Genomic DNA, 230,686 nt, shown 5'->3' with positions numbered 1-230,686 from the left:
CGTATCCATATACATATCGTTCTCCTTACGGAAATAATAAGGAGGAAATTGTAAAAAGCCATTTAGAAGAAATGGAAGAATTGTTGAAAGAAAAGCATGAAGAAGTAGCTGCCATCATTGTAGAGCCATTAATGCAAGGTGCTGGCGGGATGATTACAATGCCAAAAGGATATTTAAAAGGACTGCGCGATTTATGTACTAAGTACAATGTATTATTTATTACAGATGAGGTAGCGACTGGATTTGGGCGTACAGGGAAAATGTTTGCTTGTGAACATGAAAATGTGACGCCAGACATTTTAACTGCTGGGAAAGGTTTAACAGGTGGATATTTACCAATTGCAGTTACGGTAACAACAGATGAAATATATAATGCCTTCTTAGGAGAATATGAAGAACAAAAAACATTTTTCCATGGACATAGCTACACAGGTAATCCGTTAGGGTGTGCCGTAGCAATTGCGAATCTAGAACTATACGAGAAAACAAATTTAATAGAAGAAGTGGCACGTAAAACAGAATATGTGGCGACGCAATTAGAAGAGCTTTTTGCATTTAAACATGTAGGGGATATTCGTCAGTGCGGATTAATGGTTGGTATTGAGCTTGTGAAGAATAAGGAAACGAAAGAAGCGTTTGGCTGGACAGAAAGAGTCGGTGTTCAAGTATGTAAACGCTCAAGAGAGCTGGGTATGATTTTACGACCGCTAGGTAACACGATTGTATTTATGCCACCACTTGCTTCTACTTTTGAAGAGATTGATGATATGTTACGCATTTTATATAAGGCAATCTCAGATGTTATGGAGGGAGAATAATGAGTGGTTTTTTCATAACAGCAACTGATACTGAAGTTGGAAAAACAGTAGTTGCAGGTGCTATAGCAGGTGTATTTAGAGAATTAGGATATAACGTAGGGGTGTATAAACCGTTGCAAAGTGGGCATGTTGCATCAAATCCTGAGGGAGATGCGGCAAGGTTAAAAGCATTATCAGGTGTACCGACACCAGAAAATGAAATTTGCCCTTATTCTATTGAAGAACCACTTGCTCCGAGACTTGCCATGAAAAGAGCTGGAAGAGTAGTAAAGTTAAAAGAAATTACTGATTACTATAATGAACTATTAAAAGAGTTTAATAGCTTATTTGTAGAAGGAGCAGGTGGGCTTGCTGTTCCATATACAGAAGATGCTTTAGTAATTGATTTTGCAAAAGAATTACAGTTGCCTCTTATTGTAGTAGCTCGTCCTACATTAGGAACAGTAAATCATACAGTGTTAACGATTGCTTACGCAAAGGCGCATGGCTTAACCGTAGCGGGTGTCATTTTATCAGGTTGCAAAGAATGTGAAATGGAAAGAGTGCAAGAAAATAAAGAGATGATTGAAGAGCTGAGCGGGGTACCAGTTTTAGGATTATTACCATTCTTTGAAGGTGAGTTTACGAAAGAAGAAGTATTAGAATCTGCAAAAGAACATATTATGATTTCAAAATTAGAGGAGTTTATCCAAAATGAATCAAACGTGGCGGGCGCACCTTCAATCTAAATTACAACAATTACATGAGCAAGGGCAGTATCGAAATTTATATGTAACAGAGAAGGCAGAAGAGACTTGGCTTATTCGAGATAAAAAAAGGATGTTAAATTTAGCGTCAAATAATTATTTAGGGTTAGCTGGAGATGAAAGGTTAAAAGAAGCTGCTATTGCCTGTACAAAAAGATGTGGAACTGGAGCGACTGCCTCTCGTCTCGTTGTAGGAAATCATCCATTATATGAAGAGGTTGAGAGAAGCATATGTGACTGGAAAGGTACTGAAAGAGCTTTAATTGTAAATAGTGGGTATACGGCAAATATAGGTGCCATATCTTCTTTAGCCTCTCGGCACGATATTGTTTTTAGTGATAAGTTAAATCACGCAAGTATTGTTGATGGAATCATATTAAGCGGGGCAGAGCATAAAAGGTATCGTCATAATGATTTGGATCATTTAGAGAAGCTGTTGAAAACAGCGTCACCTGAAAAGCGGAAATTAATCGTAACTGATACCATTTTTAGTATGGATGGTGATACTGCTTATTTGAGAGATTTAGTACAGCTGAAAGAGAAATACGGGGCAATCATTATAGTCGATGAAGCACATGCGAGTGGAATATATGGAATCGGCGGAGCTGGGTTATCTCATATAGAAAAAAATCTTACTCAAAAAATTGATATACATATGGGGACGTTTAGCAAGGCTTTAGGGTGTTATGGTGCGTATTTGACAGGTGATGAAATTTATATAGAGTATTTACAAAATATGATGAGAAGCTTTATTTTTACTACAGCTTTACCACCAAGTACGTTAGGAGCAGTGCAAAAAGCAATTGAAATTGTAAAAGAAGATAACGAAAGAAGAGAGAACCTTATAGCAAACGGAGAATACTTCAGAACTAAATTAAGGGATGCTGGTTTTGATATTGGGAATAGTTCAACTCATATTGTACCGATTGTAGTCGGTTCAAATGAACATGCTTTACGATTTAGTAAAAGGTTGCAAGAGGCAGGGATTGCGGCTATTGCAATTCGTCCGCCAACTGTGCCGGTTCATAGCTCTCGAATTCGCTTTGCAGTTACATCGCAACATACAATAGATGATTTAAAATGGGCTATTGACCGAATTATTCACATTGCGAAAGAAGAGGAGATTTTCGTATGAACGAGCTAAAGATTATTTTTATCCCAGGATGGGGAATGGAAGAGAATATTTGGGATTTAGTATTTCAGTATTTTAAAGGATACCCTGTTCAAAGCATAGATTGGCGTAATGTGAAAGAACGAAGTGAATTTGCGGAACGAATTATAGATGTAGCGCATAATGACAACGTAATTTTAGTTGGATGGTCACTAGGAGCGTTAGCAGCAGTTGAAGCTTATAAAAAGATTCAGGCAAAAGGCATCGTATTAATTGGTGGTACTGCTAAATTTACAAATACGAGCGACTACAGTAACGGATGGAATGCTTTGCATGTAGAACGGCTGAAAAGGAATTTGGCGAGAAGGAAAGAAGATACGCTCAAGCGGTTTTATGAAAATATGTTTACGAAAGATGAGCTAAAAGAGAATAAAAACTTTGAAGATATTGTAGACCGTTTTAAAGGTGATTCTATTCAGTCTTTACAACTAGGTTTGGATTATTTAATAGAAACAGATATGAGAGAAGAACTAAAAGAAATTAAAGTACCTATACTACTTATTCACGGAGAACAGGATGTAATATGCCCGTTGTCTGCGGCACGTAGTATGACGGAGAATAGCAGCAGCGAGCTGAAAGTAGTAAGTGATGCAGGGCATGCGTTATGTGTAACGAATTTTGAATATTGCGCAAATGAGATAATTCAATTTGTAGAGGGGATACGACATGATCAACAAAACGTTACTACAAAAACGGTTTAATGGGGCAGCCGTATCTTACGATCGATATGCAAATGTACAAAAAAAGATGGCACATTCATTACTTTCAATCTTAAAGGAACGATATAGTGAAACGGCATCAATACGTATTTTAGAACTGGGGTGCGGGACGGGGTATGTAACAGAGCAATTATCAAAGTTATTTCCGAAAGCACATATTACAGCAGTTGATTTTGCTGAAAGTATGATTGCAATTGCGCAAACTAGACAAAATGTAAAAAATGTAACGTTTTACTGTGAAGATATTGAGCGATTACGATTAGAAGAATCATATGATGTCATTATTTCAAATGCTACATTTCAATGGTTAAATAATTTACAACAAGTGTTAAGAAATTTATTTCAACATTTGTCTATAGATGGGATATTACTCTTTTCAACGTTTGGACATGAAACATTTCAAGAATTGCATGCTTCGTTCCAACGTGCGAAAGAAGAAAGAAATATAAAAAATGAAACATCGATTGGTCAACGTTTTTATTCGAAAGATCAGTTGCTTCATATATGCAAGATAGAAACAGGGGATGTGCATGTTTCTGAAACATGTTACATAGAGAGTTTTACAGAAGTTAAGGAATTTCTACATTCTATTCGAAAAGTAGGAGCGACTAATAGCAATGAAGGATCATATTGTCAAAGTCCCTCACTCTTTCGTGCGATGCTGCGCATATACGAAAGAGACTTCACGGGAAATGAAGGGATAAAGGCAACGTATCATGCTTTATTTATGCATATAACAAAAGAGGGGAAGAGATGAAATGAAACAAGTACAAACAAAAAGGGATTGGAAAAAACTTGCATACGACGTAGTGGAAGAGAAGATGATTACGAAAGAAGATGCAATAGCGATATTAGAAGCTGATGATACAGAAGTTCTAGAAATTATGAATGCAGCTTACATCATTCGTCATCATCACTTTGGTAAGAAAGTAAAATTGAATATGATTATTAATACGAAATCTGGATTATGTCCTGAAGATTGTGGATATTGCTCACAGTCTATTATTTCAGAAGCACCGATTGATAAATATGCATGGTTAACGCAGGAGAAGATTGTAGAAGGGGCACATGAAGCAATACGCCGTAAAGCAGGTACATATTGTATTGTAGCGTCTGGTCGTCGTCCGACGGATAAAGAGGTAAATCACGTAATTGGAGCAGTTAAGGAAATTCGTGAAACGACAGACTTGAAGATTTGTTGTTGTTTAGGTTTCTTAAATGAAGATCAAGCAGGACGTTTAGCCGAAGCAGGCGTGCATCGTTATAACCACAACTTAAATACACATGAAAATAATTACGATAGTATTTGTTCAACTCATACGTATGATGATCGTGTTGATACAGTTCAAAAAGCGAAACAAGCGGGCATTTCTCCATGCTCTGGAGCGATTTTTGGCATGGGAGAAACAATTGAAGAGCGTGCTGAAATTGCATTTGAATTACAACGTATAGATGCAGATTCTATCCCTTGTAATTTCCTTGTTGCTGTAAAGGGAACACCTCTTGAAGGGCAAAAAGAGTTAACGCCAGTAGAATGTTTAAAAGTACTGGCAATGATGCGTTTTGTAAACCCGACAAAAGAAATTCGTATTTCAGGAGGACGTGAAATCAATTTACGTTCTGTACAGCCAATCGGTTTATTTGCAGCAAATTCTATTTTTGTCGGGGACTACTTAACGACAGCTGGACAAGAGCCGACTGCAGACTGGGGTATGATTGCAGATTTAGGATTTGAGATTGAAGAGTGTGCATTATAAGATAGATGAAAAAGCAAACTTGTAAAAGGGTTTGCTTTTTTTGTAAATAAAATGTAATAAATAGTTGTGAACGCCTGTTACTATTGGTTTTTGAACGAAAAAAAGAATTTTTGTGGACGAATTTTCCAAGCCCTAGTTGTACATAGTAAATATGTAATTTATATTGGGTTGGAGGATTTTACATGTACAAATACATATTAGCGATTATGACTTGTTTAATTTTAATAAAAGCAATAAGTTCTGATCCAGTTAAGGCTGCTGAAAATCCTGAACAAAAAGAGATGCAACAAAGAATCGAACAACACTTTCGAACGAAAGCTGAACATTTTGGATTGAAAACGGAAGGAAAAGATTTAAAGGAAGTTAGAAAAGAAATTACTATTATAGAAGAAGCGAAAAAAAGAGAGAATGTATGGAGAACAGCACAAGCTCTTCATATAAAAACAGAAGGAAAAACGATGAATGAATTAATAAAAGATGTACAAAAAAAGGTAAAAAAATAAAAAGAGGCCGCAGCCTCTTTTTTTATGCCCATTGTTTTGATAAGTGAGCCATTTCAATTGCAGCAACAGCTGATTCATATCCTTTATTACCAGCTTTCGTACCTGCGCGTTCAATCGCTTGTTCAATTGTTTCTGTCGTTAATACGCCGAAAATAACTGGGATGTCCATTTGTAGTGATAAAGACGCAACACCTTTTGCTACTTCATTACAAACGTAATCGTAGTGAGTTGTAGCACCTCGGATTACAGTACCTAATGTAATAACAGCATCATACTTTCCGCTACTAGCCATCTTTTTAGCGATTAAAGGAATTTCAAATGCACCAGGAACCCAAGCAACATCAATATCATTTTCTTCTACACCGTGACGCTTTAATCCGTCTAAAGCGCCGCCAAGTAACTTACTTGTAATAAATTCGTTAAAACGTCCAACAACAACTCCAACTTTTAATCCTGTACCAACTAAATGACCTTCGAATACCATAATAAATCTCTCCTTTAATTATAAGTTTAGTAAGTGTCCTAATTTGTTTACTTTCGTTTGTAAATACGATTTATTCTCTTCTTTTGCTGGCATTTGCAACGGTACACGCTCGACTACTTCTAAATCGTAACCTTGTAAGCCAGCAATTTTTCTTGGGTTATTCGTTAATAATCGTAAACTTTGTAAACCTAAATCTTTTAATATTTGTGCTCCGATACCGTAATCACGAAGATCAGCAGGGAAGCCGAGTTTTTCATTTGCTTCTACAGTATCGAATCCTTCTTCTTGTAATTTATAAGCACGAAGCTTATTAAGAAGCCCAATGCCTCTTCCTTCTTGTCTCATATAAAGAAGAACACCTTTTCCTTCACGCTCAATTTGAGCAAGTGCTGCATGGAGTTGTGGTCCGCAATCGCAGCGATGTGAACCGAATACATCTCCTGTTAAGCATTCAGAATGAACACGCACAAGTACCGGTTCACCTATTGAAATATCACCTTTTACAAGTGCGATATGTTCTTTCGTATCTAATGAGTTAGAATAGCCAATTGCGTGGAAAGTACCGAAATCTGTAGGTAATGTAATTTCCACCTCTCTCGTCACAAGTGTTTCATGATGGCGGCGGTAAGCAATTAAATCTTCTATTGTAATCATTTTTATATCAAATTGTTTTGCGCATTCTATTAAATCAGGTACACGTGCCATCGTGCCGTCCTCATTTATAATCTCGCAAATAACTCCAGCTGGTTCGGCACCGCATAGCTTCGCTAAATCAACAGCAGCTTCTGTATGACCTGCACGACGCAGGACACCGCCTTCTTTCGCAATTAATGGAAAGATATGTCCAGGTCGATTGAAATCAGCGCCTTTTGATGCGGGGTTTAACAATTCTTGTATCGTAGTTGCACGCTCGTGAGCGCTAATCCCTGTTGTTGTAGAAACATGGTCAATGCTCACTGTAAACGCAGTATGATGTGAATCTGTATTATGAGATACCATTGGTTCTAATTGTAGACGTTCTGCGTACCCGGCTGTAATCGGTACACAAACGAGACCACGGCCATGTGTAATCATAAAATTAATTGTTTCTGGTGTAATGTACTCTGCTAAAGCAATAAAATCGCCTTCATTTTCTCGGTTTTCATCATCACATACGATAACGACTTTACCTTGTTTTAAATCTTCTAGAGCTTCTTCAATACGATGAAACATTGTGCTTCCCCCTTATAGAAATCCGTTTTCTTGTAAAAAGCTTTCAGTCATTGAACCTACTCGTTTTGTAGGTTTAGTAATAAAGCGTTCGATATATTTACCAATCATGTCACACTCAATGTTTACGATATCTCCGGCATTTTTTTCTCCAATGATAGATTCGCTTACTGTGTGCGGGATGAGTGAAATCGTTATGGAAGATTCGTCTATATCAAATATCGTTAAACTCGTTCCATCAACAGCAATGGATCCTTTATGCAAACAATAGCGCAGCAGTTCATCAGAAATTGCTATTTTGTAATAGACGGCATTGTAATGTTGTTTTTTATTTAAAATCGTTCCGATGCCATCAATATGTCCTGAAACGAAATGTCCACCGAATCGTCCGTTTGCAGCCATTGCTCGCTCTAAATTTACTTTAGAGTGCGGTTTAAGCATGCGAAGTGATGTCGACTGCATCGTTTCAGGCATTGCATCAACTGTAAATGAAGTAGTTGTAAAGCTTGTTACAGTTAAGCAAATACCGTTAACCGCGATACTATCACCTAAGTGAACATCTGATAAAATTTTCTTTGCATGAATCGTTAATTTCATCGCTTCTCCGCTTTGTTGCATGTTTGCTATCGTTCCTAATTCTTCTACAATTCCTGTAAACATTCCGTCACCTCGTTTTGGGCATTCGCAACAATTTTTATATCATCACCAATTTGTTTCATCTCTTGAATTTTCAAGGAAAGCGCATTTTGTAATTTTGAAAAACCATTTCCTCCAAATAAAGTAGGAGCATCTTTCCCACCAATTAATTTCGGGCTTATATAGGTTACAATTTCATTAAAATTGTTTGTTTTTAAGAAACTTGCATGAATCGATTGGCCACCTTCAACGAATAGAGAAAGAATTTGTTTTTCTCCAAGAAAGGAAAGAAGGTCCTCGATTTCTATATGCTTCGTTTCCATTTGGAATATAGCTATATTTTTAGATTCATAAGAAGATATCTTCTCTTTCTTTACATCCTTACCGACAATAATCCATGTCGGTGCTAAACCATCTGTTATAACATGAGAAGATGGTGGTGTTCGTAAATGGGTATCTAAAACAACGCGAATAGGATGTTTCCCACCATTTGGAATTCTTGTTGTTAAATGAGGATTATCAGCTATAACTGTATTCACTCCAACAAGAATTGCATCATGTGTATGGCGATATTGGTGAACATCAGCACGTGCTTCTTCACCTGTAATCCACTTACTTTCACCAGTTACAGTTGCTGTTTTTCCATCTAAGCTCATCGCTGTTTTGATTGTTACAAAAGGGCGTTTCGTTTTCATGTAGTGAAAAAAGTAGCGATTTAATAAAACTGCTTCTGCTTCAAGAACACCGGTAGTTACTTCAATTCTAGCTTCCTCTAATCTTCTTTTTCCGTTACCAGAAACGAGCGGATTACAATCGAGAGTAGCAATTACAACACGCTTAACTCCTTTTTCGATGAGCAATTCACAACAAGGTGGTGTTTTTCCAAAGTGGCTACATGGTTCCAGTGTTACATAAACGGTAGCGTCTTTGGCGTTCTGACCAGCCATTTGAAGGGCATGAACTTCAGCGTGTTCTTCACCAGCCCGTAAATGAGCCCCCATACCAACGATGTTTCCATCTTTTACAACAACAGCACCAACCATAGGATTTGGACTTGTTTGTCCTGATGTTCCTTCTGCTAACTGCAGGGCAATCCTCATATATTCTTGATCTGTCATTTTCTTCACCTCTCCTAAAAAAATCAAAAAACCCCAAGGATTTAATATCCTTGGGGTTTGGGAGACGTGATTTCTAGAAATATAGTTTGAATACGAAAGCATAGGAAAGAAACCTAACGATAATTGATATTTCTGCATAAGGAAAAAACCTAGCAAAATATCGAATTTTTAAACGCTAGTTGTCTCTTTTTATTTCAGTATAAAAAATAAGTATAGAAAATTAAACATATATAAAGAATCAAAATGAATCTTTAAAAATATGCATACTGAAATAAAAGTGTATTCACTATATAAAAAACTAGAAACATATCCTTCTCCCATCCAGACTATACTGTCGGCCCTAGAGTTTCACTAGATCCACCGTTTTCGAGTTGAAAACGGGTCACGGACTTAGAAGTTTTCACTTCATCACCGCCGGTTGGGAATTTCACCCGACCCCGAAGGATGCTGTTTGCTCAAATTATAGCACAAAAAAAATAAAAGGCTAGTAAAAAATATTCGAATGTGAAGAATTGTGTGAAAATATATGCAGGCTGGAATGGAAATAAAAGTATTAGAAATGTTGTAAGGAGAAGGGATATAACGGAGTTGCTAAAAAGAAAAAACATGCACAAAAAAATGTGCATGTCACATGTAAAATTATTCTGCCTCTGGTGCTCTAACAACAGACTCGAATTTACCTTTATGCGAAGCGTCGCAATAAGGCATATTTTTTGATAAACCACAACGGCATAAAGAAAATGCCGGTTTTGCTGGGAATACATTCCCTTGTGAGTCGACTAATTCCACGTCCCCTGTAACGCGAAAAGAGCCATTATCATTTACTTTAATTTGTACTTTTGCCAACGTTATCCCTCCTTCCCAAACGCTTAATTTCATCATATAATCAAGGGAAGTGCTTGGCAATATAAAGTGAAACTTTAATTAGTGGGAGAGGCATCCCCCACTAATTATTATTTGAACCAATCGGGCTTTTAGGGGCAGTTAATCTCCCGCCTAACTTCTTTGTTTCAGCCGAATTTTGAGGTGGGAGTTTTACTGCCCGCAAATAGCGGGGAAAAAAGAGCACTTTGTTTGAGAAAGAAGAGAGTGTTATAATAGTTTTCATAACTGACTAGAGTAAGGTGACGAGAGATGGATAAACAATTACATACATTACGAAACATTGCAAATGAGCGCACGTGGGCATCATTTTTGAATGATAATCATCCATATAGTTTGTTACATTGGTCCATTGCAGGTGTAGGGCAAGAGGTAAAGGATGTTTGGTTACTTCAAGATGAAGTAACATTTCAAACGACAGAATTTCCAACGTTAGATGATGCAATGCAATGGATTTCTGAAAATATGGAACAAGTTACAGACGTTTTAGCGCAATAAAAAAACAGGCTTATGCAAGCCTGTTTTTTGTTTCTTTCACATATGTGTTTAAAAATTGATCGATGGCTGCTTCGTACTCTTCTTTATTTTCGTTATAAGAGCAAGCGTGTGCACCGTGTTCTGCAATATAAAGTTGCTTATTATTTTCTTTCGCTTCATATAACGCTTTTGTCATATCAGCTAAAATATAGTCGTCATCTTTACTATGAATAAAGAGAACGGGATTGTTAATGTTTTTTATACAGTCGATTGGTGAAACTTCACGAATTGTATAACCGTCACGAACTTTTAAAAATGCGTTTGCTAAAGGTAATAAAGGCCATTTTGGTAAATGGAATTCAACCTTTAAACGGTGCTGTAATTGTCCGTGAAAATCAGAGAAAGGACAATCTGCAATATAGAAATCAGCGCCATCTTCTACAAGTCCTGCGTATTGAAGAATTGTTGCGGCTCCCATAGATTCACCATGAATACCAAGTGTAATATTGGTTCCAAAACGGTTTTTTAGCCAGTCAACTACGGATTTCAAATCATGCTTTTCATAGTATCCATAGCTTGTTGTTTTTCCGCCAGTTTTACCATGACGACGATGATCGTAAATGAGGACATTATATCCCCTTTTTAAGAATAAGTTTGCATATTTTACAGAGTTTATTTTATTTACAGTTACACCGTGGCAAAAAACCATAAACTTATTGGAATGACCAGCAGGAATGTAATATCCGTGAAGGTCGTATCCGAATTGTGAAGGGATATGAATTTCTTCTTTATGAAGAGCATCAAAATCCTCTATACGAAAATGTTTTTTCGTTTCTCTTTCGAGTACTTCTTCCTCTGTTTTTTTCTTTAAGTACATCACTTTATTTGTAAAGAAAATCCCAAGGGCAGTTATTGCACCTAGTATAGTAAACAATGCTGCAAAAAAACGTTTCATACTTTACCTCATCCTCCAAATACCGTTACATGTGATACACTTATATTGTATCACAATGATATAAAAGGGGAGAAATAGGAAATGCTGCATATACAAAAAATTACGCCAGCGATGAAAGAAACAATCCGAATGTTCATGTGTAAGAACTGGGGAAGTTCATTGATGGTTTCACGTGGTAAGGGACATCAGTTAGAAGAGTTGCCAGGATTTGTTGCGCTCTCAGATGACAGAATAATCGGAATTATAACGTATGAAGTGACCGGAAATATGTGTGAAATTGTATCGCTAGATAGCTTTGAAGAAAGAAAAGGAATAGGGACGAAACTTGTGGATTGTGTATTACAAGTTGCAGAAGAAGAGCGGTGCAGAGAGGTTTGGCTTATTACAACAAATGATAATATGAATGCGTTACGATTTTACCAAAAACGTAATTTTGTAATGACTAATTTATATGTGAATGCGGTAGAGAAGGCACGAAAAATAAAGAAAGAAATTCCACGTATTGGATATGATAATATCCCAATTTTACATGAAATTCAGTTGGAGTATCATTTAGTCAAATGATGTAACAATTTTCAGAAATATGAGTTATTAATCTTGACGGATAGTGTAATTTAGGTTACCGTAAAATTGTAATCTATTACCATATTAAGGGGTGACGATGTGGCAACTATACGTGATGTTGCAAAATTGGCAGGTGTTTCAGTCGCAACCGTTTCACGAGTTATTAATGAAAAAGGATACGTTCATGAGGACACAGTAAAACAAGTAAAGGAAGCAATTGAAGAATTACGTTATAGGCCAAACAGTGCAGCGAAGCCACTATTTAAAGAGAATTCAACGATAATTGCATTACTTGTAGATAATTTATGTAACCAATCAAACATCACTTTGCTACATTGTATTGAGGAAATAGCATATAAAGAAGGCTATCAAATCATTATTTGTAATATAGAGAATAAAGATAGATACATACATATGCTGAAGCAAAATAACATTGCAGCTGTTATTTTGACGAGAGCAGTTTTTAAAAGTGTAGGAGAAATTCCATTTCCGTTTGTTGTGATCGATGAGCAACAATCACATAGAAATTATTATGAAAGTGGACAGAGAGCTGTTTCTTTATTAAAAGAGAAAGGGTGTCACTTTCTTGCATATTTCGGTGAGGGAGAAGAAAGTGAAGAAATGGAAGATTATATAGCAGGGTTTTTAGACGCTGTTTGGGATGAAGGAATCTCTTATCGAGAAGAATGTGTACAAGGGTATACAAATAAACAATTTATTACATTATTGCAAAACAATCCGTATATAGATGGAATTGTAACCTCAAGTGATCAGATTGCTATTGAGTTAATTCGGTCAGCGAGATTTCTAAATATACATATACCAGATAAATTAAAAATTGTTGGACCTAATGGGAGCATAGAGTGTGAATGGATAGGTTCATCACTACCGGCAATTGAAAGCTATGTCAAAGATAATGGGAAATTAGCTTTTCAACAATTAAAAGGAAAAATAAAAAAGTAAAAGGTGCGTTTTATACGCACCTTTTTATAATGTAATTGCGGCAATAAAACCAAATATAAGTAACGGTATATTGTAATGTAGAAAAGTGGGTACACATGTATCCCATATATGATGGTGCTGACCATCAGCATTTAAACCGGATGTTGGTCCAAGGGTACTATCCGATGCTGGAGATCCTGCGTCACCTAGTGCTCCGGCTGTACCGATAATTGCAATTGTGGCCATTGGACTAAATCCAAGCTGAATGCAAAGAGGTACAAAAATGGTTGTTAAGATAGGGATCGTTGAAAAGGATGAACCAATTCCCATTGTAACGAGAAGTCCAATAACGAGCATAAGAAATGCAGCAAGTGGTTTATTATTTCCGATTATATGTGCACTCGTTTGCACCAGAGATTCAACATGTCCTGTTTTTCGAAGAACAGCGCCGAATCCAGCGGCAGCAATCATAACAAAGCCAATAAAGGACATCATACGCATTCCGCTTGTTAATATCGCATCTGCTTCTTTAAGTGGTAGACTGCCGCTAACCGATAAGACGATAATACCTGCTAAAGCACCAAAAATCATTGATTCTGTTGTTAATTGAACAGTTAATGTAGCAATGATAGATAATAACCCGAAAGTAATGCTACGTTTTGTATAGGGAACGATTTCATTTTCGGTAGTATGAATTTGTTCTGTTTCATACGTACGAGGTTTTCGGTACGTAATGAATACCGCTACACATAATCCAATAATCATACCAATTGCTGGAATAGTCATTGCTTTTGGAATAAGTGTGACATCAAATGTAAGGCCGCTTTGCGCAGCGTTGGTTTGTAATACGTCATGATAAATTTTTCCGAATCCTGCAGGGATCCACATATAAGGAGTAATCAATCCAAATGTAATAATACATGTGACAAGTCTGCGATCCACTTTCAGCTCATTTAATACTTTTAAAAGTGCTGGAATTAAGATGGGGATGAAAGCAATGTGAACAGGAATCACATTTTGTGAGAAACAAGCCATCGTTAAAATAATGAATAAAATAAGTATTTTAGAATAAACTTGTTTTTTCGTGTCTTGTTCATTGCCAATCCATTTTAATGCAGTTTGAATCATAGCATCTGGAAGTCCTGTTTTGGAAAGGGAAATAGCGAAACCACCAAGCATTGCATAACTTAAAGCGATTGGAGCACTGTTTCCAAGACCAGTTGTAAAAGTGTTAATCGTTTCTGAAATACCGAGTCCGCCGATAATTCCGCCTGTTAAAGCTCCAACAATGATGGCGACAATGACCTGGACACGTAACAAACTAAGCAATAGCATAATTGCTACTGCGACGAGTACAGCGTTCATAATAAATGTAATCTCCCTAAATTTTTATTCTGTTAAGACAAGTAAATATGAAACATTTTGCGATGTTTATACATACTTGCGACATATTATTATAAAATGTTTTCTATGAAATGTAAAAGAGCCTTTTGTTACTAATGCTGAAAAGCTAGCTCTTGTTTAATTGATTGCAAAGAATTAGCGAATAATTCTGGTTCTTCTAAATCAGGAGAATGTGCTGAATTTGGGAACCAAATCATCTTTTTTATAGGCGCTTCAATAAGATCGCAATATTCCTGAACGAGTGCATAAGGAGTTTGATAATCATAGCGACCAGAACAAAAATAAACTGGAATAGATAAACTTGAGATAGAAGAAAAGAAATCGATTGTCAGCATTTCTTCCCATAAAACGCCAGATTTTAAATTTCCTGCGAGAAACTTGAACCAATCTAATAGCGTATACTCAGGAGAAAAGAAACCTTTTCGTATGAAAGAAAAGGAAGATCCGTTTTGGATTGCGCCTCCAAATGTGCCAAGCCACTTTCTTTGAATAATGAGACGTCTCGTATCTAAAAATGGTGGTTTGCCTAATTTTAAAAGGGAAGCTAATGCTTTTTTATGATCATGTTTTTTTGCAGAATGAATTAAATGTTGATATAGCAATTCTTCATTTTGTTTCATATGTACAATTTGCCCAATACCGATGTAAGCCTCGATATACTTTGGATATTGATGTGCTATGTTAAGCCCGATAATACTTCCCCAAGAATGACCAGCGAGAAATAGTTTTTGTTTGTTGAACCTTTTAAGTACATATTGAATCACTTCTTTTGCATCGGAAACGAATTGTTCAATTGTGAAATTTGCTCCGAAATCTTTCATTGAAAAGGATTTACCAGCCCCGCGCTGATCCCAATTAATAACAATAAATTGCTTCTCTAATTCTTTTTGAAAATGGCGAATAAATCCGATTTGTGCCATCCCAGGTCCGCCGTGACAGCATAATAAAATAGGTTGCTCTACGTTTTGTCCACGCATAAGGAGAGTTTGTTTTCGATTATTTATCATAACGCTTTCTATCGTAGCGATACTATTAGGAATGAGTTGTTTGTTTTCGTTATAGAACTGAGGGGTGTAGCTACGAAAAAGCATATTGAAAACCTCCTTTTGTGAAATCGTATGAATCGCACAGGCTATTCATTTTGCATATACTGTTAGAAAATCATTGTAACATACCATACTAGTGTCATTTCAACACGGGAGGAGGGAAATTGTGACGATTGGAGAAATTATAGATGGTTTAAACAGACGTGAATCCATCGCTATTATAGCAAAACGTCTTGAAATAAGCCCGTATACATTATCGAAGAAATTAAGATTGATTGGATACGAATATGATGGAGAGCAGAAGAAACGTATTTTTGTAGGAGATGGAGAAGAACCACGTCACTTACAACTCCAAGAAGCGACCGCCCTTCAATATGAGAAAACAGATTATCAATTATTAATTTACGAGCAATTACAAAGCATTTATGAGTTACTAAGAAAAAGAGGCGAAGTAATTGCACCAATTATGAGTAAGAGTACAGAGAAAAAGAGACGAACCTTTTCTATTAATACAGAAATATTAGCAAGATTGGACCTTATATCAGAATCGAAAGGAATTCAAAAGTCTAAACTTGTAGAAGAGGCGTTGCAACAATTTTTACAGCAATATGAAGTTGACAAAACATCACATTTTGATAACTAAAGAAAAGGATACTATGTTCATTGGAAGAACGAGTATCCTTTTTATGATGTATATTACGTATAAAATAGAGGATCAGTACAAATCCTTTATGGCGTGAAAAATAAAATTTATTATTAGAGAAACACTTAATTTACTTTTTGAATTCTTCCATCAATAACTGGCTGAATTGGTTCTTTTAATTGTTTTACGTAATCGACTAACGCTTCAAAGTCGTTTGGACCAGTTTCTGCATTTTTACCATTTTTAAATGATACGAATCCGTCACCGCCAGAAGCTAAGAAGGCATTTGCAACTACGCTATACGTTTTAGATGGAGATAATTCTTCTCCGTTTGTTAAACGTATATTTGTAACTTTTTCACCGTTTGTTTTATTTGCATCCCACGTATATTGAATACCTGAAATTTGAAGCATTCTTGTTGTTCCTTTTTGCCATTGCTGATTTAAAATATCGCGAATGTCTTGACCTGTTAAATCTACTTTAATCAATTGATTTCCAAAAGGTTGAATGCCGTATAACTCACCCCACGTAATATCACCAGCATCTAAGTCATTACGAATGCCACCAGGATTCATGAGGGCGATTTGAGTTTGCATCGTTTGACGCTGAGCATCGGCAACTAAATTTCCAAGAGTGGACTCACCAGCATCATTTTGTTTACGGTCGATAGGTGCTGTAGATTTTCCGACCACTTCATTTACAAGTGGTGCGATTTTTTCTTTATATTGATCTAGTTTTTTCTTTACTTGTTTATCAGGTTCTACACCTTCATGATACGTTGTAACAACTTCAGCTTTTTTCTTTACAATATCCTTTGTTTTCCGATCAATTGTTACATCCACGTCTGAGAAAGCCGTTCCGTATGAATTTGCTTGGACAATTAGTTTATTATTTACTGTACCATTTACATACGTATGACTATGTCCACCGAAAATAACATCAACTTCTGGGTCTGTTTCATTTGCAATTCGAGTAAGATCGCCATTTGTTACCCCAGACTCATCGGTTGTTCCACCGACATGAGCAAGAACGACGATCGATTTAACGCCGAGGCGTTTTAATTGTTGTGTTGATTTATTAATTGCTTCTACTTCATCAGTAATTTGTACATTTTTAAGCATCGTAGGCATAACAACATTTGGTGTATCAGTTGTAACAACACCAATGAATCCAACAGGAACACCATCTACCATTTTTACAGTAAATGGTGGTAAAAATAAGCGGCCAGTTGATTTGTTATAGAAGTTAGCAGCTACATAGGGGAAGTTAGCCCCTTTGAAATTCCCTGTTTTTTCATGATATCCACCGTAAATGAGGCGTTTCATTTCATCAATGCCTTCATCAAATTCATGGTTTCCGATTGTACCAACATCAAATTTTAAATCATTTAAAAATTCAATCGTCGGTTCATCTTGTAATAATGCTGAAACTGGTGGACTAGCTCCGACGATATCACCAGCATGTACGAGAAGTGTATTAGGGTTTTGTTTTTTACGTTCTTTTAAATAAGTAGCTAAGTAATCAGCGCCACCAGCTTCTTTATTAGTGATTTTTTTAACAGTATCTAGTTGTCCATGGAGATCATTAATACCAAGCATTTGTACGTCTATGTAGCGGTTTTGTTCAGCTGGATTCTGAGATGGGGGAGCGGCAAATACGCTTGAAAAAGTAATAGTGCTTAAAACAGCAACGGCAGGAATAATTTTTTTCCACATAATATAATTCTCCTCTTTTTATAATCTGACATCATACGACATAATTTTAATAGATTCATAGGATTATAGCTACATAAAAATTTAGTCTTTTCGAAAAATTAACATATTTACAAAAAGTGAATAATAGAGTAAAGACCCTTTTTTATTGTCGATTTCATCGTGTATCTACTATAATGGAGAAAAAAGTAAAAGGTGAGTAGCATGAAGAAAAAGAAACAAAGACAAATGCAAAGACAATCGCAAGTGAATCAACCAAAGAAAGAAACACTTACATTAGGCGATCAATTAAATGATTCACTCATGCAACAATTAAAGAGTAAGAAGAAAGAGTTGCAAGTGAGAGAAGAGGAAAAAGAGGCAGCTGAACTGGAAAGAAAGCGCCAAGAACAAAAAGAACGTGAAAAGAATAAATCATTTGAAGAACTGCTAAGTGAAAGTAACCTTACTTGGAAAGACTTTAAATAATAAAAAAATGATCAGTGAAATACCACTGATCATTTTTTGACGAGCTTGTAAGAAAAGGGGAGTTAGAATGAGAAAAATTGTCGTTGTTCCACATGAAAACCATTGGATTGAAAAATTTCAAATGGAGGCTGAAAGATTAAAATCAGCGATGCCAGAAACGGTGAAAATGCATCATATTGGAAGTACGTCAGTGCCCGGGCTGGCAGCTAAACCTATTATTGATATGATCATGGAAGTAGAAAATATCGAAAGAGTAGATGGGTGGAATGAACGATTTATAGAGCTTGGTTACATCGTAAAAGGGGAAAATGGTATTTCAAGACGCAGATATTTTATTCATGGAACTGAGGAAAAACGTTCGTATCATTTACACGTGTTTGAAAAAGGAAATCCAGAGATAGTAAGGCATTTAGCGTTTCGTGATTATATGATGGCTCATTGTGAAGAAGCAGAGGCATATGCAACCTTAAAGAAAGAATTAGCCGAAAAGTATACATATGATGGCACGTTATATACGGAAGGGAAAAATGAGTTTGTGCGCAATGTGGATAAAAAAGCGAAAGAATGGAGAGAAAATAACGTGAATGAATGAGTTCACGTTATTTTCTAGCTATATAAAAGTGTTATGTAAACTGTACGTATGTTTTGACTTTTTGTATGAATATTGTTGAAATAAAGTTGTGGCTTATAAATAATGTAACAATGAAAGGGAGACGACTGTGCATATTCCAACAACTACACTTCATAATGGCGTGAAAATGCCGATGATTGGTCTAGGCGTATATAAAGCGAAAGAAGGAGACGAAGTAAAACAAGCAGTAAAAACAGCGTTAGAGGTTGGATACCGTTTGATTGATACAGCGACTGTATATGAAAATGAAAGCGGTGTCGGAGAGGCGATACGTGAATCAGGAATTCCAAGAGAAGACCTATTTATTACAACAAAAGTTTGGAATAACGATCAAGGATACGAGGAGACACTCGAGGCGTTTGAAAAAAGCTTAAAGAAATTACAAATGGACTATGTAGATTTATATTTAATCCATTGGCCGGTAAGAGGGAAGTATGTTGATACGTACCGAGCTTTAGAAAAATTATATGAAGAAGGTAAAGTGCGTGCGATTGGTGTTTCTAATTTTCATAAACATCATTTAGAACTGTTATTACCAAATTGTAAAGTGAAGCCGATGGTAAACCAAGTAGAACTTCATCCGATGTTAACGCAATTTGAATTGCGTAATTATTGTCAAGATGAGCAAATTCAAATGGAAGCGTGGAGTCCGTTAATGAGGGGCGGCGAAGTATTCGAGAACCCAATCATTCAAGGAATTGCTAACAAATATGAAAAAACACCTGCGCAAATAATATTAAGATGGGATATTCAAAGCGGGATTGTTACAATTCCTAAATCTGTTACACCATCTCGTATTAAAGAAAACTTTACTATTTTTGATTTCTCACTAACTGAAGAAGAGATAAATCAAATTAACACGTTGAATCGTGATTTACATGTAGGAACGAATCCTGATAAATATGATACGTTATAAAAAAGACTGTCTCCTAATAAAGGAGGCAGTCTTCTGTTTATCGGTAATTCGATATTTTTAACGATGCAAAGCATATGTGTCATATTTAACAATTTTTTGAAGTTGTACATATTCTTCTTTCGTTAAAGGTAACTGTTGGCTAGCTCGTATATTTTCCTGCAATTGTTGAAGCGAGCTTGCACCAGGTATAACAGCTGCAACAGTCTTATTATGTAAGCAATATTGAATAGCTGTTCCTGTTAAAGAGCTTTCTCCAATCGTTTCTTTTACACTCGCTAGAGTTGTATGTAATTCATCGTAAGAATAAGAGAGATAATCCTTTTCCTTTACTCTTTCTATTTTTCTTGCATTGTTGTCAGTTAAAATTCCTTTTGCAAGTGGCCCGCGGGCAATGACGCTAATTTGGTGTTCATTTAGAAGGGGGAACCATTCTTCTGGACGCCGATTTAAAAGGCTATATTCCATTAGTACACTAACGATGTTTGAGCGTTTTGCATATTCACGAACGACATTTGGGCGTATAGAAGAAATACCGTAATGGCGAATAATACCTTCTTTTTTCAATTCTTCAAAAGCTTCAATTGTTTCATCGATTGGGTCTTCAATCGTTCCGCCATGAAGTTGGTAAAGATCAATATAATCAGTTTGAAGTCTACGTAAACTTTCCTTTACTTCAGTTTTTATGTAAGCTTTAGAAGGATCCCAAGACCAGCCATTTTTTTCTTCTGTCCAACGATTTCCAACCTTCGTTGAAAGAACAATTTGGTCTCTTTTCCCCTTCAAGGCTTTTCCAACAAATTCTTCATTTAATCCGTAATCATATAAATCTGCTGTATCAAAAAAATTAATTCCTAAATCGATCGCTTCATCGATAATACGCATAGCTTCTGTTTCAGATGTACCGAGAGACATACAGCCAAGGCCCATTTCTGTAACAAACAAATCTGAGTTTCCTAATTGACGTTTTTTCATAGGTCAACCTCCTTACCTTTATTGTACGAGAGGGAAAAGAGGTTGACAAACGTTTCCTTTTCGCTTCGCATTAACTGCCCGTAAAAGCATGATTAATGTTTCACTTTATTTGCTGTAATCCACTCTTGTACAGTTGTATACTCTTTGCTATATTGCTTTAGCTTATGGCGAATTTGCCATGCTTTTCCGACTAACGTGATGCGATTTGGTAAAATATAAACTTTCATTTCTATCACGCTCCTTTCAATGTGGTAAAATGTATGAAGAAAGAATAGGAAATAGAACAGGGAGATGAAGTAGTATGAGTAATCTTACAGAGAGAACAGTAAAAACTGAGCCGATTTTTGATGGTAGAGTTATAAAAGTTCGTGTTGATGATGTAGTATTACCAAATGGAGAAATGAGTAAACGTGAAATTGTAAATCACCCTGGTGCAGTTGCGATTATTGCTATTACGGATGAGGGGAAAATTGTGCTTGTTGAGCAGTATCGTAAAGCGCTTGAAAAGGCAATTATAGAAATTCCAGCCGGCAAGTTAGAACCCGGTGAAAAACCAGAGGTGACAGCAGTTCGTGAATTAGAAGAGGAAACAGGATATGTATGTGAAAATATGGAGCTCATTACTTCTTTCTATACATCTCCAGGATTCGCAGATGAAATTTTATATGTATATAAAGCGACAGGTTTGACAAAAAAAGAAAATAAAGCTGAGTTAGATGAAGATGAGTTTGTGGAATTGATGGAAGTATCGTTAGAAGAAGCGATTACTCTTATGAAAGATCTTCGTATTCATGATGCGAAGACGATGTTTGCAGTACAATATTTACAATTACAAAAATAAACACTCGCCAAAGGCGAGTGTTTTTTAATTGATTTTTGCATATACACGTGCATCACGTAAGCTACCATCTGGTGCTAGGAAATCATTTTCCATTGTACCTTCTAGAATGAATTCTAGACGTTCTGCTAAGCTACATGCATTTATATTTGTTGCATCAGTACGAATTTCGATTCTTCTAGCGCCTAGTTTATCAAAGGCGAACTGAATTGCACCTTTAACAGCTTCGGTCATATAGCCTTGTTTTGTATAGGCACTATGTAGCCAGAAGTGAAGTGAAAACTTTGGAATATCCCAGTTTTCAGGCTTTAGTGTAATTGCTCCGATGAATGTACCAGATACTTTATCGTATAAGTGAAAATCAAGTGTTTCACGAAGTAAAAACTGTCCGTGAGCTTCGCGAACAATTTCTTCAGCACTTTCTTCTGTTTCAGCGTTAATTGGTATCCACGGTACTAAGTCTTCTAGAGAAGCTTGGATTGCTTCATATACTTCTGCACCATCACCTGGAAATGGTTTACGAACTTGCAAGCGTTCAGTTTGAAATAATGTTGGAAAATCTAATAATAATGGTTTCAAGAGAAATCCCTCCTATTCTCTACTTTTTAGTTTAGCAAAGTAGAGCGGAATTTCAATGTTAATTCGTCATACTTTTTTCTTTCTTTCATACATTTTTAATAAGAGTGTGAACGGAGGGAAGAAAAATGTGGCGAAAAAATTGGCAAGACCGTGTAATGTCTCACATACAGGAAAACTCTTCATTATATATATTTAACGCCGTTTTATTATTGATGGGAGTAATATTCGGAGCCATTCTGGTGAATAGTTTACAAATCAATCAAAAACAAGATTTATCATTTTATTTACAACGATTTTTTGGACAAGTCTCTAAAGGAGAATTTGCCATTGCAGGCGAAATGTTTCGAGAAAGTTACTTTTCGCAATTAAAATACATCGGATTTATTTGGATTTTAGGGATTTCAATTATTGGATTACCACTTATTTTTATTTTATTATTTGTAAAAGGAGTTGTCGTTGGATTTACAGTTGGTTTTTTAGTAAGTCAGCATGGATGGAATGGACTATTATTAGCATTTGTATCTGTTTTGCCACAAAATTTAATTATCATTCCAGTCTTTCTCGTTATGACAACTATTGCTGCAAGTTTTTCTTTACGGATGATTAGGCATCAATTTATTAGAAAAATAACCGAGCCACTATTACCATTATTAATCCGTTATACATGCTTCTTTCTCGTAATTGGAGTGGTGTTAGCAATTGCTTCTAGTGTGGAGGCTTACGCATCACCAGTTTTAATGAAAGAAGTCGTTGAGGCTATTAATAAAAAATAAATACTTTTTGAGAATAATTATCAATTTGTTTTTATTGTTTTTTCTTTTGACAGAAGCCCTTCTTCTGATATAATGGTGTAAGAGTGGCGAGGAGGGAGTAGTACCGAATGGAAGAAAGAATTGAACGAATTAAGAAGCAATTACATGCAGCGAGCTACAAATTAACACCGCAACGTGAAGCAACAGTTCGTGTGCTGCTAGAAAATGAAGAAGATCATTTAAGCGCAGAAGATGTTTACCTCCTTGTAAAAGAAAAGTCGCCAGAGATCGGATTAGCAACCGTCTATCGAACTTTAGAACTATTATCTGAGTTAAAAGTTGTCGATAAGATTAACTTCGGAGACGGTGTTTCACGCTATGACTTACGCCAAGAAGGTGCGCAGCGTTTCCACCATCATTTGATTTGTACACAATGTGGTGCTGTACAAGAAATACAAGAAGATTTACTTGGTGAAGTGGAAAGGAAAGTAGAACGAGACTGGAGCTTTAAGGTGAAAGATCATCGTTTAACATTCCATGGGATTTGTAAAAACTGTCAAGAAAATGAAACGGATGAAAAATAACCTTTTCCTATTTATCTAGGAAGAGGTTTTTTATTTGAATAAGGTATAAATTGGTGAAAGCTTGGCATATGTTGTAATAACTTATATTTTGGAGGAATTTACAATGCGCCGAGCTTTAAAATTAACTTTTGATGGAATAAAAGTATTTTTATTATTTACAAGTTGTACGATTTTGTTTTATTTCGCTATACTATGGATAAATGAAGAATATGAAAGCTATCATCGTTATGAAAAACCTAAAGAAGAGACTGTAGAAAAAGTATCAGGGAATGAAGAACCGGCAAAGGATGCTTTCGTAAATAGAATGATGTTTTTCTATGAAAATGGGGAGTAGTGTAGAGTGGAAGATCAATTAAAAGATTTTATTCATTATATGGTTGTCGAAAAAGGATTAGCAAAGAATACAGTAGTATCTTATGAACGGGATTTAAAAAGCTACGTAAAGTATTTGCAAAATGTGGAACAGACGAAAACTTTTCATGAAGTGACCCGTTTACACATTGTTAACTTTTTGCAGTATTTAAAAGAAAACGGAAAATCTTCGAAAACATTGGCGCGTCATATCGCATCAATTCGTTCGTTCCACCAATTTTTACTTCGTGAACGAGCGGTAGAACACGACCCATCCGTACATATTGAAACGCCGCAAGGGGAACGGAAATTACCAAAAGTATTATCAGTTGATGAAGTAGAGGCGTTACTTCAAACACCAAAAATGACAAGTGCTTTTGGGATTCGTGATAAGGCGATGCTAGAGTTACTGTATGCGACAGGACTTCGTGTTTCAGAATTGATTGCACTCAATTTAGAAGATGTACATTTAACGATGGGATTTGTTCGTTGCATAGGGAAAGGGAATAAAGAAAGAATTATTCCACTAGGAAGTTTAGCAACGGAAGCGATTCAAAAGTATATTGAAAAAGGAAGAAGAGAATTAATGGGGAAAAAAGTAGTAGATGCACTCTTTTTAAACCATCATGGTAATCGATTATCAAGACAAGGATTTTGGAAAATATTAAAACGATTAGCGAAAGAAGCAAATATTGAAAAAGAGCTTACACCTCATACGTTGCGTCACTCGTTTGCTACGCACTTATTAGAAAATGGAGCAGATTTACGTGCTGTACAAGAAATGCTTGGACATGCAGATATTTCAACGACTCAAATCTATACGCACGTTTCAAAAACTAGATTAAAAGATGTATATAAACAGTTTCATCCGAGAGCATAGTTACTATGCTCTTTTTTTCATAGATTAAGAGGGGAAGACCGCTTCACAGAAACTTCACAAACATTTCGTATATTGTTTTCAGCAGAAGACTGGAATATTACAATGTATTTCCTCTATACTAAATAAAGTATAAAGGAGGAAATGATGATGAAAAAACTGATTATAACTTTATTTATCGCGATGCTAGCGTTGGCTGGCTGTAATACAAACAAAGAAGAACCGAAAAAAGAAAAGAAACTTGAAAGTGTAAACGTAGCAATTCAAACGAATCCGAAAGAAATTAAACCTGGTGAAAAAACAGAAGTACAAGCACTTGTTACACAAGGAAAAGAAAGAGTAACCGATGCCGATGATGTAAAGTTTGAAATTTGGAAAGATGGCGACGAGAAGCACGAGATGTTAGATGGTAAGCATAAAGGAAAAGGTGTTTATGCAGTAGAGAAAACATTTGAAACTGACGGAGTATATCATATTATTCCTCATACAAATGCACGTGATATGCACGTTATGCCAGAACATAAAGTTGCTGTAGGAAATGCGAAAGTAGAAGATGCGAAAAAAGAAAATAGTGACCACAGTGCAGGACATGGAGATCATAAAAGTGACACAATGATCCATCTTATGGCTGGAGACATAAAGGCAAATGCTGAATCTACAATGAAAGTTCATTTAAAGCAAAAAGAAGAAGCATTAACTGGTGCTGAAGTACAACTAGAGATTTGGAAAGATGGTGTTGAAAAACACGAATTTATTCCGGCGAAAGAAGGAAATAAAGGAGAGTATGAAACGAAACATACTTTCAAAGAAAACGGTGCTTACAAAGTGAAAGTACATGTAAGAAAAGGCGAATTGCATGAACATAAAGAAGAAACAATAGAAGTAAAATAAAAAGTAGCTCTTTAGAGCTACTTTTTATTTTTGTTATGAAGAAATAAATCATAAAAAAATTAGCACTTCGTTGCAGAATGGATTACAATAGAAGTGTGAAGAAAATGAGAAATTCTACGAAAATGTATTAAAAAGAAAGCGTAAACATGTTATGATATCAGTATCAGATGTCTGACATCTGACTTAGAAAAAACTAGAAATGTTTTTGAATCGTTTCAAGTAAACGAAATAGGTTAGAAAATGATTTAAAGAAGTACTGTTTGACAATGAGAATTCTTTTGGATAACAGTTTCACTTTATAGCGTTTTGAACATACTACAAGAAGTAGAACTGAACTTATAGGAGGTCGCAGTTATGAATAAATATAAACGTATATTCCTAGTCGTAATGGACTCTGTGGGAATCGGTGAAGCACCAGATGCTGAGCAATTTGGTGATTTAGGATCTGACACAATTGGTCACATTGCTGAACATATGAATGGGTTACAAATGCCTAACATGGTGAAATTAGGTCTTGGTAACATTCGAGAAATGAAAGGTATCTCTAAAGTAGAGAAACCACTTGGATATTACACAAAAATGCAAGAGAAATCTACTGGTAAAGATACAATGACAGGTCACTGGGAAATCATGGGCCTTTACATTGATACACCATTCCAAGTGTTCCCGGAAGGATTCCCGAAAGAATTACTTGATGAATTAGAAGAAAAAACAGGCCGTAAAATTATCGGTAATAAGCCAGCTTCTGGAACTGAGATTCTTGATGAACTTGGTCAAGAGCAAATGGAAACAGGCTCTTTAATCGTTTATACTTCTGCTGATAGCGTATTGCAAATTGCAGCACACGAAGAAGTAGTGCCACTTGATGAGCTATATAAAATCTGTAAAATTGCACGTGAATTAACATTAGATGAGAAGTACATGGTAGGGCGTGTTATTGCTCGTCCATTCGTTGGTAAACCTGGAAACTTTACACGTACACCAAACCGTCATGACTATGCATTAAAACCATTCGGTCGTACAGTAATGAATGAATTAAAAGATAGTGACTACGATGTAATTGCTATCGGTAAAATCTCTGATATTTATGATGGTGAAGGGGTAACTGAATCACTTCGTACGAAGTCTAACATGGATGGAATGGATAAGCTTGTAGATACATTAAATATGGACTTTACAGGTCTTAGCTTCTTAAACTTAGTTGACTTTGATGCATTATTCGGCCACCGCCGTGATCCACAAGGATACGGAGAAGCTCTGCAAGAATATGATGCACGTCTTCCAGAAGTATTCGCAAAACTAAAAGAAGATGATCTATTATTAATTACAGCAGACCACGGTAATGATCCAATTCACCCTGGTACTGACCATACACGTGAATATGTACCATTATTAGCATATAGCCCAAGCATGAAAGAAGGCGGACAAGAGTTACCACTTCGTCAAACATTTGCTGATATTGGTGCAACAGTAGCAGAAAACTTCGGTGTGAAAATGCCAGAATACGGAACAAGCTTCTTAAACGAGCTAAAGAAATAGGGGGATAAACAAATGAATCGTGAACTTATTACAAAATCAGCTTCATACTTAAAAGAGAAATTTCAAGAGACACCACAAGTAGGACTAATCCTTGGATCAGGACTAGGTGTATTAGCAGACGAAATTGAGAACGCAGTAACAGTACCTTACAGTGAAATCCCTGAATTCCCAGTATCAACTGTAGAAGGCCATGCAGGTCAACTAGTATTTGGTACACTTCAAGGTGTAACAGTAGTAGCAATGCAAGGACGTTTCCACTTCTATGAAGGATACGACATGCAAAAAGTAACATTCCCAGTTCGTGTTATGAAAGAACTAGGTGTAGAAACAGTAGTTGTAACAAACGCAGCTGGTGGTGTAAATACATCATTTGAGCCAGGCGATCTTATGTTAATTTCAGACCACATTAACTTCATGGGTACGAATCCATTAATCGGACCGAATGATTCTGAAATGGGCGTACGTTTCCCTGATATGTCTACATCATATACAGTAGAACTTCGCGAAATGGCGAAACAAGTTGCAGCAGACTTAAATATTAAAGTACAAGAAGGTGTATACGTAGGAATGACAGGTCCTGTATATGAAACACCTGCTGAAATTCGTATGCTTCGTACACTTGGCGGAGATGCAGTTGGTATGTCAACAGTACCTGAAGTAATTGTAGCGCGTCACGCTGGTATGAAAGTATTAGGTATTTCTTGTATTTCAAATATGGCAGCTGGTATTTTAGATCAGCCACTTCACCACGATGAAGTAATTGAAACGACAGAACGTGTTAAAGCTAACTTCTTAGCATTAGTAAAAGCAATCGTAAAACAAATGAAGGGGTGACTTCACAATGAGAATGGTGGACCTAATTGCAAAAAAACGTGACGGACATGCATTAACGACAGAAGAAATTAACTTTATTGTTGAAGGATATACAAATGGTGATATTCCTGATTATCAAGTAAGTTCACTTGCAATGGCAATTTTCTTCCAAGATATGAACGATCAAGAGCGTGCTGATTTAACGATGGCAATGGTAAATAGCGGTGATACAATCGACTTATCAGCTATTGAAGGTGTAAAAGTAGATAAGCATTCGACAGGTGGTGTTGGTGATACAACGACACTTGTATTAGGTCCATTAGTAGCTGCTTTAGGTGTACCAGTAGCGAAAATGTCTGGACGCGGTTTAGGACATACTGGTGGTACAATTGATAAATTAGAAGCAGTTCCAGGATTCCATGTGGAAATTGAAAACGATGAATTCATGCGTCTTGTAAATGAAAACAAAATCGCTGTTATCGGCCAAAGTGGTAACTTAACACCTGCTGATAAAAAGTTATATGCACTTCGTGATGTAACAGCAACAGTAAACTCAATTCCGCTTATTGCAAGTTCGATTATGAGTAAAAAAATTGCTGCTGGTGCAGATGCAATTGTTCTTGATGTAAAAACTGGAGCAGGTGCATTTATGAAAACGGATGAAGATGCAAAACGTTTAGCAGAAGCAATGGTACGCATCGGTAATAACGTTGGTCGTAATACGATGGCAGTTATTTCTGATATGAGTCAACCACTCGGTGAAGCTATCGGTAACGCATTAGAAGTACAAGAAGCAATTGATACATTACAAGGTAAAGGGCCGAAAGATTTAGAAGAGCTATGTTTAACACTTGGAAGTCAAATGGTGTACCTTGCTGGACAAGCTTCATCTTTAGAAGATGCACGTGAAAAGCTAATTGAAGTAATGAACAACGGAAAAGCGCTAGAATCATTTAAAACGTTCTTATCAGCGCAAGGCGGTGACGCATCTGTTGTTGATGACCCTTCTAAATTGCCACAAGCACAATTTAAAATTGAAGTGGAAGCGAAAGAAGACGGATATGTATCAGAAATCGTTGCAGACGAAATCGGAACAGCAGCAATGCTTTTAGGAGCAGGACGTGCAACGAAAGAGTCTGAAATTGATTTAGCAGTTGGTCTAATGCTGCGCAAAAAAGTAGGCGATAGCGTGAAGCAAGGTGAATCCCTTGTTACAATTTACGCAAACCGCGAAAATGTTGAAGATGTAAAAGCGAAAATTTATGAGAACATGAAGATCTCTAAAGAACACGTAGATGCACCAACTTTAGTACACGGTATTGTAACGAAGTAATAAAAAAAAGCTGAGGAGATTTCTCCTTGGCTTTTTTTACTATTTTTTGTTTATAATAATAATGGGTGAAATTATGATTAGAATTTGTGCAGTAACAAAAACAGATGAAGTATTATATGATGTTTCTCTAGAAGAAACAAAGAAAGACCATATTGTATGGTATTGGCTAGATTTATATAAGCCAACGAAAGAAGAGTATACATATATTCTGCAAGACCATTTTAAGTTCCATCCCCTTGCAATTGAAGACTGTCTAGAATATGTACAGAGGCCAAAAGTTGATTTTTATGATGGATATAACTTTTTAGTTCTTCATGCGTTTGGAGAAGATGGGCTAGAACCACATGAAATTGATTTGTTTGTTAGTGATCGCTATATTGTTTCTTTCCATTTTTCTCATAATAATGCAATTGAAAGAGTATGGAAAACACTTGGTGAGAAGAGGCGGATTAAGAAAGGACCTTTACATGTAGCACATACGATCACTGATCAAATTGTAGATGATTATTTCGCACCTGTATATTACATTGAAGATCATTTAAATGCGATTGATGATAATTTAACAGGTGAGACAGCAGGAGCCGTACTAGAAGAAGTATTTGATATTAGGGCAGATTTATCTAAGTTAAGACGTACAATTATTCCAATGCGTGATTTATTGTATCGTATTTTGAATTCCACTCGTTTTTACGGTATAAGTGATCATGAGATTTATTTTAAAGATATACATGATCATTTACTTAAACTTACGGAAATGATTGAGGCAAGTCGAGAGTTAACGGCCGATATTCGGGATAGTTATTTTTCATTAAACTCACATCATATGAATAACATTATGAAAACATTAACTGTATTCTCGACTATTTTCATGCCATTAACATTTATTGCGGGAGTATATGGAATGAACTTTACGCATATGCCAGAGCTTGGTGGACAATATAGTTATTTTATTTGTCTTCTTCTAATGGCATTAATTGGCGGCGGAATGATGGCCTGGTTTTATAAAAAAGGATGGTTTAAGTAAAAAAACACCGAGGATTTCCCCGGTGTTTTTTCTTAACCAATAGCATGTAATACAAACATAGCTAAGAATAAGCATGTAATGATATACATAGATGGTGCGACTTCTTTACGCTTTCCAAGAGCAACTTTTAAGATAGGGTAAGCAATAAATCCGAACGCAATGCCATCAGCGATACTATATGTGAGCGGGATCATGACGATAATTAAGAACGCTGGAAATCCTTCTGAAAAATCGTTCAGAGGAATTTGCTGAATGCTTGTAATCATCAGGCCGCCAATAATAATTAAGATTGGTGCAATGGCACTATCAGGAATTAGTTTGACAAACGGAAGTGCAAACAATGATGCAAAGAATAACAACCCCGTAACGATAGACGTCAGACCTGTCTTTCCGCCTGCAGTAATACCTGCGGCACTCTCTACTGTTGATACGGTAGGGCTTGTGCCAAATAGACCACATGTCATTGCTGAAATTGCATTGGCTTGGTAAGCACGTGGGAATTTACGGTCATCTTCTAATAAACCGTGCAGAAGTCCCATGTTCTCAAAAATAAGCACCATGCTTAAGGAGAATGTTGCAATCCAAAACGGTAAGGAAGAAAGTTTGCCAAATGACATAGCTCCAAACACATCGCCGTAATTAGCGAATGAGAATGAACTATTTCCGATTTGACTTGTATCAACAAGGCCAAATAGCCATGCAATACCAGTTCCTATTGCAATCGTCCATAAAAAGTTTCCACGTACGTTACGAATAAATAGTACAAGTGCAACGATAAGAGTAAGCACGGTCGCAAGAACGACAGGGTTACTTAATTTACCCATTGCAACAGCAGTATTTGGGTTCGAAACGACTAAACCACCTTTTTGCAATCCGATAAACGCTAAAAATAATCCGATGCCGACAGTAATTGCTTCTTTTAATGACTTTGGAATTGATACTGATAGCACGCGAGCGATTGGTGTAAAAGCGGCAATTGCAAAAATAATACCAGAGATAAAGACAGCAGCTAATGCTTCTTGCCAAGTTAGTCCAAGCGTATGCACAGCTGTGTACGTGAAGAATGCATTTACACCCATACCAGGGACAAGAATAGCAGGCGCATTTGCCCAAAATGCCATGAGTAGACATCCGACAAATGAACTGAAAACAGTTGCTAAAATTCCAGCTTCAAGAGGAATGCCAGCATCGGATAAAATTGACGCATTTACAATCATAATATATACGATCGTGAAAAATGACGTAACTCCAGCTAAAACTTCTTGTTTTGGTGATGTTTCGTGTAAACCTAATTTAAATGTTCTTTCAAGTATTCCTTTCATGTTAAACCTTCTTTTTCATATCCCTCTCCCACCCGTGATATCTCTTTCGTAAGAGCTCACCGTCCTTTATTATATCAGAACATCATGTTTTTACAACAAGGAAAATGATAACGTTTACTTATAAATGAAATTATTTATAAATACGTAAAAATTGCCCGTATTGTTGAAATAATTTCTAATTCTCCCGATTGAATGGGTGGAGCTGCTTGCGCATGTAAAGTAGCATAAGACGTAACCTCCCTTGGTAATTGGGCAGATTCTTCAACGAATGAGAGGGGAACAGGATTAATATTTAAATTATATGTACTCGCAATAGCACGAGCTTTTTCTACTGCCTGGTGCAGAGCTTGAATGAGAGCTTGCTCATAATATTTATTTGGATGAGATACTCGGAAACGTAAACCTTTTGCTACATTTGCGCCATTTGAAACGGCTATATCATATACTTCCCCAGCTTTTTGTACATTTAAAACGGTAATTTCATACAAATGCTCTACACGGTATCCTTGTAGCAATGCTTTATCATTTACATATTCGTATTGAGGAGTAATTGTATAAGAAATCGTCTCTATATCTTTATCGGCAATACCAAGCTGTTTAAGTGCATCCAGCAATTGTTTGGATTGCACTGCATTTTCTTCTTGAGCCTGTTTTACATTTTTATCATCTGTTCGAATGCCGAGTGTTAATATAACAACATTCGGTTTTGCTTTTACAACACCTTCTCCTTGTACAGTAATAGTAGCTTCTTTACCAGTATTAGCAGTGCGTACGTTGTGTAAATAAGGATTCATTCCACCCTGCATTTTCCATCACCATCCTTTTTATATGTATATGTGTGAACAAAAAAGAAATTTATATGAAAAAAGTTACATAAATGAGAATGTTGAGGAAAGAAAGCATATACAACATAGGTATTTATAGATTATAATATGTGTAAATATGATAAAAAAGGGACGAGGCTATTGAACGAAAAAAGAGAAACGCTGATTTTAGATTTATCTGCATCATTTCGAAAAATGATACGTTTATTACAAAATGATATTAATACACGTTTTGCAGAACATATGCCATATAATGAATTTTCTGTATTACGTGCGTTATTTTTAAACAGTCCACAGATGGCTTCGCAAATTGCGAGTGAAGTAAACGTAACCTCCAGTCATATTACAGCTGTTACAGATCGTCTCGTACGAAAAGGATTAGTAGAAAGAAAACGTTCTAATTCAGATCGTCGAATCGTGTACTTAGAAATTACAGAGCACGGAAGAGAAGTAACTGAAAAACTTGAAGCTGTGCGTAAAGAATATTATAAAGAGAGATTTAAAGGTTGGAGCGACCAAGAAATAGAAATGGTCTTAGAACTATTTGGCCGCGTATTATAATAAATGAGGATAGGAAGCGAAAGCACTCCTATCCTTTTTCTTTTGAATAAAAATATTTTGAAACTCCGATACTTTAATTAAAAGATCGGAGGAAAGATTATGAAATATATTGCTGCACTTACCATTTTATTTGGTAGTTTTTTCTGTTTTCAAACATTCACGTACGCAGATACGCCTATCCAAGTGGTGCGAAAAGAAGTGAAGTACATCGAAAACGATAATACAGTCTTATATTCAAAATTATGGGTTCGTTCTATGCAAAACGCAGTATTATTCCACCATAGCGATAATATTCGTAATCGGGACACATTACGTAATGTAACAAGTTCATCGCTTGTTAAAGCGAAGCAACTATCTTTTCAGAAAGCAGCACTTTATATACCGAGACTATCGCAATACGTATCAAAAATAGGGAAAGAAAACATTCAAGTGTACTACATTGCGATTCACTATAATGTGAAAAAAGAAAATGCATATCAATTAGATGGCATGAACTATTTTCTACAAGTATTCGTAAAAGAGCGTGGGGAATGGAAAATTGCCGAAAGTGTAGTTGCACCGACAGAGCAAATTGTGCAAAATGGTGATGGATTTGGGATGAAAGAAGAGATGGTGTATGGGGATAGGAGAGAGAATGTGAAATAACCTCTTTATTTAGATCGGGATATATAATAAAAAAGCATTGCTCTTGTGCAATGCCTTTTTTATTTAGTTCATATAAGAGTTAAATAATTCATAACATATTTCTTTTGTCATTATATACCTTTTTCGTCAGCTTCTATTTAATGTCATTGTTCCGTGTTTATAGTTTCACATCTATGATGCTTTTGGAAACATGTATCCACCACCTTAATGCATATTTATTTCCCTACAAAAGCAAACTTCAATTTTAATAGACGTGTAAAAATGAAGTAACTTATGGTAGCGAATAGGAAAAATCCAACATAATAAGACAGAAGTGCATCTCGTCCGCCTAATATTCTACCACCAAGTAGTCCGAAGCATAGAACAGTGCAAATTATGAACCATTTTTGCAAGTTAGGAAACAATAGTATTTTTCCACTTTGTTCGTTCGGTGTACGTGTGTATAGAAAGGTTGCTATTGATAAAAAGGTAATGATGTAAGAAAATGGTGTTAATAGTGTCCAAGGAGAAGGTACAGAAATACGCTCCGTAGGATTGTCCTGTGATACACTGGGAAGTTTATTGCCATAGTCATCAAATGTTTCTATCGGGTGGTAATCATAAGTAATAGAAAAATATTCTAATGGTGAAATGATACCTATATGTTGTAAGTACTCATGAGTATGGAGCTCTATTTCTCCCATTGCATCTACAGACCATTGTGCGTGTGAATAAATGAATCCGGAAATTAACCATCCAAAACCGTATGGTAAAAATAATAGAATGATAGTTAAAATACTTTGAGAAAATATATGTCCAGTAAAAGTCCCGATAAATAAGGTGAATGTATAAATAGCGATAAGTACAACGGTAGCATATAGAAAGTAACTATAGAACGGAGCAAAGGTTTGATACTCATTGTGAAACGACATGTTCTTTATTCCGTACATGCTAATCCAGCAAACAATTTGTACTATAATAATATTCAAAACACCAAGCCACCATTTTGTAAAAAAAATATCCTTTCGTTTAAAAGGCATCGAGAATAGAAAATCAGTTGATTGATTATTACGTTCCCATCCAATTAAAAGACAAGCGAGTGCAATTAGAGTAGCTCCTTGAAAGAAGACGGCACCATCAGATGTCTGAAAATAGTAGGAGTAGTAATATGCATAGTCACCAAACTTCATTTTTGATAGTTTTAGTTGCATTTGCGCTTCTTGATAATATTTATAAGGTAGTTGATATAAACTAGTTAACCAGAATAATAGAATTATATATTTTCCTTGCTTCCATTGCCTCATCCATAAAGCTTTATGAAACATGTGAATCCTCCTCAAATGTAGTGATAAAAATATCTTCAAGTGACATTGTTAATTCTTCAATGAGTATAGGTTGCTCTTTATAAAACTTCTCCAGTGTTGTAGCTACATTTCCCTCAATTAAGATTGTATATACTTTTCCTGTTTGATTTAATATTTTAATATTGCTTAAGTTTTCTAGTTTTTGAGGTAATGATCGTTCATAAGCAACTTGAATTTTAGCAAATTGTGATTTTGCATCGTCTAGTGATGTAATAGAAGATACGGTATGTCCTTTTAATATGATGATTGTATCTGCAATTTGTTCAACTTCATCTAAATGATGGGTAGATATGAAAATGGTAATCTCTTTTTCTGCAACTTCTCCAACGAGAAACTGTAAAATCTGTCTTTTAACGATAGGATCAAGTCCGTTTGTTGGTTCATCTAAAATAATATATTCTGCCTGTGCAGCAACAGCTAAAATGATGGCAAGCAGTGCCTTCATTCCTTTTGAATAACTACGAATTCGTTTGTTTGGTAAGTTGAAACGTTCTAGTAGTTCGTAGAAATATGGTTCATCAAATGCGGTATAAACTGCTTTATAAAACTTCACGATTTCTTTTACTGTATAACCGTTCAGTATGTTAGTAGAATCCGGGACATATACGATTTTTTGTTTCGTTTCAGGATTCTTATGAATGTCGATATCCTCATATGTAACAGTTCCCTCATCTGGGTCTAAAATGCCGACTATCGTTCGTAATAAAGTTGTTTTCCCCGCACCATTTCTTCCAAGTAATCCGACGATACTACCTTTTTGTAATGTGAAAGAAACATCGTCTAAAATTGTTTGATTATCAATTGTTTTCTTCAAGCTTGTCACTTTCAACATCCGTATTCCCTCCAATCTCTTTATAGTATGAATCTATCCAATCATGAATTTTATCTTTCGTAATACCAAGATAAGAGGCTTCTAATAGTAATTGATGAAATTGCTTTTCAACCATAGCGATTTTCCTTTCGTCTAATGTTGGGGTAATCGATTGGGATACAAATGTTCCTTTTCCTCGTAACGTTTCAATAATTCCTTGTCGCTCTAACTCTTGATACGCTTTACTCACTGTATTTGGATTTATAACGAGTAAAGAAGCGAGTTCGCGTACAGAAGGAAGTTTATCACTTGGAGCCAACATGTTTTTCAATACGAGTTCTTTTATATTTTGAACAATTTGTTCCCATATCGGAGTGTTGCTTCTTGGGTCAAGTTGAATATGCAAGAGCAATGTCTCCTTCCTCATATGTATTAAGTGTACTACTATGTGTAATACACTTAATACAATATAGGGGGCGAATGTATTTGTCAACTGAAAATAATAGAAAAAATTGGTATTAAAAAAAGGGGAATTGGAAAAAATAGGTCTGATATAGAATGGAGGGTTAGTCATGAAGCGAGTTTTTGGAATACTTGTTTGTTTCATGTTATTGCTTTCTGGAACTTCAGTGAGTTTTGCGCAATCTGAAAAAACGAAGCAGGAGAAAACAGAAGAAACAACGCCGAAGTTAGCGGAACAAGCGTCGTCAGCAATCGTAATTGAGCAAGATACAGGTAAAGTTTTATTTGATAAAAACCCAAATGAAAAATTACCACCTGCTAGTATGACAAAGATTATGACAATGCTTTTAATTATGGAACAAGTTGAAAAAGGAAAACTAAAACTGACCGATAAAGTTAGAGCAAGCGAACATGCAGCTTCAATGGGTGGATCGCAAATCTTTTTAGAACCTGGGGAAGAGATGACTGTAAATGAGATGTTAAAGGGTATTGCAATTGCATCTGGAAATGATGCATCTGTTGCAGTAGCCGAGCACATCGCAGGTTCAGAAGAAGGATTTGTAAATATGATGAACAAAAAGGCGAAAGATTTAGGGCTGAAAAATACACATTTTCAAAATCCAACAGGTCTTCCGGCCAAAGACCATTATTCGACAGCAAATGATATGGCTATAATGGCGAGAGAATTGATGAAGTATCCACTTATTCGTAAATACACAGGTAAGTACGAAGATTATTTACGTGAAGATACGGATAAAAAGTTTTGGCTCGTTAATACGAATAAACTAGTACGTTTTTATCCTGGCGTAGATGGAGTAAAAACAGGTTTTACGACAGAAGCGAAATATTGTTTAACAGCATCGGCTGAAAAAAATGGTATGCGTGTCATTTCAGTTGTCATGGGAGCACCAACATCAAAAGAACGGAACAACCAAGTGACAAAGCTTCTTGACTATGCATTTGGACAATATATGACAAAGAAATTGTATACGCGCGGCGAAAAAATTAAGACAGTTCAAGTAGGAAAAGGGAAAAAAGAAAAAGTAGATTTAGTTGCGTCAGATAATGTTTCTCTTCTTATGAAGAAGGGCGAGAATATGGACAAGGTAAAACAAGAAGTAATTGCTGAAAAGAAAGTAAAAGCACCGATTAAAAAAGGTGACGCGCTTGGCACCCTTGTTATAAAAAAAGATAAAGATGTTTTATTAAAACAAACAATTATAGCAAAAGAAGATGTTGCTGCAGCGAGCTGGTGGGAGTTATTTAAAAGAAGTTTTGGGATGTTTTCAACATCAAAATAGCGGCAAATATTTTGCCGCTTTTCTATTCGTATGTAAGTGAATAATGCTGAAAGGTTTCACTTTATGACGAAATAGTTCTTCTTTTGTCAGCAGGAAGGATTCTTATTTTATATCACGAAAATCTTTATGTATGTGAATAAGTAAAGTTTGAGCATAAGGAGGAAATCGTGTGAGTCTTTCCATGCAATTAGAAGTAAAACGTGACGTCCTATGTGTGAGACTAGAGGGTGAATTAGATCATCATACGGCTGAAGAGTTGCGAACGAAAGTAACAGATATGATTGAGACACATGGTGTTCATCATATTGTTTTGAGCCTAGAGAACTTATCGTTTATGGATAGTTCTGGTCTAGGTGTTATATTAGGCCGATATAAACACGTAAAGGGATTAGGTGGAGAAATGGTTGTTTGTGCAATTTCACCGCCTGTTAAGCGTTTATTTGAAATGTCGGGCTTATTCAAAATCGTTCGCTTAGAAGAAAGTGAAGCGCACGCGCTCGCGACGTTGGGGGTGGCATAGATGAGAAATGAAATGAACCTTCAATTTTCAGCATTAAGTCAAAATGAATCATTCGCTCGCGTTACAGTGGCGGCTTTCATTGCACAACTAGATCCAACGATGGAAGAATTAACGGAGATTAAAACAGTTGTGTCAGAAGCGGTTACAAATGCAATTATTCATGGATACGAAGGAAATGCAGAAGGTATTGTTTATATTTCTGTAATTTTGGAAGAAGCAATGGTGAAACTCACGATTCGAGATGAAGGGATTGGAATCTTTAACTTAGATGAAGCGAGACAACCCCTTTTTACAACTAAACCTGAATTAGAGCGTTCCGGAATGGGATTTACTATCATGGAAAATTTTATGGATGAAGTAGAAGTTATTTCAAACGAATCTTTCGGGACAACAATCCATTTGACAAAATACTTATCAAATAGTAACGCTCTATGCAATTAAGGAGAATAGCCTATGGACATAGAGGTCAAAAATGAGAAGAAGAAACCTCAGTTAAAGGACCACGAGCTAAAAGCGTTAATTCAAAAAAGTCAAGATGGAGATCAACAAGCGAGAGATACAATCGTTCAAAGTAATATGCGCCTCGTTTGGTCGGTTGTACAGCGGTTTCTTAATCGAGGATACGAACCAGACGACCTATTTCAAATTGGATGTATTGGGCTCTTGAAATCGGTAGATAAATTTGATTTATCTTTCGACGTGAAATTTTCAACATATGCAGTTCCAATGATTATTGGTGAAATACAACGTTTCTTACGCGATGATGGATCAGTGAAAGTTAGTAGGTCTTTAAAAGAAACAGGAAACAAAATTCGAAAGATGAGAGATGAGCTTTCGAAAGAATTCGGAAGGGCTCCAACGATTAATGAAGTGGCAGAGGCACTAGAACTAACGCCAGAGGAAGTTGTTCTAGCACAAGAAGCGAGCCGGGCCCCTTCATCTATACATGAAACTGTATATGAAAACGATGGAGATCCAATCACTATTTTAGATCAAATTGCAGATCAATCTGAAACGAAATGGTTCGATAAAATTGCTTTAAAAGAAGCGATTAGAGAACTAGATGAACGAGAGCGCTTAATTGTATACTTGCGTTACTATAAAGATCAAACACAGTCAGAAGTAGCCGAGCGCATAGGCATTTCGCAAGTACAAGTTTCAAGACTTGAAAAGAAAATATTAAAACAGATGAAAGATCGAATAGACGAATAATTGTCTATTCGATTTTTTTGTGCCGTTAATAGGAGAGAAATGTTAATTTTCGCAAAAATTAACAGAATTTATTGATAATTTAGTCAATTTAAAATATAATCCAAGTATGAACTTGTCATAAAGGGGGAAGGAAATATGGAAACGAGGCAACAATGGGGAACGAGAGCTGGATTTATTTTCGCAGCGGTCGGATCTGCCGTTGGATTAGGAAACATATGGCGTTTTCCTTATACAGCGTATGAAAATGGAGGAGGAGCATTCTTTTTACCGTACTTATTTGCATTATTAACGACTGGTATTTCATTGTTAGCGTTTGAGTTTGCCCTTGGTCATCGTCATCGTGGTTCAGCACCACTTACATTTTTCCGTATTAACCCGCGTGCCGAATTTATTGGATGGTGGCAAATGTGCGTAACATTTATCGTTTCAACATATTATGCAGTAATTATTGCTTGGTCTATATCCTATACATACTTTGCAATTACTGGAGCGTGGGGAAAAGACACGCAATCATTTTTATTTAAAGAGTACTTACATGTTGCAGATAAGCCAGGACAATTTGGAGGACTTGTACCGGAAGTATTAATTCCGTTAGCTCTCGTTTGGATTATTGTGCTTGGCGTTGCATTTAAAGGAGTTAAAAAAGGAATCGAAGTTGTTAACCGTATATTTATTCCTTTATTAGTTGTTATGTTCCTTATTATCGTCGTTCGTGCAGTGACGATGGAAGGTGCTATGCAAGGACTAGATGCATTCTTTAAACCAGATTGGAGTCGTATTTTTGATGGGAAAGTATGGCTTGCAGCTTATGGTCAAATATTCTTTAGTTTATCTTTAGCATTTGGAATTATGATTACGTATTCTAGTTATTTACCGAAAAACTCGGATACAACAAATAATGCCTTTATTACTGGATTTGCAAATTCAGGATTTGAATTATTAGCAGGTATTGGGGTCTTTGCAGCTCTTGGATTTATGGCAAATAATATGGGAGTACCGGTTGATAAAGTAGCAAGTGCTGGCGTTGGGCTTGCGTTCGTAGTATTTCCCCAAATTATTAATGAATTGCCGATGTCACCGTTGTTTGGTGTTTTATTTTTCTTATCGTTAACGGTTGCTGGAATTACATCACTTATTTCACTCGCGGAAGTATGCTTTGCCGCTGTATCTGAAAAATTCAGTTTAAGTCGGGAAAAAACTATTGGAATTATGGGAACCCTTCTCGTGTTAGTTTCTCTTGTTTTTGCAACACGTGGTGGACTTATGTTCTTAGATGTTGTCGACTATTTCGCTAATAATTTCGGATTAATTACAATTGCACTTGCGGAAGTAGTTACGATAGGGCTCATTTTACGCCGTTTACCAGTTTATCAAAATCATGCAAACTTTGTATCTGATATTAAATTAGGAACGTTTTGGAGAGTGAGTTTACTCGTTATTACTCCGCTTATGTTAGGGTATATGCTAATTGATGGTACAATCCAAAATATTAAAAAGAACTACGGAGATTATCCGACTGAGTTTGTTGTAACGTATGGTTGGTCGATAGCAGCAGCATTCCTCATAGTTGCAATAATCATTGGCCTGAAAAAATGGGATGCACAAATTCATTCGGATTCTGCCAAGCTTGAAAAAGAATGGAAAGATCGAGGTGTTTCATAATGAGTGGATCAGCGATTATGATGATGGTTATTGGAATAGTAGTCATTTGGGGAGGGCTTGCATTAAGTATTGCAAACTTATTTAAGAAAAAGGCATAAGTAAAAAACATCTGTACCAAAATGGTGCAGATGTTTTTTTATGAAAAAATTGTATTAGAAAAAAATTCAATAACCATACTACAACTACGAGGAAGAGTGAAGGGGTGAATGAAAGTTGGAACAAACGATTTATATTAAAATGCGCAATCGTTTAAAAGTTTCTCCTACTTATGAAGTAAAGCTGGGCGATGTTGCTCAACTTGCCGGAGATTCTTCCGTAGTTGAGTTGTTACAAAATGAGATAGTTTACAAAATAACAGCGCATGATAAGACGCATGTTGTAATTGATGTTATGAAAGTAATTGAGATTATTCAACAGAAAGCATCTCACGTACAAATTAATTTACTCGGTTCCGGACAAACTCTTGTTGAAATTATATACGAAAAAAAGAAGGCACACCCAATTTTTTTCGGGCTTGTATGGCTTTTACTTTTCATTGGAGCAGCTCTTGCAATCATTTATTTCCATGAGGATGTAAGTATGCAACAAGTACATCAACGGTTATATTACATGATTACTGGAGAATTTAATGCACAACCACTTTTATTTCAAATTCCTTATTCTGTAGGTCTTGGTTTAGGGATGGTTCTATTCTTTAATCATGTATTTCAAAAGCGAATTAATGAAGAGCCGAGTCCGTTAGAAGTTGAGATGTTTCAATATCAACAGTCACTTGATCAATATGTAATCGTTAATGAAAACAAGGATAATATGAAACAACTTGCCGATGATTGAGTCTGGGTTTGTTATTTTAATTGGTTTAGCTGGAGGGATAGCGGTAGGTAGCGGATATGTCGCATTTTTAGCTGTACTTGGTATAATCCCCCGTTTAGCTCAATTAACGAGAAGTGGAAAGCATATTCAATATTTTGAGTGGGCAGTCATTGCAGGTACTTTAACAGGGGCTTGGTGCAGTTTGAAAAACATTACACTTCAAACGTCGCAATATTGGCTCGTTATATTAGGGCTATTTTGTGGTACGTTCATTGGAATGCTCGCTGCGGCATTAACAGAGGTGTTAAATGTTCTACCTATTTTAGCTAAACGAGTAGGGGTAGAGGGGAAGATTATTGTTTTACTCGTTGCTCTTGTGCTTGGGAAAGTAATAGGATCGTTGTTTCACTGGATTTATTTCGTAAAGTAGGAGGCAGTATATAAATGACAAGTCAGAAATTGAAGGATGATTACATAAATAAAGTGAAGGAGTATCATCCAAAGCCAAACTATTTACTAAATTGTATCAAAGCATTTCTTGTAGGTGGACTCATTTGTACAGTTGGAGAAGTATTGATGAAATTTTATATACATTATTTTCACTTCAGTGAACAAGAGGCAGGAAACCCAACTGTTGCAACTCTTGTTTTATTATCCGCGATTTTAACGGGGTGTGGTGTATATGATAAAATCGGTCAATTTGCTGGAGCAGGATCAGCGGTACCGGTAACAGGATTTGCAAATTCTATGGCAAGCGCTGCTTTAGAACATAAGAGTGAAGGGATTGTTCTAGGGATTGCGACAAATATGTTTAAACTGGCAGGAAGTGTGATTGTATTTGGGGTTGTTGGTGCATATATCATTGGGTTAATAAGGTATACCTTTAAAATTTTTATGTCTTAAAGGAGGGGCTAGTATGAGGTTGACCGGAAAACAAACGTGGGTATTTCAAAACGACATATATGTGAATGCAACGGGTACTGCTGTCGGTCCGAAAGAAGCTGAAGGCCCTCTTGGAAAAGATTTTGATATTTCATATGATGACTTGCATTGTGGAGAGGAAAATTGGGAGCTCGCCGAACGAAGATTAATGTCAGACTCAATTCAACAAGCAGTGCAAAAAGGGAATATAAAAACATCGCAAATTGATTTCTTTTTAGCGGGAGATTTATTAAATCAAACAGTGACAGCAAATTATGTTGCGCGTCAGTGGGGCATTCCTTTTTTAGGAATGTTTAGCGCCTGTGCGACGTCTATGGAAACTTTAGCAGTTGGCTCAGCTTTTATAGACGGTGGATTTGCAAATCGTGTCTTAGCTACAGTAAGTAGTCATAATGCAACGGCTGAAAGACAATTTCGCTATCCAACAGAGTACGGTGGGCAAAAACCAGGGACAGCAAATTCAACTGTGACTGGTGCAGGATCTATATTAATTAGCAATGAAAAAAGTGCAATTAAAATTACGGCGGCTACAATCGGAAAAGTGCAAGATTTAGGAATCACAAATCCTTTGGATATGGGGGCAGCGATGGCTCCAGCAGCAGCTCATACAATTCAACAGCATTTTGAAGATTTAAGAAGAAGTGCCGATGACTATGATTTGATTGTTACGGGTGATTTATCAGCTGTTGGGACACCGATTGCAAAACAACTTTTACTTGAGGAAGGTTACGATCTTGGACATATATACAATGATTGCGGATTAATGATTTATGAATCAAGTCAAGAAGAAGTGTTTGCAGGTGGTAGTGGTTGCGCTTGTTCAGCAGTTGTCACATATGGCCATTTATTACACGAGATGCAAAAAGGGAATTTACAACGAATTTTTGTCGTTGCCACTGGCGCATTATTAAGCCCGATAATGATGCAACAGAAAGAAACGATTCCAACAATTGCACATGGTGTCGTATTTGAGAGAGTTAAAGGAGAGTGAATTGTGGATTTTATATATGCATTTCTTGTAGGTGGAGCTATTTGTGTAATTGGGCAACTATTGTTAGATTTCGCAAAGTTAACACCAGCTCATTTAATGGCAACTTTTGTAGTCATCGGAGCAATTTTAGATGGATTTGGATTGTACGATAAACTAATAAAGTTTGCAGGTGCTGGAGCAACAGTCCCTATTACAAGTTTTGGACATTCACTATTGCACGGAGCAATGCATGCAGCAGAAAAACATGGATATTTAGGAATTGGTATTGGCATGTTTAGTTTAACGTCTGCGGGCATTTCCGCAGCGATATTGTTTTCGTTTTTTATAGCACTTATATGTAAACCGAAAGGATAAATCAAATGAGACGAAGGGTTGTTTTGGTCACAGATGGAGATGAATATGCAAAGCGGACAATTGAGCTTTTAACGAAGGAATTTGGGGGAAGGTGTATTTCAGCATCACAAAGTAATCCAACCAAATTGACAGGGAAAAAAGTTGTTGAGCTTATTATGCAAACGCCATATGACCCTGTATTTGTCATGTTTGATGACAGTGGATTTATTGGAGAAGGATCTGGTGAAAAGGCTTTAAAATATGTAGCTACCCATAAACAAATTGATGTGCTCGGTATTTTAGCGGTAGCGTCTAATACGCATCATTGGGAATGGGCACGTGTAGATGTAAGTGTAGATCGGAACGGAAATTTAACCGAATACGGTGTTGATAAATTTGGACTTCCAGATGGTGAAATTGGCAGAATTAGCGGAGATACAATTTATTGTTTAGATGACTTGAATGTTCCTGTCATCGTTGGAGTCGGTGACATTGGTAAGATGTGCGGGAATGATGAATGGGAGAGGGGATCACCTATTACTAGAAAAGCGATTCAATTAATTTTGGAAAGGAGTGGTTTTTATGACGAAGCCTAAAAAAGTGGATATCCCTATATCAACTTTCATAAGTGATAATGAAAATTATTTAAAGCAGACAGTTGGACTAGGCGTTACATACGATGTTGGCATTCGTAAATTTCAAATTTTGAATAAAGAAATCGGTGTGTTATTTGTAAACGGACTTTGTGATACAAATTATATTATCCCTATTTTAGAAGAAGCGGTGGATACAAATGAGATAAGGGATGTAGAAGAAGATACAGTGAAGCTTTTAGAGAATCGCTTAATCCATCAACAAGTAAGCAAAGTAAAAACGATGGATGAGGTAATGCTCCAAGTATTATCAGGGCTCATTGTGATATTTGTGGAAGGTGAAACGGAAGCGTTCGCGATTGATGTTCGTAGTTATCCAGGGCGAACACCGACAGAACCAGATACCGAAAAGGTAGTACGCGGTGCGAGGGATGGATTTGTTGAAAATATCGTTGTAAATACAGCGTTAATTCGTAGGAGAATTCGAGATCCACGACTTCGAAATGAAATGGTTCGAGTAGGAGATAGATCACAAACGGATATTTGTATTACATACGTTCAAGATGTTGCAAATCCAGATTTAGTAAAGATTATAAAACAAGAATTAAATAACATTGATGTAGATGGAATTACGATGGCGGATAAAACAGTAGAAGAATTTGTTGTAAAGCAAAGCTATAACCCATTCCCGCTTATTCGATATACAGAAAGGCCAGATGTAGCAGCAAATCATCTACTAGAAGGACATGTGTTAGTACTTGTTGACACATCGCCTAGTGCTATGATTACACCGACAACATATTTTCACCATTTACAGCATGCAGAAGAGTTTAGACAAAATCCAGCTGTCGGTACATTTTTACGCTGGGTGCGCTTTTTAGGTGTTATATTCTCGCTATTTTTATTACCATTTTGGTTAGTGTTTGTATTTGATCCAACTCTTTTACCAGCAAATCTTGCTTTTATTGGACCGACTAAGATGACGCATTTACCAATCCTATTACAGGTGTTAATGGCAGAGGTCGGACTTGAGTTTTTAAGGATGGCTGCTATTCATACTCCAACCCCATTATCGTCTGCAGCAGGGTTGATTTCTGCCATATTAATTGGTCAAATTGCAATTGATGTAGGTTTGTTTGTGCCAGAAGTAATTTTGTATGTAGCGGTTTCGATGATTGGTGCATATGCAACACCGAGTTATGAATTAGGATTAGGGAATAAGGTTGGGAAATTGTTTGTTATTATTTTAACAGGTCTCTTCCATGAGATGGGATTTGTAATTGGTATGACGATATTAATTTTATTTTTAACGTCTATAAAAAGTTTACAAACACCTTATTTATGGCCGTTTTTACCATTTGATTGGGGCGCGTTAACAAAAATTTTACTCCGTCCAACGATGTCTAGTTTAAAAGTACGACCAAGTATTGTAAGACCTCAAAATGTAAAAAGACAAAAATAAACGGGATTATACACCCGTTTATTTTTTTTAGTAAAAATTTATTGTTTTTTAACAAAAATCAAACATTTTTTGTGTACACTTAGAGTAGATATTGTGTATGGAAGGGGAAGAGGACATGATTAAATTATTTGTAAGTGATTTAGATGACACGCTCGTTTACGATGTGAATCATATGCAAAAAGAAGATGAACGTGCGCTGTGTTGGTTAGCTGAGAAAGGGACAAATATTTGTTTTGCCTCTGGCCGCTTTACACACAGAATTGATGAAGTTGTAAAAAGGTTTTCATTCCCATATTACACAACGGGCTTAAATGGAGCGACAATGTTACTTCCAGATGGGAATTTATTTCATGAATCGAGTTTTGAAAATACGGTTGCCCAGGAAATATATCGATATATACATAAAAAGGGACTAGCGGATATTGTTTGTGCAAATGAGCAACGATATACAAAAAGGAAAAATGAACATCACCATAATTTTGAAGCGTATATGGGCGTGCATATCGCTGAAATTGAAGCGTTAGAAGAAGAGTTTGGTAAGACTGTACACCCTGCAAAATTGTTTGTTTTTGGAGAAGAAGAGAAAATTGTGACGTTAGATCAAGAGCTACGAGATATGTTTCAAGGCGAAGCGGAAGTTTTTATATCAGGTAAACGCTATGTTGATATTATGCCAAGAGGCGTGAGTAAGGGGAGTGCTCTAAAGCGACTAATGGACCATTTGCAAATTGAAGCAAATGAAGTTGCTTGTATTGGAGATTCCTTCAATGATATTTCTATGTTTGAAGTAACCCCGCATTCATTTACTCTTCATCATGCCCATCCATATGTAAAGGAGAAAGCAAATCATATAGTGCGTTCGGTTGAAGAGGCTGTTATGAAATTACCGTTACTTGTATAAAAAAGAAGCCCGTCACTGGCGGGCTTCTTTTTTACTTGAATAAAGATTTAACAAAATCAATGATACTTGAGAAGAAATCTTTCACTTTATCTAGAAAACTTTGTCCTTCTTCAGATCCTAAAAAGGCAGAAACGTGTTCTTTTGCTTTGTTTAATTGACTACCAACTTGATTCCAATCGATATTAAGATTCTTCATTTTATCAAATAACGCTACTAGGTTATCTAACTGTTCATCTGTTAATGTAATGCCGAGTTGATCAGCAATTTTTTTAATTAATGAACGTAAATCTTCTGTTGTTTTTGGCTGTTCTTTTGCAATTTCTTCTTTAATTTTTGCAACAAGTTGAACTGCTTTTTCTTCACCAATTTTATCACCAAGCTGGGCTGTTTGTACCATTTCTTCATTCGCTACTTTTTTAACTTCTTCCGGAATTGGTTTATTGGACGCAGTTTCATATGCTTTCATTAATCCAGTTAAAGCTGCAGTTCCTGAAACTTTAAAAGGTGCAGTAATTTGAATTTCTGCATCTTTTACACCTGCTGTAATCAAAGCGTTAGTGTACATTGCATCTGTTACCCAGTTAATGTTCTTTGATCGTACAATAAGACCAGATCCTGGTTTTGTGTATGTAATCATAGAAGAAGAAATTGCTCTCGTACCAATTTGTGCTTTTGGAACAATGCCTTCTAGAAATTTATGTTCTTCCGCATTAGATACAGTGATAATTGTAGCATCTTTCGGTGCTTTCATTTCTTTTAACAGATCTTGTTTTTGTTGTTCGGATAAGTTCTCTCCTAGTGTAACAATTGATTCTCCCTCGATGATGTCTGCAAATGAAGCTGTTGGCATCATAAATACCGTTACAGCTAATAGCAGAGCTAATAATTTCGTTTTCACGAAAAACCGCTCCCTTTCTCTTTCTAAAATTTTCGGGCAACAAAGTTATTATAGTATATATTTCTTATTTGTCACCTAGCTTTTTCCACATTTCAAAAAAGAAGTATCTAGATTGTCGGATTCTTTTTGTTTCTAGTCATGAATGTGGTAATATAGTGCTGAGATAGTTGAAAGGAGACATATACATATGAAAACTTTAGGATACATATTAATGGAAAACGGTGAAAAAATCGAATTGGAATTTTTCCCAGAAGAAGCGCCAAAAACAGTAGAAAACTTTAAAAAATTAGCAGAGCAAGGATTTTATGACGGTGTTACATTCCACCGTGTTATTCCTGGCTTCGTAAGCCAAGGTGGAGACCCAACAGGTACAGGTGCTGGTGGTCCAGGTTACTCTATTCCATGTGAAACTGATGGAAACCCTCATAGACACCTTGTAGGATCACTTTCTATGGCTCACGCTGGCCGTAACACAGGCGGTAGCCAATTCTTTGTTGTTCATGAGCCACAGCCACATTTAGATGGCGTTCATACTGTATTTGGTAAAGCAACAAGCGGTATTGAAACAGTATTAAAAATGCGTCAAGGCGATGTAATGAAAGAAGTTAAAGTTTGGGAAGAATAAGGTAAGGGAAAAGAGAGCTTTTGCTCTCTTTTTTATTTTTAATGAGATTGAGTACTTCTTCTACAGCATCATACAAGTAGTATTGTTGCTAAAATATATTGCTTGTGAGAACAAACCTTTAACAAATTACATAGAATACATTACATTATATGTTTCCACAAATACTTTTTGTTATATTAATTTTGCTAGAATTGTGCTGCTTTAGGGTAACTATGAATGAAGTGATGTTGAATGATATGTTTCTTTTCATTCTATATAAAATTTTCTTTTTTTCACTCTATTTATTAAAGGAATAGTGCTGAAACATAGATTTGACTTTCTTCTTTTCGCTTTGTATGATTATCAAGTTGTTTTAGACTCTTCTCACTCTGTTGAAAATATTGTAAAATGAATGTGATATGAAAAGAGTGATTGAGGGGATTACTAGTTTGTAACTTTTGTGAGAAGGGATAAGGGTTATGTTAATTCGTTTTAAAAAAAGTTATGAAAAAATCGCAATGGGGCTTCTTTCGTTTATGCCAACTGAAAAAGATTTGAAAACATTACAATTGACAATGAAAGAATATGAAGCAAAAGATGATTGGCAATTGTATTTGTGGAAAGAAAATGAAGATTTTGTTGGAATAATGGGGATTGTAAAAAAAGAGAATCAAGTATTAGAAATTCAGCATTTAAGTGTAAATCCGTCTCACCGTCATGTGGGGATTGGAACGAAGATGGTTCAAGAGTTAAAGAGTAAATTTCTTGAGTTTACAATTTGCGGAAATGAGCAAACAGCAAGTTTTTGCGAAAAATGTAAAGGGCTAGAACAAAATATACATTCGTGAAAGCAGGGATAAGTAGTTTATTATCTCTGCTTTCTTTTTTGTAATTGTTCGTTTCGTTCAGTAATGACCTCTGTGCGATCACGCAAAGTGTGCTTGTGTATAATATATTCACTTGGAATAGCATTCAAGTCTTTCCAAGAGAGGTTTTGTTTTTTGCATAACTCTATGCACTGCTTCTCTAACAATGGATCTGATAAGGGTAAAAATAAAGGTACAAAACGTTCTTTTTTATGGATAGATTGCAATCTTTCATTGAGCAAGGAAAGAAGTTGTACTTGATTAATTCCTAAACGTTGTAAAGACACACCGCTTTTTTCTAAAATTGTGATTGCGCTTTTCATCATTTTTGTGGAACCATTCCAGTTAGCACGTCTTTGGTGGTATAAAGAAACTGCAATTTGAATGAGACCAACTAAGTAATGATCACGATTTCCTCTTGGTTTTGTCTTCCAGTACTCTTCTAGTATTTCGTGGCATTCAAAATAGTCGTAATCTCCTTGGAAATGAATTAAAAATTGTATGTATTCGGTAGGATACATGTTTTCTCGCCCCTATCTAACGGTTATACATATAAGTGTATCATAGAAATATGAACAATAAACGACTAGGAGATTTCCCCCTAGCCGTTATTGTTCATATTAGCAGAAGCAAGCTGCTCCTACAATAATTAGCAAAATAAACAGTACAACAAGTAATGCGAACCCACCGCTAAAACCACAATCAACGTGACCCATAGTTTTTTGACCTCCTACATTGTTCTTACTACACTGTTATCATATGAAGTGGTGGGCATGATGACATAGGCATCGGTCTATTTTTAATTAAATTTCTTAAAAAGGTTGGATAGAACATGAGTATGCTCTATACTTATGTTGTTATAGAAAAAATGTGGTGGGATGCTTTGTGCAATATAATTTTAAAGTAGAGGCTTTTGAAGGGCCTTTAGATCTATTGTTACATTTAATACATCGTTATGAAATTGATATATATAATATTCCTGTAGCAGATATTACAGAGCAATATTTATCTTATGTGCATACGATGAAAGAACTGCAATTAGATGTTGCAAGTGAGTATTTAGTAATGGCCGCAACGTTATTACAAATTAAAAGTAAAATGTTGTTGCCGAAACATGAAGAAGATGTACTTGATAACGGTGATGATTTTATAGATGATCCTCGTCAAGAATTGATGGAGAGGTTAATTGAATATAAGAAATATAAGCAAGTTGCTACTGAGTTAAAAGAAAGAGAACAAGAAAGAGCACAGCTATATACACGTCCACCAATTGACTTTACATCGTTGCAACAAGAAGAAGAGACAAGCTTGCCTCTTGATGTTACGTTATATGATATGCTAGCGGCATTTCAAAAATTAATGCGCCGTAAAAAGGCAAAAAAACCTGTAACAACACGTATTACTCGTCAAGAAATACCAATTGAACAGCGAATGACTGATATTTTAAAGCAGTTAAAAATAAAGGGTGGTCGCCAAAGTTTTCATGATTTGTTTGTTGATGATGAACGTGAAATAATGGTTGTAACATTTTTAGCAGTTCTGGAACTTATGAAAAATCAACAAATCATAATTGAGCAAGAACATAATTTTGATGAAATTTTCGTATCAAGCTCTAATAAATCTGCATAGAGCAAGTATATGAAATTGGGATAGAAACACTTTATCTCATGCTATGTTTTAATGTATCGTTTGGAACAAGAGAAGAAATATTGAACCGAACGCATTGAGTGTGATTCGGTTTTTTGATGTGTATTTTTATGGGAAAATAGAAGGAAGGAGCTCGTGAAATGGATAGGAAAGAACAAAAGTCAATTATTGAAGGCCTTTTATTTGTTTCTGGTGATGAAGGGATTTATCCAGAACAAATAGCGAAAGTTCTTGAAATTGAAATGAATGAAGTAATTAATATTTTAGAAGAAATGCAACAAGAATGTGAAGGTGCAAACCGTGGTTTGCAAATTGTACAGTATGCAAAAGTATATCGTTTTGCTACAAAGAAAGAACATGCTTCATATTATCAAAAATTAATAGATACACCAACAGCTGCTTCACTCTCACAAGCTGCCCTTGAAACGTTAGCGATTGTTGCATATCGTCAACCAATCACAAGGACTGAAATGGAAGAGATTAGAGGAGTTAAAACCGATAAGGCGTTACAAACGTTGGTTTCACATTTACTTATAAAAGAAATGGGAAGAGCAGAAGGACCAGGGCGTCCTATTTTATACGGAACAACAAAAGAATTTTTGGACACATTTGGATTGAAAACATTAGATGATTTACCGCCGCTTTCTGAAGAGAATGAACAAATGAATGAAGCGGATTTATTCTTCGGTTCCTTACAAGAGATATCGAAATAAAAGCTTAGCATTTTGCTAAGCTTTTTTTTGTATATCAATTATTTACAGTGCCATACTAAATGAAAAAAGGAGACGAGTTATGAGAGGTATGCGGATTATTCTATTATTAGTTTCTGTTTTATTATGTTTTTCTTTAAATAGCGCATCAGCTAAAAGGTATATGATGTCTATTCATACTACGTCTCCTTTACATATGCATCGGCAACATCTTAGTAAAATGAAAGTGAGCTTTTTAAAAGTGGGGCAAGGTGATGCAACACTTATCATAATGCCAAACGGACAAACAATGTTAATTGATGGAGGACCTTATGAAGCAGGAGAGGTTATTATTCAGAAATTAATTGAGAAAGGCATTAATCATTTAGATGTAATTGTCAGTACCCATCCTGATATGGATCATATAGGGGGGCTAATTCCAATTGTAGAGCAAATGCCGGTATCGCTTATATTAGATAGCGGAAAAACATATAGTTCTCTTACTTATCATACATATCGGAACAATATTAAAAAAAGAGGGATACCTTTCGTTTCAGTAAAGGAAGGGCAATATATACCGCTGGATCCACATGTTTCTATACAAGTATTAAACAATGGGAAATCAAAAGATGAAAATAATGAATCCTCAATTGTTTTAAAGGTGCGATATGGAAAAGCGGATTTTTTATTAATGGGTGACGCGGATGTACGGACAGAACATGAAATATTAAAACAATTTGATGTACATGCAGATGTTTTAAAAGTGGGGCATCACGGCTCGTATACTTCAACAAGTGAAACGTTTATAAAAAAAGTGGAACCGCAGTTTGCTATTCTGTCTTACGGGAGTAGTAATCCGTATGGACATCCTCATCAAAGTGTAGTAAAACGCTTAAAAAGGCACGGTATAATGGTATATAGAACGAATAAACGTACAGTAGAAATAGAAACAGATGGTGAACATGTTATGTTAGAGTCTAGCGGGTTAATGCCATTGTTGAAGTGATTTCTATATTAGGGGTGGATACTGTCCCTTTTTGGAAAAATGAATAATATATATTATAATTATAAGGGACGTAAGAAATTTCCTTTTTTGTTGAATAAAAAGGAAATTTCATTAGAATGTATAGACAACTACTCGTGCATATATTAAGATGGAACTAGGCGAATAAGGTAATAATAACAAGTAGGTATTTCATGGGAAAGGATCGATGAAAATGAAAACGCAAATTGTCATCAATGCCAAAATTTACACAGGTCAAGAAATAGTGGAAAACGGATTTATCCGTTACGCAGAAACCATTAAAGAAATTGGTTTGATGGCTCAATATGTACCACAAGAAAATGAAACTGTTTTTGATGCTACAGGGAAGATTGTAATTCCAGGTATGATCGATGTTCATATTCATGGTGGATACGATATTGATGCGATGGATGCAAATAGCGATGGGTTAGTAACTCTAGGTAAAGAAATGTTAAAAGAAGGGGTTACAACTTACTTCCCGACAACAATGACACAAGCTCCAGAGGCAATTGAAGCAGCGCTAACTGCTGCGAAAGAAGCAAAAGAAAAAGGAGCGCATTTCGAATATATTCACTTAGAAGGACCTTATGTTTCAAAGAAACGTGCAGGTGCACAACCACTTGAACATATCGTTCCTGCAAATATTGAGCAATTTAAACAATGGCAAGAAGCAAGTGGGAATTTAATTAAATTAGTAACATATGCACCAGAAGAAGAGGGAGCATTAGAGTTTGAACAATATCTTGCTGAAACTGGTGTAGTGGGCACAATGGGGCATACAGATGCAATTGATGCGCAACTAAAAAATAGAAAGATTACACATGCGACACATTTATACAATCAAATGCGTGGATTACATCACCGTGAACCAGGAGTTGTTGGTCATGTGTTATTAAATCCAAATGTAATGGTTGAAGTAATTACAGATGGTATTCATATTCACCCTGATATGGTGAAATTAGCATATAAGTTAAAAGGACCGAAAAAAGTAAGTGTTATTACTGACGCAATGCGCGCAAAAGGTCTTGAAGATGGATTATATGAGCTTGGCGGACAGCCAGTACATGTAAAAGATGGTAGTGCTCGATTAGAAGATGGAACGTTAGCTGGTAGTATTCTAAAAATGGATCAAGCTTTCCGAAATGTAATTGAATTTACGGGTTGTTCAATCGAAGATGCAGTACTGATGACATCAGTTAACCAAGCAGAAGAGTTTGGATTAAATAATAAAGGTGCATTAGCAGTAGGAAAAGATGCAGACTTTGTTGTGATGAATGAAGATTTACATGTATATGATACGGTTCGTTTAGGAATTCATATGAAGGAAGGGAAGTAATTAAATGAATATTCTTGTTGTAAAAACTCCAGAAGAACTAGCCGAAGCAGGTTATAAATTAATTGAAGAAGTTGTAAAAACAAAAGAAAATCCAACATTAGGAATGGCTACAGGAAGCTCTCCATTAGGTATTTATGCAGAAATGCGAAAAAATAAACTTGATACAAGCCGTGTAACCACTGTAAACTTAGATGAGTACGTAAATTTACCACATGAAGATAAAAACAGCTATCACTATTTCATGCAAGAACAGTTGTTTGATCATCTTCCATTTAAACAAACTTATGTACCAAACGGGATGGCAAGTGATTTAGAGGAAGAGTGCAAACGTTACGAGGGCATTCTAACTGCTAACCCAGTTGACCTACAGATTCTTGGAATCGGTGAAAACGGTCACATCGGATTTAATGAGCCAGGAACACTGTTTAATTCTCCAACGAACATTGTTGAATTAACAGAATCTACACGCCAAGCAAACCTTCGCTTCTTCGAAAAAGAAGAAGATGTGCCAACTCATGCGATTACAATGGGAATTGGAAGCATTATGAAAGCGAAACAAGTTCTACTTGTTGCTATGGGTTCTAAAAAGGCAGAAGCTGTTAAAGAATTATTGCAAGGTGAATATAGTGAAGAGTGTCCGGCTACAGTTTTACAACGTCATCCGAATGTAACCGTAATCGCAGATCAAGAAGCTCTATCTTTATGCAGTGAGGCGATTGCTGATGAACATCGACAAGTATTCACCATTTCCGATCTATTATCAGATTCAAGAGTGGGTGAAACAGCTAATTGAGGACGGCGAATGGAAGCCGGGAGATAAAATCCCATCTGAGAATGAACTTTGTGATAAGTTCGAAGTGAGTCGTATGACAATCAGACAGGCGATTAATAATTTAGTGGAACAAGGCTATTTATATCGGAAGCGTGGAATTGGAACATTTGTCCAACTTCCGAAAGTGGAACAAAAATTGCAAGGAATGACGGGATTCACAGAAGATATGATTTCTCGTGGAATGAACCCAAGTAGTCAATTACTTAGTTTCCGCCTAGTTCCAGCTACTGCTAAAATAGCAGACCGGTTGAGAATACAGGAGGGGGAATCGGTTTATGAAGTGAGGCGTATTCGCTTAGCTGATGATGAACCGATTGCTTTTGAGACGACATATTTGTCGCCAGCTCTTGTAAAAGATATTAACGAAGAGATATTGCAACAATCTTTATATGAACATTTAGAGAAAAAACTGGGCTTTAAACTTGTTAGCGCTACTCAGTCAATTGAAGCTTCTGTTGCGACGGAAAATGAAGCTGAACATCTGCATATTCCTAAAAAGGCGCCTGTACTTGTAATGCGTCAATGGTCATATTCAGAAGGTGAGATACCGCTAGAGTACGTGAAATGTATTTATCGTGGAGATCGTTATAAATTTATTACGAATATCGCACGTAACAAATAGTATATTTCAGTTTGTGAAGTACAGTCGAAATGAAAATGGATAACATGTAAAGAAATAAAAATACGACTCATCCTTATAAGGAATGAGTCGTATTTTTATTATGAGCAATTACGTGGTTAACAGCATCTCTGACGTGATTTACTACATAGTGAGCGTGTTTTTTTACTGCATCATCTGCTTGCGACATAGCAAAACTGTGGGGAGTTAAAGAAAACATAGGAATATCATTGTAAGAATCCCCTATACAAGCAATTTCCTCAGGTTTTATTTGAAACTCATTTAATAAAACAGAAATGGCAGAGCCTTTACTAACATTCGGTGGCATTACATCTAAACATTGTTCTGCTGAGATGAAAGTGCTAACTTTCCCGTGGAATTTTTCATCAATTTTTTTTTGAAGGAGTTGTAAGCTCTCCTTTGTTCCACCGACAGAAATTTTATTTGGGAAAATTGTATCATCAATCTTCTGTAGTAAGTTTGGTTCTTCAACAGAAGTCATTGTTACTTGTTGTTCAAGTTCTTGAATAAAAGGTGTTTTCTCTTCAATGTAATAATTATGCTCATCACTTACATAACGGAAATAAGGATTTTCATTCGTCATAGCTAACAAATCGGGAAGTATGCTGGAATCAAAAGTTGCAGATAATAGTTGTTTATTTTCATGTGTATATACAAAAACACCATTTACACTAATACGATGAAAATTTGTATTTACAGCTTTCATTAAGTCTGCAATTTCATTATCAAGTCTTCCGGAAGCGAAGCAAAGAATAACATTTTGCTCGGCGAGGCTGCGTAGTGCCGCAACATCTTGTTCATCAATAAGACCTCCGTGTTGCATCATTGTACCATCGATATCACTTACAAACATTTTAATCATGCTGTTATCTCCTTTCTATGTACAGTTGCTCTTACATTATACGCATCATATATAAACATGTCTAAAAAATGAATTTTTATTAAATGGCAGATGTTTTACATTGACGACAAAGAAGAATATTCTGTAACATAAAAGTAGGCTATTTAAGTACGAGGGTGGTGTTATATGAATAATTATCTAGAAATTAAAAAAGTTTTAAATAATAATGTCATCATTGCTAGCCATCCTGAACACGAGGAAGTAGTAGTGATTGGTAAAGGAATTGGATTTGGGAAAAAAGCGAAAGATGTATTGGAGCAAGAACAAATCGAAAAAATGTTTGTCTTAAAAAATGAACGTGATCGTGAACAATATAAATTATTAGTGCCGCATGTTAGTGAAAAATTAATTGAATTGATGAACGATATTATGCTGTACATTCAAGAAAAAGCGAAATCTCCACTAAATGAACATATTCATATTGCGTTAACAGATCATATTTCATTTGCAATTAAAAGGTTAAAACAAGGACTTACAATTGATAATCCTTTTTTAGTTGAAACAAAAATGCTCTATCCAGAGGAATATGAAATTGCGGAAGGTGTTGTAGAACTTTTAAATTCTCGTTTGCAAATTACATTGCCAGAAGGAGAAATTGGTTTTATTGCACTTCACATTTACAGTTCGCTTACAAATTCTGATTTATCTTCAGTTAATCAAAACTCCCGTCTCATTGCACAACTTGTATCTTTAATTGAGACAAACTTAGAAATTACATTAGATCAAGAGAGCATTCATTATTTACGCCTTATTCGTCATCTCCAATATGCTATTGAGAGGGTGAAAAAAGGAGAAAAAGTAGAAGAATCGCAAAGTTTTGCTGATTTATTAAAGGCGGAGTATCCAGTTTGCTATAACGTAGCTTGGAAGCTAGTTAAGGTCATGCAAAAAGAGTTGCAACTACCTGTATATGAAGCTGAAAGTATTTATTTAACGATGCACTTGCAACGCTTAGTCAAGGCAGAGCATGTGTAATAAGTCATATATTTTTGTCTAAAATGAAAACGTTAAAAAAAATGATTGAATCGCTTACAATAGTTATGTATAATAACTATTGCAAAGTTATACAAATTTCGACAAACACATTAAGGTGAGTAACGAAAACGTTTGCCTTAATTATAGTGAACTTATACGTAAACCTATTTTTGACACGTGTTACTGATTCGATCAGGCATGAGTGGAGAAAAGTAAGGAATGTAAGCTAGAGAAAGGGATATACTACCCTTTGTATAGCTATCGTTCTATCTTTTTTTCCTCATGTCTTTTTGGCGTTTGTCGGAAGGTATCAATATAGATAAGAGAGGAAGGGTTTCCATGTTTAAGAAGATCTTTGGTGTTCTTCAAAAAGTCGGAAAAGCGTTAATGCTTCCAGTAGCGATTTTACCGGCAGCAGGTATTTTACTTGGATTTGGTAATGCATTTCAAAATCCACAGTTAACAAATGTTATTCCTGCTTTAAAAGCAGATTGGTTCGTAATGGTTGCAAAAATTATGGAACAATCTGGTGATATTATTTTCGCTAACCTTGCATTATTATTCGCAGTTGGGGTAGCAATTGGTTTAGCTGGTGGAGACGGAGTAGCTGGTTTAGCAGCATTCGTCGGATACTTAATTATGAACAAAACGATGAGTGTGTTCTTAGAAGTAGATAAGCTAGTGAAAGTAACAAGTTCTGGAGCAGACCCAGTAAAAATTGGATTTGCAGATCCAGCGTATGCAAACGTATTAGGTATTCCAACGCTACAAACAGGGGTATTTGGTGGTATTATCGTCGGTATAGTAGCGGCATATTGCTATAATAAATACTTCAACATTGAATTACCATCATACTTAGGTTTCTTTGCAGGTAAGCGTTTCGTACCGATCGCAACTGCAACATTCTCTTTAATAGTAGGTATTATCATGTGCTTCGTTTGGCCATACATTCAAGGTGGCTTAAACACGTTCTCACATCAAATGATTGATGCAAATAGAACAATCGCAGCATTTATATTCGGTTTAATTGAACGTTCATTAATTCCATTTGGACTACATCACATTTTCTATTCACCGTTCTGGTTCGAATTCGGACAGTATACAAATGCAGCTGGCGAATTAATCCGTGGTGACCAAAAAATCTTTATGGCACAGTTAAAAGACGGTGTAGAATTAACAGCAGGTACATTTACAACTGGTAAGTATCCGTTCATGATGTTCGGTCTTCCAGCAGCAGCTTTAGCAATGTACCATGAAGCACGTCCAGAAAATAAAAAATTAGCAGCAGGTATTTTAGGTTCTGCAGCATTAACATCTTTCTTAACAGGTATTACAGAGCCACTTGAATTTTCATTCTTATTCGTAGCGCCAGTATTGTTCGGAATTCACGCTGTATTTGCTGGTCTATCATTTATGACAATGCAAATTTTAGGTGTTAAAATTGGTATGACATTCTCTGGTGGTTTAATTGACTTCCTATTATTCGGTGTACTACCAGGCCGTACAGCATGGTGGTGGGTAATTATTGTTGGTCTTGTACTAGCAGTTATTTACTACTTCGGATTCCGCTTTGCAATCCGTAAATGGAATCTAAAAACACCTGGTCGTGAAGAGGCAAATGCGAATGACGGTGCAGGAAAAACAGAAGCAGGCGAACTTCCTCGTGAAGTATTAGTAGCACTTGGTGGTAAAGAAAACATTGCTTCTTTAGATGCTTGTATTACTCGTTTACGTGTTCAAGTTAACGAACAAAAGAATGTAAACAAAGACCGCTTAAAAGAACTTGGAGCAGCTGGTGTACTTGAAGTTGGAAATAACATTCAAGCTATTTTCGGACCGAAATCTGACACGTTAAAATCACAAATTCATGATATAATGTCAGGTCGTACACCTCATGTTGAAAAAGAAGAACCTGTAAAAGTGGAAGAAGCTCCTCAAAAAGTTGATGAAAATGAAACAATTGTATCACCAATCGAAGGGGAAATCTTACCAATTACAGAAGTGCCTGACCAAGTATTCTCAGGAAAAATGATGGGAGACGGATTTGCAATTGAGCCAACTGAAGGAACAGTAGTTTCTCCAGTTAACGGTGAAATTGTCAATGTATTCCCTACAAAACATGCGATTGGTATTCAATCTGAAGGCGGAAAAGAAATTTTAATCCACTTTGGTATTGATACTGTAAAATTAAATGGTGAAGGATTCGAGGCACTTGTAGCACAAGGTGATAAAGTGAAGCAAGGCCAACCATTATTAAAAGTAGATCTTGCATTTGTAAAAGAAAATGCACCATCTATCATTACACCAATTGTATTTACAAACTTACAACAAGGGCAACAAGTCGAATTGAAAAAAGATGGAAATGTTAAGAAGGGCGAAACCGCTATTATTGACATTCAGTAGGAATTTGACGCAAAATGTTTATAATTATAATAGGCGATGTGGTTGACCGAACATCGCCTATTATATACAATAGATGATGTAGTACTCACGTCTATACAACTAAAAAAAACTGTAATTTAAAGGAGATAAATAATCATGGAAAAAATCTTTAAAGTAACTAGCGACTCAGGAATTCATGCTCGTCCAGCAACTCTACTTGTAAACACTGCAAGCAAATTCGGTTCTGACATTAACTTAGAGTATAACGGAAAGAACGTTAACTTAAAATCAATCATGGGCGTTATGTCTTTAGGCATTCAACAAAACGCAGAAATTAAAATCACTGCAAATGGTGATGATGCAGCTCAAGCACTAGCAGCTATCGAAGAAACTATGAAAAACGAAGGATTAGGAGAATAATGACTCTTAACATTCAAGGGATCGCTGCATCAAGTGGGATTGCTATTGCAAAGGCTTTCAGACTTGAAAATCCTGAATTTAACATCGAAAAGAAATCAATTACAAACGAAGCTGCAGAAATTGCACGCTTAGACGCTGCGCTTGAGAAAGCAAAAACTGAATTAGAAGCTATTAAGGACCACGCATTTGCTGAGCTAGGTGCTGACAAAGCTGCGATCTTTGAAGCACATTTATTAGTGTTAAATGATCCAGAACTAGTAAACCCAGTAAAAGATAAAGTAAATAGCGAAAAAGTAAATGCTGAATTTGCAATGGATGAAGTTGCATCAATGTTTATTTCTATGTTTGAAAACATGGATAATGAATATATGAAAGAACGTGCTGCGGATATTCGTGACGTAACAAAACGCGTTCTTGCACATTTACTAGGAATTAACTTCTCAAATCCTGGTACAATTTCTGAAGAGGTAATCATTATTGCTGAAGATTTAACACCATCTGATACAGCTCAGTTAAACCGTAAGTATGCAAAAGGTTTCACTACTGATATCGGTGGACGTACATCTCACTCTGCAATTATGGCTCGTTCTATGGAAATTCCAGCTGTTGTTGGTACGAAAGTTGTTATGGAGAAAATCCAAAACGGCGATATCGTTATCATTGACGGTTTAGATGGAGAAGTAATTGTAAACCCATCAGAAGAAACTCTTCGTTCGTTTGAAGAAAAGAAAGCGAAATTTGAAGAGCAAAAAACTGAATGGGCAAAATTAAAAGACCAAGCTACTGTAACAAGTGATGGACATCATGTTGAGCTTGTTGCAAATATCGGAACACCAAATGATGTACAAGGTATTATCGATAATGGCGGAGAAGGCGTTGGCTTATACCGTACAGAATTCTTATACATGGGTCGTGACAATCTTCCAACAGAAGAAGAGCAGTTCGAAGCGTATAAAGCAGTTCTTGAAGGTGTAAAAGAAGGTCAACCAGTCGTTGTTCGTACACTTGACATCGGTGGAGATAAAGAGCTTCCATACTTACATTTACCAAAAGAAATGAACCCATTCTTAGGATACCGTGCAATTCGCTTATGTCTTGATGAGCAAGATGTGTTCCGTACACAACTTCGTGCATTACTTCGTGCTAGCGTATACGGTAACTTAAAAATTATGTTCCCAATGATTGCAACTCTTGATGAGTTCCGTCAAGCAAAAGCAATTTTATTAGAAGAGAAAGCGAAACTTGTAGAAGCGGGTACAACTGTTTCTGATTCTATTGAAGTTGGTATGATGGTTGAAATCCCAGCTTCAGCAGTATTAGCAGATCAATTCGCGAAAGAAGTTGACTTCTTCTCTATCGGAACAAATGATTTAATCCAATACACAATGGCTGCAGACCGTATGAACGAACAAGTATCATACTTATACCAACCATATAACCCATCTATTTTACGTCTTGTAAAAATGGTTATCGATGCTGCTCATAAAGAAGGCAAATGGGCTGGTATGTGTGGTGAGATGGCAGGCGATTCACTTGCTATCCCATTATTATTAGGATTAGGTTTAGATGAGTTCAGTATGAGTGCAACATCTATTCTTCCTGCAAGAACACAACTAAGCAAGTTGTCAAAAGCAGAAATGGAAACATTAGCAGAAAAAGCATTAATGATGTCAACTGCTGAAGAAGTTGTTGAACTAGTTAAAAGCATATAACCAATAAAAAAACCTGAGTCGATTTGAAATCGGTCTCAGGTTTTTTCTATGAGAAAAGTAAATCATATTTGCTTACTATCGAGGATAAGAGACAGAATTAGATAGCGATTGCAACGATATCAGTTGGGCATACACGTAAAATACCAGTAAAAGTATTTCGGTTTTGATTGTTCTTATCGTCTTTATTGTTATCTTTGTTGTCTTTGTCATTACGAGCTAAAGCAGAGAAAAGAGCAACACCGTTAGCGAAACCTTCAAAAATTACATTGTTGAAAGTGCCATTACCTCTAATGCTTAAAAGAGAAAGCTCTGTTCCAACTGAAATGCTAGCAAGTACGTTACATACAGCTGGTTGTTGTGGTCTAACTACTTCTCTCTCTTTCTCTTTCTCATGATGTCTGCACTCTCTTTCATGATGATGACAGTCTCTAAAGTTATCACAGCATCCAAATGATCCAAACATAATCCTCATCACCCCCTTCACACTTATAATCTATGTAAGTTCGGTAGTGAGTGACTGGACAGAGAGTGGAATTTTTTCTAGGGGATTTTCTCATTTTAAATGACTAGCTGGGTGTTTAGTATGGAATGATGTTTAAAATAGGGGAAATATAACAAAAAATGTAAAAACCACCGAAATAAATGAAATAGGTAGCCTTTACACTTTTTTACTTTTATATAAAACGATGATATATACAGGAAGAGCTAGGAGTAGTGGTACAATGGATCGTGCAGTATGTTTTTCTGATTCTAATTGGAATGCTTCTTCTTTTGGGAATTGTAAAATGGAGATGTTTGCGGCATCACCAATAAAATATAGAAGCAGTACAGTTACTATGTAACATAAAAGTGCGATAAAGCTTCCGTATGAACTCAATGAAAATCCCTCTCTTGTTATCTATTTGTTATCATTGTATCACAATTGTAACAAAAACACACGGGTATATTTCAACACCTAAACAAAATTCGACACAAAACGTCAAGTTTATTTATGATAAGGGAATAGAATATACTTTTCCATAAGTATAAATGTCGAATGATTTGTAGTAATATTACAAAAGTATGACAGGGAATAAAAAAACGAAGGCAATGTAGTTACCTTCGTTTTTTATTATTTTGCCCACTCACTCACTTGCTCTACGCTCATACGAGGTGCAGGGTGTCCTTTTAAAGTTGATTCACCAATTGTAATAAGCATAATTGGAACGTAACGAGATGAAACGTTAAATTCGTCTGTCAGTGCTTGTGGATTGAAGCCACCAATAGCACAAGTATCCCAACCAGTTGCTTTAGCTGCAAGCATAAGTTGCATTGCTGCTAAAGATGCATTTGAAAAGGCAGCATCTCTTGGGAATTGTTCACGAGCATATGCAGATTCAATATTTTTAGCTAAGCGTTCTTTTGCTTCTTCTTTCATAAATCCTTGTTCTACAATTGGACCATATACTGGCTCAACATTTTTATAAGCTTCTAAATCACCTAAAATAGCGACTACTGCAGAAGCATCAAGAATTTGTTGTTGGTTATAAGCTATTGGGTGTAATCGTTTTTGTACATCTTCACCTTGAAAAACGAGGAATTTCCAGTGTTGCAAGTTCCAAGCGGAAGGTGCTTGTGCTGCGGCTTTTAAAATCTCATGTAATTCTGTAGATGAGATTTCTTTATTTGGGTTGAATGCACGTGTAGATGTGCGTTCATATAGAACGTTAAAAAAGTTGTCGTTTGTCATTGTATATCCTCCAAATTGTATATCGAATTATTTTCAAAAAATAATATACACTACTTACATTTTGTAAGTTATCGAATTTAAGAATATAATATCTTTATTTTAATTGTCAAGTTTTAAAAATAAGCTAGGGCATTCATACAAACGATACAATTCCTACAATCATACACTAAAAAAGGAATTTATAGAGTGAAAAGCGAAGATAACATTCTCAATTAGCTTGTTAATATGTATCTCTCACAAATTAAAGTTTATTGGAGAACAGTCTTTTAAAAAAGTTTGTGAGGAATTCAGTAGAACAAGATATATGAAGTGAGTGAAGACTAGTGATGAACATACTACATTTTTTATTAGAGAATACGGTTTTCCAAAATGTGTTACAAGATCTGCAGTTAAATGTCCTTTATATAGAAAATGGATGTAAGCATCAACAAACGGTAGAAAATATCCATCCAAAATGTATGTTTATAGCAAATAGTTTTGAAGAGGGCGAACTATTATTTCAAAGAACGAAACCACACATTATCATTACGTATGTAACAGATTATTCTCAAATAAAATATATAAAGAATATGTATACTCCGCACAGTACATTCATTGTCATTTGGGATCAACAAATAACAAAAGAATTCACAGATGTACTTGCATTAGGAATACGTAATATTGTAATAGCTCCTGTAACTCCGCAAGCAGTGTTAGAGGAAGTGAATAAGAGTTTGTATCAACTTTCTTTAGTAAGGCAAGTCGGTTTGCAGCAGGAATTGCTTCAAACGATGTTTGATTTTCAAAATGATCTATTATTTATAGTAGAAGATGATGAGATTGTTGATTGTAATACAAATTTTTTAGCTTTTTTTGGATATGAAAATCTGTTTGCCTATCGTGAGCAACATTTAGTATTTGCTGAACATTTTATTAGAGAAAGTGGATACTATTCGACGACGCATGATATCACATGGTTAGACGATACTTTATCAAGTGGTAGAAGAATTAAGATGCTAAATTATGAAGGGGTAGTATCCACTTTTTTATTACGTGCGACACCATTGCCAGAAGATTTATCAAGATTTATTGTAAAGTGCACGGAAATTACAGAATTAGATGAAATCTATCAAGAGCAAGAAAGACTTGCTATGGTAGATTCATTGACAGAGATTTATAATCGTTTAAAGTTTCAACAAATACTAGAGGTAGAGTGGGAAAAGGTAATACGTAGTGATGAGAAAATAGCTATCATTTTATTTGATATAGATAATTTTAAAACGGTTAATGACACATATGGTCATGATTTTGGTGATTTGGCATTAATACAACTTGCAGAGCTTATGAAATCTAAAGTGGAGCAACAACATGTATTTGCAAGATGGGGAGGAGAAGAATTCATTATATTAGTGACAAATACAGTAGAAAAGGAAGCATTTCAAGTTGCGGAGTCATTACGATTCTTCATTGAAACAAAGCAATTCACTGGAATTTCGAAGCTAACAGCTAGTTTTGGAGTTGCGTTATATGAACAAGGAACTACAAGAGAAGAATTAATGCAACGAGCGGACATTGCATTATATGAAGCGAAAAAAAATGGGAAGAATCAAGTATGTGTGTATAGAAAAGAAAAAATGTAATTTTTCGCAACAAATTGTTGCGATTTTTTTTTATTGTTTGATAATAGAATAGGGGGACAATTTTTAGCGAAGGAATTATGGAGGATCAATATGATAAAAAAAGTAATGGTGATGGCTTCACTGTCTGCTATAGTTGGCGGCGGAGTATACTATTTTCTTGTTAGCCCCAATATAAAGGAAAACACTGTATTAACAACTAAAGTGAATCCTACTATTGAATCAGAAGTACAAGGGAATATAGAAGAAAAAGAAGAGCAACAAATTGATTATGCTAGCATATCTCAAAAATTAGATCAATATTTAGTCGGAAAGCAATTTAATGGAACAGTTTTGGTAACAGATAAAGAGCGTGTTATATTGAATAAAGGATATGGGTATGCTGATGTTCAAAATAAAATAGAAAATACGCCTCAAACAAAATATCGTATTGGTTCTATTACGAAAACAGTTGTTGCCACATCTATTTTACAGTTGCAAGAACAAGGTAAATTGAATATTCAAGATAATGTAAATAAATATATTCCTTCATTTCCGGAGAATAAAAATATTACGCTATATCATTTATTAACCCATACCTCTGGTTTACCTGAACATGCGAAAGGAAATGTGAATGCTGCTTCCCGTTTACAGTTAATTAATTGGATTGGACGTCAAAATTTAGAATTTCCTGCAGGAACAGGTTGGAGATATACAGATTATAATTATATGGTTCTTGCTTATATAATAGAACATATCTCGAAAAAACCTTTAGGAGATTACATAAAAGAAAACATATTTGTAAAAGCAGATATGCATGAATCCGGTATGGGAAATATGGTACCTGGAGATAAAAATTTTACAAAGGGTTATGTGAAAAAAAATCAAGAGCTTGTACCAGCGCAGAAGTTAGGCATGGATTGGCTATATGGTTGTGGTGAGATGTATACGACAGTTGGAGATATGAAGAAGTTAGACGAAGCAATTATAAATGGAAAACTTCTTTCTGAACAAAGTATACAAGCAATGTTTTCGCCTTCAGCAGAACGGAAATATGCATTTAGTTTTTATATATATCCAGATTATTTTCATAATCACGGTGTATTATCTGGTTGGAACACTTTCAATAATTTTAATAAAGAAAAAGGAATTTTTGTTATGTTATTTTCAAATGTAAAAAATAGTATGGATGATGACTTTAATAAAGAGTTCCGAAAGATGGTAAATGATTTATTAGAACAAAGGGGATGAGAAAATGGAACATAAAACTTTATCAATAGGTTTCATTGGTATTGGCGTAATGGGAAAAAGTATGGTTTATCACTTAATGCAAGATGGTCATAAAGTATATGTATATAATAGAACGAAAGCAAAAACAGATTCTTTAGTGCAAGATGGTGCACAATGGTGTGATACGCCAAAAGAGTTAGTGAAGCAAGTTGATATTGTAATGACAATGGTTGGATATCCACATGATGTAGAAGAAGTGTATTTTGGTATAGAAGGAATTATAGAACATGCAAAAGAAGGTACGATAGTAATTGACTTTACGACATCTACACCTACTTTAGCAAAACGTATTAATGAAGTTGCAAAAAGCAAAAATATATATACGTTAGATGCACCTGTCTCAGGAGGAGATGTTGGTGCGAAAGAAGCAAAACTCGCAATTATGGTAGGTGGAGAGAAAGAAATATATGATAGATGCTTACCTTTACTTGAAAAGTTAGGAACAAACATTCAATTACAAGGACCAGCTGGGAGTGGACAACATACAAAAATGTGCAATCAAATTGCGATTGCTTCCAATATGATTGGAGTATGTGAGGCTGTTGCTTACGCGAAGAAGGCTGGACTGAATCCAGATAAAGTGTTAGAGAGTATTTCAACAGGGGCAGCAGGTAGTTGGTCATTAAGTAATTTAGCTCCTCGAATGTTAAAAGGAGACTTTGAGCCAGGATTTTATGTAAAGCATTTTATGAAAGATATGAAAATTGCTTTAGAGGAAGCAGAAAAATTACAATTACCAGTCCCAGGCTTAAGTTTGGCGAAAGAATTGTATGAAGAGTTAGTTAAGGATGGCGAAGAAAATAGTGGAACACAAGTATTATATAAAAAATATATAAGGGGGTAAACGAGGTGGACCTTCAAAATTTTGATGAGATGATTGATACTGTACAGCGAGCTACTTGTATGCAAATTAATGAAAAACAAAAAGAAGCTTTTAAACAAAAATATGATTTTGAACCAGACTTTGAATATGGAAGAGATGAGAAGGGGCATTATGTAATTCGAACCTCTAAAAAGATGTTAGAAGAAATGGAGTTTTATTTGGCATTGAAATATGATCGTGATGGAGTGGATCTTTATATGCAAGCTGAGATTGACGGTATATTTCATGTATCTGTTAGCTATGGTGAAGATGCCCTACATCTACAAGAATTGTTTCAATTTCTAGAAGAAAATAAATAAAAGTCCTCATTTGAGGACTTTTATTTATTTAGTCATTATAAGTTAGAAGCGCGGCGACATCGTTCAACCGGGAATGGGATAATTTGTGCGATGTGATTAGGACCAAATTGTTTTGTACGAGCATGGCGTATTATATAAAAAGCACACAGAATTGAAACAGGAATAGCGCCGAATAAACCAAATAATAAAGCGCTTACACAAGATGCGGCAAATCCTAAAACACCAATTTCTAACTCTTCCATAATAGCTCCTAAAATAACAGGAAATGCTCCACATGTAACTCCAAGTATAAGTGCGATAAGTAAGCTCATGATTATCCCCCTCTGTTTGCGATATTATTTTCCTTCTTAGTTAATTGTAGTATATCACATTTAAAACAGAATTTTCAGAAAAATTTCAATAAATGTTCAATAAATGTTCAAAAAATACACTTGAAAAATCAAGGCGTTAAATTTGTGATGAAATGGTACTTTTGAGTAAATAAAAAATCAGGCTTATTTCAAAAGTGAAATAAGCCTGTTCCATAGGAGGATGTATATATGTAGAGTGAATAAAAGTTTGGAAAAGGGGATCCAAGTCCTTTTATTCAACTAACTACCTTAATAGATTGGAACCCAGCCTTCAGTTGTCACAAAAATACGAATAGCTACAACTTGACGATCATCTTGCAAGGTAAAATAATGTCTTGCATTTTCTGGAACAGATATTAGATCGCCTGGCTCAAGTTCAACATCAAAGAATTTCCCATCTTTGCCTTCAATAGCGAAAATGCCATGACCACTGACGATAAAGCGGACTTCGTCGTCTGTATGATGATGTTCTTTTTGGAAATTAATTAATAATTCGTCAAGGTTAGGTGTGCTATTTGAAAGGGAAATTACATCATGTGCTTTATAACCTCGACGTGCTGAAACATCAGCGATTTCTTTTGAAAAAACAGCTAATATTTCAGCTTTGTTTTCATCTGTTAAAGAATAATTTTCATTTAAATGAGTAGGAAGTTTAGAAATATTCCATTTCTCATATAAAACGCCTTCCTCTTGTAGAAATTTAGATACTTCCACTTCATTTTCAATACGAGTATTTACTTCATGAATACGAATTTGCGCCATTAGAAACGCCTCCTTGAATTGATAATAGTTTTATATGAAATTGGAATAAAAACTCATAAGCTTCTAATCTCTTCTTTGCATCAAAGCTATCTCGGCCCCATACGGTAATACCGTGGTTACGGATTAATACCGCTCCCGAATCACCTTGTATATGCTTTCGGAAGTTTTCTCCAAGCGTTGGGATATGGGCATGGTTTTCGATAATAGGAATGTGAATTGTTGCACCTTCTTCCCAAATATCGAGAGCTTTAATAATTTCTTGATTTTGAAGGGTAACTGCATCACTATATAAATTTGTGATGACATTATTATCAGTTGTATGAACATGAAGTACGCACCCGGCATTCGTATTGTTATAAATATGTGTATGCAATATTGTTTCTGCTGAAGGGCGTAATTCAGTCTCTAAAACGGGAACTCCTACATGATCTACTAATAGAAAATCATCTGGAGTGGTTTTTGTTTTATCTTTACCGCTTGCTGTAATGAGAAAAGTCAGTGGCTCATGACTAACTTTTATAGAAATATTACCACTTGTTGCTGGGAACCAATTTCGAGTTGTTAATTCTTTTTTTATCTCGCTTAAGTCATACCATTGACGAAAAAGTTGTTTCATGATTTCACCTCCAACAAATGTTTTAATTCATTTTGAATATCATGGAATGTTTCAAACGGTGTATAAGCAATATAATTCTCTTCACACTTTGTAATAAGGAAGTCACGAGCAAATACTTTATCTGCTTGTTTCGCAGCTTGTAAATCAGTAATTGAATCTCCAATCACAATATGGAAGTCATTCGTATCACTCAATTTACGGATGAGTGATGATTTACATAATCCGCAATGATTTTGACAATGATGATCACAAGGATGAGGCCAATTCACCGTAATGTATTCATTTGAAAAATCTGTTTCATTACAGTAAATTTGCTCTTTTGGAATGAGTCCTTGTAAGAGTGGATAGACGAAGAAATCCATTCCACCTGATATAACGTAAAAAGAAATGTTATTTTCATTTACAAATTGTATAAATTCATGAAAACCATTACGAATTTCAGCAGTTTCTATTAAAAATTGAATAATTTCATCGTGCAGATGAGTAGGTATTAATCGAAATAATTGAGAAACACCTTCTTGAATAGATAGCTCTTGTGATAAAATTCTATTCTTTACTTCTTCAGCTTCTGGTGGTGCGAATTTTTCCATAATGGACATAATGTTATCATTATTTGTAATCGTGCCATCGAAATCACAAAATACTTGAATACTCATAATTTCACCTCATGAGAGGGATTTCCCCATATTTGTAGTGCACTATGCAAATTTATGTCATCTACTTCATGGAGTGGTTTATTTTGCAAAGTAGCATCAATTGCAGTACGGAATGCTTTACCACCGCCTTGCGCTCCATTTGGATGTCCATGTATCCCGCCGCCAGCATTAATAACAACATCTTTACCGAAATCTCGTACAATAAAGGGAACGAAACCAGGGTGAATACCAGCAGATGGAACAGAAAAGCTCTTCTTGAAAAATGCATCGTCTTCAGTTAAATATTTTGAGATAGCAAGAGCTTCCTCTTTTTCTAGCGCAACACTTCCGTATGGAGATGGGAATAATGAAAAGTCAGCCCCGGCATAGCGTAGTAGCTTTCCGAGTAATAATGGAGATGAAATTCCATATAACTTAGATGCTGAATAAGCACCACTTACAGCAGGGTGTGCCATAATAGGAACTGGGATTTCATCATCTTCTGCAAGTGATTGTAGTACATCTAGTCCGTAAGCAAATACGTTAAATAATAGAATATCAGCTCCAGCTTGCACTGCACGTTTCGCATTTTCTTTTAAATCAAAAGTTCGTCCTGTTAAATTTACGGCATATAACGTTTTATGTCCGTATGTTTCATATACGGATTGTAAAACTTCTTTTCCAGATACAATGCGTTTCGTAAGTGGTGTTAATGCATTTTCAAATAATATTTCATCATCTTTTACTATATCTACACCACCACTTGCTTGATCACGTAATTGCGTTTTTAAATACCCAATATTTCGTCCAATCATTCCTTTAAAAATACTCATTAAAAGGGGACGATCATGCACTTGTAAAAGGTTTCGAATACCATCTATCCCGAATTTTGGACCAGGAAAATGTTTTTTTAACTCGTCTGAAAAAGTTAAGTCAATTAATTTTACTTCGCCATCAAGGGATAGCTTTCCAAATGTAGTCGTTAAAATTGCTGGTAAATCTGGACTGAAGTTTAATAACGGATATTCGATTTTAATAATTCCGCGTTTTACTTTTTTACGTAAATATGAATTCGTATGTTCATGTTCAGCTAATTCCTCAACATGAATGACATTGCCTTTATGCTGTTTTAATTGTTCTTGTAATAAGTGTGGCAAATGAGTCCAAGAGCCAATTGTTAAACCAAGTGCAATTTGCTCAGCTTTTTTTTCTAAGTTATGTGAACCGTCATGGATCAAATACGTCGCTATTATTCCGCTCATTGTTATAACCTCCTAGTTAAATAAAAAAACCTCTCAGCTAAGGAGAGGTTTTTTTACAACCAGCTCCTTATCTGTCAGCATAATGCTGCGAGAATTAGCACCGTGTCTACGATTGTAGATCGGTTGCCGGGTTTCGTCGGGCTCGTCCCTCCACCTGCTCTTGATAAGAAGTATTTAGAAATGTTTAAATTTTTAAGATAACTGAATTTTGTCAGATATTTTTCATGTTGTCAATTACTTTTTAAAAAAATTTAATTTATCAATTCGATTAATGGCTTCTCGTAATCTATCTTTTGTATGCAAGAGACCAACACGGACATACCCTTCGCCATGTTCACCAAATCCAACACCAGGAGCAACTGCAACATGTGCTTTTTCTAGTAAAATATCAGCAAATTGCTCAGAGGTATATCCTTTTGGAACAGGAAGCCATGCAAAGAATGACCCTGTTGGAATGTCTACATTCCAACCAATTGAGTGACAAGCTGAAATAAGAGCGTTTCTCCGAGATTCGTAACTATTTACAAGATCTACTACACAAGACTGTGAACTTAATAGTGCTTCGCGAGCAGCATCTTGAATTGCACCAAAAATACTAACATACATATGATCTTGCAATAGGTTAATGGTTTCGATGACACTTTTATTTCCAACTGCAAAAGCAATACGCCATCCAGCCATATTGAAAGTTTTCGATAACGTGTAAATTTCAATTCCTATATCTTTCGCACCGTCTGCTTGCAAGAAACTAACAGGTTTTTGACCATCAAATCCGATAGCGCCGTAAGCGAAATCGTGAACAACTAATATATTATGTTTATTAGCAAAATGAATGGTTGTATCAAAAAAATCTTTTGATGCAGTAGCACCTGTAGGGTTATTTGGATAGTTTAAAAACATTAACTTTGCCCGTTCAGCGATAGAGTCGTCAATTTTTTTATAATCCGGTAAAAAATGATTTTCTGCAATAAGCGGCATGGTTTCAAAGTGTGCCTTTGCTAAGGCAACCCCAGATAAATAATCTGGATAGCCTGGATCCGGAACGAGAATTGTATCACCAGGATTTGTAAAACAAATTGGTAATTCTACTAGTCCAGCCTTCCCACCAAACAAAATAGCAACTTCAGTTTTTGGGTTTAATTCGACGCCGTATTCACGTTTATAGAATGTAGTCACGGCTTCCTTTAAGCTTTCATGTCCGCGAAATGGCGGATATTTATGATGAATGGTCTTTTCGGCAGCATCTTGTAAAGCTTTTACGATATGCTGCGGTGTTGGTTGATCTGGATTACCTTGACCTAGATTAATAACATCGTGACCAGCTGCAACGACTTTGTTAACTTTTGCAACAAGTGAAGCGAAAAATTGTGTTGGCAATGATGTTACTATCTCAGAAGGTTGAAATAATTTCATACTTTCCACCTCTTTTGAAAGTTGTTACAATTCTAGTGACAAATGATATAATCTTTCCAGTATTTTGTAAAGAAAAAAATAAGAATGGGGCTGAAAAAATGAAAGTCGCATGTATTCAAATGGATATTGTTTTTGGAGATGTAGAAAAAAATATTGAGAATGCTAAAAATAAAATAAGCGAAGCTATGAAGGAAAGGCCAGATGTTATCGTCTTACCAGAACTATGGACAACAGGATATGATTTAACGAGACTTTCTGAAATTGCAGATAGGGATGGAGTGGAAACGAAAGAAAAGTTAATAGAATGGGCGAAGCAATATGATGTACATATTGTTGGTGGTTCTATAGCAAAGCAAACAGAGCAAGGCGTTACAAATACGATGTATGTTGTAAATAATGAAGGACAGCTAGTCAACGAATATAGTAAAGTACATTTATTTCAGCTTATGGATGAACATAAATATTTAATAGCCGGTAATGGTACGGGCGAATTTAAGCTGGATGATGTTGAATGCGCTGGAACAATTTGTTATGATATTCGTTTTCCAGAGTGGATGCGTGTCCATACTGCTAAAGGGGCAAAAGTATTATTTGTTGTAGCAGAATGGCCATTAGTTCGTTTAGCACATTGGCGTTTGCTATTGCAAGCAAGAGCAGTTGAAAATCAGTGTTATGTTGTTGCATGTAATAGAGCAGGAAAGGATCCAAATAATGTATTTGCGGGTCATTCTTTAATTGTGGACCCTTGGGGTGAAGTTGTAGTAGAGGCGAATGAAGAGGAATCAATTTTATTTGGAGAGCTTGAATTCGAGAAAATTAAAGAAGTACGTAAAGGAATTCCAGTTTTTGCGGATCGCCGTCCAGAATTATACAAATAAAATGTTGACAAGTGATTTTTATTCTTGGTATAGTCTTCAACATAAAGTTAAAAATTCAAAAAATTATACAACTCTTATCAAGAGCAGGTGGAGGGATTTGGCCCGATGAAGCCCAGCAACCGACCGTAATACCATTGTGAAATGGGGCGTTTATTACGCCAAAAGGCACGGTGCTAATTCCAGCAGAAAGTAAAACTTTCTGGCAGATAAGAGGGGAGAAGATAAACTTCAAACCTCTTTCTTAGTGGAAAGAGGTTTTTCTATGTTAGAAAAACCTCTGAATTTAAAAAGGGGGAGAAGACGATGGGATATTATTCATTAACAGAAATAACAGCTGTACAATATGCGAAAGATCATGGCTATTTTGAAGCAAAGGCAAATGTCGTTTGTCATGAAATTGGAGACGGAAACTTAAATTACGTGTTCAAATTAGATGATGGAGAGAAATCAATTATAATAAAACAAGCACTGCCTTATGCGAAAGTAGTTGGTGAAAGCTGGCCATTGTCTATAAAAAGAGCAACGATTGAAAGCAAGGCATTACAAATTTTTGCGCAGTATGTACCGGATTATGTTCCAGTAGTGTACAGTCATGATGAAGAGTTAGCGATAACGGTAATAGAAGACTTATCAAGACTAACAATTACAAGAAAAGGATTAATAGACGGAGAAGAATATCCGCTTTTATCCCAGCATATCGGCCGTTTTCTAGCACATGTTTTATTTTATACTTCAGATTTTGGTTTACAGTCAGAAGAGAAGAGGGTACTAGAAGGTACCTTTGTAAATCCGGACCTTTGTAAAATTACAGAGGATTTAGTGTTTACAGATCCGTTTGGACATTATGATACAAATGATTATGAGCCAGATTTACAGCTCGTGGTTGATGAACTTTGGAGTGATAAAACTTTAAAACTAAAAGTAGCACAATATAAATATAAGTTCTTAACAAGAAAAGAAACTCTTATTCATGGTGATTTACATACTGGTAGTATTTTTTCGTCACCTTCTGAAACGAAAGTGATTGATCCAGAATTTGCGACATATGGCCCATTTGGATTTGACATAGGTCAATTTATTGCAAATCTATTATTAAATGCTTTATCTAGAGAAGAAGAGAAAAGAAGTGTACTATTTTTCCATATAGAAAAGACGTGGAGTTATTTTGTAGAAACTTTTACAAAGTTATGGATTGGAGAAGGTGTAGAAGCATATACGAAAGAAAAACAATGGTTACCAATTATTTTGCAAAATATCTTTACTGATGCAGTTGGATTTGCCGGATGTGAACTGATTCGTAGAACAATTGGTTTAGCTCATGTAGCAGATTTAGATGAAATAGAAAATAAAGAAACAAGAATTCAAGCTAAGAAACAAGCGCTATCCTTAGGTAAAGAACTAATAAAATATGAATCTAAAAGTGCTGATATTCAACTGTTTCGAACATTATTTCAACAGACAGTTTCAGGGGGCGTAAAAGCGTGAGTACAATTGTTACTGTTCCGAGATCTGTAAGCTGGAAAGGTGATGCAATTGCGGTATTAAATCAAACGAAATTGCCGCATAGCACAGAATACAAAACATTGACGACTATTGAAGAGGTTTGGAAAAGCATCGTAATGTTAGAAGTACGAGGAGCGCCTGCAATTGGAATTGTAGCTGCATTTGGCTTGGCGCTTGCATCAAAAAAATATAGCACTGTACATATTGAAGAATTTCAAAAGAAGTTTAATAGAGATTGTAATTATTTAGGAACGTCACGCCCGACAGCAGTAAATTTATTTTGGGCAATTGATCGTATGAGAGAATCTATTCGAGAGATTACTACAATAAAAGAAGCACAAAAAACATTAGAAGAAGAAGCGCTTCGCATTCAGCAGGAAGATGAAGAGGTCTGCCGAAATATTGGGGAATATGCGTTAACATGTTTTAAAGATGGCGATAATATTTTAACAATCTGTAACGCTGGAAGTATCGCAACTGCCAGATATGGAACTGCATTAGCTCCCTTTTATATTGGAAAAGAGAAAGGTGTGCGTTTACATGTATATGCGTGTGAAACGAGACCAGTTTTACAAGGTGGTCGCTTAACGACCTGGGAATTGAAGCAAGCAAATATTGATGTGACCCTTATTACAGATAATACTGCAGCTCATGCTATTCAAACGAAAGAAATAAATGCAATTATTGTAGGGGCGGATCGAATTGTCGCAAATGGAGATACGGCAAATAAAATAGGGACAATGAATTTAGCTATTTTAGCAAAGTACTTTGATATCCCATTTTATGTTGCTGCGCCACTGTCAACATTTGATGTTACGAAAGAAACTGGAGCCGAAATAATTATTGAAGAAAGAGATGAAACAGAAGTTACGAAAATCTTTGGAAAACAAGTAGCACCAATTGGAACGAATGTTTATAACCCTGCATTTGACGTAACACCGAACGAATTAATTACAGGAATTATTACTGAGAAAGGTATTATAAGCGGGGATTATAAACGAGAAATTGCATCATTATTTGAAAAACAGGCTAATACATAATAGCTTGTTTTTTTATGCCTAAATGCATTGTTTTCTCTTACTTATATAATGAAAGGAGGAGAAGAGGATGGAAGAGTGGATCAAGATGATAGGTAATGTAGGGTTTCCAATTGTTGTAACATTATATTTACTCCACCGTATTGAAAGTAAATTAGAGGGGGTAATTGTTGCAATTGAGAAGCTCCCGCGGCAATTACTAAAGTACGAAGATCCTCGCAATAAAAAATAAAGTTTGCTCTTCTTGAGCAAACTTTATTTTTTATTGAGCAGTATAGCCACCATCGATAACGACAGCTTGACCAGTAATACCTTTAGCTTTTTCACTCGCTAAAAACATAGCATAATCAGCGATTTCTTGTACTTGTAATAAGCGCTTTTGTGGGACGAGTGGATAAATAACATCTTCTAAAACATTTTCAAGTGGTACATTTCGTGTAGTAGCTAAGTCTTGTAGTTGATTACGTACAAGAGGGGTATCGACATAACCAGGGCAAAGGGCATTAACAGTAATACCATGCGTAGCACCTTCTAAAGCGGCAACTTTTGTTAATCCAATTACGCCATGTTTTGCACTATTGTAGGCAGCTTTTCCAGCAAACCCGACAAGGCCGTTAATAGAAGCGACATTAATAATACGACCATATTTTTGTTGTTTCATAATCGGAAAGGCATGCTTAATTGCGATAAACGGAGCAATTTGCATAATTTGAATTAGTAGCTCAAACTTTTCCGTTGGAAAGTCTTCAATGGGTGAAACGTGTTGCATTCCTGCGTTGTTAATTAATATATCTAATGAACCGAAATGACTAACTGTTTGAGAAATTGATGCTGTAATTTCCTCTTCAGATGTAACGTCACATTTTAAACCGATAGCTTGAAAACCTTCACTTTGCAATTGCTCAGCAGCTTCTTTCGCACGTTCTTCAAGACGATCAGTAATCACAACTTTTGCACCTTCTTTTGCAAAAGTATTTCCCATTTCATATCCAATACCACTCGCAGCACCTGTTAAAAAGACAACTCGATTTGTAACCATGATGAAAAACATCCCTTCATAATAAAGTTTTCATAGTGCTCTATTTAGAGAGGTTATAATGAAAATCCTGCAAACATTTGGAAAAAATATCGTTAGCTATCTTGTTTTGCAAAATAGTCTTTGCTATACTATTTTGTAAAGCAAGATACTTACACTTATCTATCTTGTAAAACAAGATAGTAGGAGGATTTGAATTATGTCGACAAGTCAAATGCTGAAAGGGATCTTAGAAGGATGCTTACTTGCTATTATTTCTGAAGGCGAAATATACGGTTATGAAATGAGTGAGAAGCTAGCAAAGTATGGTTTTACAATGGCGAGTGAGGGAAGTATTTATCCGTTATTAATACGAATGCAAAAAGAAGGACTAATAACAAGCGTAATGAAGGAATCTCCATCTGGTCCAAAGAGAAAATATTACACATTAACAGAAAAAGGCGAGGAAGCACTTGATGAATTTATGGATCGCTGGGAAGCGATGCAAAGTAGTGTAGAACGTCTACTTGAAGGGAAGGGAAGGAGAAAATAATGTTATCAAGTGAAGCACGAAAGTTTTTGTTAGATATGAGATTATTTTTGACGGCAAAGAGTGTGAAAGAAAGTGATATTGAAAACTTTTTAGAAGACGCAGAACTTCATTTAATAGAAGGTGAGAGTGAGGGGAAGAGTGTAGAAGATATTTTCGGAAGCTCACCGAAAGAATATGCAAATGAACTTGTAAAAGTGATGGAAAGAGATAGACAGGAAACGTGGAAGCAAATTGGTTTTACAGTAATGAATATCGTATCTTTTTGGATTATTGCTTCTATCTTAATAGTGAATAATGGAATGTTACAGATTTCACTTATTCAGTGTATCGGTTACAGTTTTTCATTGATTTTAGTTGTTATAGGTCCTAATTTTCTACTTCGCAAAATGACCTTCGTCACAAGCTTTACAAAAACATGGTTTTCCATGTGGTCTTTAGTTATGATTGCTCCATTGTTTTTATTAGGAGCTGTTACGATATTAGATGTGATATATCCTACAAAAATGCTCACATTCACCGAAGTCCAAAGTTATATATTAGCTGGTGGGATTTTTATCATAACAGTAGCGATAAATATATATTTTGAAGGATGGTTTAAAAACTTATATTTAATCATTCCACTTTCTATTATGTTACTGTTTAAAACATTTACATCTGAAGATCTCATGCCAATGCTATTTCAAATTATATGTTTATACGGAAGTTTGTTTATTTTAATTTTCCTTGAAATTATGATGAAGACGAATAGAAGAGAAATGGTTAAATAAGGGAGGGGTTATAATGAATGTTTCTAAAGAAGGAGAAAAGTTTTTAATCGATACGAAAGTATATTTAATAACAAAAGGGATTAAAGAAGAAGAGGTGGACGCCTTTCTAGAAGATGCAGAGTTTCATTTAGTAGAAGGTGAAAAAAAGGGGAAGACGGTAAGGGACATATTTGGTGACTCACCAAAAGAGTATGCGGAAGAATTAGCGAAAGAGATGGAGAAGGATAAAAGCGGGAGTATAAAGACTATTTTAGGAATGATAATTGGAATAGGAGGATATTGGTTACTTACAAATATTTTATTTGGAAATCCGAATCAACAATTTACGTTAACGAATGTACAGTTAATCGGTTATCCTATCGTTTTAATCATTACGATTATTGGAACGATTGTTGCGTTTAGAATGTCTTCTTTTAAAAGTAAATTAGTAGAGTTTGGAATTATTTATGTAGTAGTGATGATACCTATTTTATTATTAGTGTTATTAATATTTATGAATAAATGGTATGGGACGCCAATTTTACAATTGTCGACAATACAGACATATATATTAGCAGTAACTATATTTTTATTACTTCTTATTGGTGAAGTATATGTTCTTGGTTGGATGGGTGTTGTGGTACTAATTGTTCCTCTTGCGATTATGTTCTTATTTAAAGACTTAGAAGAAAGAAATGTATTTTGGGGAATTGCAAAGATCTTACTTATGTATGGAAGTATATATGGATTAATGAGATGGTCTTTAAAAATTGAAGAAAGAAAAATTGAGAACTAGAAATTCAATAAAAAGCGGCTGCTCTGGATATGCAAAAAATTATTTCCAAAGAAATATTATATAGGGATTTGTAGAGGGATTACATTTACATTTAGTTGTCTATTTTTATTTCTAGCAGCCGGGATTTGGTTTGTTGATTGGAACAAGTTGTTTTAAACAGTAACATGAGGGTTACTGTTTTTTTCTTTGTAGTAAAGAGCTTTGTAAAGAGAGCGCTTTTTGTTCTGTTGTTAATAAGGAATGAATATGAACGTTTTCTGGACGAGGGACTATCGGATACATAAGATTTGTTGGAGAAGGGTGGTGCTCCGAGCCCGTTGGAGAATGAGGATCTGCATGAGTAAGTTTTCCATGAATACGTCTTGTAAATAAAATATGACCGATTTCGTGAGCGAGCGTATATATATTTTTCATAGGGGCAGCCGAATTTGTTAAAACGATATAGCCAGTAAGTTGCTGTTGTTTTGCTAAAGAATAAGCGCAGGCAATTACTGCTGTTTCTTTGAAATAATCACTGCCAATATAACAAATATAAAGGTCGCATTCAGGAGCTTCATTTACACATGTTTGGAAAAAGGATGCCAACTTTTCTTGACTTTGAATGGAATTTTTATAACTGATTTCACGGTCAAAAAAACGGAAAAGTTCATTTAATACAATTACTTCTTGAATTTGAAATGTAATGGGGTGCCAAATTGATTCTGCAACAGCTAAATCTTTTGCGATGCGGTCATCAGAAATATCGGCGCCGGGAGTAATGCAAATACATATATTGACGTATGGATCCATAAGGAACACCTCAAATGAAAAAAAGTTCTTCCTATAATATATGTGGGAAAAAGATGTCATGTATGGATAAACGCCTTCTTTATTGAATATATAGATGACAAGTCGAAAAAATTTCATAGTTCTATAACATGGTATGGTCGTCTTTTTGATATAGTAAAGGAAAGGGGGAGAATATATGTATACATTAAAAATCGTTTCAGACAGAGAAGCACTTTATCAATTTGCGAGTTATGTAAGAGTTGTACAAGGGGTTGAAGATGTATATGTAGAGGTGGGAGAACCTTTATATGAACATCCTTTAATGAAGTTTTATGTACATATTAAGCTGAAAGAAACATATGAGCAGCATAAAGCGTTACAGGAAATAGCAAGGTTAGTAGAATTGGGCCGTTTTACATATGTCCATTATCGTAATGATGAAATTGAGGAAGCTTTTGAAGCTGTAAAATATGAAAGTTTTAAGAAATAAAGGTGAAAAAATGGAGGCGAAAGCTTCCTTTTTTTCTTTAAAATTACATGAACAAAAAGAGAGAAATTTTGTTATGATAAGGGAGGTTAGGGAAAGGGGAATTTACATATGGGGTATATTGAAGAGTTACGAAAAGTCGTTGGTACAAGACCGCTTATTCTCGTAGGATCAGCAATCATTATATTAAATGATAATCAAGAAGTATTGCTTCAATATCGTTCAGATACATATGATTGGGGTGTACCTGGCGGGGCGATGGAACTGGGTGAAACGACAGAAGAAACGGCACGTAGAGAGTTATTTGAGGAAACGGGGTTAACTGCAAAAATAATGCAATTTCTTGGTGTTCTATCAGGAAAAGAAGTATATTTCCGTTATCCGAATGGCGATGAAATTTTCAATGTCATTCATCTGTATCAGGCACATCATGTGAGCGGGGAATTAAAGCTCGATCATGAAGGGTTGAAACTTCAATATTTTCCAGTAGATAAGTTGCCAAAATTGAATGAAACGACAGAGAAAATTTTGCAAAAGTTTTTATATGCACTGACAGAATAGAAGGTTAATTCCTTCTATTTTTATTATATGAAATATTTTGATTTTTTAGTATGTTTATAGTATGATAGTTGTAGATATACATCTTATGGAATTTCACCTAAAAACTGACTAGGGTACATAAGAGAGGGGCAAGTACAAAATGCATAATGTTGTTATTACAGCTGCAGTTCGTTCGCCAATTGGAACTTTTGGAGGAGCGCTAAAAAATGTAACGCCAGTAGAATTAGCTGTTCCTGTACTTCAGGAAGCTGTAAAACGAGGCGGGGTAGAACCACATGAAGTTGATGAAGTAATTTTAGGTCATTGTATTCAAAGAACTGATGAAGCAAATACGGCGAGAACAGCTGCATTAGCGGCAGGATTTCCTGACACAGTTACGGGATATACAATCCAACGTCAATGTTCTTCAGGTATGCAAGCAATTATGTCAGCTGCAATGCAAATCCAATTAGGTGTAAGTGATGTTGTTGTTGCAGGTGGAGTAGAAGCGATGAGTTCGAGCCCTTATGCATTGAAACAGCACCGCTGGGGACAACGTCTACAGCACGGAGAAATTCGTGATACGGTGTGGGAAGTGTTAGAAGATCCGATTCACCATATTATGATGGGTGAAACAGCGGAAAATTTAGTTGAACAATATGAAATTACAAGAGAGGAACAAGATGAAGTTGCTCTTCGCAGTCATACATTGGCACTGAAGGCAATCGAGTCTGGACACTTTGACGATCAAATTGTTCCTATTACAATAAAAGAACGTAGAAAAGAAGTAGTATTTTCGAAGGATGAGCATCCACGTGCAGATATTACAGCGGAAAAATTAGCAGGGTTAAAACCAGCATTCCGTAAAGATGGGTCTGTAACTGCAGGTAATGCATCTGGCCTTAATGACGGGAGTGCAGTTCTAGTATTAATGAGCGAAGAAAAAGCGAAAGAAAAAGGTTTACAACCGTTAGCTAGAATTGTTGGATATTCAGTAGCTGGGGTAGATCCGAAAATTATGGGTATTGGACCAGCACCAGCAATTCGTAAAGGTTTAGAAAAAGTGGATTGGTCATTAGAAGATGCAGATTTACTTGAAATTAATGAAGCTTTCGCGGCTCAATATTTAGCTGTAGAGAAAGAGTTAGGTTTAGACCGTGAAAAAGTGAACGTAAACGGTAGTGGCGTAGGACTTGGGCATCCAATTGGTTGTACAGGGGCTCGTATTACGGTAAGTTTAATTCACGAATTAAAAAGACGTGGGTTAGAAAAAGGAATTGCCTCTTTATGCGTCGGTGGCGGTATCGGGGTTGCCTTATTTATAGAAGCACTATAAAAAAGAAGCAGCTATTGCTGCTTCTTTTTTTATGACTCAAATAGATGATGAAATAATCGATCACGATTTTCAAAGAAAAGTTTCGTTGTTTGGTAATGCTCGGTTTCTTCTAATGTGGATTCGTGAATCCCCTCTTGTGTTAAAGAGTATATAGTAGATTCAGGGTAAGCCATTAAAATAGGAGAATGCGTCGCAATAACAAATTGTGAGCCTTGTTCCGCTAGTTCATGCATTCGAATGAGCATGGAAAGTTGTCTCATTGGTGATAGAGCGGCCTCAGGCTCATCTAAAATGTATAAACCTTGTCCTGAAAAACGATTCATAAATAAGGAAAAGAATGATTCACCGTGTGATTGTTTGTGAAGTGAGACACCACCATATGAATCAATAACTGGATTTCCGCGTGCTTCTGGATCAGCATCCATTTCATCAATATAAGAAGCAACGTTATAAAAAGATTCAGCGCGAAGAAAGAAACCGTCGTTTGGTGTATTGAAACTTTTTGAAATTCGAAGGTATTCATGTAAAGGTGAATGGGAATCGTTTGTGCTAAAACGGAAGTTCTTCGTTCCACCTTCTGCATTAAAACCTAACGCAATTGCAATTCCTTCAAGTAATGTTGATTTACCTGTTCCGTTTTCTCCAATAATGAATGTTACATTTGGATGGAAAGCTAGTGATTGTAATGTTCGAATAGCGGGTAAGCAGTAAGGATATGCGGAAAAACTAGGGATATTTTCTTTTTTTAATGTGACATTTTGTAAAAAGGGTACGTCAATCAATATATAAACCTCAATTCATAACGGATTTTAATTCTAAAAAAGCAGCAAATACAAGTGTTAATGACACCTGAATCCCTTCCTTATTTTCTGAATATTTTATGTGGATTATATCATTTAAACTATCATATTCCAATGTGAAAATAAACATTGCATGAAGATCCATTCTCTCGTTATGATATATGGTATTCTACTGAAAATGTGAGAAGGAGTTAAAGTATGCCGTTTACATTTGCACATCCAGCAGCAGTTCTTCCTTTTGCGAAAAAGCATTCTAAATATATGTCAGTAACGGCTCTTATATTAGGTAGTATGGCGCCTGACTTTGAATATTTTTTACACTTTAGACCGTATGGTGTTATTGGGCATACGTGGCTTGGGTTCTTATATTTAAATTTACCACTTGTCTTCTTATTAGCATGTATATATCATTACGTTTTAAAAAAGCCTTTTATAACACATTTACCTAAACCATTTGCTGGCTACTATACATATGCAATAGACAAGAGATGGGGGCTTCATACATGGGAGGATCTTTTTGTATTTTGTTATTCAGCATTATTCGGTATGTTAACGCATGTTGTTTGGGATGCATTCACTCATAAGACAGGCTATTTTGTTATGAAAATACCATTATTGCAAAGAGAATGGTACGGTATCCCTGTTTATAAATATATGCAACATGGAAGTACATGTATTGGTTTTCTATTATTAGTATACGTTTTATGGAAGTATAGAAATGGAATGGGTAAAGATCTTATTTTAGCTTCGGAAAAAAGAAAGTATTGGATTTCAGTAATTGTTGTGGCAACTATTATATTTATCGTGCATGCGTTCCTAGATCCCTATTTTCATATTTTCCAAATTGGAGGTATAATAGTATCTGGACTGACAAGTTCATTTTGTGGACTTTTCATTGTTTCTATAGTTTACAAGGCAAGGGACTAATTTTATATTCATGAATGATAGTGTTAGGAGAAATGAAATGATGAAAGCATGGAAAAGTATTTTTGTTTTATGTAGTTTTCTTCTTATGTTAAGTGGTTGCTTCCATCAAGAAGAAAAGAAAGCTGAACCGAAGAAGAAAGAATCTATTCCTGAAACGAAAGAATATGGTGGGCGTGAGCTGAAAAAAGTAGGACAAAAAGTGAAAGAAACAGGATGGGGTACTTTCAAGTTAGAGCAGATGCACTCTGTGAATCAAACATTTGAAGTAGCGCCAATGAAAATTCACGTACAAGATGTGAAAGTAATCTCTTTATCACAGATGAGTGAAAAAGCAAAAAATACATTGAAAGTATACACGGCACTAACTCCTGAAGAAGTAAAACGTAGATTAGGGGATAAAGTAAGCCAAGAAGATGCAGAATTATATGCATCGCTAAGTGGAACAGAGATTAGTAATACAATTCGTTATGTTGAGATTACATATAAAGTGGAGAATAGCGGGAATAAAAATATGCAATTTTTCTCTATGAATGATGTTATGATTAATGGTAAGCAACATTTTAAAGTAGCGACTCAAAACTTTTTATATGATGAAGATACGTTAGTTGGTACAAAAAATGTGTCAAGAGAAGACTATAAGCCTGGTGAAACAAGAGATGGTATTATTGGTTTAATACTTGACGATGGAAAAGACAAAGTAAAGGATATTCAGTTTACAACTGATGATTTACTTGCAGGAGATTCAGAAACACAAGATGTTGTAAAAGAGTCACAAATGTTTAATATCTCACTTTCGGAGTAAGGTGTTTTTAAAATAATGTAAGAAAAACAGTCAGCACTCAAATATTATGCTGACTGTTTTTTTATTTCTTTTATGTATGAATCTACATTTTGAAAAGGCACCTTAATTTTAAACGCATCTTTTTGTTCGTTAAATTGCTTTTCATTGTAGGGACCGAAACGTTTATTGTGCTTTACGTCAATAATCCAATAATGTTCACTTTTTTTATTTGCAATTGCTGCGTCAGGGTTATTTGGATCTGATTTTTCCTCAGTTTGTTTTGCAATAATGTATTTATCATCCCAAGCAATGTCTGTAATTTTTGCAGGGATGTATTGTGTGGCATATACAGCATCTTGCGAGGGGAAAAGTTCAAATGCATTTCCAGAAGTACGTATGAGTTCGTATTCATCGTTAACCGTATAAGTTAAGTGACTTGTGTTTCCTGCACAACCAGTTAATAGGAAGGCGACGAATAGGATTATCCATTTTTTCAATATGGGAACCTCCTTTATAATGCTATTGTAACAAATTGTACAAGAAAAGTAAGAGAAACGCTAGTTTACAATGTTTTTTAGAAGTGGTACGATGAGACGGGTAAAGAAGGATATGAAGGAGTCGACATAAAATGAAGTTAAAGATGCATCGTCCAGCGCTTGTAATGAATCGCATAGGTGCTTCCCTAATTGACATGTTTTTAATCTCGGTTATGTATGGTGCAGTAGTAGCTATTATGACCGGAAACTATAGTGCTATGTTTAAGCGCTTTAATATAAGCTTAGGTGATTTTAGATATGATTTCGCAGTAGTTTTCATATTAATGGCGATATATTTTATTGTGTTACCCTTTATTTGGAACGGTGTTACACTTGGCAAAAAGGTAACGAGAATAAAATTAATTTCATTGAAGAGTGAAAAGCTAACGTTGCAAACATTAATTATAAGATTTTTTGTAGTGTTATTACCGAACGTATTGCTATTAGGAATTCCATTAATATGTAACGTATATATGATGTTGTTCCGCAAAGACAATTGCGGTTTTCAGGACTTAATTACAAAGACGAAAATAATAAGTCTTGTATAATAAAATAAAATAAAAAAAGACCCTTTTATATATAAAAGGGTCTTTTTTTATTTTATAAGTATATTGTGAATATTTACAGTAAGGAAAAGCTAAAATGTGTCATTTCTATTTATAATAGATTGAAAATTAAGATAATGATATAATAATTAAAAATAATATCTTTATCTCACCATTTGGGGCTGATTAAAGTTTTACTTTATATAATAAGGGGGAAGTTGAGATGACAGGAGGTAGCATAATTTTTTGGGGCATTCTCATTTTTATCGGTCTAGTTCTTGATCAGCGTAAGAGTAAGAAAAAAGAAGGATAAAAAGTAAACGTTTACAAATTGAATAGCAATTTTTCTTGCTTGCAGAATAATCTCATAAAGGAGTATACTGAATGACGGTAAGACTTATAGAAGGGGTAATGAAAATGAAGCTTGCAGGAAAAGTTGCTATCGTAACTGGCGGTGGCATCGGTATTGGACGTAATACAGCTCTTTTGTTGGCTAAACAAGGCGCAAAAGTAATTGTGACGGACATTGATCAAGAAAGTGGACAAGCAACAGTGGAGGAAATTACGAATCTAGGCGGAGAAGCCCTTTTTGTATTCTATGATATGGAAAAGCAAGGAGATTGGCAACGCGTTATTAGCATTACTTTGAATGCATTCAGTCGCATTGACATGCTTTTTCAAAATGCTGGTTTATATAAAATAGATTCTATTTTTTCTCGCCAACAAGAGAACGATTCCAATGTACTTTGTATTAATGACGTTTGGATAGAGATAAAACAATTAACGTCATCTTTTATGAAACAGCAAGAAGAAGTGGTGCTTAGTGATTTACCGATTTTCGGTATTATTGGCACGAAAGGACAATCATTTCATACAGTAGAAGCCCTAGTATAATAATGAAAACCGCCCTCAATATATGTGGACGGTTTTTTTGTATGTTATATAGAAGGAAATTTTTTTAGCGAATACGTTGTTCTGTTTGGTTGTCAAAGAAATGCGCTTTATTTAAATCAAATGCCAATTTAATTTGGTCTCCAGGTGAGAATATATGTCTTGCATCAACACGTGCTGCAAAATCTTGATTTCCAAGTTTCATATATAAAATAGATTCAGCACCTAACAATTCAGCAACTTCAATTTTTGTTGTGAAAGTAGTAGATTGTGAAGCTTCTAAAAATAGTAGTTCATCATGAATGTCCTCCGGGCGAATACCTAAAACAATTTCCTTATTTACATAGCCTTGTTCACGTAGCATCTTCATTTTTCCTTCAGATACTTTGATTTTTATAGTATTGTCTATAACGAAATCGGTTTCAGTCAATTTACCACGGAAGAAGTTCATCGCTGGTGACCCGATAAATCCACCCACGAAAATGTTTTCTGGTGTTTCATATACTTCTTTTGGTGTTCCAATTTGTTGAATCTTTCCATCCTTCATAACGACAAGACGCGAAGCCATAGTCATTGCTTCTGTTTGGTCATGTGTTACATAAATTGTTGTTGTTCCAAGGCGATGATGTAGCTTAGAAATTTCTGAGCGCATTGCAACACGGAGTTTAGCATCTAAGTTTGATAATGGCTCGTCCATTAAGAAAACTTTTGCATCTCGAACGATTGCTCTACCTAACGCAACACGTTGGCGCTGTCCACCTGATAATGCTTTCGGTTTTCTATCTAAATATTGTTCAAGTCCTAAAATTTTTGCTGCATCTTTTACACGACGATCGATTTCATCTTTTGGTATTTTTCGAAGTTTTAATCCAAATGCCATATTATCATATACACTCATATGTGGATAAAGAGCGTAGTTTTGGAATACCATTGCGATATCTCGATCTTTTGGAGGAACATCATTCATTAGTTTACCATCAATTGAAAACTCGCCTTTTGAAATATCTTCGAGTCCAGCTACCATTCGTAACGTTGTAGATTTTCCGCATCCAGAAGGACCGACAAATACGATAAATTCTTTATCTTGAATGTGTAAATTAAAATCAGTTACAGCTGTTACGTTATTATCATATATCTTATAAATGTTTTCTAATTTAAGTTCTGCCATGGTATTTCCCCCTAGAAATAATTATGCAAACGTTTTCTTTGAGTTCATTATAAACGAATAGATTCAAAAAATAAATAAAAAAATAAAACGTTTTCATATATTGGAGAATTATTAGTGATTTTCGCGTTTTTTCTTAGAAAAAGAACAATAAAAATTGTAAGCGCTATTTTAAATTGAGATAGAATCTGTTATCATTCATTAATGAAAACGTTTGCGCCTTAAAAAAGAGAAAAATGAATTATGAATGAAATGGGGTAGCATAATGGAAAAACAATGGTGGAAAGAAAGCGTAGTATATCAAATTTATCCTCGTAGCTTTATGGATAGTAATGGTGATGGTATAGGAGATCTTCAAGGGATTATTTCAAAGCTAGATTACTTAAAAGAGTTAGGGATTGATGTGATTTGGTTATCACCAGTCTATGAATCTCCAAATGATGATAATGGTTACGATATAAGTGATTATTGTAAAATTATGAACGAGTTCGGAACAATGGAAGATTGGGATGAACTATTACATGAAATGCATGAACGTAATATGAAATTGATGATGGATTTAGTTGTTAATCATACATCTGATGAACATAATTGGTTTATTGAATCACGTAAATCAAAAGATAATAAATATAGAGATTACTATATATGGCGTCCTGGAAAAGAAGGGAAAGAACCAAACAACTGGGGAGCTGCTTTTAGTGGATCTGCATGGAAGTATGATGAAATGACGGATGAATATTATTTACATCTGTTTTCTAAAAAACAACCGGATTTAAACTGGGATAATGAAAAGGTAAGACAAGATGTTTATGAGATGATGAAGTTTTGGTTAGAAAAAGGAATTGATGGATTCCGCATGGATGTTATCAATTTTATTTCTAAAGAAGAAGGGTTACCAACAGTTGAAACAGATGAAGATGGTTATGTTTCAGGTCATAAACATTTTATGAACGGTCCAAACATTCATAAATATTTGCATGAAATGAATGAGGAAGTATTATCGAATTATGATATTATGACGGTTGGTGAAATGCCTGGTGTAACGACAGAAGAAGCTAAATTGTATACTGGAGAAGAACGAAAAGAGTTGCAAATGGTATTCCAATTTGAACATATGGATTTAGATTCAGGAGAAGGTGGAAAGTGGGATGTAAAACCATGCTCACTTCTTACTTTAAAAGAGAATTTAACAAAGTGGCAAAAAGCATTAGAGCATACCGGATGGAATAGCCTTTATTGGAATAACCATGATCAGCCTCGCGTTGTATCTCGTTTTGGTAACGATGGAATGTATCGCATTGAATCTGCGAAAATGTTAGCGACAGTTCTTCATATGATGAAGGGAACGCCATATATTTATCAAGGTGAAGAAATCGGAATGACGAACGTTCGATTCCAATCAATTGATGAATATCGAGATATTGAAACGTTAAATATGTATAAAGAAAAAGTGATAGACCATGGTGAAGATATAGAAAAAGTAATGGAATCTATTTATATAAAGGGTCGTGATAATGCTAGAACTCCGATGCAGTGGGATGATCAGAATCACGCTGGATTTACAACGGGTGAGCCTTGGATTACTGTAAATCCTAACTATAAAGAGATTAATGTGAAACAAGCAATCCAAGATGAAGGTTCAATTTTTTATTACTATAAGAAATTAATTGAGCTACGCAAAAATAATGAAATAGTTGTATATGGATCATATGATTTAATATTAGAGAATAATCCTTCTATTTTTGCTTATGTAAGAACATATGGAGACGAAAAACTACTTGTTATTGCAAACTTTACTGCGGATGAAAGTGTATTTGAAATGCCTGAGGATATTAGTTATAGTGAATCAGAATTATTCATACACAATTACGATGTAGAAATCGGATTGATAGATAACATTACATTACGTCCGTATGAAGCGATGGTATTCAAATTGAAATAAGAAAAATCCTTATGCCACCTTGGCATAAGGATTTTTTGGGTTACCATTTTAATATGGAGAATCCATATGGAGGAAGTGTAACTTGTAATACACTTGCTTCTGCTGAAAATTCTTCATTTGTATAAATGTTAATTATTTTCTTACCAGTAACATGAAGAGGGAGTGAAACTGTAACTTCACTATTAGTAGGGTTTAAAACGAAAAAGATAGTTTCATCCTCATATGTTTTCGTATAAGAAATATAATTATGTTCATCATTTGCTTCGATGAATTGAAAAGTACCATGTCCTCCAAAAGCTGCATGTTGTTTTCGTAATGAAATCAATGTTTGTATATGTGTAAATAATGCATGATCTTGTTCTTTAGTATCCCAAATCATACATTTACGGCAATCGGGGTCCATACCACCATCCATGCCGATTTCATCTCCGTAATAAATACATGGAGAGCCGATGAAAGAAAGATGGAATACATAGAGCAATTTCAACTTATTTTTATCTCCATTGCATGTTGTTAAAATTCTTGGAGTATCATGGCTATCTAATAAATGAAAGGCTGCTTCATTTACATTCATAGAGTAGGAATGTAGAGATTCTGTAATTTGCTTCATAAATTCACTTGCTTTAATGGAATCGTTAGCAAAGTAAGAAAGTAGAGCGTTTGTAACAGGGTAGCTCATGACAGCATCAAATTGATCGCCTTGTAGCCACGGAAGGGCATCGTGCCAAATTTCTCCCAAAATATATACTTCAGGATTTAATGTCTTTATTTCAGTTCGGAATTCTCTCCAAAAGTTGTGATCGACTTCATTTGCGACATCAAGGCGCCAGCCATCTATATTGAATTCTCGTACCCAATAACGTCCTACTTCAAGTAAGTATTCTTTTACATCTGGATGAGCTGTATTTAATTTAGGCATATACGGTGTAAAGGCGAAAGTATCATAATTGGGAAGTGGATCGGTTATAATTGGAAATTCATGAATGTGGAACCACTCTTTATATGCAGACTTCTCACCGTTCTCTAGAACGTCTTGAAATTTCTCGAAAAAGTATCCACTATGATTAAACACAGCATCGAGCATTACTTTTATACCGTGTTTATGACATTCTTCAATGAGCTCTTTAAAAGTTTCTTTCGTCCCAAATTGTGGATCAATTTCCATATAGTCAATTGTGTCATATTTATGGTTTGAATGAGCTTTGAAAATAGGTGTGAAATATATTCCGGAAATGCCAAGCTTAACAAGGTAATCAAGGTTTTGAATAACACCAGCAAAATCCCCGCCGAAAAAATTAGTTGGAGTTGGATTCGTACTTCCCCAAGGAAGGGTGTTTTCTGGATTCAGCGTACTATCGCCATTAGCGAATCGTTCAGGGAAAATCTGATACCAAATGGTGTCTTTAATCCACGATGGTGCTTTGAATACATCATCTGCATGAATAAATGGAAAACAAAAAAAGTTACCAACATCATCATTTGGAATGTTAGAAAAGAATCCTCGCTCTGTATAAATAAGAGTGTCTGTTTCAGATTTTAATTCAAACCCATAACGTAAGCGCTTAAATTTTGGTTCGATTGCAATGGACCAATAATCAAATAATGCAGTAGAACCCGTTTTTTTCATTGGTGTACTTGCTGATATCCATTTCCCGTCTTTCCATTCGTAAGGATCACCGTAAATAAGATCGGCGCTTTGAACATCATCACTCTTAGTACGTATTCGGATGTGAATTGTTTGTTCATCGTAAGCGTATGCATAATTATCTTTCGGCCTATGATAAATGGCTTCTTTAAACATATAGAAAATCCCCCTTCAATATCTCTATACATAGTATTCCCTTAAGTGTAATAATAAAGCCTGTATTGCAAACGATTGCCTTTCTTATAGCTTTAATATTGCTTATAAGAGTAGTATTCATTTCATATAAAGTCAATGTATAAAGAGTATAATGACATAATTTTTAAATTAATATTTGCAAAATGAATAAAAGAATGTATAATGATAGACAAATAGCGCAAACGTTTTCATAGACTTGAGATATTGTTTGCGCTTCAATTAAACTATTAAATGCAAACGTTTTCAGTTACTGAGGTACATAGACAATTTAGGGAGGTTTTTGGGATGAAGAAAGCATTATCATTATTAACGGTTTCAGCATTATCTATTGGTATGTTATCTGCATGTGGACCGAAAGATTCAGGGAAAAAAGAGGAAAGTAAAGCGAAAAAAGACTATGATCTTCTTGTTTGGGAAGATGAGAAAAAAGGTGTGGGTCTAGAGCCAGCGGTGAAAAGTTTTGAAAAGAAATATAATGTGAAAGTAAAAGTTGAAGAGGTTCAGATGACGAAACAAATAGAAAAACTTCGTCTCGACGGTCCAGCTGGCACAGGGCCAGATGTTGTAACATTGCCACATGATCATATTGGTAATGCGGTAACAGAAGGGCTACTTTCAGAAGTGAAAGTAGATGATACAGTAAAAAGTAAATTTACAGATTTATCAATAGAAGCACAAACATATAACGGAAAAATATATGGTTTACCAAAAGCGATTGAAACACCAATCTTTATTTATAATAAAAAAATGATGCAAAAAGCGCCGGAAACGATGGATGAACTGTTTAACTTCTCAAAAGACTTTACGAAAGATGGAAAATACGGATTTTTAGCACTAGGAGATAACTTCTACTTTGCTAATGCATTTATGGCAGGTATGGGTGGTTATGTATTTGGTGAAAAAGATGGAAAGCCAAATGCAAATGATATTGGATTAAATAATAGCGGTGCGGTACAAGGTGCTGAATATATTCAAAAATGGTATAAAGAAAAGTTATTCCCGAAAGGTATTATCGGTGAATCTGGTGGTTCAGCTGCAGATGGATTATTTAATGAAGGAAAAGCAGCATCTATTATGAATGGTCCATGGGCATTCCAAGCGATGGAAAAGGCTGGAATAGACTATGGTGTTGCTCCAATGCCGAAATTACCAAATGGTCAACCGATGAAAACGTTCGTTGGCGTAAAAGGATGGCATGTAACAAGCTTCTCTAAACAAAATGATTTAGCTACAAAATTTACTGAGTGGGTTACAAATGAAGAAAATGCTAAAATTCGCTTTGAGAAAACGAAAGAAATTCCACCAGTAAAATCAGTAATGGAAGATCCAATCATTAAAGAAAATGAGGCTGCAAAAGCGGTTGCGACACAATCTGAAAATGGAATTCCAATGCCAAATATTCCAGAAATGCAAGAAGTTTGGAAACCAGCTGGAGATGCGCTTCAATTAGTTGTATCAGATAAAGAAGCACCAAAATCCGCACTTGATAGTGCAGTGAAACAAATTAAAGGTAATATTGAGGCAAATCATAGTAAGAAAAAATAAGGTGAAATTCGTGCCTCTAATATGAGGGGCACGAATTCTCTCCCTTCCATGTAGGAAGAAAAAAGGGGGAAGGAACATGCAAACATCTATGGAACCTGCAAAGGGGTTAAATGATTCAAAGCATAGGAAAGTGGCAACCATGTTATCAATCATTCCAGGCGTGGGCCAAATGTATAATAAACAATTTGTAAAAGGTCTTATTTTTCTAGTATTAACAGGTTCATTTATTGTAGCCTTTGCTGATTTATTAAATATGGGATTATGGGGCATTGTAACGCTCGGTACAGAAGTTCCACGTGACCATTCCGTCTTTCTATTAGTAGAAGGGATCTTGGCACTTATCGTTATCGCTTTTGGGCTTGGCATATATGCATTTAACTTATATGATGCATATCAAAATGGGAAGAAACGTGATATTGGAACACCGTTAAATTCTGTAAAAGAGCAATACCGTAATTTGTTAGATCAAGGCTTTCCTTATTTAATGGTTTCACCAGGTTTTCTACTACTTATCTTTGTTGTCGTATTTCCAATCATCTTCGTAATTTTAATTGGATTTACAAACTATGATTTATATCATTCTCCTCCAGCTAAATTAGTAGATTGGGTGGGCTTTAAAAACTTTATTGATATTTTCACATTACCGATGTGGAGAGATACATTTTTAAGTGTATTTTCTTGGACTGTCATTTGGACATTCGTTGCAACAACATTACAAGTTGCACTTGGTATTTTTTTAGCGATTATCGTAAATCAGCCTGGTATTAAAGGTAAGGCAATTATTCGAACAATCTTTATTTTACCGTGGGCTGTTCCAGCATTCGTATCTATTCTTGTATTTGCTGGTATGTTTAATGAAACATTTGGAGCAATTAATAACCAAGTATTAGCTTTATTCGGGATTGAAAAGATTGCTTGGATGACAGACCCGTTTTGGTCAAAGATTGCTTTAATTATGATTCAAACGTGGCTTGGTTTCCCGTTCGTCTTTGCGATGACAACAGGTATACTGCAATCGATTCCAGGAGAATTATATGAAGCGGCTACAGTAGACGGAGCAACTGCTTGGCAACAGTTCCGCAAAATTACATTGCCACTTGTGTTATATGCAACAGCGCCAATATTAATTACGCAATATACGTTTAACTTTAATAATTTTAGTATTATTTATCTATTTAATAACGGGGGACCTGCTGTGTCTGGACAAAATGCAGGTGGAACGGATATTTTAATTTCATGGATCTATAAGTTAACGATGACTTCGGCTCAATACGGCAAAGCAGCAGCTCTTACAATGATTTTATCGTTAATCGTTATTACAGTTGCGTTATGGCAATTTAAGAGAACAAAATCATTCCAAGAAGAGGATATGATGTAAATGAATATTAAACGACAAAAGATGCTACGTCTTTCATTAAGTTATTTAGTTATCTTCATAATGTGTGCGATTGTTTTCTATCCATTACTATGGATAATTGGCTCATCGTTTAATCCAGGTGATAGTTTATCTGGGTCAAGTATTATTCCAAAAAACGCCACATTAGATCATTATCGCAAGCTACTTGATCTCGATTCAAGTAATTACTTACTTTGGTATAAAAATACTTTGAAAGTTAGCGTAATGACGATGATTTTCTCTGTACTAGCCATTAGTTTTACTGCTTATGCATTTTCGAGATATCGTTTTGTTGGAAGAAAGAATGGTTTATTAACATTTTTAATTCTGCAAATGATCCCGAATTTTGCAGCGTTAATCGCACTATATATATTAGCTCAGTTAACAGGATTACTTGATACACACCTTGCATTAATTTTAATTTATGTGGGCGGAGCAATTCCGATGAATACATGGCTTATGAAAGGGTATTTTGATACGATTCCGAAAGAACTGGATGAATCAGCTCGAATGGATGGAGCAGGGCATTTCCGTATTTTCTGGCAAATCATTATGCCACTTGCAAAGCCAATCGTAGCGGTTGTAGCATTATTTACTTTCATTGGTCCATTTACAGATTTCATTTTAGCGAGTATTATTTTGCGAACACCAGAAAATTATACTTTAGCAGTTGGATTATATGAAATGGTTGCGAAAAAATTCGGTAATGAATTTACAACGTTTGCAGCGGGTTCAGTGTTAATTGCGATCCCGATTTCAATTTTATTCCTATCACTACAAAAATATTTTGTTTCCGGTTTAACAGCTGGAGGTACAAAAGGATGAAAAATGGGACATTACGTCCCATTTTTCTTTTCATCTCCCTATAAATAAGTTTATAGGGAGATGAAAAGAGATTTGACATCACATGTGAAAAGAAGTGAAATAAATAGTATATTATAGTATAGGAAAAAATAGCTATATCCCTTACAATACATGAAGAGGGAGAATAGGATTAGTTTTGCAAGATATAAGAAATGAAAGTTTATGACTTGCAATGAGTGCGAGATAAAATATATGAAAAATGGCAGAGAAATGAGAGGAGGGGGATTTTTATGACAGTTACAATTAAAGATGTGGCGAAGCAAGCGAATGTTGCACCATCAACAGTTTCTCGTGTAATTGCTGATAATCCAAGTATAAGTGAAAAAACAAAGCGCCGTGTTAGGAAAGTGATGAGTGAATTAGGGTATCATCCCAATTTAAATGCGAGAAATCTTGCGAACCAAACGACGAAAACACTTGGTCTTGTTATGCCAAGTTCTGCAAGTAAAGCTTTTCAAAATCCATTTTTCCCAGAAGTTATAAGAGGGATTAGTTCATTTGCACACGTAGAAGGTTATGCGCTTTACATGTCGACAGGTGAAACGGAAGAAGAAATTTTTAATGGTGTCGTAAAGATGGTACAGGGACGTCAAATTGGTGGCATTATTCTTTTATATTCAAGGGAGAATGATCGGATTATTCAATATTTACATGAACAAAATTTCCCGTTTGTTTTAATAGGAAAACCATATGATCGAAAAGATGAAATTACATATGTAGATAATGACAATTATACAGCTGCAAGAGAAGTGGCAGAATATTTAATTTCATTAGGGCATAAGCAAATCGCGTTCATTGGTGGTGGATCAGATTTACTTGTAACGAGAGATCGTTTAGCTGGTATGAGTGATGCCTTGAAATTAGCAGACATTGTATTACCAAAAGAATATATTTTACATTTTGATTTTTCGAGGGAAAGTGGTCAACAAGCCGTTGAGGAATTAATGGGACTGCAGCAACCGCCGACGGCAATTATGGCAACGGATGACTTAATTGGACTTGGTGTGTTAAGTGCTCTTTCTAAAAAAGGATTCGTTGTACCGAAGGATGTTTCTATTGTAAGCTTTAATAATGCTTTATTATCAGAAATTGCGAGCCCTCCACTTTCGACAGTTGATGTGAATATTTATCAGCTAGGATATGAGGCAGCGAAAGCTTTAGTTGATAAAGTAGAGAATGCAGAATCCACTGCAAAGTGTATCATTATTCCTCATAAATTACTAAAACGTCAAACTTGTGATCATTATGCAGAAAAAAGCTAAGAGTTTAACTCTTAGCTTTTTTCTTTAGAAAGGCTTCTAATCGGTCGCAGCCTTCTTTTAAAGTTTCGATACTATATGCATAGGACAAGCGAAGGTAGCCTTCACCGTATTCAGAGAATGCTGTTCCAGGAACTACAGCTAGTCCAGCTTCTTTGACAAGATCAAGTGCAAAATCAAATGATGAAGATGTCAAATGACCAACATATGGGAATAAGTAAAATGCACCTGTTGGCTTTTCAACTGCTAATCCCATTTGAGTGAGTCTATTATATACGTAATCACGGCGTTTTTTATATTGGTGGCGCATCATTTTGGGTGCGTCTTTAGCAGCTGTTAATGCTTCGATCGCAGCGTATTGAGCGATTGAAGTAGCACACGTTACATTGTATTGATGAACTTTTAATATGTGTCCTGCTAAATAGCTTGGTGCAAATAAAAGTCCAACACGCCAGCCAGTCATAGAATGTGATTTAGATAAACCGTTAATGACAATTGTCTTTTCACGCATTTCTGGGAAATGAGCGATAGATGTATGCTTTTGTTCATACACAAGCTCGCTATAAATTTCATCTGAAAGGACGAAAATATTTTTATCTTTTAAAACATCTACAATATCTTTTAATTCTTCTGTGGATAAAGTTACACCAGTTGGGTTAGAAGGATATGGTAGTACGATACATCTTGTTTTTTCTGTAATAGCATTTTTTAGCGCGTCAGCTGTTAAACGGAATCCAGTTTCACGAACATCTACAAAAATGGGCGTTGCACCGCATAATCGAATAATAGGTTCGTAACCTGGATAAATAGGAGCAGGTAAAATTACTTCTGTTCCTGGCTCTAAAATCGTTCGGAATGCAACATCAATTGCTTCGCTAGCACCAATTGTAACGATGGTTTCGTTTTCAGGTGAGTAATGTAAATCGTAGTTATCTTTTACGAAGTTACAAGCTGCCTTACGTAATTCTAGTAAACCAGCGTTATGTGTATAGCTTGTATAGTTTTCTGTAATAGCCCGTTTTGCCGCTTCTTTTACGAGAGAAGGTGTAGGGAAATCGGGTTGTCCGATTGTTAAAGAAATCAAATTATCATAGTTTTGAATCATGTTAGAGAATTGACGGATTCCAGAAATTTGGATATCCTTCACTCTAGGGTTAATGAATTGTTCCATTGTATCTCCCTTTCTTCCGTTTGAAAATTAAGTTCATTTTATCATATTTTCTATGATTGCGCTTTGTATATGTAATTTAGAAAGAGAGAGAAAAGATAAAAAAAGCCGCTATAAGCGACTTTTTAATATCCGTATTCCCAATCTATTTCATCTTCATTCCAGAGTACAGAGGATACCTTGCCAAGGTGAACAACTGATTCGTTCACAGCACATGTGCAATCTTCATCTCCTGCTTTATGCTGTAACTCTTCATATACTGATTTTTCAACATTTTCTAGAACAACCAAATTTTCTTCTTTTAAAACAAGCGTAGTACCCGCCATATTTATCTTCCTCCTACTAAAGTAATGATCACTTATTTGTAAACATAGATAGTATGGATTATATGCTGTATTTTGCTATAGTTGTCCGTCTAAAAAAGTATTTTTACATTTTCTTTGTAATCCGTATTCATTGTATACTGCACGAAGGGAATTTGGTACAGGGTTTACAATCATTTCGAAAATCTGTAACAATTATTATGAGTTGTTAACAAAGAATTAACAAATATGTTAAGAAAAATCAAAATTTTAAAACAAATAAACCTATAAAATGATATAATCATATCAAAATACATATAGGGGATGAGAGGTTATGGAGCTTATCCGTGATTTGTTGATTCAAATTGCCATCATAATTTTACCACTATTTTTATATGAAGCGATTCGTTTAAATCGCTATCAAGAAATGCCTCCGAAGCCAAATCGTTACTTTATTATGTTTTTATCTAGCGTTACGCTCGTTCTCTCCATGACATACTCTATTTGTTTTGGCAATGTGTGTGGGTATAACTTTCACCCAATTCCAATTGTCAGTGGTTTTTTATATGGTGGGATTGTTGGGTTAATCCCAGCGGTTATTTTTGTTGCATATGAATGGTTACTAAAGGGAATGAGCTTTCTTCCAGTTTTAGAAGTAACATTTCTATTGATAGTTCCGCTATTTTTATCAAAGAAATGGTCTCTTTTTTCAAGAGATAAGAAATTAATTTTAGCATTTATGATTTCATCATTTTATGTGCTTGTTTCTTTAGTATTAGGCATGATTAATGTTCTTTTGGAAACAGGATTTACACCGTATATTTCGCAAATATATAGCGGATTTATATTTGCCTCGCTTATCATGGTCATGACAATGGTATTTCAGGTGTATTTAACTGAATATTTAAATGAAAATGCATTGCTACGTACAGAGATGCAAAAATCAGAAAAGCTTAATATTGTAAGTGAGTTAGCAGCAAGTGTGGCACATGAAGTTCGAAATCCACTTACTGTTGTTCGTGGATTTATCCAATTGCTAGAAAGTACGGAAGATGTGAAGAATAAGGATTATATGCGTCTCGTATTAGCTGAATTGGATCGGGCGGAACAAATTATTTCAGATTACTTGAATTTAGCAAGGCCGCAAATTGAGAAAAAAGAACACATTTGTTTATCAGCCCAATTAATAGAAATGACCACTCTTATGTCGTCATTTGCAGCGATGCAAGGTGTATATTTACAAGTTGAAATTTCAGAAAGTCTTTATACGATTGGTGATAAGACAAAATTGAAGCAAGCTATTATGAATGTTGTTAAAAATGGTATTGAAGCAATTCAAGGAAATAAAGGATATTTAAAAGTAACAGCTATTCAAAAAGACGAAACAATCATAATAAGAGTTAAAGATAGTGGTGTTGGTATGACGAAAGAACAGTTAGCAAGGCTGGGACAACCATATTATTCTTTAAAAGAAAAAGGGACAGGATTAGGGCTTATGGTAACATTTAGTATTTTACAAGCGCATAATGGTACATTGGAATATAAGAGTGAAAGTGGAAAAGGCACTGAAGCAATTATTATATTACCAGCTGTACAAAATAAGGAATAAAAGTTACCGATGGAAGGTAACTTTTTATTTTATATTGTTTATTCATTTGTTTTTTCTTGTTTTGCTCGGCTAAATAAACTTTTAAATGATTGAAAGAAGCTTTGCTCTTTTGAGGCAGCGACCATTCTTTTTGTTTCTTGAATTTCTCGAATAACTTGCATAAGCTGTGCATCACGATTACTGTCCTTGTTATAAATTTGACTAACAAGTTTATTCATTTTTTCTTCTTGTTTGGATTCTCGTTTATACATATGATTCATTAATAAGTCCATTTTTTCTTTTTGCAATGCATCTGTTTGAGCGGCGTGCTCGACTAACTCTTGAAGCATTTTTTCTTGAGAGCCTTCTTTTACATACACTTGTTGCATCAATTCATCTAGTTTCTCATCCTTTAAACGATTTTGTGTAATTAGAGTAGAATTTTGATGAATAATTGCTTCATTTAATTGAGCCAGCATTTCAAGTTTCAACATGAACTCCTCAAAGTTACGCCCATCTTCTTTTTCTTTTGGTTGTATCTCTTGCTTATCTTGTATAACTGGTACAGGTGGGGCCTCTTTTTCTTTTAAAATAATCGGTATCGTTTCTGAAATATCTTCTTGTAATGTGGCAGCTCTTTCATGTATAGATTTCAATAGTTTTAAATCATCAAGTTTATAAATACGAGCATCAGCTGTTTTAGAAATCATATAACCATGTTCCTCTAACAGTTGACTATATTTGCGGACTATATGTTTTGGGATGCCTGTTTTATTCGTGACATCTTTCGTTTTATAGGTAGCTTCCATGATATTTCCTCCCCAAAAAGTATCGTATATATCATTTCAATCTTTTATGAGGACTTCCTTTGAAAAAGAATGTCGGAAGGCTATTAGTTTTCTACAGCATTAGTGAAAAAATGAAATTTTTTGGCGGAATGGCAAGGAATAACTAAAATAATGTCTGAAAACATATACAGGAGAAGTTTGTTATAATAACTGAGGAAAAGAAACTGGTAGAAACATGGAGGTATACATGAAGCAATTAAAAGGTATTATCATTTCAATTATTGCAATTCTGTCTATTTTAGTAGCAGTTTATGAAGTACTTGTGCCAGAGGAAACAAGTGTAAAGAAAACGAATACGTATGATCAAGTGTTAGAATTTCCGAAAGAACGTTATCCAGAGACAGGAAAACATATTACGGATGCTATAAAAGAAGGGCATTCAGAAGTTTGTACAATCGATCGTGGTGGTGCTGCAGATAGAAGGAAATTGTCGTTAGCACCGTATCCATCAAAAAAAGGGTATGATCGTGATGAATGGCCAATGGCGATGTGCAAGGAAGGCGGAAAAGGAGCACATATTGAATATATAAGTCCGGCGGATAACCGGGGAGCAGGCTCTTGGGTAGGGAATAAGTTAGATAAATATCCAGATGGTACGCGTGTGAAATTTGAAGTGAAGTAGTATTTGTACATTTCATAATGAAGGAGAAGGGGAACTATGGAGTTAACAATTTCTTATTCGCAATTAATGTTGATGAACTATGACGGTGAGCAGCCTTATGTAGACTGGACGGATGAAGATTTTGAAAGAGGTTATGCTGAGGCAGAGGGAACTGTTATTTTTGAAGCACTTTCTGATTATACTTGTGAAGTGAAAGTGACCCCAGGGAAACATATTGAAAAAGAAGAAGTGGTTAGAACGATTACGGTTCCTTTTACGGTTGAAAATGAAAGTATCGTTATAACGAGTATTCTTTCAAACAAATTTCAAATATCTATTCCAAATGGTGAGTATACAGTTGTCTTACAAGCAATTCCTCTTGAAGAGCCAACGGATGATGAATTATATAAAATACAATACGAATTCTTCTTTGAAAGTAAAGAATAAAAAATGGGTTATCCTGAGAAAAGGATAACCCATTTTTGTTATGCGTTTGTTTTTAAAAGGGAACGAGCATCTTTCGCTGCTTGAACCATATGTTCTAAAGCTGGAATAACTTCTTCTGTTCTTCTCGTTTTTAAACCACAATCAGGATTAATCCAGAAATATTTAGGATCGCATACTTCTAAAGATTGTTCTACGATTTTATACATTTCATCTTTACTCGGTACACGTGGGCTATGAATATCATATACACCTAGACCGATGCCTTTTTCATATGTTGTATGTTTTAACGTATCAATAAATTCTCCGTGACTTCTTGATGTTTCGATAGAAATTACATCTGCATCTAATGCGCGAATCGCGTCAACAATATCTTCGAAGTTACTGTAACACATATGAGTATGAATTTGTGTTTCATTTGCTACAGAAGAAGTTGCTAAAAGGAAGGATTGTACTGCCCATGTAATATAAGCATCCCAATCTTTTTCTTTTAGTGGCATTCCTTCACGAAGTGCTGGCTCATCGACTTGGATTACTCTAATTCCGGAAGATTCAAGTAGTTCAATTTCGTGACGAAGAGCTAGTGCAATTTGATACGAAACTTCTTTTCTTGGAATGTCATTTCGAACGAAGGACCAATTTAAAATCGTAACAGGTCCAGTTAACATTCCTTTTACAACTTTCTCCGTTAAGCTTTGTGCATAAACTGTTTCCTTAATAGTCATGCCGTTAATAAAGGCTACATCACCATAAATAACAGGTGGTTTTACGCAGCGGGAACCGTATGATTGTACCCAACCGTTTTTAGTGAATGAGAAACCAGCAAGGCGCTCACCAAAATATTCGACCATGTCAGTTCTTTCAAATTCACCATGTACAAGGACATCAAGCCCAATTTCTTCTTGGTAACGAATCCATTTTTCTGTCTCTTTTTCAATAAATTGTTCATATTGTTCATTTGAAATAACACCGTTACGCCATTCTTTTCGCGTTTGACGAACTTCAGTTGTTTGCGGGAAGCTACCAATGGTCGTTGTTGGTAATAGCGGTAACTCCAGGGCAACTTGTTGTAATTCGTATCGTTTTTCAAATGGAAGAGGGCGTGAAAAATCTTCTTCTTTTAGTGCTGTTCGTGCTGCTTTGACATCTTCTCGGTTACGTGCAGCAGATGAGCGAATTGTATGATGTACGTTTCGATATGTTTCCAGCTCAGTACTAATGCTTTCTGTACCTTGAGTGAGAGCGGAATGAATAAGAACTAACTCTTCTAATTTTTGATTTGCAAATGCTAATGCATCAAATAGCTCAGTCGATAAGTGAGTTTCTTCTGTTTTATCGATCGGTGTATGCAATAAGCTACAAGAAGGCTGAACGATGAAATCTTTCGTTTGGACTTGTTTTTGTAACGTTGTAAATAACTCAAGAACTTCATCAAGGTCAGCTCTCCAAATGTTACGGCCATCTATACAACCGACAGCTAAAGTTTTATCAGCTGGGAATCCATATTTTGAAATAGCATTTAAATTACCTTCTTTACCATGAATGAAATCTAATCCAATACTGGATACCGGGAATGTAATAATTTCTTCATAGTTTTCTTCCACGCTATCAAAATACGTTTGTAAAAGAAGAGTCGCATTTGGAACTTCTTTACGAATAGCTTCATAAATTTCTTTTGCTTGTTGAACTTCTTCTTTCGTTAAAGAAGCGAAAATCGGTTCATCAACTTGAATGGCTTGTGCACCAGCTGCATGTAGTTCTGAAAGCAGTTGTACGTAAGGTGCAACTAACTGTTTTAAAATGGAAGGGAATTGTTCTTGTGTATAGCCTTTAGCTAATTTTAAGAAAGTATATGGACCTAAAATAACAGGCTTTCCATCTACTCCTAATTCTTGTTTTGCCTCTTCGTATAAGCGAAGTGGACGATTATCTTTTAAAGAGATTTGTAATCCCTCTTCATATTCAGGAACGATATAGTGATAGTTTGTGTTAAACCATTTTGTCATTTCGGAAGCTACGTGATTTTTAGAGCCACGCGCCATTGCGAAATATACATCAAGGTAAGATGTAAACTCAGAAAAACGTGATGGGATAAATCCTAGCATATAGGCAGTATCCAAAACGTGATCATAATATGTAAAGTCGCCAATTGGAATGAGTTCAATCCCTTTTTCTTGCTGTACTTTTACGTGTTGAAGGCGAATTTCTTTCATTGTTGTTAAAAATTGTTCTTCATCAATTTTATTGGACCAAAAAGCTTCCAATGTTTTTTTCCACTCTCTTTGTAGTCCGATACGTGGATAACCTAAGTTACTTGTTTGAATTGCCATTTTAAATTCCTCCCTAATTGAAAGTAAGCATTTCCGTTTACTAGGAAATACCTATAACAAAAAGTGCAAAGACATAGAAAATAAGCCTTCCTTTTTGTTTTAACACCTCATCATCATCCGTGAATCTATCAGTGTTGTTAAAACAGGCAGGTCTCCTGACTTATGCTTCATATAATTTCTTTCACCTTCCCGTTTTCACAGTGGCACCAAAAAGAAATCTCAGCATTTACAGTGGCGGGACCGTGTTGGAGTTTCACCAAGCTTCCCTTTTAAACACGAAACGAAATGTTCGTGTACCTATTTTCCTTTTGAAAGGAATTTAACAAGCGATATGATATTGAAACAAATTCTAACACAATTTTTGGAATTTTGTCTACTGTTTTAAAATAAGAAAATTCCAAAGTTTTTATTTCTTATTATTCTGACTTTTTAGCTCTGAAGTAACTAATAATATTACAGTATAAAAAGAGAAATTGAGCTATGAAAGAAGTAGGGATGCCTTCTTTCATAGCTCAATTTTCATCTATAGCAACTTCTGAAAGTCGGCCTGCTATAGCATCTTTAAGGAGGGTGTTTAGCCATTGTAATTCAACTGTAATATGCTCAATTACACTTTGTAAAATATATAGTTGTGCACGTGAAACCTTTCCTTTATTACAATCATATATCGTTTGCATAGTATGTAAATATTGAAGAGTATCGTTTTTCTTTTTTTCTAAAATAGGAACTAATTCGTGATCATTGCTAAAGTGAACGAAAGATAGGGCTGAATAAATAGGTTTATATATTTGGTTTTTTGCTTCGAATTGTTTTAATAGTAAAGTGTGGAATAGTTTTTTGCCTTCTTCTGTTATATGAAAAATCGTTTTGTCAGGTCGGTTTGTGTCTCTAATTACATTTGTAATGTGAATTGCGCCTTGCTTTTCTAATTGCTCGAAAGCGTAATAAAGTGATCCTTTAGCATATTTAATATAACAATCCATTTGTCGTTCTTTCATAATATGCTGCACTTCATATGGATGTTTATCTCCTTCGAGTAGCAAGCCGAGAATGACTAATTTCATGCTCATGCTGTCTCAACTCCTGTATATAAAAACTTTATACATATTATAAACGGCATATCCTTTTTCATAAAGGGATATGCCGCTTCTTTTTTATATTAACTGACTTGCTTTTGTTTTTCTTTCTTTTTAGGGCCTGTAAAGAGGCGTTCATTTCCCATTAGTAAAATACAAATAACACTTAGTACAGCCGGGATGAGTGCCCAGAAGAATGTGTTCGCAATAGATGTAGCGAGAGCTTCTTTAATACCCGCTAATATTTCAGCAGGAATTTTTGCGGTAGCGCCTGGTGATAATAAGAAACTTGTGTCTCCGCCTTTTGGAGCTAATTTTGCTAGTTCAGGGGGGAACACAGAGTTTAGTTTATCTGTAAAAATATGATTTTGAATTGTACCGAAAATCGTTACACCAAGAGTCATACCGAGTGATCGGAAGAATGAGTTTGTTGATGTCGCCGAACCGCGGTCTCGCATTTCTAACTTGTGAATAGAAGACATACTTAATACTGAGAATGAGAAGCCAACACCAAGCCCAGCGAGAATCATAAATAGTGTTACGAGTAAACGAGGTGTGTCCATTGTTAAAGTACTTAATGAATAAATACCAAGAACGAAGAAGACACCAGATACCATCATAATGTTACGATAGCTTGTTCGAGAAGCTAATTGTCCTCCTGTTTGACTTCCAATTACAGAACCAACCATCATTGGTGTTAAAATTAATCCAGCATTAGAGGCCGAACCTCCAAGAACGCCTTGAATGAAGATTGGAATATAAACTGTACAGATAATAAAAGCAGCACCATAGAAAAAGGCAACTCCTTGACTAGCTGCGAATAAAGGTTTTTTAAATAGATGGAACGAAATAATAGGCTCGGTTGCTTTTCTTTCTACAAAGAAGAAAATAATAAGCGCAATAACTACTGTTGTAAATAAGCCAATAATTACAGTGGAATTCCAGGCATATTCCTTACCACCAAGTTCTAATGCGAACATTAAGCAAACGATACTTATGACAAGTGTAATAGCACCAGCCCAATCAATTTTTTGTTTTCTAAATTCTAGAGACTCACTGTAGTATTTAGTAATGAAGAAAAAGGAGATAAGTCCTAATGGAATATTGATATAGAAGACCCAATGCCAACTTATATAGTCTGTAATATAAGCACCTAATAAAGGACCGAATACACTAGATGTCCCGAAAACAGCACCGAATAGCCCTGTCATCTTCCCGCGTTTTTCTGGTGGGAAGATATCATACATAATTGTAAAGGCGATAGGCATAAGGGCACCACCACCGATACCTTGAATAGCTCTATAAATACTTAATTGCTCAATACTTGAAGCTGTTCCGCAAAGCGCAGAACCGAATAAGAAAAGAATGAGGCCCCCAATATAAAAACGTTTCCGCCCGTACATATCAGAAAGTTTGCCAAAGATAGGCATCCCTGCCATTGTTGCTACCATATAAGCTGATGTGACCCAAACAAACTTATCAAAGCCTCCTAGGTCTCCAACGATTGTTGCCATTGCGGTTGCAACGATTGTATTATCCATTGCGGCCATTAATATACCAAGCAGCAAACCAGCAACAACAAATTTTGTCTTGTTGGTGTCTTTTTTTAATGGTTGAGTTTCCAAATATAACCCTCCTTTAGAAATAAGTAAACTATATTAAGTTTTGAGTGCAGTGGATAAAAAATTTTAATGTATAGTTGATTTTAATTTCTTTTCCATAAGTGCACTAATATGCCATAAAGAATATTATAGTCAAATTTGACTATAAGGCAAATTTTTTCTTCCGTCAAAATATTCTTTCATATGAGTAGAGAACGAGTGAGCGATACGAATATTGCTATAAAGGAAATGAAGTAAATTGTAAAAAAATTTCATAAAGAACACCTTCTGTTAATAGATGAAAAATGGTTTTTTCTTCATATTGTCGAATAGGATAAAAGGAAGAGAAATATTAAACATTACTTGTAGCAAGCTTTAGTAAGTTGGGGAATTCATTGTGTGTATGGTACATCTGAAATGAGGTGAATATATATTATGAAAATATGGGGACGAATTTCGGATACAGGAAAGTATTCAATACCGCTACAACCAGTATTGTGGATTGACGGATCGAAAAAGGAAAATGAATTTCCTCAAGTAGCCGTTACATTGCAAATTGGTAGTATGTATACAGAACAATTTTCGTATGAATTGACCTACGATGTAAACGATATACTTATTATGCGAATTCAAGTGGAAAATAAAGGGGTAGAAATGATTTCGAGAGTTGTTGTAAGTCATATGATTCGAGATTACTTTGCTTATATTCCTAATTCTTTAAAAGTTGATAAGGGGATAAGTGAGTTTTTATTCCAGCTTGTAAGGTGGCGAATTGATGATTTGTTACCAAATGAAAAGGTGGAACTACGTTGCAAAATAAAAGCTAATAAAGATAAAGCTCTTAAACAAGCATTCTTTCAGGCTACATATACATTTCAAGATAAAGAGATATCATATGGTCCACTGCAAACAAATGAAGTTGTTGTGCGGCAATGATAAAAAGGAACCTGTACAAAAGGTTCCTTTTTTAGTGAAGGTTGTGTTTTTTGAGTATTTTCTTTTGCTCTATTCCTTTTTTTCCTACATAGTTATTTTTGTAGCCAAAGTATAGAATAAATAAAAATGAAACAACATTTACAATTGCGTCGATTTGATCGTTTGTAATAAAGTGTATGCCGAAAGAGGTAAATAATAATTTTAATGATAATAGAAAACCAGCTAGTAAACGCATAGCATCTGATAGATTCTCTTTTTGTAGCATATAGATTACTCCTTTCTATAAAAGTTATATATTATATATATGAAATAGAGTAGGAAAGGTATACAAGCTTAAGCAGAAATGTACATTGCATATGTACATTTTTTATTTTGTAGAAAAACATTATTGATATAGAAACATATATTGGTATAAAAGGGGGAGAAGTATGAAACATAAAGGGAAAATTAGTGGATTATTACTTGGAAATACAGTGGCAGTTACAGAATGGATTGCACTTCAGGATGTAATTGCAAAACTGGATTCACGATCATTTTATACCGTCTTTATTATTTATATATTGCAAATGATACTAAGTTATTATTTTGGACATTGGTACGATAAAAGAGCGAACAAGCGTATGAATGTGGAAGTAGGAGGAATGGCAAGCAACGATTTTGTTGTTGATTTTTTTGGGAAAGTAGCCGCTTTATCTGAAAGAGATTCCCGTAATATTACAGTTTACATTCTTTCTGTAAAAGAATGGGAAGGATTAAAAGACACGTTGCAAGAAAAAAAATTGGGAGTGTTAGTACAAAAATTAGAGAGTACCATTGTAAAGACAATTCGGAAGGGAGATGTTGTTACAAAGTGGGATGAAAATAAGTATGTTATTGTAGCAATTGATAATGGTCATGAAACATCAACAATAACAAACAGATTAATGAAAAATATTGAAAGTGAAATAGAAGGTGATTTACTCAGTGTCACTCTTTTATTTGGAGCAGCTAGCTATCCAGTAGAAGGAAAAACGTTTGAAGAACTGTTGAGAAAGTCGCAAAATCAATTGTATCAGTATAGAAATTTGCAAGAAAATGAGTGAAGCTTCGATTTGAAGATATATGATAGGAAGAAGTTTTATTTGTAACATTTTTTTGACTTTTATTACAAAAAACGTTGCGTTTGTAATAAAAGTCTTTAAAAATATATGAAATAAGCATATAATTATGATGGTAGTGCCAATGCAATTTGCACAATGTGTTTTATTTTAAAAGTGTAGAGGAAAGCAAGCTCTACACTTTTCCTTTTTAGGAAATGAAAAGAATATTTGTAAGTTGTTGCGAGATATCGATTGTACTGTGTAAAATGAACAAAGAGATTATTTGATAGAAAGCTGGAAAGGGAATGATAGACGTGAGAGCGGAACGATCACCTTTTATCAGGTGAACTATTATAGTCTTATTAAGACTGAGGTGAAATTCTGTGGCCATTAAGGTAATACATAGTGTGAACAGGTTTTAAAAAACACGAAGAACTATACTTAAAGATGGATATGGAACTGCTAAATACTTCAAAAAGAATAATGTAATATTAAGTAATAATTCGTACAAACAATATTAATGATCTTCGTAAAAAAGATGCGAGTGTATAGAACAATTACATATTTTATAACTTTTTTATATTATACGATGGTCGTTTATAAATAGGAGGAAGAGATGTTGAAATATAGTAAATTAGCAATTATAACTGCATTATCAATGACTTTATTAGCCGGTTGTTTTGGACCGAAACCAGAAGAAGAATTATATGTAGCGTTTGAAAACGCTGCTAAACAAGAAAAAACAATGTTTGAAGATGCAAAAAAACTTGAGGCTTTAGAGAAAGAAGGACAAGAATTATATAACCAGATTGTGCAAGAAGGAAAAGATAATAATCAAACTGTTAAAGAAAAATTGAATCAAGCAGCAAAGAATACAACTGAACGAGAAAAAGTACTTACAAAAGAAAAAGAGGCTTTAAATAAAGCGCAAGAAGAAGTGAAGTCAGCTGATAAGTATGTGAAGAAAATTGAAGATAATAAGTTGAAAGATCAAGCTGATAAAGTGAAAAGCACCTATGAGAAACGACACGATTCATTTAATAAAATGTATGACAGCTATAATAAATCTTTAAAACAAGAAAAAGATTTATACACAATGTTACAAGATAAAGGTACTAAATTAAAAGATATTAGTGAAAAAGTAAAAGTAGTAAATCAATCTTATAAGGATATTGAGTCAGAAAAAGATAAATTTAATGAATTCACAAAGTCTTATAATACAGAAAAAGTAGCTTTTTATAAACAAGCAAATATTAAAATTAAAGAAGAGAAAAAATAAAACAGTTTGGCCTACACTTGGCTAAACTGTTTTATTTTTTTGTATAAGTACGACTATACCATGGAACAGGTTCACTTAATTTTTTTTCTTGTTTCAATGCTTCAGGACCAATATAATCTTGAAGTGTTTTTTTTGCTACTGTTAAAGATAAGGTTGTTTTCGGATTTCGATAGGAGGATTCAAGATGACCAAGATGCGGTAGAATTCGAAAATCTTCTTTCGTAGGAGGGATGTGGAAAAAATAATCGCCTAAACGTATAAGGACATCAGATTGTTGTTGGCTAAAACGTGGGTTTCTAGAAAAATGTAATCCTTCTTTAATTGCTTTTTTTTCAGCAATCAAACGTTCTAAAGCTGTCTTTTTTAACCAGTATAAATATTTAGGATTAGTAGCTGCTTTAGCATGACGATTCACAACGAAAATAGATTGAGCTAGTCGATTAATAGAATGTTGGTTTTGTAATTGAGATTGTGGTTGTGAAGGTTTCATATTGAATCTCCTTTCAATTTTTCATTATTATACCATAAATAAAAGAGGTTTTTATTATATGCAAAAAGTGATTGTATATATTTTCAATATTAAAGCAATATTGTTACAAAAAACAACTATTTTGTATAATAGTAATAGAATATGTTTTTGAAATTTGATAATGAAAGAGTGAGAAGTTTGAAAGAAATATTAAAACAACAGTATGCCATTATAGATATTGGATCTAATACAATGCGTTTAGTTATTTATGAAAAGCAAAATGGAGGTTTTTATAAAGAGATTGAAAATACGAAAGTGGTTGCTAGGTTAAGGAATTACTTAATTGATGGTGTGTTGAATGAAGAGGGAATAGAAGTATTATTACAGACATTATTTCAATTTCAAGAAAGTACAAGGTTCCATCAGTTGCATCATGTACTTTGTGTTGCAACAGCAACAATTAGACAGTCTGAGAATCAAGAGGAAATTAAAAAGCTTATTGAAGGACAAACGGACTTTACTCTTAGAGTATTATCAGAGTATGAGGAAGCGCGTTACGGATACTTGGCGGTTATGAATTCTACATCGTTTTCAGAAGGAATAACGGTAGATATTGGTGGGGGAAGTACGGAAGTTACATACTTTAGAAATAGAGAGATTTTAGAGTACCATAGTTTTCCTTTTGGGGCACTTTCTTTAAAGCAACAATTTATTAAAGGTGATATTCCTACTAAAGATGAGTTAGAAGGAATGCAACGGTATTTAGAGTTTCAATTTCGAACGTTACCATGGTTAAGCAATAAGAAATTGCCTCTTATTGCAATTGGTGGTAGTGCTAGGAACTTAGTAAAAATCCATCAAAATTTGATATGTTATCCTATAGCAGGATTACATTTATACAAGATGAAAGAAGAAGATATTGAAACTGTAAAAGATGAATTGGAAAAATTGTCGTTCATAGAACTTCAGAAATTGGAAGGATTAGCAAAAGATCGAGCAGATACGATTATTCCAGCGGTTGAAGTATTTCATACACTTGTTCATGTTATAGAGGCACCGGCATTTGTATTAAGTAGAAAAGGGCTAAGAGAAGGTGTTTTCTATGAAGAGTTGACAAAAGATTTGGGGATTTCATATTATCCGAACGTAGTTGAAGAAAGTTTGCATTTACTATCACATGAATACGAAATGGACATGGAATTTGTTATTCAACTTATTAAACATGGAAGACTAATTTGCAAACAACTTGAGGAAATAGGGCTTATTTCTATGTCAGTAAAAGACTGGGAAGTGTTCCATCAAGCTACGAAAGTATTTAATATAGGCAAATATATAGACGAAGAAGCGAGCCGTTTACATACGTTTTATTTATTAGCGAATAAGACAATTGATGGCATGATGCATAAAGATCGAGTAAGGCTAGCGCTTATTGCATCGTATAAATCAAAAATGTTATTTAAACAACATTTATCACCATTTGAAGGTTGGTTTGATAAAAGCGAACAAAAAAAAATCCGCCTGTTAGGAGCTGTTTTACAATTTTCAGCTACTTTAAATGTAAGGCAACGATCGCTTGTTGATACCATATCTATAACAGAAAACGAAGAAGGGTTAACGTTTAAAGTTTTATGCGAACAATCAGCATTAGCGGAAAAAGTGCAAGCTGAAAAACAAAAAAAACAGTTAGAAAGAGTATTAAAAACGAATATTAACTTGTTATTTGAACTAAAACATTAGGTTGTACGGATGTCTTTACAAAAAATTTACACTTTATAATATTGTAATTTGCTAAAATAAAAGTAACTAAATTATAGTAAAAAAGTTTCAAGGGGAAGTGTGAAGAGAATGGAATTATTGAAGGGGAATGCAGTAAATTTAAATGATACAGCTTATTACAATAATCGAGAGTTAAGTTGGTTAGCATTTAATGAACGTGTCTTACAAGAAGCGCAAGATGCAAATAATCCACTTTTGGAAAGATTGAAATTTATTAGTATTTTTAGTTCGAATTTAGATGAATTTTTTATGGTACGTGTAGCGGGATTAAAGGATCAAGTGAGTGCTGGATTTAATCAACCAGAAAATAAAGCTGGCTTAACACCAAAAAAGCAATTAAATAAAATTGTGATAAAAGCCCATGCACTAATGACAGTACAATATGATACATTTAAAAATTATGTATTACCAGCGCTTGAGTTAGAGGGAATTGAACGTTTAACATTCAATGATTTGACGAAAGAGCAGCGAGAATTTATAGAAGAGTATTTTGATGAGCAAATTTTTCCGGTGTTAACTCCTGTAGCTATTGATGCATATCGCCCATTTCCAATGTTATTAAACAAAAGTTTGAATTTGGCTACTCTTTTATATGATGAGAAGCAAGCGGAAGAAGAAAACAGGACGAAATTAGGAATTGTGCAAGTTCCTTCATTACTTGAGCGCTTCATAATTTTACCGAGCGAAGGGCAAAAGCATAAATTTATTTTATTAGAAGACGTAATTAGTAGCTTTACTCATAAATTATTTACGGGATATACAGTATCATCTGTTACTCGTTTCCGTATTACACGCAATGCAGATTTAACGATTCATGAAGAAGGTGCGAGAGATTTATTAAAGGTAATTGAAAAAGAATTAAAAAAGCGTAAGTGGGGGGCTGCTGTTCGTTTAGAGGTTGGGAAAGAACACATTGATGAAAGAGTATTAGCGTTATTATATGAGGTTCTAGAAGTAAAAGATGAAGATGTATATATAATGGATGGTCCATTAGATTTAACATGTTTGTTTTCTTTATATAAAAAACTAGCTCCTTTATATGAACATCTTGTATATCCAGCTCTTATTCCGCAACCGCCTCAAGATTTAGGTGATGAAGAAGATGTATTTGAAAAAGCAATTGAGCATGATATTTTATTACATCATCCTTTTGAATCCTTTCAGCCGGTAGTTGATTTTGTTCGTGATGCGGCAGACGATCCGAATGTACTTGCGATTAAACAAACGTTATATCGTGTAAGTGGTGATTCACCGATTATTCAGGCGTTAAAGATAGCGGCTGAAAAGGGAAAACAAGTGACGGTATTGGTTGAATTAAAGGCAAGGTTTGATGAAGAAAACAATGTTCATTGGGCTAAAGAATTAGAACAGGCAGGCTGTCATGTTATTTACGGTGTAAGTCACTTGAAAACACATAGTAAAATTACGTTAGTTGTAAGAAGAAAAAACGGAAAAATTGAAAGGTTCGTACATCTTGGAACTGGAAACTATAATGATGCAACAGCGAAGTTATATACTGATTTTGGATATATTACATCAAGAAAAGACTTTGGGGTTGATGCAACCAATTTCTTTAATTATTTAAGTGGTTATACAACAAAGCCACATTTTCATCATTTATCGGTTGCTCCATTTGATATAAGAGAGCAATTTATGGATTTAATAGATGAAGAAATCCGTTATCATAGGCAATATGGAAATGGATATATTATCGCTAAGATGAATTCATTAACAGATAAACCATTAATTAAAAAAATGTACGAAGCATCACAAGCTGGAGTAAAGGTAGAGCTCATTGTTCGAGGAACATGTTGCTTACGACCTGGTATTCCAAATGTAAGTGAAAATATTCGTGTAGTTAGTGTTGTTGGAAGATATTTAGAACATAGCCGTATTTATTATTTCCATCATAATGGGGAGGAGAAAATATATTTATCTTCAGCTGATTGGATGACGCGAAATATGGAGAAGCGAGTGGAAATATCTTTCCCGATATTAGATATTGAAATGAAGGCACGAATTAAGGCGATTTTACAGCTTACATTAGCTGATAATGTGAAAACACGTGAACAAAATAAAGATGGTGATTACTATTATGTTATTAATGGTAGTACAGAAGAAATTGATAGCCAAGTGAAGTTGTTTAAGATGGCATATCAAAATACAGACGCTGAATAATGAAAAAAGTAAAAACCTCTTATGTCCATAAGAGGTTTTTACTTTTTTCTACTCATATGCTCCCAAAATGGAAGGCTGAGTAGAAACAATAGTTTTATTATAAGCGTGTAATGAGGTGGTTCGTTGAGAGAATAACATTTGAAAGAATTGTTATTTTAACTTAGTAATAGTATGGTTGTTGACAGGGTCCACCGTAACAAGGATAAGGTGCTGGCGGCGGGAAAGGTGGTGGATAAGGTGGATAAAACGGTCGAGGGCCGAAAGCTAATGCTCCGCCGAGCAATCCACCAGCAATTCCAGCTAGAAAGGGAACGCCAAAAAACGGAAAGAAGCGTGAGTCGCCTACTGGACCAATAGGTGCTGAACGGACTGGGATTGGTTGATAATATGGATACATGAACATACCTCCTTTATTGGACTCACTTTCATCATATGGTAAATGAAACATGGATGAGCGCGTACAAGAAAGGATATGCAAGAAAATAGGCGAATTATTACGAATGTTGAAGTATAAAAAGTGTAATTTCAGGTTTTGACATAAAACGGAATGGGACACGTGTTCTTCCGAGGCCTCGATTGACATAGAGAGTTAAATCCTGAATTGTATAGAAGCCTTCAATATAGTCTTTGGCGAGTGATGGTGTAATAATAGGTCCTAAAAAAGGAATTTGTACTTGTCCGCCGTGACTATGACCAGAAAGTTGCAAGTTGATTGGATATTTAGAAACTTTGGGCGCGATATCTGGTTCGTGAACAAGAACAATGTTATAAGTACTTTGCCGTGCATGCTCTAATGTTTTCTCTATTTTTGGTCTGCCTAGTAGTATATCATCGAGACCGAAAATAGAAATTTCACTATTATCCATTAAACGAATTCTTTTTTCACTATTTAGCAATAGTTCAAATCCAGATTCACGCATGATGTGCTCATAGTATTCAGTTCCATATCCACCGTGATCATGGTTACCATAAATAGCGAATTTACCGAAGGGGGCTTGTATATTTTTTAAAATGGATGCAACGAAAGGAGTGTCAGTATACGTTTGATAATTATCAATGAGATCTCCGGTAAAAAGGACAATATCTGGATTTACAGCATTAATTTTAGAAACAACTTTAGATAAATGTTGAAGCGAGAAATAGTATCCGAGATGTAAATCGCTGAATTGAAGAATTTTTATACCATGAAAACTTTTTGGGATGAGTTGTGATTTTAATGTGTGCTGTGTAAAAGAAATGAAATGGGGCTCTATATATTTAGCATAGTAGTATCCGATGCTACTGGTTATAAATGAATAGAGACAAGTACGCATACCAATTTTTAAAAAATTTCTTCTTGTAATGTGCTTCATAAAAATATGAGTATACCTCAATGTTTTTATTCCATTTATAGGCTACTCAAATCTCCTTTCAGTTTATTTAAAATATACTTTACATAATAAAAAAGTAGTATAGATTACGAAAAAAAATGAATAAAAAGAAAGTTCTTTACGTTAAAATATCAGAAAAGTTTAAAAAATATAAAGATTTCTATTAAATAAAGTGATAAAATGAATGTGTATTCATTTTTTGGAGGGGATGTATGTGAAAGAAAAGGTAGTTATTATAACAGGTGGATCGAGTGGAATGGGAAAAGGAATGGCGACTCGTTTTGCAAAAGAAGGGGCACGAGTTGTTATTACCGGACGTACAAAGGAAAAACTAGAGGAAACAAAGTTGGAAATTGAACAATTTCCAGGGCAAGTATTACCTGTACAAATGGATGTAAGAAATACGGATGACATTCAGAAAATGATTGAACAGATTGATGAGAAGTTTGGTAGAATTGATGTTTTAATAAATAATGCAGCTGGAAACTTTATTTGTCCAGCAGAAGATTTATCTGTGAATGGCTGGAATTCAGTCATTAATATTGTGTTAAACGGTACGTTTTACTGTAGTCATGCTGTCGGAAAATATTGGATTGAAAAAGGTATAAAAGGGAATATCATTAACATGGTAGCAACGTATGCATGGGATGCAGGTCCAGGAGTGATTCATTCGGCTGCAGCGAAGGCAGGGGTATTAGCGATGACGAAGACGCTCGCTGTTGAGTGGGGGCGTAAATATGGAATACGAGTTAACGCTATCGCGCCAGGACCAATTGAACGTACGGGCGGTGCTGATAAATTATGGATTTCAGAAGAAATGGCTAAGCGTACGATACAAAGTGTTCCGCTTGGAAGGCTGGGTACGCCAGAAGAAATCGCTGGTCTAGCTTATTATTTATGCTCAGATGAAGCGGCGTACATAAATGGAACTTGCATGACAATGGATGGAGGACAACATTTACATCAATATCCATTTTAAAAGGGATAAAAAATGAATGTTTGATTCATTTTTTATGGTTAAATGTGACGGAATTGTGACATATGAAAGAAAAGTGTTTACAAGAGGTCATATATACGTTATATTTAAGACCTCTTTTTTCTTCATAGTAGAATTGCTAATTCCCCTTAGCATTTTACCCCTCTAATCCCTTCAGGAAAACTGAAGGGATTTTTTATTATTTTTCCGTAAATATCATGTTATAATTTTTGAAAAGTAAAGGGAGGGAAGCACGTTGATAGATGCATTAGATGTAATGAGTAACTTGGATAAAGTCCTTCCTTATTATCAAGCTATTTTTAGTGCTGATGAGCATACTGTAATTGGATATGAAGTAGTAGGACGTATTCAAACAGAAGAGGGCATACAAAGTTTAGCTTCTTTCTTTCACGATGATTCGATTCCAAGTGAATTTCAACTGGAAGCGGATAATATTATAGTAGAAAAAGCTTTAAATCGTTATTTAGAAAGCGATCAAAAATTATTATTATTTATACATCGGAATGCTAATGTATTAATGAATGATGATGATGAAAGCTTGCTTCAACTTTTATTGAGGTATGAAGAACAAGGTTTAAATTTAAAACAAATTGTTTTAGAGATTACAGAGCATGAATGTAAAGAAGATATAGAGCAATTTAATCATTTGCTTATGTATTATCGTACATATGGTATTCAAATTTCGATTAATAAGGTCGGAACGGGCACAAGTAATTTAGAGCGTATTAGCGTGTTAGCACCTGATATTTTAAAAGTAGATTTAACGAACTTAAGGCAAACAGCACTTTTACAATCTTATCAAGATATTTTATATTCTTTATCATTACTTGCTAGAAGAATTGGTGCAACTTTGTTATATGAAGAAATAGATGCTTTTTATCAACTGCAATATGCTTGGAAGAACGGCGGAAGATATTATCAAGGTAATTATTTGAAAGAATGTTTACCTGATTTTATTGAAACGAATGTTTTGAAAGAGCGACTTGGTAATGAATGTCATCAGTTTATTCAACATGAAAAGAAGAAGTTACAAAAAATTTATAATTTAACAGAGATGTTACGCGATCGCATTGGCGATGTTTTATCAAAACAAAAAAAGAATGAAGATATCAATGATTGGTTATTACAATTTAGTCAAAGTGTATCACAGTATAGTTTTCGCATATTTATTTGTAATGAAGATGGTTTCCAACAATCAGGAAATGTTATGAAAAAAGATGGAGAATGGATTGTGATGCCGGATTATTATATGAAGAACTGGAGTTGGCGCCCGTATTTTCTCGAGAATATCATGAAAATGCGTTTTGAGAATAAGGCAAGGCTTTCAGATTTATATGCAGATATCGAAACGGGCGAAATGGTACGAACATTTTCTTTCCCAATAGATGATGACAACTTTTTATTTATAGATTTATCATATGAATATTTATATGAAGAAGATGTTTTATTTTAATGCACGAAGAGATTAGTGCATTTTTTGTTTGTTTTTATCATAAATTGGTAATAGTGAAAATGGTGATGAAAATGCTGTCTATCGTTGTAAAGATTTTACGAACGAAATCTGTCCTTTCTTTGCATAATCATTGTTACAATGAATACTACAAAGACAAGTTCTTTTAAAAGGAAGGTGAAAAAATGAGGAAATATGGAATATGGCTTGTTCTATTTGTATGTGTTGCCTTTCTAGTTGGTTATAGTGTTACGACTGTTTTAGGGAAAGAGGAAGTGGAAGTGGATCGGAAAGAAGTATTTACAACGATACAAAAAGGCTATGAAACCCAGTTTTCAATTCGTGGGAAGCATTTGCCGATGAATAAGATGATAGAGACGTTATCACCGTATTTTACAGATAATTTCCTTCAAGTATTTACAGATGAAAATAGCAGAAGTGATAAACAAAGTGGTGAATATTTACTTCCGGCAAAAGAAGCGCCGTTTTCTTTTAATTCAGAAACGAAAATGTCGTATGATCAAGAGCATAAAAATTTATATGTATATGAGCGGACAAAAAGTGGACAATATCAAATTGTAACATTGAAAAGGGATCAAGATAAATGGAAGTTAGCAGGATATCATGAAAGTCAGGAACTTTTAACTGAAATAAAAAGGTTGCAACAATTATAAAGTGAAACTTTTAATTAGTGGGAGTTTTACTACCTACAAACAGCGGGATAAGAATAGGAATAGGTATTTACCTATTCCTATTCTATATTGAGTAGTTGTTGTAACTTTTCAATTTGAAAACCTGCAACTACTTCGCCATCAATTACGACTGTTGGAGTTGAATAGGAATCATAGTCGTTTAAAAGACGGTTGCGAGCAGCAGCGTCTTTTTTTACGTCAAATTCTTCATATGCAACGTTATTATGCTTCAAAAATTCTTTCACAATAACACATGGCGGACAATCAGGTTGTGTATAAACCTCAATTTTTTTCATTGTAATTCCTCCCTTTTTCTGTTTTTTATTATATTCTTCCAGTATAAAAACCGCAATAAAGAAGGGGAAATATGTTCTTTCTGTTTTTTCCTTCGCATTTCGACAAATTTTAGTTGAGTTTCTGGCTAATAACCTTTATCCTAGAGTGTGGAACATTTTTTCTGTTATGACGGATAGAATGAGTATAGCTGTAAAACCTATTGGTAGGAAGATCAGAGAAAGGAGAGATTTCATGTCTCTACTCCAAGGAATTTTAACTCGACTTGTTAGTCTACAAGAACAAGCTGAAAGCGGTGAAGTAGCACAACGCTATTTTGAAGTGAACGGTGAGCGCAAATGTAGCGTGAAATTTTTCGATAAAAGTGAAATGTATGAGTTAGAAGTGTATCAACAAGGTGAAAAACCTCAAGTGTACCAATTCGATAATATCGACATGGTTGCAATTGAGATTTACGATATCATTTCTTGATACATATAAAAAAGGTACTGCCATATGGCAGTACCTTTTTTAGTTCTATTACTTTCCAGCGTAATGTATAGAAGTTTTTTATTTTTCCTACAATGGTATTAAAATGAAAATTTAATCCGTGCAAGTTTGCTTATCCATGTGGATAAGTAGTCCCGTCAACCGGGTGAATATGTGAAGCTAAACTTCTCACAATTGCTGGGTTCTGCAAATAGCGGGAGAAATATAACTAGGAGGTTATCGTATGGAACGTTTACCAGTTGTGATTTGTCCTAATTGTCAAAGTTCTGCTGAGATTATTCATGTATTAACGGCTCAATCTAATCAAAATGTAATTTATACGTGTCAAGTTTGTCACTTTGTAATTCGAAATATTGAAACGAATAAAGGATAGGAAGTTATAATTTTAGTTTTTGTCCCATACAATGAGAATACGAAAAGTCTGTCTAATTGAAAGGACGTGACTCTGTGGACGGTGCACATAAATTTTACAATGTTTCAGAGAGACATTTAAATTTTGATATGGTCTTTAACCGTATTTGTAGTTTCATTGAAAAGGATCCGCGAAATTTGTATCGATTATCCATTGGGACAGACTCGCAAGCGCATCAAAAGGATACGAGGTTTATTACAGCAATCCATATTCATCGTGTTGGAAAAGGTGCCTGGGGTTGTTTACACCATAGATCAGTAAAAGATAAGCCAGCGACCTTACGTGAGAAAATATATTTAGAAACGCAGTTTAGTCAAGAAATCGCATGTCTATTTACGCCTACTCATATACAAACAATATGGGAGTTATTGCATCCTTATGCTCAAGATGGGGCTGGATTCATAATGGAAATTCATTTAGACATTGGGAATGATGGTTTAACAAGAGAATTTATTTTAGATATGACAGAAAAAATTCGAGCGATGGGATTAACTGCAAAAATTAAGCCGGATGCTTATGCGGCGTTTAGTTATGCAAATCGATATACGAAATGATTTTTTGTATGTTTATAATTGCTACATATCTTTTGGCAAAAACTGAATATTACATCTATTAAATAGGTTAAATTTTTTATATAATAAGAGTGAGTAACGATGCGAGTGTAAGGAGAGGGGTATATGCAAAGGGAAGTTGTTTTAACGAAGGAAGAAGAAAGTTTACTACTAGATATTTTATTTCAGCAAAATTATGCAAGTGAAATTTTAGCTGTGGAACTTACGGACATTGAGAATGGTTTGAAACAGACAGATGTGATGCAATATAAAAAAATCACAAGGTTATTTTACAGATTAAAAAATAAAGGGTATTAAGCGCTACCGGAATGGTAGTCTTTTTTTTGTGCTGTATGCTAAAATAGCTGTGTGATTGTATTTTTATTGAAATAAATTTAGGACAAAATAATAATATGAAAACGCTGTCATAAAATGTGAATAGAGTTATGAACATAAGCAGGAAAAAGGGAAAATGGGGGATGTAATATGATTAGTATTCCGAAAGACGAATTTCAACAAATTCTTGTGAAGGATTTAATGATTTCATCGGAAAAAGTAGCTCATGTCCAAATTGGAAATGGTTTAGAACATGCTTTACTCGTTCTTGTGAAATCTGGATATTCGGCGATACCTGTCTTAGATCCAATGTATAAATTACATGGTTTGATTAGTACGGCCATGATATTAGATGGTATGTTAGGATTAGAGCGTATTGAGTTTGAAAGACTTGATGATATGAAAGTAGAGCAGGTGATGAAGGAAGATATACCTTTTCTTAAATTAGAAGATTCATTTGCAAAAGCTTTAGAAATGACAATTGATCATCCTTTTATTTGCGCTGTTAATGAAGAAGGCTATTTTGAGGGGATTTTAACACGTCGGGCTATTTTAAAATTGTTGAATAAGAAAGTAAGGCAACATAATCGATAACGTGAGAAAAGTGACTTCATAGAAACGAAGAAGTCACTTTTTTTTCGTGCATATCACTTGTGTATGTATTATATTAAAAAAGACATAAAACATAAGGGAAGTTTGCGCTGAAAAATTGTATTTTCTGAATGAAAGCTTAATGGAATAAGGTGTATGGAAGCTAAGGAAAGAGGGAGAAAGTTGCAAATTGATGATTTTCAAATGATGGTTGTGTTAGCTCAGGAATCAAATATGAGAAAAGCGGCGGAACGTTTATTTGTTTCCCAACCTGCGCTGAGTCAACGATTACAATCTATGGAGAAACAATGGGGAATGAAGTTTTTTATTCGCTCACAAAAAGGATTGACAATTACACCTGAAGGGGAAAAAGTTGCAAATTATGCCAAAGAAATGCTGCAAAAGGAAGAGGATATAAAAAGTGAGCTAGCTGTTTTTAGAACGGAAACTCATGGAACTTTAAAAATAGCTGTTGCATCAGTTATTGGTCAATATTGGCTCCCTCCTGTTTTGAAAAAGTTTGTGCATAAATATCCTTCTGTAAAGATATCGCTGTTTACTGGATGGAGTAGTGAAGTGCAAAAGCAGTTTTATGAAGGAGACGTTCATGTTGCTATACTGAGGGGAACACAAGAATATAAAGGTCAAAAGCAACAATTATTTGAAGATGAACTGTATTTAGTTGATAAAGAAATAAAAGATATTTCGATGCTAAAAGAAACAAATAGACCGTTCATTCAATTTAAAAGTGACTCAACTTATTATGGACAAATACAAAATTGGTGGTATGGTTTATTTTCTAATCCGCCTAAGCGAACGATTGTAGTTGACCAAATTGAAACATGCAAACAACTTGTTTTAAATGGTATAGGTTACGCCCTTTTACCTTCTACTGTTTTAAAGGAAGTACAGGAAAATATGTATAAAACACCTGTTCAACTGACGAGAGAAACATGGTTGTTAACAAGTGACTCGGCAAGGCAGTTGAAGCAAGTACAAGCATTTTTAGAAATTATAGAAGAAATTCAAAGGGAAAAATAAGATTATTATCTTGCTACTCGCTCTTTCGTTTGGTAGAGTAACATTATAAATGGATTTAGGAGGCAACAAGAATGAAAATGATGGACGCTAACGAAATTATTTCGTTTATTCAAAAAAGTGAAAAGAAAACTCCTGTAAAGGTATACATAAAAGGGGATTTAAAAGAAGTAACATTCCCTGAAACAGTACAAGCATTTGTGAATAAAAAATCAGGTGTATTATTCGGAGAATGGTCTGAAATTAAGACAATTCTTGATGAGAATAATAAGCACATCGTTGACTACGTTGTAGAAAACGATCGTCGTAATTCTGCAATTCCAATGCTTGATTTAAAAGGTATTAAAGCTCGCATCGAGCCAGGTGCTATTATTCGTGACCATGTTGAAATTGGTGACAACGCTGTAATTATGATGAATGCAACAATTAACATTGGTGCTGTAATTGGTGAAGGTTCTATGATCGACATGAACGCAGTACTTGGTGGACGTGCAACAGTCGGTAAAAACTGTCACGTAGGTGCAGGTGCTGTACTTGCAGGTGTTATTGAGCCACCTTCTGCAAAACCAGTTATCGTTGAAGATGATGTAGTAATCGGTGCAAACGTAGTTGTTTTAGAGGGTGTTACAGTTGGTAAAGGTGCAGTTGTAGCAGCAGGAGCTGTTGTAACAGAAGATGTGCCTCCATACACAGTTGTTGCAGGTACTCCAGCACGTGTAATTAAAGAAATTGATGAGAAGACAAAAGCAAAAACAGAAATTAAACAAGAGCTTCGTCAATTAAACCCAGAGAAATAAAAAGTAAAAAAAGCGTAAGAGCGTAAATGGGCTCTTACGCTTTTTATAGATAGAGGTGCAAAAATGACAGTAAGCAAATTTGTCCAAATTCGTAGAGATCTACATAGAATTCCAGAAATTGGATTTAAGGAATGGAAAACACAACAGTATATTTTAGATTATATAGGAACACTTTCTCTTGAATTTGTGGAAGTGAAGACATGGAAAACGGGTGTAATCGTTAAAGTAAATGGAAAAAATCCAGAAAAAATAATAGGTTATCGTGCAGATATAGATGGTCTGCCAATTACAGAGGAAACTGGATATGAGTTTGCTTCTATTCATGAAGGAATGATGCATGCATGTGGCCACGATGTACATACAACAATCGGTTTAGGCCTTCTAACGAAAGCTGTGAGCGAAAGAATAGATGATGACCTTGTATTTCTATTCCAGCCAGCAGAAGAAGGACCAGGCGGTGCTCTTCCTATGTTAGAAAGTGAAGAGTTAAAAGAATGGAAACCAAATATAATTCTTGGTCTTCATATTGCACCAGAATACGCTGTAGGGACAATTGCAACGAAAGAAGGACTGTTATTTGCTAATACTTCAGAATTATATATTGATTTAAAAGGGAAAGGTGGCCATGCTGCCTATCCGCATACTGCAAATGATATGATTGTTGCAGCGAGTCATCTTGTTACACAGCTTCAATCCGTTATTAGTCGCAATGTAAATCCTCTTGATAGTGCAGTAATTACAATCGGGAAAATTACAGGTGGTACGGTTCAAAATATTATTGCAGAAAAATCTCGTTTAGAAGGAACGATTCGAACATTATCAGTGGAATCAATGAAGCGTGTGAAAAGCAGAATTGAGGCAATTGTTGCAGGTATCGAAGCTTCTTTCCAGTGTGAGGCGATTATAGATTACGGAGCAATGTATCATCAAGTATATAACCATGAAGAGTTAACAAGAGAGTTTATGCAATTTGTACATAAACAAACAGATATGAATGTTATTACATGTACTGAGGCAATGACAGGTGAAGATTTTGGTTATATGCTTCGAGAAATCCCTGGATTTATGTTTTGGCTTGGAGTAAATTCAGAATATGGTTTACATCATGCGAAATTAAAACCAGACGAAGAAGTGATTGAAAAGGCAATTACATTTTTAAGCCAATATGTAAAGTGGAAAGGGAATAGAAAATAAAACTTCCGCTTTATTGAAGGTTCCAAAAAACTTTTTGTTATGAGGTGTAAGTAACGCTCGTATAGATTGATTTTAGACATTTACATACAAATGAAAGAATAAAGTTAATTGGACTGTTTTAATAATGAGCAGGGGGTTTTTAGCCACTGCTCATTATTAATTATTTGACTAACTTATATATGTTTACTTTTAGTATGAAAAGTGTGTAAAATCAATGTGAAACATAGAAAAAAGGGTGGGGAATTACGTGCAAATTAGCAGTGCGATTTTATGTTTCGTCTTATATGCGTATGTTATTATTGCGGCGGTTTATTTTGGGATAAGTTTTTATGCCTATCGTTTAGTAGATAATAATGAATATGACGAAACATACAAATGGGTGAAGAGATATTTATCACCTGTACTAGAAATTATGAATGGGTTTGTGCTCTTTTTATTTATTGGATTAATTGCTTTCTCAACGAGTTTAGTAGGGAATAAAACTACGTTATTTGTATTGGGTATCATTATTTTTATGTTGTTAGGAATAAGGATTGGTAATACGGTCTTTTGGAATGAAAGAAAAGTAGATGGTTGGACGGGAATGTTAATTCCATGCATGTTAGCTGCAATCGTGACAAATATAGAACATGAATATTATCAATTACATTTTTGGCTTATTATCGTTTTAACAATTCTTTCTGTTTTGTATATAAGCACAGTAGTACTAACTTATATTGCACATGAAAAAGGAGATGTTAAAGGCACTTGTTTCTTTAGAGGACGGGCATTATTTTGGAGTGTGCCGACGATGGCAGTTATCGCGCTTATTGCGATATTAGTAAATGGATATCAATTTTCTAGTTGGCAACTATTTTTAGAAAATTGGTGGATCTTTATCTTTTCGTTTATTGCTTTTTTAGGTGCAACGCATTATTTATTCCATCAACATCATTACATATGGGCGTTGTTATTTGCATTCATACAGCTTCTATTTGCCTTTTTTGGTCAAGAAACATTATTATTCGTTTTTGAAACATTTAGTTCGTTTGGAAATATATTTGTATTTGCTATGTTACTTGTTGGTATCGCTTTTTACTTGCAACAATATTTTTATATACAAAAACAAAAATAAGAGCTAATTACAGTTTTTGTGACGCATATAAAGTGTGTTACACTGAAAATAAATAGTACTTGAAGTTATTGGAGGAATTCCTGTGGGTGAGAAAGAAAAAGAATTTGCTGTCATTGGACTTGGTCGCTTTGGTGGAAGTATTTGCCGAGAACTAGCTCAATTAGGTATGGAAGTAATGGCAATCGACTCAGATGAGGATAAAATTAATGAATTTGCAAATATAGCTTCGCATGCTGTAATTGCAGATTCAACAGATGAGATGGTATTAAAAAGCCTTGGTATTCGAAATTTTGATCACGTAGTCGTTGCTATTGGAGATAATTTAAATTCAAGTATTTTAACTACTTTGATTTTGAAAGAGTTGGGTGTAAAAAATATTACTGTAAAAGCTCAAAATGATTATCATGAAAAAGTGTTAAGTAAAATAGGTGCAGATCATATTGTGCATCCAGAACGTGATATGGGGAAAAGGATTGCTAATAATATTGCATCAAGCAATGTTTTAGACTACCTTGAGCTTTCAGATGAGCATAGTATTGTAGAGATTATTGCGAATAAAAAAATTGATGGGCACTCTTTAATTGAATTAGATATTCGTGCGAAGTTTGGATTGAATATTGTAGCAATTAAACGAGGTAAAGAAGTTATCGTATCCCCTCGGGCTACGGAGAATATTCAAGCAGGAGATATATTAATTGTCATTGGTCATGACGATGAAGTGGATCGATTTAAACACTTTTTAAGATAAGAGAAAAGAAAAGGACAATGCCTTCATAGCATTGTCCTTTTTCTTATATTTCCATAATGATTGGTAAAATCATTGGACGGCGTTTCGTTTTCTCATATAGGAATGGAGCTAATGTGTCTGTAATTTCATTTTTAATTTCAGACCATTGTGTTGTTTTACGCTCCATTACTTTTTCTAAATGAGTTGTAATTAATGTTTGTGCATCATTGATTAAATCGCTGCTTTCACGCATGTAAACGAAACCGCGTGAGATGATATCAGGTCCTGCTGCAACTTTAAATTCTTTCATATCAATGCTTACAACTACAATTACAAGTCCTTCTTCAGAAAGGATACGACGATCTCGTAATACGATATTGCCGATATCCCCAATACCGTTTCCATCAATGTAGACCGAACCAGATGGGATTTTTCCAGCTACGCTAGCTTCATCAGAACGTAAAGCAAGAACATCGCCATTATCCATAATGAAGCAATTTTCTTCAGGGATACCACAATCATTTGCTATGTTCATGTGCATACGCTGCATACGATATTCACCATGAATTGGCATGAAGTACTTCGGTTTAATTAGACGTAACATTAACTTTTGTTCTTCTTGTCCACCGTGTCCACTTGTATGGATATTTGAAAGTTTCCCGTGAATTACATCAGCGCCAGCGCGGTACAACATGTTAATTGTACGACTTACGCTAATTGTATTTCCTGGAATTGGTGAAGAAGAGAAAACAACTGTATCTCCAGGAATAATTTGAATTTGGCGGTGTGTACCGTTTGCAATACGTGAAAGTGCTGCCATCGGTTCACCTTGACTACCTGTACATAAAATAACAACTTTATTAGCTGGTAAGCGGTTTAGTTGAGATGCATCTATGAATGTATCTTTCGGGCAACGAATATAACCAAGGTTTTGTCCGATTTCAATCGCTGCTTCCATACTTCGACCAAACACAGCTACTTTACGGTTGTTTTCAACAGCAGCTTCAATAACTTGTTGTAAGCGGTGAATATTTGATGCAAAGGTTGCGAATATAATCCGTCCGTCTACTTTACGGAAAATGTCTTGAATGCTATCACCAACGCGACGCTCAGACATAGTAAAGTTTGGAACTTCACTGTTCGTACTATCAGATAATAGACATAGCACGCCATCTTTACCGATTTCAGCCATTTTTGTTAAATCAGCTGGTTCACCAACTGGTGTGAAATCAAATTTGAAATCACCTGTATGAACAACTTGACCTTGAGGTGTTTTCACAACAACGCCGTACGAATCTGGAATACTGTGAGTTGTACGGAAGAAGGATACAGACGTTTTTTTGAATTTAATAACGTCATCTTCTTGAATTTCGTAAAGTTTTGCTTTACGAAGTAAGCCGTGTTCTTCTAATTTGTTTTTGATGAGTGCAATTGCTAATTTTCCGCCGTAAATCGGGATGTTCACTTGACGTAATAGGTAAGGGATTCCGCCGATATGATCTTCGTGACCATGTGTAATGAATAACCCTTTAATTTTATCTTCGTTTCGCACAAAATAAGTGTAGTCTGGTATTACATAATCGATTCCGAGAAGTTCGTCCTCTGGAAATTTAATTCCAGCATCAATTATAATAATTTCATCTTGAAATTGAACAGCGTATGTATTTTTACCGATTTCACCAAGCCCACCGAGAGCAAATACAGCAACTTGGTCGTTTTTTAGAAATTTCATATCGCTATACGATTTCCGCTAATGTTAAATCAGCGTTTTCTTTTTCATATTCAAGATGAGCGCCAGTAACAGACTGAACAAACTCGATATTATATGCGAACTTATTTAATTTTGTACGAACATCCTTTTCAGACGTAGCCTCTAAATATAAAACTTTTGTATTTTCACGTACTGGAACCTCAGTTAATTTTTCTTGATAAAATACTTTAAAAATCATTTGGAAAACCTCTCCTTGTCTATGTTTTGCATTATCTGTTACTTATTATAAAGCAAACAGTCACGATTTTCATGTTTTTTCGAATGAGAATGAAGAAAAAGCCCGAAATGGGCACAATTTAAGCGATTGTCTTTTTACGGACTAGACCGTTTAAATAACGCTTGAGCTTTTTCTTCAGCTTCTTCAGCATGATTACTCCTTCCTTTCCTTATTTTAAACATGCATATTACTAGTGAAAATTCTATCTCTGATATAAGAGATAGGACAAAAGTGAATGGTGAGTCTTGTCCTTTCCCATACAGTGAAAGTTATTCTATAGTAACGATTAGTAGCCGTTAGTTATAGGTATAGTATGAGGAAGAATGGAAAAGAAAATTCATCCGAACAAGTATCCACATGTTTTACTAATATATATATGCAAAGTTTACAAATAAGGTCAGAAAGGGAACGCTTTCTTCACAGATGTTTAATATGTTATACTTTTTTTTAGAATTTGAAAAGTGATATTCAAAATAGGAATATAGAGTGCCAGAAAGGATTTTGACAAATGAATGATAAAATTGTCTTTTTTGATATTGATGGAACATTATTAGATCATGATAAAAAAATTCCACAATCTACACGAGATGCAGTAAAACAGTTACAAGAAAAAGGTGTACATGTAGCAATTGCGACAGGGCGCGCGCCATTTATGTTCGAAGATATTCGTAAGGAACTTGATATACATAATTATGTTAGTTTTAATGGACAATACGTTGTCTTTGAAGATGAGGTAATATTTAATAATCCGTTACATCCAGATGCTTTACATAAGTTTACTCAGTTTGCAAAACAAGAAGGATATCCACTTGTATATCTTGACCATCAAGATATGAGAGCATCAGTGGAATATCATGATTATGTGAAAGAAGGCTTTGGAAGCTTAAACTTTGAGCATCCACCATATGAGCCTAATTTTTATGAGGAACGTAATATTTATCAAACACTACTTTTTTGTGAAGTAAATGAAGAGGAAAAGTTTATTAATCATTATCCAGATTTTCATTTTATTCGTTGGCATGCATATTCAATGGATATCATTCCGAATGGTGGTTCTAAGGCAAAAGGAATTGAGAAATACATTGAAAAGTTAGGTTTTAATCGTGATCAAGTGTATGCATTTGGAGATGGTTTAAATGATTTAGAAATGATCGAAGCCGTTGGCACAGGTATTGTGATGGGAAATGGCCATGAAGACTTGAAAAAACTTGCAAATCATGTGACAAAGGATGTTAGTGAAGACGGTATATATCATGGACTAAAGTGGGCTGGATTGCTATAAGTGAATATGGAACCCATTTCATAATAAAGAGGCGGAAGATTTACTTCCGCCTCTTTATTATTATCGCTCTAGAGGTTTGGAATCATCAGGAGCGGCAAAAGGATTTTCTTTATTGATATGGTCATAGAACATAACGCCATTTAAATGGTCAATCTCGTGTTGGAATACGATTGCTGGTAAACCTTTTAAACGCAATTTTACTTCTTCGCCGTTAATAGAAGTTGCTTTTACTGTAATTCTTGTATAACGAGGAACATAACCAGGTACTTCGCGGTCTACAGATAGACAGCCTTCACCACCCTGTAAATATGTACGTTCAACAGAATGGCTAATGATTTTTGGATTGAATAATGCATGGCTATATAATGTACCATCCGCATCGGTTACATGAACTGCAATCATTTTTTTTGAAACACCGATTTGCGGAGCCGCTAATCCGATTCCAGGGCGTAAACTATATTTTTCAGCCATTTCAGGATCTTGGCTATTTATTACGAATTCAATCATTTCTTTTAAGGTAGTTGTATCTTCTTCGCTTGCCGGTAATGACACCTCTTCTGCAACGTTGCGCAAAATAGGATCTCCTTCGCGAATAACATCTTTCATTGTAAGCATATGTAATCTCTCCTTTCCTCTTTAGTCTACCAAAGGAGATGGAAAAAGTCATCGGCAAGAAAGGGTAGGCATTTTGGAAATCGTTCTATTATAGAGTAGTTATGTATGTGATAAACAGAAAAAGACGGCAAAGCCGTCTTTTTCTTTCCATAGTTGTTTCGTTTTACATTAGCGAATGCAAGCAGCACCAACGATAATTAAAAGAATAAACAACACAACGATTAAGGCGAAGCCGCGTCCAGACCCGCCACAAGAACCGCCATAACCGTAGGAAGGATATGAACAAGTTGGATAGCAATATGAGTATCCGTACATGAGATGACCTCCTTTATCATTTCCCGCTAATACTGCGGTTACTATAATGTATGGAAGAGAGGGGGGAAATGTATAGGTATTTACCTAAAAAAGGAAGAGTAGTTTGTATATTTTTGTTACGAAGAGAGAAAAACTAAAGAGAATTAAATCGTTTACATATTATTCTAAGAGAAAAAATAAGTGAAAAAGGGAATAATATAACAGTAGGTCAATGCTTACTAATACAGATGTAAAAAATAAAAACACGTTTGTGTAGTAGAAACCTGCATATTATTTATAAAAAAACGTATTCAAAGTAATTGACATCGTAATTAGAATAGTTGTAAACTAAAAAACGTGATCAAGATTGTATTAATATGTTTCTGAAAAAACATTAGTACAGATTGTTAGGTACACAAAATTATTCTCAACCGACAGACAAACATGTTGGTTTACATCGTTGCGCTTTTTAAACTGGAAAATAGCCAGTGAAAGCGTTTCAGAATATGGTTCAAGAGAGGAAGAGGTGAACGGAATGGGTACTAAAACAAAAAAGACCCTATTTAATGTTGATGAGCAAATGAAAGCTATCGCAGCTCAATTTGAAACATTACAAATTTTAAATGAAAACGGTGAAGTTGTGAATGAAGCAGCTATGCCTGAATTATCTGATGATCAATTAAAAGAATTAATGCGTCGTATGGTGTATACACGCGTATTAGATCAACGTTCTATTTCTTTAAACCGTCAAGGACGTTTAGGTTTCTACGCACCTACAGCTGGACAAGAAGCTTCTCAATTAGCGAGTCATTTCGCACTTGAAGCAGAAGACTTCATCTTACCAGGATACCGTGATGTACCACAATTAGTATGGCACGGATTACCATTATACCAAGCATTCTTATTCTCTCGTGGACACTTCATGGGTAACCAAATGCCTGAGAATGTAAATGCATTAGCTCCACAAATCATTATCGGTGCGCAAATCATCCAAACTGCTGGTGTTGCGTTAGGTATGAAACTACGTGGTAAAAAATCTGTTGCAATTACTTACACTGGTGACGGTGGTGCTTCACAAGGTGACTTCTACGAAGGTATGAACTTTGCAGGTGCATTCAAAGCTCCAGCAATCTTCGTTGTTCAAAACAACCGTTATGCAATTTCTACTCCAGTAGAAAAGCAATCTGCAGCTAAAACTGTAGCACAAAAAGCAGTAGCAGCAGGTATTTACGGAATTCAAGTAGACGGTATGGATCCATTAGCTGTATACGCAGCAACTGCTTTCGCTCGTGAGCGCGCAGTAAATGGCGAAGGCCCTACTTTAATCGAGACTTTAACATTCCGTTACGGTCCACATACAATGGCTGGTGATGACCCAACTCGTTACCGTACAAAAGATATCGAAAACGAATGGGAACAAAAAGACCCAATCGTACGCTTCCGTAAGTTCTTAGAAGCTAAAGGCCTATGGTCTCAAGAAGTTGAAGAGACAGTAATCGAAGAAGCAAAAGAAGATATCAAACAAGCAATTGCTAAGGCTGACCAAGCTCCAAAACAAAAAGTAACTGATTTAATGGAAATCATGTACGAAAAAATGCCTTACAACTTAGCTGAACAATATGAAATTTACAAAGAAAAGGAGTCGAAGTAAGCCATGGCTCAAATGACAATGATTCAAGCAATCACTGATGCTTTACGCGTTGAAATGAAAAATGATCCTAACGTACTTGTATTTGGTGAAGACGTTGGTGTAAACGGTGGTGTATTCCGTGCTACTGAAGGTTTACAAGCTGAATTTGGTGAAGATCGTGTAATGGATACTCCACTTGCAGAGTCTGGTATTGGTGGACTTGCAGTTGGTCTTGCACTTGAAGGATTCCGTCCAGTTCCAGAAATCCAATTCTTCGGTTTCGTTTTTGAAGTAATGGATTCAATTTCTGGTCAATTGGCTCGTATGCGTTACCGTTCTGGTGGACGTTGGACTGCTCCAGTAACAGTTCGTTCTCCATTCGGTGGTGGTGTTCATACTCCTGAACTACATGCTGATAGCTTAGAAGGATTAGTGGCTCAACAACCTGGTCTAAAAGTTGTTATTCCATCTACTCCATACGATGCTAAAGGTCTTTTAATCTCTGCGATTCGTGACAACGATCCAGTTATCTACTTAGAGCATATGAAATTGTACCGTTCATTCCGTCAAGATGTACCAGAAGGCGAATACACAATTGATTTAGGTAAAGCTGATATCAAACGTGAAGGTACAGATGTATCTGTTATCGCTTACGGTGCTATGGTTCACGCTGCATTAAAAGCTGCTGAAGAACTTGAAAAAGAAGGTATCTCTTTAGAGGTTGTTGACTTACGTACAGTTCAACCATTAGATATCGAAACAATCATCGCTTCTGTTGAAAAAACAGGTCGCGTAGTTGTAGTTCAAGAAGCTCAAAAACAAGCTGGTATTGCAGCTAACGTTGTAGCGGAAATTAACGACCGTGCAATCTTAAACTTAGAAGCTCCAGTTGTACGTGTTGCAGCTGCTGATACAGTATTCCCATTCTCTCAAGCAGAGAGCGTATGGTTACCAAACCACAAGGATATTGTTGAAGCTGTAAACAAAGTAATGAACTTCTAATTTTTAGTTTTTCATGTGCAAAAGAAATCAGCACATGCTGGTTTCTTTTGTACATATTCCATAATAATGAAATGAATCAGGGGGCTGAATTCCGTGGCATTTGAATTTAAACTACCAGATATCGGTGAAGGTATCCACGAAGGTGAAATCGTAAAATGGTTTATTAAACCAGGCGATGAAGTAAATGAAGACGATGTACTTCTTGAAGTGCAAAATGATAAAGCAGTAGTAGAAATCCCTTCTCCTGTTAAAGGTAAAGTACTTGAAGTACTTGTAGAAGAAGGAACAGTTGCAATCGTAGGAGATACATTAATTAAATTTGATGCTCCTGGATACGAAAACCTTAAATTTAAAGGTGACGATCATGATGAAGCTCCAAAAGCTGAAGAAGCAGCAGTAGAAGCTCCAGCAGCGGAAGCTACTCCAGCAGCAACTGCAGAAGTAGTAAATGAGCGCGTAATCGCTATGCCATCTGTTCGTAAATACGCTCGTGAAAAAGGTGTAGACATTCATAAAGTAGCTGGTACTGGTAAGAACGGCCGTATCGTAAAAGCTGACATCGATGCATTTGCAAATGGTGGACAAACTGTAGCAGCAACTGAGGCTCCAGCAGCAGTAGAAGCTACTCCAGCAGCAGCGAAAGAAGAAGCACCAAAAGCACAACCAATTCCAGCTGGTGAATATCCAGAAACTCGTGAGAAAATGAGTGGTATCCGTAAAGCGATTGCGAAAGCAATGGTTAACTCTAAGCATACAGCTCCTCACGTAACATTAATGGATGAAGTTGATGTAACTGAGCTTGTTGCTCACCGTAAGAAGTTCAAAGCAGTAGCAGCTGACAAAGGTATTAAATTAACTTACCTTCCATACGTTGTTAAAGCTTTAACATCTGCATTACGTGAATACCCAATGTTAAACACTTCTTTAGACGATGCATCTCAAGAAGTAGTTCATAAACATTACTTCAACATCGGTATCGCAGCTGATACAGACAAAGGTCTATTAGTACCAGTTGTTAAAGATACAGATCGTAAGTCTATCTTCACTATTTCTAACGAGATCAATGATCTTGCTGGTAAAGCACGTGAAGGTCGTCTAGCTCCAACTGAAATGAAAGGTGCTTCTTGCACAATTACAAACATTGGTTCTGCAGGTGGACAATGGTTCACTCCAGTTATCAATCACCCAGAAGTAGCAATCCTTGGTATCGGCCGTATCGCTGAAAAACCAGTTGTGAAAAATGGTGAGATCGTTGCAGCTCCAGTATTAGCATTATCTCTAAGCTTTGACCATCGTTTAATTGACGGCGCAACTGCTCAAAAAGCGTTAAACCAAATTAAACGTCTATTGAATGACCCACAATTATTAGTAATGGAGGCGTAATAACAATGGTAGTAGGAGATTTCCCAATTGAATTAGATACAGTCGTTGTTGGTGCAGGTCCTGGTGGATACGTTGCGGCAATTCGTGCAGCACAATTAGGTCAAAAGGTAGCAATCATTGAAAAAGCTAACCTTGGTGGCGTATGCTTAAACGTTGGATGTATTCCTTCAAAAGCGTTAATCAATGCAGGTCATCGTTATGAGAATGCAATGCATTCTGATGACATGGGTATCACTGCAGAGAACGTAAAAGTTGACTTTACAAAAGTTCAAGAATGGAAAAACGGCGTAGTTAAGAAATTAACTGGCGGTGTTGAAGGCCTTCTTAAAGGTAACAAAGTTGAAATCATTCGCGGTGAAGCTTACTTCGTAGATGCTAATACATTACGCGTTATGACTGAAGATGCAGCTCAAACTTATACGTTTAAAAATGCTGTTCTTGCAACTGGTTCTACACCAATCGAAATTCCAGGATTCAAATACTCTAAACGTGTTATCAACTCTACAGGTGCTTTAAGCTTACCTGAAATTCCTAAAAAACTTGTTGTAATCGGCGGCGGTTACATCGGTATGGAATTAGGTACTGCATATGCTAACTTCGGTACAGAAGTTACTGTAGTAGAAGCTGGCGACGAAATCTTAGCTGGTTTCGAAAAAGCTATGAGCTCTGTTGTTAAACGTGCTCTACAGAAAAAAGGTAACGTAAATATCCATACAAAAGCTATGGCTAAAGGCGTTGAAGAAACAGAAACTGGCGTAAAAGTTAGCTTTGAAGTTAAAGGTGAAATCCAAACTGTAGAAGCAGATTACGTATTAGTAACTGTAGGTCGTCGTCCAAACACTCAAGAAATCGGTCTTGAGCAAGTTGGAGTTAAAATGACTGACCGCGGCATCATCGAAATCGATGAGCAATGTCGTACAAATGTACCAAACATCTATGCAATCGGTGATATCGTTCCTGGACCACCATTAGCTCACAAAGCTTCTTACGAAGGTAAAGTAGCTGTAGAAGCAATTAGTGGCCATGCATCAGCTATCGATTACATCGGAATTCCTGCAGTATGCTTCACTGATCCAGAATTAGCATCTGTTGGTTACACTAAAAAACAAGCTGAAGAAGCTGGAATGACTGTAACTGTATCTAAGTTCCCATTCGCTGCTAACGGTCGTGCATTATCATTAAACAGCACTGACGGTTTCCTACAACTTGTAACACGTAAAGAAGATGGTCTTCTTGTAGGTGCTCAAGTTGCAGGTGCAGGTGCTTCTGATATTATCTCTGAGATTGGTTTAGCTATCGAAGCTGGAATGACAGCTGAAGATATCGCTCAAACAATCCATGCTCACCCAACATTAGGTGAAATCACAATGGAAGCAGCTGAAGTTGCTCTTGGAATGCCAATTCACATTGTAAAATAATTTAAGTAATGTAAATAGCCCCTCTCTTATTGTAAGAGAGGGGCTATTTTTATTTTCATCAAATGACTTGCAAGGTCTTTAAACGTACTTGTCGAATGAATATATAATACTTTAACAAATGATTTAGGCGTAACTTACTTCAAAGGTAATATATATCATCCTATAATATGTAATTGATTCAAACTTAACCCCATATATTAATAAAATAGAGCATGTCAAAGGAGAAGGTTCCATGAAAATATTACATGTTATATTTTATCATTTACTACTATGGAGTGGCTTTTCCACTGTATTAACATTATCGAATGGTGATAAGTTTCATTATAAAGTTATTCTTTTTTTCGTATTCCTGTATTTAGCCTATGTAATAGCGTATTTTGTATTACACGTAAGAAAGCAAGCGTTATTTCTTACATGTTCGAATTGTATACTATTTTTAATCGTATTATTTATTTTTTAAATTAACGTTTATAAAAATACATTGTTCTTCCATTAAATAATTGTAACTCTCCTTCTAATTTCTTCGCTAAAAAACGGCAAAATTCATTTGCTTTCCCTTTGTCACCATATGTTGCATTAGGTGGTAAAGAAACTTGGATGAAAAATTGTTCATTTTCTATACCAACACCAATATAAATTGAGTCATACCGGTCGTGATTGGATTGAAGTTTTAATGTTGTTGTAGATGTATCTAAAATTTCATAAGGAAAAGCGGTATTTGTATACGTGTAATTAATTTGGGCACCAGTTTTAGAAGTAACTGTTTTATAATAATGAAAAAGTTGTTTTATATCATCTATTGAAACAGATTGTTGTTTAGATTTTGGTACAAGCGTAATAAAGGCGTGTTGCATATAAGTTCCCCCTAACTTAGTAGAATACTATCATTCTACATCCTACTGAATTTTTTGACAATTAAAAGGAGTATTACATGTTTTGTTTAATATACTATTAATGAAACGTGATGTAGAAAGGTGGAAACCAATGTTTGAAAAATTGTATGATGAGCATGAAAGTGTGAAGGTACGATTTTTAGGGTTTATGACACATGATACACGTTATGATTTTGGTGTTATTTATACAAATATGTTTTTTGGAAAACCGCTCATTGTTTGTATGCAAACAGGAAGGTCTACTTTACTCGGAAGAGATGATGTAGAGAATGTTCAATATATACAGGAGATTTTTAAATTAGGATCAGAAGAGGAAGCGAAGGAGTTAGCTCAGTTTTTCAAATTTCTAGTTCCGTCAACTTCTTTACATGCGGAATATGAAGAATAATTAATGTGAAACAGTCGTACTTATAAATATGGCTGTTTTTTATTTGAATATCGCATACTAATTAAAATTTAAAATATTTAATGTGTTATACTAAAAACCTATTGACGTAAAAAGTATAACATATTAAAATAAAGACAGAAAGTTAAGCGGTTACAAAAAAGTTTTTGGGATTATAAACTTAGGGGGAAATGAAAAATGGGAACAATCGTATGTCAAGATTGTGAAGGTACAATTGCACACTTCGAAGATGAGAAAGTAACGGTACTTTACGGGAAATGTGGATCTTGCGGATGTGATCACACAGAGCATACAAAAGCCCAATAATTGATAGGAAATGGACAGCTAAAAGTTTTTAGGACCATAAACTTAGGGGGAAATGAAAAATGGGAACAATCGTATGCCAAGTATGTGAAGGAACAATCGGACATTTTGAAGATGAGAAAACGACAGTACTTTACGGAAAATGTGGAACAAATTGTGACTGTGCTAGAAAAGATAATGCGAAAGCTTAATGATAGATAAATAGATTACTATTAAAACTCAGGAGGAAATGAAAATGGGAACAATCGTATGCCAAGTATGTGAAGGAACAATTGGACATTTTGAAGATGAAAAATCAACAGTACTATACGGGAAATGTGGATCTCATTGCGAATGTGACCATAAAGAACATACAAAAGCTTAATAATAAGAAAAAGCGCCTACATGTGTAGGCGCTTTTTTAATAAATTGTAGTTGTATGGCCAACTGTTGCAACGATTGCATCATCTCTAATTGGAATAAAGCTTATGGATGTCTGTGGTGTACTAGAAGAAGCGTATTGGCTCATTATACGGCTATCTATACGGGTAATAGTATCGGTCAAGAAAGCTGAAATAAAAGCGTAAGGGACTCGTCGTTCATTTAATGAATAAATAATTTCTTCTTTTGTTTTTACACCTACGCCATGTCCGTAAAAAAAGAAATTTCCTAAATAGATTGTGTTTTCTCCTTGCCACTCAATCGTAGCTGGATTCACTTGTGGATTTTTAAAGTAAACGAGGTCACCTGGAACAAGATCGCCACCGTTTTTTGTTATGAGTCTTAGATCTTGATCGTAGTCCCATGTATAAAGTAAAAGGTTTGCAAATAGACGATTGAAAGTTTCTTCCTCATACAATGATAATAAAGCTTTATAAAAAATAATGATCATAGCGGTTGCGCATTCAGTTCCATATAGTTTTCCGTTTTTGAAAATATCTTGTATGGCAATAGAAGGTGGTATGTTTGGAAGAAGCTCGAATCCTCCAAGGGATGTTCTTTTCCAATACTGGGGGTTGCAAAAGGATTGTTGAAATGTGCGAAACTGAAATCCACTTTGAAAAAGTTCTAGTGCAGAGATAATAATATTAACTCGTAAATTGAGATCAAAGCTGAGTTCATCAGCTGTTCGGAAGGAATAAACTTCTTGATTTCCTGCCATTATTGATAAAATTTGTTGTTTCTCTGCTGCAAATGGCTCATATTCATTTGTAATATAAGGATGTACAATAGAACGGCCTATTACAATCATAATAGTATCCCCACCTATACGTTACATTCTTTAGTATCGTATGAAGAAAAGGAAAAAAGGTGAAAAAAAAGCCTATCAACTGATAGGCTTGTACTCTTTAATAACACGTAATGTTTGTAATGTCATATCTTCAGGACCTTGTACAGGTAAACCTGCTTCTAAGTTTTTACGAATATACTCTAAGTTTTCTTGTGTAATAATTTCCCCCGGAGTAAAGATTGGAATCCCTGGCGGATAAACCATAACAAAATCAGCTATAATACGACCCGCTGCATTTTCAAATGGAATGACTTCTGTTTCCGAATAAAAAGCATCTCGAGGAGAAAGTGCTAGCACTGGAATTTCTGGAATCTCTACTTGTACTTGAACACCTTTATCTGCCCTATTTCTAAATGTTGCTGCTAAATCTTGTAATGCTGCAATAAGTGTATTTGTATCACTTTCTGTGTCTCCTAAAGTGATAAGACATAGTATGTTGTATAGATCTGAGAGTTCTACTTCAATGTTATATTGCTCTCTAAGCCATACTTCAGCTTGGTGGCCGGTAATACCTAAATCTTTTACAGATACAATTATCTTTGTAGGATCATAGTTAAAGGTAGCATCTGTACCTAACATTTCTTTTCCAGGACAGTAAAGATGCTCAATAGAATTTATAGCATCACGAACATGTTCAGCTAATTGTATTGTTTGTTCTATGAGTGCTGTTCCTTCTGTAGCAAGACGTTTTCTCGCAACATCAAGTGATGCTAACAAGATGTAAGAAGTTGATGTAGTTGTAAGCATGCTAATAATAGATTGGACATGTTTTACATTCACCAAGCCTTCTTTCACATTAAGAATAGAACTTTGAGTTAAAGAGCCTCCTAATTTGTGAACACTTGTTGCTGCCATGTCTGCACCAGCTTGCATCGCTGACATCGGCAATTCATCGTGAAAATGAATATGAACACCATGAGCCTCGTCGACTAGTACAGGGATGTCATAAGAATGTGCTAATTGTACAATCTGTTCTAAGTCTGCAGCAAATCCAAAGTACGTTGGATTAATAACAAGTAAGCCCTTTGCATCTGAGTGCTCTTCAAGTGCTTTTTTGACAGATTGAATTGTGATTCCATGAGAAATACCGAGTTTCGGATCGATTTCAGGATGCATGAAAATCGGTTTTGCACCTGAGAAAATAATAGCTGACATTACTGATTTATGCACGTTTCGTGGTACTAGGATTTTGTCACCAGGACCGCAAACGCTCATCACCATTGTCATAATAGCGCCACTTGTACCTTGAATAGAAAAGAAAGTATGATCTGCACCGAATGCAGCGGCTGCTAAATCCTGTGCTTCTTTAATCATACCTTTTGGATGATGTAAATCATCGAGTGGCGCAATATTAATTAAATCAATTGCTAATGCATTATGCCCAATAAATTCGCGAAATGTAGGATCCATGCCTTGTCCTTTTTTATGACCAGGAATATGGAATTGAATTGGATTTCGCTTACTGTGCTCAACTAAAGCGGTAAACAATGGTGTTTCGTATTGGGACAATCTATACACCCCTTCTTCTTCATAATATTTAATTTGTTTTATATAATCCTGCTCTAAAAAAGGTAAGTCCTTTTTTTTAGAATGAGGCTTGTTTTTCTGCCATTCAAAAAATCGGTTTTGAGATGGTAGCTTCACTTTATTTTCTATAAAACAAAAGCATTATATCACCAATAATTATAGATGTATAGAAAAAAATATTTTTAAGGTGAGTATGTTTAATAGTTAGCCTCAACTAATGAATGGAGGAAGACAATTCCATTAAAATGAATAAATAGTGTATAATGCAGAGTGGCTATAATGAAGAATAAAACATTCTCTTTAAGATAGCATAATGAAACAAGAAGAAATGATAAATGAGGTGCGAAATGGAATATCAATATCCGTTAGATTATGATTGGTCAAATGAGGAAATGGTTATAATTGTGAAGTTTTATGAAGCAATTGAGAAAGCTTATGAAAAAGGAATTATAAGAGAAGAATTAATGGGTTTATATCGTCGTTTTAAAGAGATTGTTCCATCGAAAGCAGAAGAAAAGAAAATTGATAAAGAGTTTCAAGAAGTAAGTGGATACTCTATATATCGTGCTATTCAAAGAGCAAAGGAAGTCGAAGAACAAAAGCTTGTAAAAATGTAAAAAATATTTTGAAAAATAAAAACTGAAGTGATATAATGTGATAACAACTAAAAACGGACAATATATATTGTCCGTTTTCTACTATCGATTACAAAGTGCATATAAAGGAAGGAGTGATTGCATCGTAGATTCAATCTTAGCAAGGAATTGTTCGTTGGTCATTGCTGAAAACTCCTCTGGTGATATATGAATACCAACTAATAATTCTGCTTTTTTTACAGTAGCTAGTCGTTCAATCATCTTTTGTAAGTCTTCGGTTTCAAGTGTTTTATGTAATTTCACACTTGGTTTAGTATGGTCAATGGACCAAACGAAGTCATTTGGAATATTTGTTTTTAAATCATTTAAATGTTCTAAGAAGGCATGAGCCGTCTCAACTTTTTGTGGACACTCATAGATTAAACCAAAGTATATGAAGGCATGAGTACCCCATAAGCCGATTTGGAAATGCGGTAGCATTTTATATCCTCGTTTATTTGTTGAAAAAGCAACCCAAGTATCGTTTGGTGGATTGACTTTGCGACGTGCGTGTTTTGCAACATGATAAAAAAAGTTCTCATCAGTGTGTTGGGATAAGTATTCTGCAAATTGTTCCCCTAAAGCTTCTAGCTTAGGATGAATGTTCGTTTTAATTGCACTCATTCGTTCTTCGAGACCATCAACTGTAAAGACATCAAAATCAGTTGACTTGAATGTTTGTATTGTCATGATTGTTCCTCCAACTCCTATTTTGCTTTTATTTTAGCATAGCTTGTACTATTCATAAAAAAAACAGCACAAAAAAATTTAAATAAAAAAATATAATTTTGTTGCATAGATGATTTATCCAACATAGTATAGTATAAAACAAAAAATCAGAAAATTGAATTAATTCTAGTCCGAGGGCAGACGAATATTGGGAGGAGGCAAATAATATGAGACAGGTGATTAATGCGTTAAAGAGAACAGATGCCGAAAAGAGAATACCGGTGCTACGTTTGGAGCTAGATTATGAATTAGCAACTTTATATGATGCGATGATGGAAGATGATAAACAGAAAAAAGAAGAGTGTGTACAAAAGTTAGAAGTGTTAAGACTTGAAATGATTCGTTTAGAAGCGTAATAATAGTATATGTATAAAAAATTAGTTGGTGCGAACCTTATAAAGGGTTCGTTTTTTCTGTGAACAGTAAAGATCGGAGTGTTTAAACATGCAAGAAGTATGGAAAGACATCGATGCACACGCCAAACGGTGGATTCGGGATGCAGGAGAGCATTTAATGGCATCCATGAAAAAAGCACTTATTATAGAAACAAAATCCAATGCAGCTGACTTAGTTACAAATATGGACCGAGAGATAGAACAGTTTTTAATTGGGAAAATTAAAGAAACATTCCCGAATCATAATATTTTAGGAGAAGAAGGTTATGGAGACGAGATAACGTCTTCTGACGGGGTTGTTTGGTTAATTGATCCAATTGACGGCACGATGAACTTTGTTCATCAAAAAAGAAATTTTGCAATTTCAATTGGGATTTATAAGAACGGTATCGGAAAGATTGGACTTATTTATGATCCAGTACATGATGAACTATATCATGCAGTCAAGGGATCTGGAGCTTTTTGTAATGATATATCAATTCCTCCATTGGAAAAAGGAACTGTAGAGCAAGGTATTGTAGCTTTAAATGCGGTATGGCTTACAGATAATCCATTGCTTAATATGGAAAGTATGATGGCACTTGTTAAGAAAGCAAGGGGCACGAGATCGTATGGCTGTGCAGCGTTAGAGATGGTGTACGTTGCAACAGGAAGAATAGATGCATATGTAACGCCGAGATTATCACCATGGGATTTTGGCGGAGGACAGATAATTGTAGAAGAAGTTGGAGGGAAGGTAACGACATTCTCTGGAGCGCCACTTTCTATCATAGAGAAGAGCAGTGTGCTAGTTGCAAAACCAGGAGTGTATGAAGAAGTGTTATCTTTTATATCAGAGCCACAAAAAAAGTAAGAGGCTATGTATAAGCTTCTTACTTTTTAGCGTTATTGTGATTTGCGCATTTTTCTTTTTGTTACAAAACCGTATCCAACTGCAACAAATGTACCGATAATGCAAATAATAATACCGATTGGACTATTTTCAGCAATCATAATGCCGATACCGATTAAGAAAATAACACCGATAATTGCGGTTAATAAAAAGCGATATTGAATGTGTTCCATTTCTTCACCCTCCAATCTCATTTTACTTTCACAAAAGTAAGAATACAACTATATTTTCATTCTTGCTTTTATTTTAATTGCTATTGTATCCCCTTCGCTCTTATAATAGAGAAGGATTAAAAAGACATTAGGAGTTGGACATGTTGAAAAAACGACAAGATTTACGTAATATAGCAATTATTGCCCACGTTGACCATGGTAAAACAACACTTGTTGACCAGTTATTACGTCAAGCGGGGACATTCCGTGCGAATGAACATATTGAAGAACGCGCAATGGATTCAAATGATCTAGAAAGAGAACGCGGTATTACAATTTTAGCGAAGAATACAGCGATTCACTATGAAGATAAAAGAATTAACATTTTAGATACACCAGGTCACGCTGACTTCGGTGGAGAAGTAGAACGTATCATGAAAATGGTTGATGGTGTTCTACTTGTTGTTGATGCATATGAAGGTTGTATGCCACAAACACGATTTGTTTTAAAGAAAGCTCTTGAGCAAAACTTAACTCCAATCGTTGTTGTAAACAAAATTGACCGTGACTTCGCTCGCCCTGATGAAGTAGTTGATGAAGTAGTTGACTTATTCATCGAACTTGGTGCAAACGAAGATCAATTAGAGTTCCCAGTTGTATTTGCATCAGCAATGAACGGAACAGCAAGCTTGGATTCAAATCCGGCAAATCAAGAAGAGAATATGAAATCATTATTCGATACAATTATCGAACATATTCCAGCACCAGTTGATAACAGCGAAGAGCCACTTCAATTCCAAGTAGCACTTCTTGATTACAACGACTACGTTGGACGTATTGGAGTTGGACGCGTATTCCGCGGTACAATGAAGGTTGGACAACAAGTTGCTTTAATGAAAGTTGACGGAAGTGTAAAACAATTCCGCGTAACGAAATTATTCGGTTACATTGGATTAAAACGTCAAGAAATTGAAGAAGCAAAAGCTGGAGATTTAGTAGCTGTTTCAGGTATGGAAGACATCAACGTAGGTGAAACGGTATGTCCGGTTGAGCATGAAGAGGCTTTACCATTATTACGTATTGATGAGCCAACGCTACAAATGACATTCCTTGTAAATAACAGCCCATTTGCAGGTCGTGAAGGTAAATTTATTACATCTCGTAAAATTGAAGAGCGTCTTCGTTCACAATTAGAAACAGATGTAAGTTTACGTGTAGATAATACAGATTCTCCTGATGCATGGATCGTATCTGGACGCGGGGAATTGCATTTATCTATCTTAATTGAAAACATGCGTCGTGAAGGTTATGAACTACAAGTATCTAAGCCTGAAGTAATTATTAAAGATATCGATGGCGTAAGATGTGAACCTGTAGAGCGCGTACAAATCGATGTTCCTGAAGAATACACTGGTTCTATTATGGAATCAATGGGTGCACGTAAAGGTGAAATGTTAGATATGGTGAATAACGGAAACGGTCAAGTTCGCCTTACTTTCATGGTTCCGGCACGTGGTTTAATTGGTTACACAACAGAATTCCTAACATTAACTCGTGGTTACGGTATTTTAAACCATACATTCGATTGCTACCAACCAGTACATGCTGGACAAGTGGGTGGACGTCGCCAAGGTGTTCTAGTTTCACTTGAAACAGGAAAAGCATCACAATACGGTATTATGCAAGTTGAAGACCGTGGTGTAATCTTCGTTGAACCAGGTACAGAAGTATATGCTGGTATGATCGTAGGAGAACATACTCGTGAGAACGACTTAACAGTTAACGTTGTGAAAATGAAACAACAAACTAACATTCGTTCTGCAACGAAAGATCAAACTTCAACAATGAAAAAACCACGCTTAATGACTCTAGAAGAGTCATTAGAGTACTTAAACGATGACGAGTTCTGTGAAGTAACTCCAGAATCAATTCGTTTACGTAAAAAGATTCTTGATAAGAGCGAACGTGAAAGAGCTGCTAAGAAAAAGAAATCTGTAGAAGCATAAAAAATAAAACAGCTACCTTTAAGGTAGCTGTTTTTTTATGTTTATTTTTTAGAATATTTACTCTTTTTAGTGGACAGTATTTTTTTCGCAGGTTACTCTTGTATTAAGTACATAAAGAAATTTTGTTTTTTATGAGAAGGGGGGATAAATAGTGTTAGAAAGAATGTCTTTTTTTGCAAAATTATGTAAAGTTGATGAAAATCCAGAGTTAGGAATGTGGTTACTTTATGGGACGATTATTATATTAAGTGCTCTCGTCTATAATTTAGGATTTGCTAGAAAGTTGTCTGTACTAAAAAATATAGTAATATACATATCATTAGCAATTGGATGTACAGTATTAACCTTTTTTGCTGTATTTTTACCTGTTGGAGAAGGACTTGTTGTAGCGGCAATTGTACTTGGAATTTATAGATTGCGTTTGCGTCAAGCGAAACAACAAAAAGCAGGGTGAGGGGGCGAAGTTTTATGCGTTCAGTACAAGATGCACTATATAATTGGTTAACAATTAAAACAGTTGCGGAAGCACGTCCGGATGATAGTGCTGCAAAAGAAACGTATTTGTTATTTCAAAATATGATATATGAAGAACATAAATTAAAAAATGTGGAAGTTAAAAAGAACGAGGAAATGTATTTAATTACATATGAAATGAAAGGGGAAAGGAAATCTGCAAGGTTTCCATTAGAAGCTATTGATTGTTTCTTGGATCAAATGAATCGTGAGCCTGAAAAATATAAATAAGTCCTTATCTATATGAGTAAGGACTTATTTACATTTTACCAATCGTCTTCGACTTTTTTATCACGATATAATCGGAAATTACCACTTGCATGACGTTCCATTGTACGCTCTGCAATTCGTTCCGAACATTCCATGCACATATATGTATGAATAGGGCGATTACGCAGTTTTTTTGCCATAGGATTTTCATCATCTAACATATCTTTTTTATCACAAATCATACATTTGACTCTCATTTCGTCACCTCAATACGAATTCTATCAGTATAAGTATATCATGGAAGTATAATGTTTTTGAATAATAGTGGGAAAAAATAATATTTTCGCAATTCAAAAAATAAGTTATGATAAGGATATACCAAGTATGTTTGGAGGTGAAAATATGGCGAATGTAGTAGAGCCTACTTTAACAGAGGGTTTAGTACAAACGTTGCGTAAAGAGTGTATTGTGATGATAGCAACGACAGATTTCGAAAAACAAGTTCCTAACGTAAGTGCTATTTCTTGGGTGTATGCAGTGAGCAAAACTAGTATTCGATTTGCAGTAGATCAACGTTCACGTATTGTGGAAAATATAAGGCATAATACAGGTGTAGTATTGACTATAATGGCGAATGAATCCGTATTTTCTATAAGTGGTGCAGGTGAAATTTTGACAGATAGAATGGAAGGTATTTCTTTGAAATTAACTGTAATAGAAGTTAATGTGCAAGAAGTACGTGATGTTATGTTTTATGGAGCGAAACTTGCAATTGAACCAACATATGAAAAAACATACGATCTTCGGGCGGCCAAAAAGCTGGATAACGAAGTACTAGTAGGAATAAGAGAATTATAAATGTGCTAAATAAGAAATTCGTTTATTCACTTTTGTAATCGGTTATTGTGATTTAACGTTAATAATTATAATAAAAAGTAATATATTGAATAGAAATGAATAAAGAATAAATAAAAGGTTTAATGACTATGATTTTCGATTCTACCTCGTTTACACGGTACATATAATTATAACAATGGTTCGTCCATATTTTATGGATGAAACCCTTGTTCTACAAATTTAAAAGTGGAGTCAGGGGGTAACAGGTTGGATAAAATTTATGTGTTAGATACGAATGTACTTTTGCAGGATCCTTTATCTATTTTTTCATTTGAAACCAATGAAGTAGTGATTCCAGCAGTTGTATTAGAAGAGGTTGATTCGAAAAAACGTTATATGGATGAAGTAGGACGAAATGCTCGTTATGTATCTAAGTTAATAGATAAATTTCGTGAAATAGGAAAGCTGCATGAAAGTATCCCGCTAGAAAATGGCGGAACATTTCGTATTGAATTAAACCATCGTTCATTTGTGCAACTACAAGATATTTTTGTAGAAAAAACAAATGATAATCGAATTTTAGCTGTAGCAAAAAATCTATCTTTAGAAGAACAGGAAAAAGAGGACGGGAAGTCTGTTATTTTAGTAAGTAAAGATGTACTCGTAAGGGTAAAAGCTGATGCAATTGGTTTGAAGGCTGAAGATTATTTAAGTGATCGCGTAATTGAAGTAGAAAATATATATTCTGGCTTTTTAGAAGGATATATATCAAAAGAACAATTGGATTATTTTTATGAGAAAGGTGAATTGCCTCTATCTGAAATTGCGAATCACCCTTTTTACCCAAATCAATTTGTAGTAATGAAAGATGCATTAGGGGGCTCTAGTTCTGCGCTTGGCATTGTGGATCACTTAGGTAAGAAGGTAAAGAAACTTATTTTTCACAATGAACAAGTGTGGGGGATACGACCACGAAACGTGCAGCAAATTATGGGATTAGAATTGTTGCTTCGTGAAGATATTCCGCTCGTAACATTAACGGGGAAAGCCGGCACAGGAAAAACGTTACTTGCGTTAGCTTCGGGACTTATGCAAACAGAAGACTTAGGGTTATATAAAAAATTACTCGTTGCAAGACCAATTGTCCCAGTCGGAAAAGATATCGGTTATTTACCAGGAGAAAAAGAAGAAAAGTTAAGACCGTGGATGCAACCAATTTTTGATAACCTAGAGTATTTATTTAATACGAAAAAGCCAGGAGAGTTAGATGCTATTTTAGCTGGAATGGGTTCGATTGAAGTAGAAGCCCTTACTTATATACGCGGGAGAAGTATTCCAGATCAGTTCATTATCATTGACGAAGCACAAAATTTAACAAAGCATGAAGTGAAAACGATACTAACTAGGGTAGGGGAAAAGAGTAAGATTGTATTGATGGGAGATCCTCAGCAAATTGATCACCCATATTTAGATGAATATAATAATGGCTTAACGTATGTTGTAGAGAAGTTTAAAGAACAGCGCATTAGTGGTCATGTGAAGTTTGTTAAAGGGGAGCGATCTAATTTAGCTCAACTAGCAGCAGATTTATTGTAAAAAGGAGTGAGCTTAAGCTCACTCCTTTTCTTTAAATAATTGTAAATTTACGGATGTTCCGGATTGGATTTTGTCGATTAGATCCATCATTGAAATAGAGATGAACAGGTCCGTCTTCTTTTAATGGCTTTCCTTCTTTTGAAAAACCTAGTATAGCATTTTTGACAGTTTCTAATGGAAGTGTCATTGTATGATCTACAGTTTCAATTTCAACTTGCGTAGCGTCGTCTAAAATTTCAGCGTTAGCAAGGAATGGATGAAATGGTATACCAAATGTTCCAGTAATTAGCTGTTCTTTTTTATATTTCTTTACACTTTGTTGTATCGGCGGGAAGGCAGCACCATCACGAATTTCACGATCCCAATGTTCTGAAGTGTTTTTTAAATAAGTTTCTAGTTCAGACGTGTTTTCTCTAGTTTCATCAAAGTAAGTTGTCAAATCTACTTTTCGATCATCAAAGATCCAAACAGTTGGATCAATAGTGATTGGAAAACGTACTTTTCCGTTAATAAATAAAATTTCGCTCATTGTTGTTCCCCCATTTGTGTTATACTCCCACTTTTCAGTATAATAGCATTAGACACTGTTGTCACAAAAAATGTTTCTATTGCAATTTATTAAAACTATCGCTAATATTAATAGATAGGATAGAGGAGAGTAGGACGGAAACGGAGGGAATCAATTTGGCGTCTGAGACAGTAGCAAATCATCAGGAAAAGGCACTAGCCCTTCTACAAGCGGATGCAGAGAAGATTTTAAGACTTATTAAGGTGCAAATGGACCATCTTACAATGCCGCAATGTCCATTATATGAAGAAGTGTTAGACACACAAATGTTTGGACTATCCCGCGAGGTCGATTTTGCAGTTCGCCTTGGTCTTATTGCAGAAGAACAAGGGAAAGCAATGTTAGGTGAGCTCGAACGTGAGTTATCTGCACTTCATGAAGCGTTTACAAACAAACAACAATAACGGGTTCAAATAAGGGGGCTCAAACTAAATTAGTTTGGGCTTTTTATTTGTATAATAAAGCAGGAAGAATCAATGTACATATGGAATACAACAATAATTAAATTGAAACAGAAAGAGGAAATGAAATGAAAAAAGTATGGAAATCAATGGATTATTCATTGTTACTTCCTCTTGTTATCTTATGTGTGCTGGGAGTAATAATGGTATATAGTTCTAGTTCCATTGTTGCGATTTCGAGATTTGATAAACCAGCAAATTTCTTTTTTAAAAGACAATTAATTACTTTAGTTGTTGGGACAATAGTATTAATAATTATTGCTACTATCCCATATAAAGTTTGGAGAAAACGAATTTTTTTGTTGGGGAGTTACGGTGCTAGTGTTGCCTTATTAGCTGCAGCTGCCTTTTTCACTAAGAAAGTAAACGGTGCAAACGGCTGGATATTTGGAATACAGCCTGCAGAATTTGTTAAGATAACAGTTATTCTTGTCTTAGCTCATTTCTTTGCCAAAAGACAAGAAACGAATACACCTGTTTCCAAAGGGTCAGGTCCAGTACTTATTGGTGTTGGTATAATCATGTTTTTAATATTAAAGCAAAATGATTTAGGTACTGATTTGTTAATTGCAGGAACAGTAGGAATTATGTTTCTTTGTTCGGGAGTACAGGTTAACTTATGGATTAAACGAATTGCTTTAACTTCTATAGTATGGATTCCGGCACTATATCTTCTTGGTAATTATGCATTAAATCCATATCAAAAGGCGCGTTTTTCTGTTTTCCTTGATCCGTTTAATGATCCTCAAAAGGATGGGTTTCAATTAGTGAATTCATTTATTGGAATTGCTTCTGGAGGGCTTAATGGTAGAGGGTTAGGGAATAGTGTACAAAAATATGGTTATTTACCAGAACCGCAAACGGATTTTATAATGGCAATTATATCTGAAGAACTTGGTTTTATAGGTGTAGCTATCATTTTAATCTGTTTATTACTTATTATTATTCGGTCATTTAGAGTTGCACAAAAATGTACTGATCCATTTGGAAGTTTAATAGCTATCGGAATTGCAAGCTTGTTTGGAGTTCAAACGTTTATTAATGTTGGTGGTATGTCTGGAGTAATACCACTTACAGGAGTACCATTACCGTTTGTCAGCTACGGTGGTAGTTCTTTATTAGCTAATCTACTTGCGATGGGAATACTACTTAATATTGCTAGTCATGTAAAACGAGAAGAAAAACAGCAGAATGAGGTAATAAAAGAAAGAGAACAAAATGGACCACATCTTGTAGTTGTAAAATAAAAAACACATCGTGCTTTAGAGCATGATGTGTTTTTTATTTTCAAGTAGTTTTAAATATGATGTATTAATTTCTCTTTCAGTTAAAAGATATATCACATTTGTTTAAATGTGATATACAATTAAGTTGTTAGAAAAGGAAGAGGTATGCTATACTATTTTTGTGAAACAAATTGCACAGAAAACTTATCATTTGTTAAAAAATAAGGTATGATGGATAAAAATAAAGTGAAGCTTTCTAAGTATAATATAATGTGGAAAGTGAAGAACTTCACGCTTTTTAAGGTGTGTATATATTTTATCTCTAGAGTGGTAGGAAAGTAGAGGGGGAAAATCATGACAAAGCTGCAACGTATTCAAAAAGTATTGGTAGCTAACCGTGGAGAGATTGCAATTCGTGTGTTTCGAGCTTGTTCGGAACTTGGATTAAAAACAGTTGCAATCTATTCGAAAGAGGATAGTGGTTCTTATCATCGCTATAAAGCCGATGAGTCCTATTTAGTTGGGGAAGGAAAAAAACCAATTGATGCTTATCTAGATATTGAAGGCATTATTGAGATTGCAAAAAGTAATCATGTAGATGCAATCCACCCTGGATATGGTTTCTTGTCAGAAAATATTCAATTCGCGAAACGTTGCGAAGAAGAAGGAATTATCTTTATCGGTCCGAAAAGTAAGCATTTAGATATGTTTGGAGATAAAGTGAAAGCAAGAACACAAGCGCAGCTAGCACAAATTCCAGTTATACCTGGTAGTGATGGTCCAGTAGATTCATTAGAAGAAGTCGAAAAATTTGCTGAAAAGTATGATTACCCGATTATTATTAAAGCGTCCCTTGGTGGTGGCGGTCGTGGTATGCGTATTGTGCGTACTAGTGAGGAATTAGGAGAATCATATAATCGAGCAAAATCAGAAGCGAAAGCAGCCTTTGGTAATGATGAAGTTTACGTCGAAAAATTCGTTGAAAAACCTAAACATATAGAAGTACAAATTTTAGCAGATGAAGAAGGCAATGTTGTTCATTTATACGAGCGTGACTGTTCTGTACAACGTCGTCATCAAAAAGTTGTAGAAATAGCACCGAGTGTATCACTTTCAGATGATCTGCGTCAGCGTATTTGTGATGCTGCTGTGAAGTTAACAAAAAATGTAAACTATTTAAATGCAGGGACAGTAGAATTCCTTGTAAAAGATGATGAGTTTTACTTTATTGAAGTAAATCCACGTGTTCAAGTAGAACATACGATTACAGAGATGATCACAGGAGTGGATATCGTTCAATCACAAATTTTAATAGCTGATGGACATGCATTACATAGTAAAATAGTAGGTGTTCCGAAGCAAGAGGAAGTGGTTGTACACGGATTTGCAATCCAATCTCGGGTAACAACTGAAGACCCACTAAATAATTTTATGCCGGATACAGGAAAAATTATGGCGTATCGATCAGGCGGTGGTTTTGGTGTGCGTCTTGATACAGGAAATAGCTTCCAAGGTGCAGTTATTACACCATACTACGATTCTTTACTTGTAAAAGTTACAACTTGGGCACTTACTTTTGAGCAAGCTGCTGCAAAAATGGAACGTAACTTAAAAGAATTCCGTATTCGTGGTATTAAAACAAATATTCCATTCCTAGAGAATGTAGTAAAACATAAAAACTTCTTATCAGGAGAATATGATACTTCGTTTATTGATGTGTCACCTGAACTATTCTTGTTCCCGAAACGTAAAGACCGCGGAACGAAAATGTTAAATTATATTGGTTCAGTAACAGTAAATGGCTTCCCAGGAGTAGGGAAAAAAGAAAAGCCAATATTCCCAGATGCTCGTATTCCATGTTTAAAACATTCAGAGCCAATCCAAAATGGAACGAAACAAATTTTGGACGAGCGTGGAGCAGATGGATTAGTAAAATGGGTACAGGATCAAAACCGTGTACTTTTAACGGATACAACATTCCGTGATGCACATCAGTCATTACTTGCAACTCGTATTCGTACAAAAGATTTACATCAAATTGCAGAGCCAACAGCGAGAATGTTACCAAACCTATTCTCAGCTGAAATGTGGGGCGGTGCAACGTTTGATGTCGCGTATCGTTTCTTAAAAGAAGATCCATGGGAACGATTACTAGATCTTCGTGAAAAAATGCCGAACGTTTTATTCCAAATGTTACTACGTTCGTCAAACGCAGTTGGCTACAAAAACTATCCAGATAATTTAATTCAAAAATTTGTGGAGTGTTCTGCTCAAGCAGGCATTGATGTGTTCCGTATTTTTGATAGTTTAAACTGGGTAGAAGGTATGAGAGTTGCAATTGATGCTGTACGAGATACTGGTAAAATTGCAGAAGCAACAATGTGCTATACAGGAGATATTCATGATCCATTACGTAGTAAATATGATTTGAATTATTATAAAAACTTAGCAAAAGAGTTGGAAGCATCGGGAGCTCACATTTTAGGTATTAAAGATATGGCTGGCTTACTAAAACCAAACGCAGCATATGATTTAGTTTCAGCATTAAAAGAGACGGTATCGATTCCGATTCACCTGCATACGCACGATACGAGTGGAAATGGTATATTAACGTATACGAAGGCAATTGAAGCAGGGGTTGATATTGTCGATGTAGCAGTGAGTTCTATGGCTGGTCAAACGTCACAACCGAGTGCGAACACATTATTCTATGCACTAGGTGGAAATGAAAGACAACCAGATGTTAATATCGATTCTTTAGAAAAGCTATCTCATTATTGGGAAGATGTACGCAAATACTATGCACCGTTTGAAAGTGGTATGAATGCACCTCACACAGAGGTATATATGCATGAAATGCCAGGTGGACAGTATAGTAATCTTCAGCAACAAGCGAAGGCGGTTGGTTTAGGAGATCGCTTTGATGAAGTGAAAGTAATGTACCGTCGTGTGAATGACATGTTTGGAGATATTGTAAAAGTAACACCGTCATCAAAAGTTGTTGGCGATATGGCGTTATTTATGGTTCAAAACCACCTGACAGAACAAGATGTTTTAGAGCGTGGACATGCTTTGGACTTCCCTGGATCTGTTGTTGAAATGTTCTCTGGTGATTTAGGTCAACCGTACGGTGGTTTCCCGAAAGAATTGCAAAAGATTATTTTAAAAGGGAAAGAGCCGTTAACAGTAAGACCAGGTGAACTACTAGAGCCAGTAGATTTCGACGCGTTAAAAGAAGAATTATTCCATAAACTTGGACGCGAAGTAACAATTTTTGATGTAGTTGCATATGCATTATATCCAAAAGTATTTATGGACTATGAAAAAGTTGCTGAGCTTTATGGAAATGTATCTGTACTTGATACACCGACATTCTTCTATGGTATGAGGCTAGGTGAAGAAATTGATGTGGAAATTGAACAAGGTAAGACATTGATGGTTAAACTTGTATCAATTGGAGAACCACAGCCGGATGGAAATCGTGTCCTTTACTTGGAATTTAATGGTCAACCACGTGAAATTGTCGTGAAAGACGAGAGTGTGAAAGCAACAGTTGCACAACGTGTGAAAGGAAACCGTGAAAATCCAAATCACATTAGTGCAACAATGCCAGGAACGGTAATTAAAGTAGTTGTAAAAGAAGGCGATGAAGTGAAAAAAGGCGATTCTATGGCAATTACAGAAGCGATGAAAATGGAAACGACAGTTCAAGCGCCGTTCAATGGTAAAGTGAAAAAAGTATATGTTAACGATGGTGATGCAATTCAAACGGGTGATTTACTTATTGAATTAGATCACTAAAATAAAAAAAGAGCTGTGTAAATACAGCTCTTTTCTTTATTGCAAAAAATCCCTTGCCGAATTGGCAAGGGATTTTAGTTTTAAATTATTTTGTTTGTTTAGAAGTTGATCCGGCTTCTTTTGCATTCACTTTACTTCTTGTTCCTAACATAACTAAATAGCATAGTACGGCAAACAAGCAAGAAATGAATAGAGAATGTAACAATGCCATTGCTAAACTAGCGTTTGTAAATACAACTAAAATTCCTACTACAGCTTGAAGTGTAACAAGGATAAATGAAATGATCCATCCCCAATATACTACAGGTTGCTGTTTGTAATGACGAATAGCAAGAATCATCGCGTAAAGTATCCAAGCGAAAATTAACATTGCTGCAACTCTATGGCCCATTTGAACCCATTCATGTAGTTGAGTTGGCATAGGTCTGTTTTTGCTACATAAAGGAAAGTCTGGACAGGCTAAGCTAGCTCTTTCGTGACGTACTAAAGCACCTGTGTAGACGACGATATAACTGTAAATTGTTACACCATAAATATGAAATTTCATTTTTTTGTCCATAATAAGAGAACGTGCATCAAATTTTTGGTCAATTTCAAAGATAAGACACGTTAATAAAATGACAGAAGCAAATGAAATTAAGGAAATACCGAAATGGATAGCAAGTACAGCTGGCATTTGTCCCCAAACAACTGCTGCTGCTCCCATTAATGCTTGTGCAACTAAAAATACGAAGGATAAAATTGCTAACGTTTTTGTTTCACGCACATGTTTATAATATTTCCAGGACAAAATACAAAGGAGAGTGACAAGAATTCCAGCTGATCCTGATGTTAATCGGTGGCTAAGTTCAATAATAGTTTCCATTGATAAATTAGATGGAACAAATTCACCGTTACAAAGTGGCCATGATTTACCACAACCTTGACCAGAACCTGTTTTTGTAACTAAAGCGCCTCCTAATAAAACTATTAATAAATCAAGGCTTGTAATGACTGCTAACCATTTAATAAAGCGTTGCAATCTCTTTCACCATCTTTCTGCTATGAAGTTATTGCGAAATATTTTCATTCCATTATGTATAGAATAAAACGCGCTAGTTCCTATGATATATAAAAAATAATAAAATAGCAAAGAAATGGAGGGGAAAGGAAAGGGGGAGAAAATAGGTGTAAAAACAGGGTTTCTAAGGAAAAATTTAGGTGAAAAATAGGCTATTTTGAAAAGAAATGGGGAGAATACGTGTTAAATAGGATAAAATAGTTTATTATAGAAGGTAACATCATGTTATGATAAGGACAAGTCAGAATGAAGTTTTTTTATATTCGACACAAAAAGTTCATGTTTTCTTCACAAAATGTTCGGGAAATATGATTTAATATATTGGAGTATGGGCGTAGATTAGTAGTAGAATGGGTTAACAATGTTTCTACTGTAATAATATTGCTATATAGAAGCGAATTATTTCATTTGAAATAGGCGCAAAAAGAAAGATGAAAGTTTTAAGAGGGGGTTAGAGTGATGAACCATGCAACAAGTGAGCTGCATGATGAGTCCGCTGTTACAAGTGTACCGGAAACAACTCGGATACAAGATTTAAAAGCACTCGTTAAAATGGGGATTGTAAACTCAAATACACTTACTGTATTTACAGGATTTTGGTTGGCATTACACTTTAATGGATTAAGTGTAATGGACAATCTGGATAAGTTATTCTTTACAATCGTTGGTTCTGGATTAGTTATGGCAGGGGTATGTTGTTTAAACAACTACATTGATCGAGACATCGATCCATTAATGGAAAGAACAAAGACCCGTCCAACGGTTACTGGAAAGTATAAACCAGGATTTGCACTTACATTTGGACTAGTCATATTACTTCTTGGTTTTGTATTTTTATTATTAACAACACCAATGGCAGTCTTAATGGGATTTATTGGTGCTTTCACATATGTTGTTCTATATAGTTTATGGACAAAGAGAAAGTATACACTAAATACTGTTGTAGGTAGTATATCTGGTGCAGTTCCACCTTTAATTGGATGGGCAGCAATTGATCCATCTTTAGGTCATCCAATTGCTTGGATGTTATTTTTAATTATGTTTATTTGGCAAATCCCACATTTCCTTGCATTAGCGATGAAACGTGTTGATGAATATCGAAATGCAGGAATTCCAATGCTTCCTGTAGTTCATGGATTTGAAATTACGAAACGCCAAATTATGATTTGGACAGTATGTTTATTACCACTACCATTTTATATGAGTGGACTAGGGATAACATTTATGGTAATTGCAACACTGCTTAACATCGGATGGATCGCTTTAGGATTTTATGGATTCCGTAAGAAAGATGACATAAAATGGTCTGTGCAAATGTTTGTTTATTCCCTAAATTATTTAACAATCTTATTTGTATCAATGATTGTAGTTACATTCTTCTAAGACAACGACATAATTGGATTTCTTTACGTTGAGATTTACTTTACTTAACTATAAAGTACAATCTAATTCACAAGGAAAGTGGGGGTTGTTTGTATGAAGAAACAGTGGCGACTGCTTTCGTTCGTTTCACTGCTGGCTTTACTGTTAGGGGGATGCGGTAAAGCCTTTCAATCTACTTTAATTCCGCAAGGAGAAGTAGCAAAAATGCAATATGATTTACTTCTACTGGCAAGTGCAATTATGGTAGGAGTAGTACTAGTAGTTACTATTATTTTCTTGTATGTAATTGTGCGTTTCCGACAAAAGAAAGGTCAGGAAGATTATATTCCAGAGCAAGTTGAAGGAAATCACAAGCTAGAAATTATATGGACAGTTATTCCGATTATTCTTTTACTAATCTTAGCTGTTCCAACGGTTACATATACATTCAAACTTGCTGATGTAAGTGCGATGGAGAAAAAGAATATTGATAAAGATACTATCGTTGTTGATGTAACAGCGAATCTTTATTGGTGGGAATTTTCTTATAAATCAGAAAAGATAGTAACTTCGCAAGATTTAGTCATCCCCACAGGTAAGAAAGTGTATTTAAATTTGAAGGGTGCCGATATTAAACACTCATTTTGGGTTCCATCTTTAGCTGGGAAAATGGATACAAATACAGACAATGTGAACAAAATGTGGTTAAAGGCAGATAAATCGGGCACTTATAATGGTTTTTGTACAGAATTTTGCGGCCCATCACATTCTTTAATGCAATTTAAAGTGAAAGCTTTAGATGAAAGCGAGTACAAAAATTGGCTTGCTGATATGAAGAAGATTGATGGGAAGAAAGAAGTAGCTTCAACAAAGGCGCAAGAGGGCCAAGAAATATTTAATAAAAGCTGTATTGGTTGTCACGCAGTTGGATCTAATGATAGTAGACCACCTTCCGCTCGTATCGCACCAAACTTAGCAAACTTTGCGGATCGCGATATGGTTGCCGGTATTGCCGAAAACAATGAAGAAAACTTAAAAAAATGGCTGAAAGATCCTGAAAATATGAAGCCAGGAAACAAAATGACTGGCAAATATGGCAACTTAACGGATGATCAAATTGATGCATTAAATGCATACTTACAAACGTTAAAAGTTGAAAAGTAAAGAGGGATTATTCGCGAAGGGGAGGTTGAAAACGTGAGTTCTGTAGCAAAAAAACAGGGGATGGGTGCTGTCATATGGGATTATTTAACGACAGTAGACCATAAAAAGATTGCCATTCTCTATTTAATTGCAGGTGGATTGTTTTTTGTAATAGGCGGAATAGAAGCTCTATTTATTCGCCTTCAATTAGCGATTCCTAACAACGCTTTTCTTGTTGGGGATGCTTATAATCAAGTATTAACGATGCACGGTACAACAATGATTTTCCTCGCAGCTATGCCACTCGTGTTTGCATTTATGAACGCCGCTGTACCACTTCAAATTGGTGCACGTGATGTAGCGTTCCCGTTTTTGAATTCACTCGGATTTTGGTTATTTTTCTTTGGTGGAGTATTTTTAAATTTAAGTTGGTTTTTAGGTGGAGCACCTGATGCAGGATGGACATCTTATGCATCTTTAGCTTTAGCCTCTAAAGGTCATGGTGTTGATTTCTATGTACTCGGTTTGCAAATCTCAGGTATTGGTACATTAATTGGAGGGATTAACTTCCTTGTCACCATTATTAATATGCGTGCGCCAGGAATGACGTATATGCGTATGCCGATGTTTACATGGACGACATTTGTAACATCTTCGCTTATATTATTCGCTTTTCCACCGTTAACTGTAGGATTAGGACTTTTAATGTTAGATCGTTTATTTGGAACAAGTTTCTTTAATCCAGCATTGGGTGGGAATACAATTATATGGGAGCATTTATTCTGGATTTTCGGTCATCCAGAAGTATACATTCTTATACTCCCAGCTTTCGGAATATTCTCAGAAATCTTCGCGACATTTTCGAAAAAACGATTGTTTGGTTATTCATCGATGGTGTTTGCGACTGTATTAATTGGATTTTTAGGATTTATGGTATGGGCGCATCATATGTTTACTGTTGGACTTGGTCCAGTTGCTAATGCTATTTTCTCAGTTGCAACAATGGCGATTGCGGTTCCGACTGGTATCAAAATATTCAACTGGCTCTTTACAATGTGGGGCGGAAATATTCGTTTTACGACACCGATGATGTGGGCAGTAGCTTTCATTCCATCATTCGTCATGGGTGGAGTTACAGGGGTTATGCTAGCATCTGCACCAGCTGATTATCAATTTCATGATAATTATTTCGTAGTAGCACATTTTCATTATGTAATCGTTGGCGGTGTTGTATTTGGTTTACTTGCAGGAGCTCATTATTATTGGCCACTGATGTTTAATAAAGTATTAAATGAAACATTAGGAAAGATAACGTTTTGGCTATTCTTTATCGGTTTCCATTTAACGTTCTTTATTCAGCATTTCCTTGGCTTGATTGGTATGCCACGCCGTTACTACACATATCTTGAAGGGCAAGGGTTGGAAATGGGGAATATGATTAGTTCTATCGGAGCGGTGTTTATGGCTCTTGGGACGATTGTTCTTCTATTCAATGTAATTAAAACGACAGTATCAAAAGAAAAAGCTGGTCGTGATCCGTGGGATGCACGTACATTAGAATGGACGATGCCAGCACCGACACCAGAATATAACTTTAAACAACTACCATTTGTTCGCGGATTAGATCCGTTTTGGATTGAAAAACGTGAAGGTAATAAAGAGATGACAGCAGCGGAACCAGTTGGTGATATTCATATGCCAAATCCTTCGTTTTCACCATTTGTCATTTCTTTCGGATTGTTTATAGCGGCATTTGGTGCAATGTATATGCAGGGCGGAAAAGATAAGTTCTGGTTATTAGTAGCAATTATTGGTTTAATCATTACATTTGGCGCAATGTTCCTACGTTCAGTAATCGATGATCATGGATACCATATTCATAAGGAAGATTTAGATGATAAGGGGGGCAAGGCATAATGCATGTAGATGAAAAATTAACGAATGAAACATTTCCAGCAGAGCCTGAAAAAGCAACCCTTGAAGGGAAAAATAAGTTTGTCGGTTTTTGGTTATTTCTTGGAGGCGAAACAGTGTTGTTCGCTTCCTTATTCGGAACATATTTAGCATTAAAGAATTCTACAAATGGTGGACCAACATCTCAAGAAATGTTCCAAATGCCACTCGTTTTCATTATGACGATGCTTTTATTAACGAGTAGCTTAACAAGTGTATATGCGATGTATCACATGAAAAACTTTAACTTTAAGAAAATGCAACTTTGGTTACTAGTAACTGTATTGCTAGGTTTAGGATTTTTAGGGTTTGAGATATATGAGTTTTACCATTATACACATGAATTTAAGCATACTATGAGAAGTAGTGCGTTTGGCTCTGCATTTTATGCTCTTGTTGGTACACATGGACTCCACGTATTGTTTGGGTTGTGTTGGATTTTAACATTAATCTTTAGAAATGCGAAGAGAGGTCTAAATTTATACAATGCACCGAAGTTTTATGTTGCATCGATTTATTGGCACTTTATTGACGTAGTTTGGGTGTTTATTTTCACTGTAGTATATTTAATGGGAATGGTGGGATAAACAATGGCGATAAAGCAAACGAATAATCCTAAAGTTGATCTTGTTTATCGGAAGAGAAAAAGTGCGGAGGAAATGAAGCATCAAGTTATTACGTTTGCATTAATGATTTTTTTAACATTAGTTGCATTTGTAGCAGTGGCGTATCCAAAAACTTTTAGTCCGACTTTCTCTGTGCCATTTATTTTACTATTAGCAGTGGTACAAGTAATTTTTCAATTGTATTATTTTATGCATATGAGCCATAAAGGACATGAAGCAGCAAGTTTCTTTCTTTACTCTGGCCTGCTAATAGGGTTAATTACAATTTTAGCTTTTATGACAATTGTGTGGATTTGAAAAGTGAAATATAAGGGAGCTTGTGTTGTCACAGCTCCCTCTTCATATTATGGGATAACCTTACGAAGGTAGGTGTGAAAATGAGTAACTTGTGGATATTTGGTTTTCAGGCTTTATGGAGTCCAATTTTTTTATTATTTATGCTTTCGATTCTTATTGGGTACTTCTTAATTATTGGACCTTATAGAATGCGATTTGAAAATGCGACGAAGGTAAGTAAGAAGCAAATTTTTTATTTTACGACTGGTATTGTTCTTTTGTATTTTGTAAAGGGAGGGCCTATTGATTTAATTGGCCATATTATATTTAGTGCTCATATGTTTGAAATGGCAGTCATGTATATTGCAGTTCCACCGTTACTGTTGCTTGGTATACCAACTTGGTTATATCGTTACATTACTTCTTTTAAGTTCGTTCAAATTATATTAAAGGTATTTGCTAAACCACTTATTGCGTTGTTTGTATTTAACGGCCTGTTTTCTTTTTATCATTTACCAGTTGTTTTTGATACGGTAAAACAAAGTCAAATTGCTCATCCTATTTGTCTCGCTATATTGTTTTTTACAGCAATCATGATGTGGTGGCCGATGTTAAATCCATTACCAGAATATCAAACGTTAAGTGATATAAAGAAACTTGGTTACATGTTTGCTAATGGTATATTATTAACGCCAGCTTGTGCGTTAATAATTTTTGCGACAGCCCCGTTATTTGCAACGTATACGGATCCGGCTGCTTGGATGAAAGCGATGGAACTATGTGTACCAGCGGGCACTTTATCAGATTTAAATATAACGGGACCGGAATTTTTGCACTGGATGCCAGTAGTACAAGACCAGCAAACTGGTGGTATCATAATGAAAATTGTCCAGGAAATAGTGTACGGTACAATTATAGGCTATGTATTCTTTAGATGGGCACGTAGAGAACGTGAAAAGGATAAGGAGCAGTTACAACAATTGCCGCCGTATTTACAAACTAAGTAAAAAAAGTGTATGGGATTCCATACGCTTTTTCTTTTTTAGTTTTAGCTTTTTATAAAAGATTGAATTTTCTAATTATTTATGTTAAGTTAGTGTAGGCGTGTACTAAAAGTGGATATAAAATTTACTACTAGCTTTCATACGTAATAATTCCATATGTAGTGCAAGTTTTTTAGAGAGTTACAAATATATATTGTTATCTTTAATAAATACGAACTATTTTAAGGGGGAATTTAAATGGGTAGTAGTGGAAGTATGGTAAAGCCGATTAGTGGTTTTTTGACAGCGCTAATTCAATATCCAGTACCAGTAGTAGAGTCACGTGCAGACATTGATAAACAAATTCAACAAATCATAAAAACAATTCATTCGACCAAATCAGGTTACCCAGGATTAGAATTGATAGTATTTCCTGAATATAGTACACAAGGGCTCAATACAAAAAAATGGACTACAGAAGAATTTTTATGTACAGTGCCTGGGCCAGAAACAGACTTATTTGCTGAGGCATGTAAGGAATCTAAAGTATATGGTGTTTTTTCAATAATGGAAAAAAACCCTGATGGTGGAGAGCCATATAATACAGCAGTTATTATTGATCCACAAGGTGAAATGATTTTGAAGTATCGTAAGCTAAATCCTTGGGTGCCAGTCGAGCCTTGGAAAGCTGGAGATTTAGGCTTACCTGTTTGTGATGGACCTGGAGGAAGTAAATTAGCTGTTTGTATTTGTCATGATGGCATGTTCCCTGAAGTAGCTCGTGAAGCAGCCTATAAAGGTGCAAATGTCTTGATTCGTATTTCTGGGTATAGCACACAAGTTAGTGAACAATGGATGCTAACCAATCGTTCAAATGCATGGCAGAATTTAATGTATACATTGTCGGTAAACTTAGCGGGTTATGATGGTGTATTTTATTACTTTGGTGAAGGACAAGTATGTAATTTTGATGGGACTACTTTAGTACAGGGGCATCGAAATCCTTGGGAGATTGTTACTGCTGAAGTATATCCAGAACTAGCAGATCAGGCTAGATTAGGATGGGGATTAGAAAATAATATATATAATCTAGGTTCAAGAGGATATGTAGCAACTCCTGGTGGGGTGAAAGAAAACCCATATACGTTTGTAAAAGATTTAGCTGAAGGTAAATATAAGGTTCCTTGGGAAGATGAGATTAAAGTAAAAGATGGATCTATTTATGGATATCCAGTAAAAAAAACGATTCATTCTTAGGGAAGGGAAATAAAACAAGCGCATCATATTGATGCGCTTGTTTTTGTTAATCAATAATTTGAAGTTCTTTTAACTCTTTTTCGACATTTTGTAGGAGTTGTTCACTTTTTTGAAGTACATTCGTTGGGAAAGTCTCATCATCGCCATATTCAACGCCGTGAGGATAATAATGTTTTCCTAATAAGGGAGGGAGTAGTTTTACTTCAGCGTGTCTACTGCCGATGTCACCTTCAACAGCAACTCCTTGCACTCGCAAATAATAAACATCATTTAATATTTCAAATTTATAATCGTATGTAACCCGTTCATAATCCCACTGTCCAGCAAGTACGAAGTGGTTGTTTTCCATGATTTCAGTTAAAAGAGTTAATTCAACGACGGCTCCATTAAATTTCGTATTTGTAAATTGCATATAATACCTCCTTTTTTAATGTTACACCATTATTTTTATAATAGTATGAATAATAAGAAAGTGCAATTCATATTGAGAGAAAAGGGATAATCCAGACTTTTTTCACAAAAATATGATATAGTGAAAAGAGTACGGTACACACAAAAAGAAAGAAAAGGATTTGTGTATATCTCAATTTTATGTTTTGTTCAGGAGGTATATCGTTTGAAGAAATTATTGCGTATCGTAATGATTACAATTTTAATTTTAGCTGTTGATTTATACGGGAAATTACTCGTTTCACAATATATATTAACCCCATCTCAATCAAAGCAAGAAAATAAAATTGTGAAAAAGAAAAAGAAAATTAAGGAAGACTCCTCAGACACTGTTTTAAATATGATTGGTGAAGACTCTGAAAATTTATTAGCGAAGTGGGGAGAACCCTCTCGAATAGAGCCATCTGCATACGGATATGAATGGTGGGTATACAATCAGGATTTAACTCAGTATGTTCAATTCGGAGTTTCTGAACGTAAAGTTATAACGGCGTACGCTGCTGGTGAACAAGTTAAGGTTCCACCTTATTATATAAATGAAAAATATGAAGAAGTATATAAAAAAAGTCCGCTTTCGCATGAAATTTCATTAAAAAGAGGGAAAAATAGTTATCAATTTGAACTATCTGATACCGAAGTCATGGAACAACCGTTAATACCTGTAGAAGATGGATGGGCGCAATTGTATTTTGATCAATTTACACATGAGCTTGTGGGTGTTCGTTATATGGATGATGAAACTTTATTACGCCAAAGACCGTATCAGCTCGTTTATTCAGGTGAATTAATAGCAGAACAACCATTGACTCCAGAAAAGATAAAACAAGTAGAAAATGGGAATATGCAACAAATTTTTGATTTAACAAATATCATTCGAAGTCGTCATAAATTACCATTATTAACATGGGATCAGGAAACGGCAGATGTTGCTGTTGGTCACAGTAAAGATATGAAAGACAATAATTATTTTTCTCATGACTCACCTACATTAGGTACGCTAGGAGATCGTTTGCAGCGCGGGAAAGTAGGATTTCAACTTGCTGGTGAGAACATAGCGGCGCAACATAGTGATGGAATTGCGGCAGTGCAAGGTTGGTTAAATAGTGAGGGGCATAGAAAGAATTTATTAAATGAACAATTTACAGGATTAGGTGTTGGTGTATACGATAAATTTTATACACAAAACTTTATTCGAAAATAAAGCGAAACTGTAAGCGGTGGGGTGTTACATCACCTAATTAGTTACTTCGTATTCACTGAATTGTAGGTGGGAATCTGACCGTATGCAAATAGCAGAAAAATAGGTGCATGAATCGTCTAAAAATAGGCGAACCATGCGCCTTTTTTTTCTTACTATATAGTAGATATACATGGAGAGGTGAGGATTATGCCAACAACAAAAGGGCCGTTACATCCATCGGTTCAACAGTTTAAAGAATTTGTAAACCATCACCCTAAAATGGTTCATGAGGTTAGAAGTGGTCACAAAACTTGGCAACAATTTTATGAAGAATGGTACTTACTTGGTGAAGAAGATCCAATATGGGCAACTTATAGACCGGATGGAGCGCCTGCGTTTTCTTCGGTAAAAGAAAATAAAAAAGAAAAAGATAATCGAACTGAAGAGGAAAAAACTGCTGATGTGATGGGGCAAATGCTTTCTTTTTTTAAAAAGTTGGACGTGGAACAAATGCAGAACCATTTAGCTAATGTGACGAGTGCTATTGGGAGCGTGCAACAAGTTATTCAGCAATTTCAAGGTAACCGTACGCAACAAGAACAAAGTACTTCAGAAAATAACCCGTTTTTCTTTCAAAAGGATTAGGGGGGAAAGATGATGAGAGCAGAAATTATGGAGTTTATAAAGGCTGATGAGGATTTATCTCGCTATATTAGAGAGCAACCGTACTGGTATAGAAAATTAACACGAAATCCTGAAGAAAAAGAGGCTTTTGAGTTAGCGGCGATGCAACATTTCAAAAAAACAATACCAGATAAAGTGGAAAAATTTCAAAATCAATTGGCTGTTGCTTCGATCATGATTGATATGTTTCAGTATATGAAGCAACAAAATGCAACCTAATTGCAAGTGAAAAATATGTCCGTCATGCAGAACTTTTGTTACAATAGAGATTGATTATTTAAAAAGGAGTTGCAGCATGACGGAAATTTGTTTAGTACGACATGGACAAACTGATTGGAATTTTCAAGAAATTATTCAGGGGCGAGAAGATATTCCGCTTAATGAAGTTGGTAAGAAGCAAGCGAGTCAAAGTGCAGCTGCTTTACAAGAAGAAACGTGGGATATCATTATAAGTAGCCCGTTAATTAGAGCGCAAGAAACGGCTAATGAAATCGCAAAGGCGGCTGGATTACAATCGATTTTATTAGATGATCGATTTGTTGAACGGAATTTTGGAGAAGCTTCAGGGAAGCCAGTTGCGACTGTTAGAGAGTTGATTGCTGAGGGTAAAGTAGAAGGTATGGAGCAAGATGAAGAGATTGTAGCTCGTTGCTTTGCTGCTTTAGAAGATGTTGCAACAACTCATTTTGGCAAACGTATTATTATTGTTGCTCACTCACACGCGATAAAAGCAATTTTACATGCCATTGAACCAGATGAAATTACATTTAAGACACCATTAAAAAATGCGTGTATTAGTTATGTGAAACAAAATAGTGGGAAATGGGATGTTCTTAAATATAATATAGCGGAACATATTAATGTATAAGTGTGTACGGATATAGTGTGAAAATAGTTTCATTATATCTTTCTTTTGAGTAAGTCACTTCAATTAGTAGTTCTAATCTAAATGTGGTATGATGGATACTCGGAGGTGTCTCTCATGATTGTAGCGACGCTAGAAAGCGTATTAATATTAGATAAGGCAGAGCAGCTTGCAAAAGCGATTATCTGTTCAGATATAGCAGAAGATTATCGTAAGTATTATAGAGAATTACATGAAGATATGGAACTTCAGACGTTAATTCAGCAATTTACAGCGATGAAAGAACGGTATGAGGAAGTACAGCGTTTTGGAAAATACCATCCTGACTACACTACCGTATCGATGAAAATGAGAGAATTAAAGCGTTCTGTGGACTTACATGATAAGGTTGCAGCTTTTAAAAGAGCAGAAACTGCTTTGCAGAAGTTATTAGATGAAGTTAGTGTAGCAATCGGTTCGGAAGTGTCTTCTTCCATTAAAGTGCCAACAGGGAATCCATTCTTTGATGCTGGTGGCTGTGGTGGAGGTTGTGGTACTGGCGGAGGTTGTGGTTGTAAAAAAACGGGGTGATGTACCCCGTTTTTTAGAAGTTGGAAGGAAACGTATACAGAGTTTGTCCTGTAATGTTATAAATTTCTGATTGGTTTTCATAGAATATAAAATATATGTTTTTAAAAGGAGAAGATGGAGAAGATTATGTTCGGGCAACGACAAAGTATGATTGTTTATTTACATTCATTGAAACATGCCAAGATTTTAAGGAAATATGGTAACATACATTACATATCAAAACGATTAAAATATGCTGTAGTATATTGTGACATGGAACAAATTGAGCATATGATGCATAAATTGAACAAACTTCCTTTTGTGAAAAAGATAGAACAGTCGTATCGCCCGTATTTAAAAACGGAATTTGAAAATTCCCGTCCTGATCGAGCAAAAGAATACGATTATAGCTAATAGAAAAAATCCCCTGCTAAATTTAGCGGGGGATTTTTTAATTGAAATAAAGTGTTATTTCATCGGAGGAATGAAATTGTTCATTCGTAAAATACCAATTAAATGATTAAAAAATAGTTCTTTTTCTGGGAAAGTTGTAGATGGCTTTACAGTAAAAGTAGCCACTTTTTTTCCGAGTTGCTCTGCCGTTTCTTCAAATAAAATGACACGTTTACTTTTTTTATTTTCAAATACAGGAATGCCTTCACGACATATGTATAATGGTTGGAAATCACCAGTAGTAGTTGGTTTTAATATTACAACAAGCGAACACACTTTTTTATCGTTTTTTATCGTTTCAAATTGTAACATATGTGCTATACGTTCTTGATTTGTTTTGGCAATTTCAAGTAATTCATATAAATCAGAGTAGCCTTCTCCGAGTTCTATAAAGCGTTGAATCATATTTTTTCCTCCTCTTTCTTTTACTGTACCATTTCACTTTTTAAATGAAAAGCACACAAAGAAAAAAAACCCTGCATAGCAGGGCCCTTCTTATACTAGCATGTACTAGTAAGAAGGCAAAGGGAGAGGAGAAACCGGAGGAAGAACTTATGGGGAAACGTAAGTCTTCTCCGCGGTTGGCAACAACATCGAAGGTGATGTTGTTATAATTATTTATGTCCAATCTAAATGAAGATATACATAATGAAATTAAATTTTATGTCAGGCTTTTTATTTTTCTTTTTTTTATTTTGTGATAGGATAAAAAAGATAAAGTGGAACTAATATACATATTGGATTCATATTAGTGAATGATGAGATGAATACATAAAAATAATGAGTGGTTATTTGATGCTGAGTTTTCTAATATTTTGGTGAATGTAATTTGTTAACGGTTACCGAAGTGGGAATGGCTTTCTATAATCGCTCGATAGATTGAAATAAAGGTAGTGACAACAGATGAGAGTAGTTTCAGGAAAATGTAAAGGACACCCACTTAAAGCGGTTCCTGGTAATACAACACGTCCAACGACAGATAAAGTAAAAGAATCTATTTTTAATATGATAGGTCCTTATTTTGATGGTGGTATCGCCCTTGATTTATTTGGTGGTAGTGGTGGCCTTGGAATTGAGGCTTTGAGCAGAGGGATCGATAAAGCGATTTTTGTTGATAGGGATAGTAAAGCGATAAAAGTAATTCATCAAAATTTAGAAAGTTGTAGAATACAGGAACAAGCTGAAGTATATCGAAATGATGCGGAACGTGCAGTAAAGGCGCTTATAAAACGTGAAATGTCATTCGATCTTATATTAATAGACCCACCATATAAAGAGCAAAAAATTGTATCTTTAATTAGTGTAATGGATCAACATGGATTGCTACATAGTGATGGATTAATTATGGCAGAGCATGGTAATGATGTGGTTTTACCTGATTCAATAGGAAAGCTTGTAAAAGTACGAGCTGAGAATTATGGGATTACTGCAATATCGATTTATAAGTATGAAGGTGAGGGGACAGAATGACAAGTATAGCTATTTCTTCAGGAAGTTTTGATCCAATTACCCTTGGGCATCTGGATATTATTAAAAGGGGAGCAAAAGTATTTGATGAGGTGTACGTAGTCGTTTTAAACAATTCATCTAAAAAACCATTCTTTTCAGTTGAAGAGCGATTAGAACTAATTCGAGAAGCGACAAAGGATATCCCGAATGTAAAAGTAGATTCGCATAGTGGGCTGTTAGTAGAGTATGCAAAAATGCGTAATGCAAATGCAATATTACGTGGTTTACGAGCAGTTTCTGATTTTGAATATGAGATGCAAATTACTTCTATGAATCGAAAATTAGATGAAAATATTGAAACATTTTTTATTATGACAAACAACCAATATTCATTTTTAAGCTCGAGTATTGTGAAAGAAGTTGCGAGGTATGGAGGCAGTGTAGTAGATCTTGTGCCTCCTATTGTAGAGCGTGCTTTAAAAGAAAAGTTTCAAACCCCGTTAAAGTGAACGGGGTTTTTCTTTATACGTGCGAAAAAATAATAAAATAACATATAAATATAGACAAAATAATGTGAAAATTGGTCCGTAATGTATAAAAGATGTCCAAATTTCATGTAGTATAGAAGGATGCTTGGATAAAAATACAGGAATATCTTTTTGCATAGGTGAGAAAGAACTTACTTTCTCATAAAATGGTGTCCAAAATATAAATGTAAAAATAGGGGCAAGAATACTTTGAATAATTCGTGCGAAAAAATAGGGTTTAAATCGGATGTCTGTTTCAGCTAATATGCTAGCAACTTGTGCCTGAATAGAAAGACCGCTAAATGCTAAAATGAAGCTTGTTACCATAGCTTGTTGTAAGAGGGGTGTTTCATTTATTTGACTAATCATTTGGCTTCCGAGTGTCATTTCGAAAACACCTGATAATATAGGTATACTAAAATCTGTACTTAGTTGGAAGAATGATAAAATATGTTGCATAATAAAAGAAAGAGCTGCTGTAATGTGGAATACAGTAATCATTTTATTTAACACAGAGAATAAAATAATAAATCCGCCAATCATAAGTAATGTTTGAATAGAAGAAACGATAGCATCCCCAAGTAATTTACCGATTGGTCTTTTTTCTTGTAAGCGTGTCTCGTGAAGAATTAAAAAAGGGTTTTGAAAGCGGCGTTTTTTTGTAGTGTGTGTATTATTTTTGTAAGCGGTATTATGGCCGTAAAAACGCATAATTAATCCGACAGCAAAGTTACTTAAATAATGGGCAGCCGCTAATATAATCCCTAATTTCGGATTATTAAAAAAACCGATAGACACAGCACCGAAAATAAAAAGTGGATTAGAAGAATTTGTGAAAGAAACGAGGCGCTCCGCTTCAATCTGAGTTAAAAGGTTGCTTTTTCGTAGTCTAGCGCTTAGTTTGGCGCCTGCAGGGAAACCTGAAGCCATTCCCATTGCCCAAACGAATCCACCTATCCCTGGAACGCGAAAAAGTGGGCGCATGAGTGGTTCTAATATAACGCCAATAAATTTTACAACACCGATACTAATTAGAAGTTCCGCAATGATGAAAAACGGTAGTAGTGAAGGGAATACAACTTCCCACCATATATTTAACCCGCGAATAGAAGCTTGTAAAGCGGCTTGGGGGTGGAGTACAAGAGAAAAGGTTAAAAAAAGCGTTGATATGGTAAGGAAAGCGGTTTTCCATTTTTCATACATGTAAGTAAATCCCCCTTTGTCCCAAAAAACGTTCATTTCAGTATACGTGGATACGTAGTGAATTTAGACCATAAGTATGAAAAAGGAATGAAAAAAATTAAAGGGTGAGAAAAATGAAAGAACCAAAGATTGGTTTAGCACTTGGGTCTGGAGGAGCGAAAGGGTTTGCTCATATTGGTGTAATAAAGGTTTTAAGGGAAGCTGGTATCCCTATTCATATGATTGCAGGAAGTAGTATGGGGGCGCTAATAGGTACGTTTTATGCGGCAAGTAGTAACGTTGAAAGATTGTATAAATTGGCATCTGTTTTCAAGCGGAAGTATTATTTAGATTTCACGGTACCGAAAATGGGATTTATTGCTGGAAAACGTGTCAAAGATATGATTAAAATGTTTACATATAATAAAAATTTAGAAGAGTTAGATATCCCGACGGCTGTTGTGGCTACTGACATATTGAAGGGGGAAAAAGTGGTTTTTACAAGTGGACCAGTTGCAGATGCGGTGAGGGCTAGCATATCTGTTCCTGGAGTGTTTGTACCAGAAAAAATAGATGGACGATTATTAGTGGATGGTGGGGTTATTGATCGTATCCCAGTATCGGTTGTGAAAGAATTAGGGGCCGATATTGTTATCGCTGTGGATGTGTCTCCAATTAAGGTGAATGGCGATGTTACGTCCATTTATGACGTAATCATGCAAAGTATAGAAATTATGCAGCATGAGCTTGTAATGAATCGGCAAATTGCATCGGATTTAATGATGCGACCAGCTGTAGAGCAATTTAGTTCACGTGCTTTTACAAACATTGAAGACATTATTCGAGTTGGAGAAGTAGAAGCGGAAAAACATGTTTCAAATATTTATTTATTAATTGAGCAGTGGAAGGAGAAACATAATGTTTAAGCGTTTTCGGTTTATATATGCAATCTTAATAGGGGTTATATTGGCGATGTTACTTGTTTACGTGCGTTTACCGTATTATGTAACAAAACCAGGAATGGCTGCCAAATTAGAGCCTTACGTTCAAGTTGAGGGTGGAACGAAAGAATCTGGTGATTTTATGCTTGTTACGGTTTCAATGGGACCCGCAAATGTGGTGAATTTAATAGCGGCACAGTTTAATAAATATACACATATTTCAAAAGCGGAAGAAATATTGCAAAAAGGTGAGAGTAATGAAGAATATCAATTTCGCCAAAATTATGCGATGAAAGATTCACAAAATGCAGCAATTTATAATGCATATAAACGTGCAAATCGCTCCGTTTCTTTTGAAAATAAAGGTGTATTAGTTGCTGGTGTGGCAAAAGGAATGCCGTCAGAAGGAAAGCTTAAGCTTGGTGATGTTATTATAGCTGTTGATGGAAAAACATTTGAAAAGACGGAGCAATTTATTGAATATATGACTGGGAAAAAAGAAAGCGATGCTGTAAGTATTGAGTACATGAGAAATGGAAAACAATTGAAAGAAAATTTAAATGTAAAGACGATTCCTAATGGGAATGGACGTGTCGGTATAGGTGTTTCTATCGTTACGGAAAGAGAATTAGTGGTCGATCCGAAAGTGAAAATTAATTCTCATGAAATTGGTGGACCATCCGCAGGTTTAATGTTCACATTAGAAATATATAATCAACTTGTGGAAGAAGACTTAACAAAAGGACATGAAATAGCTGGAACAGGTACAATTAATGAAAAAGGAGAAGTTGGCCCGATTGGTGGTATAAATCAAAAAGTGGTGGCTGCTAGCGATGCTGGGGCTGAGGTGTTCTTTGCGCCAAATGAAAAAGGAGCGGAGAAATCGAACTATAAAGATGCACTTGAGACTGCAAAGGACATTAAAACAAAAATGAAAATTGTACCAGTGGATACGCTGAATGATGCGTTAACATATTTAGAAAAGATGGATAAGGAAAAAGCCTCTCTGAAATAGAGAGGTTTTTTATAGGAATTTTGTAGTTGTTTCATCATAGCGAATAGGATGGTGTGTTATATCCTGTTTTAATAGTTGCGTGCGTAACGGTTCGTGCATGATGGAGAAATATACAGAGTTTGCTTTTTTCTCTATATCTAAAGCAGCATGGTCAAATGTTTTTGTATGAGTAAGGATTGGAAGTTCGATTTTTTTCTTGTTTTTTGAAAGATAAGTTTGTCCTTTTTGTGACATGCCTAGCAGGCGGATATATGGTGCATGTTGTTCTATATTTGCGCTACGTATTTCCTCTTTTGTTGTGTTTGTTAAAATGTGTGTACAAGCTCTTTGTAGTCTAGTCCATGTATAACGTTTTGTTTTTAATGCTTCCATGAATGAATAGAAGGAGGAACTGTTTTGTATTTTTGATAAAATACGATGCTCTAAACCTTCTTCTATTTCATATATATGTCGTAAGTCTCCTGAAGACATTGTCATGAGTTTATATTTAAAAAATGAAAAGTATTGTTCCCAATTATGTAATATCCCGTAGTTTTGTTTGTAATTTGCTAAAAGCGAAGTGGTTGCCTGTGGGAGAAAAGGTTCAATTGTTGTAAATGATCCTTCTTCGCTAAAGAGTTGTTTCCGAATGCTTGTCGCGCTTGCAATATGTTGGTCATTAAATGTTTCATCATGATAATGAGAGGCGAATCTTTTTATAGTTTGAGCTTGTATAGAGCTATTTTGTGACAGAATTGCTTTCATATATTGGAAGCCTAAAATATTATTTGGTTGTGACATATCTATGTTTTTTTCGGATGTTAAAATGTGTGAGAAAGCATCCGATGTTGCTTTTGCATAACTATTTCCAGCGTCCATGAATTGTTTTACAAGGCAGTTAAAAGTCTCTTCTTCGTTTTTTTGTACGGAGATGGTATTATAAAAATTTTCGATTTGTCCATCCTCACTACCGAAACAAATTTCAGAAACACGTAGGGCATTTAAAATGGAAATAGCACCATTTGCGAAGGTTTCAGCCTTTTGTGTTGCAAAGACGTATGGAAGCTCTACAACAAGGTCTACGCCGTTTGCTAAGGCCATTTTAGTGCGATACCATTTGGAAATGAGTGCGGGCTCACCACGCTGTAAAAAAGGACCACTCATAACGGCAATTATTATATCGGATTGTGTTAACTTTTTTGTCTCTTGCACATGATAAAGATGACCGTTATGAAAAGGGTTATATTCAACAACAATACCACCAGCTTTTATGGTAATCTCTCCTTTCGATGTAGCATCTTTTTGAAAAACGTGATACTCTATATATTATTTACTATGATGACTTCATTATAGTGTAAAGAAAAAACATTGACAAATATAAAATGGCTAGCTATAATTTTGTTTGTTGCCTTGAGGTGATATGATATGAAATGGTCCATCCATCAATTGAATAAATTGAGAAATAAAGGATTGACATTGGATGAGATGGTAGATGTAAGTGAGCTAAAAGAGGTCGAGAAAGATATTCGTGAAATTAATCCTGTTCATGTAACGGGAAGAGTTGATTTTGGCTCCGGTAAGTTTACGTTTCATCTACACATAACTGGAAGCATGGTTTTACCATGTTCTCGTTCTTTAGTAGATGTGACATTACCATTTGACATTAAAACAACTGAGGTGTTCCAAACTTCACAAGAAGAATTTGAAACTGAAGCTGAAATTCATTGTTTAGAAGGAGAAGTACTTGACTTACTGCCCGTAATCAAGGAAAATATACTTTTGGAGATTCCAATGCAAATTTTCAGTGATGATGTTTCTGGTGGAGCACCGACGCAAGGTCAAGACTGGCAAGTGATTTCGGAAGAAGACAAAGAAAAGACTGTTGATCCAAGATTGGCAGGACTTGCAAAGTTTTTTGACAAATAATCGGAAGACTGGTTCAGGCCTTCATATGAAAATAACTATTTCTTTTAAGGAGGTGGGAAGAATGGCTGTACCTTTTAGAAGAACTTCTAAAACAGTAAAAAGAAAGCGTCGTACGCATTTCAAATTATCAGTACCTGGTATGGTAGAGTGCCCAAGCTGTGGTGAAGCGAAATTAGCTCACCGTGTATGTAAAGCATGCGGTACTTACAAAGGTAAAGAAGTAATCAGCAAGTAATTGCAGGAAAATAAACGCAGAAGATATCTTCTGCGTTTATTTTTTTTGTCTTAATCTTTAGTTGTTGTATTCTATCTTTTCTAGTAACTGCATATGCTTAATAAAAAATGCATAGGGAGGACTAGAGAAATGGCGACAACAAGACAAGATGCTTGGACTGATGATGAAGATTTGCTTCTGGCAGAAGTAGTACTCCGGCATATTCGAGAAGGTGGAACACAACTTTCTGCCTTTAAGGAAGTGGGGAAAAATTTATCTCGTACACCAGCAGCATGTGGATTTAGATGGAATTCTTACGTAAGAAAGCAATATAAAGAACGTATTGAGGAAGCGAAGCAACTTCGTAAAGTAGAAAATTATGAAGTGAAAGAGACAAAGGTGTTAGAACCTACTTCAATTACGTTGAATGATGTTATTGATTTCTTGCAAAATTATAAAGATGAAAACTCTTTAACGGTGTTGCAACAACAAGTTGAATCATTACAAACAGAAAGAGAGCGTCTTCTGGAGCGATTATCAGTATATGAGGAAGAGTATAGAACATTGCTTGATTATATCGATCAAAAAAGAAGTGTAATGGTAGCGGAAAGAAACAATGCTCGCTCGACTGAGAAGTTAGAGAAGCTTAAGAAATAAAAAAACAGCTGTTATACAGCTGTTTTTTTTATTTCTTAAGCCGATTCTTCATTTGTAACCGCATTCAAATTTGTTTCTGGATGCCAAATATAAAAATCTCCATCAGTTACTGATACAGGGCTGAAATTTAATTTATCCCAAAAACCAGCCGAATGAATACGCGCTATCGTTTTAATAGGAAATTGCAGTTGTTTCGCATGATTTACAAGCATTTGTCCGAATCCTTGTTTTTGAAAAGTTGGTAATACTTCAAGTTTATAAAGTTCTAGGTAAGGACCTGTAATTTCGAATGGTTCTCCGCCGTTTCTTTTCATATATAGACTCATACGTGCGATTAGTGATCCACCATAATAAATACCGTAAAATGGAGATTCACTGTCGTTTTCAATAATGTTTGCTTGCAATTCTTCCAGCATAGATAGTTCCTGGGCTCCGCACCCTTTAAATTTTTTGAATTCATCTAACGTTTTATAATTGATGAGCAAGCGCTCAACTTTTGGGAATCCCATTACATCACATCCTTTTCTTATCTCGTTGAATGCAGAAAAGTAAAAATATTTATAATAATAGTATAACTCATTTTTTTATTTTTATGAAGAAGATAGTATATTTCTTTTATTATTTTTTTGAGGATTTGCTAAACTAAGAGTATAAGTGTATTAATAGGCAGTATATACATAGTGAAAAATGAGAGTGTATTTGTTTGGCAGAGGACAACGAAATTATAGGGCGTGCTCATGTACTTTAAAAAGATATGAAAAAGGGGGGAGGCAAGGGCGCTTAATGTGAATCCCTTGTGTGAAAATGAAAATTGGAATTGTCGGACCAGGTGCTATTGGTCTATTGTATACATTTTATTTACAAAAAAGTAACCAAGATGTTACGTTGTTTACAAGAACAGCTAAGCAGGCTGAAGAATTAAATGAAACAGGTGTAACTTGTATTAGAGATGGAAGATGGGAAACAGTATATCCAGCTGTTTTACCGATAGAAAGTATGGTAGCGCAAAATTTAGATTATATATTTATTGCTGTGAAGCAATATCATATAGATGACATACTACCGTTTGTGGAAGGTGCATCATCATTAATCTTTTTGCAAAACGGAATGTCGCATCTCCCAAGGATGCTGCAAATAGGGAGTGAAAATATAGCTGTTGGTATTGTAGAACATGGTGCGAAAAAAGAGGGAGGGCACATCGTTCATCATACTGGAGTAGGTGTAACGAGATTTGGAGTGGTTTGTGGCCAATCTATACATTTTAAAAAAATATTTCATTCTTTTCCTGTTGCTTATTTTCCAGTTCAAATAGAAACAGATTGGGAAGAAATTATGCGCAAAAAATTAGTAGTAAATGTATGTATCAATCCGTTGACAGCGTTATTGGGAGTAAAGAATGGTGAATTAATCACGAATCGTTTTTTTTATCAAATGATGGAGCAAGTGTTTCAGGAGGTCGCATTTCTTATTAGAGGAGAAAAAGAAATGGTATGGCAAATGGTACGAAATGTGTGTGAAGGAACGTCTCGTAATACATCCTCTATGTTAGCGGATGTAAGAGCGAATAGGCAGACGGAAATTAATGCGATTGTTGGGTATGTATTAGAAGAGGCTAAGAAACAGCAACGACCAGTTCCGACACTTCAATTTTTGTTCGATGCAATAAAGGGGTTAGAAACAAGAGTATAAGTGTTATTCTTTGCTTTTAAGTGAAACATTGACTACAATGTGGATTGGTGAGAGAACTGGATACGAAAGGAAGAATTATATGGAGATAAAAGAAATCTCTGTTCCGCAACAAGGTGTTGTAGCGGACTATATGAACGGTAAAAAAGAGATACAGTCATGTTTTGATTATATGTTAACAGAAGATGCTTTTAAACAACGTTTACATGATTTGCGTGAAAGGGAGTTTTTCCGCCAAGATTTAGTAGCGCATTTATTAGAATATAATACAAAATTACAAGCGGGAGAATCTACACTTCAAAATGTAAAAGCGCTTGGAGATGAAAATACATATGTTGTTATAGCTGGACAACAAGCGGGGTTATTAACTGGACCGCTTTATACAATTCATAAAGTTATTTCAATTTTACAGCTTGCAAAGGAAAAGGAAGAAAGTTTAGGAGTTAAAGTTGTCCCTGTCTTCTGGATTGCGGGTGAAGATCATGATATGGATGAGATTAACCATACTTTTGTAGCGAAAAATAAAAAGATGAAAAAAACTATTTTTTATGATCGTAATCCGAAAAAGGCGAGTGCTTCTGAGTCTGAACTTTCTGTTGAAGATTGTAGAAGTTGGATTGAAGAGATTTTTAAAACATACCCAGAAACAAATTTTACAAAGGATGTATTAAAATTTGTTGATGATGCTTTGAAAAAATCGAATACGTATGTAGATTTCTTTGCTCATCTTATTACGAAAATCTTTGCTAATTCTGGTTTAATCCTTGTTGATTCACATCATCCTGAATTAAGAAAGTTAGAAATTCCATTTTTTAAGCGAATTATAGGTAAGTATAAAGAGGTGCAAGAGGGGCTTCGTAATCAGCAGGAAGTAATTAAAGAACTAGGATACAAACCGATTATTGAAACGAAGTCTCATGCAGTGCATATATTCATGGAAATAGATAATGAACGAGTATTGCTTGAAGAGCATCAAGGTAAGTTTGTTGGAAAGGATGGGGCGCATTCCTTTTCATATGAAGAGTTGATTGAAGAAATGGAGAGAAATCCGGCACGTTTTAGTAATAATGTTGTAACGCGTCCTCTTATGCAAGAGTATGTATTTCCTACGCTCGCATTTATTGGAGGTCCAGGGGAATTAGCTTATTGGAGTGAATTACAACAAGTATTCCATACTGTCGGTTTTCAAATGCCACCTGTCGTTCCCCGTCTTACAATTACTTATGTGGAGAGAGATATAGCGACAGATTTATTCGATCTGCAATTGAGAGAAAGTGATCCGTTTTTAAATGATGTCGATAAACTGCGTGAAAACTGGTTGTCTAATCGAGTAGAGGAACCGATTGATGATCATTTTGAAAAGGCGAAAAAAGAAATTGCCGATATTCATATATCTTTACAGCAATTTGTAAAGAAAATAGAGCCAGGATTAGGTGCGTTTGCAGGGAAAAACGAATTGAAAATTAATGAACAAATTGAACTGCTGGAAAGAATGTTGAAAAGAAATGTTGAGAAAAAGTATGAGGTTCAGCTAAATAAATTCCGCCGTATACAATTCGCACTTCGTCCATTAGGTGCGCCGCAAGAACGTGTGTGGAATGTATGTTATTATTTAAATCAGTTTGGTTTGGATTTCGTTGATCGTGTAATGGAAAACCCTTTTTCTTGGGACGGAAAACATCATGTTATAAAACTATAAAATCTTGCTCTTTGGAGCAGGATTTTATTTTTATTCCGTTGAATTTACTGTGAAGTGATTTTTTTCTGAATTATCAATCAAAAAGTGTTGGATATGGTAATTGTGTTGGATACTTAAATATATGACAAAATAGCACAAAATGTAAACGTATTATTCGCTTTTTCGACAGTTTTTTATTTAAATTCCCGCAAAAGATGATAAAATTTAGTATATAATAAAAGAAAATAGCGATTTGTATAGTATGTTGCCTTTGTTGGTAAGTTAAATGAGTCGTTCTTTCGTATTATTTCATTCTCTAAGCGTGAAATATGTGCTTAGAGGAAGGGATACATTCAACATAATTAATTGGAAAAAGAGTAGGTGCAACAATGTTTAAACACGTAACAGTGCTTTTAAAGGAAACAGTAGACGGCTTAGATATAAAGCCAGATGGTACATATGTAGATTGTACACTGGGGGGGGGAGGACATAGTTCTTATTTATTATCCCAATTAACTGAAGGTGGAAAATTAATAGCGTTTGATCAAGATGAGATAGCGATTCAAAACGCGAAAGAAAAGTTCTCTTCATACGGTGAACAGTTTATAACAGTAAAGAGTAACTTCCGTTATTTAGCTGAAAAACTGCAAGAAATAGGTATAACAGAAGTAGACGGTATTTTATTTGATTTAGGTGTTTCATCCCCACAATTAGATACACCAGAGCGAGGCTTTAGTTATCATCATGATGCACCGTTAGATATGCGGATGGATCAAGATGCCCCATTAACAGCATATGATGTTGTAAATAGCTGGTCATATGAACAACTTGTAAGGATTTTCTTCCAATACGGTGAAGAGAAATTTTCAAAACAAATTGCAAGAAAAATTGAAGCTTATCGTGAGAATAAAGCTATTGAAACGACAGGAGAATTAGTAGAGCTAATTAAAGAAGGTATTCCGGCTCCTGCTCGTAGAACTGGTGGGCATCCTGCTAAGCGAGTGTTTCAGGCAATTCGTATAGCTGTAAATGATGAATTAAAAGTATTTGAAGAAGCATTGGAATCTGCTATTGAGATGGTTAAGCCAGGTGGAAGGGTTAGTGTTATAACATTCCATTCATTAGAAGATCGTATTTGTAAAACAACGTTTAAGCGAAATAGTACAACGCCACAATTGCCGCCAGGATTACCGATTATTCCTGATGAATTTAAGCCGAAATTAAAGCTTATTACAAGAAAACCGATTTTACCTTCTGATATAGAGCTAGAAGAAAATAATCGTGCGCGTTCTGCGAAGTTGAGAATCGCTGAAAAACGATAAAAGGGAGAGAGAGGTATGACTAATTTAGCTGTAAAGTACAAACAACAAGCGCAAGAAGAGGTGCAAATTCAAACGCCCCCACAGCAGATGGCTAAGCCGAAGGTTAAAGCGAAAATTACAAGAATCGAAAAACTGTTGTATGTAGCGTTTATTGGCTTTTTATTGTATGCCTGTGTCGCGTTTATTGGAAATAAAGCAGGCCTTTATCAAGTTAATGTAGAAGCAGCGACGATAGAAGAAAAAATTGTACAGCAGCAAAAAGAAAATCAAGAATTACAAGCTGAAGTAGAGAAGTTAAGTCGCTATGAACGAATCGCTGAAGTTGCAAAAAAACACGGGCTAGAAATTAATGCGAATAATGTGAAAGGCCTCAAATAAGGCAATAGGTGTGAAGGAACGATGAAGAAGAATATGACTAAATTTCATACCAATAAGGGAGCAGGTTATTTTATGATATTTTTCCTCCTGCTCTTTTTGCTGTTATTAGCCCGATTTTTTTACATACAATCAACAGGAACAGTTCATAATCAGGATTTAGATGCGCTTGCTAAACAAAAGCATAGTAAAAAAGGAGTTCTTGAAGCGAACCGAGGAACCATTTATGATCAAAACGGTCATGTGTTAGCACAAGACGCAAACTCTTATAAAATAGTAGCTGCGCTAAAAGGCGCTAACTCTGTTGAGAATAAAGAAGATACTGCAAAGAAAATTGCAGGAGTACTTGGAAAAGGCGAAGAGGATATTTTAGCTTCTTTAAATAAGGAAGGTAGAAGTCAAGTCGAATTCGGAACGTTAGGCAAGGATTTGACGAAAGAAAAGAAGGAACAAATAGAGGCGTTGAAGTTGCCGGGAATATCTTTTATTACAGAAAATGCAAGGGTGTATCCAAATGGTGATTTTGCATCTTATGTTATAGGTCATGCAAAACCAGATGAGAATGGAACCTCGGTAGGTCAATTTGGCATAGAAAAAAGCTTAGATAAATACTTAAGTGCTTCTAATGGAGAAGTAGCATATACAGGTGATCGTAAAGGTGTATCCCTTGATGGTGGAAAAGTTAATGTAAAGGCACCGAAAAATGGAGATAACGTTTATTTAACAATTGATCAACGTGTCCAAAGTTATTTAGAAGACGCGATGAAAGCAGCAAGTAAGCAATATGAGCCAGAAAGTTTAATAGGGATTGTTGCAGATCCGAAAACCGGAAAAATATTAGCGATGTCTACTAAACCTAGTTATGACCCTAATGATCGTCAAATTAAATATTTCTTCAATGACGCAATTGCCAATGCATTTGAACCTGGATCAACAATGAAAATTTTCACGTTAGCGGCAGCTATTAATGAAGGTGTGTACAAAGGGCAAGATTATTATCAGTCAGGGACATATCAAGTCGGAGATAGGAAAATAAAAGACCATAACGGCGGTGCTGGTTGGGGCTCTATCACGTTTGATGAAGGGGTAGAGCGTTCTTCAAATGTAGCGTTTGCAATTTTAGGAGATCAAAAACTTGGTCCAGAACGTTTCCGAAAATATATTCATAGTTTTGGATTAGATGAAAAAACGAACATTGATTTATCAGGTGAAGGATCGAATACAATTTTATTTGATCAGCAAATACAACAAGTGACAACAGCTTTTGGACAAGGTTCCACTGTAACACCAATTCAGCTTGTACAAGCTGCAACGGCCATTGCAAATGATGGGAAAATGATGAAACCTTATGCAATTGATAAAATTGTAGATCCGATAACAGACAAAGTAAAATTAGAACATAAGCCAGAAGAAGTAGGAAAACCTGTTACAAAGGAAACAGCAGCGCAAGTAAGACAGTTATTAGAACGTGTTGTTACATCTCCGAAAGGTACAGGGACAGCTTATAAAATTGATGGATATTCAGTTGGTGGTAAAACAGGTACAGCGCAAATTCCGGATGGAAAAGGCGGCTATATGACAGGAAGACAGAATTATATATTCTCATTCTTAGGTATGGCACCAATGGACGATCCACAACTTGTTGTGTATGTAGCTGTTAAACAGCCGAAATTAAAAGATGATGAGAACGGCGCACAACCTTTAGCTGATATTTTTAAATATGTAACAAAAAATAGTTTAGAGTATTTAAAGATTAAGCCAAATGAAGTGAAAGATCCGAAAAAACATCTGAAAGAACAACAAACTACTGTTCCAGATGTAACTGGTAAAACGATGGCTGAAGCGGGGAAAGCGATTGATAAAGCAAAACTTCGTCCAATCGTACTAGGTGAAGGGAAAGTACAGCAACAAGTACCAAAAGCGACTGAACAAACATTGAAAGGCGACCGAGTCTTCTTGGTAGGAGATAAGCCTACAATGCCAAATATACAAGGATGGGCACTGCGTGATGTTATGAATTTAGCGAAGACATTACAGCTTAACTTGAAGCCTTCTGGTACAGGATACGTAACAGAGCAAAGTGTGGCGGAAGGAACATTATTACAACCTGGTACAGAATTAGGTGTCACACTCGTACCGCCACTCCAACCACAACAAGAAGCAGAAAAGCCGTAATGGTAAAAGAGAAGAAGTTCTAATTAAATAAGTACAAGCATATATTGGAACAAGCTAGGCGTAAGGGAGGCTTGTTCCGATATGCGTGTATCAAATGTAACAGTTAGAAAACGACTTATTTTTATACTTATATCAGGTATACTTATTTTCACTATTATCGATATTCGTCTTGGATATGTGCAATTTTTTCTTGGGAATATGTTAACGGATCGTGCGAAAGATTCATGGAGTCGTAATATTACTTTTGAACCCGAACGTGGGAAAATTTTAGACCGAAATGGTGTGGAACTTGCCACGAATAAAAGTGCTCCAACTGTCTTTGTTGTACCAAGGCAAATTGAAAAACCAGCAGAGACTGCAGAGAAGTTAGCTGCAGTATTAGGTGTGGAAAAAGATGAGATTTATAAAAGAATTACAAAAAAAGAATCGATTGTAAGGTTAGATAAAGGCGGAAGGAAAATATCACATGACAAAGCGAAAGAAGTACGAGGATTAAGTTTGAAGGGCGTGTATATCGCAGAGGATTCTATCCGGTACTATCCATTTGGAAACTTTTTATCACATGTATTAGGTTTTGCTGGTAGCGATAACCAAGGTCTTATGGGACTAGAAAAATATTATGATAAAGAGCTAAATGGAGACAAAGGTCATGTGCGTTTTTTTGCAGATGCGAAAGGGCAAAGGATGCCTAATGTTGGTGATGATTTCAAAAAACCAGAAGCCGGTTTAAATTTAGGATTAACAATCGATGCGCGTATTACAAGGATTATGGAAAGAGAAATGAATATTGCGGAGTCAACTTATAATCCAGACGGTATGATTGCAATTGCAATGAACCCTAAAAATGGTGAAATTTTAGGGATGTCTAGTCGGCCGAGTTTTGATCCAGCGGATTTTCAAAGTGTCTCTCCAGAAGTGTATAACAGAAATCTACCTGTGTGGAGTACGTATGAGCCTGGTTCAACATTTAAGATCATTACACTAGCTGCAGCATTGAATGAAAATTTAGTAGACTTAGAGAAGGATACGTTTTATGATGATGGAGCAGCTGAAGTCGGTGGAGCTAGATTGAAATGCTGGAAAGCAGGAGGTCATGGCAGTCAAACGTTTTTAGAAGTCGTTCAAAACTCATGTAACCCGGGATTTATTGAACTTGGTGATCGCCTTGGTAAAGACCGATTATTTAAATACATTCGTAATTTTGGTTTTGGGCAGAAGACTGGGATTGACTTGCAAGGTGAAGGCAGTGGGATTTTATTTAATTTAGATAAAGTTGGTCCAGTAGAGCAAGCGACAACTTCATTCGGCCAAGGGGTTTCTGTTACACCAATTCAACAAGTAGCAGCTGTAGCGGCGGCTGTAAATGGTGGAACATTGTATCAGCCGTATATAGCTAAGGAGTTTATTGATCCGAAAAATAATCAAGTTGTTAGTAAAAAGACACCTGTTGAGAAAAGAAAAGTTATTTCCAAGGAAACTTCAGAAAAAGTTCGTTATGCATTAGAGAATGTTGTAGCGAAAGGTTCTGGTAAAGGTGCTTATATTGATGGGTATCGTGTAGGTGGAAAAACGGGTACTGCTCAAAAGGTGAAAGATGGTAAATATTTAGAGAATAATTATATTGTATCTTTTATCGGATTTGCTCCAGCGGATGATCCAGAGATTGTTGTGTATGTTGCTGTTGATAATCCAAAAGGGGTTACACAGTTTGGTGGAGTGGTAGCAGCTCCAATTGTCGGGAATATCCTTCGAGATGCGCTTCCTGTTATGGGAGTGAAACCGAGAAAAGAACAAGTTGAAAAAGAATATAAATGGGGCGATACACCAACTGTGGAAGTTCCGAATTTAATTGGAATGAAAAAGAAAGATTTACAAACACAACTCGTCGATTTGCAGCTTGATATAAGTGGAGATGGAGAGAAAGTAATTAAGCAATCACCAGAAGCGGGAGCTAAAGTAAAAGAAGGCTCAAAAATTAGAATTTACTTCGGGAATTAAAGGTAACATAGTACGTTTTATGGTACAATTGGTGGAAGTGAGTTCTTTATAGAACAGTTACTTAACTTGAGACAATAAGTGTCTCAGTCATAAATAGGCCAGTAGCACTTACCTCCTTATATAGGAGGTAATGTGTTGCTTACTGAAAAAAAGATAAATAAACAATGTAGAGAGGGTTTAGTGAAATGAAGTTGCATACACTTTTATCATGTTTGCATGATTTTCCAGTTGTTCCAAAAGAAAATCCAGAAATCACATCTATAGAAGCTGATTCACGTAAAGTGAAAGAAGGAAGCTTATTTGTATGTATGAAAGGATATACGGTTGATAGCCATGATTTTGCTAAGCAAGCAGCGGCACAAGGAGCGGCTGCTATTGTTGCGGAAAGACCAATTGATGTTGACGTTCCAGTTGTACTTGTGAAAAATACTTTTCGTTCGTTAGCGGTTTTAGCTGATTATTTTTATGGTCAACCGACACACAAGTTACATTTAATCGGAATTACAGGTACAAATGGAAAGACAACAACATCGCATATTATGGATGAAATTATGCGAGCACATGGTCATAAAACAGGGCTAATTGGAACGATTAATATGAAAATCGGTGATGAAACATTTGAGGTGAAAAATACAACACCAGATGCACTAACACTTCAACAGACGTTTTCAAAAATGGTTGAACAAGGTGTGGACAGCACGGTAATGGAAGTTTCGTCACATGCGTTAGATCTTGGTCGTGTACACGGATGTGATTACGATGTAGCGGTGTTTACGAACTTAACACAAGATCATTTAGACTATCATAAAACGATGGAAGAATATAAACATGCAAAAGGGTTACTATTTGCACAGCTTGGCAATAGTTATAATCATAATCGTGAAAAGTACGCTGTGCTGAATGGCGATGATAATGTAACAGAAGAGTATATGAGAAGTACTGCAGCAACTGTTGTAACATATGGTATTGATACAACAAGTGACATTATGGCAAAAAATATCGTTATGACGAGTGGCGGAACTACATTTACCCTTGTCACACCGTATGAAAGTGTAAATGTTACGATGAAATTAATAGGTAAATTTAATGTATATAACGTACTTGCAGCAACAGCAGCAGGACTTGTTTCGGGTGTGAAATTAGAAACAATCATTGCTGTTATAAAGGAACTAGCTGGGGTTCCAGGGCGTTTTGAAGTTGTTGATGGAGGACAAAATTATACAGTTATTGTTGATTATGCACATACGCCGGATAGTTTAGAAAATGTATTAAAAACTGCAAAACAATTTGCAAAAGGTGATGTGTATTGTATCGTTGGTTGTGGTGGCGATAGGGACCGAACGAAGAGACCGATAATGGCAAGTGTTGCAACAAAATATGCAACTCATGCAATTTACACATCAGATAATCCAAGAAGTGAAGATCCAGCGGCTATTTTAGATGATATGGTACATGGTGCAAGTGGAAATAATTATGAAGTGATTATTGATAGAAAAGAAGCGATAAACCATGCAATCACTAAAGTAAAAGCAGATGATATCATTATTATTGCTGGTAAGGGTCATGAAACGTATCAAATTATTGGTAAAGAAGTTCATCATTTTGATGATCGAGAAGTTGCGAAAGAAGCAATTACAGGGCGTTTAAACAACGAAGAGTAACAACGTGAGAGGAGGACTACATGTGCTTGAGCAAGGTTTATTAGTAACGGCTGGGGTAGCATTCTTAATTTCTGTTGCCCTTTCGCCATTGTTTATTCCATTTTTAAGAAAATTAAAGTTCGGACAGAGTATTCGTGATGAGGGACCAAAGTCACATCAAAAAAAATCAGGGACACCGACAATGGGTGGTATCGTCATATACGTATCTATGATGGTAACTTCACTTATTATGGCGATTAAGTTTAATTATTTAGGTGCAGAGGTTTCGTTATTACTATTAGTGACGTTTGGTTACGGATTAATCGGATTTTTAGATGACTACATAAAGGTAGTTAAGAAGAGAAATCTTGGTTTAACATCAAAACAAAAATTAGTAGGGCAGCTTGTTATTGCTATTGCATTCTTTTTAATTGGAAAAGGGCAAGCGTTCCACACATACATCATGATTCCGGGAACGGATGTTAAGTTTGAATTAGGTTGGGCGTATTTTGTACTTGTACTATTTATGCTTATTGGTGGATCAAATGCAGTTAACTTAACTGACGGTTTAGATGGTTTATTATCAGGAACAGCTGCTATTGCATTTGGAGCATTTAGTATTATTGCTGTGGCACAAGAGCAATTTGGAGTAGCGATATTCTGTATGGCAGTGGTAGGAGCTGTACTTGGATTTTTAGTATTCAATGCGAATCCAGCAAAAGTGTTTATGGGAGATACAGGTTCATTAGCTTTAGGTGGAGCCATTGCAGCTGTAGCGATTTTATTAAAACAAGAATTGCTACTTGTAATTATTGGCGGAGTATTCGTCATGGAAACTTTATCGGTTATTATTCAGGTCATTTCATTTAAAACAACAGGAAAACGTGTCTTTAAAATGAGTCCATTACACCATCATTATGAATTATGTGGTTGGTCAGAGTGGCGTGTTGTTGTGACGTTTTGGTCTGCAGGATTTTTATTAGCTGTGTTAGGAATTTATATCGGGGTGTGGATGTAATTGAAAACTGTAACTGAATTTCAAAATAAGAATATTCTTGTATTAGGCATTGCAAAAAGTGGTTATGCAGCAGCTACATTGTTACAAAAGTTAGGGGCGAATGTCATTGTAAATGACGGAAAGCCTTTAGCTGACAATGTACTTGCTGCAGAATTACAAGCAAAAGGAATGGACGTTGTATGCGGTGGCCATCCTTTAGAATTATTAGAGAGAAATATTTCTCTTGTCGTTAAAAATCCAGGAATCCCGTATTCTAATCCAATATTAGTTGCTGCGAAAGAAAAGCAAATTCCAATTGTTACGGAAGTTGAATTAGCATATCGTATTTCAAAAGCGCCATTTGTTGGAATTACAGGATCTAATGGTAAAACGACGACAACAATGCTGACATTTGAAATGTTAAAAGAAGGACAAAAGCATCCTGTTATTGCAGGGAATATAGGAACTGTAGCTTGTGAAGTAGCACAGGATGCAAAAGAAAATGAAGTTGTAGTTACAGAACTTTCATCGTTCCAATTGATGGGAGTAGAATCGTTCCAGCCTAAAATTGCAGCGTTCTTAAACTTATTTGAAGCCCACTTAGATTATCATGGGACGAAGAAGGAATATGGTTTAGCAAAAGCAAATGTTTTTAAAAACCAAACAGAAAACGATTATAGTGTAATAAACGCGGATGATGCAGATGTGATGGCTTTATCTGCGGATACTAAAGGTCAAAAAATCTTGTTTTCGACAACGAAAGAAATTGAAGATGGCGCGTGTATAAAAGATAACGCTCTTTATTTCAAAGGTGAAAAAGTTGTTGAAGTAAGCGATATCGTTTTACCTGGTCAACATAATCTAGAAAATATTTTAGCTGCGATGAGTATTGCGAAATTATTAGGTACTTCTAATGAAGCAATTACGGTCGTGTTAAAACGTTTTACGGGTGTAAAACATCGTTTAGAATATGTAACAACGATTAACAACCGTAAGTTTTATAATGACTCAAAAGCAACGAATATGTTAGCGACTGAGAAAGCACTATCTGCGTTTACACAACCGATTGTGTTACTAGCAGGTGGGCTTGACCGCGGAAATGAATTCGATGATTTAATTCCGTATTTCAAAAATGTAAAAGCGATTGTAACATTTGGACAAACAGCTCCCAAACTAGTAAGAGCGGCAGAAAAAGCGGGATTAGATATAATTGAAAGTGTCGATACTTTAGATGAAGCAGTGGTGAAAGCTTATGCTCATTCTAAAGAAGGTGATGTTGTTCTTCTTTCTCCAGCGTGTGCAAGCTGGGATCAATTTAAAACATTTGAAGAAAGAGGAGACATTTTTATACAAGCTGTGCATAAACTTATATAAAGTAAATCAAAACATCAGTAGGCTAACACCTACTGATGTTTTGTTACATAGGGCAAAAGGTTCTGCCTAAAGAGGTGGTGTTTGTGGGTAATGAAGAAAACGCCTGATTTTATGCTCATCATCGTAACACTTTCATTGTTGACAATCGGAATGATTATGGTTTATAGTGCGAGTGCAGTTTGGGCCTCTTATAAAATGGGGGACTCATTCTTTTTTGCAAAAAGACAATTACTGTTTGCGGGTCTTGGTGTAGTAGCTATGTTTTTTATTATGAAAATTGATTATTGGGTGTGGCGTACGTATTCAAAAGTAATTTTGCTAGTTTGCTTCATTCTTCTTATTCTCGTTCTTATTCCTGGAGTAGGTCTTGTTCGAGGAGGAGCACGAAGTTGGATTGGGATCGGAGCATTTTCGATTCAACCATCAGAATTTATGAAGTTTGCGATGATTATTTTCTTGGCAAAGTTTTTAGCGGAACGGCAAAAATTGATCACATCTTTTAAACGTGGTTTATTACCGGCTCTTAGTTTTGTGTTTCTTGCTTTTGGGATGATTATGTTACAGCCAGACCTTGGGACAGGAACGGTAATGGTTGGGACATGTATCATTATGATATTTATTTCGGGAGCGAGGGTCTTTCACTTTGCAATGTTTGGTTTGATTGGTGTAGCGGGATTTGTAGGATTAATTGCATCAGCGCCGTATCGAATGAAACGCATTACATCATATTTAGATCCGTGGTCAGATCCGCTTGGAAGTGGATTTCAAATTATCCAATCATTACTCGCAATTGGACCTGGTGGATTATTTGGGCTTGGACTTGGACAAAGTAGACAAAAATTTCTTTATTTACCTGAACCACAAACTGACTTTATATTTGCGATCTTATCCGAGGAATTAGGTTTTATTGGTGGTTCATTTGTGTTATTATTATTTAGTCTATTATTATGGCGCGGGATTCGTATCGCATTAGGAGCGCCAGATTTATATGGTACGTTTTTAGCAGTAGGTATTGTGGCGATGATTGCGATTCAAGTAATGATTAATGTTGGTGTTGTAACAGGACTGATGCCTGTTACGGGTATTACCTTGCCGTTTTTAAGTTATGGTGGATCAAGTTTGACATTAATGTTAATGGCAGTAGGTGTATTATTAAATATAAGTCGCCATTCTCGCTACTAAACCCTGTTTATAAGACAGGGTTTTTCGTATGTGTGTGTAAAAATGCAATATGTATATAGAAATAAATATAATGGAAATAAGAAAAGAGAAGCGGAGGAGTTAGTAGTGCGTGTATTAGTTAGTGGTGGGGGTACTGGTGGTCATATTTATCCAGCTCTTGCTTTAATTAGAGAAATAAAAAAGTTAAATCCAGAAGCAAGATTTTTATATATTGGTACGGAAAATGGACTAGAGAGTACAATCGTTCCAAAAGCAGGTATACCATTTCAGTCTATTGTTATAAGTGGATTTAAACGAAAAATATCATTAGATAATGTGAAAACAGTAATGCGTTTTCTAAAAGGTGTACAGGATAGTAAACGATATATTCGTCGTTTTAATCCGGATATCGTAATTGGAACGGGTGGATATGTATGTGGACCAGTTGTATACGCTGCAGCTAAATTAGGTATTCCAACTATTGTACATGAACAAAATAGTGTACCAGGTGTAACGAACAAATTTTTAAGTCGTTATGTTGATAAAGTTGCTGTTTGTTTTGAAGCAGCTACAGAGCATTTTCCAGAGTCAAAAGTGGTAATGACAGGTAATCCGCGAGCATCAGAGGTAATGGATCAAAATGGAATGAAAGGGAAACGTTCAGTTGGGCTTTCTCTTCCTAAAAAGTCTGTACTTATATTTGGTGGAAGTCGTGGAGCTAGACCGATTAACGATGCCTTCGTTGAAGCAATTGAACAGTTTGGGAACAAAAGCTACGAAATACTATATGTAACAGGTGAAGTACATTATGACAAAGTGATGGAAGCCGTGAAGCAAAAAGGGAACCCGAACAATGTTATTATTAAGCCGTTCATTCATAATATGCCAGAGGTACTAACTGGTGTAGACCTTGTTGTTTCAAGGGCTGGGGCAACAACACTTGCAGAATTAACAGCGTTAGGAAAACCAAGTGTGTTAATACCGAGTCCGTACGTAACAAATAATCATCAGGAAAAGAATGCACGTTCAGTTGTTGATAAAGGAGCGGCAAAAATGTTACTTGAAAAAGATTTAACAGCTGAAACGCTTATTCGTGATATTGATGAGATTTTATTGGATGCACAAACATTACAAAATATGAAGCTAGCTGCTAAGCAACTAGGTATTCCAGATGCAGCAAATAAGCTGTATGAAGTAATGAATAAGCTTGTAAAAAAATAAAGTGAGGCTTTAATCGGTGGGGAGTGATTCTTTCTCGTTGATTATTACCTTTCACTAATCGGATGTTTACTGGCATCCCGATTCTCGCCTAACTTCTTTGTTACCGCCGAATTTTGATTTAGGAGCTGTACTGCCCGTAAATAGAGGGATAACGTTAGGTGAACGCCCTGCATATTATTGTCATAAGGAGACTTAATATGGGGGAGATTGTCTATGGAACAATTAGTAAATGAGCTTATAGAAGCAGACGTTGGTCGTGTTTTAGTTAACGAGTCGTTAGCACGTTATACAACTATGAAAATAGGTGGACCAGCGGATATTTTAATTGTGCCAAAGCATGTAGCCGGTATTGAAAAAACATTACAGTTAGTAAAGCAATACAAAACGAAGTGGACTGTAATTGGGCGCGGTTCAAACCTTCTTGTATCTGATCAAGGCATAGAAGGTGTTGTTATTCGTTTAGGAGAAGGATTAGATCACTTAGAGGTCGAAAAACATAAGGTAAGAGTTGGTAGTGGATATCCTCTTATTAAATTGTCAACTTTACTTAGTCGTCAAGGGTTAGCTGGATTGGAGTTTGCAAGCGGTATTCCAGGAAGTGTCGGTGGTGCAGTATATATGAATGCAGGTGCACATAAATCGGATATATCGAGTGTATTATCGAAGGCTCTCATTCTGTTTGAAGACGGTACAATTGACTGGTTAATGAATAAAGAACTGGAGTTTTCTTATCGGGCATCTGTATTGCAAACGAAACGTCCTGGTATTGTTTTAGAGGCGGAGTTTCAATTACAGGCGGGAAAACGTGAAGAAATTGTACGTAGCATGCAAAATAATAAAGATTACCGCCGTGAAACGCAACCATGGAATCACCCGTGTGCAGGAAGTGTATTTCGGAATCCAATCCCACATTTTGCAGGAGATTTAGTAGAAAAAGCAGGGCTTCGTGGTTATAGGATTGGTGGAGCTCAAATTTCTGAAATGCATGGCAATTTTATTGTTAATACCGGGGGAGCTTCAGCGCAAGATGTATTGTCCTTAATTGAATTAATAAAACATACAATTAAGGATAAATTTGATGTAGATATGCATACAGAAGTAGAAATCATTGGAAGATAACGGTTATTCGTTCCGCTCATTATCATTTATGTTATAATAAGAAGATAAGAACGGCATGAGGAACATGCCGTTCTTTATGTTACATAGGGGGATCGTACATGAATAATAGTAAAGTGATTAAACTACAAGATCGTGTACCAAAATTGAAAAATCAAAAGAAAAAAAACAAAAAAAATGTTAATCATCGATTGATTTTATACATATCAATTTTATTTTTATTAGTGCTCTTTTTAATTTATTTTCGGTCTCCGCTTAGTAATATAAAAAAGATTAGTGTGTTTGGAAATCACTATATGACGGATGAGCAAGTAATGAAGGATTCAGGCGTGACATATGATACAAGTTATTTCCGAGTGACAGCACATAAAGCTGAAGAAAACTTAACGAAGCGAAAAGAAATTAAAGCAGTAAATGTAAAAAAACGTTTTCCAAACAAGATTGATATTCATATCGAAGAATATTTAACGATTGGCTATATAAATAAAGAGGGAAAATTACAACCGTTATTAGAAAATGGAAAAACGCTTGATGTACTACCTAATGGAAAACTTCCTGTTGCAGCACCGATTTTCGAACCTTTTAAAGAGGAGAAAATGAAGGAGTTAATCGCTGAACTAGAAAAATTAACACCAGCTATTTTAAAATCTATTTCGGAGATTCGCTATTCACCAACGAATGCGAATGAAGATCATCTTACTTTATATATGAATGAAGGTTATGAAGTGAGCACTACGATTCAAAATTTTGCAAAACGTATGGAAGCCTATCCGCTTATTTTAAAAACAATTGAGCCAGGTAAGAAGGTATTAATTGACTTAGAAGTAGGTGCATATACGAAAGAAGTAGGTGCGGAAGAAAAAAAAGAATAGAATGGTAGTTTTCGTTGATTATAGCAGAAAAAACAAAACGAATGTTCTATTATATGTATACGAATTTAGAAGAATGGTTCATTTGATGAAAAATATGTAAAAATTCTTAGATTCATACTAGTATTGGTACAAGTTTCACTTTTCTATGAGTACATCTTAGTGTAGACTTATACTTGGCGGTAAACTTTACACTCGAAATAGAATTATTTCAAGATAAGCAGTTATTCATAGTTTACTGCGATATTCTTAATTGAATGCTAAATAAAAATAAGAAAAATATAGGGTTAAAAAAGGGAAACGTATAAAGACGTTGAATATTTTTCTTATAAATAGTAAAGTTGCGATTGTTGTTCCATATATTGAGTTGTATGGTATAAATAAAGAAGGAGGTGCCAAAGAATGAACAGCAATGAAATATATGTTAGTCTTGACATCGGTACATCCAATGTTAAAGTCATCATTGGTGAAATGGTTAATGACAGCTTAAACATTATTGGTGTTGGAAATGTAAAATCAAATGGTTTAAAGAAGGGATCGATAGTTGATATAGACGAGACTGTTCGATCAATTAAAAAAGCAATTGAACAAGCTGAGCGCATGGTGGGAATCCACATTGAGCAAGTTGTAGTAGGTGTCAATGCAAACCAGGTACAGCTACTTCCTTGTCACGGAGTAGTCGCTGTTTCAAATGAAGATCGTGAAATCGGGAATGAAGATGTCTTACGCGTTCTAGATGCAGCACAAGTTGTGTCAATTGCTCCAGAACGTGAGTTTATTGATGTGGTACCTCGACAGTTCATCGTAGACGGTCTTGACGAGATTAACGATCCACGCGGGATGATCGGTGTAAGATTAGAAATGGAAGGTACACTTATTACAGGCTCGAGAACTTTACTACATAACCTACTTCGTTGTGTAGAAAAAGCAGGTCTTGAAATTGTTGATATTTGTCTTCAACCTTTAGCGGCTGCAACAGTTGCTATATCTTCAGATGAAAAAAATAGAGGAGTAGCCCTTGTTGATATGGGGGGAGGATCTACAACTTTATCTATTTTTAAAGATGGAGAGTTACAAGCGACGAGCGTATTACCATTAGGTGGAGACCATATAACGAAGGATATTGCGATTGGGTTGAAAACTTCAACAGAAAATGCAGATCAAATTAAGTTGAAATATGGACATGCTTTTTATGATACAGCATCTGAAGAAGAGATGTTTACGGTTCCTATTATGGGAAGTGATCAAACAGAACAATATTCTCAGTTGGAATTATCGGATATAATAGAGGCTCGTGTAGAGGAAATTTTAATGTTTGTTCAAGATGAAGTGCGTAAGTTAGGAGTAAAGCAAGTGGCTTCTGGTTATGTACTAACTGGTGGAATTGCTTCTATGCCAGGTGTTCTTGACCTTGCATATGATATTTTACATGAAAATGTTCGTGTAGCAACTCCTGATTATATTGGTGTGCGTGAGCCCCAATATACAAGTGGAGTTGGATTAATTAAACATTCTTATCAAAAAGCTAAATTACGTGGGAAAAATGTGCAGGAAAAGCAAGAGCATTTTGAACCAGTACCAGCACCAGCACCAACGCCGGTACAACAGCAACCTGCAAAACAAAAAACTCGTAATCAAAACAATAATAATCAAAATGATGACCGCATGATGTCAAAAGTAAAACGTGTATTCCGTTATTTATGGGATTAAAATTGGACACGAAAAATGAGGTTCTAGGGGGATTTCGACATGTTAGAGTTTGATACTACTCAAGATCAATTAGCGAATATAAAAGTTATCGGTGTCGGCGGTGGCGGAAACAATGCTGTAAACCGTATGATTGAACACGGTGTACAAGGTGTAGACTTTATCGCTGTGAACACTGATGCACAAGCATTAAATCTATCAAAAGCTGAAACGAAAATGCAAATTGGTGGAAAATTAACGCGTGGACTTGGTGCAGGCGCAAACCCTGAAGTAGGGAAAAAAGCTGCAGAAGAAAGTAAAGAACAGATCCAAGAAGCACTTCGTGGTGCGGATATGGTCTTCGTAACTGCCGGTATGGGCGGTGGAACTGGAACTGGTGCAGCTCCAGTTGTTGCTCAAGTTGCAAAAGAATTAGGTGCTTTAACAGTTGGTGTTGTAACACGTCCATTTACTTTTGAAGGACGTAAGCGTGCGACGCAAGCAGCATCTGGTATTGCAGCATTTAAAGAAAATGTAGATACTCTTATTGTAATTCCAAACGATCGCTTATTAGAGATTGTTGATAAAAATACGCCAATGTTAGAAGCATTCCGTGAAGCTGATAACGTATTACGTCAAGGTGTTCAAGGTATTTCGGATTTAATTGCAACGCCAGGTTTAATTAACTTAGACTTTGCAGACGTAAAGACAATTATGTCTAATAGAGGTTCTGCTTTAATGGGTATTGGTTCTGGTAACGGGGAAAATCGTGCTGCAGAAGCTGCGAAAAAAGCGATTTCTAGTCCATTACTAGAAACATCTATTGATGGAGCTCAAGGTGTTATCATGAACATTACGGGTGGCGCTAACTTAAGCTTATATGAAGTACAAGAAGCGGCAGATATCGTAGCTTCAGCTTCAGATCCAGAAGTAAATATGATCTTCGGTTCTGTTATTAACGAAGGATTAAAAGATGATATCGTTGTAACTGTAATTGCAACTGGTTTTGATGATAGCATTGCAACTCAACCACCAAAACCAATTATTCGTCCGAATGCGAACCACACGCAACAACAGCAACAACCAGTAGCTCAACCTTCAAAACAACGTGAAGTAAAACGTGAAATGAAGCGTGAAGAGCCAGTTGTACATGAGCGTCATTCAGATTCAGATGATATCGATATTCCAGCATTTTTACGTAACCGTCGTAGACGATAAAAAAAGGAGCTTTCATGCTCCTTTTTTGTTTTTTAAATGGAAAAGACCTGCTAAGCAGGTCTTTTTTTATTTCGTATATTTCAATATATTTTGTTGGTGAAAATAAGAGTATATCATTCTATGAATTTGTACTTTTATTTTTTACCGACAGATTATGTCTAGAAATCACAAAATAACAAAAAAACACCTCCGCAAATTGACACACTTTCCTATTGGATATGCATTATACTAGTCTCAACTTGAAAAAAGAGGTGAATTGTTTGGTTGTTTACGCCGACGTTGTTTGGTTGTTAAACGCCTGCATTGATTTTCTTTTGCTTTTATTAACAGCTACCGTGTTAAAAAAGAAGATCAAAAGATGGAGGCTTGTGTTAGGGGCATTTATAGGTTCAACTATTGTTATTTTTGCCTTTACTCCTTTTGCTTCTATGATGACACATCCAATTATGAAACTACTGTACTCGTTACTTATTGTGTATACAGCATTTGGGTTTACAACATTTAGAAATTATGCACAAACTGTTTTTACTTTTTACTTTGTAACCTTTATGGTTGGCGGAGGATTAATTGGAACTCATTTCTTTTTGCAAACGAATGAAATGGTAAATGGATTGGTTCAATCTCAGTCAATTTCTTACGGCGATCCAATTAGTTGGTTATTTGTTATTTTTGGTTTTCCGGTAATTTATTATTTTTCTAAAAAGCGTATTGAAAGCGTAGAGGTCACGAAAATACACTATGACCAAATTGTGAAAGTAAAAATTCAATTAGCGGAAGAAGAACTAGAACTGGCAGGTCTTATTGACAGTGGGAACCAACTTTACGACCCATTAACAAAAACACCCGTTATGATTATGCATGTTTCATCATTAGAACATTGCTTACCATCTTGGTTAACAGAACAAATTTATTCCAAAACAGAAATTCCTCAAATACCAGAAAATGATTCTGGTTGGGCGACAAAATTACGTTTAATTCCTTTCCGTGCAGTAGGAGTAGAAAGTCAATTTTTGTGGGCAATTAAGCCTGACAGTGTGCAAGTTGATCATGAAGGTAGTTCTATTGTTGTAAACAAAGTATTAATTGGATTAAATACACAACAACTGTCTACTAATGGGGAGTATCAATGTATTGTGCATCCAAAAATGTTGATTTCACAAAAAATGGTGATCGCTTAATAATGAGAGGCGGGATAATATGATGAAATTAAAATTTTATTTAGTATACCTTTGGTATAAAGTATTGCTGAAATTAGGAATTAAGACCGATGAAATTTATTATATTGGTGGAAGTGAAGCGTTGCCACCACCGTTAACGAAAGAAGAAGAGGAAGTTCTTTTGAATAAATTGCCAAAAGGAGATCAGGCAGCAAGGTCATTACTTATTGAACGCAACTTAAGGCTCGTTGTATATATAGCAAGAAAGTTTGAAAATACAGGGATAAATATTGAAGATTTAATTAGTATAGGAACAATCGGCCTTATTAAAGCGGTAAATACATTTAATCCAGAAAAGAAAATAAAATTAGCAACATATGCATCGCGTTGTATAGAAAATGAAATTTTAATGCATTTACGTCGGAATAACAAAAATCGTTCGGAAGTTTCTTTTGATGAACCGCTAAACATTGATTGGGATGGGAATGAACTATTGTTGTCTGACGTGTTAGGTACAGATGATGATATTATTACAAAAGATTTAGAAGCTACTGTAGATCGTCACCTTTTAATGAAAGCATTACACCAATTAAATGATCGTGAAAAACAAATTATGGAACTTCGGTTTGGGCTTGCTGGAGGAGAGGAAAAGACGCAAAAAGATGTGGCGGATATGCTTGGGATTTCACAGTCATACATTTCGCGTTTAGAAAAAAGAATTATAAAAAGATTACGAAAAGAATTTAATAAAATGGTGTGAAGAATAGGACCAGCCGTTATGTAGGCTGGTCTTATTCTATTTAGTTGTATTAGGAAAGATAATTTAAATGAAAAATCGTGAAAAAACCATATGCATAAAATCCCCTTCAAAGGAAATACTTTACACTGTACAGCAACTCCCGATAGGAGGGAACACTTTGACGAGAAACAAAGTAGAAATTTGCGGTGTTGATACAGCTAAACTTCCAGTATTAAAAAATGAAGAGATGCGTAAATTATTTCGTGAAATGCAAAGTGGAGAGATAAGCGCAAGAGAAAAATTAGTGAATGGAAACTTACGTCTTGTACTGAGCGTCATCCAAAGATTTAATAACAGAGGAGAATATGTTGACGATTTATTCCAAGTTGGTTGCATCGGACTTATGAAATCAATTGATAATTTTGATTTAGGCCAAAATGTAAAATTTTCAACGTATGCTGTGCCGATGATTATTGGGGAAATACGCAGATATTTGCGTGATAATAATCCGATTCGCGTATCGCGCTCATTGCGAGATATTGCGTATAAAGCTTTGCAAGTAAGAGAGAAGTTAATTGCAGAAAATTCAAAAGAACCAACAGCAATGGATATTGCAAAAGTGCTAGAAGTAACTCATGAAGAGATAGTATTTGCTTTAGATGCAATTCAAGATCCAGTTTCATTATTTGAACCGATTTATAATGATGGAGGAGATCCTATCTTTGTTATGGATCAGTTAAGTGATGAAAAACAAAAGGACGAGCAGTGGGTTGAAGAACTAGCATTGAAAGAAGGAATGAAGCGTTTAAATGATCGAGAGAAAATGATTATTAGAAAACGTTTCTTCCAAGGAAAGACACAGATGGAAGTTGCAGAAGAAATTGGGATTTCCCAAGCTCAAGTATCACGTTTAGAGAAGTCAGCCATTAAACAAATGAATAAAACGATTCAAGGATAAGGTCTCACCAATTATGGTGAGACCTTTTTATATGTAATATGGTTTGTGCTCATAGTAGGGGATTAGTGTTCATATAATGAAACTAGCATGGTGTTTCGTATAGGTGGCTTCCTGTAAATATGAGAAACAGCTTCCAATTCGTCATATAAGGGAGAGGGTAAAAATGGTGATACGAATTTCAGAGTTACAGATGAAGGATGTTATAAATATTTCAGATGGAAAAAGGATTGGGAATATTGGAGATATTGAAATTGATATGAACACAGGGCAAGTTTGTTCTGTTATTATTTCCAAACAGACACGTATGCTAGGTATTTTTGGAAAAGATGTTGAGATTGTAATTCCTTGGAAGGAAATTGTGAAAATTGGGGAGGATGTCATACTTGTAAGAGTAGATCCTGTTAATACTGTAACAGAATCAATACAAACACCGACAATTTCATAAAGAATATTACAAATTCCTCTTTTTTTTCTGTTAGGATTATGAAAAAATAAAAGTATGGTAAAATAGACAGGAAGTACCATGCTTTTTTCTGTTATTTTAATTAAAAGGAGCCGCTTTATTATGAGAGAACCATTTAAATATGTGGACGGTATACTGTATTTACAAGCGTGGAAAGAACTTGGAAACATTACTGCTGGATTTACGACAAAAGATGGTGGGATAAGTACGGGCTCCTTTCATGCGATGAATTTAGGATTACATGTGAATGATATCGTGGAGAACGTTCATGAAAACAGACGCATTTTAGCAAATAAGTTACAAAAACCATTAGAAAACTGGATTTGCTCTGAACAAGTTCATGATCATCATGTTGAAAAAGTAGGGCAACAGGAAAAAGGAAGTGGCGTTTATTCATATGAGGACGGCATTTCAAAAACAGATGGCATTTATACGAGTAATGAAGATGTTCTGTTAACGTCTTGTTACGCGGATTGTGTTCCGCTCTATTTTTATGCACCATCACATGGTATGATAGGACTTGCGCATGCTGGATGGAAAGGCACTGTACAAGAGATTGCAAAGGAAATGATTCAAAAGTGGAATGCAGAAGGTATTTCAAGTGATGAAATTCATGTTGCAATTGGACCGTCGATTGGATCTTGTTGTTATGTTGTGGATGATCGTGTATTAACAGCAGCACAGAAAGTAATTAACGGTGCTGTTCCTCATCAAAAAATTTCTGACGGGCAGTACGCAATTAATTTAAAAGAAATTAATCGTATATTATGTGTACAAGCAGGCATAAAAGAAGAGCATATTGTAATGTCATCTCTTTGTACAAGCTGTGAAGAGCAACTATTTTTCTCTCATCGTCGTGATCAAGGTAAGACAGGAAGAATGTTGAGTTTCATAGGTTTTAAGGAGGAAGGAAGCAAGTGACAGTACAAGAAAATTTAGTAATTGTAAACGAAGCTATTAAAGAATCTTGCGTTCGAGCTGGACGTTCGTTGCAAGATATTAAACTTGTTGCAGTGACAAAAACTGTAGGGATTGAAAAAACAAACGAAGTAATTGAAACTGGAATTATCGATTTAGCTGAAAATAGAAATGAAGGTTTCTTACAGAAATATGAGCATTTCGGTTCAAAAGTTAATTGGCACTTTATTGGCTCATTACAAACGAGAAAAGTAAAAGAAATCATTAATGAAATTGATTATTTACATTCGTTAGATCGTCTTTCCCTGGCGAAAGAAATTCAGAAACGTGCTGATAAGAAAGTGAAATGCTTTATTCAAGTGAAAACCTCATCTGAAGAATCGAAGCAAGGATTAGCAATAGAAGAGGTTGTTTCTTTTATTCAAAGTTTGCAAGAATTCGATAAAATTGAAGTGGTTGGACTAATGACGATGGCTCCATTTACAGAAGAAGAGGAAGAAATCAGACGCTGTTTTAAGGAATTACGTATGTTGCAAACAAAGGTGCAGGAGCTAGAGTTATTACATGCGCCATGTAAAGAATTATCAATGGGAATGTCCAACGATTACACGATTGCAATTGAAGAAGGGGCTACATATATTCGTTTGGGAACGATTTTAGTAGGAAAAGCGTAAAAGGAAGGAGAATCTTATTATGAGTTGGTCAAAAGTAAAATACTTCTTTTTTGATACACCGGAAGAAAAAGAAGCAGCTCAATATGGTTATGAAAAGGAGCAAACAGACATGAAAAAGCAGCAAGATCCACCAGAACAACAAGATGTTACGTTTCCAAAAGCGCAACCGAAGCAGAATGTTGTGAGTATTGAAACAGCAAAACAATCTTCAAAAGTTGTTTTATTAGAACCACGCACATATTCGGAAGCACAAGGGATTGCGGACCACTTAAAAGGTAGACGAGCTGTTGTAATTAATTTGCAGAGAATGTCTACTGATCAAGCGGTACGTATCGTTGACTTTTTAAGTGGTACTGTATACGCTATAGGCGGGGACATTCAAAAAATAGGACCGAAAACATTTATGTGTACACCTGAAAATGTTGATATTGTTGGTGCAATTTCAGAGTTATTCGGTGAAGAAGAAGAAACAAATATAAAGAGGTGGTAATACGCCATGACAACAGTTTTAATGGTGTTAAGTTCTGCTATCGAGATTTACTCGTGGGCACTGATTATTTACATTCTCCTATCATGGTTTCCTGGTGCAAAGGAATCATCTTTTGGAGAGTTCTTGGCGCGAATTTGTGAACCGTATTTAGAACCATTCCGCAGATTTATTCCGCCGCTTGGTATGATTGATATTTCTCCACTCGTTGCGATTTTTGCGTTAAAACTTGCTAAAAGTGGTTTGTTCAGTTTGTTCAGCTATTTCTTATAGTAAGAGGTTAAATACATGAGCATTTACGAACATTTTAGGCCTGATGAAGAGGTCTTTGTAGATAAAGTGCTGGAGTGGAAGCGAACAGCGGAGTACCATCAAGTGAAATTAACAGATTTCCTTGATCCAAGACAGCAACAAATTGTTTCTATGGTAATTGGACAAGGAGATGTCGCTGTGCAATTTGGTGGTGCAACGCCTAATGCAGAGCGTAAAAGAGCACTCATTTATCCAGACTATCTAGAATTAAATGAAGAAGAATTTCAAGTAGAAGTATTAGAAATTGACTATCCTTCCAAGTTTTATACGCTAGAACATAGGCAAATATTAGGTACATTTATGTCTCTTGGTTTAACGAGAGAAAAATGTGGTGATATTTTGCTGCAAGAAAATCGTGCCCAAATTGTAGTTGCGAAAGAAATCGTATCGTACATTGAGATGAACTTACAAGCAATAGGAAAAGTAAAAGTCTCCTTATCAGCAGTGCAAGGAGAACAAATTCTACAAATACATGAAACGTGGGGGGAGAAATCTGGAACGGTTTCTTCACTTCGTTTAGATGTTATGTTAGCTGAAATGCTACATTTATCTAGACAGAAAGTACAACCTTTCATAAAAAATGGTTTAGTAAAAGTCAATTGGAAAACAGTGGAGCAAACTTCTTATGAATGTTATCCAGGAGACGTTTTTTCTGTTAGAGGATATGGCCGAAGTAAATTATTTTCTGTAGAAGGTAGAACAAAACGCGACAAATGGAGAATTTTGTATGGTATACTAAAATGATTGGTTTTTTAGAAGGAAATCCTCCTATTTTGTCGAAGAAAAGATATAATTGAAAGAGGAAATTTAGATAACTACTTGGAGGTGGCGTTGTGCCGTTAACACCATTAGATATTCATAACAAAGAATTTGGTCGCGGATTCCGTGGCTATGATGAAGATCAAGTAAATGAGTTTCTTGATCAAATTATCAAAGATTATGAATTGGTCATTCGTGAGAAAAAAGCTTTAGAAGAAAAAGTTGCGCAGTTAGAAGGGAAGTTAGATCATTTCTCTAATATTGAAGATACGTTAAACAAATCTATCGTTGTTGCGCAAGAAGCAGCGGAAGAAGTAAAACGTAATGCGCAAAAAGAAGCGAAATTAATTGTGCGTGAAGCTGAAAAGAATGCTGATCGTATTATTAACGAAGCATTAGTAAAATCAAGAAAAGTTGCTTTTGATATTGAAGAGCTAAAGAAACAAGCGAAAGTATTCCGAACTCGTTTCCGTATGTTATTAGAAACACAGCTTGAAATGTTAAACAACGATGATTGGGATAAACTAATTGAGTTAGAAGACGAAGTAGATGAACTGTTGAAAAAAGAAGAAACAGTGTAAGCTTGACGTTTTTCTCATTATTACATATAATTTTAAACAACATATTTATTAAGAAAAACGAAGATAGGGATAAGTACCTTTTCAAACCTTATATAGCGAACTGAGGATGGTGTAAGCTCAGGATAAGGAGATAGTGGGAATATCACCCTGGAGTTCCGCGCTGAACAAATAGAGTAAGCGTAGGCGTGTATTCGCGTTAAGAATATAAAGAGGATTCTATACATATGTATATGATCTACTAGGGTGGTACCGCGGGAGACTTTCTCGTCCCTTTTTGGGATGAGAAAGTCTCTTTTTTATTCCGTTTTTTAAGTATTTCTTTTATACATGTAAGGAGGAATTGAGCATGGAGTACAAAAATACATTACTGATGCCGAAAACAGAGTTCCCAATGCGTGGGAACTTACCAAAACGTGAGCCTGCAATGCAAGAAAAATGGGCTGAAATGAATATTTACGAAAAAGTACAAGAACATACAAAAGGTCGTCCTTTATTTGTATTGCATGATGGACCTCCATATGCGAATGGTGACATTCATATGGGACATGCATTAAATAAAGTATTAAAAGACTTTATTGTTCGTTATAAATCAATGACTGGTTTTAGTGCGCCATATGTTCCAGGATGGGATACGCACGGTTTACCAATTGAACAAGCTTTAACAAATAAAGGCGTAAAACGTAAAGAAATGACAGTTGCTGAGTTCCGTAAGTTATGTGCAGAGTATGCATATGAACAAGTAGAACGTCAACGTGAACAATTTAAGCGTTTAGGTGTACGTGCAGATTGGGATAATCCATATATTACTTTAGAGTCAGCTTATGAAGCACAACAAATTAAAGTGTTTGGTGACATGGCGAAAAAAGGTTATATCTATAAAGGTCAAAAACCAGTTTACTGGTCTCCAACGAGTGAATCTGCTTTAGCAGAAGCTGAAATTGAATATCAAGATAAAAAATCAGCATCTATTTACGTAGCATTCCCTGTAAAAGATGGAAAGAATGTATTAGAAGGTGATGAAAAGTATATCATTTGGACAACAACACCTTGGACATTACCTGCAAACTTAGGTATTTCTGTTCACCCAGAGCTTGAATATAGTATTGTAAAAGTAAATGATGAGAAATATATCATTGCTTCTGAGCTGTTTGAGACAGTTGCAAAAACGTTAGAGTGGGAAAATGCTGAAGTTGTGAAAACAGTAAAAGGTAGCGAACTTGAGTACACAGTTGCAAAACATCCATTCTACGATCGTGATTCATTAGTTATGCTAGGAGATCACGTAACAACAGATGCAGGTACAGGTTGTGTTCATACAGCACCAGGACACGGGGAAGATGACTTCGTTGTTGGTAAAAAGTATGGATTAGAAGTACTTTGCCCAGTCGATGATAAAGGTGTATTAACAAATGAAGCACCTGGATTTGAAGGCTTATTCTATGATAAAGCTAACAAGCCAATTACAGAAAAATTAGAAGAAGTAGGCGCGTTACTGAAACTAACATTCATTACACATTCATACCCACATGATTGGAGAACGAAAAAACCAATTATTTTCCGTGCGACAGCACAGTGGTTTGCATCTATTGAAGCATTCCGTAAAGAATTAATAGAAGCTGTAGCGGAAACGAAATGGGTACCAGCATGGGGAGAAACTCGTATTCATAATATGGTTCGTGACCGTGGTGACTGGTGTATTTCTCGTCAGCGTGCATGGGGTGTGCCAATTCCGGTATTCTATGCTGAGAATGGTGATCCAATTATTACGGATGAAACAATTAACCATGTAGCAGATTTATTCCGTGAACACGGTTCTAACGTATGGTTCGAGCGTGAAGCGAAAGATCTATTACCAGAAGGATTTACACATCCGGGTAGCCCAAATGGCGAATTCCGTAAAGAAACAGACATCATGGATGTATGGTTCGATTCAGGTTCTTCTCACCAAGCGGTATTAGAAGAGCGCGAAGATTTACAGCGTCCAGCTGATTTATATTTAGAAGGATCTGACCAGTATCGTGGTTGGTTTAACTCTTCATTATCAACAGCAGTTGCTGTAACAGGTAAAGCTCCATATAAAGGCGTATTAAGTCACGGTTTCGTACTAGATGGTGAAGGACGTAAAATGAGTAAGTCGATTGGAAACATCGTCGTACCGAAGAAAATTATGGATCAATTAGGCGGAGACATTTTACGCTTATGGGTATCTTCTGTTGACTATCAATCTGACGTACGTATTTCAGATGATATTTTAAAACAAGTAGCAGAAGTGTATCGTAAAATCCGTAACACATTCCGTTTCTTATTAGGAAACTTAGACGACTTTAAGCCAAGTGAAAATGCAGTAGCTGTAGCTGAACTTCGTGAAGTAGATCGTTACATGTTAGTGAAATTAAATGACTTAATTACAAAAGTTAAAGAAGCATATGAAACATACGACTTCGCTGCTGTGTATCATGCAATTCATAACTTCTGTACAATTGATTTAAGTTCATTCTACTTAGACTTTGCAAAAGACATTTTATACATTGAAGGTGCAAATCACGAAGATCGTCGTGCAATTCAAACTGTATTATATGATGTTCTTGTTGCGTTAACGAAACTTGTAACACCAATCTTACCGCATACAGCTGATGAAGTATGGCCATACATTCCAGGCGTAACAGAAGAAAGTGTACAATTAACTGATATGCCAGAAGCTGTACAATTAGATGAAGCGGAAGCGTTAAAAACAAAATGGGATGCATTTATGACATTACGTGATGACGTGTTAAAAGCACTAGAAGTAGCTCGTAATGAAAAAGTAATCGGTAAGTCATTAAATGCAAGCATTACGCTATATCCAACTGCAGAAATGAAAGCTATGTTAGAGTCTATTAGCGAAGACTTAAAGCAATTATTCATCGTTTCTGAGTATAAACTTGGTGGTATGATGGATGAAGCGCCAGCAGATGCACCGAAGTATGAACATACAGCGGTTGTTGTTGCTCAAGCAACTGGTGAAACATGTGAACGTTGTTGGGTAGTTTCAGAAACAATTGGTAAAGATGCTGAACATGAAACATTATGTGAGCGTTGTGCAACAGTTGTTAAAGAAAACTATGTAAAATAATAAAAAACTGACTGCTATTCATGCAGTCAGTTTTTTTGTTGATGGCATATCAAAAAAACTTTTCAGACTCTTTCCTGTGAAGGAAAAATGTGTGTGAGGTAAGCAAATAAATTTCGGACACACTAACTGTACATTACAGCTAGGAGGAATGTACACGTGAATGAGATTTACATGGAAATAAAAGAAGAATTGCAATTGATGAGAAAAGAGTTGCAAGAGAGACTAGCTAAAGAAGTAATGCACAAATATGATGTCGAGTTCAGCCAAGAGCTTGGATATGAAATTAAGGAAGAGATAAAGAAAAAATTGCTATTACATGATATAAAAGAGGATTTAAAGGATGTAGAACGCGCATTATTTAAAATGGAAATAGACATGTACGGTATTTGTGAAGAGACGGGGAGATTAATTTCGACAAAGCAAATGAAGACAATGCCGACTGCTCGTACGATTCATGAATTCTTCTATGAAAAGGTAAATGTATGAATACGCACAACGATATTATATTACCTTTTTTTAATTTATTTTATTCTTCTATAAAGGTTCATTGTGAAAAGGTAGCAGCTATGCTAAAATTTTGAGGTACACTGTCTTTGTGGGGGAAATGAAAATGATATATTATGTAATAGCGTTATTTGTCATTGCTATCGATCAAATATCGAAGTGGTTAATTGTAAAGAACATGGAATTGGGTACGAGTATTCCGATTATCGACAATGTATTATACATAACATCACATCGAAATAGAGGCGCTGCTTGGGGTATTTTAGAAAATAAAATGTGGTTCTTCTACATTATTACAGTTGTTTTTGTAGTGTTTATCGTATTTTATATGAAAAAGTATGCGAAAACAGACAAGCTTCTAGGTATTTCGTTAGGTCTAATTTTGGGCGGGGCAATTGGTAACTTTATTGATCGTGTATTTAGACAAGAAGTAGTGGATTTCATTCACGTGTATATTTTCTCGTACAACTATCCAGTATTCAATATAGCTGATTCAGCATTATGTATTGGTGTTGTATTAATTATTATTCAAACATTATTAGAAGGCAAGAAAGCGAAGGAGTAATTGAATGAGTGAAGTAGTACAAGTAACAGTTGCAGCAGAGCAAAAAAACGAGCGAATTGATAAATTCGTTACAGGGATAAATAACGAATGGTCACGTTCACAAGTACAGCAATGGATTAAAGATGATGTTGTGACAGTGAACGGGAAAGCAGTAAAAGTGAATTATAAAGTAAAAGAAGAAGATGAAATTACAGTAACGATTCCTGAGCCAGAAGCGCTAGATATTCAACCAGAGGATTTAAATTTAGAAATTTATTATGAAGATGCAGATGTGCTTGTTGTAAATAAGCCACGTGGCATGGTTGTACATCCAGCACCAGGGCATACAAGTGGTACACTTGTAAACGGCCTTATGCACCATTGTACAGACTTATCAGGCATTAACGGTGTAATGCGTCCAGGTATCGTGCATCGTATTGATAAAGATACATCTGGACTATTAATGGTTGCTAAAAATGATATGGCACATGAATCGCTTGTAAATCAGCTTGTAGCCAAAACAGTAACGAGACGTTACAAAGCGATTGTACACGGTGTGATTCCGCATGATAAGGGAACTATCGATGCACCAATTGGTCGTGATAAGAAAGAGCGTCAAAGTATGACAGTTGATGAAAATGGTAAGAACGCTGTTACGCACTTCCAAGTGTTAGAACGTTTTAAAGACTTTACACTTGTAGAATGTCGCTTAGAAACGGGACGTACGCACCAAATTCGTGTTCATATGAAATATATTGGCTATCCACTTGCAGGAGATCCGAAGTATGGTCCGAAGAAAACATTAGATATGAATGGACAAGCACTTCATGCGGGTATTTTAGGCTTTGATCATCCTCGTACTGGTGAATATATTCAGTTTGAGGCACCGATTCCAGAAGTGTTTGAAGACGCATTAAATATTTTACGAAAATAGTATTGACAAATCATAAGAAAACTGAGATACTGACAACAGTTAAATAATGATCCTTTAACACAGCCCCGTGAGGTTGAGAAGGTAACGGTTTGAAATACTTAGGGTATGTTGTACCCTTTTTTCAAAAGTCCTCTCGCACACGCTGAGAGGACTTTTTTTATACCATTACTCTCACGCAAGAAAAAAAGCTTGGAGGTGTAGAGCATGCAAGAGAAAGCTGTCGTTTTAGATGACCAAATGATTCGCCGCGCTTTAACACGAATTAGTCATGAAATCGTGGAACGAAATAAAGGTGTCGATAATTGTGTTCTTGTCGGAATTAAAACTCGTGGAATTTTTATTGCACAACGTTTGGCAGAACGAATTGGTCAAATTGAAGGAAAAGAAATGGAAGTTGGAGAGTTAGACATTACGTTATATCGTGATGATTTAACACTACAATCCAAAAATAAAGAACCACTTGTAAAAGGTTCTGATATCCCTGTAGATATTACGAAGAAAAAAGTTATCCTCGTTGATGACGTATTATATACAGGAAGAACAGTTCGAGCAGCAATGGATGCTCTTATGGATTTAGGTAGACCATCTCAAATTCAATTGGCAGTTCTTGTTGATAGAGGTCATCGTGAATTACCAATTCGCGCTGATTATGTAGGAAAGAACATTCCAACATCAAGTGAAGAGCGTATCGAAGTTGATTTGCAAGAGACAGATCAACAAGATCGAGTAAGCATATACGATAAGTAAAGCCCTTTTAAATGTAGTCCTGTGAGGCTGCCAAAGGGTCTTGGCTTTCATATGTCAAATTTGGCATACGAAAGTATAGGACTCTTTGTGCACAGGCACAAAGAGTTTTTTTATTGCAAAGATTTAAACTGAAGGAGGATGTAACAATGGAACAAAAGCCAGTGTTAGACGTTAATGAAGTACCGAAACCGGGAAAATGGTTATTTTTAAGTATACAACATTTGTTCGCGATGTTTGGATCAACAGTGCTTGTTCCGTTTTTAACAGGATTGAATCCATCAGTAGCATTAATATCAAGTGGATTAGGAACGATAGCGTTTCTTCTTATAACGAAAGGTCAAGTACCAGCATATTTAGGATCATCATTCGCCTTTATCGCACCGATTATAACAGCGAAAACGGCAGGTGGGCCGGGAGCAGCAATGCTTGGTGGTTTGCTAGCAGGGCTTGTGTACATCTTAATCTCACTCGGAATTAAGAAATCAGGATCAGAGTGGATTATGAAACTACTACCACCAATCGTAGTTGGTCCAGTAGTAATGGTAATCGGTCTAGCTTTAGCACATACAGCAGTTAACATGGCGATGAACGGTGCGGATGGCAAATACAGCTTTACACATTTTTCAGTAGCATTAGTAACATTAGCAATTACAATCATTTGCTCGATATTCGGAAGAGGATTTTTCAGTATCATACCAGTGTTACTTGGCATTATCGGCGGATATATCTTCGCTTACTTCCAAGGGCTAGTAGACTTAAAGCCGGTGGCTGAGGCAAAATGGTTTGTTGTACCAGATTTCACAGTACCATTTGTAACATACACACCAGAGTTTTCATGGAAGATTGTACTCTTGATGGTACCAGTTGCACTAGTAACAATATCAGAACATATCGGACATCAAATTGTACTTGGAAATGTTATTAAAAGAGATTTAATTGAAAAACCAGGTTTACACCGTTCGATCTTCGGTGACGGAGTAGCAACATTAATTGCATCACTAATCGGTGGGCCACCGAATACAACGTATGGTGAAAACATCGGTGTGCTAGCAATTACGAGAGCATACAGTGTATACTTATTCATCGGTTCAGCAGTATTCGCAATCATGTTCGGATTTATCGGTAAGATTTCTGCACTGATTCATTCGATCCCAACACCAGTTATGGGCGGGGTATCAATCTTACTATTCGGTGTAATCGCATCAAGCGGATTACGCATGATGGTAGATGATAAAACAGATTTAAGTGACAAACGAAACTTAATGATTGCATCAGTAATACTAGTAATCGGTATTGGTGGAGCGGTACTTCACGTAGGGGATTCATTCCAAGTCGAAGGAATGGCGCTTGCAGCAATTGTAGGTGTACTGTTAAATCTACTACTACCAGAAACAAAACAAGAAAAACATACAAAACAATCTAAGCAGATTGCTTCATAAAAATAACCTTTTAATTCAGTCCTGTGAGACAGAAAAGGGTGGCTTCTTCCTTGCACCCTAGTCTTACATGACTAGGGTATTTTTATGCAAAGGTTGTTATAAAAATACAAAAGTGGTAACATAAAAATCAGAAAGATGAGGGATGACGATGAGCCATTTGTTAACGATGAGTGAATTATCGGAAGTAGAAATTTCAGAAATCCTAAAAGACGCAGAAGATTTTGCGAATGGAAAAGAGAGCAAAACGACAGAGCAAACTTTTGTTGCAAACTTGTTCTTTGAGAATAGTACGAGAACGAGATTTAGCTTTGAAGTTGCTGAGAAGAGATTAGGACTAGATGTTTTAAACTTTTCAGCTGATGCATCTAGCGTACAAAAAGGAGAAACTTTATACGATACGATAAGAACACTAGAATCAATCGGAACAAAAGCAGTGGTCATCCGCCATGAGCAAGATCGCTACTTCGATGAACTAAAAGATCAGGTGAATATCCCGATCTTAAACGCTGGAGATGGATGTGGAAACCACCCAACACAGTGCCTACTCGACCTTCTTACAATTAAACAAGAGTTTGGAAGATTTGAAGGTTTGAAGATTGCAATAGTAGGAGATGTTCGTCATAGCCGAGTAGCACGTTCTAATGCAGAAGCATTAACGAAGCTTGGTGCAACAATTTACTTTGCAAGTCCAGAAGAGTGGAAAGGTGAAGACAACACATTTGGAACATACAAACCATTAGATGAACTTGTTCCAGAAGTGGATGTAATGATGTTACTCCGTGTACAACATGAGCGTCATGATCATTATGAAACAGACATTATGAAAGAATATCATGAGAAACACGGATTAACAGTAGAAAGAGAACAGCGTATGAAAGAAGGAAGCATTATTATGCATCCAGCTCCCGTAAACCGTGATGTTGAAATTGCAAGTGAACTTGTTGAGTGTGAGCGTTCACGCATATTTAAACAAATGGAAAATGGAGTTTACGTAAGAATGGCTGTACTAAAACGCGCCTTACCAAATGTATTAGGAGGAATGAAACATGAATTACTTGTTTAAAAATGGTCGTTATATGAATGAAGAAGGAAAAATTGTAGCAACAGATCTTCTCGTACAAGACGGTAAAATCGCTAAGGTAGCAGAAAATATTACGGCAGATAATGCTGAAGTAATCGATGTGAACGGAAAGTTAATCGCACCTGGATTAGTAGATGTACACGTACATCTTCGTGAACCAGGTGGTGAACATAAAGAAACAATTGAAACAGGTACACTAGCAGCGGCAAAAGGTGGATTCACTACAATTTGTGCAATGCCAAATACACGTCCAGTACCAGATTGCAGAGAACATATGGAAGACTTGCAAAATCGTATTAAAGAAAAAGCACATGTCAACGTACTACCATACGGAGCAATTACAGTACGTCAAGCTGGTTCTGAAATGACAGATTTCGAAACATTAAAAGAACTTGGAGCATTTGCTTTCACAGATGACGGCGTAGGCGTACAAGATGCGAGCATGATGTTAGCGGCTATGAAACGTGCAGCAAAATTAGATATGGCAGTAGTTGCGCACTGTGAAGAGAATACGCTTATTAATAAAGGTTGTGTACATGAAGGGAAGTTTTCTGAGAAACACGGATTAAACGGTATCCCATCAGTATGTGAATCTGTACATATTGCAAGGGATATATTGCTTGCGGAAGCAGCAGATTGTCACTATCACGTATGTCACGTAAGTACGAAAGGTTCAGTACGTGTAATCCGTGATGCGAAACGCGCTGGAATTAAAGTAACAGCAGAAGTAACACCACATCACCTAGTGTTATGTGAAGATGATATCCCATCAGCTGATCCTAATTTTAAAATGAACCCACCGCTTCGTGGAAAAGAAGACCATGCAGCATTAATTGAAGGTTTATTAGATGGAACGATCGATATGATCGCAACTGACCATGCACCGCATACAGCGGAAGAGAAAGCACAAGGAATTGAAAGAGCACCATTCGGAATTACTGGTTTTGAAACAGCATTCCCGCTTCTATACACAAACCTTGTGAAAAAAGGAGTTATTACGCTAGAACAATTAATTCAATATTTAACAGAAAAGCCAGCTGATACATTCGGCTTAGAAGCAGGTCGCCTGAAAGAAGGTAGAACAGCTGATATTACAATCATTGATTTAGAACAAGAAGAAGAGATTGATCCAACAACATTCTTATCAAAAGGAAAAAATACACCATTCGCAGGTTGGAAATGCCAAGGATGGCCGGTAATGACAATCGTTGGTGGTAAGATCGCATGGCAAAAGGAGAGTGCATTAGTATGAAAAGACAACTTATCTTAGAAGATGGAACAGTATTAATTGGAAAAGGTTTCGGAGGAGAAATCGAAAAGTCAGGTGAGGTTGTATTTACAACAGGAATGACTGGATATCAAGAAACATTATCTGATCCATCATATTGCGGTCAAATCGTAACATTCACGTACCCATTAATCGGAAACTACGGCATTAACCGTGACGATTTCGAATCGATTCACCCATCTGTAAATGGTTTAATCGTAAACGAAATTTGTGATCATCCATCAAACTTCCGTAATGAAATTTCGTTAAATGATTACTTAAAAGAAAGAAACATCCCGGGATTAGCAGGAATTGATACGAGAAAATTAACGAGAAAAATTCGTCAATACGGTACATTACGCGGACGCCTTTGTAACATGGATGCAGATGTAGAATACATCGTGAGCCAATTAAAAGCGACAGTATTTACAGATCATGTGAAACGCGTATCAACGAAAGATCCATACCCAAGTCCAGGACGCGGACACCGAGTTGTACTTGTAGACTTCGGAATGAAACATGGTATTTTACGAGAATTAAATAAGCGTGACTGTGATGTAATTGTAGTTCCTTACAACACAACAGCAGAAGAAATTTTACGCCTTAGCCCAGATGGAATTATGTTAAGTAACGGACCTGGGGATCCAAAAGATGTACCAGAAGCAATTGAAATGTTAAAAGACATTATCGGTAAAGTTCCTTTATTCGGAATTTGCCTAGGACATCAATTGTTCGCTCTAGCATCTGGTGCAAATACAAGTAAGTTGAAATTCGGTCACCGTGGTTTAAACCATCCAGTAAAAAATCTTGCAACTGGAAAAGTAGCAATTACATCTCAAAACCATGGTTACGCAGTAGAAGAAGAATCAGTTGAAAATACAGAGCTTGAAATTACACATGTTGCTTTAAATGATGGAACAGTAGAAGGTCTTCGTCATAAGAAGTTCCCAGCATTTACAGTACAATACCATCCAGAAGCTTCAGCAGGACCTGAAGATGCAAATGATTTATTCGAAGATTTCTTAGCAATGATTGAAAACTTCAAGAAAGAAGGGGAAGAGTTATGCCAAAACGCCTAGACATTAACACAATTTTAGTAATCGGATCAGGACCAATTGTAATTGGGCAAGCAGCGGAGTTTGACTACTCTGGTACACAAGCTTGTCAATCTCTAAGAGAAGAAGGTTACAAAGTAATCCTTGTTAACTCTAACCCAGCAACAATTATGACAGATACTGCAACAGCAGATAAAGTATATATCGAACCATTAACATTAGAATTCGTAAGCCGTATTATTCGTAAAGAACGTCCAGATGCAATCTTACCAACATTAGGTGGTCAAACAGGGTTAAATATGGCTGTTGAACTTGCGAAATCAGGCATACTTGAAGAATGCGGAGTTGAAATTTTAGGAACGAAATTATCAGCCATCGAGCAAGCGGAGGATCGTGATTTATTCCGTACATTAATGCAGGATTTAAATGAACCAATTCCATCTAGTACGATCATTCATACGCTGGAAGAAGCACATGAATTTGTAAAAGAAATTGGTTATCCAGTTATTGTTCGCCCAGCATTTACAATGGGAGGAACAGGTGGCGGAATTTGTAGTAATGAAGAAGAACTAATTGAAATCGTATCCGGTGGATTAAAACATAGTCCAGTAACACAATGTTTATTAGAAAAGAGCATTGCTGGTTGTAAGGAAATTGAATATGAAGTAATGCGTGATTCGAATGATAACGCGATTGTAGTATGTAACATGGAAAACATCGATCCAGTTGGGGTTCACACAGGTGATTCTATCGTAGTAGCACCAAGCCAAACATTAAGCGACCGTGAATATCAAATGTTACGAAACACTTCATTACGAATTATTCGTGCATTAGGAATTGAAGGTGGATGTAACGTTCAGCTTGCACTAGATCCACATAGCTTCCAATACTATGTAATCGAAGTAAACCCACGTGTAAGTCGTTCATCTGCACTAGCATCTAAAGCGACTGGATATCCAATTGCAAAATTAGCAGCGAAAATTGCAGTCGGCTTAACATTAGATGAAATCATAAACCCAGTAACACAAAAAACTTACGCTTGCTTCGAGCCAGCATTAGACTATGTTGTTTCAAAAATTCCACGCTGGCCATTTGATAAGTTTGAATCAGCAAACAGAACACTTGGTACACAAATGAAGGCAACTGGTGAAGTTATGTCAATTGGACGTAACTTAGAGCAATCATTATTAAAAGCGGTTCGTTCTTTAGAGCTTGGCATTTATCACTTAGAATTAGACCACTTAAAAGAACTTGATAAAGAAACAATGAAAAAACGCATTATTAAAGCAGACGATGAGCGACTGTTTATTGTAGCAGAAGCAATTCGTCAAGGTGTAACGAAAGAAGAAATCAACGAATGGTGTGAAATGGACTTCTTCTTCTTACAAAAAATTGAAAACATCGTAAATATGGAACGCGAAGTAAAAGCGAATGTAGGAAATATGGAAGTACTACAAGCTGCGAAAGAAATGGGCTTCAGTGATCACTACATTGCAGCTGCTTGGAACAAAACGGAGCGTGAAATTTACGATATGCGTAAAGAAAGCAATATAACTCCTGTTTATAAAATGGTAGATACTTGTGCGGCAGAGTTTGAATCTGCAACACCATACTACTACAGCACATATGGTGATGAGAATGAATCGGTGATAACAGATCGTAAGAGTGTTGTTGTACTAGGGTCTGGTCCAATCCGTATCGGTCAAGGGGTTGAGTTTGACTATGCAACAGTTCACTCTGTATGGGCAATTAAAGAAGCTGGATATGAGGCAATCATTGTTAATAACAATCCAGAAACAGTTTCAACAGACTTCAGTATTTCTGACAAATTATACTTTGAACCATTAACAATCGAAGATGTAATGCACATCATTGATTTAGAAAAACCAGAAGGCGTTATTGTTCAGTTCGGTGGACAAACGGCAATTAACTTAGCGGCGAAATTAGAGGCTCACGGTGTGAAAATCTTAGGAACATCACTTGAAGACTTAGACCGTGCAGAAGATCGTGATAAATTTGAAGCTGCTTTAACAAAACTTGGTATCCCGCAACCAGTTGGTAAAACAGCAACGACTGTAGAACAAGCGGTAGCAATCGCAGAAGAAATTGGTTATCCAGTATTAGTAAGACCATCTTACGTACTAGGTGGACGTGCGATGGAAATCGTATATCGTCAAGAAGAACTGCTGCACTACATGAAAAATGCAGTTAAAGTTCATGCAGATCACCCAGTATTAATCGACCGTTACATGGTTGGTAAAGAAATTGAAGTAGATGCAATTTCAGATGGTGAGAATGTATTCATTCCAGGTATTATGGAACATATTGAACGCGCTGGAGTTCACTCTGGTGACTCAATTGGAGTATATCCACCACAAAGTTTATCTGAAAAACTAAAAGAACAAATCATTGAACATACAATTGCACTTGGAAAAGGATTAAACATTGTTGGATTACTAAATATCCAGTTTGTAGTATTCAAAGATCAAGTGTACGTAATTGAAGTAAACCCACGTGCAAGCCGTACAGTACCGTTCTTAAGTAAAATTACAGGCGTACCGATGGCGAATGTTGCAACGAAAGTTATTTTAGGGCAAGACCTAGTAGAGCAAGGATACGGAACGGGCTATCACCCAGAAGAGAAAGAAGTATATGTAAAAGCTCCGGTATTCTCATTCGCGAAACTACGTTCAGTTGATACAACATTAGGACCTGAAATGAAATCAACAGGGGAAGTAATGGGTAAAGACTTAACGCTTGAAAAAGCATTATATAAAGGATTAGTTGCTTCAGGAATTAACATCCCAACGCACGGATCAGTAATCATTACTGTAGCGGATAAAGATAAAGAAGAGGCGATGGAAATTGCAAAACGTTTCCACGAAATCGGCTATAACTTATTAGCAACAGCTGGAACAGCACAATCATTAGAAGAGCAAAATATCCCAGTACAAGTTGTAAACAAAATTGATTCTGAAGACTACAACTTACTAGATATTATCCGTCAAGGAAAAGCACAGTTTGTAATTAACACATTAACAAAAGGTAAACAACCAGCGCGTGATGGTTTCCGCATTCGCCGTGAATCAGTAGAAAATGGTGTGGCTTGCTTAACATCACTTGATACAACAAGAGCAATCTTACGAGTATTAGAATCTATGACATTCTCAGCTCATTCAATGAAAGAAATTACGCAAACAAAGCGTCACGAGGTGGTACATGCATGATGCAAAAGCAAAATATGATCGTCGTTAATCAAAAAGAAATCGCAAAAAACATTTACGAGTTAGTGCTTCAAGGAACTTTAGTACAGCAAATGAACGAACCAGGGCAGTTTGTACACATTAAGGTAGCAGAGGGCATTGCGCCCCTTCTGCGCCGCCCGATTAGTATTTGTAATGTAGATCAAGAGAAGAACGAATTTACAATGCTATATCGTGCGGAAGGACAAGGGACAAAAACATTAGCAACTAGAAAACAAGGTGAAATGGTAGACGTACTAGGACCACTAGGACACGGTTTTCCTGTAGAAGAAGCAGAACCTGGTCAAACAGCTTTACTAGTAGGCGGGGGGATTGGTGTACCACCACTTTATGAACTATCACAGCGCCTCGTTGCAAAAGGTGTACGTGTAATTCACATCTTAGGTTTTCAAACGAAAGATGTAGTTTTCTATGAAGAAAAATTTGCAGAACTTGGTGATACGTACGTTGCGACAGTAGATGGTACACACGGTACAAAAGGATTTGTCACAGATGTAATTGATAATTACGGAATTGACTTTGATATTCTTTATTCATGTGGTCCGTTAGCGATGCTTCGTGCATTAGAAGGACGTTACAAAGAGAAAAAAGCCTATATTTCATTAGAAGAACGTATGGGCTGCGGTATTGGAGCTTGTTTCGCATGTGTATGCCACTTACAAGAAGATCCAAGTGGACATTCTTACAAGAAGGTGTGTAGCGACGGACCAGTATTTCCAATCGGGGAGGTTGTACTATGAACAGATTGCAAGTTGAATTACCAGGATTATCATTAAAAAATCCAATTATACCGGCATCTGGATGCTTTGGATTTGGTCGTGAATATGCACAGTTTTACGATTTAAGTGTACTAGGATCAATCATGATTAAAGCGACGACAGAACAACCACGCTATGGAAATCCAACACCTCGTGTTGCTGAAACACCGGGCGGCATGTTAAATGCGATCGGACTTCAAAACCCAGGGTTAGAAAAAGTAATGAATTCTGAATTACCATGGTTAGAACAATTTGACCTTCCAATCATTGCGAACGTTGCAGGCTCACAAGCTGAGGATTACGTAGCGGTTGCAAAGGAAATTTCTAAAGCGCCTAATGTCCATGCACTAGAATTAAATATTTCTTGTCCGAACGTAAAAACAGGTGGTATCGCCTTTGGTACAAATCCTGAAATTGCTGCTGATTTAACGAAGCGAGTAAAAGAGGTTTCTGAAGTACCTGTATACGTGAAGTTGTCACCGAACGTGGCAAACATAGTGGAAATTGCAAAAGCGATTGAAAATGCAGGTGCAGATGGTTTAACGATGATTAATACATTGCTTGGTATGCGTTTAGATTTAAAAACAGCTAAACCAATTTTAGCAAACCGTACAGGCGGATTATCAGGTCCTGCGATTAAGCCAGTAGCAATTCGTATGGTACATGAAGTAAGCCAAGCGGTTAACATTCCAATTATCGGAATGGGTGGTATTGAAACAGCGGAAGATGTAATTGAATTCTTCTACGCTGGCGCAAGCGCAGTTGCAGTAGGTACAGCGAACTTTATCGATCCGTTCGTATGTCCGACAATTATTGAAGAGTTACCAGCATTACTAGATGAATTAGGATTTGATCACATTTCGGAATGTCAAGGAAGGAGCTGGAAGCAAACATGTCACAGTCGTTAATCGTTGCACTAGATTTTCCAGGGAAACAAGATGTAGAACAATTCTTGTGCCACTTTGAAGGGGAAGAGTTATTTGTCAAAGTTGGTATGGAGTTATTTTACAAAGAAGGCCCTGCAATTATTACGTACTTAAAAGAAAAAGGACATAAGATTTTTCTAGATTTAAAACTTCATGATATTCCGAATACAGTAAAAAGCGCTATGCGTAGCCTAGCTAGTCTAGATGTTGATATGGTAAATGTTCATGCTGCTGGGGGAAGCAGCATGATGAAAGCTGCGATTGAGGGATTAGAGGAAGGTAAGCAAGAAGGAAAAGAGAGACCGATTTGCATTGCAGTTACACAACTAACAAGCACTTCGGAAGCTATGATGAAAAAAGAGATCGGCATTGAGAAGACGTTAGAAGAAGCGGTTGCTCATTATGCAAAACTAACGAAAGAAAGTGGACTTGATGGCGTTGTTTGCTCAACGCTTGAAGTTCCAAAATTACGTGAAGTATGCGGAAATGAATTTGTAACAGTAACACCGGGGATTCGTCTTGCAAGCGATGATGTAAATGACCAGGTGCGCGTAGCAACACCGAAACGTGCGAGGGAACTTGGCTCAAGCTACATCGTAGTTGGACGTAGCATTACAAAAGCAGAAAATCCGCTTGAAGCGTATAAAACAGTAAAACAACAGTGGGAAGGTGTAACAGTATGAAAAAAGAAATCGCATCGCATTTATTAGAAATTGGAGCAGTATTTTTACAACCGAATGATCCATTCACATGGTCTTCAGGTATGAAATCACCAATTTATTGTGATAACCGTTTAACTTTATCTTATCCAAAAGTACGTCAAGCGATTGCAGCTGGATTAGAAGAGTTAATTAAAGAGCATTTCCCAACTGTAGAAGTTATTGCAGGAACAGCAACTGCTGGTATTGCGCACGCTGCATGGGTAAGCGATCGTATGGATTTACCAATGTGCTACGTACGTAGTAAAGCAAAAGGCCACGGTAAAGGGAATCAAATTGAAGGAAAAGCTGAAAAAGGTCAAAAAGTTGTAGTAGTAGAAGACTTAATTTCAACTGGCGGAAGTGCAATTACATGTGTAGAAGCACTTCGCGAAGCTGGCTGTGAAGTATTAGGAATCGTATCAATCTTCACATACGAGCTAGAAGCAGGAAAAGAAAAGCTAGAAGCAGCTAACGTAGCATCATATTCTTTAAGTGATTACAGTGCATTAACTGAAGTTGCAGCAGAAAAAGGTATGATCGGACAAGCTGAAACGAAAAAATTACAAGAGTGGCGTAAAAATCCAGCTAACGAAGCTTGGATCACAGCGTAACATGAAAAAAACGACCGCAGGGGAACGCGGTCGTTTTTTATATTATTGTTAAAACTTCATGTAAAGAACAGATAGTAGGAATATCGTACTTGAGTTGTGAGTTATCTCGATTTAACCATATCCCTTGCATCCCAGCTGCTGTACTACTAATCGCATCAGTCTCTAATCGATCGCCAATATAATAGCAATCTTTCATTTCAAGGTTCGATTGTAATACGGTTCTGTGAAAAATTTCAGGATCTGGTTTCGATATACCAAGTTCACTAGAAGTAAATATACATTTAAAATGTTTAGGGCAGTTAATTTTTCGACTTGTTGTTCATAGTTACCATTACTAATGATACCTAATGAGTGACCGCCTTGCTGCAAGTTCTGTAATGTATAGTGTACATCTTCAAACGCGGTCCAGTTGTTCTTATATAGTTCTATATATTGATTGAATCTATGCTGAGATTCTTTTGGGGATAGGTTTACTTAAATAAATGATACATTCGCATTACTTGTTGTTCTTGAAAAGATAATTCCCTGGATAAAAATTTGTTGAAATATTCTTCTGATAATTCATGCCAGACTTTCGTTGCCTCTAATTCATTGCCTGAAAAAATAGTATTATATACTTGAAAAAAATCTATAATACCATTTCTTTCAGCAGCCTCATAATCAAGTAAAGTTCCATCAATATCAAAGAAAATCATATTGCTGTCTCCTTGTTAACAACTATTTAGCGTTTTCAGCAACCTCATATCCTTTCACAAACAATAGCGTCATATAAGAAACGATAAACGAGAAGATGCTGTACATGCCAACCCAAAAGAAAAATTTTGGAGTAAAGGCGATAACACCTATTATTAAAAAACTAGCAAACGTTACAATCGGCATTACGTAATACGTTTTCGTTTTGCGTGTTCCAATAACAGATACGATAAAGATAAATAATGGACAAATTAATAAGACGAAAATCAATTCATTCATAGGTATGTCCCCTTTTCTAATTGCAGTAATCTGTTTCTCGTAAACGTTTTGAAATAATTACTCTCCTAATATAATTTCGCTAAGTAATAACGAATCCCTCTTGAAAACTGATAATTCATGATGAATTTTACAAGCAAAAAACGTAAGCAAGAGAACACTTGCTTACGTTATAGGATAAACATCGCAACGATCGTGGTGACAATTAAACCGATAACAACCGGTAAAAAGTTTCGGCGTGCAAGTTCAAATGGATCGACTTTACAAATCGCAGCAGCAGGAATAAGTGCCCAAGGAATTAACGTCCCGCCCCCGGTCCATATAGCTGCAATTTGCCCGAGTGCTGTTAATGTAGCTGTGCCATGGCCAAGTGCTGTTCCAAAAAGATTGGCAATGGAACCAGCAAGTGATATACCTGAAAAACCTGATCCATCTAAGCCGGTAATGACACCCACGATGGTTAATGTCCCTGCCGATACATATTGATTTAAAGGAACAGTTTGAGATAAAGCGATGCCTAAGTCGTTAATGATTCCGTGTGAACCTTTCGGTAAATAGTCTCCGATAATTTTCACAAAGCCACTATCTCCTAAATAAAAGAGTGCAGCGATAGGAATAACTGGTCCGAAAATTTTAAAGCCAAATTGGAGCCCTTCTATGAAATAATCGGTCGTTTTATTCAGTCCATTACCTTTGTAGGCGATGAGAGAAATGATGATAATCATAATAACAGTTGTTCCGCCGATAAGTGCAGTTGCGTCGCTTCCTTGTAGTTGAAATTGAATCATGCAAAGGATATCAATGATATATACGATAGGGATACAAATAGCGAGCCATTTCTTTGTGCGAGGAGATAATGAAGTGAGCGTTTTAGAAGACTCAGTTGATAGAATAGATTCTTGTATAGCTAAGCCTGTATGAAACTCTTTTCGTAAGAAGAAAAAAGCGACGGAAGTTGTCACAACGCCCATAACGATAACGAGTGGAACACTTGCAGATACGACGCTGGAAACAGGGAGATCAGCAGCGTCTGCGGTTAATTTTGGTGCGCCTTGTATAACGAAGTCGCCGGATAAAGCAATCCCATGACCGAATAAGTTCATAGCAATTGCTACTCCAATTGGAGGAAGACCGACACGTACAGCAACCGGTAATAAAATAGCTCCCATTAAGGCGACAGCGGGAGAAGGCCAAAAGAAGAAAGAAATTGTCATCATCAAAAGGCCAATAATCCAGTAGGCGAGGGTAGGGGTACGGATCATCTTTGTAAATGGTGAAATCATTGTATCATTTATACCGGTATGAACGAGTAGGTTACTCATCGATACGATAATAGAAATGATTAATATAGTTGGTAATAGCTCAGTAATGGCGTAAATAAAACTTTGAAAAATGCTGCTAACGGCAAGAGGGATAGAACTTGTAGCAGTTAATGCTAATAAAAAGATAAAAACGATACAAATAATTGTAGTATCTTTCCGGAGAATAAAAAAGGTAATAATAGTGAGTAAACAAATAACATAGAGAGCGTGTAATAGCGTTAATTCAACTCCCATAACATTCACATCCTTAGGCAATCGTGTAGTTTATTGTATGAAAGTAGGGAAAGTATGTGAGTATAAGAAACAGAAAAAAAGGTAAAATTTCATGTACTGCAATGGTAAGGATAAAAAATGGATGTTACAATACAATTAATCCTAAAAATGGAATTCGAGGAGGGCTTATGCACAAAAAAATTGGATTTTTGGGATTTATCATAACTTGTAGTCTATTAATCATTTTAAAGCTATTTACAAACAATGAATGGATAAGTATTATACCTGTTTTCGGGTTTGTATTTATACTTTTATATAACTGGGATGGTATGAAACAATACAGTAAAAAGTATCGGAATTATGATAGGTATCATCGTTGTATGCTCATTGTTCGCAGGGGTTATTTTAATAGAGGGTCAGAAACAAATGGAGAAAATGTCTATTTTTCAAGAATGGATGTCTTCTGCAAACGGTCTTTATCTTGTAATTATAGTTGTTATTTTTCTAAGAATTGTTATAAGTATAGCAAGTTACATATTAAAGGAGAAGTAGAATGGGGGAGTACGAATGAGAGAAAAAATAGGATATTATGGTGTGCTAGTTTGTTTACTATTATCAGTTATTTCAGGACAATTTCTTAACAGTGAATGGGTACCAGTTATATTATGTATAGGAGTATTGATTTTTGCTCCTATGTATCGCTGGAATGAATGGAAAGCATATAGTCGAAAAAGAAAATGGTTTTCAGCATCGAATTTGTCATTATAATCAGTACAATTCCGTTTTTGTTATGGAAAGGAAATGAGATAATAGATGGAATTGTAATGTTTCAAGGGTGGTTGTTTATTGCGAAAATGCTATATTTAATATGCATTTTAATGTTGGTAGTGGTAGTCACTAAAATAGTAAACGAAAAGCTATTCGTTAATGAATAAAAGAAAATGCCACCTTATTCGGTGGCATTTCCTCATTTTACTGCATGAGCTTTTTGCATCTTTTTAATTAAACGAATTTGTCCACGATGATTGATTTCATCTTCAAAAACGTGAAACCACTTAAAATAGTTATTTGCTGGTTTGTCATACCAAAAGTCTGTCGTTTTAAATAACCATTCATCAGGTAACGATTGAAAAGTCTCGATTGTTTTGGAACGTACTTCTTGTAATGTATTTATGTAAAATTCTATAGCGTTTCCTTTTATTTTCTCAGGTCCAAGATCGCCTAATTCAATGCCAGGTAACCAGCGTTCTAATTCAGCCTCCGTTGGTTCACGGTCTTCAAAAGTATGAATCTGGTAGTAAAATTCAATAGCAGCCATATGATACAATAACATGCCAATTGAATTTGCTTCCTTATCATATAAATAATCAAGTTCTTCAATTGTTAAACTTTCCACTGCTTGCATTGTTGTATAGCGAGCGTAATTCATCATGGAAACAAGCTTTGAAAATTCTACATGTAAACCCTCCAATTTATCAATTACAAAATTCAATTAAAATTCCCCCTCTTTAAATGAATACTCCAGAGAAGGAATTCTATGTGCAAAAAAAGTTTTGTTTAAACCTTCATAATATTAACAAGGGATTATAATTAGTTCTCTATTTGATTTTGTAATAACGTCATAACCATCTTTGGTGATGACAATATCATCTTCGATTCTACAACCGCCCCAGTTCGGTATGTAAATGCCCGGCTCAACTGTAACAACCATACCTTCTTGTAAAGTTGCCTTGCTTTCTTGGGATAGGCGAAGTGGTTCATGTATTTCTAACCCAAGACCGTGCCCGGTAGAGTGGCCAAAGTATTGACCGTATCCATGTTCTGTAATGTAATTCCTCGTTATATCATCGATACTTTTCGCAGTTTCTCCAGGCTTAATTGCTTCAGTCCCACGCTTTAACGCTTCTCGTACAACATTGTATATTTTTTGGAATTCTTCCGATGGTTCCCCGATTGCTACGGTACGTGTTATATCGGAACAATATCCGTCGTAAAGTGCACCGAAGTCTAATGTAACGATATCGCCTCGTTCGATTATTTTATTTGATGCAACTCCATGGGGAAGTGAAGAACGAACGCCTGAGGCTACAATGATTTGGAATGAAGAAGATGTAGCCCCTTTTTTTCGCATGAAAAATTCTAACTCATCTCGAACGTCAGTCTCGCTTATTCCAGGCTTTAGAAATGTAACAATATGGTGAAATGCTTCGTCAGCGATTGTAGCTGCGATTTTCATTGTTTCTATTTCAGATGTGTCTTTAATAAGTCGAATATCTTCAATGATCTCACACACTGGAACCATTTCTGTATGTATATATTTTTGTAGTTTCTTAAATTGTTGCAAAGTCATATTATTGTCTTCTATACCAAGTTTTTGAATGTTTAATTTTGATACTTGATTTGCAACTTCTTCTTCTAAATTTCCTTTATGCATAATAATTTCTGCTGCTTTTATTTCCGTTTTTGCTTGATCTACGTAACGGAAATCAGTAATGAAAATAGCTTTATGCGCAGCGATTAAGACAACGCCTGCGCTACCTGTAAAGTTTGTTGCGTATTGACGGTTTTCTTTTTTTGTAATAAGTAACCCGTCGATTCCGTAATTATGTAGTTGTTTTTGGATGTTAGTTATTCTTACATTCATTTTAATTCCTCCTTTTTACATTAATAAAGCAAGAATTGTGCCAGTATATTTATTTAGAATAAAAGAGAAGAGGGTAGCTGTGTGTCAAAAAAACTAGACGAATGTAAAATAAATATATATAAAATTTTTACAGTAAGTTTTTATGTGACTGAACAATAATATAAACTCGCAAACGAAAATCTTTTTAATTTAAATATTATATTTTTTGTATAAATAAATTAAGTTAATTGGTATAATAAGGGATTGTTACGTTTTTTATAGGTAAAGAGATGTAACGAAAAAAACTGGGTTAAGGAATGTGAGTGTATGAAGAAATTAAGTAAAGTAATGTCATTTTGTTTGACCGCTAGTATGCTTGTTATAACGGGGTGTGAAACAAGCGAACACAAAGTTCAAGTAAATGAAACGATTGAACAGCTTGATGAAGCGCCAGAAGTGACAGAAAAAGAAGCGAAAAAGATTGTAAGAAAGAGTGTAGATGGAATAGCAAATGCGTTTAGTGAGATGGAAAAAGAAAATGGATGGAGCCGAAATAATCCTGGGGATTTAGAGACAGCTAAAAAAGGAGTTAAAGGATTGGTTTCAGAAAAGTTTGTAGAGAATCAGCTTCCTAAGTCGCTTGCAACATTTAATCGATCAAGAGAGACGGATATGTTACCATTCCCTATTAATATTAAACCGAACATGAGATTAACATATTCACAGAAAAAAGATATTTTAACGATTGAGACTATCACACCTTCAAATGATATGGGAAATGAAGCAGAGATATGGGAATTTATTTTCGTTTATAAAGATGGAAAATGGTTAATAGATAAATGGTCATCGCATATACCTAGCGATTTAAAACTTACGAAGGAAGAAGCTAGTGAATTTCTGAAAATTCAAGGCTTTAAGAATGTTGATTTTGTTAAAGAAGAAGACAGTGGTGACAAAAAATATATTTTTAAAGAAAATGCTAGATTAATTGCTGTAGATGCAAAAACATCGGTTATTACATATAATTTAGATGAGCAAAAACAGGAAAAGGTAGCAAGAGAAAATAATAGTCAAGATCAAGAAACGGTTAAGGCAAATAGTGTGAGTTCACAAGTTACATCTAAAGAAGAGAAGCAACCTAAAAAAGAAACTTCGTCAGCGATAGGCAAAACTAAGGTTTTAAATGAGTTAGCTGCTCTAGAAAATCAAGAAACACATGCAAATGTTGCGTCAGATAATGACATAGTAAATGAAATAGAAGGAAATTATGAACTGTGGGATAATAAACTAAATGAAATTTACAGTACATTAAAAAGTACGATGTCACCTGATGCGTTTCAGTCATTAAAAACGAAACAAATTGCGTGGGTTAAAGAAAAAGAAAGTAAAGTTAAAGCAATTGGTACTGATACAAATAACGGAACGATGAGGCGTATAGAAGCTTCAGAAGAGAAATATAAGATGACAAAAGCAAGATGTTATGAATTAGTAAATGGGTATATGAACTAGTGTGAACGAATATAAAAAATGCGTTGCTTATAAGCAACGCATTTTTGTATTTACGCTTTTAATTTCATTACAATATCAGCATCTGGTGTTACATATACGGTTTGCTGATTGTCGTACGTAACAAAACCAAGTTTTGCACCACTCGGTTTTTTCACATGGCGTATTTTAGTGAAATCAACAGGTACAGAGCTAGACTCTTTCGCTTTACTGTAATAAGCGGCAATTTTGGCAGCTTCTAGTAAAGTTTCTTCAGCAGGCTCTAAAGAACGAATGACAACGTGAGAGCCAGGTATGTCTTTCGTATGTAACCAAATTTCATCACGGCGGGCAAACTTCGTTGTTAAATAATCATTTTGTTTATTGTTTTTACCAACGAAAATCTCTGTGCCATCACTTGCTAAATATTTATCTAATACTGGCTTAGTAGGCTTTTTCTTTGCGTTTTTCGTTTTGCGATTGCGCACATAACCTTCTTCAGCTAATTCCTCACGAATTTCTTCAATATCTTTTGAAGAAGCAGCTTCCATTTGTTGAAGTAAGCTATCAAAATAAAGAATTTCTTCATTGGTTTTTTCAATTTGTTCTTCTACAACAACAACTGAATTTTTTGCTTTTTGATACTTTTGGAAATAGCGTTGTGCATTTTCGGATGGTGTTTTTAAAGGATCTAATGTGATTTTTACAGTTCCGCCATTTTCATCGTAATAATTAACGACCTCAATATCTTTATCGCCTTTTTTCAAAGCGTACATATTAGCTGTAAGTAGCTCTCCAAATAGTTGATATTTATCTGCTTTTCCAGCATCTTGCAGTGTTTTTTCGAGTTTAATGAGTTTTTTCTCGTTTTTATTTTTTTCATTTTGCATAAAGCGTTCTAAATCATGAGCTTGTTGTTTTACACGATCGCGCTCTGCTTTTCCGAAAAAGAAACGATCAAGCAATTCACTAACAGATGAGAACGTCTTATCTTCTCCTTGCAAGTGTGCAAGAGGGAAAAGATAAAAGAATTCTTTCCCATTTGAAGTAGTCATCGCTGGTGAATATGTATGAGTTAATAATGGTTTTTGTATGGAGAAAAATGCATCCGCTAATGCTTTTTCATTTACCATACCAGCTTTTTTCACTACTTCTTTTGCGAATAACGGGGATATTCCCGTAAAGGTGCCGACAAGCTGTTTATCCATGTTTCCAGATAGAAAGTCTAGTGGTCTAATAAATTCATCATTTGTTTCAATCTGAAGTGGGTTAATTTTATGTTGTGCTGGTGGTGCAATATATTCAGCTCCAGCGTATACAGTACGATGGCGGTTTACCGCTAAAGATATGTGTTTTAAGCTATCTAAAATAACGTTTGTTTTCGTATCTACTAAGATAATGTTACTATGTCGGCCCATTATTTCGATTACTAATGTTTTTAATGATTCGTCTCCAATTTCATTCCGACTGCGAACTGTAATTTGAATAATACGTTCTAAGTCAATTTGTTCAATTTTTTCAATAAACCCACCTTCTAAATGTTTACGAAGAAGCATACAAAACATTGGCGGTATTGCTGGTGAATCGTAGTTTTGATTCGTTAAGTGCAGACGCGCATATGTAGGGTGAGACGAAAGAATTAGTTTTTGGTTCTTTCCGTTTGCTCGAATATGTAATAAAATCTCATACTTTGAAGGTTGATATATTTTGGAAATTCTTCCTGTGTAAAGAGAATTTGCAATTTCATGTGTAATTGCTCTTGTAAATAATCCATCGAATGCCATAAATGAACACTCCTTTCTAACTAAAAGTTAATTATAGCATTTTTTTGGACGAGGCTGAATAAGCTTTCAATAGAGTATGTCTGGAATCAGGAGGTCGATGGCAGGATGAACTGGTATGGAATGCGGGCACATGAAGTGGAAGAAAGAACGAATACGAATGTAAAGGTTGGACTTACAGAGAAAGAAGCAGAAGGGCGCGTAAAGAAATTTGGTACTAATGAATTAGAAGAAGCAAAAAGGCCTTCTGCACTAATGGTATTTTTAGCACAGTTTAAAGATTTCATGGTACTCGTTTTGTTTGGAGCAACAATTGTTTCTGCGTTTTTAGGTGAATACATTGATTCTATTGCTATTGTTGCCATTGTTATTATCAATGGTATTCTCGGATTTTTTCAAGAAAGAAAAGCTGAAAAATCATTGGAAGCTTTAAAGGAACTAGCCGCTCCACAAGTTACTGTAATGCGGAATGGAAAGTGGGTAAAAGCACCATCTAAAGCACTTGTTTTAGGTGATATTATTAAGTTTTCCAGTGGTGATCGTATTGGGGCTGATGTGCGTCTTGTTGAAGCATCAAGTTTATATATTGAAGAGTCTGCTTTGACAGGGGAGTCCGTACCTGTACAAAAGAAGGTAGAAGCATTGCAAGGGCAAGATGTTGCAATTGGTGATCAAAAAAATATGGCTTTTATGGGGACAATGATTACGCGAGGATCTGGTACAGGAGTCGTTGTAGCAACTGGTATGAATACAGCGATGGGGCAAATTGCAAATATGTTACAAAATGCAGAGCAAATGGAAACACCACTGCAAAGAAGGTTAGAACAGCTCGGAAAAATATTAATTATTGTGGCTCTTATTTTGACAGCACTCGTTGTATTAGCTGGTGTGTATCAAGGGAATGAAGTATATCATATGTTTTTAGCTGGTGTGTCTCTGGCTGTTGCGGCTATTCCAGAAGGGTTGCCGGCAATTGTTACAGTAGCTTTATCACTTGGTGTACAGCGTATGATAAAAAAGAGAGCAATTGTACGAAAGTTACCAGCCGTAGAAACGTTAGGTTGTGCTTCTGTTATATGTTCTGATAAAACGGGAACAATGACGCAAAACAAAATGATGGTAACACATATGTGGTCAGGCGGAGAATTGTGGAAAGTGACAGGGCAAGGATATGAACCTAATGGCTCTTTTATGAAAGGTGAAAAAGAAGTGAATCCAGCTAAGACAAAAGCACTTTATCAGCTACTTACATTTGGTTCACTATGTAACAATGCAAATATTATTCAAAAGAAAAAGGCGTACGTATTAGATGGAGATCCAACAGAGGGAGCGCTTGTAGCTGCAGCAATGAAAGCTGGGATAACACGTGAGGCATTGAAAGGGAAATTTGAAGTTATTCGTGAATTTCCATTTGATTCAACTCGAAAAATGATGAGTGTTATTGTACGAGATCGAGAGGGGAAAAAGTTTATTGTTACGAAGGGAGCACCGGATGTTCTTTTACAAATGAGTCAAACGATTTTATGGGGGGATAAGCAACAGCCGTTAAGTGAGCTATATAGAAAAGAAGTACAGGCGGCTATTCATAGCTTAGGTAGTCAAGCGCTTCGAACAATTGCAGTTGCGTTTAAACCTTTAAAAATAACGGATTCTATTGAACATGAAAGAGACGTTGAAAAAGATTTTATGTTGGTTGGGATACAAGGTATGATTGACCCACCAAGACCAGAAGTGGCGCAGGCGGTAAAAGAGTGTAAAGAAGCTGGTATTCGAACAGTAATGATTACAGGTGATCATAAAGTGACAGCAATGGCGATTGCTGAACAATTAGGAGTTTTGCCACCAGATGGACGCGTTGTTGAAGGAGTAGAACTCGCGAATATGGATGTGGAGGAATTAGAAAATGTTGTAGAAGATACGTATGTATTCGCTCGTGTATCACCTGAACATAAATTAAAAATTGTTAAGGCACTGCAAAATCAAGGGCATATAGTAGCGATGACAGGTGATGGAGTGAACGATGCTCCAGCTATAAAAACAGCGGATATTGGGATAGCGATGGGGATTACAGGGACAGATGTTGCAAAAGAAGCCTCTTCACTTGTTTTACTAGACGATAATTTTGCTACAATTAAGTCAGCGATTAAAGAAGGAAGAAATATATACGAGAACATACGTAAGTTCATCCGATATTTATTAGCATCAAATGTTGGAGAAATTTTAGTTATGTTATTTGCGATGTTACTTGCATTACCCCTGCCGATGGTTCCTATTCAAATTTTATGGGTGAACTTAGTTACTGATGGTTTACCAGCGATGGCATTAGGTTTGGATA

248 protein-coding genes, 4 pseudogenes, 4 riboswitches and 1 other annotated feature (2 of these 257 cut by a window edge) are annotated in these 230,686 nt (G+C 35.6%); of the genes and pseudogenes, 182 read left to right on the top strand and 70 right to left on the bottom strand.

All coding sequences use genetic code 11. The features are described from left to right. The 7 genes from bioA to QCI81_RS07545 form a co-directional block, all read left to right on the top strand. A protein-coding gene (bioA, locus tag QCI81_RS07575; protein ID WP_353810652.1) for an adenosylmethionine--8-amino-7-oxononanoate transaminase crosses the window boundary here: on the top strand, window positions 1-818 show its 3' portion. It extends 616 nt beyond the left edge of the window; 818 of the gene's 1,434 nt are visible here — the last part of the coding sequence; the start codon falls outside the window, past its left edge; the stop codon is at window positions 816-818. Continuing rightward, window positions 818-1,546, top strand: coding sequence for a dethiobiotin synthase (gene bioD, locus QCI81_RS07570; protein ID WP_071729716.1), 729 nt, complete (start codon window positions 818-820; stop codon window positions 1,544-1,546). The genes bioA and bioD overlap by 1 nt, the downstream gene beginning before the upstream one ends. Beyond that, window positions 1,512-2,699, top strand: coding sequence for an 8-amino-7-oxononanoate synthase (gene bioF, locus QCI81_RS07565; protein ID WP_071729718.1), 1,188 nt, complete (start codon window positions 1,512-1,514; stop codon window positions 2,697-2,699). The genes bioD and bioF overlap by 35 nt, the downstream gene beginning before the upstream one ends. Then, window positions 2,696-3,436 (top strand): alpha/beta fold hydrolase, encoded by a 741-nt coding sequence (locus QCI81_RS07560; protein ID WP_071729720.1) that lies wholly within the window; start codon window positions 2,696-2,698, stop codon window positions 3,434-3,436. Before bioF ends, QCI81_RS07560 begins: the two co-directional genes overlap by 4 nt. Further along, the gene (gene bioC / locus QCI81_RS07555) at window positions 3,402-4,211 is read left to right on the top strand and encodes a malonyl-ACP O-methyltransferase BioC (RefSeq protein WP_071729722.1); all 810 of its coding nucleotides are present in this window, start codon (window positions 3,402-3,404) and stop codon (window positions 4,209-4,211) included. The genes QCI81_RS07560 and bioC overlap by 35 nt, the downstream gene beginning before the upstream one ends. A gap of 1 nt (window position 4,212) precedes the next feature. Further along, entirely contained in the window at window positions 4,213-5,211 is a 999-nt protein-coding gene (gene bioB, locus QCI81_RS07550) for a biotin synthase (protein WP_000815858.1), read from the top strand. A 182-nt stretch (window positions 5,212-5,393) separates the two neighbouring features. Then, the gene (locus tag QCI81_RS07545) at window positions 5,394-5,714 is read left to right on the top strand and encodes a hypothetical protein (RefSeq protein WP_000280032.1); all 321 of its coding nucleotides are present in this window, start codon (window positions 5,394-5,396) and stop codon (window positions 5,712-5,714) included. Window positions 5,715-5,736: 22 nt separating this feature from the next. On the opposite strand, the gene ribH is transcribed toward QCI81_RS07545, so the two are convergent. The 5 genes from ribH to QCI81_RS07520 all read right to left on the bottom strand — a co-directional run bounded on the left by ribH (window position 5,737) and on the right by QCI81_RS07520 (window position 10,007). Continuing rightward, window positions 5,737-6,198: a 6,7-dimethyl-8-ribityllumazine synthase gene (ribH, locus tag QCI81_RS07540; RefSeq protein WP_000230895.1), complete on the bottom strand. Its 462-nt coding sequence runs from the start codon at window positions 6,196-6,198 to the stop codon at window positions 5,737-5,739. 18 nt (window positions 6,199-6,216) lie between these two features. Continuing rightward, complete coding sequence (gene ribBA, locus QCI81_RS07535) at window positions 6,217-7,410, bottom strand: bifunctional 3,4-dihydroxy-2-butanone 4-phosphate synthase/GTP cyclohydrolase II (RefSeq protein ID WP_000468981.1); 1,194 nt, start codon at window positions 7,408-7,410, stop codon at window positions 6,217-6,219. Between the two features lie 12 nt (window positions 7,411-7,422). Beyond that, window positions 7,423-8,067, bottom strand: a complete 645-nt coding sequence (ribE, locus tag QCI81_RS07530; RefSeq protein WP_071729724.1) for a riboflavin synthase subunit alpha — start codon at window positions 8,065-8,067, stop codon at window positions 7,423-7,425. Beyond that, a complete protein-coding gene (ribD, locus tag QCI81_RS07525; protein ID WP_071729725.1) occupies window positions 8,049-9,161 on the bottom strand; it encodes a bifunctional diaminohydroxyphosphoribosylaminopyrimidine deaminase/5-amino-6-(5-phosphoribosylamino)uracil reductase RibD in 1,113 nt (370 codons plus the stop codon). Before ribD ends, ribE begins: the two co-directional genes overlap by 19 nt. A gap of 305 nt (window positions 9,162-9,466) precedes the next feature. Next, window positions 9,467-9,610: riboswitch (FMN riboswitch) on the bottom strand. 190 nt (window positions 9,611-9,800) lie between these two features. Beyond that, complete coding sequence (locus tag QCI81_RS07520) at window positions 9,801-10,007, bottom strand: CDGSH iron-sulfur domain-containing protein (protein WP_001151582.1); 207 nt, start codon at window positions 10,005-10,007, stop codon at window positions 9,801-9,803. Window positions 10,008-10,295: 288 nt separating this feature from the next. Between QCI81_RS07520 and QCI81_RS07515 the strand changes: the two genes are divergently transcribed. After that, on the top strand, window positions 10,296-10,541 hold the full coding sequence (locus tag QCI81_RS07515; RefSeq protein ID WP_000360796.1) for a DUF2552 family protein: 246 nt from the start codon (window positions 10,296-10,298) through the stop codon (window positions 10,539-10,541). Window positions 10,542-10,551: 10 nt separating this feature from the next. On the opposite strand, the gene QCI81_RS07510 is transcribed toward QCI81_RS07515, so the two are convergent. Then, on the bottom strand, window positions 10,552-11,475 hold the full coding sequence (locus QCI81_RS07510) for an alpha/beta hydrolase (protein ID WP_000819228.1): 924 nt from the start codon (window positions 11,473-11,475) through the stop codon (window positions 10,552-10,554). 81 nt (window positions 11,476-11,556) lie between these two features. Between QCI81_RS07510 and QCI81_RS07505 the strand changes: the two genes are divergently transcribed. Continuing rightward, window positions 11,557-12,039: a GNAT family N-acetyltransferase gene (locus QCI81_RS07505; protein ID WP_071729727.1), complete on the top strand. Its 483-nt coding sequence runs from the start codon at window positions 11,557-11,559 to the stop codon at window positions 12,037-12,039. A gap of 99 nt (window positions 12,040-12,138) precedes the next feature. Then, window positions 12,139-13,002, top strand: a complete 864-nt coding sequence (locus QCI81_RS07500; protein ID WP_071729729.1) for a LacI family DNA-binding transcriptional regulator — start codon at window positions 12,139-12,141, stop codon at window positions 13,000-13,002. Between the two features lie 24 nt (window positions 13,003-13,026). Here QCI81_RS07500 and QCI81_RS07495 read toward each other — a convergent pair whose 3' ends face one another. After that, window positions 13,027-14,346: a Na+/H+ antiporter family protein gene (locus QCI81_RS07495; protein ID WP_000994810.1), complete on the bottom strand. Its 1,320-nt coding sequence runs from the start codon at window positions 14,344-14,346 to the stop codon at window positions 13,027-13,029. A 131-nt stretch (window positions 14,347-14,477) separates the two neighbouring features. Continuing rightward, entirely contained in the window at window positions 14,478-15,476 is a 999-nt protein-coding gene (locus tag QCI81_RS07490) for an alpha/beta fold hydrolase (protein ID WP_053563703.1), read from the bottom strand. 121 nt (window positions 15,477-15,597) lie between these two features. Here QCI81_RS07490 and QCI81_RS07485 point away from each other — a divergent pair, with 121 nt between their 5' ends. After that, window positions 15,598-16,074 (top strand): ribbon-helix-helix domain-containing protein, encoded by a 477-nt coding sequence (locus QCI81_RS07485; protein WP_000151933.1) that lies wholly within the window; start codon window positions 15,598-15,600, stop codon window positions 16,072-16,074. Window positions 16,075-16,199: 125 nt separating this feature from the next. On the opposite strand, the gene QCI81_RS07480 is transcribed toward QCI81_RS07485, so the two are convergent. Continuing rightward, on the bottom strand, window positions 16,200-17,789 hold the full coding sequence (locus QCI81_RS07480; RefSeq protein WP_353810651.1) for a bifunctional metallophosphatase/5'-nucleotidase: 1,590 nt from the start codon (window positions 17,787-17,789) through the stop codon (window positions 16,200-16,202). Window positions 17,790-17,990: 201 nt separating this feature from the next. On the opposite strand from QCI81_RS07480, the gene QCI81_RS07475 reads away from it, so the two are divergent. The 3 genes from QCI81_RS07475 to QCI81_RS07465 all read left to right on the top strand — a co-directional run bounded on the left by QCI81_RS07475 (window position 17,991) and on the right by QCI81_RS07465 (window position 19,801). Beyond that, a complete protein-coding gene (locus QCI81_RS07475; protein WP_000727561.1) occupies window positions 17,991-18,254 on the top strand; it encodes a YqkE family protein in 264 nt (87 codons plus the stop codon). A 67-nt stretch (window positions 18,255-18,321) separates the two neighbouring features. Further along, complete coding sequence (locus QCI81_RS07470) at window positions 18,322-18,846, top strand: GrpB family protein (RefSeq protein ID WP_001227176.1); 525 nt, start codon at window positions 18,322-18,324, stop codon at window positions 18,844-18,846. 127 nt (window positions 18,847-18,973) lie between these two features. Continuing rightward, window positions 18,974-19,801 (top strand): aldo/keto reductase, encoded by an 828-nt coding sequence (locus QCI81_RS07465; protein ID WP_069356162.1) that lies wholly within the window; start codon window positions 18,974-18,976, stop codon window positions 19,799-19,801. 57 nt (window positions 19,802-19,858) lie between these two features. Here the strand turns inward: QCI81_RS07465 and QCI81_RS07460 are convergent, their stop codons facing one another. Next, window positions 19,859-20,773: an aldo/keto reductase gene (locus QCI81_RS07460; protein WP_000747218.1), complete on the bottom strand. Its 915-nt coding sequence runs from the start codon at window positions 20,771-20,773 to the stop codon at window positions 19,859-19,861. 92 nt (window positions 20,774-20,865) lie between these two features. Further along, window positions 20,866-21,000: a Z-ring formation inhibitor MciZ gene (gene mciZ / locus QCI81_RS07455; protein ID WP_000870292.1), complete on the bottom strand. Its 135-nt coding sequence runs from the start codon at window positions 20,998-21,000 to the stop codon at window positions 20,866-20,868. A 74-nt stretch (window positions 21,001-21,074) separates the two neighbouring features. Here mciZ and QCI81_RS07450 point away from each other — a divergent pair, with 74 nt between their 5' ends. Then, entirely contained in the window at window positions 21,075-21,614 is a 540-nt protein-coding gene (locus tag QCI81_RS07450) for an NUDIX domain-containing protein (protein ID WP_016080378.1), read from the top strand. A gap of 24 nt (window positions 21,615-21,638) precedes the next feature. Here the strand turns inward: QCI81_RS07450 and QCI81_RS07445 are convergent, their stop codons facing one another. Next, entirely contained in the window at window positions 21,639-22,190 is a 552-nt protein-coding gene (locus QCI81_RS07445; RefSeq protein WP_000803479.1) for a GNAT family N-acetyltransferase, read from the bottom strand. Window positions 22,191-22,345: 155 nt separating this feature from the next. Here QCI81_RS07445 and spoIIM point away from each other — a divergent pair, with 155 nt between their 5' ends. The 9 genes from spoIIM (at window position 22,346) to corA (ending at window position 30,354) form a co-directional block, all read left to right on the top strand. Beyond that, the gene (gene spoIIM / locus QCI81_RS07440; protein WP_261721207.1) at window positions 22,346-22,963 is read left to right on the top strand and encodes a stage II sporulation protein M; all 618 of its coding nucleotides are present in this window, start codon (window positions 22,346-22,348) and stop codon (window positions 22,961-22,963) included. 107 nt (window positions 22,964-23,070) lie between these two features. Next, complete coding sequence (gene fur / locus QCI81_RS07435) at window positions 23,071-23,526, top strand: ferric iron uptake transcriptional regulator (RefSeq protein WP_000392657.1); 456 nt, start codon at window positions 23,071-23,073, stop codon at window positions 23,524-23,526. Window positions 23,527-23,629: 103 nt separating this feature from the next. After that, window positions 23,630-23,860 (top strand): YqzK family protein, encoded by a 231-nt coding sequence (locus tag QCI81_RS07430; protein WP_001250432.1) that lies wholly within the window; start codon window positions 23,630-23,632, stop codon window positions 23,858-23,860. A 6-nt stretch (window positions 23,861-23,866) separates the two neighbouring features. Beyond that, the gene (gene xerD, locus QCI81_RS07425; RefSeq protein WP_000390088.1) at window positions 23,867-24,757 is read left to right on the top strand and encodes a site-specific tyrosine recombinase XerD; all 891 of its coding nucleotides are present in this window, start codon (window positions 23,867-23,869) and stop codon (window positions 24,755-24,757) included. A 144-nt stretch (window positions 24,758-24,901) separates the two neighbouring features. Then, window positions 24,902-25,645 (top strand): FixH family protein, encoded by a 744-nt coding sequence (locus tag QCI81_RS07420; protein ID WP_002101286.1) that lies wholly within the window; start codon window positions 24,902-24,904, stop codon window positions 25,643-25,645. Between the two features lie 354 nt (window positions 25,646-25,999). Next, window positions 26,000-27,184 (top strand): phosphopentomutase, encoded by a 1,185-nt coding sequence (gene deoB, locus QCI81_RS07415; protein ID WP_016080381.1) that lies wholly within the window; start codon window positions 26,000-26,002, stop codon window positions 27,182-27,184. A 12-nt stretch (window positions 27,185-27,196) separates the two neighbouring features. Continuing rightward, the gene (locus QCI81_RS07410) at window positions 27,197-28,018 is read left to right on the top strand and encodes a purine-nucleoside phosphorylase (protein ID WP_001078446.1); all 822 of its coding nucleotides are present in this window, start codon (window positions 27,197-27,199) and stop codon (window positions 28,016-28,018) included. Between the two features lie 7 nt (window positions 28,019-28,025). Next, window positions 28,026-29,330: a pyrimidine-nucleoside phosphorylase gene (locus QCI81_RS07405; RefSeq protein WP_001243080.1), complete on the top strand. Its 1,305-nt coding sequence runs from the start codon at window positions 28,026-28,028 to the stop codon at window positions 29,328-29,330. A gap of 61 nt (window positions 29,331-29,391) precedes the next feature. Continuing rightward, complete coding sequence (corA, locus tag QCI81_RS07400) at window positions 29,392-30,354, top strand: magnesium/cobalt transporter CorA (protein ID WP_002026281.1); 963 nt, start codon at window positions 29,392-29,394, stop codon at window positions 30,352-30,354. Window positions 30,355-30,386: 32 nt separating this feature from the next. On the opposite strand, the gene QCI81_RS07395 is transcribed toward corA, so the two are convergent. Together QCI81_RS07395 and QCI81_RS07390 are read right to left on the bottom strand one after the other, a co-directional pair. After that, window positions 30,387-31,676 carry an NCS2 family permease gene (locus QCI81_RS07395; RefSeq protein ID WP_000676248.1) on the bottom strand — a complete coding sequence of 430 codons (1,290 nt, stop codon included), beginning with the start codon at window positions 31,674-31,676 and terminating at the stop codon, window positions 30,387-30,389. A gap of 134 nt (window positions 31,677-31,810) precedes the next feature. After that, window positions 31,811-32,482, bottom strand: coding sequence for an SIMPL domain-containing protein (locus tag QCI81_RS07390; protein WP_001161449.1), 672 nt, complete (start codon window positions 32,480-32,482; stop codon window positions 31,811-31,813). 159 nt (window positions 32,483-32,641) lie between these two features. Here QCI81_RS07390 and QCI81_RS07385 point away from each other — a divergent pair, with 159 nt between their 5' ends. Both QCI81_RS07385 and QCI81_RS07380 read left to right on the top strand, forming a co-directional pair. Further along, window positions 32,642-33,061 carry a MarR family winged helix-turn-helix transcriptional regulator gene (locus QCI81_RS07385; RefSeq protein ID WP_001003307.1) on the top strand — a complete coding sequence of 140 codons (420 nt, stop codon included), beginning with the start codon at window positions 32,642-32,644 and terminating at the stop codon, window positions 33,059-33,061. Between the two features lie 99 nt (window positions 33,062-33,160). Continuing rightward, window positions 33,161-33,706 (top strand): hypothetical protein, encoded by a 546-nt coding sequence (locus tag QCI81_RS07380; protein WP_000873787.1) that lies wholly within the window; start codon window positions 33,161-33,163, stop codon window positions 33,704-33,706. Window positions 33,707-33,921: 215 nt separating this feature from the next. Here QCI81_RS07380 and QCI81_RS07375 read toward each other — a convergent pair whose 3' ends face one another. Genes QCI81_RS07375 through QCI81_RS07365 form a run of 3 tightly spaced genes read right to left on the bottom strand, consistent with a single transcriptional unit; the run spans window position 33,922 to window position 36,266 of the window. Next, on the bottom strand, window positions 33,922-35,010 hold the full coding sequence (locus tag QCI81_RS07375; protein WP_071729733.1) for an ABC-2 transporter permease: 1,089 nt from the start codon (window positions 35,008-35,010) through the stop codon (window positions 33,922-33,924). Further along, window positions 35,000-35,881, bottom strand: coding sequence for an ABC transporter ATP-binding protein (locus QCI81_RS07370; RefSeq protein ID WP_071729735.1), 882 nt, complete (start codon window positions 35,879-35,881; stop codon window positions 35,000-35,002). Before QCI81_RS07370 ends, QCI81_RS07375 begins: the two co-directional genes overlap by 11 nt. Further along, window positions 35,847-36,266 carry a GntR family transcriptional regulator gene (locus tag QCI81_RS07365; protein ID WP_000548027.1) on the bottom strand — a complete coding sequence of 140 codons (420 nt, stop codon included), beginning with the start codon at window positions 36,264-36,266 and terminating at the stop codon, window positions 35,847-35,849. Before QCI81_RS07365 ends, QCI81_RS07370 begins: the two co-directional genes overlap by 35 nt. A gap of 166 nt (window positions 36,267-36,432) precedes the next feature. Here QCI81_RS07365 and dacF point away from each other — a divergent pair, with 166 nt between their 5' ends. The 14 genes from dacF to QCI81_RS07295 all read left to right on the top strand — a co-directional run bounded on the left by dacF (window position 36,433) and on the right by QCI81_RS07295 (window position 47,052). Further along, complete coding sequence (dacF, locus tag QCI81_RS07360; protein WP_000831997.1) at window positions 36,433-37,623, top strand: serine-type D-Ala-D-Ala carboxypeptidase DacF; 1,191 nt, start codon at window positions 36,433-36,435, stop codon at window positions 37,621-37,623. Between the two features lie 169 nt (window positions 37,624-37,792). Then, window positions 37,793-38,143 carry an anti-sigma F factor antagonist gene (gene spoIIAA / locus QCI81_RS07355; protein WP_000059135.1) on the top strand — a complete coding sequence of 117 codons (351 nt, stop codon included), beginning with the start codon at window positions 37,793-37,795 and terminating at the stop codon, window positions 38,141-38,143. Next, window positions 38,144-38,584 (top strand): anti-sigma F factor, encoded by a 441-nt coding sequence (spoIIAB, locus tag QCI81_RS07350; RefSeq protein WP_001243398.1) that lies wholly within the window; start codon window positions 38,144-38,146, stop codon window positions 38,582-38,584. Window positions 38,585-38,596: 12 nt separating this feature from the next. Beyond that, the gene (gene sigF, locus QCI81_RS07345) at window positions 38,597-39,355 is read left to right on the top strand and encodes an RNA polymerase sporulation sigma factor SigF (RefSeq protein ID WP_000350729.1); all 759 of its coding nucleotides are present in this window, start codon (window positions 38,597-38,599) and stop codon (window positions 39,353-39,355) included. Window positions 39,356-39,490: 135 nt separating this feature from the next. Next, window positions 39,491-41,017: a sodium-dependent transporter gene (locus tag QCI81_RS07340; protein ID WP_029443184.1), complete on the top strand. Its 1,527-nt coding sequence runs from the start codon at window positions 39,491-39,493 to the stop codon at window positions 41,015-41,017. After that, window positions 41,017-41,115 carry a methionine/alanine import family NSS transporter small subunit gene (locus tag QCI81_RS07335; protein WP_000016826.1) on the top strand — a complete coding sequence of 33 codons (99 nt, stop codon included), beginning with the start codon at window positions 41,017-41,019 and terminating at the stop codon, window positions 41,113-41,115. Before QCI81_RS07340 ends, QCI81_RS07335 begins: the two co-directional genes overlap by 1 nt. A 115-nt stretch (window positions 41,116-41,230) precedes the next feature. Further along, a complete protein-coding gene (locus tag QCI81_RS07330; protein WP_053563708.1) occupies window positions 41,231-41,851 on the top strand; it encodes a stage V sporulation protein AA in 621 nt (206 codons plus the stop codon). After that, a complete protein-coding gene (spoVAB, locus tag QCI81_RS07325) occupies window positions 41,844-42,260 on the top strand; it encodes a stage V sporulation protein SpoVAB (protein WP_000572941.1) in 417 nt (138 codons plus the stop codon). The genes QCI81_RS07330 and spoVAB overlap by 8 nt, the downstream gene beginning before the upstream one ends. A 14-nt stretch (window positions 42,261-42,274) precedes the next feature. Then, window positions 42,275-42,733, top strand: a complete 459-nt coding sequence (spoVAC, locus tag QCI81_RS07320; RefSeq protein ID WP_000203808.1) for a stage V sporulation protein AC — start codon at window positions 42,275-42,277, stop codon at window positions 42,731-42,733. A 13-nt stretch (window positions 42,734-42,746) separates the two neighbouring features. Beyond that, entirely contained in the window at window positions 42,747-43,763 is a 1,017-nt protein-coding gene (gene spoVAD, locus QCI81_RS07315; RefSeq protein WP_001241140.1) for a stage V sporulation protein AD, read from the top strand. Between the two features lie 3 nt (window positions 43,764-43,766). Continuing rightward, window positions 43,767-44,117, top strand: coding sequence for a stage V sporulation protein AE (gene spoVAE, locus QCI81_RS07310; RefSeq protein ID WP_000345907.1), 351 nt, complete (start codon window positions 43,767-43,769; stop codon window positions 44,115-44,117). 5 nt (window positions 44,118-44,122) lie between these two features. Further along, entirely contained in the window at window positions 44,123-44,692 is a 570-nt protein-coding gene (spoVAEA, locus tag QCI81_RS07305; RefSeq protein WP_001254416.1) for a stage V sporulation protein SpoVABEA, read from the top strand. After that, entirely contained in the window at window positions 44,679-46,151 is a 1,473-nt protein-coding gene (gene spoVAF / locus QCI81_RS07300; RefSeq protein ID WP_000165595.1) for a spore germination protein SpoVAF, read from the top strand. The genes spoVAEA and spoVAF overlap by 14 nt, the downstream gene beginning before the upstream one ends. Window positions 46,152-46,248: 97 nt before the next feature. Continuing rightward, a complete protein-coding gene (locus tag QCI81_RS07295) occupies window positions 46,249-47,052 on the top strand; it encodes a Cof-type HAD-IIB family hydrolase (protein ID WP_003271593.1) in 804 nt (267 codons plus the stop codon). A gap of 31 nt (window positions 47,053-47,083) precedes the next feature. On the opposite strand, the gene QCI81_RS07290 is transcribed toward QCI81_RS07295, so the two are convergent. Further along, the gene (locus QCI81_RS07290; RefSeq protein WP_000850513.1) at window positions 47,084-47,950 is read right to left on the bottom strand and encodes a DUF1002 domain-containing protein; all 867 of its coding nucleotides are present in this window, start codon (window positions 47,948-47,950) and stop codon (window positions 47,084-47,086) included. Between the two features lie 187 nt (window positions 47,951-48,137). Between QCI81_RS07290 and QCI81_RS07285 the strand changes: the two genes are divergently transcribed. Together QCI81_RS07285 and ribT are read left to right on the top strand one after the other, a co-directional pair. Beyond that, window positions 48,138-48,575: a peptidylprolyl isomerase gene (locus QCI81_RS07285; RefSeq protein WP_016080395.1), complete on the top strand. Its 438-nt coding sequence runs from the start codon at window positions 48,138-48,140 to the stop codon at window positions 48,573-48,575. Window positions 48,576-49,033: 458 nt separating this feature from the next. After that, on the top strand, window positions 49,034-49,402 hold the full coding sequence (ribT, locus tag QCI81_RS07280) for a GNAT family N-acetyltransferase RibT (protein WP_025118450.1): 369 nt from the start codon (window positions 49,034-49,036) through the stop codon (window positions 49,400-49,402). A gap of 20 nt (window positions 49,403-49,422) precedes the next feature. Here the strand turns inward: ribT and QCI81_RS07275 are convergent, their stop codons facing one another. Both QCI81_RS07275 and QCI81_RS07270 read right to left on the bottom strand, forming a co-directional pair. Then, window positions 49,423-49,941 carry a DUF309 domain-containing protein gene (locus QCI81_RS07275; RefSeq protein ID WP_000283610.1) on the bottom strand — a complete coding sequence of 173 codons (519 nt, stop codon included), beginning with the start codon at window positions 49,939-49,941 and terminating at the stop codon, window positions 49,423-49,425. A 99-nt stretch (window positions 49,942-50,040) separates the two neighbouring features. Beyond that, window positions 50,041-50,136: a YjcZ family sporulation protein gene (locus QCI81_RS07270; RefSeq protein ID WP_000510194.1), complete on the bottom strand. Its 96-nt coding sequence runs from the start codon at window positions 50,134-50,136 to the stop codon at window positions 50,041-50,043. A gap of 169 nt (window positions 50,137-50,305) precedes the next feature. Here QCI81_RS07270 and scpA point away from each other — a divergent pair, with 169 nt between their 5' ends. The 6 genes from scpA to QCI81_RS07240 all read left to right on the top strand — a co-directional run bounded on the left by scpA (window position 50,306) and on the right by QCI81_RS07240 (window position 55,570). After that, window positions 50,306-51,049 (top strand): segregation/condensation protein A, encoded by a 744-nt coding sequence (gene scpA, locus QCI81_RS07265; protein WP_001199751.1) that lies wholly within the window; start codon window positions 50,306-50,308, stop codon window positions 51,047-51,049. Window positions 51,050-51,207: 158 nt separating this feature from the next. Further along, window positions 51,208-51,780, top strand: coding sequence for a segregation/condensation protein ScpB (gene scpB / locus QCI81_RS07260; RefSeq protein ID WP_000375171.1), 573 nt, complete (start codon window positions 51,208-51,210; stop codon window positions 51,778-51,780). A 79-nt stretch (window positions 51,781-51,859) separates the two neighbouring features. Further along, window positions 51,860-52,762, top strand: a complete 903-nt coding sequence (locus tag QCI81_RS07255; protein ID WP_001214828.1) for a ComEC/Rec2 family competence protein — start codon at window positions 51,860-51,862, stop codon at window positions 52,760-52,762. A 211-nt stretch (window positions 52,763-52,973) separates the two neighbouring features. Continuing rightward, on the top strand, window positions 52,974-54,116 hold the full coding sequence (gene nagA / locus QCI81_RS07250; protein WP_071729805.1) for an N-acetylglucosamine-6-phosphate deacetylase: 1,143 nt from the start codon (window positions 52,974-52,976) through the stop codon (window positions 54,114-54,116). Between the two features lie 4 nt (window positions 54,117-54,120). Beyond that, the gene (nagB, locus tag QCI81_RS07245) at window positions 54,121-54,909 is read left to right on the top strand and encodes a glucosamine-6-phosphate deaminase (RefSeq protein ID WP_353810650.1); all 789 of its coding nucleotides are present in this window, start codon (window positions 54,121-54,123) and stop codon (window positions 54,907-54,909) included. Next, on the top strand, window positions 54,839-55,570 hold the full coding sequence (locus QCI81_RS07240; protein WP_014894892.1) for a GntR family transcriptional regulator: 732 nt from the start codon (window positions 54,839-54,841) through the stop codon (window positions 55,568-55,570). Before nagB ends, QCI81_RS07240 begins: the two co-directional genes overlap by 71 nt. Window positions 55,571-55,643: 73 nt before the next feature. Here the strand turns inward: QCI81_RS07240 and QCI81_RS07235 are convergent, their stop codons facing one another. Then, window positions 55,644-56,450 carry a Cof-type HAD-IIB family hydrolase gene (locus tag QCI81_RS07235; RefSeq protein WP_071729737.1) on the bottom strand — a complete coding sequence of 269 codons (807 nt, stop codon included), beginning with the start codon at window positions 56,448-56,450 and terminating at the stop codon, window positions 55,644-55,646. Window positions 56,451-56,615: 165 nt separating this feature from the next. On the opposite strand from QCI81_RS07235, the gene glcT reads away from it, so the two are divergent. The 4 genes from glcT (at window position 56,616) to ptsP (ending at window position 61,978) form a co-directional block, all read left to right on the top strand. After that, the gene (gene glcT / locus QCI81_RS07230; protein ID WP_001067322.1) at window positions 56,616-57,464 is read left to right on the top strand and encodes a glucose PTS transporter transcription antiterminator GlcT; all 849 of its coding nucleotides are present in this window, start codon (window positions 56,616-56,618) and stop codon (window positions 57,462-57,464) included. A gap of 339 nt (window positions 57,465-57,803) precedes the next feature. Continuing rightward, window positions 57,804-59,867, top strand: coding sequence for a PTS glucose transporter subunit IIABC (ptsG, locus tag QCI81_RS07225; protein ID WP_071729739.1), 2,064 nt, complete (start codon window positions 57,804-57,806; stop codon window positions 59,865-59,867). 135 nt (window positions 59,868-60,002) lie between these two features. Next, window positions 60,003-60,266 carry a phosphocarrier protein HPr gene (gene ptsH / locus QCI81_RS07220; protein ID WP_000411080.1) on the top strand — a complete coding sequence of 88 codons (264 nt, stop codon included), beginning with the start codon at window positions 60,003-60,005 and terminating at the stop codon, window positions 60,264-60,266. Next, window positions 60,266-61,978 (top strand): phosphoenolpyruvate--protein phosphotransferase, encoded by a 1,713-nt coding sequence (ptsP, locus tag QCI81_RS07215; protein WP_000174216.1) that lies wholly within the window; start codon window positions 60,266-60,268, stop codon window positions 61,976-61,978. Before ptsH ends, ptsP begins: the two co-directional genes overlap by 1 nt. A gap of 97 nt (window positions 61,979-62,075) precedes the next feature. Here ptsP and QCI81_RS07210 read toward each other — a convergent pair whose 3' ends face one another. The 3 genes from QCI81_RS07210 to QCI81_RS07200 all read right to left on the bottom strand — a co-directional run bounded on the left by QCI81_RS07210 (window position 62,076) and on the right by QCI81_RS07200 (window position 63,707). Next, complete coding sequence (locus QCI81_RS07210; protein WP_048563875.1) at window positions 62,076-62,441, bottom strand: DUF3915 domain-containing protein; 366 nt, start codon at window positions 62,439-62,441, stop codon at window positions 62,076-62,078. Window positions 62,442-62,636: 195 nt separating this feature from the next. Continuing rightward, window positions 62,637-62,855, bottom strand: coding sequence for a hypothetical protein (locus QCI81_RS07205; protein WP_000100485.1), 219 nt, complete (start codon window positions 62,853-62,855; stop codon window positions 62,637-62,639). A gap of 234 nt (window positions 62,856-63,089) precedes the next feature. Continuing rightward, complete coding sequence (locus tag QCI81_RS07200; protein WP_000180387.1) at window positions 63,090-63,707, bottom strand: nitroreductase family protein; 618 nt, start codon at window positions 63,705-63,707, stop codon at window positions 63,090-63,092. Between the two features lie 326 nt (window positions 63,708-64,033). On the opposite strand from QCI81_RS07200, the gene QCI81_RS07195 reads away from it, so the two are divergent. The 4 genes from QCI81_RS07195 (at window position 64,034) to QCI81_RS07180 (ending at window position 67,774) form a co-directional block, all read left to right on the top strand. Further along, window positions 64,034-65,326 carry a GGDEF domain-containing protein gene (locus QCI81_RS07195; protein ID WP_001023187.1) on the top strand — a complete coding sequence of 431 codons (1,293 nt, stop codon included), beginning with the start codon at window positions 64,034-64,036 and terminating at the stop codon, window positions 65,324-65,326. Window positions 65,327-65,416: 90 nt separating this feature from the next. Further along, complete coding sequence (locus tag QCI81_RS07190; protein ID WP_000592902.1) at window positions 65,417-66,553, top strand: serine hydrolase; 1,137 nt, start codon at window positions 65,417-65,419, stop codon at window positions 66,551-66,553. Between the two features lie 4 nt (window positions 66,554-66,557). After that, a complete protein-coding gene (locus QCI81_RS07185) occupies window positions 66,558-67,436 on the top strand; it encodes an NAD(P)-dependent oxidoreductase (protein ID WP_071729741.1) in 879 nt (292 codons plus the stop codon). A 5-nt stretch (window positions 67,437-67,441) separates the two neighbouring features. Continuing rightward, entirely contained in the window at window positions 67,442-67,774 is a 333-nt protein-coding gene (locus tag QCI81_RS07180) for a DUF3909 family protein (protein ID WP_071729743.1), read from the top strand. Between the two features lie 35 nt (window positions 67,775-67,809). On the opposite strand, the gene QCI81_RS07175 is transcribed toward QCI81_RS07180, so the two are convergent. From QCI81_RS07175 to QCI81_RS07150, 6 genes are all read right to left on the bottom strand, one after another. After that, window positions 67,810-68,085 (bottom strand): hypothetical protein, encoded by a 276-nt coding sequence (locus QCI81_RS07175; RefSeq protein ID WP_071729745.1) that lies wholly within the window; start codon window positions 68,083-68,085, stop codon window positions 67,810-67,812. Between the two features lie 288 nt (window positions 68,086-68,373). Then, window positions 68,374-68,886 carry a 1,2-dihydroxy-3-keto-5-methylthiopentene dioxygenase gene (locus tag QCI81_RS07170; protein ID WP_000057317.1) on the bottom strand — a complete coding sequence of 171 codons (513 nt, stop codon included), beginning with the start codon at window positions 68,884-68,886 and terminating at the stop codon, window positions 68,374-68,376. Beyond that, window positions 68,864-69,502 (bottom strand): methylthioribulose 1-phosphate dehydratase, encoded by a 639-nt coding sequence (locus QCI81_RS07165; RefSeq protein WP_000811341.1) that lies wholly within the window; start codon window positions 69,500-69,502, stop codon window positions 68,864-68,866. Before QCI81_RS07165 ends, QCI81_RS07170 begins: the two co-directional genes overlap by 23 nt. After that, window positions 69,499-70,158 (bottom strand): 2-hydroxy-3-keto-5-methylthiopentenyl-1-phosphate phosphatase, encoded by a 660-nt coding sequence (gene mtnX / locus QCI81_RS07160; protein ID WP_000027487.1) that lies wholly within the window; start codon window positions 70,156-70,158, stop codon window positions 69,499-69,501. Before mtnX ends, QCI81_RS07165 begins: the two co-directional genes overlap by 4 nt. After that, complete coding sequence (mtnW, locus tag QCI81_RS07155) at window positions 70,155-71,399, bottom strand: 2,3-diketo-5-methylthiopentyl-1-phosphate enolase (protein ID WP_071729747.1); 1,245 nt, start codon at window positions 71,397-71,399, stop codon at window positions 70,155-70,157. Before mtnW ends, mtnX begins: the two co-directional genes overlap by 4 nt. A 64-nt stretch (window positions 71,400-71,463) precedes the next feature. Beyond that, window positions 71,464-71,569: riboswitch (SAM riboswitch) on the bottom strand. A 64-nt stretch (window positions 71,570-71,633) separates the two neighbouring features. Continuing rightward, window positions 71,634-72,812: a pyridoxal phosphate-dependent aminotransferase gene (locus tag QCI81_RS07150; RefSeq protein WP_071729749.1), complete on the bottom strand. Its 1,179-nt coding sequence runs from the start codon at window positions 72,810-72,812 to the stop codon at window positions 71,634-71,636. A gap of 14 nt (window positions 72,813-72,826) precedes the next feature. Between QCI81_RS07150 and QCI81_RS07145 the strand changes: the two genes are divergently transcribed. From QCI81_RS07145 to QCI81_RS07130, 4 genes are all read left to right on the top strand, one after another. Beyond that, window positions 72,827-73,690, top strand: coding sequence for a carbon-nitrogen family hydrolase (locus tag QCI81_RS07145; RefSeq protein WP_016512349.1), 864 nt, complete (start codon window positions 72,827-72,829; stop codon window positions 73,688-73,690). Window positions 73,691-73,761: 71 nt separating this feature from the next. Beyond that, window positions 73,762-73,903: riboswitch (SAM riboswitch) on the top strand. 90 nt (window positions 73,904-73,993) lie between these two features. Beyond that, a complete protein-coding gene (gene mtnK, locus QCI81_RS07140) occupies window positions 73,994-75,175 on the top strand; it encodes an S-methyl-5-thioribose kinase (protein ID WP_000542674.1) in 1,182 nt (393 codons plus the stop codon). Further along, complete coding sequence (gene mtnA / locus QCI81_RS07135) at window positions 75,172-76,233, top strand: S-methyl-5-thioribose-1-phosphate isomerase (protein ID WP_071729751.1); 1,062 nt, start codon at window positions 75,172-75,174, stop codon at window positions 76,231-76,233. The genes mtnK and mtnA overlap by 4 nt, the downstream gene beginning before the upstream one ends. Before the next feature lie 67 nt (window positions 76,234-76,300). Further along, window positions 76,301-76,462, top strand: a complete 162-nt coding sequence (locus QCI81_RS07130) for a YvrJ family protein (protein ID WP_000393338.1) — start codon at window positions 76,301-76,303, stop codon at window positions 76,460-76,462. 30 nt (window positions 76,463-76,492) lie between these two features. On the opposite strand, the gene QCI81_RS07125 is transcribed toward QCI81_RS07130, so the two are convergent. Then, window positions 76,493-77,269, bottom strand: coding sequence for a 3-hydroxybutyrate dehydrogenase (locus QCI81_RS07125; RefSeq protein WP_071729753.1), 777 nt, complete (start codon window positions 77,267-77,269; stop codon window positions 76,493-76,495). Between the two features lie 196 nt (window positions 77,270-77,465). Between QCI81_RS07125 and QCI81_RS07120 the strand changes: the two genes are divergently transcribed. From QCI81_RS07120 to QCI81_RS07105, 4 genes and pseudogenes are all read left to right on the top strand, one after another. Further along, a complete protein-coding gene (locus QCI81_RS07120; protein WP_000107977.1) occupies window positions 77,466-77,798 on the top strand; it encodes a PadR family transcriptional regulator in 333 nt (110 codons plus the stop codon). Further along, window positions 77,798-78,565: a DUF1129 domain-containing protein gene (locus QCI81_RS07115; protein WP_071729755.1), complete on the top strand. Its 768-nt coding sequence runs from the start codon at window positions 77,798-77,800 to the stop codon at window positions 78,563-78,565. The genes QCI81_RS07120 and QCI81_RS07115 overlap by 1 nt, the downstream gene beginning before the upstream one ends. A gap of 13 nt (window positions 78,566-78,578) precedes the next feature. Then, entirely contained in the window at window positions 78,579-79,340 is a 762-nt protein-coding gene (locus QCI81_RS07110) for a DUF1129 domain-containing protein (protein WP_071729757.1), read from the top strand. Between the two features lie 12 nt (window positions 79,341-79,352). Continuing rightward, window positions 79,353-79,496: pseudogene (locus QCI81_RS07105) on the top strand (DNA-binding protein); the annotation flags it as partial. 15 nt (window positions 79,497-79,511) lie between these two features. Here QCI81_RS07105 and QCI81_RS07100 read toward each other — a convergent pair. Further along, a complete protein-coding gene (locus QCI81_RS07100; RefSeq protein ID WP_000371606.1) occupies window positions 79,512-80,129 on the bottom strand; it encodes an ImmA/IrrE family metallo-endopeptidase in 618 nt (205 codons plus the stop codon). A 175-nt stretch (window positions 80,130-80,304) separates the two neighbouring features. Between QCI81_RS07100 and QCI81_RS07095 the strand changes: the two genes are divergently transcribed. The 3 genes from QCI81_RS07095 (at window position 80,305) to QCI81_RS07085 (ending at window position 82,471) form a co-directional block, all read left to right on the top strand. Next, a complete protein-coding gene (locus QCI81_RS07095) occupies window positions 80,305-80,598 on the top strand; it encodes a DUF3928 family protein (protein ID WP_000288330.1) in 294 nt (97 codons plus the stop codon). Between the two features lie 108 nt (window positions 80,599-80,706). Further along, window positions 80,707-81,156: an NUDIX hydrolase gene (locus tag QCI81_RS07090; RefSeq protein ID WP_000540529.1), complete on the top strand. Its 450-nt coding sequence runs from the start codon at window positions 80,707-80,709 to the stop codon at window positions 81,154-81,156. A 139-nt stretch (window positions 81,157-81,295) separates the two neighbouring features. After that, complete coding sequence (locus tag QCI81_RS07085; protein WP_000552075.1) at window positions 81,296-82,471, top strand: acetyl-CoA C-acetyltransferase; 1,176 nt, start codon at window positions 81,296-81,298, stop codon at window positions 82,469-82,471. A gap of 29 nt (window positions 82,472-82,500) precedes the next feature. On the opposite strand, the gene QCI81_RS07080 is transcribed toward QCI81_RS07085, so the two are convergent. After that, window positions 82,501-83,253, bottom strand: coding sequence for an AAA family ATPase (locus QCI81_RS07080; RefSeq protein ID WP_053563718.1), 753 nt, complete (start codon window positions 83,251-83,253; stop codon window positions 82,501-82,503). A 216-nt stretch (window positions 83,254-83,469) separates the two neighbouring features. Here QCI81_RS07080 and QCI81_RS07075 point away from each other — a divergent pair, with 216 nt between their 5' ends. Together QCI81_RS07075 and QCI81_RS07070 are read left to right on the top strand one after the other, a co-directional pair. Beyond that, window positions 83,470-84,198: a DUF4184 family protein gene (locus QCI81_RS07075; protein ID WP_053563719.1), complete on the top strand. Its 729-nt coding sequence runs from the start codon at window positions 83,470-83,472 to the stop codon at window positions 84,196-84,198. A 37-nt stretch (window positions 84,199-84,235) separates the two neighbouring features. After that, a complete protein-coding gene (locus tag QCI81_RS07070) occupies window positions 84,236-85,000 on the top strand; it encodes a hypothetical protein (protein ID WP_071729759.1) in 765 nt (254 codons plus the stop codon). Between the two features lie 44 nt (window positions 85,001-85,044). Here the strand turns inward: QCI81_RS07070 and QCI81_RS07065 are convergent, their stop codons facing one another. After that, entirely contained in the window at window positions 85,045-85,476 is a 432-nt protein-coding gene (locus QCI81_RS07065) for a DUF3997 domain-containing protein (protein WP_000758789.1), read from the bottom strand. Between the two features lie 131 nt (window positions 85,477-85,607). Between QCI81_RS07065 and QCI81_RS07060 the strand changes: the two genes are divergently transcribed. The 3 genes from QCI81_RS07060 to QCI81_RS07050 all read left to right on the top strand — a co-directional run bounded on the left by QCI81_RS07060 (window position 85,608) and on the right by QCI81_RS07050 (window position 86,954). Then, the gene (locus QCI81_RS07060) at window positions 85,608-86,063 is read left to right on the top strand and encodes an RDD family protein (protein ID WP_000769080.1); all 456 of its coding nucleotides are present in this window, start codon (window positions 85,608-85,610) and stop codon (window positions 86,061-86,063) included. Between the two features lie 220 nt (window positions 86,064-86,283). Further along, complete coding sequence (locus QCI81_RS07055; protein WP_000145638.1) at window positions 86,284-86,373, top strand: hypothetical protein; 90 nt, start codon at window positions 86,284-86,286, stop codon at window positions 86,371-86,373. 71 nt (window positions 86,374-86,444) lie between these two features. Further along, window positions 86,445-86,954: an SDR family NAD(P)-dependent oxidoreductase gene (locus QCI81_RS07050; RefSeq protein WP_000218413.1), complete on the top strand. Its 510-nt coding sequence runs from the start codon at window positions 86,445-86,447 to the stop codon at window positions 86,952-86,954. Between the two features lie 64 nt (window positions 86,955-87,018). Here the strand turns inward: QCI81_RS07050 and QCI81_RS07045 are convergent, their stop codons facing one another. Beyond that, window positions 87,019-88,119 carry an ABC transporter ATP-binding protein gene (locus QCI81_RS07045; protein WP_069356149.1) on the bottom strand — a complete coding sequence of 367 codons (1,101 nt, stop codon included), beginning with the start codon at window positions 88,117-88,119 and terminating at the stop codon, window positions 87,019-87,021. Window positions 88,120-88,381: 262 nt separating this feature from the next. Here QCI81_RS07045 and malL point away from each other — a divergent pair, with 262 nt between their 5' ends. Continuing rightward, window positions 88,382-90,058: an oligo-1,6-glucosidase gene (malL, locus tag QCI81_RS07040; protein ID WP_071729761.1), complete on the top strand. Its 1,677-nt coding sequence runs from the start codon at window positions 88,382-88,384 to the stop codon at window positions 90,056-90,058. 40 nt (window positions 90,059-90,098) lie between these two features. Here the strand turns inward: malL and QCI81_RS07035 are convergent, their stop codons facing one another. Continuing rightward, window positions 90,099-91,859 carry an alpha-glycosidase gene (locus QCI81_RS07035; RefSeq protein ID WP_353810646.1) on the bottom strand — a complete coding sequence of 587 codons (1,761 nt, stop codon included), beginning with the start codon at window positions 91,857-91,859 and terminating at the stop codon, window positions 90,099-90,101. 324 nt (window positions 91,860-92,183) lie between these two features. On the opposite strand from QCI81_RS07035, the gene QCI81_RS07030 reads away from it, so the two are divergent. From QCI81_RS07030 to malR, 4 genes are all read left to right on the top strand, one after another. Further along, complete coding sequence (locus QCI81_RS07030) at window positions 92,184-93,443, top strand: extracellular solute-binding protein (RefSeq protein ID WP_000709931.1); 1,260 nt, start codon at window positions 92,184-92,186, stop codon at window positions 93,441-93,443. Between the two features lie 76 nt (window positions 93,444-93,519). Continuing rightward, window positions 93,520-94,821 (top strand): maltosaccharide ABC transporter permease MalC, encoded by a 1,302-nt coding sequence (gene malC, locus QCI81_RS07025; protein ID WP_001194982.1) that lies wholly within the window; start codon window positions 93,520-93,522, stop codon window positions 94,819-94,821. Continuing rightward, window positions 94,822-95,664, top strand: a complete 843-nt coding sequence (malD, locus tag QCI81_RS07020; RefSeq protein ID WP_001022603.1) for a maltosaccharide ABC transporter permease MalD — start codon at window positions 94,822-94,824, stop codon at window positions 95,662-95,664. A 269-nt stretch (window positions 95,665-95,933) separates the two neighbouring features. After that, window positions 95,934-96,965: a maltose operon transcriptional repressor MalR gene (malR, locus tag QCI81_RS07015; RefSeq protein WP_016512354.1), complete on the top strand. Its 1,032-nt coding sequence runs from the start codon at window positions 95,934-95,936 to the stop codon at window positions 96,963-96,965. 4 nt (window positions 96,966-96,969) lie between these two features. On the opposite strand, the gene QCI81_RS07010 is transcribed toward malR, so the two are convergent. Together QCI81_RS07010 and QCI81_RS07005 are read right to left on the bottom strand one after the other, a co-directional pair. Next, window positions 96,970-98,133, bottom strand: a complete 1,164-nt coding sequence (locus QCI81_RS07010; RefSeq protein ID WP_023522939.1) for an aminotransferase A — start codon at window positions 98,131-98,133, stop codon at window positions 96,970-96,972. Window positions 98,134-98,255: 122 nt separating this feature from the next. Beyond that, the gene (locus QCI81_RS07005; RefSeq protein ID WP_000929276.1) at window positions 98,256-98,456 is read right to left on the bottom strand and encodes a hypothetical protein; all 201 of its coding nucleotides are present in this window, start codon (window positions 98,454-98,456) and stop codon (window positions 98,256-98,258) included. Between the two features lie 310 nt (window positions 98,457-98,766). On the opposite strand from QCI81_RS07005, the gene kinB reads away from it, so the two are divergent. Further along, the gene (kinB, locus tag QCI81_RS07000) at window positions 98,767-100,041 is read left to right on the top strand and encodes a sporulation sensor histidine kinase KinB (protein ID WP_000420372.1); all 1,275 of its coding nucleotides are present in this window, start codon (window positions 98,767-98,769) and stop codon (window positions 100,039-100,041) included. Window positions 100,042-100,079: 38 nt separating this feature from the next. On the opposite strand, the gene QCI81_RS06995 is transcribed toward kinB, so the two are convergent. Next, window positions 100,080-100,829, bottom strand: coding sequence for a DUF3967 domain-containing protein (locus QCI81_RS06995; protein WP_000388467.1), 750 nt, complete (start codon window positions 100,827-100,829; stop codon window positions 100,080-100,082). Window positions 100,830-101,055: 226 nt separating this feature from the next. Between QCI81_RS06995 and nucA the strand changes: the two genes are divergently transcribed. Beyond that, complete coding sequence (nucA, locus tag QCI81_RS06990; protein WP_000811494.1) at window positions 101,056-101,490, top strand: DNA-entry nuclease; 435 nt, start codon at window positions 101,056-101,058, stop codon at window positions 101,488-101,490. Between the two features lie 36 nt (window positions 101,491-101,526). Continuing rightward, entirely contained in the window at window positions 101,527-101,916 is a 390-nt protein-coding gene (locus QCI81_RS06985) for a competence protein ComJ (RefSeq protein WP_000424024.1), read from the top strand. A gap of 38 nt (window positions 101,917-101,954) precedes the next feature. Here the strand turns inward: QCI81_RS06985 and metE are convergent, their stop codons facing one another. The 3 genes from metE to QCI81_RS06970 all read right to left on the bottom strand — a co-directional run bounded on the left by metE (window position 101,955) and on the right by QCI81_RS06970 (window position 106,944). Then, complete coding sequence (metE, locus tag QCI81_RS06980) at window positions 101,955-104,243, bottom strand: 5-methyltetrahydropteroyltriglutamate--homocysteine S-methyltransferase (RefSeq protein WP_001007615.1); 2,289 nt, start codon at window positions 104,241-104,243, stop codon at window positions 101,955-101,957. A 128-nt stretch (window positions 104,244-104,371) separates the two neighbouring features. Next, a riboswitch (cobalamin riboswitch) is annotated at window positions 104,372-104,559 on the bottom strand. Window positions 104,560-104,755: 196 nt separating this feature from the next. Beyond that, entirely contained in the window at window positions 104,756-105,313 is a 558-nt protein-coding gene (locus QCI81_RS06975) for a PadR family transcriptional regulator (RefSeq protein ID WP_071729765.1), read from the bottom strand. A gap of 89 nt (window positions 105,314-105,402) precedes the next feature. Then, the gene (locus QCI81_RS06970) at window positions 105,403-106,944 is read right to left on the bottom strand and encodes an MDR family MFS transporter (protein ID WP_053563725.1); all 1,542 of its coding nucleotides are present in this window, start codon (window positions 106,942-106,944) and stop codon (window positions 105,403-105,405) included. Between the two features lie 411 nt (window positions 106,945-107,355). On the opposite strand from QCI81_RS06970, the gene QCI81_RS06965 reads away from it, so the two are divergent. After that, a complete protein-coding gene (locus QCI81_RS06965; RefSeq protein WP_000708123.1) occupies window positions 107,356-107,856 on the top strand; it encodes a hypothetical protein in 501 nt (166 codons plus the stop codon). Between the two features lie 31 nt (window positions 107,857-107,887). Here the strand turns inward: QCI81_RS06965 and QCI81_RS06960 are convergent, their stop codons facing one another. Then, on the bottom strand, window positions 107,888-108,121 hold the full coding sequence (locus QCI81_RS06960; protein ID WP_000939446.1) for an SPP1 phage holin family protein: 234 nt from the start codon (window positions 108,119-108,121) through the stop codon (window positions 107,888-107,890). A gap of 163 nt (window positions 108,122-108,284) precedes the next feature. On the opposite strand from QCI81_RS06960, the gene QCI81_RS06955 reads away from it, so the two are divergent. Further along, a complete protein-coding gene (locus QCI81_RS06955) occupies window positions 108,285-108,938 on the top strand; it encodes a diguanylate cyclase domain-containing protein (RefSeq protein WP_053563727.1) in 654 nt (217 codons plus the stop codon). A 613-nt stretch (window positions 108,939-109,551) separates the two neighbouring features. Next, on the top strand, window positions 109,552-110,214 hold the full coding sequence (locus QCI81_RS06950; protein WP_353810645.1) for a YkyA family protein: 663 nt from the start codon (window positions 109,552-109,554) through the stop codon (window positions 110,212-110,214). A gap of 31 nt (window positions 110,215-110,245) precedes the next feature. Here the strand turns inward: QCI81_RS06950 and QCI81_RS06945 are convergent, their stop codons facing one another. Next, complete coding sequence (locus tag QCI81_RS06945) at window positions 110,246-110,704, bottom strand: YkyB family protein (RefSeq protein ID WP_000804864.1); 459 nt, start codon at window positions 110,702-110,704, stop codon at window positions 110,246-110,248. A 141-nt stretch (window positions 110,705-110,845) separates the two neighbouring features. Here QCI81_RS06945 and QCI81_RS06940 point away from each other — a divergent pair, with 141 nt between their 5' ends. Together QCI81_RS06940 and QCI81_RS06935 are read left to right on the top strand one after the other, a co-directional pair. Then, complete coding sequence (locus QCI81_RS06940; protein ID WP_071729767.1) at window positions 110,846-112,420, top strand: Ppx/GppA family phosphatase; 1,575 nt, start codon at window positions 110,846-110,848, stop codon at window positions 112,418-112,420. A gap of 108 nt (window positions 112,421-112,528) precedes the next feature. Continuing rightward, window positions 112,529-114,637 carry a polyphosphate kinase gene (locus QCI81_RS06935; RefSeq protein WP_071729768.1) on the top strand — a complete coding sequence of 703 codons (2,109 nt, stop codon included), beginning with the start codon at window positions 112,529-112,531 and terminating at the stop codon, window positions 114,635-114,637. Between the two features lie 160 nt (window positions 114,638-114,797). Here the strand turns inward: QCI81_RS06935 and QCI81_RS06930 are convergent, their stop codons facing one another. Beyond that, window positions 114,798-115,034 carry a hypothetical protein gene (locus tag QCI81_RS06930; RefSeq protein WP_000283738.1) on the bottom strand — a complete coding sequence of 79 codons (237 nt, stop codon included), beginning with the start codon at window positions 115,032-115,034 and terminating at the stop codon, window positions 114,798-114,800. 97 nt (window positions 115,035-115,131) lie between these two features. Further along, window positions 115,132-115,989 carry a metallophosphoesterase gene (locus tag QCI81_RS06925; protein WP_063549364.1) on the bottom strand — a complete coding sequence of 286 codons (858 nt, stop codon included), beginning with the start codon at window positions 115,987-115,989 and terminating at the stop codon, window positions 115,132-115,134. Window positions 115,990-116,221: 232 nt separating this feature from the next. Between QCI81_RS06925 and fadH the strand changes: the two genes are divergently transcribed. From fadH to QCI81_RS06910, 3 genes are all read left to right on the top strand, one after another. Next, window positions 116,222-116,986, top strand: coding sequence for a 2,4-dienoyl-CoA reductase (gene fadH / locus QCI81_RS06920; protein ID WP_000660913.1), 765 nt, complete (start codon window positions 116,222-116,224; stop codon window positions 116,984-116,986). A gap of 253 nt (window positions 116,987-117,239) precedes the next feature. Further along, the gene (locus QCI81_RS06915; protein ID WP_000564307.1) at window positions 117,240-118,457 is read left to right on the top strand and encodes an EAL domain-containing protein; all 1,218 of its coding nucleotides are present in this window, start codon (window positions 117,240-117,242) and stop codon (window positions 118,455-118,457) included. 182 nt (window positions 118,458-118,639) lie between these two features. Then, the gene (locus QCI81_RS06910; RefSeq protein WP_001233805.1) at window positions 118,640-119,128 is read left to right on the top strand and encodes a DUF3993 domain-containing protein; all 489 of its coding nucleotides are present in this window, start codon (window positions 118,640-118,642) and stop codon (window positions 119,126-119,128) included. 77 nt (window positions 119,129-119,205) lie between these two features. Here QCI81_RS06910 and QCI81_RS06905 read toward each other — a convergent pair whose 3' ends face one another. Then, window positions 119,206-119,442 carry a glutaredoxin family protein gene (locus QCI81_RS06905; protein WP_000717873.1) on the bottom strand — a complete coding sequence of 79 codons (237 nt, stop codon included), beginning with the start codon at window positions 119,440-119,442 and terminating at the stop codon, window positions 119,206-119,208. 232 nt (window positions 119,443-119,674) lie between these two features. Between QCI81_RS06905 and QCI81_RS06900 the strand changes: the two genes are divergently transcribed. The 10 genes from QCI81_RS06900 (at window position 119,675) to QCI81_RS06855 (ending at window position 126,710) form a co-directional block, all read left to right on the top strand. Then, window positions 119,675-119,911: a YkuJ family protein gene (locus QCI81_RS06900; RefSeq protein ID WP_000055151.1), complete on the top strand. Its 237-nt coding sequence runs from the start codon at window positions 119,675-119,677 to the stop codon at window positions 119,909-119,911. A gap of 241 nt (window positions 119,912-120,152) precedes the next feature. Continuing rightward, the gene (locus QCI81_RS06895) at window positions 120,153-120,302 is read left to right on the top strand and encodes a hypothetical protein (protein WP_000440540.1); all 150 of its coding nucleotides are present in this window, start codon (window positions 120,153-120,155) and stop codon (window positions 120,300-120,302) included. 74 nt (window positions 120,303-120,376) lie between these two features. After that, on the top strand, window positions 120,377-120,895 hold the full coding sequence (locus tag QCI81_RS06890; protein WP_000348490.1) for a ribonuclease H-like YkuK family protein: 519 nt from the start codon (window positions 120,377-120,379) through the stop codon (window positions 120,893-120,895). A 123-nt stretch (window positions 120,896-121,018) separates the two neighbouring features. Then, window positions 121,019-121,210, top strand: coding sequence for an antirepressor AbbA (gene abbA, locus QCI81_RS06885; RefSeq protein ID WP_001188692.1), 192 nt, complete (start codon window positions 121,019-121,021; stop codon window positions 121,208-121,210). A gap of 168 nt (window positions 121,211-121,378) precedes the next feature. Continuing rightward, window positions 121,379-121,822, top strand: coding sequence for a cyclic-di-AMP-binding protein CbpB (gene cbpB / locus QCI81_RS06880; RefSeq protein ID WP_000623573.1), 444 nt, complete (start codon window positions 121,379-121,381; stop codon window positions 121,820-121,822). A 153-nt stretch (window positions 121,823-121,975) separates the two neighbouring features. Next, window positions 121,976-122,860, top strand: a complete 885-nt coding sequence (locus QCI81_RS06875; RefSeq protein ID WP_002094125.1) for a transcriptional regulator CcpC — start codon at window positions 121,976-121,978, stop codon at window positions 122,858-122,860. Between the two features lie 71 nt (window positions 122,861-122,931). Further along, window positions 122,932-123,654, top strand: coding sequence for a 2,3,4,5-tetrahydropyridine-2,6-dicarboxylate N-acetyltransferase (gene dapD, locus QCI81_RS06870; protein WP_000783241.1), 723 nt, complete (start codon window positions 122,932-122,934; stop codon window positions 123,652-123,654). 63 nt (window positions 123,655-123,717) lie between these two features. After that, window positions 123,718-124,848 (top strand): N-acetyldiaminopimelate deacetylase, encoded by a 1,131-nt coding sequence (locus tag QCI81_RS06865; RefSeq protein WP_000218677.1) that lies wholly within the window; start codon window positions 123,718-123,720, stop codon window positions 124,846-124,848. A 247-nt stretch (window positions 124,849-125,095) separates the two neighbouring features. Further along, the gene (locus tag QCI81_RS06860) at window positions 125,096-125,962 is read left to right on the top strand and encodes a cytochrome d ubiquinol oxidase subunit II-related protein (RefSeq protein ID WP_023522927.1); all 867 of its coding nucleotides are present in this window, start codon (window positions 125,096-125,098) and stop codon (window positions 125,960-125,962) included. A gap of 82 nt (window positions 125,963-126,044) precedes the next feature. After that, window positions 126,045-126,710 carry a potassium channel family protein gene (locus QCI81_RS06855; RefSeq protein ID WP_000504032.1) on the top strand — a complete coding sequence of 222 codons (666 nt, stop codon included), beginning with the start codon at window positions 126,045-126,047 and terminating at the stop codon, window positions 126,708-126,710. 43 nt (window positions 126,711-126,753) lie between these two features. On the opposite strand, the gene rnjA is transcribed toward QCI81_RS06855, so the two are convergent. Continuing rightward, complete coding sequence (gene rnjA / locus QCI81_RS06850) at window positions 126,754-128,421, bottom strand: ribonuclease J1 (RefSeq protein WP_000670375.1); 1,668 nt, start codon at window positions 128,419-128,421, stop codon at window positions 126,754-126,756. Between the two features lie 4 nt (window positions 128,422-128,425). After that, on the bottom strand, window positions 128,426-128,638 hold the full coding sequence (locus tag QCI81_RS06845) for a DNA-dependent RNA polymerase subunit epsilon (RefSeq protein WP_000576435.1): 213 nt from the start codon (window positions 128,636-128,638) through the stop codon (window positions 128,426-128,428). 547 nt (window positions 128,639-129,185) lie between these two features. Between QCI81_RS06845 and QCI81_RS06840 the strand changes: the two genes are divergently transcribed. Next, a complete protein-coding gene (locus QCI81_RS06840; RefSeq protein WP_090977163.1) occupies window positions 129,186-129,959 on the top strand; it encodes a Cof-type HAD-IIB family hydrolase in 774 nt (257 codons plus the stop codon). 60 nt (window positions 129,960-130,019) lie between these two features. On the opposite strand, the gene def is transcribed toward QCI81_RS06840, so the two are convergent. Further along, window positions 130,020-130,574 (bottom strand): peptide deformylase, encoded by a 555-nt coding sequence (gene def, locus QCI81_RS06835; protein ID WP_000957048.1) that lies wholly within the window; start codon window positions 130,572-130,574, stop codon window positions 130,020-130,022. Window positions 130,575-130,742: 168 nt separating this feature from the next. Continuing rightward, the gene (locus QCI81_RS06830) at window positions 130,743-130,889 is read right to left on the bottom strand and encodes a YjcZ family sporulation protein (RefSeq protein WP_000274562.1); all 147 of its coding nucleotides are present in this window, start codon (window positions 130,887-130,889) and stop codon (window positions 130,743-130,745) included. Between the two features lie 514 nt (window positions 130,890-131,403). Between QCI81_RS06830 and pdhA the strand changes: the two genes are divergently transcribed. The 5 genes from pdhA to QCI81_RS06805 all read left to right on the top strand — a co-directional run bounded on the left by pdhA (window position 131,404) and on the right by QCI81_RS06805 (window position 136,761). Next, window positions 131,404-132,519, top strand: coding sequence for a pyruvate dehydrogenase E1 component subunit alpha (gene pdhA / locus QCI81_RS06825; protein ID WP_000536895.1), 1,116 nt, complete (start codon window positions 131,404-131,406; stop codon window positions 132,517-132,519). 3 nt (window positions 132,520-132,522) lie between these two features. Beyond that, window positions 132,523-133,500: a pyruvate dehydrogenase complex E1 component subunit beta gene (gene pdhB, locus QCI81_RS06820; protein WP_000068163.1), complete on the top strand. Its 978-nt coding sequence runs from the start codon at window positions 132,523-132,525 to the stop codon at window positions 133,498-133,500. Between the two features lie 93 nt (window positions 133,501-133,593). Then, window positions 133,594-134,883: a pyruvate dehydrogenase complex dihydrolipoyllysine-residue acetyltransferase gene (pdhC, locus tag QCI81_RS06815; RefSeq protein ID WP_000863420.1), complete on the top strand. Its 1,290-nt coding sequence runs from the start codon at window positions 133,594-133,596 to the stop codon at window positions 134,881-134,883. A 5-nt stretch (window positions 134,884-134,888) separates the two neighbouring features. Next, on the top strand, window positions 134,889-136,301 hold the full coding sequence (gene lpdA / locus QCI81_RS06810) for a dihydrolipoyl dehydrogenase (RefSeq protein WP_000260104.1): 1,413 nt from the start codon (window positions 134,889-134,891) through the stop codon (window positions 136,299-136,301). A 232-nt stretch (window positions 136,302-136,533) separates the two neighbouring features. Then, window positions 136,534-136,761, top strand: a complete 228-nt coding sequence (locus QCI81_RS06805; protein WP_000697470.1) for a hypothetical protein — start codon at window positions 136,534-136,536, stop codon at window positions 136,759-136,761. 1 nt (window position 136,762) lies between these two features. Here QCI81_RS06805 and QCI81_RS06800 read toward each other — a convergent pair whose 3' ends face one another. Further along, window positions 136,763-137,155 (bottom strand): DUF1885 family protein, encoded by a 393-nt coding sequence (locus QCI81_RS06800; protein WP_023522926.1) that lies wholly within the window; start codon window positions 137,153-137,155, stop codon window positions 136,763-136,765. A 130-nt stretch (window positions 137,156-137,285) separates the two neighbouring features. Between QCI81_RS06800 and QCI81_RS06795 the strand changes: the two genes are divergently transcribed. The 4 genes from QCI81_RS06795 to QCI81_RS06780 all read left to right on the top strand — a co-directional run bounded on the left by QCI81_RS06795 (window position 137,286) and on the right by QCI81_RS06780 (window position 138,267). Then, window positions 137,286-137,582, top strand: coding sequence for a DUF3055 domain-containing protein (locus QCI81_RS06795; RefSeq protein WP_000462038.1), 297 nt, complete (start codon window positions 137,286-137,288; stop codon window positions 137,580-137,582). Between the two features lie 195 nt (window positions 137,583-137,777). Then, the gene (locus QCI81_RS06790) at window positions 137,778-137,906 is read left to right on the top strand and encodes a GapA-binding peptide SR1P (RefSeq protein WP_000536778.1); all 129 of its coding nucleotides are present in this window, start codon (window positions 137,778-137,780) and stop codon (window positions 137,904-137,906) included. A gap of 59 nt (window positions 137,907-137,965) precedes the next feature. Further along, a complete protein-coding gene (locus tag QCI81_RS06785; RefSeq protein WP_000536803.1) occupies window positions 137,966-138,094 on the top strand; it encodes a GapA-binding peptide SR1P in 129 nt (42 codons plus the stop codon). Between the two features lie 44 nt (window positions 138,095-138,138). Continuing rightward, entirely contained in the window at window positions 138,139-138,267 is a 129-nt protein-coding gene (locus QCI81_RS06780; RefSeq protein WP_000536796.1) for a GapA-binding peptide SR1P, read from the top strand. 36 nt (window positions 138,268-138,303) lie between these two features. On the opposite strand, the gene QCI81_RS06775 is transcribed toward QCI81_RS06780, so the two are convergent. Both QCI81_RS06775 and speA read right to left on the bottom strand, forming a co-directional pair. Next, window positions 138,304-139,134 (bottom strand): protein-glutamine gamma-glutamyltransferase, encoded by an 831-nt coding sequence (locus QCI81_RS06775; RefSeq protein ID WP_000635337.1) that lies wholly within the window; start codon window positions 139,132-139,134, stop codon window positions 138,304-138,306. 75 nt (window positions 139,135-139,209) lie between these two features. Continuing rightward, window positions 139,210-140,682 (bottom strand): arginine decarboxylase, encoded by a 1,473-nt coding sequence (gene speA / locus QCI81_RS06770; protein ID WP_000084899.1) that lies wholly within the window; start codon window positions 140,680-140,682, stop codon window positions 139,210-139,212. Between the two features lie 365 nt (window positions 140,683-141,047). On the opposite strand from speA, the gene QCI81_RS06765 reads away from it, so the two are divergent. Continuing rightward, window positions 141,048-141,317: a UPF0223 family protein gene (locus tag QCI81_RS06765; protein WP_000456546.1), complete on the top strand. Its 270-nt coding sequence runs from the start codon at window positions 141,048-141,050 to the stop codon at window positions 141,315-141,317. An 81-nt stretch (window positions 141,318-141,398) separates the two neighbouring features. Here the strand turns inward: QCI81_RS06765 and QCI81_RS06760 are convergent, their stop codons facing one another. Then, window positions 141,399-142,025 (bottom strand): YktB family protein, encoded by a 627-nt coding sequence (locus QCI81_RS06760; RefSeq protein ID WP_000155318.1) that lies wholly within the window; start codon window positions 142,023-142,025, stop codon window positions 141,399-141,401. Between the two features lie 206 nt (window positions 142,026-142,231). Between QCI81_RS06760 and QCI81_RS06755 the strand changes: the two genes are divergently transcribed. Next, window positions 142,232-142,420: a hypothetical protein gene (locus tag QCI81_RS06755; RefSeq protein ID WP_001250164.1), complete on the top strand. Its 189-nt coding sequence runs from the start codon at window positions 142,232-142,234 to the stop codon at window positions 142,418-142,420. 88 nt (window positions 142,421-142,508) lie between these two features. After that, window positions 142,509-143,312 carry an inositol monophosphatase family protein gene (locus tag QCI81_RS06750; RefSeq protein ID WP_001158706.1) on the top strand — a complete coding sequence of 268 codons (804 nt, stop codon included), beginning with the start codon at window positions 142,509-142,511 and terminating at the stop codon, window positions 143,310-143,312. Window positions 143,313-143,344: 32 nt separating this feature from the next. Here the strand turns inward: QCI81_RS06750 and QCI81_RS06745 are convergent, their stop codons facing one another. Further along, on the bottom strand, window positions 143,345-143,524 hold the full coding sequence (locus QCI81_RS06745; RefSeq protein ID WP_000400123.1) for a DUF5325 family protein: 180 nt from the start codon (window positions 143,522-143,524) through the stop codon (window positions 143,345-143,347). 140 nt (window positions 143,525-143,664) lie between these two features. Between QCI81_RS06745 and typA the strand changes: the two genes are divergently transcribed. The 3 genes from typA (at window position 143,665) to QCI81_RS06730 (ending at window position 146,253) form a co-directional block, all read left to right on the top strand. Then, a complete protein-coding gene (gene typA / locus QCI81_RS06740) occupies window positions 143,665-145,509 on the top strand; it encodes a translational GTPase TypA (RefSeq protein WP_000914752.1) in 1,845 nt (614 codons plus the stop codon). A 151-nt stretch (window positions 145,510-145,660) separates the two neighbouring features. Beyond that, window positions 145,661-145,963 carry a YlaH-like family protein gene (locus QCI81_RS06735; protein WP_000893662.1) on the top strand — a complete coding sequence of 101 codons (303 nt, stop codon included), beginning with the start codon at window positions 145,661-145,663 and terminating at the stop codon, window positions 145,961-145,963. A 14-nt stretch (window positions 145,964-145,977) separates the two neighbouring features. Continuing rightward, complete coding sequence (locus QCI81_RS06730; protein WP_001258141.1) at window positions 145,978-146,253, top strand: hypothetical protein; 276 nt, start codon at window positions 145,978-145,980, stop codon at window positions 146,251-146,253. 35 nt (window positions 146,254-146,288) lie between these two features. On the opposite strand, the gene QCI81_RS06725 is transcribed toward QCI81_RS06730, so the two are convergent. Further along, window positions 146,289-146,489, bottom strand: coding sequence for a YlaI family protein (locus QCI81_RS06725; RefSeq protein ID WP_001995040.1), 201 nt, complete (start codon window positions 146,487-146,489; stop codon window positions 146,289-146,291). A 145-nt stretch (window positions 146,490-146,634) separates the two neighbouring features. Here QCI81_RS06725 and QCI81_RS06720 point away from each other — a divergent pair, with 145 nt between their 5' ends. Continuing rightward, window positions 146,635-147,090: a pyridoxamine 5'-phosphate oxidase family protein gene (locus QCI81_RS06720; RefSeq protein WP_000024600.1), complete on the top strand. Its 456-nt coding sequence runs from the start codon at window positions 146,635-146,637 to the stop codon at window positions 147,088-147,090. A gap of 246 nt (window positions 147,091-147,336) precedes the next feature. Next, window positions 147,337-148,665 (top strand): PhoH family protein, encoded by a 1,329-nt coding sequence (locus QCI81_RS06715; RefSeq protein WP_000358083.1) that lies wholly within the window; start codon window positions 147,337-147,339, stop codon window positions 148,663-148,665. 31 nt (window positions 148,666-148,696) lie between these two features. On the opposite strand, the gene QCI81_RS06710 is transcribed toward QCI81_RS06715, so the two are convergent. Beyond that, entirely contained in the window at window positions 148,697-149,194 is a 498-nt protein-coding gene (locus QCI81_RS06710; RefSeq protein WP_053563735.1) for a molybdopterin-binding protein, read from the bottom strand. Between the two features lie 155 nt (window positions 149,195-149,349). On the opposite strand from QCI81_RS06710, the gene QCI81_RS06705 reads away from it, so the two are divergent. The 3 genes from QCI81_RS06705 to pyc all read left to right on the top strand — a co-directional run bounded on the left by QCI81_RS06705 (window position 149,350) and on the right by pyc (window position 154,721). Beyond that, complete coding sequence (locus tag QCI81_RS06705; protein WP_000135694.1) at window positions 149,350-149,637, top strand: Fpa/YlaN family protein; 288 nt, start codon at window positions 149,350-149,352, stop codon at window positions 149,635-149,637. Window positions 149,638-149,762: 125 nt separating this feature from the next. Next, window positions 149,763-150,941, top strand: a complete 1,179-nt coding sequence (locus QCI81_RS06700; RefSeq protein WP_071729772.1) for an FtsW/RodA/SpoVE family cell cycle protein — start codon at window positions 149,763-149,765, stop codon at window positions 150,939-150,941. A 333-nt stretch (window positions 150,942-151,274) separates the two neighbouring features. Continuing rightward, window positions 151,275-154,721 (top strand): pyruvate carboxylase, encoded by a 3,447-nt coding sequence (pyc, locus tag QCI81_RS06695; RefSeq protein ID WP_000164055.1) that lies wholly within the window; start codon window positions 151,275-151,277, stop codon window positions 154,719-154,721. A gap of 85 nt (window positions 154,722-154,806) precedes the next feature. On the opposite strand, the gene ctaA is transcribed toward pyc, so the two are convergent. Continuing rightward, window positions 154,807-155,742, bottom strand: a complete 936-nt coding sequence (ctaA, locus tag QCI81_RS06690) for a heme A synthase (protein WP_001188740.1) — start codon at window positions 155,740-155,742, stop codon at window positions 154,807-154,809. 498 nt (window positions 155,743-156,240) lie between these two features. Here ctaA and ctaB point away from each other — a divergent pair, with 498 nt between their 5' ends. The 7 genes from ctaB to QCI81_RS06655 all read left to right on the top strand — a co-directional run bounded on the left by ctaB (window position 156,241) and on the right by QCI81_RS06655 (window position 163,381). Further along, window positions 156,241-157,164, top strand: coding sequence for a protoheme IX farnesyltransferase (gene ctaB / locus QCI81_RS06685; protein WP_001015053.1), 924 nt, complete (start codon window positions 156,241-156,243; stop codon window positions 157,162-157,164). 93 nt (window positions 157,165-157,257) lie between these two features. After that, a complete protein-coding gene (coxB, locus tag QCI81_RS06680) occupies window positions 157,258-158,307 on the top strand; it encodes a cytochrome c oxidase subunit II (protein ID WP_000745273.1) in 1,050 nt (349 codons plus the stop codon). Between the two features lie 60 nt (window positions 158,308-158,367). Beyond that, window positions 158,368-160,203, top strand: coding sequence for a cytochrome c oxidase subunit I (gene ctaD, locus QCI81_RS06675; RefSeq protein ID WP_153596374.1), 1,836 nt, complete (start codon window positions 158,368-158,370; stop codon window positions 160,201-160,203). Then, the gene (gene ctaE, locus QCI81_RS06670; protein ID WP_000557861.1) at window positions 160,203-160,826 is read left to right on the top strand and encodes a cytochrome c oxidase subunit III; all 624 of its coding nucleotides are present in this window, start codon (window positions 160,203-160,205) and stop codon (window positions 160,824-160,826) included. The genes ctaD and ctaE overlap by 1 nt, the downstream gene beginning before the upstream one ends. 3 nt (window positions 160,827-160,829) lie before the next feature. Then, on the top strand, window positions 160,830-161,162 hold the full coding sequence (ctaF, locus tag QCI81_RS06665; protein WP_000985703.1) for a cytochrome c oxidase subunit IVB: 333 nt from the start codon (window positions 160,830-160,832) through the stop codon (window positions 161,160-161,162). An 80-nt stretch (window positions 161,163-161,242) separates the two neighbouring features. After that, window positions 161,243-162,148, top strand: coding sequence for a cytochrome c oxidase assembly factor CtaG (ctaG, locus tag QCI81_RS06660; protein ID WP_000069031.1), 906 nt, complete (start codon window positions 161,243-161,245; stop codon window positions 162,146-162,148). Window positions 162,149-162,382: 234 nt separating this feature from the next. After that, window positions 162,383-163,381 carry a formamidase gene (locus QCI81_RS06655; RefSeq protein ID WP_000535802.1) on the top strand — a complete coding sequence of 333 codons (999 nt, stop codon included), beginning with the start codon at window positions 162,383-162,385 and terminating at the stop codon, window positions 163,379-163,381. Between the two features lie 46 nt (window positions 163,382-163,427). On the opposite strand, the gene QCI81_RS06650 is transcribed toward QCI81_RS06655, so the two are convergent. Beyond that, window positions 163,428-163,793 carry a YugN family protein gene (locus QCI81_RS06650; protein WP_001160949.1) on the bottom strand — a complete coding sequence of 122 codons (366 nt, stop codon included), beginning with the start codon at window positions 163,791-163,793 and terminating at the stop codon, window positions 163,428-163,430. 204 nt (window positions 163,794-163,997) lie between these two features. Between QCI81_RS06650 and QCI81_RS06645 the strand changes: the two genes are divergently transcribed. The 6 genes from QCI81_RS06645 to QCI81_RS06620 all read left to right on the top strand — a co-directional run bounded on the left by QCI81_RS06645 (window position 163,998) and on the right by QCI81_RS06620 (window position 167,523). Beyond that, window positions 163,998-165,032 (top strand): CAP domain-containing protein, encoded by a 1,035-nt coding sequence (locus QCI81_RS06645; RefSeq protein WP_353810644.1) that lies wholly within the window; start codon window positions 163,998-164,000, stop codon window positions 165,030-165,032. A 186-nt stretch (window positions 165,033-165,218) separates the two neighbouring features. Further along, window positions 165,219-165,656, top strand: coding sequence for a YlbD family protein (locus QCI81_RS06640; protein ID WP_001143346.1), 438 nt, complete (start codon window positions 165,219-165,221; stop codon window positions 165,654-165,656). Between the two features lie 12 nt (window positions 165,657-165,668). After that, the gene (locus QCI81_RS06635; RefSeq protein ID WP_001200990.1) at window positions 165,669-165,914 is read left to right on the top strand and encodes a YlbE-like family protein; all 246 of its coding nucleotides are present in this window, start codon (window positions 165,669-165,671) and stop codon (window positions 165,912-165,914) included. Window positions 165,915-165,990: 76 nt separating this feature from the next. Further along, the gene (locus tag QCI81_RS06630) at window positions 165,991-166,563 is read left to right on the top strand and encodes a histidine phosphatase family protein (protein ID WP_000134944.1); all 573 of its coding nucleotides are present in this window, start codon (window positions 165,991-165,993) and stop codon (window positions 166,561-166,563) included. A 114-nt stretch (window positions 166,564-166,677) separates the two neighbouring features. After that, window positions 166,678-167,130 (top strand): YlbF/YmcA family competence regulator, encoded by a 453-nt coding sequence (locus tag QCI81_RS06625; RefSeq protein WP_000634366.1) that lies wholly within the window; start codon window positions 166,678-166,680, stop codon window positions 167,128-167,130. Window positions 167,131-167,256: 126 nt separating this feature from the next. Continuing rightward, on the top strand, window positions 167,257-167,523 hold the full coding sequence (locus tag QCI81_RS06620) for a YlbG family protein (RefSeq protein WP_002082261.1): 267 nt from the start codon (window positions 167,257-167,259) through the stop codon (window positions 167,521-167,523). Between the two features lie 54 nt (window positions 167,524-167,577). Here QCI81_RS06620 and QCI81_RS06615 read toward each other — a convergent pair whose 3' ends face one another. After that, window positions 167,578-167,967: a DUF7147 family protein gene (locus tag QCI81_RS06615; RefSeq protein ID WP_000616017.1), complete on the bottom strand. Its 390-nt coding sequence runs from the start codon at window positions 167,965-167,967 to the stop codon at window positions 167,578-167,580. A 498-nt stretch (window positions 167,968-168,465) separates the two neighbouring features. Between QCI81_RS06615 and rsmD the strand changes: the two genes are divergently transcribed. After that, a complete protein-coding gene (gene rsmD / locus QCI81_RS06610) occupies window positions 168,466-169,032 on the top strand; it encodes a 16S rRNA (guanine(966)-N(2))-methyltransferase RsmD (protein WP_001266976.1) in 567 nt (188 codons plus the stop codon). Further along, window positions 169,029-169,520, top strand: a complete 492-nt coding sequence (coaD, locus tag QCI81_RS06605; RefSeq protein ID WP_000200601.1) for a pantetheine-phosphate adenylyltransferase — start codon at window positions 169,029-169,031, stop codon at window positions 169,518-169,520. Before rsmD ends, coaD begins: the two co-directional genes overlap by 4 nt. On the opposite strand, the gene ylbJ is transcribed toward coaD, so the two are convergent. Continuing rightward, window positions 169,512-170,741 carry a sporulation integral membrane protein YlbJ gene (gene ylbJ, locus QCI81_RS06600; RefSeq protein WP_000273089.1) on the bottom strand — a complete coding sequence of 410 codons (1,230 nt, stop codon included), beginning with the start codon at window positions 170,739-170,741 and terminating at the stop codon, window positions 169,512-169,514. The genes coaD and ylbJ overlap by 9 nt on opposite strands. Window positions 170,742-170,854: 113 nt before the next feature. Here ylbJ and QCI81_RS06595 point away from each other — a divergent pair, with 113 nt between their 5' ends. Further along, window positions 170,855-171,646: a patatin-like phospholipase family protein gene (locus tag QCI81_RS06595; RefSeq protein WP_000662590.1), complete on the top strand. Its 792-nt coding sequence runs from the start codon at window positions 170,855-170,857 to the stop codon at window positions 171,644-171,646. Next, entirely contained in the window at window positions 171,639-172,676 is a 1,038-nt protein-coding gene (locus QCI81_RS06590; RefSeq protein ID WP_071729775.1) for a SepM family pheromone-processing serine protease, read from the top strand. Before QCI81_RS06595 ends, QCI81_RS06590 begins: the two co-directional genes overlap by 8 nt. A gap of 9 nt (window positions 172,677-172,685) precedes the next feature. Here the strand turns inward: QCI81_RS06590 and QCI81_RS06585 are convergent, their stop codons facing one another. After that, on the bottom strand, window positions 172,686-173,867 hold the full coding sequence (locus QCI81_RS06585) for a nucleotidyltransferase (RefSeq protein ID WP_069356137.1): 1,182 nt from the start codon (window positions 173,865-173,867) through the stop codon (window positions 172,686-172,688). Window positions 173,868-174,080: 213 nt separating this feature from the next. Here QCI81_RS06585 and QCI81_RS06580 point away from each other — a divergent pair, with 213 nt between their 5' ends. The 3 genes from QCI81_RS06580 (at window position 174,081) to QCI81_RS06570 (ending at window position 175,452) form a co-directional block, all read left to right on the top strand. Then, entirely contained in the window at window positions 174,081-174,581 is a 501-nt protein-coding gene (locus QCI81_RS06580) for a YceD family protein (protein WP_000872146.1), read from the top strand. Window positions 174,582-174,642: 61 nt separating this feature from the next. Further along, entirely contained in the window at window positions 174,643-174,816 is a 174-nt protein-coding gene (gene rpmF, locus QCI81_RS06575) for a 50S ribosomal protein L32 (RefSeq protein WP_001984764.1), read from the top strand. A gap of 129 nt (window positions 174,817-174,945) precedes the next feature. Then, on the top strand, window positions 174,946-175,452 hold the full coding sequence (locus QCI81_RS06570) for an RsfA family transcriptional regulator (protein WP_000246469.1): 507 nt from the start codon (window positions 174,946-174,948) through the stop codon (window positions 175,450-175,452). A gap of 35 nt (window positions 175,453-175,487) precedes the next feature. Here QCI81_RS06570 and QCI81_RS06565 read toward each other — a convergent pair whose 3' ends face one another. Then, window positions 175,488-175,961, bottom strand: coding sequence for an N-acetyltransferase (locus tag QCI81_RS06565; RefSeq protein WP_000506690.1), 474 nt, complete (start codon window positions 175,959-175,961; stop codon window positions 175,488-175,490). Window positions 175,962-176,256: 295 nt separating this feature from the next. Between QCI81_RS06565 and panE the strand changes: the two genes are divergently transcribed. From panE to pyrE, 39 genes are all read left to right on the top strand, one after another. Continuing rightward, complete coding sequence (gene panE, locus QCI81_RS06560; RefSeq protein WP_071729809.1) at window positions 176,257-177,141, top strand: 2-dehydropantoate 2-reductase; 885 nt, start codon at window positions 176,257-176,259, stop codon at window positions 177,139-177,141. Between the two features lie 79 nt (window positions 177,142-177,220). Then, on the top strand, window positions 177,221-178,837 hold the full coding sequence (gene bshC / locus QCI81_RS06555; RefSeq protein ID WP_069356136.1) for a bacillithiol biosynthesis cysteine-adding enzyme BshC: 1,617 nt from the start codon (window positions 177,221-177,223) through the stop codon (window positions 178,835-178,837). A 368-nt stretch (window positions 178,838-179,205) separates the two neighbouring features. After that, a complete protein-coding gene (rsmH, locus tag QCI81_RS06550; RefSeq protein ID WP_000472508.1) occupies window positions 179,206-180,138 on the top strand; it encodes a 16S rRNA (cytosine(1402)-N(4))-methyltransferase RsmH in 933 nt (310 codons plus the stop codon). 15 nt (window positions 180,139-180,153) lie between these two features. Next, complete coding sequence (gene ftsL, locus QCI81_RS06545) at window positions 180,154-180,516, top strand: cell division protein FtsL (RefSeq protein ID WP_000182804.1); 363 nt, start codon at window positions 180,154-180,156, stop codon at window positions 180,514-180,516. A gap of 21 nt (window positions 180,517-180,537) precedes the next feature. Further along, on the top strand, window positions 180,538-182,688 hold the full coding sequence (locus QCI81_RS06540) for a penicillin-binding protein (protein WP_081366257.1): 2,151 nt from the start codon (window positions 180,538-180,540) through the stop codon (window positions 182,686-182,688). Window positions 182,689-182,769: 81 nt separating this feature from the next. Further along, entirely contained in the window at window positions 182,770-184,686 is a 1,917-nt protein-coding gene (locus QCI81_RS06535; protein WP_001266235.1) for a stage V sporulation protein D, read from the top strand. Between the two features lie 185 nt (window positions 184,687-184,871). After that, window positions 184,872-186,347, top strand: a complete 1,476-nt coding sequence (gene murE, locus QCI81_RS06530; protein ID WP_069356135.1) for a UDP-N-acetylmuramoyl-L-alanyl-D-glutamate--2,6-diaminopimelate ligase — start codon at window positions 184,872-184,874, stop codon at window positions 186,345-186,347. Between the two features lie 22 nt (window positions 186,348-186,369). Next, on the top strand, window positions 186,370-187,344 hold the full coding sequence (gene mraY, locus QCI81_RS06525) for a phospho-N-acetylmuramoyl-pentapeptide-transferase (protein ID WP_000893060.1): 975 nt from the start codon (window positions 186,370-186,372) through the stop codon (window positions 187,342-187,344). Beyond that, window positions 187,345-188,697, top strand: coding sequence for a UDP-N-acetylmuramoyl-L-alanine--D-glutamate ligase (gene murD, locus QCI81_RS06520; RefSeq protein WP_000860103.1), 1,353 nt, complete (start codon window positions 187,345-187,347; stop codon window positions 188,695-188,697). It begins immediately after the preceding gene. Between the two features lie 90 nt (window positions 188,698-188,787). After that, a complete protein-coding gene (gene spoVE / locus QCI81_RS06515; protein WP_000753524.1) occupies window positions 188,788-189,879 on the top strand; it encodes a stage V sporulation protein E in 1,092 nt (363 codons plus the stop codon). A gap of 105 nt (window positions 189,880-189,984) precedes the next feature. Next, entirely contained in the window at window positions 189,985-191,079 is a 1,095-nt protein-coding gene (murG, locus tag QCI81_RS06510; RefSeq protein ID WP_024927913.1) for an undecaprenyldiphospho-muramoylpentapeptide beta-N-acetylglucosaminyltransferase, read from the top strand. 213 nt (window positions 191,080-191,292) lie between these two features. Further along, on the top strand, window positions 191,293-192,198 hold the full coding sequence (gene murB / locus QCI81_RS06505; protein WP_000437027.1) for a UDP-N-acetylmuramate dehydrogenase: 906 nt from the start codon (window positions 191,293-191,295) through the stop codon (window positions 192,196-192,198). A gap of 98 nt (window positions 192,199-192,296) precedes the next feature. After that, window positions 192,297-193,067 (top strand): cell division protein DivIB, encoded by a 771-nt coding sequence (divIB, locus tag QCI81_RS06500; protein ID WP_071729778.1) that lies wholly within the window; start codon window positions 192,297-192,299, stop codon window positions 193,065-193,067. A gap of 399 nt (window positions 193,068-193,466) precedes the next feature. After that, window positions 193,467-194,774: a cell division protein FtsA gene (gene ftsA / locus QCI81_RS06495; protein ID WP_001087557.1), complete on the top strand. Its 1,308-nt coding sequence runs from the start codon at window positions 193,467-193,469 to the stop codon at window positions 194,772-194,774. Between the two features lie 39 nt (window positions 194,775-194,813). Beyond that, complete coding sequence (ftsZ, locus tag QCI81_RS06490; protein WP_000888984.1) at window positions 194,814-195,968, top strand: cell division protein FtsZ; 1,155 nt, start codon at window positions 194,814-194,816, stop codon at window positions 195,966-195,968. A 260-nt stretch (window positions 195,969-196,228) separates the two neighbouring features. Next, window positions 196,229-197,146: a sigma-E processing peptidase SpoIIGA gene (gene spoIIGA, locus QCI81_RS06485; RefSeq protein WP_000261975.1), complete on the top strand. Its 918-nt coding sequence runs from the start codon at window positions 196,229-196,231 to the stop codon at window positions 197,144-197,146. 19 nt (window positions 197,147-197,165) lie between these two features. Further along, a complete protein-coding gene (gene sigE / locus QCI81_RS06480) occupies window positions 197,166-197,885 on the top strand; it encodes an RNA polymerase sporulation sigma factor SigE (RefSeq protein WP_000976948.1) in 720 nt (239 codons plus the stop codon). A 157-nt stretch (window positions 197,886-198,042) separates the two neighbouring features. Then, window positions 198,043-198,822 carry an RNA polymerase sporulation sigma factor SigG gene (sigG, locus tag QCI81_RS06475; protein ID WP_000197755.1) on the top strand — a complete coding sequence of 260 codons (780 nt, stop codon included), beginning with the start codon at window positions 198,043-198,045 and terminating at the stop codon, window positions 198,820-198,822. Window positions 198,823-198,985: 163 nt separating this feature from the next. Continuing rightward, a complete protein-coding gene (locus QCI81_RS06470) occupies window positions 198,986-199,267 on the top strand; it encodes a YlmC/YmxH family sporulation protein (RefSeq protein ID WP_000236749.1) in 282 nt (93 codons plus the stop codon). A 120-nt stretch (window positions 199,268-199,387) separates the two neighbouring features. Then, a complete protein-coding gene (pgeF, locus tag QCI81_RS06465; RefSeq protein WP_001209012.1) occupies window positions 199,388-200,206 on the top strand; it encodes a peptidoglycan editing factor PgeF in 819 nt (272 codons plus the stop codon). After that, complete coding sequence (locus QCI81_RS06460) at window positions 200,203-200,877, top strand: YggS family pyridoxal phosphate-dependent enzyme (RefSeq protein ID WP_071729780.1); 675 nt, start codon at window positions 200,203-200,205, stop codon at window positions 200,875-200,877. The genes pgeF and QCI81_RS06460 overlap by 4 nt, the downstream gene beginning before the upstream one ends. Window positions 200,878-200,896: 19 nt before the next feature. Then, window positions 200,897-201,367: a cell division protein SepF gene (locus QCI81_RS06455; RefSeq protein WP_000119129.1), complete on the top strand. Its 471-nt coding sequence runs from the start codon at window positions 200,897-200,899 to the stop codon at window positions 201,365-201,367. Between the two features lie 6 nt (window positions 201,368-201,373). After that, the gene (locus tag QCI81_RS06450) at window positions 201,374-201,637 is read left to right on the top strand and encodes a YggT family protein (protein ID WP_000214324.1); all 264 of its coding nucleotides are present in this window, start codon (window positions 201,374-201,376) and stop codon (window positions 201,635-201,637) included. 15 nt (window positions 201,638-201,652) lie between these two features. Beyond that, window positions 201,653-202,420, top strand: coding sequence for a YlmH family RNA-binding protein (locus QCI81_RS06445; protein ID WP_000029713.1), 768 nt, complete (start codon window positions 201,653-201,655; stop codon window positions 202,418-202,420). 89 nt (window positions 202,421-202,509) lie between these two features. After that, the gene (gene divIVA / locus QCI81_RS06440; protein ID WP_001131611.1) at window positions 202,510-203,016 is read left to right on the top strand and encodes a septum site-determining protein DivIVA; all 507 of its coding nucleotides are present in this window, start codon (window positions 202,510-202,512) and stop codon (window positions 203,014-203,016) included. A gap of 51 nt (window positions 203,017-203,067) precedes the next feature. Further along, window positions 203,068-203,291, top strand: a binding site (T-box leader). A 71-nt stretch (window positions 203,292-203,362) separates the two neighbouring features. After that, the gene (ileS2, locus tag QCI81_RS06435) at window positions 203,363-206,128 is read left to right on the top strand and encodes an isoleucine--tRNA ligase (protein ID WP_353810643.1); all 2,766 of its coding nucleotides are present in this window, start codon (window positions 203,363-203,365) and stop codon (window positions 206,126-206,128) included. Window positions 206,129-206,284: 156 nt separating this feature from the next. Continuing rightward, a complete protein-coding gene (locus tag QCI81_RS06430) occupies window positions 206,285-206,614 on the top strand; it encodes a TraR/DksA C4-type zinc finger protein (protein WP_001002956.1) in 330 nt (109 codons plus the stop codon). A 124-nt stretch (window positions 206,615-206,738) separates the two neighbouring features. Continuing rightward, on the top strand, window positions 206,739-207,197 hold the full coding sequence (lspA, locus tag QCI81_RS06425; protein WP_000642180.1) for a lipoprotein signal peptidase LspA: 459 nt from the start codon (window positions 206,739-206,741) through the stop codon (window positions 207,195-207,197). A 4-nt stretch (window positions 207,198-207,201) separates the two neighbouring features. Further along, complete coding sequence (locus QCI81_RS06420) at window positions 207,202-208,110, top strand: RluA family pseudouridine synthase (protein WP_000005832.1); 909 nt, start codon at window positions 207,202-207,204, stop codon at window positions 208,108-208,110. 204 nt (window positions 208,111-208,314) lie between these two features. Further along, the gene (pyrR, locus tag QCI81_RS06415) at window positions 208,315-208,857 is read left to right on the top strand and encodes a bifunctional pyrimidine operon transcriptional regulator/uracil phosphoribosyltransferase (RefSeq protein ID WP_001156491.1); all 543 of its coding nucleotides are present in this window, start codon (window positions 208,315-208,317) and stop codon (window positions 208,855-208,857) included. Window positions 208,858-209,003: 146 nt separating this feature from the next. Continuing rightward, window positions 209,004-210,296 carry a uracil permease gene (uraA, locus tag QCI81_RS06410; protein ID WP_071729783.1) on the top strand — a complete coding sequence of 431 codons (1,293 nt, stop codon included), beginning with the start codon at window positions 209,004-209,006 and terminating at the stop codon, window positions 210,294-210,296. A 148-nt stretch (window positions 210,297-210,444) separates the two neighbouring features. After that, entirely contained in the window at window positions 210,445-211,359 is a 915-nt protein-coding gene (gene pyrB / locus QCI81_RS06405; RefSeq protein ID WP_071729785.1) for an aspartate carbamoyltransferase, read from the top strand. Continuing rightward, window positions 211,343-212,629, top strand: coding sequence for a dihydroorotase (pyrC, locus tag QCI81_RS06400; RefSeq protein ID WP_001108371.1), 1,287 nt, complete (start codon window positions 211,343-211,345; stop codon window positions 212,627-212,629). Before pyrB ends, pyrC begins: the two co-directional genes overlap by 17 nt. Continuing rightward, complete coding sequence (locus QCI81_RS06395) at window positions 212,626-213,723, top strand: carbamoyl phosphate synthase small subunit (protein ID WP_000828670.1); 1,098 nt, start codon at window positions 212,626-212,628, stop codon at window positions 213,721-213,723. The genes pyrC and QCI81_RS06395 overlap by 4 nt, the downstream gene beginning before the upstream one ends. Beyond that, complete coding sequence (gene carB / locus QCI81_RS06390) at window positions 213,708-216,926, top strand: carbamoyl-phosphate synthase large subunit (protein WP_001126128.1); 3,219 nt, start codon at window positions 213,708-213,710, stop codon at window positions 216,924-216,926. Before QCI81_RS06395 ends, carB begins: the two co-directional genes overlap by 16 nt. Beyond that, window positions 216,923-217,702, top strand: a complete 780-nt coding sequence (gene pyrK / locus QCI81_RS06385) for a dihydroorotate oxidase B electron transfer subunit (protein WP_071729787.1) — start codon at window positions 216,923-216,925, stop codon at window positions 217,700-217,702. The genes carB and pyrK overlap by 4 nt, the downstream gene beginning before the upstream one ends. After that, window positions 217,699-218,628 carry a dihydroorotate oxidase B catalytic subunit gene (gene pyrD, locus QCI81_RS06380; protein ID WP_001081057.1) on the top strand — a complete coding sequence of 310 codons (930 nt, stop codon included), beginning with the start codon at window positions 217,699-217,701 and terminating at the stop codon, window positions 218,626-218,628. Before pyrK ends, pyrD begins: the two co-directional genes overlap by 4 nt. Beyond that, a complete protein-coding gene (pyrF, locus tag QCI81_RS06375; RefSeq protein ID WP_071729788.1) occupies window positions 218,613-219,329 on the top strand; it encodes an orotidine-5'-phosphate decarboxylase in 717 nt (238 codons plus the stop codon). The genes pyrD and pyrF overlap by 16 nt, the downstream gene beginning before the upstream one ends. Continuing rightward, entirely contained in the window at window positions 219,326-219,958 is a 633-nt protein-coding gene (gene pyrE, locus QCI81_RS06370; protein WP_000711449.1) for an orotate phosphoribosyltransferase, read from the top strand. Before pyrF ends, pyrE begins: the two co-directional genes overlap by 4 nt. Window positions 219,959-219,995: 37 nt before the next feature. Here the strand turns inward: pyrE and QCI81_RS27160 are convergent. From QCI81_RS27160 to QCI81_RS06350, 3 genes and pseudogenes are all read right to left on the bottom strand, one after another. Further along, window positions 219,996-220,653 (bottom strand): annotated as a pseudogene (locus tag QCI81_RS27160) (HAD family hydrolase). Between the two features lie 22 nt (window positions 220,654-220,675). Beyond that, window positions 220,676-220,930 carry a YbeF family protein gene (locus QCI81_RS06355; RefSeq protein WP_001003915.1) on the bottom strand — a complete coding sequence of 85 codons (255 nt, stop codon included), beginning with the start codon at window positions 220,928-220,930 and terminating at the stop codon, window positions 220,676-220,678. 167 nt (window positions 220,931-221,097) lie between these two features. Then, window positions 221,098-222,483 (bottom strand): hypothetical protein, encoded by a 1,386-nt coding sequence (locus tag QCI81_RS06350; protein ID WP_071729790.1) that lies wholly within the window; start codon window positions 222,481-222,483, stop codon window positions 221,098-221,100. Window positions 222,484-222,650: 167 nt separating this feature from the next. On the opposite strand from QCI81_RS06350, the pseudogene QCI81_RS06345 reads away from it, so the two are divergent. After that, window positions 222,651-223,014 (top strand): annotated as a pseudogene (locus tag QCI81_RS06345) (YoqO family protein). 15 nt (window positions 223,015-223,029) lie between these two features. Continuing rightward, window positions 223,030-223,397 (top strand): annotated as a pseudogene (locus tag QCI81_RS06340) (YoqO family protein). A gap of 32 nt (window positions 223,398-223,429) precedes the next feature. Here QCI81_RS06340 and QCI81_RS06335 read toward each other — a convergent pair. Both QCI81_RS06335 and QCI81_RS06330 read right to left on the bottom strand, forming a co-directional pair. Then, on the bottom strand, window positions 223,430-223,954 hold the full coding sequence (locus QCI81_RS06335) for a DinB family protein (RefSeq protein ID WP_071729792.1): 525 nt from the start codon (window positions 223,952-223,954) through the stop codon (window positions 223,430-223,432). Between the two features lie 81 nt (window positions 223,955-224,035). Next, on the bottom strand, window positions 224,036-225,106 hold the full coding sequence (locus QCI81_RS06330) for a M24 family metallopeptidase (protein ID WP_001102865.1): 1,071 nt from the start codon (window positions 225,104-225,106) through the stop codon (window positions 224,036-224,038). Between the two features lie 306 nt (window positions 225,107-225,412). Between QCI81_RS06330 and QCI81_RS06325 the strand changes: the two genes are divergently transcribed. Next, window positions 225,413-226,594, top strand: a complete 1,182-nt coding sequence (locus QCI81_RS06325; RefSeq protein ID WP_071729795.1) for a lysozyme inhibitor LprI family protein — start codon at window positions 225,413-225,415, stop codon at window positions 226,592-226,594. A gap of 50 nt (window positions 226,595-226,644) precedes the next feature. Here the strand turns inward: QCI81_RS06325 and QCI81_RS06320 are convergent, their stop codons facing one another. After that, on the bottom strand, window positions 226,645-228,354 hold the full coding sequence (locus QCI81_RS06320) for an Rqc2 family fibronectin-binding protein (protein WP_000863271.1): 1,710 nt from the start codon (window positions 228,352-228,354) through the stop codon (window positions 226,645-226,647). A gap of 105 nt (window positions 228,355-228,459) precedes the next feature. Between QCI81_RS06320 and QCI81_RS06315 the strand changes: the two genes are divergently transcribed. Then, window positions 228,460-230,686, top strand: the 5' portion of a protein-coding gene (locus tag QCI81_RS06315; RefSeq protein ID WP_001104774.1) for a calcium-translocating P-type ATPase, SERCA-type. Its footprint extends 497 nt past the window's final position; 2,227 of the gene's 2,724 nt are visible here — the first part of the coding sequence; it begins with the start codon at window positions 228,460-228,462; its stop codon lies off the right edge, out of view.

Source organism: Bacillus cereus group sp. MG20, assembly GCF_040459885.1.
GTDB classification, from domain to species: domain Bacteria; phylum Bacillota; class Bacilli; order Bacillales; family Bacillaceae_G; genus Bacillus_A; species Bacillus_A cereus.
Note: the sequence above shows the minus strand (reverse complement) of the source record. Positions and strands in the feature narration are given on the sequence as shown.

Excerpts from the sequence above, each read along its gene's own strand:
- bioD (WP_071729716.1), top strand. The coding sequence starts at position 818 with ATGAGTGGTTTTTTCATAACAGCAACTGATACTGAAGTTGGAAAAACA.
- bioF (WP_071729718.1), top strand. The coding sequence starts at position 1,512 with ATGAATCAAACGTGGCGGGCGCACCTTCAATCTAAATTACAACAATTA.
- QCI81_RS07560 (WP_071729720.1), top strand. The coding sequence starts at position 2,696 with ATGAACGAGCTAAAGATTATTTTTATCCCAGGATGGGGAATGGAAGAG.
- bioC (WP_071729722.1), top strand. The coding sequence starts at position 3,402 with ATGATCAACAAAACGTTACTACAAAAACGGTTTAATGGGGCAGCCGTA.
- bioB (WP_000815858.1), top strand. The coding sequence starts at position 4,213 with ATGAAACAAGTACAAACAAAAAGGGATTGGAAAAAACTTGCATACGAC.
- QCI81_RS07545 (WP_000280032.1), top strand. The coding sequence starts at position 5,394 with ATGTACAAATACATATTAGCGATTATGACTTGTTTAATTTTAATAAAA.
- ribH (WP_000230895.1), bottom strand. The coding sequence starts at position 6,198 with ATGGTATTCGAAGGTCATTTAGTTGGTACAGGATTAAAAGTTGGAGTT.
- ribBA (WP_000468981.1), bottom strand. The coding sequence starts at position 7,410 with ATGTTTCATCGTATTGAAGAAGCTCTAGAAGATTTAAAACAAGGTAAA.
- ribE (WP_071729724.1), bottom strand. The coding sequence starts at position 8,067 with ATGTTTACAGGAATTGTAGAAGAATTAGGAACGATAGCAAACATGCAA.
- ribD (WP_071729725.1), bottom strand. The coding sequence starts at position 9,161 with ATGACAGATCAAGAATATATGAGGATTGCCCTGCAGTTAGCAGAAGGA.
- QCI81_RS07515 (WP_000360796.1), top strand. The coding sequence starts at position 10,296 with ATGGATAAACAATTACATACATTACGAAACATTGCAAATGAGCGCACG.
- QCI81_RS07510 (WP_000819228.1), bottom strand. The coding sequence starts at position 11,475 with ATGAAACGTTTTTTTGCAGCATTGTTTACTATACTAGGTGCAATAACT.
- QCI81_RS07505 (WP_071729727.1), top strand. The coding sequence starts at position 11,557 with ATGCTGCATATACAAAAAATTACGCCAGCGATGAAAGAAACAATCCGA.
- QCI81_RS07495 (WP_000994810.1), bottom strand. The coding sequence starts at position 14,346 with ATGAACGCTGTACTCGTCGCAGTAGCAATTATGCTATTGCTTAGTTTG.
- QCI81_RS07490 (WP_053563703.1), bottom strand. The coding sequence starts at position 15,476 with ATGCTTTTTCGTAGCTACACCCCTCAGTTCTATAACGAAAACAAACAA.
- QCI81_RS07480 (WP_353810651.1), bottom strand. The coding sequence starts at position 17,789 with ATGTGGAAAAAAATTATTCCTGCCGTTGCTGTTTTAAGCACTATTACT.
- QCI81_RS07475 (WP_000727561.1), top strand. The coding sequence starts at position 17,991 with ATGAAGAAAAAGAAACAAAGACAAATGCAAAGACAATCGCAAGTGAAT.
- QCI81_RS07470 (WP_001227176.1), top strand. The coding sequence starts at position 18,322 with ATGAGAAAAATTGTCGTTGTTCCACATGAAAACCATTGGATTGAAAAA.
- QCI81_RS07460 (WP_000747218.1), bottom strand. The coding sequence starts at position 20,773 with ATGAAAAAACGTCAATTAGGAAACTCAGATTTGTTTGTTACAGAAATG.
- mciZ (WP_000870292.1), bottom strand. The coding sequence starts at position 21,000 with ATGAAAGTTTATATTTTACCAAATCGCATCACGTTAGTCGGAAAAGCA.
- QCI81_RS07450 (WP_016080378.1), top strand. The coding sequence starts at position 21,075 with ATGAGTAATCTTACAGAGAGAACAGTAAAAACTGAGCCGATTTTTGAT.
- spoIIM (WP_261721207.1), top strand. The coding sequence starts at position 22,346 with ATGTCTCACATACAGGAAAACTCTTCATTATATATATTTAACGCCGTT.
- fur (WP_000392657.1), top strand. The coding sequence starts at position 23,071 with ATGGAAGAAAGAATTGAACGAATTAAGAAGCAATTACATGCAGCGAGC.
- QCI81_RS07430 (WP_001250432.1), top strand. The coding sequence starts at position 23,630 with ATGCGCCGAGCTTTAAAATTAACTTTTGATGGAATAAAAGTATTTTTA.
- QCI81_RS07420 (WP_002101286.1), top strand. The coding sequence starts at position 24,902 with ATGATGAAAAAACTGATTATAACTTTATTTATCGCGATGCTAGCGTTG.
- deoB (WP_016080381.1), top strand. The coding sequence starts at position 26,000 with ATGAATAAATATAAACGTATATTCCTAGTCGTAATGGACTCTGTGGGA.
- QCI81_RS07410 (WP_001078446.1), top strand. The coding sequence starts at position 27,197 with ATGAATCGTGAACTTATTACAAAATCAGCTTCATACTTAAAAGAGAAA.
- QCI81_RS07405 (WP_001243080.1), top strand. The coding sequence starts at position 28,026 with ATGAGAATGGTGGACCTAATTGCAAAAAAACGTGACGGACATGCATTA.
- corA (WP_002026281.1), top strand. The coding sequence starts at position 29,392 with ATGGGTGAAATTATGATTAGAATTTGTGCAGTAACAAAAACAGATGAA.
- QCI81_RS07395 (WP_000676248.1), bottom strand. The coding sequence starts at position 31,676 with ATGAAAGGAATACTTGAAAGAACATTTAAATTAGGTTTACACGAAACA.
- QCI81_RS07390 (WP_001161449.1), bottom strand. The coding sequence starts at position 32,482 with ATGCAGGGTGGAATGAATCCTTATTTACACAACGTACGCACTGCTAAT.
- QCI81_RS07380 (WP_000873787.1), top strand. The coding sequence starts at position 33,161 with ATGAAATATATTGCTGCACTTACCATTTTATTTGGTAGTTTTTTCTGT.
- QCI81_RS07375 (WP_071729733.1), bottom strand. The coding sequence starts at position 35,010 with ATGTTTCATAAAGCTTTATGGATGAGGCAATGGAAGCAAGGAAAATAT.
- QCI81_RS07370 (WP_071729735.1), bottom strand. The coding sequence starts at position 35,881 with ATGTTGAAAGTGACAAGCTTGAAGAAAACAATTGATAATCAAACAATT.
- dacF (WP_000831997.1), top strand. The coding sequence starts at position 36,433 with ATGAAGCGAGTTTTTGGAATACTTGTTTGTTTCATGTTATTGCTTTCT.
- spoIIAB (WP_001243398.1), top strand. The coding sequence starts at position 38,144 with ATGAGAAATGAAATGAACCTTCAATTTTCAGCATTAAGTCAAAATGAA.
- sigF (WP_000350729.1), top strand. The coding sequence starts at position 38,597 with ATGGACATAGAGGTCAAAAATGAGAAGAAGAAACCTCAGTTAAAGGAC.
- QCI81_RS07340 (WP_029443184.1), top strand. The coding sequence starts at position 39,491 with ATGGAAACGAGGCAACAATGGGGAACGAGAGCTGGATTTATTTTCGCA.
- QCI81_RS07335 (WP_000016826.1), top strand. The coding sequence starts at position 41,017 with ATGAGTGGATCAGCGATTATGATGATGGTTATTGGAATAGTAGTCATT.
- spoVAB (WP_000572941.1), top strand. The coding sequence starts at position 41,844 with ATGATTGAGTCTGGGTTTGTTATTTTAATTGGTTTAGCTGGAGGGATA.
- spoVAC (WP_000203808.1), top strand. The coding sequence starts at position 42,275 with ATGACAAGTCAGAAATTGAAGGATGATTACATAAATAAAGTGAAGGAG.
- spoVAD (WP_001241140.1), top strand. The coding sequence starts at position 42,747 with ATGAGGTTGACCGGAAAACAAACGTGGGTATTTCAAAACGACATATAT.
- spoVAEA (WP_001254416.1), top strand. The coding sequence starts at position 44,123 with ATGAGACGAAGGGTTGTTTTGGTCACAGATGGAGATGAATATGCAAAG.
- spoVAF (WP_000165595.1), top strand. The coding sequence starts at position 44,679 with ATGACGAAGCCTAAAAAAGTGGATATCCCTATATCAACTTTCATAAGT.
- QCI81_RS07295 (WP_003271593.1), top strand. The coding sequence starts at position 46,249 with ATGGAAGGGGAAGAGGACATGATTAAATTATTTGTAAGTGATTTAGAT.
- QCI81_RS07285 (WP_016080395.1), top strand. The coding sequence starts at position 48,138 with ATGAAAACTTTAGGATACATATTAATGGAAAACGGTGAAAAAATCGAA.
- ribT (WP_025118450.1), top strand. The coding sequence starts at position 49,034 with ATGTTAATTCGTTTTAAAAAAAGTTATGAAAAAATCGCAATGGGGCTT.
- QCI81_RS07275 (WP_000283610.1), bottom strand. The coding sequence starts at position 49,941 with ATGTATCCTACCGAATACATACAATTTTTAATTCATTTCCAAGGAGAT.
- QCI81_RS07270 (WP_000510194.1), bottom strand. The coding sequence starts at position 50,136 with ATGGGTCACGTTGATTGTGGTTTTAGCGGTGGGTTCGCATTACTTGTT.
- scpB (WP_000375171.1), top strand. The coding sequence starts at position 51,208 with ATGGATAGGAAAGAACAAAAGTCAATTATTGAAGGCCTTTTATTTGTT.
- QCI81_RS07255 (WP_001214828.1), top strand. The coding sequence starts at position 51,860 with ATGAGAGGTATGCGGATTATTCTATTATTAGTTTCTGTTTTATTATGT.
- nagA (WP_071729805.1), top strand. The coding sequence starts at position 52,974 with ATGAAAACGCAAATTGTCATCAATGCCAAAATTTACACAGGTCAAGAA.
- nagB (WP_353810650.1), top strand. The coding sequence starts at position 54,121 with ATGAATATTCTTGTTGTAAAAACTCCAGAAGAACTAGCCGAAGCAGGT.
- QCI81_RS07240 (WP_014894892.1), top strand. The coding sequence starts at position 54,839 with ATGAACATCGACAAGTATTCACCATTTCCGATCTATTATCAGATTCAA.
- QCI81_RS07235 (WP_071729737.1), bottom strand. The coding sequence starts at position 56,450 with ATGATTAAAATGTTTGTAAGTGATATCGATGGTACAATGATGCAACAC.
- glcT (WP_001067322.1), top strand. The coding sequence starts at position 56,616 with ATGAATAATTATCTAGAAATTAAAAAAGTTTTAAATAATAATGTCATC.
- ptsG (WP_071729739.1), top strand. The coding sequence starts at position 57,804 with ATGTTTAAGAAGATCTTTGGTGTTCTTCAAAAAGTCGGAAAAGCGTTA.
- ptsH (WP_000411080.1), top strand. The coding sequence starts at position 60,003 with ATGGAAAAAATCTTTAAAGTAACTAGCGACTCAGGAATTCATGCTCGT.
- ptsP (WP_000174216.1), top strand. The coding sequence starts at position 60,266 with ATGACTCTTAACATTCAAGGGATCGCTGCATCAAGTGGGATTGCTATT.
- QCI81_RS07210 (WP_048563875.1), bottom strand. The coding sequence starts at position 62,441 with ATGTTTGGATCATTTGGATGCTGTGATAACTTTAGAGACTGTCATCAT.
- QCI81_RS07200 (WP_000180387.1), bottom strand. The coding sequence starts at position 63,707 with ATGACAAACGACAACTTTTTTAACGTTCTATATGAACGCACATCTACA.
- QCI81_RS07195 (WP_001023187.1), top strand. The coding sequence starts at position 64,034 with ATGAACATACTACATTTTTTATTAGAGAATACGGTTTTCCAAAATGTG.
- QCI81_RS07190 (WP_000592902.1), top strand. The coding sequence starts at position 65,417 with ATGATAAAAAAAGTAATGGTGATGGCTTCACTGTCTGCTATAGTTGGC.
- QCI81_RS07185 (WP_071729741.1), top strand. The coding sequence starts at position 66,558 with ATGGAACATAAAACTTTATCAATAGGTTTCATTGGTATTGGCGTAATG.
- QCI81_RS07175 (WP_071729745.1), bottom strand. The coding sequence starts at position 68,085 with ATGAGCTTACTTATCGCACTTATACTTGGAGTTACATGTGGAGCATTT.
- QCI81_RS07170 (WP_000057317.1), bottom strand. The coding sequence starts at position 68,886 with ATGGCGCAAATTCGTATTCATGAAGTAAATACTCGTATTGAAAATGAA.
- QCI81_RS07165 (WP_000811341.1), bottom strand. The coding sequence starts at position 69,502 with ATGAAACAACTTTTTCGTCAATGGTATGACTTAAGCGAGATAAAAAAA.
- mtnX (WP_000027487.1), bottom strand. The coding sequence starts at position 70,158 with ATGAGTATTCAAGTATTTTGTGATTTCGATGGCACGATTACAAATAAT.
- mtnW (WP_071729747.1), bottom strand. The coding sequence starts at position 71,399 with ATGAGCGGAATAATAGCGACGTATTTGATCCATGACGGTTCACATAAC.
- QCI81_RS07150 (WP_071729749.1), bottom strand. The coding sequence starts at position 72,812 with ATGAAATTATTTCAACCTTCTGAGATAGTAACATCATTGCCAACACAA.
- mtnK (WP_000542674.1), top strand. The coding sequence starts at position 73,994 with ATGGGATATTATTCATTAACAGAAATAACAGCTGTACAATATGCGAAA.
- QCI81_RS07130 (WP_000393338.1), top strand. The coding sequence starts at position 76,301 with ATGGAAGAGTGGATCAAGATGATAGGTAATGTAGGGTTTCCAATTGTT.
- QCI81_RS07125 (WP_071729753.1), bottom strand. The coding sequence starts at position 77,269 with ATGGTTACAAATCGAGTTGTCTTTTTAACAGGTGCTGCGAGTGGTATT.
- QCI81_RS07120 (WP_000107977.1), top strand. The coding sequence starts at position 77,466 with ATGTCGACAAGTCAAATGCTGAAAGGGATCTTAGAAGGATGCTTACTT.
- QCI81_RS07115 (WP_071729755.1), top strand. The coding sequence starts at position 77,798 with ATGTTATCAAGTGAAGCACGAAAGTTTTTGTTAGATATGAGATTATTT.
- QCI81_RS07110 (WP_071729757.1), top strand. The coding sequence starts at position 78,579 with ATGAATGTTTCTAAAGAAGGAGAAAAGTTTTTAATCGATACGAAAGTA.
- QCI81_RS07100 (WP_000371606.1), bottom strand. The coding sequence starts at position 80,129 with ATGGATCCATACGTCAATATATGTATTTGCATTACTCCCGGCGCCGAT.
- QCI81_RS07095 (WP_000288330.1), top strand. The coding sequence starts at position 80,305 with ATGTATACATTAAAAATCGTTTCAGACAGAGAAGCACTTTATCAATTT.
- QCI81_RS07090 (WP_000540529.1), top strand. The coding sequence starts at position 80,707 with ATGGGGTATATTGAAGAGTTACGAAAAGTCGTTGGTACAAGACCGCTT.
- QCI81_RS07085 (WP_000552075.1), top strand. The coding sequence starts at position 81,296 with ATGCATAATGTTGTTATTACAGCTGCAGTTCGTTCGCCAATTGGAACT.
- QCI81_RS07075 (WP_053563719.1), top strand. The coding sequence starts at position 83,470 with ATGCCGTTTACATTTGCACATCCAGCAGCAGTTCTTCCTTTTGCGAAA.
- QCI81_RS07070 (WP_071729759.1), top strand. The coding sequence starts at position 84,236 with ATGATGAAAGCATGGAAAAGTATTTTTGTTTTATGTAGTTTTCTTCTT.
- QCI81_RS07060 (WP_000769080.1), top strand. The coding sequence starts at position 85,608 with ATGAAGTTAAAGATGCATCGTCCAGCGCTTGTAATGAATCGCATAGGT.
- QCI81_RS07055 (WP_000145638.1), top strand. The coding sequence starts at position 86,284 with ATGACAGGAGGTAGCATAATTTTTTGGGGCATTCTCATTTTTATCGGT.
- QCI81_RS07050 (WP_000218413.1), top strand. The coding sequence starts at position 86,445 with ATGACGGTAAGACTTATAGAAGGGGTAATGAAAATGAAGCTTGCAGGA.
- QCI81_RS07045 (WP_069356149.1), bottom strand. The coding sequence starts at position 88,119 with ATGGCAGAACTTAAATTAGAAAACATTTATAAGATATATGATAATAAC.
- malL (WP_071729761.1), top strand. The coding sequence starts at position 88,382 with ATGGAAAAACAATGGTGGAAAGAAAGCGTAGTATATCAAATTTATCCT.
- QCI81_RS07035 (WP_353810646.1), bottom strand. The coding sequence starts at position 91,859 with ATGTTTAAAGAAGCCATTTATCATAGGCCGAAAGATAATTATGCATAC.
- QCI81_RS07030 (WP_000709931.1), top strand. The coding sequence starts at position 92,184 with ATGAAGAAAGCATTATCATTATTAACGGTTTCAGCATTATCTATTGGT.
- malC (WP_001194982.1), top strand. The coding sequence starts at position 93,520 with ATGCAAACATCTATGGAACCTGCAAAGGGGTTAAATGATTCAAAGCAT.
- malD (WP_001022603.1), top strand. The coding sequence starts at position 94,822 with ATGAATATTAAACGACAAAAGATGCTACGTCTTTCATTAAGTTATTTA.
- malR (WP_016512354.1), top strand. The coding sequence starts at position 95,934 with ATGACAGTTACAATTAAAGATGTGGCGAAGCAAGCGAATGTTGCACCA.
- QCI81_RS07010 (WP_023522939.1), bottom strand. The coding sequence starts at position 98,133 with ATGGAACAATTCATTAACCCTAGAGTGAAGGATATCCAAATTTCTGGA.
- QCI81_RS07005 (WP_000929276.1), bottom strand. The coding sequence starts at position 98,456 with ATGGCGGGTACTACGCTTGTTTTAAAAGAAGAAAATTTGGTTGTTCTA.
- kinB (WP_000420372.1), top strand. The coding sequence starts at position 98,767 with ATGGAGCTTATCCGTGATTTGTTGATTCAAATTGCCATCATAATTTTA.
- QCI81_RS06995 (WP_000388467.1), bottom strand. The coding sequence starts at position 100,829 with ATGGAAGCTACCTATAAAACGAAAGATGTCACGAATAAAACAGGCATC.
- nucA (WP_000811494.1), top strand. The coding sequence starts at position 101,056 with ATGAAGCAATTAAAAGGTATTATCATTTCAATTATTGCAATTCTGTCT.
- QCI81_RS06985 (WP_000424024.1), top strand. The coding sequence starts at position 101,527 with ATGGAGTTAACAATTTCTTATTCGCAATTAATGTTGATGAACTATGAC.
- metE (WP_001007615.1), bottom strand. The coding sequence starts at position 104,243 with ATGGCAATTCAAACAAGTAACTTAGGTTATCCACGTATCGGACTACAA.
- QCI81_RS06975 (WP_071729765.1), bottom strand. The coding sequence starts at position 105,313 with ATGAGCATGAAATTAGTCATTCTCGGCTTGCTACTCGAAGGAGATAAA.
- QCI81_RS06965 (WP_000708123.1), top strand. The coding sequence starts at position 107,356 with ATGAAAATATGGGGACGAATTTCGGATACAGGAAAGTATTCAATACCG.
- QCI81_RS06960 (WP_000939446.1), bottom strand. The coding sequence starts at position 108,121 with ATGCTACAAAAAGAGAATCTATCAGATGCTATGCGTTTACTAGCTGGT.
- QCI81_RS06955 (WP_053563727.1), top strand. The coding sequence starts at position 108,285 with ATGAAACATAAAGGGAAAATTAGTGGATTATTACTTGGAAATACAGTG.
- QCI81_RS06950 (WP_353810645.1), top strand. The coding sequence starts at position 109,552 with ATGTTGAAATATAGTAAATTAGCAATTATAACTGCATTATCAATGACT.
- QCI81_RS06945 (WP_000804864.1), bottom strand. The coding sequence starts at position 110,704 with ATGAAACCTTCACAACCACAATCTCAATTACAAAACCAACATTCTATT.
- QCI81_RS06940 (WP_071729767.1), top strand. The coding sequence starts at position 110,846 with ATGTTTTTGAAATTTGATAATGAAAGAGTGAGAAGTTTGAAAGAAATA.
- QCI81_RS06935 (WP_071729768.1), top strand. The coding sequence starts at position 112,529 with ATGGAATTATTGAAGGGGAATGCAGTAAATTTAAATGATACAGCTTAT.
- QCI81_RS06930 (WP_000283738.1), bottom strand. The coding sequence starts at position 115,034 with ATGTATCCATATTATCAACCAATCCCAGTCCGTTCAGCACCTATTGGT.
- QCI81_RS06925 (WP_063549364.1), bottom strand. The coding sequence starts at position 115,989 with ATGAAGCACATTACAAGAAGAAATTTTTTAAAAATTGGTATGCGTACT.
- QCI81_RS06910 (WP_001233805.1), top strand. The coding sequence starts at position 118,640 with ATGAGGAAATATGGAATATGGCTTGTTCTATTTGTATGTGTTGCCTTT.
- QCI81_RS06905 (WP_000717873.1), bottom strand. The coding sequence starts at position 119,442 with ATGAAAAAAATTGAGGTTTATACACAACCTGATTGTCCGCCATGTGTT.
- QCI81_RS06900 (WP_000055151.1), top strand. The coding sequence starts at position 119,675 with ATGTCTCTACTCCAAGGAATTTTAACTCGACTTGTTAGTCTACAAGAA.
- QCI81_RS06895 (WP_000440540.1), top strand. The coding sequence starts at position 120,153 with ATGGAACGTTTACCAGTTGTGATTTGTCCTAATTGTCAAAGTTCTGCT.
- abbA (WP_001188692.1), top strand. The coding sequence starts at position 121,019 with ATGCAAAGGGAAGTTGTTTTAACGAAGGAAGAAGAAAGTTTACTACTA.
- cbpB (WP_000623573.1), top strand. The coding sequence starts at position 121,379 with ATGATTAGTATTCCGAAAGACGAATTTCAACAAATTCTTGTGAAGGAT.
- QCI81_RS06875 (WP_002094125.1), top strand. The coding sequence starts at position 121,976 with ATGGAAGCTAAGGAAAGAGGGAGAAAGTTGCAAATTGATGATTTTCAA.
- dapD (WP_000783241.1), top strand. The coding sequence starts at position 122,932 with ATGAAAATGATGGACGCTAACGAAATTATTTCGTTTATTCAAAAAAGT.
- QCI81_RS06865 (WP_000218677.1), top strand. The coding sequence starts at position 123,718 with ATGACAGTAAGCAAATTTGTCCAAATTCGTAGAGATCTACATAGAATT.
- rnjA (WP_000670375.1), bottom strand. The coding sequence starts at position 128,421 with ATGAAATTTCTAAAAAACGACCAAGTTGCTGTATTTGCTCTCGGTGGG.
- QCI81_RS06845 (WP_000576435.1), bottom strand. The coding sequence starts at position 128,638 with ATGATTTTTAAAGTATTTTATCAAGAAAAATTAACTGAGGTTCCAGTA.
- QCI81_RS06840 (WP_090977163.1), top strand. The coding sequence starts at position 129,186 with ATGAATGATAAAATTGTCTTTTTTGATATTGATGGAACATTATTAGAT.
- def (WP_000957048.1), bottom strand. The coding sequence starts at position 130,574 with ATGCTTACAATGAAAGATGTTATTCGCGAAGGAGATCCTATTTTGCGC.
- QCI81_RS06830 (WP_000274562.1), bottom strand. The coding sequence starts at position 130,889 with ATGTACGGATACTCATATTGCTATCCAACTTGTTCATATCCTTCCTAC.
- pdhA (WP_000536895.1), top strand. The coding sequence starts at position 131,404 with ATGGGTACTAAAACAAAAAAGACCCTATTTAATGTTGATGAGCAAATG.
- pdhB (WP_000068163.1), top strand. The coding sequence starts at position 132,523 with ATGGCTCAAATGACAATGATTCAAGCAATCACTGATGCTTTACGCGTT.
- lpdA (WP_000260104.1), top strand. The coding sequence starts at position 134,889 with ATGGTAGTAGGAGATTTCCCAATTGAATTAGATACAGTCGTTGTTGGT.
- QCI81_RS06805 (WP_000697470.1), top strand. The coding sequence starts at position 136,534 with ATGAAAATATTACATGTTATATTTTATCATTTACTACTATGGAGTGGC.
- QCI81_RS06800 (WP_023522926.1), bottom strand. The coding sequence starts at position 137,155 with ATGCAACACGCCTTTATTACGCTTGTACCAAAATCTAAACAACAATCT.
- QCI81_RS06795 (WP_000462038.1), top strand. The coding sequence starts at position 137,286 with ATGTTTGAAAAATTGTATGATGAGCATGAAAGTGTGAAGGTACGATTT.
- QCI81_RS06790 (WP_000536778.1), top strand. The coding sequence starts at position 137,778 with ATGGGAACAATCGTATGTCAAGATTGTGAAGGTACAATTGCACACTTC.
- QCI81_RS06785 (WP_000536803.1), top strand. The coding sequence starts at position 137,966 with ATGGGAACAATCGTATGCCAAGTATGTGAAGGAACAATCGGACATTTT.
- QCI81_RS06780 (WP_000536796.1), top strand. The coding sequence starts at position 138,139 with ATGGGAACAATCGTATGCCAAGTATGTGAAGGAACAATTGGACATTTT.
- QCI81_RS06775 (WP_000635337.1), bottom strand. The coding sequence starts at position 139,134 with ATGATTGTAATAGGCCGTTCTATTGTACATCCTTATATTACAAATGAA.
- QCI81_RS06765 (WP_000456546.1), top strand. The coding sequence starts at position 141,048 with ATGGAATATCAATATCCGTTAGATTATGATTGGTCAAATGAGGAAATG.
- QCI81_RS06760 (WP_000155318.1), bottom strand. The coding sequence starts at position 142,025 with ATGACAATACAAACATTCAAGTCAACTGATTTTGATGTCTTTACAGTT.
- QCI81_RS06755 (WP_001250164.1), top strand. The coding sequence starts at position 142,232 with ATGAGACAGGTGATTAATGCGTTAAAGAGAACAGATGCCGAAAAGAGA.
- QCI81_RS06750 (WP_001158706.1), top strand. The coding sequence starts at position 142,509 with ATGCAAGAAGTATGGAAAGACATCGATGCACACGCCAAACGGTGGATT.
- QCI81_RS06745 (WP_000400123.1), bottom strand. The coding sequence starts at position 143,524 with ATGGAACACATTCAATATCGCTTTTTATTAACCGCAATTATCGGTGTT.
- typA (WP_000914752.1), top strand. The coding sequence starts at position 143,665 with ATGTTGAAAAAACGACAAGATTTACGTAATATAGCAATTATTGCCCAC.
- QCI81_RS06730 (WP_001258141.1), top strand. The coding sequence starts at position 145,978 with ATGCGTTCAGTACAAGATGCACTATATAATTGGTTAACAATTAAAACA.
- QCI81_RS06725 (WP_001995040.1), bottom strand. The coding sequence starts at position 146,489 with ATGAGAGTCAAATGTATGATTTGTGATAAAAAAGATATGTTAGATGAT.
- QCI81_RS06720 (WP_000024600.1), top strand. The coding sequence starts at position 146,635 with ATGGCGAATGTAGTAGAGCCTACTTTAACAGAGGGTTTAGTACAAACG.
- QCI81_RS06710 (WP_053563735.1), bottom strand. The coding sequence starts at position 149,194 with ATGAGCGAAATTTTATTTATTAACGGAAAAGTACGTTTTCCAATCACT.
- QCI81_RS06700 (WP_071729772.1), top strand. The coding sequence starts at position 149,763 with ATGAAAAAAGTATGGAAATCAATGGATTATTCATTGTTACTTCCTCTT.
- pyc (WP_000164055.1), top strand. The coding sequence starts at position 151,275 with ATGACAAAGCTGCAACGTATTCAAAAAGTATTGGTAGCTAACCGTGGA.
- ctaB (WP_001015053.1), top strand. The coding sequence starts at position 156,241 with ATGAACCATGCAACAAGTGAGCTGCATGATGAGTCCGCTGTTACAAGT.
- coxB (WP_000745273.1), top strand. The coding sequence starts at position 157,258 with ATGAAGAAACAGTGGCGACTGCTTTCGTTCGTTTCACTGCTGGCTTTA.
- ctaD (WP_153596374.1), top strand. The coding sequence starts at position 158,368 with ATGGGTGCTGTCATATGGGATTATTTAACGACAGTAGACCATAAAAAG.
- ctaE (WP_000557861.1), top strand. The coding sequence starts at position 160,203 with ATGCATGTAGATGAAAAATTAACGAATGAAACATTTCCAGCAGAGCCT.
- ctaF (WP_000985703.1), top strand. The coding sequence starts at position 160,830 with ATGGCGATAAAGCAAACGAATAATCCTAAAGTTGATCTTGTTTATCGG.
- ctaG (WP_000069031.1), top strand. The coding sequence starts at position 161,243 with ATGAGTAACTTGTGGATATTTGGTTTTCAGGCTTTATGGAGTCCAATT.
- QCI81_RS06655 (WP_000535802.1), top strand. The coding sequence starts at position 162,383 with ATGGGTAGTAGTGGAAGTATGGTAAAGCCGATTAGTGGTTTTTTGACA.
- QCI81_RS06650 (WP_001160949.1), bottom strand. The coding sequence starts at position 163,793 with ATGCAATTTACAAATACGAAATTTAATGGAGCCGTCGTTGAATTAACT.
- QCI81_RS06640 (WP_001143346.1), top strand. The coding sequence starts at position 165,219 with ATGCCAACAACAAAAGGGCCGTTACATCCATCGGTTCAACAGTTTAAA.
- QCI81_RS06635 (WP_001200990.1), top strand. The coding sequence starts at position 165,669 with ATGAGAGCAGAAATTATGGAGTTTATAAAGGCTGATGAGGATTTATCT.
- QCI81_RS06630 (WP_000134944.1), top strand. The coding sequence starts at position 165,991 with ATGACGGAAATTTGTTTAGTACGACATGGACAAACTGATTGGAATTTT.
- QCI81_RS06625 (WP_000634366.1), top strand. The coding sequence starts at position 166,678 with ATGATTGTAGCGACGCTAGAAAGCGTATTAATATTAGATAAGGCAGAG.
- QCI81_RS06620 (WP_002082261.1), top strand. The coding sequence starts at position 167,257 with ATGTTCGGGCAACGACAAAGTATGATTGTTTATTTACATTCATTGAAA.
- QCI81_RS06615 (WP_000616017.1), bottom strand. The coding sequence starts at position 167,967 with ATGATTCAACGCTTTATAGAACTCGGAGAAGGCTACTCTGATTTATAT.
- rsmD (WP_001266976.1), top strand. The coding sequence starts at position 168,466 with ATGAGAGTAGTTTCAGGAAAATGTAAAGGACACCCACTTAAAGCGGTT.
- coaD (WP_000200601.1), top strand. The coding sequence starts at position 169,029 with ATGACAAGTATAGCTATTTCTTCAGGAAGTTTTGATCCAATTACCCTT.
- ylbJ (WP_000273089.1), bottom strand. The coding sequence starts at position 170,741 with ATGTATGAAAAATGGAAAACCGCTTTCCTTACCATATCAACGCTTTTT.
- QCI81_RS06595 (WP_000662590.1), top strand. The coding sequence starts at position 170,855 with ATGAAAGAACCAAAGATTGGTTTAGCACTTGGGTCTGGAGGAGCGAAA.
- QCI81_RS06590 (WP_071729775.1), top strand. The coding sequence starts at position 171,639 with ATGTTTAAGCGTTTTCGGTTTATATATGCAATCTTAATAGGGGTTATA.
- QCI81_RS06580 (WP_000872146.1), top strand. The coding sequence starts at position 174,081 with ATGAAATGGTCCATCCATCAATTGAATAAATTGAGAAATAAAGGATTG.
- rpmF (WP_001984764.1), top strand. The coding sequence starts at position 174,643 with ATGGCTGTACCTTTTAGAAGAACTTCTAAAACAGTAAAAAGAAAGCGT.
- QCI81_RS06570 (WP_000246469.1), top strand. The coding sequence starts at position 174,946 with ATGGCGACAACAAGACAAGATGCTTGGACTGATGATGAAGATTTGCTT.
- QCI81_RS06565 (WP_000506690.1), bottom strand. The coding sequence starts at position 175,961 with ATGGGATTCCCAAAAGTTGAGCGCTTGCTCATCAATTATAAAACGTTA.
- panE (WP_071729809.1), top strand. The coding sequence starts at position 176,257 with ATGAAAATTGGAATTGTCGGACCAGGTGCTATTGGTCTATTGTATACA.
- bshC (WP_069356136.1), top strand. The coding sequence starts at position 177,221 with ATGGAGATAAAAGAAATCTCTGTTCCGCAACAAGGTGTTGTAGCGGAC.
- rsmH (WP_000472508.1), top strand. The coding sequence starts at position 179,206 with ATGTTTAAACACGTAACAGTGCTTTTAAAGGAAACAGTAGACGGCTTA.
- ftsL (WP_000182804.1), top strand. The coding sequence starts at position 180,154 with ATGACTAATTTAGCTGTAAAGTACAAACAACAAGCGCAAGAAGAGGTG.
- QCI81_RS06540 (WP_081366257.1), top strand. The coding sequence starts at position 180,538 with ATGAAGAAGAATATGACTAAATTTCATACCAATAAGGGAGCAGGTTAT.
- QCI81_RS06535 (WP_001266235.1), top strand. The coding sequence starts at position 182,770 with ATGCGTGTATCAAATGTAACAGTTAGAAAACGACTTATTTTTATACTT.
- murE (WP_069356135.1), top strand. The coding sequence starts at position 184,872 with ATGAAGTTGCATACACTTTTATCATGTTTGCATGATTTTCCAGTTGTT.
- spoVE (WP_000753524.1), top strand. The coding sequence starts at position 188,788 with ATGAAGAAAACGCCTGATTTTATGCTCATCATCGTAACACTTTCATTG.
- murB (WP_000437027.1), top strand. The coding sequence starts at position 191,293 with ATGGAACAATTAGTAAATGAGCTTATAGAAGCAGACGTTGGTCGTGTT.
- divIB (WP_071729778.1), top strand. The coding sequence starts at position 192,297 with ATGAATAATAGTAAAGTGATTAAACTACAAGATCGTGTACCAAAATTG.
- ftsA (WP_001087557.1), top strand. The coding sequence starts at position 193,467 with ATGAACAGCAATGAAATATATGTTAGTCTTGACATCGGTACATCCAAT.
- ftsZ (WP_000888984.1), top strand. The coding sequence starts at position 194,814 with ATGTTAGAGTTTGATACTACTCAAGATCAATTAGCGAATATAAAAGTT.
- sigE (WP_000976948.1), top strand. The coding sequence starts at position 197,166 with ATGATGAAATTAAAATTTTATTTAGTATACCTTTGGTATAAAGTATTG.
- QCI81_RS06470 (WP_000236749.1), top strand. The coding sequence starts at position 198,986 with ATGGTGATACGAATTTCAGAGTTACAGATGAAGGATGTTATAAATATT.
- pgeF (WP_001209012.1), top strand. The coding sequence starts at position 199,388 with ATGAGAGAACCATTTAAATATGTGGACGGTATACTGTATTTACAAGCG.
- QCI81_RS06455 (WP_000119129.1), top strand. The coding sequence starts at position 200,897 with ATGAGTTGGTCAAAAGTAAAATACTTCTTTTTTGATACACCGGAAGAA.
- QCI81_RS06450 (WP_000214324.1), top strand. The coding sequence starts at position 201,374 with ATGACAACAGTTTTAATGGTGTTAAGTTCTGCTATCGAGATTTACTCG.
- QCI81_RS06445 (WP_000029713.1), top strand. The coding sequence starts at position 201,653 with ATGAGCATTTACGAACATTTTAGGCCTGATGAAGAGGTCTTTGTAGAT.
- ileS2 (WP_353810643.1), top strand. The coding sequence starts at position 203,363 with ATGGAGTACAAAAATACATTACTGATGCCGAAAACAGAGTTCCCAATG.
- lspA (WP_000642180.1), top strand. The coding sequence starts at position 206,739 with ATGATATATTATGTAATAGCGTTATTTGTCATTGCTATCGATCAAATA.
- QCI81_RS06420 (WP_000005832.1), top strand. The coding sequence starts at position 207,202 with ATGAGTGAAGTAGTACAAGTAACAGTTGCAGCAGAGCAAAAAAACGAG.
- pyrR (WP_001156491.1), top strand. The coding sequence starts at position 208,315 with ATGCAAGAGAAAGCTGTCGTTTTAGATGACCAAATGATTCGCCGCGCT.
- uraA (WP_071729783.1), top strand. The coding sequence starts at position 209,004 with ATGGAACAAAAGCCAGTGTTAGACGTTAATGAAGTACCGAAACCGGGA.
- pyrB (WP_071729785.1), top strand. The coding sequence starts at position 210,445 with ATGAGCCATTTGTTAACGATGAGTGAATTATCGGAAGTAGAAATTTCA.
- pyrC (WP_001108371.1), top strand. The coding sequence starts at position 211,343 with ATGAATTACTTGTTTAAAAATGGTCGTTATATGAATGAAGAAGGAAAA.
- QCI81_RS06395 (WP_000828670.1), top strand. The coding sequence starts at position 212,626 with ATGAAAAGACAACTTATCTTAGAAGATGGAACAGTATTAATTGGAAAA.
- carB (WP_001126128.1), top strand. The coding sequence starts at position 213,708 with ATGCCAAAACGCCTAGACATTAACACAATTTTAGTAATCGGATCAGGA.
- pyrK (WP_071729787.1), top strand. The coding sequence starts at position 216,923 with ATGATGCAAAAGCAAAATATGATCGTCGTTAATCAAAAAGAAATCGCA.
- pyrD (WP_001081057.1), top strand. The coding sequence starts at position 217,699 with ATGAACAGATTGCAAGTTGAATTACCAGGATTATCATTAAAAAATCCA.
- pyrF (WP_071729788.1), top strand. The coding sequence starts at position 218,613 with ATGTCACAGTCGTTAATCGTTGCACTAGATTTTCCAGGGAAACAAGAT.
- pyrE (WP_000711449.1), top strand. The coding sequence starts at position 219,326 with ATGAAAAAAGAAATCGCATCGCATTTATTAGAAATTGGAGCAGTATTT.
- QCI81_RS06355 (WP_001003915.1), bottom strand. The coding sequence starts at position 220,930 with ATGAATGAATTGATTTTCGTCTTATTAATTTGTCCATTATTTATCTTT.
- QCI81_RS06350 (WP_071729790.1), bottom strand. The coding sequence starts at position 222,483 with ATGGGAGTTGAATTAACGCTATTACACGCTCTCTATGTTATTTGTTTA.
- QCI81_RS06330 (WP_001102865.1), bottom strand. The coding sequence starts at position 225,106 with ATGAATGTAAGAATAACTAACATCCAAAAACAACTACATAATTACGGA.
- QCI81_RS06325 (WP_071729795.1), top strand. The coding sequence starts at position 225,413 with ATGAAGAAATTAAGTAAAGTAATGTCATTTTGTTTGACCGCTAGTATG.
- QCI81_RS06320 (WP_000863271.1), bottom strand. The coding sequence starts at position 228,354 with ATGGCATTCGATGGATTATTTACAAGAGCAATTACACATGAAATTGCA.